Below are 230,686 nucleotides of genomic sequence, written 5' to 3'. Positions count from 1 at the left end.
ACTCTACTGTTTTGGCTGTTGGTATAAGTAATTACTATAAGTGCGAAGATCCGATAATCAAATCCTACTATGCTGCTTTTATAGCATCTTTTTTTGCGCTGTCTATTGCCTTATATGCAAAGGAAAATATCGAACAGTTCCCACAAAATTTAATTTTATATGGAATATTCGTCTTAATGTACAAAATGCAGAAGTTTGATGTTAAAAAGCTTGCATGATTATTTATTATATGCCGAATATTTCTTTATTTCATACAATTATTCAAAACATACCCTAAATAATATATATAATGGTAGGTAATTTAAAACCAGAGATTTTTAAGCTTCTGGCTGGCCCTTTATTGGCTTTTGTGGCTTTTGTTTCTATTGGACAGAGTATCGATTATAACTCAATCATTTTGCCAGAAAGTGTGAATGATGCATCTTTTGAAGAGAGGTTGGTTAGGTTGGCATGGAAGAACAACCCTTCAACAAAAATGCTAAACCACCAGGTGGAAACGGCACAAATTGAGGTAAAACAAGCTAGATGGTCATTTTTAAATGACTTTAGGGTACAGGGCAATATTAATGAGTTTGTTTTGGATGAAAGTACTGATTTGGCTGGAAGAGCGGCATTCTTTCCTAAATATAATATTACAGGTCAGGTTAGCCTTGGATTCTTTGTTGATGCTCCTTTGGAAGTGAAAAAGAAAAAGCAACAGGTGGCCATTGCCGAGTCTACCATCAACCAACAGAAACTGGCTTTAAGGGCAGAAGTACTTACCCGATATGAAAAATATTTGATGAATAGGGAGTCTCTTTTGGTTCAGACAGAAATAGTTGAAGATTTATTTGCTTCGTTATCTCTAGCTGAGCAACAGTTTCAGAATGGATCTATTAAACTGGAAGAGTATAACAGAATTCAAGATCGATATAATGCTCAGAAGTTAAGGCAAATAAATTCACAGGGAGACTTCAATATATCAAAAATTGAATTAGAAGAACTAATTGGTGTAAAGCTCGAGAACGTGCTTTAATTTTTTCGTTCATAAATTTCAATGATAGCGTCTTCAGGAATTCTGGGTGCTTTTATTGTTTTTACAAGCTTATAATTTTCTTGAAGACAAGTGCGTACTGATGGAGGATAGAAGCGGTTAAGGTTGGGGATTACTTCAAATAATGCAAGTTCATATTCACCGTTAACTATAGCACGACAGGTATTGTCCACCTCTCTTTGAAAGAATGCTACATTTCTATGAAACCACAATGGTTGATATTGGCCATGAAGAGGCTCATAACCTATCTCATAAGCCAGTTGCGGTAGCTCACTCATATTTAAAACTTTCAAACCGCTCTTTCCAGACCACTTTGCTTTTAGCTCCTTTATACCCTCAATAGTTGATTCAGGAAGCATCACATTGTCCAGCGAACGAAAGGGGGTGGTTTTCCATTCAGAGCGGTCAGAGTCAGGTTTATTCTCTTCTTTAAGCTTCCAGGTTTTTTTGCTTACATAATTGTAATCAACATTTTGCTCAATTTTGAATATACGAGCTGCGATTCTATTGGCATAGCGCCAATAATCTTGAGACCATAGCAGAAAAATAAGAAAGATCATTCCTAATAGAATAGATGATTTTTGAAATGGTATTGACTTAAGCTGGCTTAGAAAAAAAGTAAAAACAAATGCATGATAATAATAATGAGAATTTTCAGGTATATAAGTAGTAAGCTGAGCAATGAGTGGCTGTACAATTATACCAATGGTGAATAATAGAAATAATATTTGTTTTTTGTCCCACTCTGGCAACCTGTTTCCGGTTTGCCACTGGTAGACAATAAAAATCACAAGTGCGGTAAGATAAAGTCTCATTATCAATGATGAATCGGAAAAGATGGTGTCTAGTAAATCTAAAAGTGCTATTCTGGTACCATGAGGAGCTTGAGCATAATTAAACCAATATCCGAAATCATAAAAGGTAAGGGGTAGAATAATTAAGAAACCAATAACTACAAATGCTAGGGTGTAAATAATTATGTATTTATAGTTGCCTTCCATTAAGGCATTGACCAAAAGCAGGGTGAATGCAAATAACATTGCAATACCACCTATATCCTGCTTTGTAAATAGTGAAAGAAATATAAATAGGGCTCCTAATATTAGTTGTATGATGGCATAATTTCCTTTCTTAATTATTGCTTGGAGAATAAAGGCAACCCCAATTAATTCATAAACAAAGACAGTGTGATTATACCATGGCCAAAAATGGATGAAAACGAATGATAAGCTAAAGAATAGGATTCCAATTACGCGTATTCCTGGTTTTATTTCAAACACTCGAAAGATAGAATGCACAGCAAGCAAAGACAGCAAATTAATAAATACCTGGGCTTTTATTAATGAAGACATGAACGGCCCAAATATCTTAAAAAATAGGGCCGGAATTAACCAAAAACCATAACCTAAAGGCATACCGAAATCCCTGAAGGGAAATTGGCCAATGTATATTCTGTATGCACCTTCCCAAGTTAGATAAAGATTGATTTTATAGGGAAATGTGAAGAAAAGAGGTAGGAAAGAGAATGCTATTGCAATAGCTATTTCTACCGTTAGTAAAGTTTTATTGCTTAAATTGTGATTTTTAAACATTTAAATATTTATTAGAACTTTTTGATTTATATCTTGCGGTAAATTTAAAGACATTACGAACATTAAGCATCTAACTTTTTCAAATAAATATACCCATTACTTATTAGCATTCATTTGTCTTGAGGTCTTTTTGTTGGTTTTCTTTCCAAACAATAGAACCGAAGTTGATGACGGTTTTTGGTATGCTGAAGGTGTAAGAGATGGAGCCTATCTTGATTTATTCAACCCACGGTTTTTCCTTTTTTTACCTGTAATGAAACTGTTTTATGACACTTTACTTCTAATGCATATTCATGTGGACGCATACCTTATGATGTGCACTGTGAGTATGATATTTTCGGGGCTTACCATTGTTCTCCTATACGATATTCTGGCAGCCCAATTGGATATTGGTAAGAAAACTGCCCTTGTGGCATCTATTGCTGTGCTAATATCTTACGAATATTGGAGATATTCTTATGAAGCAGAAGTATATATTATATCAATATTCTTAATACTGCTCGCATTCAGATGGTTTATGATTACAAAGAAGCAAGAAGGGTATTTACATGCGATAATGTTAGCTATGCTTTGTGCATTTACGACTTTACTCTATAAACCTAATTTCATACCCTTATTTGTAGCCTTTCCACTTATATTCTTGTACTTCGGAAAAATTAAGGAATTAGTTGCATTCTATATTACTGGGGCAGTTATTATAATCGGCAGTTTTGCCGTAGTCTATAGTTATTTGCCTGATGAACCTTCATTTTTGTCATATTTATTTGGTGGTACCAATAGCCCAACTGGAAAGCCCTATATGTCAATTTTTGTAATAGCCTCAAATATTATTTCAGTTCTATGGCTGTTTAGTACTGATAGTGCTGTAAGTTTTATAGTCAAAGAATTTCCACACAAGGTTATTCAGGAAGAAATTTATTTGGCCAGGCAAATAGATGGATATGAATTTATTTTATGGATTTGCCTTGGGCTTATGTTATTAATATTGTCCGTAATGATTGTTCGGGCACTAATTAGAAAACTTACATTGAGCCCTTATCAAAAAAAAGCTGTAGGTACGGTTGTAATATGGTTAATAATCTATGGCTCCTTTCTTATGATTATGGATCCTAGCTCAAATGAACCTTGGTTGATGGTTCAAGTACCCATACTAATTTTAATTTCCGTATTATTTGTAAAACCTTTAAAGGCTACAAGGCTTTGGCTGGTGTATAGTTTACTATTTATTTTATTTATTAACAATTCTGTAGGGGGGATGTGGTTACTCAGAAGTTCTTCGTATGATTATAACAAGTTAAAAATAGCATGGCTTATTGAGAATACGGGTAGTGATGATATTATTCTATCATATGGCCCCATATCATTTATTCGATATCTGAGGTATAAAACTAAAGCGACAGTAATAGATATTGAGGAGGATTCTGAGGTGGCAATGGAAGTACTGGGAAATTACAAATCTGCAGATATTTATCTTACTGAAGATGTGTTGTATCCACCCAAAGCCATTTTATATAGATCACCGAAGATTGTTGATAATATCAATGGCCGATTTAAAGAATTAGAAATCAAAACTGTAGTTGTATCTTCTGGAGAATTTGTTACATACAGGTTAGAGTAACAATTTTAACTGCAAAATTAACTTCCTATAAATGAGCGACTATTTCTTCCAATTAGTTTTTTGAGGATATCTATTAAAAGCATCGAAGCGATGGTTACAATAAGCGTATAAAAAACAAAACTTACCAAGCCTAGTTCAAAGTTATTAAAATATGTTTTTATAACTATTTCGATAGCCTGTATAATATACATGTGTAGAAAAAATATACCGAAACTGTAATCCGCTAATTTCTTTAAGACTGATATTTCATTATCATTAAACAAGTAGAAGAAACGAATAAGTATAATGCACAAAAGGCTGACTTTTACCTTAGCAAAGTTGAAGTGAAAGTATGGAAGCAGGTTGGATGACTCAAAGGATGTGAGCTTTGGAATTTCAATTATATGCACAACTTCCAATATTGAAATGGCAATGTAAATGATGAACAGAATTACCATATACAACACCTTAGTTTGAGTTAGCTGTTTTCTATAGGCTGAGCCCCACATGCCAAAAATATAGATAGGGATGAAGTAAATAAATGAATCTATGGTCGTTGAGTAATAGCCAAACCGAAAGGTAAACAGCCCGGCAATAAATAGAAATGGGAAGAAATAGGTATAGAACTTTGGATTATCTAACCTGAGAAGTAGGGGAGAGATTAAATAGAATATGAATATCATAGGGATGAACCAAAAGGGGCCTATATGCTTACCAGTGAGTATCATGTAAAAGCATTGAATGATATAGGGCTGGTTTTCCAATGAATTGGGCATCCATTCGTAGGGTTGAGAATATGTTAAGTATTTATAAACTAATATTGGAACTGATACAACCAAATAAGGAAGGATAACAAATTTTAATTTCCTTTTAAAATAATCAAAGAACTCATATTTATGCTTTAGGTATTGAAACAAGAATCCAGCAATGAATACGAATAATATAGTTCCGCTATCTAGTAATGTTGTAAATACAGCCTTGCTAAATTGCTGATTACTACTCCAGGGAAGGGAAATTCTACAATGGATACCAACAATTACTACAATTGCAAGACCTCTGAATAAATGAATATAGTTAAGAAACTCCTTTTTCAAAGTCATGCACCAGGATAATACAAATTAGAAAACGGATTTGAACAAGCACGTTTGTAAGGATTATAAAGTGCTACATAGGTTATATCTGCATCGACATCCATCCTGTTCATGAAAAAGTCCGTTGATAACAGAAAGTCACCGACCAATTCACTTTTGTATTGGTTGTACTTATAGTAGTAGGGAAAACTGTTCCAAAAACTGACTATCATAAAACCTACCCTCATAAAATATTGTTTTTTCCAATCAAAAAATTTACGTTCCCAATGGTTTTCTTTTTTTGCATCAAGCACGAATGTTTCTATTTGTTGATTGCTTAATTTCAGATAAGCGAGATCTTTTTTAATAATTTTAAATAAAACGGTATCAAAATCGTAAAAGTAAAATGATCCAAAAAGTGCTGTAATTAATGACAACAGCCCTAAAAATATAAATCTACGTCTCGACATTTTCGCTGAATTGGCCATTATTGAAAATAATTATTACATGCCATTAATGAAAGTGCTGAAAGTGTTAACGTTGGGTTTGCAGGCGTTACAGTTGGGTATACGCTGCTTCCAAGCACTAAAATGTTTTTATACTTGTGATGGACAAGATTTTTATCAACTACACTATTATCAATAGTATCACCCATTCGCGTAGATGAACATATATGGAATTCAGTCTTTTGGCGATAATTATCTACTTCCATTCTTTCTATAGGAAGTATTGAAAAATACTCTTTTATCTGTTCAGGCAGTTTATCAATAGCCCTTTGAGTATAGGTAGAGTGACCATTGTAAACAATCTCGGGTATACGTTCGTCTTCGGTTAGTTTGACTTTGTTACCATTGTCAGGTAAGTCTTCATATACAAATTTGAAAATCGACATTTTTCTCCATTTACCAGCTTCATTTCTAATAAAAGGCGTATTGAAGCTTTCAATAAGACAGCCAGCATGATCTTTTCTATGAGCACCATCATACATCATATACCCGTTGGCGGTTATAATGGATGAGCCTCCCACGTTATCTAAATCTTTATAGTAAAGTCGTGCAAAGACACCAACCTGTTCTGTAATACCTGCTCCAGTTAATGGGTTGTCGTCACCTGAATTTAATAAGATATGTGCATTAAAAACTCCATTAGCACCAAGTACATAGGTGTCAGCTTTAGCAGATTTCGAAATACCTTCTTCCAAATACTCAATAGACTGCGCGGTATTTGATCCTGTTTTTAGACCAAGAACTTGGCAATTGTATTTTAGAGTAACCCTTACATCTTTATAAATATCTCCTATGCCATTTTCAATAGTAAATTTAGAATTTACGGGGCACACATCGCAAACTGCGCTGGTGCAGCAGGCGTTTCGGTCACCCACTGCTAGAGATGCTCTTGCAGTGGGTTGGCTGATATACTGTGATCCATACTTCTTTTGAAGGATTTGATCTACTGTACTTAATTTATGGGGAGGGAGGGGATACTTACTGCTTTTAGGGAAGGGTGTTAACTCAGGACCTGCTATTTGCATTATTTGCTCAACTCTATCGTAATAAGGCGATAGATCATCATAAGAAATTGGCCAATCCCTGCCCACACCATAGGTGCTGCGAAGCTTTAGATCATTCGGCAAAAATCTTGGTGTGCATCCTGTCCAGCAATTAGAGCTGCCCCCAAAATTTGGGTCAAAAACCCATATTTTATCAGAATTAGTTCGATAGGTTTTGCCCGCCTTATTTATGGCCAAATTCACTTCGCCTCTTTTTTCAGAAAGTCTCTTACTATGAGGGTGGAATTTACCTCGCTCAAGAACCAATACTCTTGTACTGGTTCCTTGAATTTCGAGATAATTTTTTAAAAAAAAAGATGATGCAAATCCGGTTCCTACTACTATCAGATCGTAGTTTGTGTCCATTATCGAATCACCAATTTCTTTTGAGACATTCTGGAGCCATCAGTGATAGAAACCATATATATACCAGGTTTTAATTGTCGGCTCAAATTAATAGAAATACCATTTACTATGCTATCGCTATCAGTTTCTAGGGACAAATGAGCTTTGCCTACCATATCAGTAAAGACTATAATTATTTTTTCACTTTCTAATTCAGCTCTACCAACAATATTGATATTTTCAGCGGAGGTAGGGTTAGGAAACAATCTTAAATCTTCGAAAGGATCAATTTTCATATCCACCCTAATTATATTAGAATAATCTGATTTACCATCAAAATCAACTTGTTTGATTCTATATAAGTTAGAAGATTTTGGATTCTTGTCAACGAATTGATAAACCTGAACATCCGTAGAAGTTCCTGCGCCTTGAATTTCTCCTATGCTTACAAAATCATTAATTCCAAAACCTCTCTCAATCTCAAAATGGCTATTATCCTGCTCTGAGGCTGTTTTCCAGGTTAAAACGACATCTTTATTTCTAATCGTGTAGTCAAAATAAAAGAACTCTACAGGTAGTGGACCGTTAGATTCTGTTTCGGCAGCTAGAGGGGCACTTTCTAAGGATTGATTAGAAGATGCATCTAATGCAGCAACGGAGAAGGTATAACTGGTTTCTGGTGTTAGTCCCTCTACCGTAACACCGTTATTTGTCGAACTCATCGATTGGGCTTCAGTCTTCGATGAAGACTTACTCTTTCTTCCACTTTGACTTCCTTCGCTAGTTTCGGAATATGTTATTAGATATCCGGCAACTCCAATGTTGTCAGTTGAATTATCCCATGACAATGTGACTTTAGTACTGGTCTTTGATCTCACAACTAAATTCTGAGGTTGTGAAGGAGGATCAGTATCTGCTGCGGTTGTGGCAGATGCAATATTTGAATCGGTAGAAGAACCAAATAGATTCACGGTCTTAACCTTATAGCTGTAATTAGTAGCAGGTTTTAGATTTGTTGCAGTGTATGACTCAGCGGCATAACTTGTTGTATTAAGTATGCTGAATGGCCCACCTGCTTCGGACTGATAGATCTCAAATTTTGGCATATGCTGCCCAACGGTAGCCAATACTTCGCTCAAAATATAGTTGTGTCCTAATATATTCAGATGTGTGCCATCACCTTGTGCATATTGAGATTTAATTCTATTGTCATTACCAAAATCTGTCAACTCATCATAAATATCAATAACATATTGTCCAAAATTCTGTCTAACTACATTTGCTTCATCTTCCAATAGGTGCCTTTTGACAGAATTAGTATTAAAGTCTCTTGGCTGAGTAGTCGTAAAGAAAATTTCCACTCCATCATCATCTGCAAGAGTCTTCAATTCTTGATAATGCTGAATTGTTGTTGAAATATCAATATTGTCCGCCACATTATTAGACGGTAGATTGACAATAATTATGTCTGGATTGAGTGACAATGCATGAGTGATATTATAATCAGGGTTCGGGGCATTTGCATAACCTCCACCATCTTCACCATCTTCGCGCACATGATATGTGGTATAACCACCATTCTGAGCCAAGTTCGTTAAAGTGTAATTAGCATTATTCGTAAATAACAAGCTATCCAATTTTTCTACCCAGCTTTTTTCGTTTCCTGTTAATCCATAACCGGCAGCAGTAGAAGATCCTAATACTACAATATCTGTGACTTCGTAATCCCATGTAAGATCAATACTGAAACCAGAACCGTCTGCATCAGCTACCAGATTGAGAGGAGGTGAAGGAGGGTTAGATGTTGTGATAGGACCACTTCTCAGTACGTTTGATGGTATATTAACTCTATTACCACCTGGTATTTTCCATGCCACCGTCAGGCCCTGACCTCCAGATCGTTCAAAGTATTGAACTGTAATAGGATAGGCACCTTCTTCAAGCTCGATATTTCCTTCCCTCCATCTTCCTCCATGTAAGCCATCATTATCCACTATTTCTTGATCTCCTATCCACAACCTACTACCGTCATCAGAGTTAGTATAAAAAGTATAAGTACCTGCTATTTCGATATATATATATCCGAAAAATTCAATTCCAAAATAGTCATCATCTTCATATTTACCACTTTTAGCACTGGTATAGTTAAAATTAGAAACTGATCCAAATCCATCATCAAATAGAGCCCAGTTAGAAAATTCATGAATATAGTCCCAGGTGCCTCCGGCATATAAATTGTAATAAAGACCTTGCATTGTTGTGGTTATTGCCTCAAGGCTACTTGGATTAGAAGTATTTCCATTAACGTCTATAGCCACAGCATAGAAGTTATAGCTCGTATTTTGCTCAAGGCCAGTAATAGATACGGTTGTATTTGTTGTACTGCCAGCCAGGGTGCCATCACCAAAGTATACTTCATAATGGTCAATACCTACATTATCTGTTGAAGGTAACCATGAAAAAACAGCCGAGTCTGTCCTAACAATAAAGTATTCCTCGGCATCATTATTTGCCTGAACATTTATTCTATTCTCTTCATAGCCAAAGTGACTAAACTTAAAGTTTGCGGGTGCTGTTGGCAGCACATTATCAGCTAAAGTACTGGCAGAGGTGACATTTGAAGCTGCCGATGCACCATCCTGATTATATGATCTAATTTTGTAAAAATATTCAGTGTCACCATCAAGCATTGTATCATGATACATCAAAATATCTGCTTGTGTAGTGGTTACCCATTGAAAGTTTACATTGTCTTTACTTCTATATATTTCAAAACCCAGTTCATTATTGGACATGTCTTGCCAAAATAAATTTATTGCATTTTCTGAGCTTGCCGAAGCCGTTAAATTATTTGGAGCGAAAGGTAAATTGCCTGAATAGGGCTGCGTAGAAACATAAAGTGTGTTTGATTCAAAACTGTTACAAAGACCAATATCTTTTTTTATCAAAGTGTATGCTCCAGGATCAGAAACAGTAATCTGGCTAAATGTTGAATCTTCTAGATATAAACTTCCATTTTTAAACCATTCGTAATATATTCCATCTTCTTCAGTTGTTAAAGTTACATCGGTAGCACCATCCAAAGCGGTTAAGGCAGTACTTCCCTCTGCTGAAATAAGGGCGCTCGGACGAGGCTTAGAAGTTATTGTGTATGGGTCAGACCAGTCACTCCAAACACCATTCCTCATAATACGAACTTGATAATCTCCGTATTCATCTGCAATTATTTCATTGTCCCGTTCAGGGGAGGGAGGAACGGTAGAATAGGTTGAACCTCCATTAGTGGTTTTTCTCCATTCGTAATTTTCAAAATACTTGGAAACACCTAGCCTAACATTAACTTGGTCCCCTTCACAAACTTCTTTTATACCGTAGTAACCATGAATTGTGAGTTTGCTATACTGTAAAAACCATGAAAAGAAGTCTGGTTCAGCATAAGCTGTATTCCAAACACCATGACCTAAATTTGGGTAAACTGTATATCGGGGTGTACCGCCCATGTTACGAAGTTTTTTAATTTTATTGCCCGTACCTTCAGGTTTTGGTCGGTTATCTCGCCCACCTTGAAATTGCCAAACAGGAATATGGATCATTGAAGTGTCCATAGAAATATAATCACTGTCGAAGGCTCCATGATCAACATGCCCTGACATAGGGGCACTGGCAGCAAATAAATCTGGCCTAGAATTCAATAACATCCAGGTGCCACGTCCACCTTCTGAAAGCCCATGGATGTAGATTCTATTGGGGTCAATTGGATAGTCTCTAACTAGTTGCTCAACTAAAGCAATAACTCTACCTGTCCATGTTTCCAATGCTGGACCAGGATTATATCCATTTTTGTTTTGAGGAACTACCACATAACCAGGCCAATGTCTTGGGTCTGAAGGATTTCTGTTAATAGCATCCAAATGTTGCTTACCGCCATGAACAATACTATGATCATTATTCCAAAGGTCTGGACTATTATAGCCATAACAATTGCCTCCCCAGCAATCTGCACGCTCCCCAGCTCCGTGCATAAAAAGTATTAGTGGATATAAAGTCTCTTTACTGGTTGTATCAACATTATAATATGATGAAGATGGATACGCAATTCTAAAATTCAATCCTAACCATTTCGGAGGATTTCCGCTTGAATTGTAACCATTGTTTCCGCTGACAGGAAGTGAATCCACCTGATGTGGATCAGTAATCCAATTAGGGTTGGTTGGGTGTTGAAAAAATGTAAAATCCAAGTATTGCGAACTATTCCAACTGGTTCTTGCACCACCATTGTCATAGCCATAATAATGACCTCTTACCAGATAGTCTGGCACATTACCCTGATCAGGGCCATCTTGAACCAACGCTGGATTGTTAGAGCCATCTAACCTATAACTCATGGTACCAGGAACTATGAAATAGTTTAAATCTGGTATACGCTCATCAGCAGGAATAGGGTTTTGTGCAAAAGACGAAAATCCGGCAATGATAGACATCATTAAACCGGAGCAAAACAACCGCGGATTTTTCATATTATAGCCAACTAATATTTAATTACAAATATAAATATTCTTTACATGTAAAAGGTAACCCCACACATGTAATTTATTTATAATAAAATGATGGGATTAACAGTGCTAATTCAGTGTAAATTTAATAAATATATTTTATAATATAAATATTGGTAGAAAATGCGGTGAAAGATTAAGTCAGAATGATGTAAGGACCTGACCTCTTCTTACTAAAATGCGCTACTGATGTTATTTAGGCTAAATTATATTTATTAAATACTTACTCTTGTTGGAATTCAAAAGCGCCAACATCAATAGCCTCTCCACTTTTACGTTCTCTCATTAAAAGATCGACAAAAAGCTGATCTCGGTCAATCACTCTTCCAGAGTCTAAAAGTGGACTTGTACTTGTAGGTGTAAAATTCAACTGACCTATATTTTCTAACGCAATGTTGTCTAAAGAACTACTGATTATATTATTACTAAGATCTAAATCAATGTCAGAACCTAATTTGTTTATGGCATCAGACTGTATGTTTGCCATAAGGTTGTTATAGAATATATTATTTGCACTTAGTTTGGAATTCATATACAAGGCATTTCCTTCAATGTTAATAAGAGAATTATTCACTATTCGATAACTTTTGCCTGGCAGTGGTTCCCTGTCTCCAACATGTATAGCATTCTTTTTACAATCAATGACCAAATTGCTATAAATCAGGTTATCAAATCCATTCACAAAAATTCCATTTCCAGTTCCACCTTTAACAACATTGCTAAATATTTCTCCAGTGGTACCAGGGTTAACCATAATACCTGCTTGATGTATTGTTATATTTTGTAAACCATAGTTGGTAATTATATTATTGAAAATCTTACAATCTTCAATGCCATTACCAACCTGAATACCGTCTTTTCCTGTGTTTTCAACAATGTTATTATAAATTCTCACCCCTTTTAATTCAGGCTCATATAATGTCTGATCGGGACAATCACTGGCTCCAGCGGGAAAACTTGAGTGCCAATGAGACCCTCCAACATAAGTGCCTTCTCCACCTACATCGTGAAGGTAGTTGTGATGAATAATTGTATTTCTTTGCGTAAATGTATCTTTATTGGTTGATCCATCACATACAGGACGTGTTCGGGCAGCAATAGCCACTTCTGTAGCGCCAGATATGTCCAAATGATCTATTTCAAAATCAGTTGTACCCAATTCTGCCACCACTCCAAATGGTCTGCCTTGAATTACTTTTATACCATATTCATCAGTAGAGCCAGTACCTGTAAGTCTAATATGGCTACTATAATGGAGCTTTATACCTGGCAAGTCTTCATCTACAATGGACTGTCCGTCACAATTTGTGAAAATGTAGGGGGTTTCTGAGGTTCCATGAAAGTTTCTTATGATTACAGAACGCCTGACACCTGAACCAAGACAAATGACAGAGCCAATCGGTAGCGATAAATCATCATTGTCGATAATTACTTTGTCTGCAGCTAGAACAAAATCGCATTCTTCACAGCTAATAGGTGTGTATTCACACGAATTATCACTAAAGGCAACATCATTAACCGTATTTATGGCATAAGAATCTGTACAACCTGTTAGCGTTGAAAAAGTTGGGGTTACATCATCAGATATGGGTGACCCACAACAAGTTAAAAATATTATAGCGGCAAATAGTATAGACTTTTCCATAATTTAATAAGGTTTAGTTTATTTTAAGTATCCAGGACTCTTCAAATTTAAGCACATTGCGCTTTCTCAGGTCATCACGTAGTGTTTGTGCTTCGCCATACTTCTGAGTGAAAAGCAAGTAAACATAGTAATATTGAGTTCTGGTATTATGTGCAATTTGTGGTTGATAGTTCTGTGCTTTTAATTGGTCAATATATTTCATGGCATTTTCTTCAATAGCAAAAGCACCAATTACAACATAATAACCAGGGTTCATGCCATCGATTTGTATTTTTACAATTTCCTCAGGACTTGTTGATTCATCTTTGGCACTATCTAACATTTCAGCTATTTGCTCTTCTTTTTCTATCGGGGCAATATCTTGTTCTTCTACTTTTTCTTCGATGATTGCAGGTTTGTCTTCTACTATTTGCTTGTCTAGTGATTCTTCAACAATTTCTTTAGTTTTAGCTGGTGCTACATCCGGATTATCTGTATCAGTTTTAGGTTCATTTACTTGAAGTGGCTTCTCTTTTGAGATATAATTTTGTTGTCTATCTATTTTTTTTCTTCCCAAATTTAGTGACACATAAAACTCATGTGAATTGTACGTTGCTAGTTCACTGCTAGAGAAATCAAAACTATATCCAATTTTTAAAAAGTCATTAACCTGAAATCCTGCATAGGCTGCGGCACCATACCCATCACTATAACTGCCTCCCAGCCATAGTAGGTTATTGTAATAGAGAGTTGTGTTAGCCTGCCACTGGTCTTCCAGTTGGTTATCCGTTCTATAGGCGCCCATCGGCTCTATTCCTAATTTTGGGGATATATCGAACCTATAGCTAATGGATGAAAACGTAGAATTTAATGGACCTAATGAAACTTCCTGAAAGTCTTCATCGCTCAGGGCATTTTTTTCGAAAATTTTTGGTAAAGAGACCGATACATTTAAACTTTTTAGATTTAAGCTAAGTCCAGCTTGGCCTTCCAAATAAAAACTTTTATCCATTGATCCTGCAATAGCCGGATCGGAAAAATCAGTAATCTGGTTTACGTCAAGTGCAGATCTTCCAGCCCCAATGGAAACGCCAAAACTTAGCGTATTATTCAAGCCCAGATTGACCGTATATGCAACTGACCCCATAGCGGAGGTTTCCATTATCACTCCTTGCTCAAAGTTGGATGCATTTAAACCTATGGCGATATTTCCTGAAAGCGGCAGTTGCAATCCTGCATGAATATACTCTGGAGCTCCGTCCAGTCCAACCCATTGCTTTCTGTAAATCATGTTTAGTTCGGAAGATTCAACACTTCCCAGGAAGGCTGGATTATAGAGGTAGGAATATGTGAAATAGTGATTATATCTTGGTAAACCTTGACCAAAAGAACTGTTTAGAACAATGACTAATATAAAAAAGGTTAATATTTTTTTCATTGTTATTTAAGTAGTGTTATGCTGCCGGAGTAAGATTTTGAATTTCCTTCACACTTTATTATATAAAAATAAACGCCTTCAGGAAGCTCTTTTCCATTATATGTCCCTTGCCAATCGTTTTGATAAGGTTTAGCAGCGTATACCTCTATTCCTCTATTGTCAAAAATTACTAACTCACAATTTTCCACTAGTGATACATCTGGATTAATGATCCAATTATCGCCAATTCCATCCCCATTGGGGCTAAAGATTTTTTGCGGAAAATCAGAGCCGTCTAAAGGATCGGATACAGCCTCCTCACCATCTATGGTAATAATGACCTGATCACTATCAGAGAGACCCCCAATATCTGTAGCAGTAAATTCGAACTCATATGTTCCGATCTTTAAATTTGTAATATTGAGTGTGTCATTATCGATACCTTCTAAATCAGCCTCACCTCCGGAAATTTTAGTCCAAGCAAAACTAGAGATTAAACTTCCGCTTAAAACTTTACCTATTAACTGAATTGAGTTTTGAGGTAACTCCAAGACCTGATCAGTTCCGGCATCTACCAATGGTGGTGTTACTTCACTGGGGTCCTCAGGGTCAACAAAAATATTGACATCATCGGTATTAGAAAGACCCCCATTATCTTCGACAAAAAGTTGAACCTTATAAATGCCTTGGATCAAATTATTAAGTGTAAGCTCTTGGGAAGTCTGGCCAGAGACTGTAGGAGTGTTAGGGCCCGAAATCACCGTCCATGTAAAGTTTGAAATCGTGCCATCTGGGTCGCTGCTACCACTGCCATTTATGGTTACATTGTTATCTGGCAATACTAGAAAGATATCATCCCCAGCATTGGCAATGGGGCTCTGATTAACACTTTCAGCAAATACTTTTATCAATACATCATCAGAATGTGTTGCACCGTCATTATCCGTTACTGTGAGGCGCAATGTATAATTACCTTCTAGTAAGTTTGTAAGTGTGGTGGATGCTGAATTTTCATCGGTTATTGTGACGCTTGGCCCTGATACTTTTTCCCAAAAATAATTGTCCAATGTTCCATCACTGTCCGTTCCCGACCCATTAAGGCTGGTGGTATTGGTTGGTAAAAATATTTCTTGATTATTTCCGGCATTTGCAACAGGCGGAGCATTCGTATCCTCAGGAAGTACCGTTACATTAACCTGATCAGATTGATCTGCCCCATCATCATCAGTAGCGGTGAGTCTAAAAACGTAACTGCCTTCAATCAATGAAGTAATGTTAACATTTAGATCAGTGTTATCTGAAAAGCCTGCGGATGAAGGGCCACTGATTTGTGTCCATAAAGTACTTACAATACTGCCATCGGTATCTGTGGCTGTACCATTCATTCTTGTACTGTTTGTCGGCAATACAATATTTATATCAGACCCTGCATCAACCGAAGGTGATAGGTTTATTGATTCAGCTAATACTTGAATGCTCATTTGATCGCTCGCTGTTTCGCTATTGTTATCTGTAACTGTTAGTTTAAAAACATAACTTCCTTCAACCATTTCAGCAATGCTTAAAGTTGGTGTGTTGATGTTTGATAACGTTGCCCCCGGGCCGCTAACTTTAGTCCAAAAGTACGTGGTAATAGTCCCGTCCGGGTCGCTTCCTGATCCAGTTACATTTATACTATTAGTGGGTAGGTTTAAAGTTTGATCAGACCCCGCATTAGCAAAGGGTTTCTGATTTGCTCCTTCAGGTGAAACAATTATATCAATTTCATCCCCATCTTCTGCACCGTCATCATCTGTCGTGGTCAGTAGGAATGTATATGTGCCTTCAATCAAATCACTCACTGTTGCAGTGGCTGCACTGGCGTTAGTAATTGTTGCAGCAGTGGGACCAGAAACTTGCTCCCAGAGATAGCCCACTACAGCGCCATCACTATCACTACCGCTACCGGTCAAGTTAGTGCTATTTACAGGCAATGTAATTGTTATATCATTACCTGCGTTGGCCACTGGTGATTGATTTACAGCTTCTGGACTTACTGTCACATTCACATCATCACTTGAAGAGGCACCATCATCATCTGTTACTGTAAGCCTGAAGGAATATGTTCCTTCTAATAAGTTAGTTAATGTAACTGTTGAATTGTTGGTGTTGGTAATAGTTACATTTGGCCCACTAACTTTGGTCCAGTTATAGCTTACTATAGAACCGTCACTATCTGACCCAGATCCATTGATATTAGTCGTATTAGTTGGCAATACAAGACTGATATTATTACCCGCATTAGCAATTGGAGCCGTATTTGTGGTGGCGGGAAAAACTACCACTTGCACATTATCAAAGGAAACCCCCCCATCATTATCAGTTGCTGAAAGTCTAAAGACGTAAGTTCCTTCAATTAGATTGTTAGCTGTAAGTGTAGTTGTAGATGCGTTGGTTAATGTTGTGGTTGGCCCACTTTGCTTTGTCCAGTTATAGCTTACAATGGTTCCATCTGCATCGTTGGCAGTTCCTGTCAGGTTAACCGAGTTGGTAGGAAGTACTATGGATTTGTCTGCGCCTGCATCAACATTTGGGAGCACATTGCTTGCAGAGACTGCAACTTGCACTTCGTCAGTTGATACTGCTCCTTGATTGTCAGTTGCCTGAAACTGAAATGTATAATGCCCGGCCACAAGGGAGGTAATTGAAATAGTTGTGCCATTTACAGTAAATGGTGTACTAATTCCATCTGTTTGAGACCATGAGGTTAAAGAAACGGTACCGTCCGGATCGGAAGCTGTTCCCACAATGTCAACAAAATTTGTAGGTAGTGTAAGATTTACATCACTACCAGCAGAAACTATTGGAGGAACATTTGCTGCTGATACGGTAACCGTAACCTGATCTGTAGCCGTAGACCCTTCGTCATCAGTTACTTCCAGCTGAAAATTGTAGATTCCAGCAATAAGGTTTGAAGCCGTTAGGTCATCAGTACTGTTATTGGTTAGGGAAGCTGTGGAAGGTCCTGATATCTGTGTCCAGTTATAACTGGAGATTGTACCATCAGGATCTGCACCTGATCCATCAAAGGTTACTTGATTATTGGGTAATGTTATAGTTCTGTTTGGCCCCGCGTTGGCGCTTGGAGATTGGTTAACTGATTCAGGGGCAACTGTTACAATTACATTGTCTGTTGCATTGGATCCATCATCATCAGTAACCCTAAGTCTAAAAGTATAGGTTCCTGCTACCAAATTTGTGGCAGTAAGTGCATTTGAAATTGTTCCTGAAAGACTAAATGTAGCAGGGCCACTTATCTTAGTCCATAAATAGGAGGCGATAGTTCCATCACTGTCTGTGGCAGAGCCATTAAGGATAACCGAATTTGTAGGGAGGGTAATGCTGATGTCATCACCTGCATTAACAGTAGGAGGGGCGTTGACAGGGGCCGCATTAACAATTATACTCATTTCATCATTGTCAGTAGCACCATTGTTGTCAGTAACAGTAAGTTGAAAAGTATAAGTGCCACTAATTAGATTTGAAGCGGTCATCTGTGCCTTGTTACTATTACTGAGAGTGGAGGTTGATGGCCCTGAAAGCTGGATCCAGGCATAGCTTTGAATGCTACCATCGCCATCACTACCGCTTCCAGTAACATTACTTGAATTAGTAGGGAGTGTTATTGAGATATCACTGCCAGCATTAGCAACGGGGTTGACGTTGGCTGCAAGCACGGCTACATAGACATCATCAATATCCGTTGCCCCAAGGTTATCAGTAACAGTAAGTTGCATGTGATAAACACCTTCAACTAAATTGGATAAAGTAGCTGTGGCACTTGTTGGGTTTGTAATACTTATTGTCCCTGGCCCACCAATTCGTTCCCAAAGATAACTACTTATACTACCATCAGAATCGGTACCTGATCCTGTGATTGAAGTAGTATTTGTTGGAAGCTTTAATGAGAAATTGCTACCGGCATTCGCAACGGGTGCTTGATTGGTAGCATTATTAATCACTTCAACAATTACTTCATCAAATGCCGTAGCACTTTCATTATCAGTGACTGTAAATCGAAACGTGTACGCACCTTCAACTAAATTAGAAACAGTTAGTGTATTAGAAGTAGTTCCTGTAACTGCAGCAGTTGAAGGGCCACTTATCTGGCTCCATACAACACTAGCTATACTACCATCATTATCACTGGCTACCCCAGTAATATTTGTACTTGTTATTGGCAGTACCAACTGTATGTCGCTGCCAGCGTTAGCTGTAGGGCTAAGATTACCAGCTTCCTGGTTAACAGTGACAGTTGCAATATCTAATGCTGTATTGCCATCATTGTCAGTAACAGTGAGTTGAAAGGAGTAGATTCCCTCCAGTAAATTACTAGCAGTTAAATTAGCAGTGCTTGCATTGGTAAGTGTTGCAGTTGGGCCACTCAACTTAATCCAGCTGTAATTAGATATTGAGCCTCCAGGGTCAGAACCACTTCCATTTAATACGATGGAGTTGGTAGGGAGAGTTATTTCCTTATCAACTCCAGCATTAGCGGTAGGGTTTCCGCCTAGGGATTTAGAAAGCATCCATTCATATAAATTTGGATTGTGTAAAGTATTGTCAGTTCTATAAGCTCTGGACCATGAGTTATGACCAACACCTTCATAAGTGGTAAAAATTAGTTCCTGTGTTGGAGCGGGTGTAGTACAATCTTTTACTGAGTTGAACATTGCGAGTCCGCCACCGTACCCCACAGTATTGTCTTGGTCACCATGAAATGCCCAGAGTGGGATTTTACGTTCTGATATGACACATCCTTGGTTAGTATCTCCCCATGCAGCAATTGGTGAAATAGCGGCTAATTTATTAGGGTCATTAACAGACATATAGGCATATTTATACACCCCATTACTACCCAAGCTAAGTCCGGTAAGGTAAACACGGTTCATGTCAACCCGATAGTTTTCAGGGCCATTAAAAACATATTTGAAGACATCATCTATTAACGATACGCCCCAAGAGGGTTTACTGCTTTCAAGCTGTGGTGCAATGACTATGAAGCACTCAGTTTGACCATTGACCTCAAAACACATATTATGTCCATTTTTTATTTCTTTAGGAGGGCCATTGGCCTTCACTTTTTCAAGTGCTGCTGGAGAGCCATCACCCTTTTCTCCGGTTCCGTGAAGAAACAACATTAATGGATATTTTTTGGTAGGATTCAATGCATAGTCTGGAGGCAAATGCTCGAGGTATCCAACACCTTTATTTGTCATTTTAGCAGTTAGCTGGGCTGACAATCTTACTGGAAATGAGATGGTTATAGCCAGTAATACTATAATTTGGGTGAGCAATTTCATGGGTTATCCAATTTGTTGACGATACCAACTATCTACAAACGCGGAAAAAGTAAAATTCATTATAATTTATGGATTAAGCAATTAATTTTTCTAATAATTATTGCAATCATGCAATAAATCTCCTAATAACATTTTGTATAAATTGCCTCCTGTTAATTTACGATAATTTTCATCTGAAAGGTATATTGCATCATCATTGTAGAAGCTCACACTTTCTTTTTGAGAGAATGTATTTAAGGGTACTTCCTGGATTTCCCCAGACGAAAATTTATTGTTTTTGAAGCAGCTAATTAACCAGAATTTACTGTGAGACAATAATACCAAATGTTTATTGTCATTACTTAGAGCAGCTGCCGTTATCCAATTATCTAACATTGAATCAGAACCCAATTTTAATTGATCAATTAACTTGGCAGAATATTCACCTTCTCGAGCCGGAATTTGATAAACATTGACCGTTCCGTCAAAGGGCTCAGATCTGTTTTTAGAAAAAATATAAAGTGAGTCTCGCAAATATATAATGGATTCCGCATCAAAGTTCATTTTATCAGGAGAAGGTGGGAATGCAGTTTGATCTTCATAGCTGAAACTAATCGTTGTTGCAGCCAACCTGGAAGAGGTGTCATTAAGATTGATCTTGTACACCATTAATTTTTTTCTTAGATTTTCGTTATTACCGATATCAGCGATAAATAGATTATCATCATCGTCTATTGTTATGTCTTCCCAATCAAAATTTGTAGCGTAAATTATTTTTTTAAATCCTATTACATTTCCAATGGTATCTAGCTTAAAGATAAATGGGCCATTTCCACTATCATTGATCATCCAAATATTACCGTTACTGTCAAAGGTCATTCCCGAATTTTCATCAAGAGAAGAAGGTAGTTTAGCAATTATCTTCAACGGGGATGATTCGCTAAGATTTTTCTGATCAGATACTATTTCTGGTGTTAATGTTCTTTTTTCAGCTATTCCTTTTACTTTACTTGCCTGCTCATCTTCTAAAGTATGTGACAGCATCCATTCATAGACATTTGGAGTGTGATATTCGTTTCTTATGTCATACGCCTTTTGCCAGGAGTCATGTTTTGTCTCTTCATAAGCTGTGAATTTCATTTCAGGCATATTATTTTTCATGCAAGAATGGGCTGCATCAAACACAGCTTTCCCTCTATCGAATGCAATTACATTGTCATCAGTTCCATGAAAGGCCCAAACAGGTATGTTTCTTGAAGCAACTTTGCATGCTTTATCGATATTGCCCCATGATGCAATTGGGACAATAGCAGCTAATCTATTTTGAGTGTTGTAGTCACTATATGCGTATACCCATGTACCATTACCGCCCATACTTAAACCTGTAAGGTAAATTCTACTTACATCAACCGGATAGTTTAAAATTGCATAATTTATAACCTCATCAACTAGTCCTGGTTCCCACAATGAGGTCGGTTTGTTTAGCTGCGGAGCTATTACGATAAATGAATATTTTTTATCCTCGAAGGTAAAAGATTTGAATCTATCATGTTTAATATGTCTTAGAGGCCCCCATGTCAGTATGTTATTGGCTGATTCATTTGTGCCATCACCTCTTTCTCCTCTGCCGTGTAGAAAAACAATTAATGGATAGGTTTGATCTGGGGTATAATTTTTAGGCAAAGATTCCCAAAAATTAAAGCCTTCATTAGAATGTTTGAAGTCTAAAGATTGAGCGCTTAATTGAATATTAAAGAGTAATAGACAAAAAATGGCAAGTAATCTCATAGCCACTTTTCTTTCCACATTTGAAACATTAATATGTTCCATAATTTTTGATGATTAACTTGTTTACCTTTTAAATAATCATTCCTTAAGCTAATAATTTCTGAAGTAAATACCCCATCTTGTTTCAACTTGTTTTCATCAAGATATTCGTAATAATAATCTTTCAAAGTATCTTTAAACCAAACAGTTAGAGGAGCAAGAAAAGGTTTCTTTGGTCGCTCCATTATTTCACGTGGGACATACTTGTGAACAATGGTTTTAAGTATGTGCTTATTCTCACCATTTCTAATTTTATATTCTGCAGGTAATCGACTTACAAATTCTAAAATATTATGATCTAAAATGGGTTCTCTTCCTTCAATACTGACAGCCATTGTTGCTCTGTCCACCTTAGTAAGGTTGTTATCTAGTAAAAAAGTTTTATAGTCTACGGCCAATAACTTATTGAGGCCATCGTTCTCTCCACTTAACTGATCCGCAATATCAAAGAAGGTTTTTTTGTTGACAAAGTCTTCCTGAAGGTAGGCTCTCGCTTCTGTCTCAGTAATAAATTGAGATATGACTTTCATTGCTACGTTGGGATCCTGATGCTCCCATATTTCCTGCATTTTATCATACCTGGTGGCAAAGTTGTAGGTTTTGTTGAGTACAGGGATTTTTCTGGAAGGAATCTTTTTCATTACAGCACTCATCAGTGACTGAAGGGCAGGGGGGTATTTAGTAAATTTTATTGCTCTATTGAACTTATCATAACCTGCAAATATTTCATCACCCGCATCCCCAGACAATGCAACTTTTACTTTTGTTTTAGCTAGTTTACTAACCAAATATGTTGGCACTACAGAATTATCAGCAAAAGGTTCATCGTAAATAAACGGTAGCTGCCCTAGAATTTCTGCAGTATCTTGAGCTGTGCAATATTGTTCGGTGTGATCGGTACCGAGGAATTCAGCAACCTTTTTTGCTTCTGGAGCTTCATTAAAAGCCTCCTCTGCATAGCCAATGGTAAATGTTTTAAGTTTATCTGTGCTTTGACTTTGCAAAAGTGCAGCCACAGCTGTACTATCATAACCTCCACTTAAAAATAGGCCCACTGGTACATCAGCCACCATTCTGTATAAAAATGCCTTTTTAAGAATTTTTTCTGTCTCAAGTACAGCCTCGTCATATGAAATATCAAGCTTGGGTTGATTATAACAATCTACCACATCCCAGTATTTTTCCTTAATCACTTTTTTGCTCTTTAGGTCAATTTTTAAAAAGTGCCCAGGCTCCAATTTTACGGTGTCTTTGAATATACAATAAGGTGTTGGTATGTAGTTGTATTGAAGAAATAAAGCCAGACTGTCATGATCAAGTATTTTATCAAAAGCGGGGTGTTGGTGAAAACTTTTAATTTCTGAAGCGAAGAGCATTACCCCATTTTTATGATAAAAGTAAAGAGGCTTTACTCCAGCTCTGTCTCTAAAGATAAATACCTCTTGCTTTCTCTTATCATATAATACGAAAGCAAACATGCCTATAAATCGATCGACAGCCTTTGTGCCCCAGCAATCGAAGGCTTTCAATATTACCTCGGTATCTGAAGTTGAATTGAATGAGTAACCTTCAATTCTAAGTGATTCCTGTATCTCTTTATAATTGTAAATTTCACCATTAAAAACTATTGTGAAATTATTGAACATCATGGGTTGATGCCCTGAGCTGCTTAAATCTATTATTGATAACCTGCGGTGGCCAAGACCTATAGTGGCATGATCAGTTTCTTCATGAAAGAGTCCGCTGTCATCAGGCCCTCTGTGAAGAAGTTGATCTGTCATACTTTTTAAAGTATCCTTAGAAGTGCTTTTTGTAAAGTCAATAAAACCTGCAATTCCACACATGAGTAATTAATTTAATTTCATTTCTTTCTTGAAACCAAAATTCCACAAAACAGCAGCTAAAAAAACATTTAGGTGTTTAAATTTTCTTTGCGCCAGAAGTACGATACAATTTTTAGGTATAGTGATACAAAACAGGAAGATCAAGAATATGAAATATTTTTCCCAGGATTTATTTCTTCTCATGAACAATATTCTATTTCTTGTAAGGTAATATGTTTTTAGCGGACTATCGTTGCCAATTGATACTGACACTTTGTGCCTTATGAGAGCCTTTGGTTGGTAATATATTTTATACCCAGCTTTTTTTATTTGTTCACACCAATCAAACTCCTCATAGTATAAAAAATATTCTTCTGGCATGGGGCCGACTTCATCTACAATTTTTTTAGGAATCATCATTCCGCCACCGTGACAAAAATGAGTTTCGCCTATTGTGTCAAACTGACCGCTATCCTTTATCCCACTTCCAATTGTAACATTTCGGCCGGTAAATGAATTAATATCCGAATATCCAGCATACTCAATAATTCCAGGCTGGTTGTAGAAGTGAAATTTGGGGCTTACCATCCCTGCATCCGGTTTTTGGTTGAAGGTGTCAATTAAGGCCTCAATACAACCTTTGGTCAAAACAGCATCGTTATTAACAAAAAGCAGGTATTCGCCTTCGGCTTTTTCAATAGCCAAATTGTTGCCTCCTGCAAAGCCCAAATTATTATCGCTTAAGATGAGGTTAATTTCGGGATGTTTTTTAAGAAGAATGTCTTTTGGGTTTACTTTTGAGGCATTATCTACTACAATTATTTCGATAGCTGGGTATGAAATCTCAGAAAGTGAATCAAGCAAATCTAAAGTAGCCTCAACTGCATTATAATTGATGGTAATTATTGAGACTCGTGGTTGAATATTAGTCTTCACTACATTAAGAATCTTTGCTGGTACTATTAGAAGTATGGGGTGTATGGATGAACTTTTTATTGGCACCCTTTAGCTTAAAAAGCAGGAAAAACATTTTCAAGAATACTTTTGGCAAGGAAATAATCGCTTGTAAAAGCTGTTTTCCATAATATTCATTCGGTATAGCTAATAATGTAGCTCCAAAAGTAATAATAGCTATTGCCAACCAATAAATATAAAGCGTAGAATGCCAAAATGAAAAGAGTCCAGAGCACAGCGTGAAGATTACAAGTAGCCCTAAATTAAGAAGTCTTGGAAGTTGAATATTTCTTAGAATCGTACTATTGAAAAGAGCGAGTTGGCCTTTAAAAAAAGCAAACATGCCTACCTGAAAATACTCACTTAAATAGTAGAACTGACTTGATATCCATCTTTTACGCTGATTTTCGAACACCTTAGTATTGGATACCTTTTCATCATAAATAATGGCATTATCAACATATATAGACTTATAACCTTTATTTGCCAGACGTAATTCTAACTCTCTATCAAATCCACCAATAGAATCCATTTCTCCTAAGTTCTGCTTTAGCAGCTTGTAGTTAAAAGACATTCCGGAACCTTTAAGTGATGATGACAGGCCTAGAGCCGTGCTACCTTTGCACATAATATGATTGTTTATCTCCTCGCTCAACCCGTCTAGGAAGGCCATTGTAGTATCGATGTTTTTTGCTGCTCTTCTTCCTTGAATAGACTGATAGCCAAGCTGATGGATCTTGTTTAAAGTAGAGATAAAATTGGGCTCCATTATGTTATCAGCATCAAGAATAACAGCATAATCATATTGATTATCATATTGAGCCAATGCTGCGTTGAGCGCTTTTACTTTGGTACTTTTTTCAAATGAGACTTCAATGATTTTTATTGGAAGTTCCCTAAGTCTATCAAGGGTCCTTTTTTGCAAACTGTCTGCAATAACTATTACCTCGTAGTTTGTGTAATTTTGGTTTAGAGACTGTTTTGCTACATCTATAATTACCCCATCTTCCTTGTAAGCTGGAATGAAAACCGCAAATTTATAATTTTTAGCGCTAGATAAATTTCCCGTTTTAACAACATACATTCTTCCTGCCAATGAGAAAACCGCAGAATATGTTGCCACATAAGCAAAGTATGTCAGTAAAATAATCTCTGACCAGAAAAATACATCCACTTAAATAAGTCTTAAACTTTCTCCTTTTGAATTAGGGCAGGAAATGTTTTTAAAATTAGCCCTATATCATATATGAAAGAATTTTTATTAGCATAGTCAATATCCAACTTAATTCTTTCTTCTTCAGACATATCTGTCTTTCCTCTCTTGGTTACTTGCCAAAGCCCCGTAATTCCAGCAGCTGACATAAACCTCATTGCACAGTCATCTTTAGTCAATTGTTGTGCTTCATAAAGTGGAAGTGGTCTATTACCCACAATTGACATATCACCTTTAATAACATTAATCAATTGAGGTAACTCGTCCAAACTTGTATTTCTAAGAAACTGGCCAAACTTTGTGATGCGCGGATCATCCTTAATTTTGAAGAATACTGGATTTGAGCCATGATCTTTGACTTCTGTCGATCCACCATATTGATTCAAATGCATCAATTTGCTTAAATCTTTATCAGCTCCATTTGACATGGATCTGAATTTATAAAAATTAAAAATTTTATACCCGCTACCAGCTCTTTGAGAAATATAAAATACTGGCCCTTTGGATTCTAGCTTGATAATCAGTGCGATTAAAAGCATAATTGGGCTAATTATTAAGAGCACACTTCCTGCTACCAGAAGATCAAAAAGCCGCTTGTGAAAAGATATTTTAAAATTAAACGGTTCGATTTGTAATCTCTGTTCTGAGGAATTAGATAATTTTTTAAATAGCTTTAAAAAATCAATCCAGTAATTTAAGCTCTCTGGATTTATATTATTACAAAGAACATCATCAGCACCATTTTTTAGGAGTTTCTTTTTTTCCAAGTCAGAAAAGGTTGGGCCAACTGCAACAATAGGTACACCACATTTGCTCAGGATTTGCTTTGCATACCGCATTTGACCCAGGGTTGCTTCATTAACTTCGTTTACGTAGTAAACTACAGCATCGGGTTGGTTTTCACATGATACATCTACAAGGTCTACTAAAGCTTTATGTGAATTAGCAACTTTAGAATACGGATAGAACTTAGATAAACCGTCCAAATTATCCAGGGCAGATATGATCATTAACTTTTTATCATATACTGGAGAGTTTTCTTCAGACCTGCTGGAAAGGTGATTTAGTGTTATGGCATCTTTCATTTCCTAAGTGTTTTACGTTTTTGCTGTCTTAATAAGATCATTAATGGTCTCAATTAGTTGTGGGGGATCAAAAGGTTTTTCAATGACTTCCAAAACCCCTGCTTCAAAACATTTTTGTCTTAATTGTTCATCTGCATGACTTGTGTACATAATCACTGGTATTTCTTTAAATACTCCACTGTTTGTGAGATTTTGCAAAAAATCCAACCCTGTTATTTTTGGAAGGACAAAATCACATAAAATCAAATCTGGAATGTTGCCTTCTAGTAACCACTCCATAGCAGTTACACCTTCTCTTTTAATTGTTACATTGAAGTCATTACTGAGGACTTTCTCAATCAGCCAGCATAAGGCCTGATCATCCTCTATGACTAAAATAACTGGTTTCATGTAAGAAACTTTTAGTTAAAACAGTAAATTTTATAGAGGAGTTAAAACGCTTTGAGGGGTTATAAATCCATCTATAGACAACATTGTTAATAAGCCAGAACACGAAGATAAAACATGTTTTGCATTAAACACAAGCTTACTAGAGATTATTTTACGTAGCTTGAATATAAATATAAATATAAATATTTATATAATAAAATATGAATTTACAATAATTCAAGGGTCTTGGATAATTTATATTACCATGTAAGTTTTTAGTTTAATAACAATGTTTGCACTTTGATACTGAGAATATGCTCTGATCCATTTTAAATCGTTTTAATTAATTTCTCTTAATACTATAGATGATGACCTTATAAACCACTTGATGTTTTTTAACTGTCTTGGTATAGTTCAAAAATGTTAGACATAAGGGTGAAAATTGAACCAAAATGGAATAGAAAAGGGTGAAGATTGAAATAGGTTAATAGTCATTCAATCTATCATTACTGTAAAATGCCCTTGGCCTTAAGGTTTTGGCGGAAAATTGAATGAGAGGTAGTTGTTGTAAGAATGCTATTGGTAAAAATACTTAGTCATCCTTATAGGTTTATTTTTCTTGACCCAATACCAGAAAATTGATTTAGGCCTGTCGTTTGAATAATACTTTATTTCTTTAATACTTTTTCTTTCATCGCTTGTGACGATAGATACTTGCTCTATTTGATGCTGGGTATTATACTTATATTCATAACTAGTTGTAATACCATTATCGGTTTCTTCAAGTATTATTTTTCTTCCAATCTGGTCATACTTAGTTTTCCACGTTTGAATCCAATGCTCACCGTTAAGGCTGTATTTTTTTGTTTTTTCAAGAAGTTTCCCATCCTCATAGAAATAGGAAATCTGTGAGATCATTCTTGGATTTTCCAGGTAGGCGTACCCTGTATAGGCTTCCTCGGAGGCTAGCATTGTGTTTTTATACTTATAGAACGTTTTTGCGAGCACTTCTAAATTCTTATTAACAATACTGTGCTCAATAACCTGTTTCGATTCATTTAGCAAAAAGGTCTCTTTAGGAATGTAGCCATCTTTGTCAATCGAATACTTGGTCACCAATAGATTGAGTGTATCATAGAATACATCGTTTTCAATGTCCTGGTTATCCACAATTGAGAACATGGCTACAAACGTACTATCCTTTATTGTTCTCTTGTTTTTGAGTCTATAGTCATATATGTACACTTCAGAGCCATAAAGGGGAGTCATGTCATGAATTAGATCGTATAGTTCGGCAATTCGGTCATTCTCCAACGTTGACTGCCCAAATGTGAGTAAACAGTAGGATATCATAATAAGTATAAGAATGCTTTTTTTGATCATCTTCAATATAGAATCATCTGAAATTACTTTTTTTGTCCATTAATTAATAGTGTTTCTTTGATATTGACAGTTTAATTTATTGTTATTGAAAAGTTTAAAGAAATTAAATTTCACAAAAAGAACTCTGCATGCATAATTTATTTTGTGTTATCGTAACTATAGATGGTTTTTTTTGTTTAATTTGTTAGAGTATTAAAACGATTGCAAACTTTAAAAAACAAACTTTATGAAAAATTTTAACTTGACATCACTATACAGCAAGTTGATTGCTATAGTGTTGGTAGGGTCTATGCTTGGCTTTATGGGTTGTGGGGATGATGATGATGGCACTCCTGCACCGACACAATCACTTTATGAACTTTTGTCAGCTGACGAGGATTTGAGTGAATTGAAAGGGTATATAGATGATTTTGGATTAGACGCAAGTTTAAAAGCAACAACGGCAACAACATTCTTTGCTCCTAACAATGCTGCTTTTGATAAGTTAAGAGCAACATTGGGAACTGATGACTTAGCTACTGTGGCGCCAGCCATTATTAATTCTGTACTTGCATTTCACGTTGTTCCGGGTGGTGCTTTTACTAAAACTCAATTGGTAGCCGAAGTTTCTGTTGCCACCGCACAAGGTGAAAGCATAGTTATGAATACTGAAGCTTCCAATACTGGAACTGTTAAGACTGGTGGGTCTGATGATGAGGTAATTATATTGGAAGCAGATTTACTTGCTACCAATGGAGTAATGCACGTTGTAGAAACAATATTAATTCCTCCAACTATCTTCAATGCTATTGGTGTAAATCTGGGCAAATTATCTCAACCAGTACTATTAGGGTCTGATTTTACAACATTAGCAGCTGGTATAGCTAAGGCTGATGAGTTTGCTGCTGGAGCGTCTCTAACCACATTGAGTTCAATTTTGGCAGGTACTGATAACTACACAGTTTTTGCACCGACCAATGCAACATTTACAGCTGGTTCAATAACAGTTGATACTTTTACCGGCCAGCAGTGGTATGGCATTATAGCTAATCACGTAGTTCCAGGTTTAGTTGAACCAGCTGATTTAGTTACTTGCGCTGAGTTTACTACTGCAGCCGCAGGTACGCTTACCATTTTTAATAATACAGATGTGGTTGCAGCTGATAATGGAATAGGTGTTTATATTGATTCTGATGGTGATGTTGAGTGTGATATAACCGTAGATGGTGGTGCTTCATTATCCAATTTGGATGCAGAGGTAGCGTTACCAAATGCATTTAGTGCTTCAAATGGAACACTTCATGTTATTGCGGGTGTGTTAGTTCCTTAATTAGACGGCTAAAAAAGGAATTTAAATGACTTCTTTCAAAGCTCGAGATTTATCTCGGGCTTTTTTTATGATATTTCCCAGTTCAATTGTGTTAATCTAGACTTATGACACCTTGTTATCACTATATTTATAACAATGCCATCACATAGTAATTGTGTTATACATGGAGCTTAATAGTTATTCATACATTTTAATGAGCATATGTCAGTTCTTTTTAGTATTTAACCATATGTCAAATGCATAGTTAAATAAGGTTGTAGTGGTAGAAGTAATTGAAATAAATTTAAATAAAGAGGGCAGTCTTGAAAAGACTGCCCTCTTTATTTAAATTGGTATCTAGCCTGTTAATTCATAAGTTGATCGAATGTAATTGATAAGTAATAGATAGCTCCAATATTTGGCCCTCCTAAACTTTGAATATATTGTTTATTTAGAATGTTTGAACCTCCTAGCTTGAGCATAGACTTAAGGCTTTTAAGCTTATAGCTCACTTGAGCATCAACAGTACTGAAAGAAGGCACATCTCCTGTCGCGAATGATGATTCCCAGAAGAACTCTTCTTGCCACCTATAAGTGATATTGAAACCAAGCTTGTCTGTAATTTTTCTATTCGATAGGCTTAAGTTGAACTTATGTTCAGGGGTATTAAACTCCGAAAATCCTTGAGTAATCTCAGTATTTAACTTATTCCAATTGTAATTACCACCTAAATTGTATCCTTTAGGCAAGCTATATGTTAAACCAATAACAGCACCCTGAGAAGTTACTTCCTGATCATAGTTTGTGTATATCTGTGCTGTATTTCCTGTAAAAGTGCCATCATTCCTCAAAGTAAGCGCAGAACCATTCAGAAGTGAAGCAGCCGCAGCTGGATTAGCGAAAACATCTGCAGAAGCTTTTCTTAGCTGTATCTGGGTAATAAAATCATTGTAAGTGTTATGATAATAAGCTAAGTCAACCAAAAGCTTATTAGCTATTAAACTTTTATAACCAAATTCGACAGTTTTAATTTGTTCAGGTTTAACAGGCTTGGCGTCTGTAAATGGTACTAATTGACCTATTGCAGTTCCTATAGCGCCTCCAGAAAAAATAATGTCTGTGAAAGCTCTAACAGATTCTATTGTATAAGCATTGGTAGTAAGTTGGTATTTACTGTAATTATCTTCTAATCCTCCTAGAAGTCGAGCGGAAATAATATCTAAGTCGATGAACTGACCTTGTGTTGTTGGTATTCTAAATCCAGTTTGATAAGATGCTCTGAAATTATGATTTTGTGCAACAGTGTAAACACCAGAAATTCTTGGATTTACCTGACCATCAAAGTTTTCATTTTTATCATACCTCATTGACCCAGTAAGCTTTAAGCTTTCATTTAATATTCGCTTAGAAGCTTGTGCGTAAGCACCATACTCTTTAATCTGAATCCCACCATCCTGATCTGGGAAAATGGTTCCATCAGACCTTAAATCAAACATGCGATAATTACCACCTACTTGAAGATCGAAGGCTTCAATTTGATTTTTAAAGTCATATTGTCCTTCTACATGATATAGATTAGTTGCATCGTTAAATTTAGGTCCTGCCGGAACAACACCATTTTGCTGACTTTCTTGCAGCTGTTCAAATGTTGCAGAGCCCTCTTCTAATGGGTTATTGGTAAGCATTGCATTCTTTGCAAATTGATGTGCTGTATATGAGTCCTGTAATGTTACTGAGTTAGGGTCATCAGTGTCACGATAGCCTTGGTCGTAAAGAGATTGGAGATAAAACAATGGATATCCAGTGAGGTAATTTGCTACATCTCCACCAAATCTCGAGTCGTTAATTTTTTTACCCAAAAATTCAGCAATATATGAGTCTCCAGAGTTTTCACGAGTTGTATAAGCTCTTAAATAGAAGTTGTCTCCTCTCAATTGCAAGCGATGCTGTTGAATTCCAAAGTTTTTCAATGAATATCTTTGAGCACCAGTATAAATACTTGTTCCGAAACCTCCATTGTAGAGGTAGCTAAGCTCTACATTGTCATTTAATCTATAATAGAGACCAACATTAGCTTTCATGTTTTTAGCATTATAATCTACAATATTTTCTTCCTGATAACCAGGTGCAGAAATAACATGATTAGGTAAAAAACCGTTTTGTGCAAAACTCCATGCAGAACTACCCGGTTGAAAAACTCTCTGTTGAGCTACACTCTGCCAACCTACGCTATTAGCAGATGTTGTACTAAAACGAAGTATATTCATGTTTAAGGTAGCCTCATCACCCATAACATGTAACCTTTCAGCACCTGGATTATCTCCTCCAATGCTTGCAAAAGGGTTCAATGCTGCATTTCTGTCCAATTGGCTTGTTCCATGCCAGTCGTCTGCCTGCATGTAAGAAAAGTTAACTTTGAATGCAAACTTGTTATTAAAGGCTTTGGCGTAACGAATAGAAGCTTCGTACATAGGAGCCATGTCCTGATCAGCATCAGATCCTACATGATTAACTCCTATTTTAGCAAATGCGCTTGCGCCCTGATAATCGAAAGCACTTTTACTGTTAACTAATAATATACCATTGAAGGCATTTGGACCGTACAATGCAGAGGATGCACCGGGTATCAATTCAACACTTTCTACATCCAATTCAGATGGGCCATTCAAGTTTCCAATAGGAAAGTTAAGGGCCGGAGCTTGAGTATCCATTCCGTCAGTTAATTGAACAAATCTGGTATTACCTGTTGATCCAAAACCTCTGGTGTTAATTATTTGAAAGTTAATACTGCTAGTAGCTACATCAACACCTTTCAAATTTGCTATACCTTTATAATAGTTATCAGCTGAAGTGTTTTGAACCGCCAAAATATCCATTTTCTCAATGGACACAGGGGACTGGAGGATACTTTCTTCAACCCTTGAAGCTGAAACAACTATCTCCTGGCCAAGTAGGGATTGTTCTTCCAGAGTAACATTCAATCCGGTTGTACTCGCATTGGTTATTTCAATTTCTTGAGTGCTGTAGCCAATGAATGAAAAAACAAGTGTGAAAGGAGGGGCATCATTTACAGAAAGGTTGTACTCACCATTGAAATCAGTAATAGTACCTATTACCTTTCCTTTAACAATAATGTTTACACCTGCTAGAGGTTCTTCTGTTCCGGCATCAAGTACCTTTCCTGAAATGGTAGTCTGCCCAAATGCTTCCGGTACAAGCCCGCAGAAGACAAAAAGTGAAGCAATTGCAACTTTAGTAAAAATCTTATTCATAGATGTTAAGTTTTAAAAGCACTGTATAATAGCTTATTAGGTAGTTTAATAAGGAAATATAGCGATTTAAAACTTCTTATCTAAAACATTTTAAGAAAACGTTATGCATGCCTACTATTTTTTTGCAAACGGTTGCCAATGGCCTGTGAACGCTTTATTGAGTGTTCTCTTTTTTTACATGCTCTACTAATTTTTCGCACAAATCATTCATTTGCTGTGACATGAATTCATCACCGGTACTGTTCAAAACACTTTGAGCCAAGCCGCCAAGACAGTCAATATAAAATCTCTTCATTTCGTCAACAGGCATATCTTTTGTCCATAGGTCTATGCGCATTGTGTTTTTTTGATTGTGATCCCAAAGGGAGATACTTATTGACTTTGTTTCTTCTGGCTGATCATCACCTTTCTCTGTGGCATTCCAAGATATAGTTTCTGGAATATTGTCATTATCTAATTCTACCGTGAAATTGATTTCGGATTTTTTCATTGATTGCTTATGAATGTGAAATATCGAATACGTTGCGTATTCAGTGAATTTATTTATTTCTAATTAATTTATAGTCATTTCAGGTATATTACCCTCAACTATTAGCTTGCCCTCTGTGGCTGCTTTTATTTCATCGACACTAACACCGGGAGCTCTTTCCAGCAGTCTGAAGCCTCCTTCTGGAAGCACATCCAGTACTGCCATATCTGTAACTATTTTTTTTACACATTTTAGACCGGTAATAGGAAGCGAGCAAGATTTTAACAACTTAGAATCTCCTGACTTACTGCAATGCTGCATTGCCACAATGATATTTTCGGCAGAAGCAACCAAGTCCATGGCACCGCCCATACCTTTAACCATTTTGCCAGGTATTTTCCAATTGGCGATATCGCCATTTTCAGAAACCTCCATTGCACCCAAAATAGTCAGGTCAACATGCCCACCTCTAATCATAGCAAAACTCTCTGCGGAATTAAATAAGACGGAGCCAGGCATCATGCTTACAGTCTGCTTACCTGCATTGATAAGGTCGGCATCTACATTTTCTTCATAAGGGAATGGACCAATACCTAAAAGACCATTTTCAGATTGTAATACAACATCTATATTGTCAGGTATGTAATTGGCCACCAAAGTGGGGATACCAATACCTAAGTTGATATACCATCCGTCTCTTACTTCCTGAGCTATTCTTTTTGCAATTCCTATTTTGTCTAACATATTTAACTAATTTGAAATATTGTTTAACCACAAAGTTCACAAAGTTAATTTTTTGAGTTTCCCCAAAGGTATTTAACGTATTTTGATAATATAATTTTCAATACTCATTTACAGCGTTTCACAAAGTTACAAAGTACCATTAATGACTCTTTTGATTCCATTTTTCAATAGTGCTACATTAAAGTTTATCAGTAACCCAAGTTTGTAATTCCCCAGTTTCATGTATGTTAAAGTCTGTGCCAAATGCACATCGTTTAAAGTTTCAACACTTTTTAACTCAATTACTACTTTGTTTTCAACAAGAATATCAATTCTATAACCGCATTCAAGTTTTACACCTTCATAAACTACAGGCATCGGTTTTTCTTTTTGAATAAAAAGATTGGATTGTTGAAGTTTATAAAACAAGCATTCCTGATAGGCACTCTCTAATAGGCCTGGGCCTAAAACTTTGTGAACTTCTATAGCACAACCTATAACTTTGTTTGCTATTTCATTTTCTGTCATTATCAGCCATTCTCAGTGCTCTTAGCGAATTCATTGTGAGCTTTGTGGTAAAATTTTTAAATCGATACAGTACGTTGTTCAATCCTCTTCTCGTAATTCTTACCTTCAAATATCCTTTGAACATAGATGCCGGGAGTATGAATCTCGTTTGGATCTAAGGCTCCGAGTGGAACAAGCTCCTCAACTTCTGCAATGGTGATCTTACCTGCAGCTGCCATCATTGGATTGAAATTGCGTGCAGTACCTTTGAAAACTAGATTGCCAGCGGAATCACCTTTCCATGCCTTAACAAGTGCGAAGTCTGCTTGCAGCCAAGATTCCATTAAATATTGTTTTCCATCAAACTCACGTACTTCTTTACCTTCTGCTACCTCAGTACCATAGCCAGCAGGGGTGAAGAAAGCAGGAATACCAGCACCACCCGCTCTCACCCGTTCGGCAAGTGTGCCTTGTGGTATAAGGTCAACTTCAAGCTCTCCGGCTAGAAGTTGTCTCTCAAATTCAGCGTTTTCACCTACATAAGATGAGATCATTTTTTTTACTTGCCGGGTCTTAAGCATCAGGCCAATACCAAAGTCATCGACTCCGGCATTGTTAGAAATACATGTCAATCCTTTAACACCAGTTTTTAATAGTGCGCTGATACAGTTTTCTGGTATTCCACATAGTCCGAAGCCCCCTAACATGAGTGTGGCATTGTCTGGAATGTCTTTAACCGCCTCATCGGCATCCTTTACAACTTTGTTAATCATAGACTTAACGATTTAAAATTTTAAGGCTTTCTTTTTTGTCAATCTCAAGTTGAGTTTTCAGGGCTTCTATATCTGCAAATTTCTGTTCTGCCCTTATTCTCTTAACAAACAATATTTTAAGGTTTTCGCCATAGATATCGTTTGCGAAGTCAAATATATGAACTTCTATGCTTTTGACTTTACCATTTACAGTTGGTCTGTAACCAATATTGAGCATTCCATTATAAGTAGTCCTATTTGACACCACCTTTACGGCATAAGCACCATCTGCAGGAATAAGTTTATGGCGCATTTCTATTTCAAGATTAGCAGTAGGAAACCCAATAATCCGACCAATTTTCTCGCCTTTGACTACCCGTCCAACCATCGAATATTCAGAACCAAGGAGGTCATTGGCCTGATCAACCTCACCTTGAAGTAGTGAGTTTCTTATTTTTGTTGAACTCACACCTACATGATCAACCTCCTGTTTCGGTATTTCTTCAACTTCAAAGCCATAGTTAACAGAATTGGCCTTTAGCTGTTCAAATCTTCCTTCACGGTTGTTTCCGAACCTGTGATCATAGCCAATCACTAGCTTCTTTGTGTTAATGGTCTGGATCAATACTTTTTGTATGAATTGCTCTGAAGTGAGTTGAGAAAATTCCTTTGTAAAAGGAATTCTTAGTAAATGATCAATGCCTTGTTCTCTAAGCAGGTCGGCCTTCTCTTCAAAAGTATTTAATAACCTTAATTCGGTATCATCAGGATATAAGACTAGCCTGGGGTGAGGCCAATATGTGATAAGTACACTTTCTCCATTATTGGCTTTTGCTACTTCATTTACCCGCTTTAATATTTGTTGATGACCCACATGAACTCCATCAAACGTACCGCTGGTAACTACTGCGAAGTTTAATGGTTTGAAATCCTCAAGTCTGTGATAGATATTCATTTTTTAGTCAATTCTTCTATTGTCTTGGCATCATCAACACTAAAATCACCAATTCTGGTTCTTCTTAACGATGATAGGTAAGCTCCAACTCCGAGTATCTCACCAAAATCCCTTGCCAGGCTTCTTATGTATGTTCCTTTTGAGCAAACTATTTTAAATGCGACTACTGGCAAATTAACCTCTGTCAACTCAAATACCTTGACTTCAACTTGCCTTGATTTGAGCTTAACATCTTCACCATTTCGGGCTCCTTTGTAGGCCCTTTTTCCTTCCACTTTAATGGCCGAGAAAATCGGAGGAATCTGATCGATTTTTCCCGTTAGGGATTCAGACGCTTTTAATAAGTCTTCCTGTTTAAGATGACTGAAGTCCTTAATATTTTCAACTTCCGTTTCCAGGTCATAAGAAGGAGTGGTGGCTCCAATTGTGAAAGTACCGGTGTATTCTTTTTCCTGCGCCTGATAAGTTTCTATTTGCTTAGTCTTTTTGCCAGTGCATAATATAAGCAGACCAGTTGCTAACGGATCTAGCGTGCCAGCATGGCCAATTTTTTTTACTTTTAAGTGATATCGTAACTTTTTTACAATATCAAAAGATGTCCAAGTTAAGGGCTTGTCAACTAATATAACTGTTCCGGGATCTTGTGGTGCTGCATTAGGATCCATTATAGTAAGGCATTTATAAAAACAATTCCGGCAACTATAAAGCAGTAGTAAGCAAAATAGATCAGTTTGCCCTTTTTAACAATATTGATCATCCATGTGCAAGCCAATAGCCCAGAAACAAAGGCCGCTGCAAATCCAATGATCAACACAATGGAATCAACACCAGCCGCTGATTCTGGTTCTTTTACAAAGTCCAGCACTTTTAGTAGAGTTGCCCCTAAAATAGGAGGGAGCACCATCAAAAATGAAAATCTTGCAGCCTTAGACCTTTCAATGCCAAGCATCAGTGCCGTTGATATTGTAGATCCTGACCGGGAGATGCCTGGCAAAATGGCAACAGCCTGAGCTAACCCTATAATAACGGCCTTACCGAACGTTACTTTTCCATCTTTAGGCTTTGCATAGTAGGTGAGTAATAGTAGGAAGCCTGTGATGGCAAGCATAGACGCTACAAATATGATGTTGCCGTTGAACATGGCTTCAATCTTATCTTCAAAAAGAACTCCAACCACTCCAACCGGAATCATAGATAGCACAATTTTTGAAATGAATTGAGTTTCCTCATTCCATTTAAATTTTAAGAGACCAAGGATCAATTCCAGGAGGTCCTTTCTAAAGACAACAATGGTGCTTAGGGCAGTTGCTCCATGTACAATAATTGCGAAAAGCAGATTATTACTGCCTTTTACTCCCAGTAGATATGTTCCGATTTCAAGGTGGCCGCTGCTGCTAACAGGTAAAAACTCAGTCAATCCTTGTATTATACCAAGGATAAGAGCCTCAAGGTAATTCATTAATTACTTTTTAGGGTTATAAAGAATGGCACCTATTTCGATTAAGAAACCACAGAAAACCACCAAAGGTCCCAATGTAAGACCAAGAAAGCCAAACCCAAAAGGCTCAGGATCAGAACTCATAATAACAAAACCGACTATAATTACTGCCAATCCAGTGAGCATGATAGTATAGTTCTTTTTGCCAAAAGGCATGTTTTTGTTCTCCATAGTTAATATAATTCGTCTAATGACAATTTTAGATATTTGCGTATAGCGCGGTATGTGCTGGCAAAACCAATCAGGGCTCCAATAAGAAGCAAGGATATAAATAGAATGAATATCTTATCCATTTCCTGTAGTGCAGATAGATCTTCTATTTTATTATTGGCAAATCGCAGAAGTCCATAAAGTCCAGCGGATGCAAATAACCCTGCTAAAACACCATAATATAAAGACCTGGCTAGGAATGGTTTTTGGATAAATCCTGATTTGGCACCTACAAGCTGCATGCTTCTTATTAAAAAGCGCTGTGAGAAAAGTGCCAGCTTAATGGTATTATTTATTAAAATAATAACCACAAATAATAAGATTAGGGCAAAGCCTGCGAGTACCAGACTAATTTTAGTTACGTTTTGATTAATAGAATCAACAAGGCTTTCTATATACTCTACTTCAAAAACCCCACTTAGCTTTTCTAGCTCTTCTTTGATTTGCTTCAAGTTTGCAGCGTCCTGATATTGAGGGGCAATGTTGATAATAAAAGCATCACGCAGCGGGTTTTCCCCAAGAAACTTAGTAAAGTCTTCTCCAGTTTCTTCAATAAATTGTTTCTCGGCTTCTTCTTTGGATATAAAACTTACTTGAAGTTCTTCACCTTTTTTTGCCACAAAAGGTTTAGATGAAATCGATTTTTGAACTTGGATTCTTTGATTGCTGGTTATTCCTTTATTTAGATATACCTGAACTTCTATATTTTCTTTTATAATCTCGGTCAATTTATTGGTATGAAGGATAAGCATTCCGAAAAGGCCAATAACAAATAAGGATAGGGCGATACTAAAAACTACACTTACAGAAGGGTAGCTCCCTAACTTTTTTTTCTTTCTTGATCTGGTTTCTTTATCCACGCCTTCTTCTTAGTGATTCAAAAATAAGTAAATTATTTGTTCCCTTAGCGTTAATAAAGCTTAAAAAAAAGACCCCTGCTTGAAAGGCGGATCAAACAGGGGTCATACTCGGTATATATAAAAGTTACTCTTTTATATCAATTCTAACTTGTTCCAGCTTATTTAGCAATGCAGCGTCTTTAACTTCACTTAGTGGGGTTATTTCTGATTGCGTTTTACTTAAGCCATAGTAATTATCTTTATAATACAGATACAAGGTTTTCCCCTTAGAGGTGTTGAATTCTAAAATTTCATATAACCCTTTATCAAAAGTCCCATATAAAAAGAGTCTTCCATCTTTCAATTGATAATGGAAAGAATATTTCTTTTTACTATTATCAATTTCAACGTCAATAACTGGATTACCGGTTTCGCTTTTCTCATTTAATACCGCTTCTGGTGCTTCCAGATTTTCATCACCTTCTTCTGTTAGGTCAAGTGGCTCTACCAGCTGCGGTTTATTTATTTCAACCTCTTCTTTTTTCGCAGGCTTACGACTAGTAATATGAACAGGTTCTTCTTCTGTTTTAGGCTCTTCAGCCAGAGTATTAGAAGACTCTTCTGATACTCCATGTTCTTGTTCTGGTTGCTCTGAGATCAGATCACTCACATCTTCAACCACTTCTTTAGGGGCTACTTCAATAGTGTCTGTTGATGACTGACTAAAATAAAAGGCCAGTCCAGCGACAAGGGCAACACCTCCAACCAAAGCAACTTTGGAAATTATACTGCCAGAATAGCCGCCACCAACAGCCACGTTATCAAGGCGAGCCTTAAGCTCGGCTATCCGCGCATTTTTTAGCCCTTCAATTACTTCATGCTGAAAATCAAATTCTTTTTTTAGCAGTGGGTCAGTGCTCACAAGGTTCAAAAAATCCTGCTTTTCAACCTCAGTCATTGCACCCTCGAAGTAGGAATTTATTAAATCGTTATTGCTCATATTCTTTAATCAAGAAAGTCATGCTCACTATATTGAGACTTGACTAGTTCATCTAATTTTTGTTTGCACTTATATTTCTTTGTCTTAGCAGTATTTGTATTCGCAAAACCTAATTTGTCAGCTATATCCTGCATCGATAGTCCATCGAAATAGTAGTACATTAATACTTTTTTACATGTATCGCCCATTTGGCTAATACACAGGTTAATCAATTTTGCTCTTTCTTCTTTATCATGCTGAGGCAATTCTATAGAATCTTTTTCCTCGCTTGATAAACGTTTCTTTCGCTCAAGCTCCTTCCTCCAGAGGTTTTGACAAATACTATATATGTAAGTGCTGATCTTGGATGTTAAAACTAAATTTCCACTAACAGCTTTTTGCCAAAATACTACTAAAGCATCTTGATAGATATCTTTAGCCTCCTGCTCGGTTCCACTATTGGAGATGACCATTTTAGTCATCATCCTATAATACTTTTGATAAAGTAGCTCAAGTGCTTTTTCGTCCCCCTTGCATATTTTATCAAAAATCTCATTTTCTTTCATGGAGCTCTTGGTTTTATACAATTGGAATTCTATTGGTAACCAACTTGAAGACAACAAAAGTTGAATATTTAGATGAGTGACCTAAATATAGGTTAAACGGCACTATAAGCCTATTTATTCGTGTTTTAGCCATTCTTGTGTTCTGTAAAATATTCCCCAATACCCTCTAATCATTAACTTATTATCCTCAACCCAAATCTTGCATTTGTATATTTTTCCCTCATCCGGCTTAAGTACGGTTCCTCCAGTATATTCATTATCAGACTTTGAAAGCCCCCTGATGATTTCCATACCTATAATTTTTTGATTATATCGCTCATCACTTTCGGGGCATTTATCACAAATAGGGTCAGGATCTTCATTTTTAGACCTAAACAATTTAACTATTTGACCATAGTACAACCCATCTTTTTTATAAATCTCAACCACTGATTTGGCTTCTCCAGTTTCATCGTCAATGGTTTTCCATTTACCTACTATGCCCTGTGCCTGACTAGAATATGAACAGGCAATAAAAAAGATTAATAATAATGCTTTGATAATTTTCATTAAGATTTTTTTAGCAACTGATAAATATATTCAATTACTGACTAACTAAAAAAGACGATGTCAGCATATCGATAGGAGAGAACACTATTAAGTGGGTCTCAGGAAAAACAAAAGGGGGCAATTGTTTCCAATCCCCCCCCCTTTTTAAGAAGTTTAATTATTTTTACTTAGCTTCTTCAGCTACCATCTCTTCTGTCAACTCTACAGTAGCGGCATCGTCAACAGCAGGAGTATTATTATTGATCTGAATCTCTATAGGTGTAATGTTTGATTCTGGCTCACCATGTGATTTTCCACCATAAATCTCACCCAATATTGGAGCGATAACAAGACCGATCAAGCAAGTAAGTTTAATTAGAATGTTCATCGATGGACCTGAAGTATCTTTGAAAGGATCACCCACAGTGTCACCTGTAACGGCAGCTTTGTGAGCGTCTGAACCTTTGTAGGTCATTTCTCCATTAATCATTACCCCAGCTTCAAATGATTTTTTAGCGTTATCCCATGCGCCACCTGCATTGTTTTGGAAGATGGCCCAAACAACGCCAGAAACAGCAACACCAGCCATATAGCTACCTAAGGCTTCAGGTCCCATTACAAAACCAATAATAATAGGAGTGATGATTGTTAATGCTCCAGGAAGCATCATTTCCCTAAGTGCAGCTTTTGTAGATATCTCTACACATTTGCCATACTCAGGCTTACCTGTACCTTCAAGTATACCAGGGATTTCCCTGAACTGTCTCCTTACCTCATTAACCATTTCCATGGCTGCTTTACCGACAGACTGCATAGCTAATGCTGAGAATACAACAGGTATCATACCACCAATAAACAAAGCCGCTAAAACGTCAGCTTTAAAGATGTTGATTCCGTCAATTCCAGTAAAAGTTACATAAGCAGCAAATAATGCTAGCGCAGTTAATGCTGCAGAAGCGATTGCAAAACCTTTACCTACAGCAGCAGTTGTGTTACCTACTGAATCTAAAATATCTGTTCTTTCCCTTACTTCTTTTGGCAATTCGCTCATTTCAGCGATACCACCAGCGTTGTCAGCAATTGGTCCGAATGCATCAATAGCCAACTGCATTGCAGTGGTAGCCATCATAGCTGATGCTGCGATAGCAACACCGTAAAATCCTGCAAGTTCGTAAGAACCCCAAATAGCCCCTGCAAAAAGAAGTACAGATGAGAATGTTGAAATCATACCAGTAGCTAAACCTGCGATTATATTAGTAGCAGCGCCAGTAGAAGAGTTAGCCACAATATTTAAAACAGGCTTTTTACCTAGGCCAGTATAGTATTCTGTGAAAGCACTTATCAAACCACCAACAGCAAGACCAATTAATGTAGCGTAGAATACGTTGATATTAGCAATTTCTTTTACTCCCTCACCGAAGAACTTCATACTGATTACTTCAGGTAACATAAGGTCAATTAAGAAGAAACATGAAATAGCCGTTAAAGCTATTGAAGACCAGTTTCCTAAATTTAGTGCCTTTTGAACTTCTGCTTCTTTAGCATTATTGTCTTTAATCTTAATAAAGAATGTACCGATGATAGAAGCAATAATTCCAACACCTGCAATTACAATAGGAAGTAGGATAGGACCCATACCATTAAATGCATCTGTGAATTGAGTGCCAGAAGCTTCAGACATGTCTTTTATAATGTAGTTACCTAGTACCATAGAGGCCAAAACTGTAGCTACATATGATCCGAACAAGTCGGCACCCATACCAGCAACATCACCAACATTATCACCAACGTTATCAGCGATAGTGGCCGGGTTTCTTGGATCATCTTCCGGGATGCCAGCTTCAACTTTTCCTACGAGGTCAGCACCAACGTCAGCAGCTTTGGTATAAATACCACCACCAACACGGGCAAAAAGGGCAATTGACTCTGCTCCTAATGAGAATCCTGCGAGAGATTCCAATACAACGGTCATGTTATCATAAAATGAACCAGCTCCGCCCATGAAGCTTTCAAGAAAGATCATGAAGAATAAGCTAAGTCCTAAAACTGCCAAACCAGCAACACCAAGTCCCATTACAGTTCCACCTGAAAATGAAACTTTTAAAGCTTGAGGTAGACTAGTTCTAGCGGCTTGTGTAGTTCTTACGTTTGACTCAGTGGCTATACGCATACCGATGTTTCCGGCAAGCGCGGAGAATATAGCACCGAAAATAAAGGCTGGCACAATCATCCAGGAGGTGGTAGCAACTACCATTGAAATTCCGAATAGGGCAATAGAGGCAATAATCACAAATATTAAAAGCAACTTATACTCAGCATTTAGAAAGGCCAACGCTCCTTCTTTTATACTGGTTGAAATCCCTTTCATTTTCTCATCGCCAGCATCTTGTTTTTTAACCCAACTCGATTTTGCGGCCATCACCAAAAGACCAATCAGACCAAGCACTGGAACTACGTAAATAATATTCTCCATCTTACTTATTAAAAAAATTAATTTATATACTCTGAAAAATTCAAAAAGGGCATCCAAGCCCTTATGAAAAAACTGCGCAAATATAGAATAACTGCTATTATTTTAAAACAAATTACTTAAAACATCCTGATGCAGGAGGTTATTTTAGAAACAATTGCTGTAGAGCGGTCCAAAGCTGTTGTTTCTTGCCTTTATCTGCTGCAATTTCTTTCAGCTTGTCACAGCTAAGGCATTGCACTTTCTCTTCTTGAAACGGAGTATAGAATGATGCATTGTTTTGGGAAATTGCAGCTGCTGTAAAGCTTAAATAATGAGCTGCAGACCAGCTTGTCAGGTCATTAAGATCAATTTTATTTTTAACAGCGTTTACAATAGCAACATCATCCAATGACAATTTTACAGCACCCAATATTTTAAGCAAAAATTGCAGGTCACTGTCGTTAATAATCTCACTGAGGTTATCCTGAACAGTAATTAATATTTTCTTATTAAACGAGCCTTTATGGGCAGGAAAAGGTTTTGTCTGAATTTCTTCTATTGGCTCATTAATAACAGAACTTTCTTCTAAAACCTCTTTTTCCTTATATTCTTTTTGCGGCACTTCCTCCTCAGCTTGCGTCTTAGGAATGGTCTCCTTTTGATCTTCTTTTATGATGTAAAGATCTTCGGTTAAGAATGATTTGAGAAAGCTCAGGTCGCTCATGAAGTTGGTTCAAAGTTAAAAATTGATTTTAGCTCTGAGGCGTCATTTGGCTTCATTCTTCCTGCCAGCACGAGACGTAACTGTCTTCTCCTTAATGCGCCTGCATAATATTCTTTTTCTTCATCAGTTTCAGGGATGGCTTCAGGTACATCTATTGGCCTGCCGGACTGATCTACTGCTACAAAAGTGAAATAGGCGCTGTTACTTTCAAACTTTTTGCCGCTTGGTATATCCTCAGCTTCAACATCAATTCTTACTTCCATTGAAGAACTAAATGCCCTTGTAACCTGAGCTTTTAAGGTTACCACATTTCCAAGTTGGATGGGTTTACCAAAAGAGACATTATCTACAGAAGCAGTTACAACAATTCTATTGGAATGTTTTTGTGCTGCAATGGCAGAAACAATGTCCATCCAATGCATCAGTCTACCTCCCATTAGATTATTAAGTGTATTGGTGTCATTGGGCAGCACCAATTCAGTCATTGTTACATATGACTCCTTAACATATTTAGGTTTTTTAGCCATCTGTTAGTAGTTATTTTTTCCAACCTTGTTCGCCCAGTAAAGGTACAAAGCTGAAATAGTCAAAAGATTCTTTTTTAATTTTTTTGTCGGACTCTTTAGTGATGCGCAACATGCGTTGCTTTTTATGATCACCAACAGGAATAATCAGAATTCCGCCAATATTTAATTGTTTAATCAACTCAGAAGGTACAGTAGGCGCACCGGCTGTTACAATTATCTTATCATAGGGAGCGTGAGCCTTTAAACCTTGCGACCCATCACCATAAAAGAATTTTGGCATATATCCCATTTTTGGCAAAAACACCTTGGTTCTTTCATAAAGTGCTTTGTTAAATTCTATAGTATAAACATTTGCCCCAACCTCCAATAAAACACAGGCCTGATACCCAGACCCGGTGCCTACTTCTAATACCTTATCACCACTTTTGATATTTAGTTTTTCGGTTTGGAATGCAACTGTATATGGTTGTGAAATGGTCTGACCTTCACCAATGGGAAAGGCCTTGTCTTGATACGCATGCTCTACCAAGGCATTGTCAAAAAAGTAATGTCTAGGAATTTTTCCAATGGCAGAAATAACGTTGGAATCTGTAATTCCCTTTTCAGTAATAATACGCACTAGTGACCTGCGCATGCCTTTATGACGATAATTATCTTCCATTCTGAGGCACGAAGTTAGAATAACTAGAGTAAAATCCCTAAACTAAAAATACTAATAAAATTAGCTAAATAATTTGCTTTATGAGATAATAAACATAAATTGCTAATAAAATTAGTTATGAAGGATTATAAATTAAGCTTGTTAAGTAAGCGACTTAGCTCGGGGAAGTGCCAAATAAAATTTGTGGTAACGAATGATACTAAGGAAGAGTTGTATGGCTATATGCTTGCTGAATCAAGAACCACCTTGAGGGAGGTAGTGAGCAAAATTGAAAAGGAAGTAAAAAACATGACTTTCGGAGATAACTACTATCATTCACATTTATATAACTTAGCAGAAAAGCAGTCGAAAGAACATTTATTGATTTTCAAAAATTAGTTATGAGTTTGGTCAGTGACAATATCAAATACTTAAGAAAGAAGATTGGTCTTACTCAGGAGCAGTTTGCAGAGCGTATAGGAATAAAGCGCTCATTAGTTGGTGCTTATGAGGAGGGGAGGGCTGATCCAAGAATTAGTAACCTCATAAACATGGCAGATGTCTTTGGAACTTCTGTTGATATACTTATCAATAAAGATGTAAGCAGGCTTAATGAGTCTGAATTGGTTGTAAGTAAATACAAGAGAGGAAAGGAAGTTTTAGCCATAACAGTTGATGAAAATCAAAGGGAGAATATTGAACTGGTACCGCAGAAGGCCGCAGCAGGGTATTTGAATGGTTATGCAGATCGAGAGTTTATTCAGGAGCTGCCAAAGTTTAAACTGCCAATGTTACCTTCAAATGCCACTTATAGAGCGTTTGAAATAACTGGTGACTCAATGCTTCCAATTTTGCCTGGAACAATTATTATAGGTGAATATATTGATGATATCAGGGATATTAAGAATGGAAAAACCTATGTGTTGGTTACCAAAAGTGAAGGAATCGTTTATAAGCGTGTTTTCAATTACATCAATGATAACGGTAAGCTCTTTCTTGTTTCAGATAATCGTAATTATGCACCCTATCAGCTAGATGCAGATGATATATTAGAGGTATGGGTAAGTAAGGCTTATATCAGTGTTCAATTTCCCGATGCCAATGCAAATAATGAAGTGTCTACTGAGCAGTTGGCTTCAATTGTACTTGACCTTCAGAAGGAGATTGTAAGATTAAAAGAACAAACTAAATAACTATACTTGAAACAGCCTTGTAGTCTGTATTCCTAATGATTTTGTCGGTTGGTGTTTCTATAAACTTTTCAATAAAATGAATTTCCTTAGGTTTTTCGTATTTATGAAGTTTTGTAGGAAGATATTCTGAAAGGGACTTCAGTGATTCACCATCAATTTTTCCCTCAATAATCAATATCACTTTTTCTCCTAGGAAATCATCTTTAAAACCTTTAAGGATGAACCGATTAACCAGCCCTAACGAATTAAAAATTTCTGAAATTACGTTTTCAACTTGCTCGATTTGAACTTTGATACCACCAGAGTTGATTACATTATCAATTCTGCCAAGCCACCTGAACTTATTAGAGTCGATTATTTCAACACGATCATTGGTTACGATCAATGAATTGTTTGTTACTTCCGCTTTAATGGCTAGGCATTCCCTTTCATCTGTACCAATTTCTACACCGTCAAGTGCAGTGAAGTGATTGCCATCAGAATGTTTACTTAAAAGCTGGAGTGCAATATGAGAAACGGTTTCAGTCATGCCATAGGTTGAGTAGATGTGGTTATCCAACGACTTTACTTCCTGCCTGACCGATTCGCTAACTTGACCACCACCAACTATTATATTAGAAATGGATTTTAATTTTTTAAACGAATCACTGTTATTAATGGCATTGATAAGTTGTAAGGGTACAAGTGCGGCATAATCAACGGGTTCATCCAACTCTTTCAATGGATTTGATGATGGTTCTATCACGACCAAATTCATTTGGTTAATTAGTGATCTAACGATCATCATCTTACCGCCAATGAAAGCTGGATTCATACACAGGAGCGCAGTATCGCTGGAGGTTAGACTAAGTGCTTTAATAGTCATGTTAGCACTGCACTCCATTTGAGTGCGGGAAATCGTTATTTTTTTTGGTTTCCCGGTTGATCCTGACGTTTGAAATTCAAAACTCTGCTGACCGGATAGCCATGAATTTATAAACTCAACAATGTTTTCTGAATTTGGAGAGGAGGGGTGAAAGTCCTGAAGGTCATGAAGGTCTATTCTTTGACCTTCAATTTTTATCCATGCCATTAAATATTTTTCAGATCTTTCTCCAGTCTATCAATAATAAAATCTTTGATTTCACTCTTGCCACATACTTCGGCTACTGTTTTGGCAACTTTAACTGCGGTATCCTTGAGCTCTGGCGTGAGCTGGGCCTTATGGGTTTTAAGTTCGAAAAGTGCCTCATTGTACGCGTGCTCAAGAGTGGGATGAAGCTTTTCGTCAAGTATCTCAAAACGGCTTTCTGCAGACCATGCATCAAATTTTAATTCTTTCTCAATCACCTCAAAAAAGGCCTTTTTCTCTTCCAGCTTCAAACCATCACCCGCTTTGGCAATCAGATAGGCTAGTTCCCCTATGGCTCTGTATATTTCAAGTTTATCAAACATAACTATCAAATTAGAAGAACAATATAATCATTTTTGCTTGTTAAAATCAGCCTTAAATTGTTCTAAAATTATCTGATTTTCGTCAGCATTTGTCTCAATCTCAAGGATTTTGGTTACATCATCGCCTTCCATGAACTGCTTGATGTAGTTGTTTAACTTGCTTCGCTTATCACAGAAAAGGTAGTCAAATCCATATTCTTTAGCTAAATGTTCGGCTTTAAGTTTTTGCTCTGTCACAAAGTACTTCTCAAGTTCTGGCTGCTGGTTTGGCCCCTTTATCATTTTAAAAATACTTCCTCCATGATTGTTAAGCACTAATATCTTCAGATTTGGAACTTTGTAATTATGCCAGAATGCATTCCTGTCATAGAAGAAGGCCATATCGCCAGTAATCAGAATATTATTAACTGAAGATGATAGGGCAGCTCCAACAGCGGTACTGTTGCAACCATCAATACCGCTTGTTCCTCTGTTACTAAAAACTTTGATATTCTTCTTATTAGGATGGAGTCCGATAAAATTAGCATAGCGGACACTCATGCTATTGGCCAAATGGAGATTGGAGTTTTCAGGCAATGCCTCCAAAACCTTTTTAACCGCTTCAAATTCCCCAAATTTCTCTGCATGCAAAAAGGAAGAGAGTACCCTTCTGGTTTTTCTTTCCTCTATTTGCCAGATGTGATAATAATTCTCCTGCTTTTGAGTGTCAAATGTCTGTGTATCTTCCTGCTCGGATATTCGTTTCAGAAAATCTTCTTGGGAAACCTGAACAACATGAGTAAGTGATTGATATGTGTCTGCCGCCACAGAATGGTTTTGAACATGCCAATGCTGCTTAGGTTTATACTTCCTCAGCATTATTTTCAAATGTTTTGATAGCACTGATTTACCAAAGGTAATTAACAAGTCAGGTTGTAGGCTTTCATGAAGTCCTGATTTATTTGATCCCAGAAATACATCTGGGTGAGTTATTCCGTGCTCTAACTCGTGAATATTGGAGATTATATCACCAACGACCGGAATTTTGAATTTACCGCTTAGCTGATGTAGATATTCAAGCTCTTGTGAATTCACTACACCCTGACCACAAACTATTAATTTTCTATTAAACGAATTCCATTGCTTGATCAAAGAGTCATATTGATCTTCACCTAGTTTTAGTGTAGGCCTGATGCTAGTAATTGCCTTTACTGATACTTCTTTAAAATCATGATGGTCAGGGTAAAGGGGCTCTCTGAAAGGGAAATTCAAATGAACCGGACCTTGTGGGGTATCCGTTGAAATCGCTATGGCCTCAGCCATCATCCTCTGACTGTGCCATTGAGCGTCTGGGTGCTCCTGATCAGTTTGAATATTAAATGAGGCTTTCACGTGGTTTCCATAAACCTTTTCTTGCCTAATAGTTTGTCCATCCAGCTGATCTATCCACTCTGCAGGTCTGTCGGCTGTAAGTATAATTAGTGGAATTTGTTGATAAAATGCTTCAGCAATTGCTGGTAAAAAATTCAATGATGCTGAACCTGAAGTGCAGATAAGAATTACTGGTTCGTTAAGTTGTTGAGCCATTCCCATGGCTATAAAGGCCGCTGAACGTTCGTCAGGAATTACCTTGCAATCAAATTCTTTGTGCCTGGTAAAGGCGATTGTCAAAGGAGCACTTCTCGATCCGGGGCAAATAATGACATTTTTTATTCTTAACTGGGAACAAATTGCCGGAATACTGAAAATATGAGGGTAATTCAATTTTTAGCAATTACGTTTAAAAGGGTCTTCATTTTCATCTCAGTCTCTAGCCATTCTTTCTCTGGTATTGAGTCTTCGGTAACTCCTGCACCGGCAAAAAGGGTAATTTTATCATCTTCAATTTTCATACACCTGAGGTTGACGTAGAGATGGGATTTGTTATTAAAATTAATTGGGCCTAGAAAGCCGCTGAAGAGTTCACGGTCATACCCCTCATTCTTTTTAAGAAAGTCATACGATGTTTCCAGAGGCATTCCGCACACTGCAGAGGTAGGATGGAGCAGGTGCAACATAGTGCTGCCTAATTCAGGAAAGTTAGTTTCATTCATGTCCACCACATATTCTGTTTTAAGGTGGATGAGGTTTCCGGCTTTCACAGTCTTTGGTCCAATTTCTTCAAACTCTCTTAGTCGGATTTTTTTGAAGCAATTGATAATATACCTACTTACCAGGGCCTGCTCCTCAATTTCCTTTTGTGTCCAGGCTACCTCGGAAAGCGGTTGGTTCTCATCGTAGCTCTGGGTGCCTGCCAAGGCAATGGTTCTAAATATGTGCTTGTCGGTACTTATCAGTAGCTCAGGCGTTGCACCCATCCATTGACCAAATTCAGGAGTATAGGTAATTGACACAAATGCATTTGCATATAACTTCGATAATTCCAGGAAATAGGACCCTGATTTAGCTTTGGTATTTAGCTTTAATTCAAATTTTCTTGAAGGAACAACCTTGGTGAAAACACTGTCCTGAATGGCAGAAATAGATTTTTTAACCAAATCAGTATAATCTACATGAGATTGGCTGTCAATTGAGATATCCGGGGATGCAGCGGCTTTACCTTCCTCTTTCTCAGATTTCAGGTAATTCAATAAATCCTCAGCCTTATCAGAGTTGTTGATTTCAAACGAGGCATCTTCACTCCATGTAATTAAAATATCATTTTTAAGGAAAAGCTTTTTGCTTGAGATATTGAATGGAGAGAGGATGAAGCCTTCACCCAGATTTTCCAATTCAATTTGCTCAATAGGAGTTCCTGCCGAAAAATCGATCATTAATTTGATCTGTTCGCTCTTAGGAGATCTCCATGCAGCGAAAGAAAAATTGTTTGTTTCACAATAGACCAATACAGCATTTAGAGCTTGTTCAAGTCTTAAATTTTTAAGGGTATATTTTTCAGCAGTTCTTTCTATCATCTTTTATCTATAACCGAAACTGTCAGTCTACTAACGCTTACCAAATTTTGTTTTTCATCACTTATTGTGATAGACCAAACCTGAGTTGACTTACCAATATGAATAGGTGTTGCCTTGCCATAAACATAACCACTTCTAACAGATTTTATATGATTGGCGTTAATTTCCAAACCTACTGTTAGTTGTTTGCTGGTGTCTACGGAACAATGTGCAGCAACACTTCCTAATGTCTCGGCAAGCGTTACACTTGCTCCACCGTGCATCAGGCCATAGGGCTGATGGTGTCTGTGATCCACTGGCATTTTAGCCTCAACAAAGTCTTTTCCAATTGCCGTGAATTCAATATCCAAATGCTCCATCATTGTGTTTTTTGACATCTCGTTGAGCTGGTTCACAGTAATGGTTTCGTTGATCATGGTAATTGATGAAAAAGTCTATTTTTGCGCACCAAAAATAGTTACAAATTGAAGAGCAAAAAAATATATTTGATAAGGCACGGGCAAACTGATTTTAATTTCCAAGGCATTGTTCAGGGCTGCGGAGTAGATTCTTCACTTAATGCTATAGGCCGCGCTCAAGCAAATGCTTTTTTTGAAACATTTAAACACATCAAATTTGATAAGGTTTATACCTCAGTGCTTCAGCGGAGTATTCAAAGTGTTCAGAAGTTTATTGACTTAGGTATTCCACATAAAAAGCTCGAAGGCCTTAATGAAATTAATTGGGGAACAAGGGAAGGGCAGAAGATTACCCCTGAAGAAGATGCCTACTATCATCAGGTTATAAAGTCATGGCAGGAAGGACAAATTGACCTTCCAATAGAAGGCGGTGAGTCACCAGTAGACGTTGTTTCAAAACAAAGACCAGCAATCGAACATATTCTGTCTCATGAAGAAGAAGAGACCATTTTAATTTGTATGCATGGAAGAGCCATGCGTATATTATTGTGCACCATACTTAACTATCCACTTAGTAGTATGGACTACTTTGAGCATGAAAACCTGTGTCTTTATGAGTTGAATTATACGGGCTCGATGTTTTCTGTGTCAAAATTTAACGATACTAAACACCTTAGCGGTCTGAAATAGTATTAAGGGCAGCTTCTGCCTTAGCATCGATGCTGTTTTTGTATTCATGATGCTTAAAATGCATCGCTTTTTTTAAATAAAACCTGGCCAGATCAAGTTCATTCTTTTCTTTATAAATATAACCAAGCATCAATGCGCTGTTTGGGGCAAAATACCAGTTTTCATTGTTGTTATGATTTAGAACTGACTTGTATAATTTAATGCATGAAGCTATATCTCCTTTTTTATGGTATAATCTTGCTAATCGATAGTCATATTCTACAGTGTCTCTTGTTGATTGACGGGTGGGTAGTTTAGATATTATGCTATCTGCCAAATTGAAATAACCTCCATCGGTAGCTAACCGGAGCTTCATAATGTCTCTATTCGGCAACTGGTTATCACTGAGCATTTTGTCAGCATATTTGTCAGCTTCACTTTTACTTACTATTTCTAGCCTTGCTGAATCTCGATAATTCATATGGTCTTGATCATCTGAGAGATAATGGCATAGCCATATTTTATACATGGCATCTTTCCTGTTCGAAGCGCCATGGTGTAGATTTAAAAACTTTAAATATTGTTGCTCAGCTTTTTGATAGTTGGATTTCTGGATATAGGCATCACCAGCCAGATAATAGGTGTAGGTCAATAAATCATTTTGAGGTGATGCTTCAAATATGTCTAGTGCCTTTATTCCATTGCTGTTTTTTAGATATAAAACCATATTTTGAAGTTTAATCAGCGGTCCTTCAAGCTTTATACGATCTTCAAAAGATTCTACAGCCTGTTGAGTTTGATTTAGCACATAAGACTGTAGTAACGACTTAATCATTATGGCTTCATGTCGAAAAACCGAATTGGAATTAATGAGTTTGTCCAACTGGTCATTTCCATTTTCTATTGACCCTTTTAGTCCTACCAGCGTTAGTAGCCATTGATGTTTTTCTGGAATTGAACCTAGAATAATGTTGATTGCGCCCGATGTTTTATAATTGGCCATAAACTCAGGAAACAATTTCAGGTTCCTTTCAACGTGCTTATGAGCGAGCCTGAAGTTCCAGGCGGCTTCAAGCTCATGTCCATATTTGAAAAGGGCTAAAGCATATTTTAGTCTTAATTCAGCAAGTAAAAACAACTTGTTTGGATCTGAATCAGGGATATCATCAAGGTACTTTATTTGCAGGTCAAAATCATCTTCATACAGATCAAGGTTCTTGGGATTTTCAAGCAATATTAAGCTAAGTGTGGATTTAAGACTTTTTAAGTAAACAACTTCATTACTCAGTTTTATATCTCCGTTGAGTTTTAGGGTATTGGATGATATAAGTTGTAAATACTCAGCTTTAAATGAATTTGCAAAAGGTTCTTCGACTTGAGCGAAAGAGGATAGACATAATAAAAAAAGGCAAACCGTAAGATTTGCCTTTTTTATATATTTTAAGTGAATAATGCTTTTCAAATTAAGCGGTCTTCTTCTTTCTAGTTGTTCTTTTTGGTTTTTCCTCAACCTCTGCCTCTATATCAACATCTGCAAGAATTCTTCCAGAGTGTTCGTCAATAACAATTTTCTTCTTCTCTTTAATTTCAGCAATCTTTTGAGGAGGGATAACGATATTACAACCATCTGCGGCACCTCTTTTTACAGAAACAACGGCCAGACCATTAGAAAGATTCTTCCTTAGTTTTTCGTAATACACTAAAAGCTTTTCCTCAATCTTTTTAGTAGCTTTTTCTCTGTCAGAGTTTAATTTCTGCTCTTCGTCCTGGCTATCATTAAGAATTTCGTCAAGTTCCTTCTTCTTGTTATCAAGATCAGCACTTCTTTCCTTAATTACTTCTTCAATCGCAGCAATCTCCTCGTTTTTCTTTTCTATGTTTTCCCCAGCTTCTCTAATCTTCTTTTCAAGAATTTGAATTTCAAGTTCCTGAAGTTCAACCTCTTTGGTAATTGCATCAAATTCCCTGTTATTTCTAACATTCTTTTGCTGATCATTATATTTAACAATAAGCTTCTCAGCATCTTTAATGCCGGTTTTACTGTTTTTAATACTTTCTTCTAATTCATCAAGCTCGGCCTTGAATCTGTCTAATCTTGTGTTATAACCAACAATTTCATCTTCAAGGTCTTGAACTTCGTCTGGTAGGTCACCTCTTAATTTCTTAAGTTGGTCGAGTTTGGTGTCAATGGATTGTAATTTTACGAGTGCTTCTAGTTTCTGTGCTACAGTATTATTTTCCATGTATTTTAAAGATAGCTAATAGGGTTAGTAACGGTCTTTGACAAATTGAGTGCAAATTTAGAAAATTTTTCACTCAATATATCATAAATTAAATCTTTTGTGTATACTTCACTTTCATAGTGTCCTATGTCAGTAATTATTATATCTCCATCTGCATCAAAAAATTCATGATACTTATAGTCTGAGGTTATGAATATGTCGGCTCCTTTGGATTTAGCGGCAGGTAGCAGGAAGCTTCCTGAACCACCACAAACGGCAACTTTCTTGATTTTTTTATCCAAAATCTGGGTGTGCTTTACAACATTTAATGCCATCTTATCTTTAAGATAATGCATAAAATCTAAACCAGATAATTGAGTATTAAGTTCACCAATCATTCCAGAACCAACTTGCTGATTTTTATTATCAAGGGAACTAAGGTAGTAGGCTACCTCTTCGTATGGGTGGGCATTTTTTAATGAGTTGATAACGGCATTCGCCAAATAGGAGGGTAGAACGATTTCTACTCTGGCCTCAGCTACTTTTTCCCGCATGCCTGTTCTACCAATTGTAGGGTTTGAGCCTTCATCAGGCTTAAATTCCCCATCACCAACAACTGTAAAGCTGCATTCACTATAGTTGCCAATTCCTCCTGAGCCAGCATTAAACATGGCATCCTTAACCTTATCCACAGCATTGACAGGAATGAAGGTTACCAGTTTAGATAACACGGCACTTTTAGGTGCAAGTATTTTGGTATTGACTAGTCCAAGTTTATCGCAAATTTTTTTGTTTACACCATTATGAACATTGTCCAGATTCGTATGAATTGCATATATAGCGATATCATTTTTTAAAGCTTTAATAACCGTTCGCTCAACGTAATTTTTGCCCGTAAGAGACTTCAGACCTTTAAAAATAATGGGATGATGGGCAACAATTAAGTTAGCTCCAAGTTCAATGGCCTCTTCAACAACTTGTTCAGTTACATCAAGCGATATTAACACTGCAGTTACGTCATCCTTTGCATTTCCAGTTAGCAAGCCAGAGTTATCATAACTCTCCTGATAGGCTAATGGAGCGATGCTTTCTAAATGTTGAATAATATCTTTTATTCTGGTCATAAATGCCCAATTTTGTGCCCTTGTTCAAATTTATATAAAAATAGCAGGGCAACGCTTTAATATGGGATTTTTAGGAGTACTTCTTTTGCCATTTACATTTATTTATAATTCTGCGACCAGATTTCGGAATTATCTTTTTGATATTGGGTTTAAGAGATCGTTTGAATTTGATGCAAATGTGATAGGCGTAGGGAACCTCTCCGTGGGAGGAACAGGCAAAAGCCCGATGGTTGAATATTTAATCAAGCTGTTGGCTGATAATTACAAAATAGCGACCCTTAGCAGAGGTTATGGTAGAAAGACAAGGGGATTTAGAATTGCCAATGCTAATGATTCTGCATCTTCTATAGGCGATGAGCCTTATCAGTTTTACAATAAGTTTAAGAATGTTAATGTAACAGTTGGTGAAGAACGGGCTGTTGCTATTCCCCATATTTTGGCCGAATTGGAGCCTGATGTCATTTTAATGGACGATGCCTTTCAGCACAGGTATGTGAAGCCCGGCCTGAACATAATGCTGACTGATTACTCCAGACCTTTTTATTCTGACTTTGTATTGCCATCAGGCAGATTAAGGGAATCAAGAAAGGGGGCCAGGCGTGCGAATATTATCATTGTTACAAAATGCAGGGAAGATATCACCGAAAAGGAAATGGATGCTATTCAAAAGGAGATTTTGGTATATGCCCCTAAAGCAGAAATTTGCTTTACTTCTATCAAATATTTGACACCTCAACCGGTATTTGATAACGATAAGTTCTCAAAAAACATACTTTTATTTTCCGGCATAGCCAGCAATCAATCATTAATAGAGCATGTTAGCACTCATTATCAAATCATGGACGAGTTTTATTTTGCAGACCACCATGCGTATAACACTAAAGATATGAATGGGTTGGAAGAAAGATTTCGAAGAATGCCAATCGCTGACAAATGCTTGCTGACAACAGAAAAGGATATGGTAAAATTACTTGACCCTACATTAGAGAGTACAGCACATCATTTGCCTATCTTTTATATTCCGATAGAAACATATTTTGTGAGAGGTGGCAAAATTTTTGATAACATGGTGCTAAATTCAATCAAACAATACAGTGAATAAGGCTATTTAATTAATTTTGAGCGTGCGGAACGGACTAATCATTTTTTTAATAGCCATTTGCGGATTTGAAGCCATGGCTCAGCGGCAGGTCAGTACAGAGGGTGATGGTGCCAGAAAGGATCGCAGGGGTTCTAGCGTCATAGATGATTCCACCAAACAAGTTTATGGGCCTACTACCACCGAGTTTACTTATCTCAGAAATATTAAGTACAACAATCCAAAGTCTTGGAATGTAGACACTTTGGTTTATGACTTTCACAAATTTCAATTCATAGCGCAGCGCAACAACACCTATCAGAACTTAGGAAACATCGGTACTGCCTTTGCGCCAATTTACCCCACTACTCCGGATATAATAGGCGGCAGAATAGGTTTTGATAATTATGACGAATATTATATTCCGTACGAGGATATAAAAATATATGACACTAAATCACCATACTCTAAGTTTGGTATTATTTGGGGTGGAAAGGGCAGATCCGTCACTAATGTTGAGTTTTCAAGAAACATTGATGAAAGGTCAAATTTCAGCTTTCAGTACCGAGGACTCTATATTGATAAGCAAATTGAGCGGGAACGAAGAGGCGATAGAATGGCGCTTGGTCATTACTATAATCTTGGAGGTAATTACGCTACTAAAAACGGAAGGTATAAAGTGCTGGGAAATTTTTCGCGACAGAACCATGTGGTTGATGAGTATGGTGGTATTGATCCTGGACAGGACACGGTTTTCATTTTAACCGATTACTTTGAAGAAAACAGGCAAGGGTTTCTGTCAGATGTGCAGACCAGGGATCTGAGAACGGATTACCATCTTTATCAGCAATATAAAATCAATGATCAAATGCAGGTTTATCATGAAATGGATAGATATAAGCAGCTGAATGATTTTACCAATACAAGTTCATCAGGAATAGAGACAGACACTGCTTACTTCGGTAGTTTCATAGCGCTTGATACTATCCCAATTAAGGATAGAACTAAAATCATTCACCGCCAACATGAAGTAGGCATTAAGGGCGATATTGGAAAAACATTCTATAGCTTTTATTACAAAGGACGGGAGGTTAATGTCGATTATAAGTATTTGCTGGAGGATACCCTTGATTATGGTACCTATTATATGGAAAATTATGCTGGTTTTAACCTGCGCTTTGGCAATGACTCTACCAGTTATATTGAGACTTACGGAGAGTATTTATTTGATGAGAATTATAAACTCGGGGCGAAAATTCAAAATAAATGGTTTTATGCCGAAGGAAGAAGTTCAAGGTATTTGCCTACTTATGTGCAAAGGGCATATTTGGGAAGACATGATCAGTGGTTAAATGATTTTGAATCAACACTAAATACAGAGATAAAGGCCGGAATCAACTTCAAGTTAGGAGGTTTGTACTTACAGCCAGAGGCCAGTTATAATATAATTACGGATTATATATATTTTGCTGATAGAACAGGAGAAGTTGATAGTACCATTAGGCCAATCCAGCCTAAACAAGTTTCCGGAGACATTAGCATTATCAAAGGCCAGCTAAAAGCGGGCATTACGTTTTTAAAGCATTTTACCCTAAAAACAATGTTTATTTATTCAGAGGTAGCTGGAGATGAGGCAGAAGCTATTAGCTTGCCTCAGCTTTTGATCAATGGACAGCTTGCCTACACTAATATTCTATATGAAGGAAACCTTCAACTCCAATTTGGATTTGACTTTCACCAAAGATCGGCTTATTTCGCCAACGCATATGATGCCTCTACCATGCAGTATTACAGGCAAAATGAATTTAAAACTCCTGCATACCCAGTAATTGATGTGTTTTTGAATATTAAAATTAACAGAGGGCGGGCATTTTTGAAATACAACAATATTTATGAAAGGATAAAGCAAACGGGTTATTTTTTAACCCCGTATTATCCTGCGCAAACTACCATTCTTGATTTCGGAATAGATTGGGCACTGTATGATTAGTAAAGACAAGCACGTACTAGGGTTAGAACTTCCTACTGACCCACGGTGGGTAAACATTGCTGAAAAGAGTATCGAAGAAATTCTTATTGACCACGCTTATTGCGAACAGAAAGCAGCTACCTCGTGCATATCGTTAATTGTCAACTACTATGACAAAGCTGAGTTGGTTGATATGCTCACCCCAGTAGTGGCGGAAGAGTGGTCGCATTTTGAACGGGTGCTTGAAGAGTTAAGGAAGCGCGATTTAGCTTTAGGCATGCCGCGCAAGGATGAGTATGTGGCTAAATTGTCTAAGGTTGAAAAGAAGGGAGGAAGTAGAAATCAGCAATTGGTGGAAAAACTTTTGATCAATGCATTGATAGAAGCCAGAAGCTGTGAAAGGTTTAGGTTACTTTGGAAGAACCTGGAAGATGCATCGCTTCAAAAGTTCTACTACGAGTTAATGGTCTCGGAAGCCGGGCATTATAAAAATTTCCTACAACTCGCCAAACTTTACATGCCAGAAGATTATGTAATGGATCGTTGGAGGAAGATACTGGAAGATGAAGCTGACATCTTAAAAAACCTTGAAATTAGAGGAGATAGAATGCACTGATCAGGTCTTCTGTTTTTTCTTTTTGGCAGCAGGAAAAAGAATGTTGTTCAGAATTAATCGATATCCTGGAGAATTGGGGTGAAGGTTCAAATCTGTAGGCTCTTCATTAACCAAATGCTGGTAATCTTCAGGATCATGCCCACCATAAAAAGTCCAAAAACCTTTCCCAAACACACCGTGCAGGTATTTTGCCTCTTTAATGGATTTATTCTCTCCCATGATTACTACATCCGGCTTTATTAGGCTTTTCTTATAGCCTGTAGTTTGACCGTAAAACCCTTTAATCACTTGGGTGTGATTCTGCGTTAGCATCGTGGGTATAGGATCCCATTTTGCTGAAAATTGAAATAGATTGAAATAATCATTTTCCTCTCTAAGCCCGCGTTCTGCAAAATTATTGTCGATATTCGAGAACTCATACTCATAAGGATCACGAGAAATTTTAAAGTTTTCAAAGGCAAATGTATTGTCAAAATTTAGTTTTTGTTGTGCCTGAGGATCGGCTCCATCACCGTCAAACATTCTGTCTACCATATCAACTCCTTCCCCAGCCAAGGCAATATCGTAAGTGTCTGTAGCGGAGCACATGGCAAATAAAAAGCCGCCACCAGAAACAAATTCTTTTATCTTTTTCACCGAGGCCAGCTTCAAATGAGATACTTTACTGAAGCCATGTTTTCTGGCAGATTCTTCAAACTCCCGCTGTTGCTCTATATACCAGGGCATATTCTTGAAGTTCCTGTAGAACTTTCCATACTGACCAGTGAAATCTTCATGATGAAGGTGAAGCCAATCATAGGTTGGAAGTTTGCCTTCAAGCACCTCAGAATCAAAAATAACGTCATATGGTATTTCTGCATATGTAAGCACTAGAGTTACCGCATCATCCCATGGCAGTTTACTTTTGGGTGAGTAAACGGCAATTTTCGGAAATTTATCAAGCCTCATGATGTCAGTATTTGACGATGGACTTGCTATGATTTCTACAATCTGATTGGACTGGGCATCAGATATCACCTCATAACTAACGCCTCTTATTATCAATTCATTTTCAAATTTCTGGTAGTATTTCACCATGAAACTCCCTCCCCGATGATTTAATAACCAGTCAATTTCTATCTCATTTTGAAGTATCCAATAAGCTATACCATATGCTTTGAGGTGGTTACTTTGCTTCTCGTCCATTGGGATAAGAATATAGCTACTATAGCTTTTGGCTGAACAGAAAACAATAAGTAATATGGTTACAATTATGCGCATATGAAATTTCAACAATCTAAATTACCGATAATAGTCAATTATCCCTAGTTATACAATTTACATCTGAATCAACGAGTATATTACGTAATTTAGTTTCACGATAAAGGACAAAAATGAATTTAACTGAAAATATCAAAGAAGGACTTCGTTCGATTAACGCTAATTTACTTCGAACTATTTTAACTGCACTCATTGTGACATTGGGTATTACCTCATTGGTGGGTATTCTTACCGCAATTGATGGCATTCAATACTCAGTTACGGATTCATTGTCTGAGCTAGGTGTTAACACTTTTGATATTTACTCAAAAAGGAATAGAGGAGGAAGAAATGCAGGAATTCAGGAGAAATCATATCCATCAGTTACGCTTAAGGAATCTATTCGATTTATTGAAAACTATAAATACCCATCAAGTGTAAGCCTTTCAACGGATGTTACCAGCATAGCAGAAATCAAGTACAAGTCTAAAAAGACAAATCCAAATGTTTGGGTAAAAGGGGCCAATGAAGAATACGTGGCCCTTGAAGGTTTGAATATTGAGAAGGGAAGAAATTTTTCAACCATCGAAATTCAATACGGAACCAATGTAGCGATCGTTGGAGTGGATGTAATCGAGTCGATTTTTGAGGAGAATGAAGACCCTTTAAACAAAGAGATATCGCTTTTGGGGAATAAATATTTGATCATTGGCCTTCTGGAAGAGCGTGGTCAACTCGGTGGAGGTGGAGGACCTGATAATTCCGTAATTATTCCTGTACTTAACGCCAGTAGATTGTCTTCGTCCCGGGTGTTGAGGTATGGTATAACTGTAGGTATCAATGATCCTTCTCAAATGGAAATGGCCATGGGTGAAGCTACCGCTATCATGCGAAAAATACGTCAGGACAGACTAGGTGAGCCCAATTCATTTGAACTGGCCAAAAGTGAGTCGCTGGCCGAAAGATTAGAGCAGATAACCAGCGTGATGAGACTTGGTGGTTTTGGCATAGGATTTATAACACTGCTTGGTGCTTGTATTGCATTAATGAACATTATGCTGGTGTCCGTGACGGAAAGAACTAGAGAAGTTGGTGTAAGAAAGGCACTTGGAGCGACACCTTTGCGAATAAGACAACAGTTTATCATTGAAGCCATTGTGGTTTGTATAATGGGGGGAGTTGCAGGTGTGCTACTGGGTATTGGTATTGGCAATCTTATCTCCTCTGTTATTGGTGTTGAAGGATTTGTGGTTCCATGGGTTTGGGTTACTGTAGGTTTAATTGTTTGTATTGTAGTAGGCTTGATATCCGGCTACTATCCGGCTAATAAAGCTGCAAAATTAGACCCTATTGAATCATTAAGATTTGAATAGTAAACTGTTTAGTTTTTCAATAGTTAAATTATTGCGTAATTAGACCTCATGATGCTTAGAGGTTTAGTCTTTCTATTTTTTGCAATACTTTCTAATACTCTTTTGGCAGGTGAAATTGTGCTGTCAGGTGCATATCAGGGAAAGGATCTTTATGTGCAAAACCCTTTTAATACTGAAACATCAACTTTTTGTACCAATGCCGTGTATGTTAATGACCGTTTGGTAATTGATCATCCAAAAGCTTCTGCCTTTAGAATAGATCTTTCCTTTTTATCGGTCAATGACCTTGTGGTGATCAGAATTTTATTTCAGGATAACTGCGAACCGGGAATTGTAAATCCCCAGGTACTCAGGTCTCCACAATCTTTTCAGTTTTTAACTGCTCAAGCGGATAATAATTCAATAACCTGGACGGCAAAAGGAGACAAAGGCGGTGTTTATTATTTAGAACATAAGTGGGAGAATCATGATTGGCAGGTTGCCGATACAGTTGACGTAATCAGTGCTTTCGATCAGAATAAGTACGCGGTAGAACCCTCACACATCAAAGGGGATAATAACTATAGGGTTAAATACATCAACAGCAATAATGAAGAATTTTACTCTGTTGAGTTTATGTTTACAGCAGCGGATAACTATATTACTTTTTATCCTAAAATAGCTACCTCACAGCTCAATCTTTCAGACTCCTGTCATTATGAAGTCATGGATTTCTTTGGGAAGGTTGTAAAAAAAGGTGAGGGGCGAGATGTCATCTTAGTTGACCTTAAGCCCGGTAAATACTATCTCAATATTCAGAATAGGAAAGAAGTCTTTATTAAGAGATAAAATGGCAACTATTTAAAATAAGAAAGGCTCTGAATATTCAGAGCCTTTCTTATTGATGAGTATTAACTACCGATCATTATGTGTTATTATCAAACGCTTCCTCATAACTGTATCATCATTTGATACTTGAATATGATACATACCTGATGCAAAATCTTGTGTGCTTAAATTAAGGCTTGTTTCTTCAATGGCCTTGTCAAACACCAACTTTCCAAAGTTGTCATAGATTTTTAAAGTACCATTGTGCAAACTCTGATTAAACAATATAGTTACCTGATCATTGGCTGGGTTAGGGTAGAAGCTGAAGGTATTAACACGAGCTTCCTCAACAGCGGTTACGGCATCCGGTGTTGGTACATTGTTATCAATCTCAGCTTGATAGATTTCTTTTGTTTCCTCATCCTGAATAAATACTACAACAAACAAATTATCAGGGTCGGTAATATTCATAGGTGTCCACTCAAAGTCCAAATTGAAAGGAATATCTTTCTGTAATGTTGAGGTAGCAAATTGATAACCAGCCGCATTTGGAAGTAATTTTCTCAACACGTGTCCGAAACTTCCACTTGATGTAGAAACTGGGTTTTCAAGCACTGCTGCAGTCACAGTTATATGATCACCCGTTAACGGCAATATCTTTGGCGTAACATCAACATTAATATTTAACTTTCCGTCAGAAGTAGAGGTATTAATATCTATACCAAAATTAGCCAGTGCTAACGTCCTTAACTCAAAAGAGTCTTCACCCCAAACTGAGAATAATCGGTTTTGTTCATCAGTGATATTACCATCAATTACAGCACTCGGCACATTCCTGATGTCGTAAAACAACGCCCTGGCACTTGGGTCCACTGGATTTGATGAGTTAATGGAGTTTGTAGATGGGAAATCTGTATGATAATTAATTACAATTAGTTCAGTGCCACTTGCAGGGCCACCGGCTAACAGGTTCAAGGTGTTTTCCTGATCGATAATGGAAGCCTGAGTTCCATTCATATTGGTAAAGTTCTCTACCAAAACCGTCCTGGTTCTTTGGCCAATAAAGAAGTTGTCAAATGCAAACCCGTCAGATTGGTGCACATTTTCATTAGGTCCAGACTTAAATGAAACCCTAAATTGTACTCTTGGTTGCCCCGCCACAGGTGTTAAAGTGTTTCGAGCATTTTTCCAATCTTCTTCTTCATCCGACCAGCCTAGATTAGTAGGATTATCTAAACCAGCTGCGTTGGTAATATCTCTTTGATCATACCAGTTGATTCCTGTTTCTAAACCACCAACTACTTTCCATTCGTCTTCAGCAGCGAGTGTTGTTCCAAAACCGATAAGGGAGTATTCTAACACCGCACCATCATTTTGGTTGATATTATCAAAAATATCCATTGTTACCAGTGGCCTGTCCAACTCTGACATATCAAATATAGGGCTGTATACATATGACTCCTGGCTTTGGTCATAGGTTCCGTTACCAGTCACCCAGAATGACGAACCACCATTAGTAGGAGAAGCGGAGTTGATTATGTCACCACCACTAGTACCTCTCACCCATGAGTTGTTTGTTCCCCATGTTTGCCAGCCCTCATCATTATCATCCTCAAAAAAGGCAGTATAATTTTCACCATCGACCAAAGTCTCCATTGGTACTACAAAAAGTGAATCTAGTATAGTTGTAGAACAGCTTAGGTTTGAAGTAAGTGTAAGTTGAATGTCTTTAGTCCCAATAGAATTAAACGGGTATACATAAGCAAACTGACCATTAAAAGTACCCTTAGCAGGATTTGGAGCAGTTTGACCATTGCCATCTCTTTCATTGAAAGACCATTCAACCGAAGAAACCACCTCCGTTCCGGAGAGCCCCAAAACTGAACTATTTATCGAAAACTGAGTGGCTTCCCCTAAACCGATATTTTGATAAGTAAATTGAGGTGTAGGGTTATTACCTATGGTAAGTGTTTTTTCAACTTGATCAGACCGACAGCCAACATTAGATTCCACAGTTAACTCAACGCTGTATGTTCCATCCTCTGCGTATTTATGGTTTACTGTTTCAGTATCAGCTTCATCTGGATTATTGGCTAATGGTGTATCAGGATCATCGAAGTTCCAATCCCATTTGTCAATAATACCACCGATCACTGTGGAGGTACTGCTGAAATAAGTGGAGGTTTGATTGACCTCTTCAAAAACACAACCTACAATTCCTAACGGGTTAGTAATACCATTTTCATCTTGTACTACAAAGTCAGCAACTGGTTTGGGGTTGACGGAGAAGTTAAGACTTTGAGAATTGGAACAAGTAGTATTTGGATTTGTAATTATCCATTCAATGGCATAGTCTCCATATCCAACTTCATCTACTAAATCCTGAGGAAGGATTCTTGCTGAAGGATTTGTTGTTGTAATACTAAAGTCAATGATGTCACTAATAGAGTCCGGCAAGTTCAAAAATCTAAAGTTGTGATTAGCATTATTTTGTACTGCTTCATTATAGTCTCCTGAAAAATTAATTTCTACGCCATCAACGCAGAAATCTGTGGGATTTTTAGGCCCACTTGCTACGGTAAATGTATTTATTGCTGGAGGAGAAGAAATTTCTATTTCAAGGGGAAAAGATTCTTCAATAGCGGTATTTGTTAAAGATTGGTATGTAGCAGTAACTTTCAGAATAACAGTCCCTTCGCCTGCACCTAGCGGTGATCCTGCAAGGTCTATATCGATAGTGTAATCACCACCACCAGCGGGTTCAACAGCTGAAATATTAGCAGTGCTTTCTACTCCATCCGCAACAAAGCTAATTAACCTAAAACCCTGAGCTTGTTTGCCATCTTCCGTTATAGTCACTATTTGGCCAGCTCCTAAACAGTATTTCACATCAAGACCAGGAACAGCAGAAGTTGCATCAAATATTGAGATGGTTTCTACACCACTTAGCTGACAGCCTTGTAGGGTTGTATGTGTGAGGCTAACATCATGGTCACCTACTGGAACAGAACCAATAAAAAACTTATTTCCAACAACACCATCTCCTGAAAAAACATTTAACCCTTCGATTTGTAATGCGGGCTCTGGTACTAGATCCAAGCTTATTTCATCATTTGCAACCGTGGAGATAGCGGTACCATCTAGCTGAAAAGTGAAGTTGGCGGCTGATGAACCAGAAACTGACAATGTAGCATGAGCTAGTCCATCTGATTCAGTGTTACCATCCTGATTGGCTGTTCCACCTATTCTAACAATTTCACCGGCAGCGGTAGCTGATGTTGCTTTAACTTCAAGGTTCTTGATAATAATATAATCCAGTGATCCTGATGTTCCCGAGATGTCATAATTTATTCTGAATATTGTGGCGTTAACAAACGTTAAGGTAGCGTTACTGATATTCGATCCGGCAATTTCTATAACAGTGTTGGCACTTGATGTATTAAGTTCAAAATTCGCTGGGAGTGCTAACAATATTGATTGATTGTTTCCATTAGTAAAATCCGAATTTTGACCTTCTCTTATAGTGATAGGTTGCAAAACCCTTTGATAATCTCCTTCACAGATCTCAATTTCAGGATTATTTACTTGTGTTGTGGTCTGAGAGCCATTTAACCCCGTTACTGCCAAACTTACAATTGCACCATCATTATTTGGAGGGTCTGCATTATCAACTGCCGCAGCCCAAATTTCATAATCATCATTGCCACTTAATCCAGTAATAATGTCATAGTGATATTGGTTAGCAGAAACAATTTCAATACTTCCGGAAGCAGAAATCGTCCCTCCATAGCTAGCGCTAAATATTTCATTTCTTGTTGGAGCTGCTTGGCCAGTAGGAATTACTAAATAGAAGACCTCACCTTCTTCGTTAATTCTAACCCCAAGGTCAAATCCGTCATTGTGCCTGTTAATTGCTACAATGGGATCTGGATTAACAAATTCCGGTGCTGTGGCATCCGAAGTTTTAAAATTCCAGTCAGTAGAATTTGAAATTCCCACAAATGCATTACCAGCTTTGTCAAAGAAGACCTCTGAATTTATTTGAACGTAGTAATTAGTGTTTTCGTCTAAGTCTGCAGCAGGATTAAATGTAAAGGTAGTTCCATCAGGTGATACTGTCGGGGACGTAAGGTTGAGTACAAAACCATTGTCCAATTGCTTTCTCAGTGTAATTGTTTCAGAACCAGTAGGATTCATTGGCTCGTTAAATTCAATAACAAGGTTAGTAGCTATATTAACATTGTTATTAGGAGTTAAAGGCTCTCCGTCAATAGGGTTTAAAGACTTGATTAATGGGAACTGGTTGTCCTCATAGGTATGGTATAATCCATAGAATTCGCTAGCACCTCCTTGTAGTGATACACTACCATTTGAATTCATAAAATCTCCTCCAGAGTAAAAGGCCCTAATGATAGGAGATGGTGTAACGGCAAATTGTGCAGTTAAGGCTACATTAGCCACTAAAGCAAAATTTTGATTAGTAACATCTGTATCAAGGACTTCAGCTAAGCCAGAAATTGTTACTGAAGTGAGTCCTTCGGTAACTGTGAGACCATTGATAAGTACATCATCAGAAAGAGGGTCGGAAAGATTAAAAGCATTATTGTTTGATCTAAAAACTCTAAAACTCTCATAGATCAGACCAATGTCAAAAGGGTCACCATTTTGGTTTTCAAATGAGAAAGTTATTTGATTCAGAATTGGTTGACCGGGTGTATTTGATGTTGCATTCAGTTGAAAACCAAGCAGAACTACATTTTCCAAACCGGTATTGAGACTTGAACCATTGGATGTAACACCATCTGTTATTTCACTAACCTCAGTATCAATTATATCCACAGGAGTGGTAGTAGCTGAGCTTATACCTCTTCCTCCAAGGTCATTAATGGTGATTGTTCCATCTCCAGTAGATGCATAATTAAAATCTGCAAATACTGATACTCCATCAACAAACTCGCAAGTAGTGCAGGAGAAATCAGGATCGTTTAATGCATCACCATCTCCCGGTACAGAAAGCTGAAAAGTTGTTGGAGAAATGAACTCATCAATATCCCAGTCAATATTGTTATTGATGTCCCTTGCTTCTACAATGAAAGCATTAGCAAGTGGCACATTTTTACCTTCAATACTATTTGGGTTTGAAGTGATAACATATCGCGTAGCTGCCACGTCAATAATGTTGTTAGCAGCACCTGTGGAGGCAGAGAAATTAGCAGGACTTATACCACTACTATTAGTCTCTAAAGTAATATTGGCAGGGTTTGAGGCGTCAAATTCAAAATCCAGAACTTTGTTATCAGCATCAGCAGGCAAGCCGGCTTGTAGATAAACTGCAAGTGTATAGGTTTTTGAGGTATTATCAGCAATAAAACCAAAATCTGCAACTGACGCATTGCTTAAATTTGTAAACTCTATATATCCTGGTTGAAAATCAACATCAGGGTCAGTATGACTTATATTTGTGGTTCCATCAGTAATAGTGAAGCCTGCAATTACACTTGTCCAGTCAACAAAGAGTCCATCATTGTTGGCACCTTGCGTTATGCGTAATTGATTAAACCTGGTATCTGCATTATCAGCCCCATTAGCCAAACCATCATCATCTATAACAAATGAAAATACAGTGATTGCACTACCGGGTGTTGTGGATAAGGATGAAATAGTAGTGCTAGCTGAATTGAAAGCTATAGTGGTTTCACTAGCCGTTGTAGTGGATACTGTAGTGGATGCAGGCGCATTTGTCTTATAGTTAACGTTGGTTCCATCATTAGTATATGGGTATATTTCAAAGTCGTAAGATGTAGCAGAGTTTAATCCAATAACATTAAATGAAGATAAACCATGAGCAACGTTGAAGAACATCTGTCCAGTGATACCAGTTGTTAGGTCCGTATCGTTAGCAATGAATGAATTATCAGCAGGGTTGGGAAGTGTTCCGGACTCTCGCACTAAAATCAAATGCTGGTAGGCAATCTGATCTGTAGAGGAGTTTGTCCAGGATAAATTAACACTTGTTGTATTTGGGTTTGCGTTTAATGTTGCAATATCCTCAGCTGGCTCAGGGTTGATAACGGTATATGTTTCATCAGCCCCCAATATGGTGCCAGACACATTATTTGCAGCATTATCAATAATAGAGTAACCTACTGCAAGATTTAAATTTACGGTTCCTGAAGCGGCACTATTAGCCAAATCAAAACCACTGACCGTTACTTCAAAATCAGTTCCTGTATTGGCATTTACATTAGTTACTGTAGGTGTGCCGATCAAATTACTTGATGAAATAGCAAAGTCAGTAACGTCCACATTGTTTACTGTTTCGCTGAACTGTACATTAAACCTCACCTCACCATTATTTATGCCCGCATCTTCAGGATTGCCATCTGTTCTGGTTATGAAGTTAATGTCGGGTATAGTTTTATCAAATACTACCTGAGATGCATCGGTCGTGGTGGTAAAGGTCTCGGTGTTTCCAGCGGCATCTCCAACAAGTACACTAAAAGTTACAAGACCTTCGGGCTCAGAACCATCCATCGTATGAGTAAAAGTGAAGTCATAAGGTCCGCCTGAAGCAGATGGATTAACTTCTCCTGCAAGCGTAGCCTGTCCAGAAGCAAGTGATTCATTTGGATTTATTGATATTGATAGACTTACAACATCTCCAACTTTCGCCATGGCAGTATTGAAGCTATTATTAGAAACAATCGTAATTGGATCCAGCTGTGGTGGAGTTCGGTCATAGGTAACTGATGATGGTGTTGTAGGGTGGTTGGTGGTATTAGTTACCACGGTTGTTAATCCTCCCTGCAAGGTTGTTATTGATATCGGAACTAGTCCTTCTGCTTCACTGCCTACGAGTGTGTAAGTTGCAGTATAAGATGGTGCTAGAGAGTTGTCAAATGTTGTAGGCGCATTTCCTAATATGGTAATTACCGGATCAGCATCTAGTGGTCCATTGGCAGTAAAAGACAAAGTAATAATCTCGCCTGTTTTGGCTAAAGAGGGATTAGGATTATTCGATACTAGGGTTACTCCTTTTAACTGTACCGTCTGATTGAAATTGCCAAGTTCATTACTTGAAATATCAAAAACATTACTCGGTATTGGAGTATCAAAAGGAGGAATGGCAATTGGACCACCAAGAATATAGTTCGCACCCTGCTGATAACTAATAGTTACTGCGTCAGTCCATGTGTTATTAGATAGGCTTGTTATGGTTATCGTATTTTCATTGGCTTTACTTGAGTATATGGCGGTACCAAAGAAGCCTAGATTGTCAATAAGTTGTCCATTGACAAGGAAGCCATTTGCAAATCCACCTTCTGCGATATCAATCTCCTCTGAGAGGTTGAAAACTATTTGTTCAGGTCCATTACCATTAGGTAAATATTGAATACCTGTAATGAGTGTCGGTGGAGTGTTATCAGCTGTAGTAAGACCAGACTGTGTGGCAAGCTCATTACCTGCTAAATCTCTGATATTTCCAGCACCATTCGCATAATTAAAAGTTGTTGCTATTGTCCAACCGCCATTGTTATTACTTTCAAGTACTACTTGATTTCCTGTAGTTTGATAAACGGAAGTATTTCTTACAGAATTCGTGGAACTTGTAAACCCAAGTGGTTCGGTATTGTTATTTAAATCTATAGTTTCGTTGAAAGTAAAAGTTACTGTTTCCCTATTCCCACCATTATCAGCAAAAATTAGGTTCCCTTGAATTATCGGAGCTTGAGTATCTATGGTAACAGCCAATCCGGAAGAATAAAGACCAACGTTGCCAAGAGGGTCGGTTGCCCTTGCAGTTATTGTGTGAGTGGCATCAAATAAGGCGCTGGTAGTAATAGAATAGGTTCCTCCTGTTGCAGTGCCACTGCCTATGATTCCTAAAAGATTACTACGAATTTCAACGGTGCTGCCAGCTTCGGCAGTTCCGGTAAAAGTGGGTGTTGTATCATTAGTAACATTATCAGAATTGGAACCATTGGAGTTCGCTTCTCCTCCGAAAGAGTCACTGCCTGCGGCTAAATTTGGAACAGAAGGTGGAACTGGCGGTGTGTTATCCATAACAAACGTGTTATTGTTTGTTCCTGTAGGAGTGAAGTTGGTGAAGAGATTTAAGTTAACATCGGTAATGTCAGTAGCACCATTGATGCCTAAGGTTACCGTACCATTATAATTTGTTAACCCACCTCCCGAGACGGTCACGCGATAAACATTGCCACCTTGATGAGCAACAGTTTGGATGTTACCCGCACCAGTTACTGTAAAATCGTCAGTCCCCACGTTTAAAACTGCCTCATTAAATTCAACATCCCATTCAATTGTATTTGCATTAGTCGGACTTGTTGAAGGAGTAGCTCTAGTGACAGTTGATATTCTTGGAGCCTGGCCATCTATCAATATTCCTGTCGTTACTGGCAACGCATATGTTAAGTCGGCAGTATTACCTGATACATCTTGAAGACTTCCGGTGTTTTCCTGAATTGGTGAAACCATCGTGATACCATTATTATCAAAATCATCTGAATTAACCGTATATCTATAGGTAATTTCAGTGGTACCACTGCCCGTAAAATAATTAGCGAAAACAGTACCTGAATTGAGATTGAGTTGAATTCTTGGTGTAGGTGTGGCATTAACAACATCATCATAATTAACTATGAAGTCTAAGTTATCACCAATAGCATAAGTCCCTGGACCTGGAGGTGTCACTGAAGTGATAGTAGGAGCCACACCATCAACAAGTATTGCCGTTGTAACTGGCAAGGTAAAGGTGAGTATGGCGTCATTTCCTAATCCATCCTGAAGGGTTCCACCATTAAGTTGAATAGGGGAATTTAGCAATACACCATCTGTATCTAAATCTGATGCACTCACATTGTATCTAAAGACTAAATTGGAACTACCAGAACCTGACTGGTAATTGGCAAATACTGTCCCTGATGCAAGTGTTATTGCAATGCGAGGAGTGTTTGTAACTGTTATGTTTTTATTGAAATTGATTGTAAAATCAACATTTTGGCTGATGATATACGTATCATCAGTTGGAGGTGTAACAGAAGTTATCATTGGTTGTATGGCATCAATCAATATTCCTGCTGTAGATCCAACACTGTAATTTAAGTCTGCTGTTCGTCCCACATTATCAAGTATTGATCCTGAATTTAAATCGATTACAGAGGCAACGCCTATTCCGTCAAGGTCTTCGTTTCCGTTTACAATTGTGTATCTGAATGTAAGTGTATTAGAATTGTCCCCATCAAAGTAGTTAGCGTATACCGTACCTCCAGTATTTAGTGTCAGTTCAATTCTTGGTGTGCCTGTTACCTGTACTACTTCATCATAGGTAACATCAAAGTCAAGATTTTGTCCACTGCCATAGGTCACGTTTGATGGTAAATCAAAATTAGTGATCGTGGGGTCTTGAGCATCGACTAAAACACCTGTAGTATTCGGCAAAGTATATGTTAATGTAGCGCTATTGCCATGAACATCTTCCAAGGTTCCTCCATTCTCCTGAATGGGTGATATTAGGGTAATGCCATTCGCATCATTATCACCATTTTGAACCTGATATCTAAAAACTAAGGTATTTGATCCGCTACCAGATTGGTAATCTGCATTCACAGTACCACCAGTTTCCATTGTAAACTGAATGCGTGGTGTATTGGTAACATTCACAATCTCATCAAATTGAACGGATATGTCTATATTGTCACCTTGAGCATAGGTATTGGAAGGTATAGTTACACTAGAAACTGTCGGGCCGGTACCATCCACCAATACACCCGTAGTGTTCGGTGACGTAAAGGATAAAGCAGTGGGATTACCACCTGCATCGTTAATAGTGCCTGAGTTAAGTTGCAATGGAGAAACAATAGCAAGGCCATCTAAATCAAGGTCATTATTATCAACTGTATATCTAAAAACATGGGCAGTACCCGGAGATGTTCCGGGTTCAAATGTCGCAAATTCAGGGCCACCATTAGCCAGTGTTATGGCTATTCTTGGTGTGCCTGTGATTGTAACTGACTCGTCAAAAGTAACAGTAAAGTCAACATTTTCACCAAAGGCATAGGTATCATTAGCCGGAGCTACAACAGAAGCAATGGATGGAGCTACATCAATGGAAGCAGAAGTGCCCGTAGTCTCAGCACCTGTGGCATCAATATCAAATATTTCATTAGTGTCAAATTGTAAATCAGTCCATGAGAACTCACCTGTTGATAGACTACTAGTGAGGTCTGCGTCCAGTACGGAAGATAATGTACCTGTGCCAGTACCGCGTGCTAATGTAACCGCATCAGTATTATCTAAATCAAGATTTCCATTAGGATCCTGAGCCTGAACGGTCAAGCCAAAGTCAGTGTTTAATGAAACTAACGTTGGTTGGGCAGTTATGGCATATTCAGTAGCAATTACCTCAATCGGCACATCACCACTAGTGATGGTGTTGCTACCATAAATATTTCCACTCGTCACATTAAAATCAGAACCGGATAAGGAGATGTTAATATTGGCCCCATCAATGGCTTCTCTTTCAGGTAATGGAATATTGGTGGACAAACGTAGCCTTAGTTGATACAATTTGGCTTCGCCTTGGTTAATATCTCCTATTTGGTTGTTACCATCGTTAATTCCTGTAAATTCCAATACAGTATTGTTAGCGTCACTAAATCCGGTGCTGGTAATGGTAAATTGCTGGGCATTGTCACTAATACGTTCGCTGTATAATTGCGCATCAGCTATTACATTGGCCCAATCTATGCCGACATCAGCCAAGTTAAAGTCAATGGCATCAAATTGAACTCTTGTATCTCCAGGTGCTACAGTAATGTTGAAATCAAATACAACCTGTGACGCTACTTGAGGTGCACTGGGTGATATATAAGCTGTTTCTAATGAAGACACACTTGCAGGTGTTGCCAATGCACCTGCTGATAATACTTGTTGGCCAAAAACTTGAATATTGTCAAAAGTGGTTTGCTCTCTACCACTTCCAGAATCATTTGTTCCGAAGATTTTAATCACCATTGAACTTCCGGTGCCTGGGACAGGGAAAGTAAAAGATTGAAAAGTTGCTGTTAGCTCTGGAGCACCACCATTGTCATCCCCATTAAGATCGGTATCTTGCCTTAACCTGCCATTACCACTATTTTGTTCGAAATTGCCTATCAATATATCAGCACCACCATCTATACTTGCATATACTTCTAAATAATCCCCATTTTCATATTGATCGGGTTGGGTTGAACCGAGCAACATTCTAACTTCTAGATCACCAAAACCCGTAATATCTATTGGGTCTAATTCCATTATCCCAACGGGATTATTTGGATTTGCCCCAACGTCTAACTTACCCATTACCCAATAAAAACTTCCATCTTCACCGGACATATTAGCATATAACTTCGTGCTACCGTCTTGCAACCTTAGAAAGAAATGTTCGTCTTCTGCATCTACATCATCAAACTCACCAGATGTATATCTTGATCCATTCCCGTCAGTCTCAAAACTTTCAGTGCTTCCCAGTTGTACGAGTTGACCATGTACACCAAATGATGTAAGGGCAATTAAAATGAATATTTTAAATAATTGAAAAAAGCCTTTCATATATGTAACAATATATCTTCACTATAGAATAAAATAATAGAGGGACGTTAATTAACGTTGCCCTGTCTGTCTGTTTTGATAAGTATCAAAGTATTGATACCGCCAAATTCTGTATCTCCTAAAATAAGATAGCCACCATCGGGGGCCTGACCAATTTCACTGGCTTGCTCATCGTTTTGATCTCCGTAAAACCTTGACCAAAGTTCATTCCCCCTAAAATCTGTCTTTATTAAAATAATGTCACTTCCTCCTTCCGTATTGGATTCTGATGAACCTGTGATTAAAAAACCTCCGTCAGCGGTTTGATAGATACCAAAGCCTTCTTCGTCCCCGTCTAGGTCAGCACCTCCAAATACAATAGGTATAGAGTCTTGTAAAACACCAAATTCATCAACCCTGGCCAAGAAAATATCATTATCCCCATTTACATCGGTGGTTCCAACCATGGCATAGCCATTCAGTGAGGTTGAGAGCTGATTGATGTCATAAGAAGCAGTATTTGCCTCTGTTGAAATCAGAGGGCCTGTAATTTGAGTTGGCTGACAAGATGGAACCCTAACTAACCTGCTGTTGCCCTTATTTACAAAGGTGCTGATAGAATATACAATGTCATTATTTTCTTCCACAAAAGCACCTTGAATAAGGCTTGTGCCACTGCCAGCTGAAGAAAAACTAAAGGAGCATTCAGGGATATTGTTCAGGTTGTCATCAAAAGTGCCTACCCATAAGTTTTGGGTATCTGAGTTGAGAAGGGCAGTAACCTTTAATTCTCCAACACTATTAACTACTGCATCAACTCCATTTAGCTCAGTTGACCCGTCATCCAGTGAAAACTCACTGGTGGCAATCATGCTTCCTGACTGGTCGATTTTCAATAGCAACATGTTGGTTTCTGATTCGCTGGTTTCTGAGTCAGTGTTTATACTTGACCCAATTATTAAGTAACCGTCTAAATGCTTTATGATAGAGCTTCCTGTATAGTTGGGTAGGGTGTTTTCAATTTCGGAAGAAGGGAAGGTTGATTCCCATAATAAATTACCCAATGCGTCAATTTGTCTAACAATGACCTTGTAATACGTATCGTCATCAATTTCTATTTCAGTAGATGAAAGAACAAGCATTCTGCCATCACTTTCAACAAGTAAATCTTGGGCATCTTCACCGTATCTGCTGCCATATAGTTTAACAAAAGTATCCGACTCTCCAGGTCCAGCACCTTCTTCATCATTGCAACCAAATGCTAGTGTTAAAAGGAAAAAAATAACAATGTAGTATTGCTTCATTATTTAATAAGCTTTTTAGGACTGTATTTAGGAATTAGAATTCCGGCAGAAATGGTTACAAAATGAGTGCTAATGTCATTGGCAGCCCATCCATAAAAAGTTGATAGTCTACCGTTATCATAGTGTTTGTCAGTGAGGTTTAGTAACCCATAGCTATAACGAACACTGAGATTGATAAAACTGAGTTTGGATTTAAGTTTATAACCAGCTTCAATGTCGATAGTGGGGTTTAATTGTTTTCTAAACCCTTCTCCAATTAGATCTTCCGCTGCTCCATCTGCTCCGCCTCCATTATCACGATCAGTCTCCGCGGCTAAGTCACTTGAAGTGATATATTTTAGCGTAGCTCCAATACCCACATAGGGGAGTCTAATTTTTTGTTGCCCTTTTTTCTTCAATTGAGACTCGGTTTTGATAAGATATTGCCCCATGAGTGAGAAACCTAACGAGGTTTGGGTCTCAGTTGATAGATGTTCAATTAGCGCATTGCCATCAGGTTCATTAAGATAATTATTTTCATAAGTAAACGAATTGTTGTTGTAAGAGAGGTCTGCATGTGCGGCAATTCTATTGAAAAATATTTTTTCAAACATTAAACCACCTTCGATACCTACGGTGTTACTATACTCCCCAAAAGTTGAATTGGCATCGTTTAATCCATAATTCTTGATAACATTAACAAAAGTAGTAGCTGCTCCCAATTTAAATCCCCAAAAGAATATGGGTTTGGTTCTGAATGTTCTGTAGAGGTTAATTAACTCTGTAGGGTCGGCTGTTTCATTGATTTCATAGGCATGATTGTCTCTAAGTAAGCCAAGCATTGCTTCATCTGCCTTCTCAGTTTCATCCAAATAAATGTATGAGAGAATTAAAAGTCTATAGGCTTCAGTAAGCTCTTCGTTATTAAAACTCTTTTTCTCAATACATTCTTTTATTAAACCTGCAACATCATGAATTTTACCTTCATCAAACCTTACTCTTGCCTCTCTTAAGTTGGGTGTGCATGACTGAGAGAATGATTTTGTTGAAATTAATGTGATAAAGAATACTAAAGTTAAGAACTTCAATATTTTAGTTTCCCTTTTCATACTGATCACATGTTTTGTCATATTCAATTCCAGTTTTTGCCACATAGGTTTCCCACTCATCCTGGCTAAGGTTCCTGTCAATTTTACCACAAATTTTATCCGCCATCACTTCTATATTCGTAGGCCAGGCTCTTACCACCTTCTCTTTAGTTCCGGCCAGAATCTGACTGTTGTCAGGACTGAAAGCAACTGTAAATACCCAATCCGGATGATCTTGCAATTTTATTGGCTGGGCCGTTAGGTTTTCCCTATTCCATAATCTGACTGTTCTATCTCTGGAAGCAGAGGCCAAAAAGCGACTGTCTGTACTGAAAATCAGATCCTCTATTGGTGAACTATGGCCAACCAGTCTGGTAGCCCCTTGGTTTCCAAAAAGTTTGAATAATTTAATCAAACCACTTTCATCACCAATGGCAACCATGTTGTCTGCACTGATGGCAATATTCAAGAGCTTAGAATTATTGTCATAAATTTTGGTCTCTTTAAAACCAGCTTTTACATCATACAAATAAACCCCTTTATCATTTCCTGCGCCTATTATATAATTTCCATCATCTGATAAGGCAATATCATTAAGTCTTGCAGAAGGGGAGGCCACTACAGTTGTAGTATTAAAATCTGATTTCTGAATTGACATACCACCATTGTCTAAAGCGTAGAAATTTTTATCATCGGGGGTAATAATTAAATTCCAAATTTCCCCTTTAAAACCATTCACTTGAGAGCGGGCGTGCGATTGTGTGTCAAATATTTCAACAAACGTTACTCCTGCCGTTCTGGGATACTCACCACCAGCAATTAGTCTCTTATTATCTGAGGTTACATCTATAGAACGGATTAAGTGGTTTGCTCTTTGGTTTACAATTGTATCTGCGACTCTGTGCACACCTTTCAATGTCCAACCCAGTATTTTACCCTGTGTATCGGCAGTAAAAATCTCGTCACCGGTTGTAGAAGAGGCTACTGCTCTAATACCTTTGTCATGGCCTCCAAGACTTTCAACAAGCGGGTCTTTTAAATCCCTAATAGCGTAATAAAGTCCATCATAAATGTCATTGTCATATTTGTCACCACCATTTTCAGTGTTGAAAATATAGGCTTGTTGTGCCAAGAGACCCTTAAGCTCTTTCTGTTCTTCTCTTAATTGAGTTGACTTTATGGCCATGGATTTACCTATGGCAAGAAGCCGAAGCCTGTCAGCAGCAGCCTTCTGCTCTTTGGCAAGTTGTTCATTCTTAATTGCCTCATTCTTTGCAATATCAGCTTCATTCTTAGCCTCTAATGCAGCATCTGCATTTTGCTGAGCTATTACAGCGTTTGTTTCAGCACGCTGACGCTGAACTTCAGCATCAGCCAAAGCTTTTGTTGCAATGTCTCTTTGTTCCAAGGCATCTTGTTCCGCAATTCGAGCCTCTTGCTCTCTCTTGGTGGCTAATTCAGCATTTTCAGTGGCTTCTTTTTCATTTTTTGCAGCGAGTTCTGCATTTTCAGTCGCTAATTTCTCATTTCTTTCAGCCTCTACTCTTGCATTTTCAGCTAGTGTTCTTTGGTAAAAAGCAAATATCAAGAATCCTAAAGATATCACAGTTGCTGTGGCCAAAACAAGTGCAACAATCCTAGCGTTTCGAAGCCTTCTTTTGGCCTGTAGTTCTTTAATCCTTTGCTCGGTTTCAAATTCTTTTTTGGAGTACTCCAAAAAGATCATTGTCCGTTCAAAAGCAGGGTGATATCGCTGTCCCCAAACTAGGGTAGGGCGGTGTTTGGCTTGCCAGTTGAGTGCCAGCTGCAAATCCGGTGGCCTCCAAAGTCCAGCTTTTCCAACCTGATACATGGCCGCAGCTTCAGACAAACGCAAATACATTTGAACAGCTTCAGCTTCATCATCCACCCAGTTTTTAAGCCTTACCCAGATACGCATCAAACTTTCATGCGAAATGTCAATCATTGATTTCGCATTAAGGGGCACCGTGTAAGCAGGGGTGAGGAGTGACCTTGTCGGATCCCTGAATTTATCAATTACAGCTATTACTTCTTCTTCACTTACGTCAGCTATGGCTGCTATTTCACCCAGTCTGGTCGGTCGCCTGATTCCGAAGTTCTCACCTCGTTTTTCAGTAATGGCTTTAAATAAAGACTCGCATATTAGCTTCTGATCATCAGTTAGTTCATCATAGGCTTCATTGGCATGCATCGATAAGGCCTCTGCCATTGTACCAATGGCCTCATAATGCTTAATATCCAGAGGCTCTTCATCATAGTCACGATACCTTGACCAATAAGACCAGGTACGCATCAGTGCGTGCTGAAGAATAGGCAATTGGTCTGTACTATCACCTAAATCGTTAAGCAATTGCTGTGTGAGTCTTTGTGCAATTTGCGCCTGTCCAACAGCCACCGGCCCTTCAATGGCCCTTCGTTTCTGATCCCGGGTCATTTGAGGAATCAGATAGTGACTATCGTTAATTTTCTTTGTTAAGTCAGGGAATTGGGCACAGTCTCCAATAAAGTCGGAACGCATGGTGATGGCCACATATATGGGAACATCAGAATAGTTCATGGCTTCTATCAGGAGGTTAACAAAAGCCAATGTTTCGTTAACCGTGCCGGTATCTTCACTATCCTTAAATCTGAATAACTCTTCAAACTGGTCGACAAGAATCAAGTAATTTTTGTCCTGTGCCCTTCTTGATTGTAAAACCGCCTCAACCAATCCTAAGGAACTGCTTTTTAGAAGTGTGGTAATGATGGTTTTCTTTATTTTTTTATCTTCATCATCAGAATCCAGATAGGAAGTGTCCTTTGCTATTAATGATTCTGCAAGATTGTCAATAGGCCCTGCACCAGGTCTTGTTACTATTACCTCCCAGTTAGGGCTTGTGTCAGTTAAAAAACCGCCATATAGAATTGGGAGTACCCCACAATAGATGAATGATGATTTACCACTTCCTGAAGGGCCTATTACACCAACAAATCTATGCTTAGATAATTTGAGCAGTACTTCATCACTTTGACCTTCACGACCAAAGAACAAATGACTTTCTTCAATTTTGAAAGGTCTAAGTCCCGGAAACGGATTGTCTACAGTGACTTTATCACTAGGCAAAGCACCACCAACATCTTCTAAGACTTCACTCATGATATTATTCTTTAATTTCTTCTAAAAAAACCTTTAGTGAATCCAGTGCCTCTTTATTGTCACCATCTATTACCGTAACATTATAATTTTTATAAGCACTAATATCTAACTTATCTTCCCTATTACTAATGATTGCTTTTCCTGTAATTGGTTTTCTTCTACCAAATCCGGGAGCTTTTAGTAAATCGAGCAGTTTCATTCTAACCCATTGGTTATTAACATTTTCCTGAAATATAATTGCAGCATCAAACGTGCGAAGATTGTTGATGTGTTGCTGTCTTAGTTCAAGCAAGTCCCCTTCAAAAGCGGGCAGAAGCACTTTATAACCTGCCTTCTCAATATGTGATTTAAATGGGGCTACTGCTTTTGCATCAACTTTATCATGTAACAAGTAAATAGATGGGTTGCCATTGTCTGCAATATCTCTTGATTTCCCAAGTTTTTTGTCAATTCCAACTTCTATGAGCTCTTCACGAATTATGTTTTTGAAGTCTTCTAATGCGGTCTGCAAGATCTCCGTGCCTTCAGAAGAAGCAAGGTCTCGTTTTATATTTTCTATAAAAGCAATTTGCTTTTCACTGGCTTGGTTGAGCTGATTGGAAATCCAAATTAACCTTGAAAATTTTGTCTTGTCTTTTAAGCTAGCACTGCGCTGTGCTGCTATCTGATTCTGAAGGTCTACAACCGACTTATCACTACCTTCAGGAATATCTCCATAAGAACTTCCTATTAGGTGAATGGAAAGGCTACACTCTTCAAGTTCTTTATCTATTTCCTTTTTAAGGCTGTCTACATCTTGTGGTAAGGTTTTGTCTGGCAGCACTTTATAACCATGACGCTGTAGTTCTCTTTTAATGATATTCCTTTGAATTGAAAGGTCATGACCCGTTTCAGCAAGGTAAATACACCTCCGCTCGTAAATATGTTTTACTTCCCCTTTTTTCTCCAGCTCATTAAGAGTGATTAAAGACTCATGGATATCATATGCAAGGTCAACCATTTTCATCCAGAAACTACGCTCTGCTTCGGGACTAAAGAAATCGGTATAGTCTTCTATATCTCCGGTATCAATATCAAAATCATAGAGATCATAGCCTATGAGCTCTTTGAGTTTAGCTGGTTGCTCTTCAATGCTGACCGGTCGTTTCAAAATCTTAAATACCCTTGCCGTGTCTGTTTTTTTGAATGTTCCGTAAAATGACTCTATAGTGTCTAAGGACTCTCCGGAGGCTACAAAAGCGGGGGATAGTATGGGCACTAAAATGGCCACTTTTTTCAGGTTACCGCCTGTTATTGAGTCATGCTCTGATTTCAACATGATATTGGGTTTGGTTCCCAATACCTGAACTAACATAAGTTCAAGAAAGTGTTTGAATTCCTGAACCCAGCCACGCTCATTTCCTGACTGGTTATCTTCGTTAGCAAAAGTGATCAAAACATCTATTTCAAAAGCCATATACTATAAGTTATTGCGTTGGTTTATTTTTTAAGAGGTTTCTTTAATTAAGCTACTTTCAATGTTTTTGATAAAACCTTGTGCTAATTCATGATGGTTGGCCATAACATTATAAAAGTCATAAACAGAGATATGGAAAACTACAGAATCTCCAAATGATTCTATTGTGTCGGCCTCAATCTTATTTTCAAGGTGGAAAAGAGTACCAAATACATCACCTTTTTTCAATCTCCTAATTTCAGTACTTCCTTTCTTTAGAAAAACTTCACCATCCGCGATAACAAAAATTCTCTCTTCATCCTCGGTCTGGGGTATTTTAATCAATTCATTACCCTTGAGATTTACATTTGTCATCTTGTCCACAAGGTCACAAAGCAATAGCCCTTTTATGTTTTTGAAAAATGGAACGGTTTTTAAAAACATAACCATTTCTATACCCATATAATATCCATCAGCCAGGCCTTCTTGTAATCTGTTTTTCTCAACAGTGTCATTCAACAGCTTTTTAACTTCAGGCTTAAGCCTGTTACTAATATCGTCAAATATATGCTGGTCTTTATAGTACATTACCCATGCGGCAACTTCTTGTAAGAAGGCATCATTATTAAATAACTGTGCAATTAGTCCTCGGCTAATCCTAAATTCTTTAACAAAAGCTAAACAGTGAATAGTACACGCTTTGGTCCACCTGTTAACCTGATTGTAGTTTTTATTGAGTAAGTAATTTAGTACCTGCACGATGTTATAATTTTCCCGGGGGAAATAGCCTTGCAGTTGTATTATTTTTTCATTTATTGAAATATCATCCATAAGAGGAAACAACTTGGGCTTCAATTCCTGATCTACAAATAAATCGCATAGTTCAATAGCAAAAGCAATACCCTCTGATGTTCCTGATTCAATATTTTCTCTCACCAACTGCACAGACTGTGGATCGTACAAGATAGACATATACATGTAGATGGTATCATAGTTCTCATCAATCTCCTCTTTTATAGCACCTCTAAGGTACTTGAAATGCTCTTGTTTTGGGATTTCAGTTAGTGCCGCTAGATTCCAAAGTACTTTACCCATTTCATTCTCGAGCAAATTAGTCAAGCTGGATACTTGTCTTTCTGTAGCTTGATAGTTGAAGTACCTGAATGAAAGCAGTATTTGCCTGACAATTCGTCTATCAGGGTGCTCAATTTTGTTCCAGAGCAGATCAACAGCTTTCTGTCCACCAATGCGACCAATGATCTGAACTATCTTAAGCCTGGCATGGTCTGTTTGACCAGATTTATGAAATGATGTTTCAAGAGTAAAAAGAGCCGCTTCCCCGGCCTCGACCAATGCTGATGCTGCAGCATTACTGTAGGTGGGAGAGTTGAGCATTTCTACGAGCACGCCCCAGGTTTCAGGACGTTTAACCTTTCTGGCAGTTATTACGGCTTCCATTCTCACCTTAGGGTCAATGTCACGTAGCAGCTCCAAAAGGATGAAAATGTTTTTAGCCGTTACCAGCTTTCTGAGCAGTTTTGCAGCCAATATCCTATCCTGGCTTTTTATGGATTTACTCAACTTGCCTAATTTATCAGCAGGAATGGATATGATTTCATTATCTTCAGCATCTTGCACAGCTTGTTTTGCCAGTTGGCCAAAATCTGAAGACTTATCAAAGTCTAATTCCAGATTCTTGATTTTATCCTTTGCATATGATTTAATTTTTTGTGAATCGCTATCAAGAAGTTTAACAATTGAGGATTCGAAGAGCGCAGGCTCAATTTTTTCCATGAGCTTCAAGCCATAGATAACTTTTTCTTCTGTCTGGCTATAGATTTCATTTTCTAAAACCTTAGATACGGAGTATTGCTTAACAACAGTATTGGATGACTGCTCCTTATTTTTTATCAAAGTGGATTGAAGTGTGCTCTTATAATTGTTATGCATTTTACGAGTGATGTAGAACCACAAGACCACAACGGGAAGCGTAAATATTGAAATGTGTATTAATGTAAAGACATCTACATTATTAATTAAGATAATGAGACCCCCTGCTATTAGCCCAGCAAAAGCAGTAACAACACCTTCAATTTTGGTTTGAACATCAAACCTTACTGTAGAATCAATTGGCAGAAAGTACAACTTAAAAGCGGGTCCATCCAATGCATCTTTCAATGATGAAATGAACAGCTTGCTCATTGCTATTATAATAAAGAAGAATATAATGGCTTCACCACTAGCACTATTGTAACCAAAAGAATAACCTATAGGAATAGCAATGGCAGTAAAAATTATGATTAGCAGTGGGTTTACAAGAAGTGCTACTTTTAAACCATAAAGTTGAATAACCTTGTCAGTTACGAATGTTTGAAAAAGAAAACTAAAGATTACAACAGTTGCTTCAAACAAGCTTAAGAAAGTAGGAAGCTCATTCTCATCAAAACGCGCGGTTGTAACCGTTAAAAACGAGTAGTCAACAAAGTTGATGCCTACCATTGAAATGATAACAAAAAGTGCCATTAGGGCTATATATGGGTTTCGGATGAGCCCACCATAAGAAATACTGTAGGTATCTTTGTGATCTTTCTTTTGCAATAAGTTACTTCTTATGATATAAAAGAAAACAAACATATTACCAACAATGGCAATCAGACTTATAAATAATAGGTCATCAGTTTCTAATAAAGCAGGTACAATAAGAGGGATTGAGAATAAAGCGATAATCGAGGCAATCAATTGCCCTGTATCAATACCACCAATAATTCTCTTAGCTTGTCTGAGGCTAAACATCCTGCCAAATGCTCCCCAGAAGACAAGCATTACCATAAAATTGGCAGGCACTATAAATGTAAAGGCGAAGAAATAAATTGGAATAGGATCCGACAAATTCCTAAAAGCTACTTCAACTCCTAACAGTGTTAAGGTAACTATAAATAAGGCTCCAAACCCAAGGGCCTTAAAGGAGATGCGGTTTTGGAAGAAGTTATATAATGCAGTAAAAACTATACCCAATATACCTGAAACCAATATAGCCAGGGGTAATTGCTCCTCTACCTGCTGCTCATCTAAATTATTAAGGAATAATGCTGCTGCACCAACATCTAATGTGGCAAGGAAAATACCCATGAAAAAGCCCATGGCTAGAAGAGCAAATACCTGGGTAGATTCGTCTTCATTAACATTGAGAGCGTTTAAAAGAGTTTGTTTTACCTTCATATTACAACTTCCTAAATCAAGCCAAGTTATGTAATATCTACACAACTTCTTAATAAAAAGGAATAAAAGTGAAAGGTAAAAATAGCCTTAATTAGGAGAATCTAAACTTTTTTACGACTTGTTTGTTAACGTAAATCCAGATTTTAGATGTAAGTCTTGTTGTGGGAAAGGAATTTCGATATTGTTAGTTTTAAATTTTTCAAAGATAGAATAATACAACTGACTTTTTAATATGTTAGGCCGGCTGGTAAAGTCACTGGTCCAGACCCTCAGGAAGAAGTTGAGCGAGCTGTCTCCAAATTCATCAAATAAAACATCAGGAGCAGGGCTGTCAAGAACTCCAGGGTTTTCAGCAGCTACTTCAAGCAATAAGGCTTTTATCCTTTTAGGATCTTCCTTATAGGCCACGCCAACAGGAAATCTAAAACTAACATTTCTATCATTGTGGCTCCAGTTAATCACCGTTGAACTTATAAATTCTGAATTAGGCACAATAACAGATATATTATCATTGGTTACTACAGTTGTAGCTCTGGCTGATATTTTAAGGACATCACCTTTAATATCTCCTACTTCAATTCGGTCGCCAAGCTTAATGGGTTGCTCGAACAAAATGATGATTCCCGAAATAAAGTTGTTCGTAATGTTTTGCAATCCAAAACCAATACCAACTCCTAAAGCACCGGCCAATATACTCAGCGCACTTAGATCAATTCCCGCAGTCTGCACAATTACCATCATGCCCACTATAAGAAAGACATATCTTATAATAGTAGATACAGATTGAGCAGTTGATGGAATAGTGGTATATTTTTTTAATACCGTATTACCTATGAACTTACTAAGCCTGTTTGAAAAAAAGTTTAATAAAATAACTGAAATAAGCAGGTATACAATGGTAATCAGAGTGATTTCAGAATTGCCAATGCTGAAGAGTTTAACAGAAAAAAAGTAAGCGATATCCTTCAATACCTCCCATAGGTCATTAAGTAAAATTTTTAGTTCATCCATGCAGAAGTAATGTCTAAGCGCTTAAGATATCAAAAAATAAACGATTGATATGGCATAAATCCTTAAATTTGAAGTCGAATTAATATAAATCCAAGTAGTAAATATCAATTTGATATACTATTTTGGTTAAAATAGATATTGTCTATAAACAAAACATAATGAAAAAGTCAGTCTACTCCGGAGTATTCATTTTAGTACTCGGTATTTTTTTGGTAGGGACGGTTCAGGCACAGGGTGTCAGCAAAACCGTTTTCAATGCAGATAAGTATTTTAAAATCAGAAACTATAATGAGGCATTAAAGCTTTACCTGGAAGCTATTGAAGCTGGTGAAGGTGATGCACTGGTTTACTACAACACAGGTGTCTGCTATGAGCAATCTTTCGAGATAAATGAGCAGGTAAAAGCCATTCCTTATTTTGAGCAGGCCGTTAAGTTAGGCAAGGATCGGTTGCCGCCAAAGTTACTGTTTGATATGGCAGCAGTGTACCATCTTGATGGACAGGTTGAGAAGGCTATTGACTTTTATCAGCAATATAAAGCTGTATTGAAGGATGAGCGGGCCGAAATTCAAAAAGTTGATAGAGCTCTTGAAATAGCTAATAATGCTTTAATAATGATGAGCAGTCCAAAGGATATTTCAATCCATAACTTTGGTCAGGTAATCAATTCATCTTACACAGAATACAATCCTGTTGTCTCAGCAGATGAGAGTGTAATGGCTTATACTGCCCTGAGACCAAATACAGGAAAAACCAGATCTAACGAGGAGTTTATTGAGGAAGTATATATTTCTTACAACCAATCGGGTACTTGGTCGCAACCCGAAAAAATAGAAATTACTTCTAATTATAATGTGGGTACTGCAGGGCTGTCTGCAGATGGTCAAAGAATGCTGATTTTTATTGGCGCAGCGGAAGGAGCTGGTAACTTATATTCCATAGATAAATCTGGAAAGGAATGGTCAATACCTACCACTTTAGGTCCAAAGATAAATACCATTAGGCATTTGGAAAGTACAGCTAGTATAACCCCTGATGGTAAAACAATGTATTTCGCCAGTAACAGACCTGGTGGGTACGGAGGTTTAGATATTTATCAAATCAAGAAATTGGAATCTGGAGAATGGGGTGAGGCTGTGAATCTGGGTCCGAAGATTAATTCAAAATACAACGAAGATGCACCTTTTATTCACCCTGATCAATGGACACTGTTTTTTACTTCTGATGGTCATAATACGATGGGAGGCAGGGATATTTTCGTAACCCGGCTGTTTAATGATGAATGGACAAAGCCTGAAAATATGGGCTATCCAATTAATACCACGGCTGATGATAATTACTTCACCTTAACAGCTGATGGTAGAAAAGGCTACTTCTCCTCTAATAGAAAAGGAGGAAATGGTGGCCAGGATATCTACACCATAGACATGCCAGAAGAGGAAGCAAATGTGCCTCTTACCATGATCAAAGGTAGAATTTTAGATGGCGAAACAGGTCAACCACTGCCAACCCAGATTTATATGATTGATAATGAATCTGGAAAGAAACTGGATTTTGTTTATCAGCCAGATCCTAAAACCGGCAACTATCTTATCATTCTTCCGCCTGCTAAGAATTATGATATGATCATAGAGTCGGAGGGTTTTTTACCTTATACTCTGAATATTAATATTCCTGGACAAACCTATTTCTATGAGCTATTTCAGATGATTTATTTAAAAACCATTAAGCAATTTGATGTTGTTGTTGGGCAGTCTGTAGAAGTTAAAAACGCCTTTTATGATACCCATGAAGATGCGGTAACAGATTTTAGAAAAACACATGAATCAGCATTGATTAAAAGTGATAGCATTGATGTTTATGATCTCATGAACGACCTAATTGCTGCAAGTGATGAAAAAGGCATAGAGTATTTAACAAGCCTTATATACATGACCAACTCAATTGATGATGTTAGTTTTGACTCAAGTCAGGAATTGGAACAGGCCACCAGGGTTTACTATTATGATGAAAGTGATGAAAGTAAATTTGAGAAGAAAGAGGTTGATGGCAAAACTATATTCTCACTGCCTACAATGTATGTAACTGAGGAAGCGGAAAAACAAAAGGCAGAAAAAGCTAATCAGCCGGTAACCTATGATAAGTCCCTGCTTAATAAAGTCTCAAAATTATACTTTGATGTATCCAAAAGTGAATTAAAGAATTCATACCATGAAGAACTGGATAAAGTTATAGATGCCTTAAAGAAATACCCTGAACTAGGTGTGCAGATATCAGGATATGCCTCAGCAGAAGGTAATGAAGAGTTTAATAAAAAACTGTCAAATGAAAGGGCAATTGCAGTATTGGACTATATTAACCAAAAAGGAGAGATAGTAAGAAGAAGGATTATTGCAAAAGCTTTTGGTGCCACTAAAAATGCAGGTGGTAATGCGGAAGAAAGTAGAAGAGTTGAGGTTGAACTAGTGGCGCTGGATCAGGCAAGCAGGTAATTACCCTGGCAGTAATAAAGAAGAATCCCCATAACTTAAAAAGCGGTAGTCATTGGCTATCGCTTTTTTATATACTTCCCGCCAATCTTCACCAATAAAGGCAGCCACCAATAATATTAGCGTAGAACCTGGCAGGTGGAAATTGGTAATTAGTCCATTACAGATTCTAAATTCATAACCTGGAAATATGAAGATCTCAGTTTGCCCTGTAATTTGGGTTAACCCATTTTCTGTTAAGTGACTTTTAACAGCTATCAATGCTTCATTTTTTGAAGGCAGATTTTCTGCATCATGCTGATATGGATAAAGTTTGTGGATGAAGAATTCACTCTCTGAGTTTAGCAACTTCACACCATACCAATAGAGGCTTTCTAAAGTTCTCATAGATGTAGTTCCTACAGAAACTATGAAATCATTATTGAGTAAGTTTTCAATGTTTTCGAAGGTAACCACTACCTGTTCTGAATGCATAGCATGTTCCAAAACATTATCCACCTTTATAGGCTGGAATGTGCCTGCACTAACGTGCAATGTGAGATAATCAAAACCAACTCCTTTGATGGCTAATGAATCGAGCGTTTTGTCATCAAAATGCAGGCCTGCTGTTGGAGCAGCAACAGCACCCTCAAATTTTGAATACACGGTCTGATATCTTTCCTGATCTTCAAAAGTTACTTCTCTATTAATATAGGGAGGAAGAGGTATTTTTCCAGCGGCCTCTAATACATGCACAAATTCCTCATCGGTATCCCATGAGAACTCAATTAATTGCTGTTCACGATCGGTTATTTTAGCTTTTAAGCTCTGACCATTTGGTAACGCCAAATTCAGCGCTTGACCTTCCTTCCATTTTTTAAGGTTGCCTATCATACACTTCCATATGCAGGTGTTTTTCACAAGCATGGCACTAGCCACTTCATTAGTAGGAGCTATAGGCTCCAAAAGGAATATCTCTATTAATGCACCTGTGTCTTTTACAAAAAATAACCTTGCTGGAATAACCCTTGTATTATTGAAAATCAGACATGTACCCGAAGAAATGTGCTCAGCAATGTTGTTAAAAACATCGTGAGATATTTCACCATTTTTATAAGTAAGAAGCTTTGAGTCACTACGTTCTTTTAGAGGCTCCTTGGCTATTTTTTCTTCGGGTAAATTATATGTGTAGTCGTTTAGACTTATTTCAGTAGGCGTATTCTTCATTTTGCGCAAATATAGGCTGAAGAATATTGATTAAGTGGTTTAAAACGCTCAAATTAAGGGTTAACTTTCGAAAATGGCCCTTCAGTATTCCATCCATCCCTATACATTGGATTTCCGATTTCCTGCCGGCACTTCCCGAGGGGTTTTAAAAGTAAAAGAGACATTTATTATCAAGGTTTGGTCTAAAGATGTCACCACAGTCTTTGGGCTGGGTGAGTGCGGTCCTTTAAAGAAGTTAAGCATTGATGATAAAGAAGAGTTAATGCCTGAAATTGACAGAAAGTTGAAAGCCATTCAGAAATTTGATGCTCCTAAGTCGGAACAGGAAATCTTTGATATGGCTTTGCAAGTAGCTGGGTATGATTATCCAGCCTTGAGATTTGCTATTGAAACCGCTCTTTTAGATTTATTCAATGGCGGTAAAAGACTCATTTACAAAACTAATTTCTTCACATCAGGTGAAAAGATACCAATCAATGGGCTGATATGGATGGGCCATATGGAAGCTATGTTGTTGCAAATTTCTGATAAGGTAACAGAAGGTTTTGACTGCATCAAAATGAAAGTAGGCTCCCTGGATTTTGAAAAGGAGATAGATATTTTACAATACATAAGACGAAAATATTATACTCAGGACATATTAGTAAGAGTAGATGCCAATGGAGCATTTAAACCAGAAGAAGCCTTATATAAAATGGAGGCAATGGCGCGTCATGGTATTCATTCTATCGAACAACCTATTGCCGCAGGACAACATGACTTGATGGCTAAGCTTTGTGCGCAATCACCTATCGATATTGCACTTGATGAAGAGCTAATTGGGGTTAACACAAAGTCAGATAAAGTCAAACTACTGGATAAAATTAAGCCTCAATTTATTATTATTAAACCTACCCTGATAGGCGGAATACATTCATCCTTAGAGTGGATTGAATTAGCCAACAGCATGAATATTGGCTGGTGGATTACTTCTGCACTTGAGTCTAATATTGGATTAAATGCCATTAGTCAACTGGCTAGTAAAACAGTGGCCATAAGTTATCAAGGACTTGGAACTGGCAAACTCTATCATAATAATATTGAATCTCCATTGACTGTGTCAGCTGGGTATATACATTATGATCAAAATAAATCTTGGAACTTATCTTTCTTAGACAATGGCCAGACTGACTGAAAACAAACTTCATTCTGAAGGTAACATCTGGATTTTTAATAAAGATTACATTTCAGAGTTTGTATATGGAGGAATAGATGGTGTAATTACCACTTTTGCAGTGGTTGCAGGTGCGGCCGGGGCTAATGCAGAACTCTATTGGGTTTTAATTTTCGGCTTTGCCAATTTAATTGCTGATGGTTTTTCCATGTCGGTTGGCAATTACTTTTCAGTTAAAGCCGATCGGGATAATTATGATAAGCACCGAAAAATTGAATACTGGGAAATTGAGAATTTAAGGGAAAGAGAAGTTCAGGAGATTAGGGAAATTTATGAAGCTAAAGGGTTTAAAGGTGAGTTATTGGAGCAAGTAGTAGAAGTCATTACGTCAGATAAAGAGGTTTGGGTGGACACCATGATGAAAGAGGAACTTGAAATGACAAAAGATGAAAAGACTCCATCCAAAACTGCTTTTGCCACTTTTTTATCATTTAATCTGGTCGGAATCATTCCATTGTTGGCCTACATATTTGCCCAGTTTATGGACTTAAACAGAGATAACCTTTTTCTTATTTCCTGTCTTTCAACGGCAGCCGCACTTATGTTTGTTGGTTTCTTAAAAAGCAAGGTAACCGAAAAGCCTTTTTTGAAAGGAATAATGGAAACCCTTACATTGGGTGGTATGGCAGCTTTTTTGGCTTATTATGTGGGGGAAGTGCTAGCCAGTTATTTTGGTTGAGTTTATAACTGCTCTGATAACTTGGAGTTTTCATCTGTCTGGAATAGACATGGATTATTTTGACAGAGTGATCAAATAACACCTTTAATATAGTTTGACTGAATTTTTTTTGGTAAATTCAATCGGTCAATTAACTCAAAACAACACGTATTATGGTCAAAAACTATCTTAAGGTAGCTCTACGGAGTATACTCAAAAAACGGATATTCTCGTTTATCAATATCCTAGGTCTTGCAATCGGATCTGCTTCATTTCTCCTTATTGTTAAGTATGTCAGCTTTGAAAATAGTTATGATGAATTTCATAATAATCCTGAAACGATATACAGAGTAGGGTTGGAGCAGTATATTAACAACGAACTTCTTATTAATAGTGCAGAAAATTATCCAGGTGTGGGGCCAGCAATGCTTGCGGATATTCCAGGGGTGGAAAGCTACGCTCGCCTTTACAACATGGGCTACAAGAATAACATTGTTATTACTTATGAAGATGCCCCCGGTCAGCCTGTTAAATTTAGGCATAAGCGCTTTCTCTATGCAGACTCGGCATTCCTGCCAATGTTTGGTTACGAAATGCTTAAAGGTGATATTAAGACAGCCTTATCCAAACCAAATACAGCTGTAATTACGGAACAGTATGCTCAAATGTATTTTGGTGATGAAGAGCCGCTCGGTAAAATGATCAGGTTGAATGATGATGATTTCAACAATGAACTATGTGAAGTGACAGGCGTTATAGCAAATCTTCCTGAGAACACACATTTAAAGTTTGATATCTTATTTTCTTATAAAACCCTTTATAATCGTGGCGATTGGGCACCAGGCAGGTATCATGAGTCTTGGAGTAGAAAAGACATGTACACCTATGTTCGCTTGTCAAGTAATACTAACTGGGCAGATGTGGAAGGTCAATTGCCGGAATTGGTGAATAAATACTCTCCTAATCTGGCTGAAAGAAATCGAGAAGATATATTGTTTCTACAACCTGTCACAGATATTCATCTAACTTCAAACTTGGCAGAAGAACCGGAGGCAAACGGTGACGCAGACAATGTTTTTGCTATGATGATCATCGCGATTTTTATCATAGTAATTGCCTGGGTAAACTACATCAATCTTTCTACTGCCAAAGCTATGGAAAGAGCCAATGAAGTGGGTGTGCGCAAGGCTATGGGGGCGTTCAGACAGCAGTTGATGCGACAATTTTTAATGGAGTCAGCCATTATCAATTTCGCAGCTTTGATACTGGCCATATTTCTGGTGTTTTTAGCATTACCTGTGTTTAATGACATTTCTAGCTTAAGCATTTCTTTGATTACTTTTTTTACACCACTGATAGGAATATTTATTGTTGGCCTTTGGCTAATAGGTACGTTGCTTTCTGGTTTGTATCCAGCATTTATATTATCTGGCTTTCAACCTATTGCAGTGCTGAAAGGAAAACTTCAAACCAACTCTAAAGGGATTTTACTCAGAAAGGGACTGGTCATTTTTCAGTTTATAACATCGGTGGGTCTTATTGCGGGAACCTTGATTATCTATAATCAACTCAACTTTATGATGGATAAGGATATCGGGATGAACGTAGATCAGGTTTTGGTTATCGAGAGACCAGGAGTGGCTCCACGAGATAGAAATGCTTTTAACTCCAGTATTGATGTCTTCAGAAATGAACTTGATAAAAACAAGAATATATCTGCGGTAACCACATCGGTAACTATTCCTGGTAAGAAAAGGGAGTATAAGGTGGGTGCTAAACCTTATGGTGCAGGAGAAGATGCTGAAGTTGTGCTGAGGTTTAATAGTATGGACTACAATTTCATTGATGTATTTGAGATGAAGCTTTTGGCGGGTAGAAAGTTTTCGGAAGACTTTACAAATGATCCAGATACATCTGTAATTCTCACTCGATACGCTTCCGAATTGCTAGGCTATACTACTCCAGAAGATGCTATTGGTTCAACAATTGAAATTCCAGGCTTTCAGTGGAACCCTATTGTTGTAGGTGTGGTAAATGATTACAATCAGGTTTCATTGCAACAGGCTCAAGACCCAATTATCTTTTACTGTACAATTTATGGGGGTGAGTACTATTCCATCAAGCTAAAAACAGACAATTTGACCAACACAATTGAACATGTAGAAAACTCATGGAACGCAGCATTTCCGGGTAATCCATTTACCTACTTTTTTCTGGATGACTATTTCAACAGACAGTATGAAAATGAACAGCAATTTGGAGACCTGTTTGGCTCTTTTGCCATACTGGCTATTATGGTTGGCTGTCTAGGTCTGTTTGGACTTTCTGCCTTTACTGCCCAACAGAGAACTAAGGAAATAGGAATCAGGAAAACGCTTGGCTCTAGCGAGTCTCAGATCTTTGTATTACTGTCTAAAGGGTTTGTAATGCTGGTCACCATTGCCGTTGTTATTGCAATACCCATTACTTATTATTTAATGGAGCAATGGCTGAATACTTTCGCTTATAAACAGCCGATTTCACCTATGGTATTTGTTATTGCAGGTATAGCTGTTTTGTTAGTCTCATTGATAACGGTTAGCTACCAAACTATTAAAGCCACCAGAGTTAACCCTGTTGAATCATTAAGGTACGAATAATACTATCTGCCAATAAGTATGAAAGGAGCCCAATAATAGGGCTCCGCATACTTCTCTTTTGCTAACAAGTTCAGTTTTGCAGTTCTAAGCGGGAGCGCATAATCAGTATCCTGATTCTGAGAGTAGAAATCTATCATCAAGTCTGATGTAGACTGATCTGATACCTTCCATAATGAAACAATAATATTGTTCGCCCCAGCATACAACAATGCCCTGGACAGGCCAATTACACCTTCGCCTTGCGTCAGTTTGCCAAGTCCTGTTTCACAAGCAGACAAGGTTACTAAATCAGATTTTAGGTTAAGGTTGTAAATCTCACCGGAGAATAAGCTGCCATCTTCCAGATCTTTAGGGTTTAGGAAGATTCTCGATTGCGAGGGGTTATCTTCATCTACTACGCCATGAGTAGCAAAATGCAGGTATTTATATTGCTTGAAATCACTATTCTTAATCAAGGACTCATTAGCATCATCTAAAAGTATAGCCTTAGAGGTGATGCCTTTTTTAGTCAATGCTGTAGATAACCCTTCAACTTCCCTGGCTGTGCCCGGTAAGTCAGCCAAGTCTTTAAAAACTATCGGAGCACATAAAAACGCGCTGTTTTCTTCTACATTCGCAGCTTTCTGTATCAGAAAAAGGGTGGAAGAATAGTAGTAACTAATATCATAATTCCTTACCAAAAATGGGTATGAACTATAGTTGCCTTCATCTTTAGGGTCATCTGTTAGTAGCGCCTCAAAAGGAATAGTGCTTAGCTGACCATAAGGGATAATGATTAGATGCTTGGTGTTTTTGTCAAGTCTCTTGGGTATTAATTGTTCATACAATAAGTTGCCAGTACTTAGATAGACTGCCTTATCCCTAAAATATATACCATTTCTAAATCCAGCCAGATACCTGCTAAAATCTTCTGATTTTGGTTCACTGTGAATTTTGAATTTGCTATCAGTAATTTCAAAAGTAAAGATGCGATTGGTGTTTGAAGTTAGGAAGTAACTTAGTAATGTTTCATCAGGTTTTAACTTTCCTTGTATTTGAGATACACTGGGCTGTGTTTGATTGAACTTCAATTCATAATACTCAGGGTATTTTGTTTCCAGTGTTTTAACAAATTCTGAATATTCCTGACGGAGCGCCAGAAGGGTAGATCTATAGGTGATTTTTAAATCTTCATTTTGTTCAGCAATAAGCGCATTTTCATAAAACGCCAACTCAGATTTTAAGTCCTTTTCCCTAGACAGGTCTTCTGTAGAAATGCCTGCAAATGATTTGGCTTGGGCATCAGAAATTGCCTCAAGTAAAACGGCTGACTTACTTTTTTCAGCAAAGAAAAATGCCTTTTCATAATATTCATCTTTTCTCACAGCCACATCACCCATACCTTTGCACAATGTTACGCCCGTTTCGTATACCGTAGAGGCTATTTGCCCCAGTGCTAACTTGTCAGCTTCGTTTGTTCTTAATTGCCTTATTACATCAATCAATGTATCACAAACTGACAGGGCATCAAGACTCTTCTTCAGGTCGTTGAATTTGAGTGTTTTATTGTAGTGCAGGTTAGCAAAAGCCTCAGATTTATAGTAAAGAGAACTTACCAGGATATTAGCGTTGAGATAGTCATCTGATTTGGGGTTCAACTCAAGGTCTTCTGAGCTGAAGGATGTTGTATTGGCGATCATAGCCTTTTGGTAGTAGGACAAGGCCATATCAAATTCTCCTTTGATGTTATACACACTTCCGATAAGGTTCATGGTGTTGGCAACTTCAGGATGCTTATCTCCATAAAACTTCATATAGATCAATAAAGCTTTTTCATATTCTTTTTTGGCCCCATCAAGGTCATTCATCATTTGCTTGGTCTGGCCGATATTGTTAATTATGAAAGCTTCATTCGGATGACCGTTCGGGTATAACTCTTTCCATAGCTTAAGTGCATCATTGAAGTTGTTTGTAGCATCTCCAAAGAATTCTAATGAGCGATAGGAGATGCCAATGTTAATTAATGCCTGGGCAGTCTTTTCATTTTTATCGCCTAAAACCTGCTGGTAAATCTTGTGAGCTGATTCATAATAAGTAAGGGATTTGTCAATGTCGATATTGGAAATTACCAGCCCAAGGTCATTGTAAGAGGCAGCTGTGAGTTCATGGTTTTCACCAAAAACAGATTTTCTTATTTCTAAAGCTTCAAGTATATATTCTTTGGCCTTTTCTGCATGGCCACCATTCCAAAAGACTATGCCAAGATTGTTAAGTGCGGAGGCTCTTTTTTCTTTGGACTGGGCACCTTCTAACGCCTTAGTAAAGTATTCTTCAGCCAAATCATTTCGACCCTTTCTTAAATAAATTTCACCAATGACATCAGGGCAAAGGTCTTCATTACCTGAGATCAGTTTTTCTATCTCAAGAAGTTGTCCGGATTTTAAGCGCTCTGAAAGTTCGGTGCAATTCTGTCCTAAGGCATTAACAAAGCTGAAAATTAGAACAAGGACAGTTAGACGAAGCTCTTTAGAATCTAACAACATAGGAAATTGAGGCTACATTTTCTCTTGTCAATCCGTCTGGATTTACATCTCTGTCTGTTATTTTTTTACCATATAAAAATTTGAGGCTATGGTTGGTATTGAAATGGTAGGCTACATTTAACAAAGCCGTGAGGGCCATTCCTGTTGTACCGTCCACCTTCACTCGCTCATTGGTAGTTCGGTCAAGTATTTCGTCTTTAGATATCCTGAATATTGGCAGAAGGCCTAGTCTGATATCAACATTAGAATAATGGAAAGCTCTTTCCACTCTTAGCATAATGTCCGTGCCTCTCTTTAAATTGTTAGCTAAGAAGTTGTCTTGCAAGTAGTTTTCATCCGGATAATTGGCCCATTGCTCATAGCGAAAGTCATTTTCATTTTCTGTCAGTGCCATCTGGATACCCGTGGCGAACATCCATTTTTGACTGATAAACGATGCCCCGGCAACAATATCCCAGCTTCCCAGGCTGGTCTGATAATACATTGGAAGGTCGGTTGATGTACCAGCAGGTAACCCTGTCGTTATATGCTCAGACTTAACATCACTATCCAAATCAGAGTTATTAGTAGGTATTTTTCCTCCTAAAGTTGCATTGATATGAAACCTCTCTGTAGAATACATGTTTTTGGTAAAGGAATATGAAATATCAGATAGCCCTGATGTCTCTCCCAAGTTACCTTTGACTGTTTGATAAGGTAATTTAAATTGGAAAGAAGTTTTTTCGTTGATCCCAAAGGTTAAATCCATGGTTACAACATTTAGAACCGGAGTAAGGGTGGTTTTTCCACGCCCAAAGCTGAGTTCAGCTGACCTTAGTTTAAAGTTAATTGTCCTTGTATAAATCTGGCTTGGCTTCATTGCACCCATGGTGCAAAAGCCAGCATCACTACATCCCTGACCGTTGGCAGTTTTACTAACCAGTAATGCTGCACCTGAAAGTATAAGTATTGAAAATATGTTCTTTAATAACATGGTGGACTTATTTTAATTCAAATTAATGAATTATATCCTAAACCTGCTAGCATGCTGAACTAAGATTCTGTTAATCAAGCACATTTTTACTTTTCATCTTGGCTATATACTCGTCTGCGGCCTTTATAACTTTTGGAGCCAGTATTAAAGCAGAGGTCATGGTTGGTATTGCCATCAATGCAAAAGCACCATCAATAAGACTAAAAATAGTGCTTAGAGAAGCCACAGAACCAAATATGATGGTGGCTACATAAACATAGTTATAGACGTATTTTTTGTCTTCTCCAACTATAAAGGCCATGCACCTTGAGCCATACCATGAAAAGCTAAACAGCGAAGAGGAGGCAAAGAAGAAAATACAGGTAAGAAGGATATAGTTTCCAAAACCAGGAAAAGCGGATTCAAAAGCCCTTGAGGTTAAGGTAACACCATCCAAATCTGTTGTCTGCCATACGTTTGTTATAAGTATGGCCAAAGCGGTCAGTGTACAAACTATCAGAGTGTCAATGGCAGGTCCTAGCATAGCTACCAAACCTTCACGCACAGGCTCATCAGTTTTTGCTGCACCATGGGCAATAGGGGCAGTACCTATCCCTGCTTCATTAGAAAATGCGGCTCTTCTGGCCCCAGTTATAATAACGGAACCCAAAGCACCACCAGCAACAGCATTTCCTGAAAATGCATCGCTGATAATAAGCCCTAACATAGCCGGCACTTCACTAATGTTCATTAATAAGATGGTGATTACAGCAAGGAAATAAATAACGATCATCAAAGGCACCATTTTACTGGCCACATTGGCGATTCTTTTTAGCCCTCCAAATATTACAATGCCTACAAGTACTGTTAGCACTAACCCTGTGTATAAATCAGTATAGCGGAATGACTGGCCAAACAATTGAAAAAATGAATCGCCCATGCCATTTGGTATTATAAGTACATCTCTGATAACCTGGGTCAGCTGATTGGCCTGAAATATAGGGAGACAGCCTACAAGTCCTGCAGCACAGAAAAAATATGCCAGCGGCATCCATGATTTTCCTAACCCTTCTTTGATTACGTACATAGGGCCACCGTGTACCTGACCGTGTTCATCTTTGCCCCTGTACATAATGGACAAAGTACAGGTAAAAAACTTGGTAGCAATACCAACAAAGGCACTGACCCACATCCAGAAGATGGCCCCAGGCCCACCTGTAACTATGGCTATGGCCACACCAGCGATGTTTCCCATCCCAACGGTGGAGGCAAGGTGCGTTGATAGTGCTTCGTAATGATTGATTTCACCTTTTTCTTCATCGTTGTCATACTTTCCTGTGAGCACTTTAATAGCATGACCGAAATATTTGAATGGCAATAATTTGGAATAAAGTAGAAAGAATGAACCACCGCCCATTAAGAGAATTAACAACGGATAGCCCCAAATCCAATTCGCAAAATCAACAATTAAATCACCCATAGTTTATGATAAAATTCAACAAAGGATGCTAAGATATAAATATTTAAAAGCATGATAAGGATTATTGGCATAAATGCTTAACTTATCATTTTCGTTTACTAGAACTTCAAATATAAATGTCATTAGCCCTTATTCTTTCTGTATTATTAGTAATACAGCAACCTGTCATAAATCCGACAATCGATAGTCTTGAAAACCAACTTGAAAATGCAGAAGGAAAGAACAAAGTCATTATTCTTAACGAACTCTACAAGCAATATGTAAACAACGATCCGGCAAAGGCCCTTGATTATACCAATCAGGCGTTGGAATTAGCCATAGAAATTAATGATCCAAGCGGGATGGCTTCTAGTTACAACAATATTGGAGTTATTAATAAGAATAGAGGTAAGCTTGATGATGCACTTGACAGCTATTTGAAGTCTGTAAGAATACAGGAAGAAAACAAGTTTGAAGATGCACTGGCTTACACATACAACAACATCGGCACCATATATTCCCTGAAATCTGAATTTGAGAAGGCCTTGGAGTATTTCAACAAGGCTTTAAAACAGTTTGAAAGTATAGATCACAAGCTGCGGATAATCGGTACACTTAACAATATAGGTAATGTGTACACAGACCTGGAAGAGTATGATTATGCTCTTAAACACTACATGCAATCACTCACTATTTATGAAGAGTTGGAGGATAACTCTCAGGCCTTTGTGCCCTTTAATAATATTGGTAATATCTACTTCCAAAAAGGCGAATGGGACAACGCTATGGCGTTTTATGAGAGTGCGTATGATCTGGAAAAGCTGCGCAATGACCTAAACGGTCAAGCCAATGCATTGCATAATATTGGAACGGTGTATAAGTCAACCAAACAAAATGAAAAGGCAATTGAGATTTTTACTGATGCCTTGTCCTTGGCACAGGAAACTGATAATAAGAGATTGATTGAGATTATATATGGCTCTCTTGCCGAAACCTACTTTGCGACTGGCGATATGTTTATGGCCTATAGTTTTTTGCAGCTGCACAACAATGCCAAAGAGCAAGTCTTTAATGAATTGAGCGATAGAAGAATTGCAGAGCTTGAAAGTGCCTATGAAATAGAGAAGAAGCAGGCAGAAATAGAGGCTTTGAAAGTTGAAAGCGAACTGCAGCAACTCCAAATTCAAAATGATAAAATTATTATTACTTCTGTTGTTATTGTATCGTTTTTAGTGGTTGGACTTAGCCTCGTCATTTTTCAGGAATTAAGAACCATTAAAAAGAACAAACGCCAGCTTGAAGCTCAGAATATAGAATTGGAAGCTCAGAAGCTGATCATTCAGGAGAAAAACGACAGCATTACCGAAAGTATTGACTATGCTAAAAGCGTGCAACACTCTTTACTGCAGTTTAATGTTCCACAAAGGAATCAGAACGATTTCTTTGTACTTTTTAAGCCAAAGGATATAGTCTCGGGAGATTTCTTTTGGTTCTCGGCATTGAAAGATAGACACGTTGTTGCAGCAATTGACTGTACAGGCCATGGTGTTGCAGGAGCATTTATGACAGTTATAGGTCATTCATCATTAGAGCAAATTATCAATCGGGATCAGGATACTAGCCCTGCTCTAATTTTATCCAAACTTGATGAGCAGGTAAGAAATTCGATCAACCAGACTGATAAAACAACATCTACTCATGGTATGGATGTGGCCCTTTGCTCCATAGATAGGAAAGAAGGTAAACTATACTTTTCTGGAGCTAACAGGCCATTGTATCAAATTAGAAATAATGAGATCAATGTAGTGAAAGGAACAAAAAGGACAATAGGTGATATGGAGGAAAATCCATTGAAGTTTGAAGAACACCAGTTGGATATTGAAGAGGGTGATATTTTTTATATCTTTTCTGATGGATATCCAGACCAGTTTGGTGGCCCTGATAGTAAGAAGTTTATGGTTAGCAACTTTAAAAAGATGCTACTAAAAATTCATCAAAAACCATTAGCTGATCAGCACGAAGTCTTAAAAACTACCCTTAGTGACTGGCGCAAAGGTGGAGAACAAACGGACGATATCCTTGTGATGGGATTTAAGGTGTGAACTGAAGCTTACCTTGTGATACACCCATTATGGCCGCCATTTGGTACAAAAGCCTTGCGCCAACATTAGCATCCCATTCATCTTCACCGGGAGACACTTCATTAAGGTCAAATGAGATTATTCTTTTTCCTGATTTAGCAATCTGCTTCATGAGATAAACAACATCATTAAATTCAAACCCACCAGGTACCGGGGTGCCGGTATTAGGACAAAGTTTTGGATCAAGGCCATCAATATCAAAACTTATATAAACCAGGTCGGGTAGTTCTTTAATGATCGCATCACAAATAGCTTTCCATGATTTGCCCTCATACATTGCCGATTTTATATCCTCATCAAAAAAGGTTTTAACTCTTCCGTTCGAACCTTTGATATAGTCCATTTCTTCTTCGCAATAATCGCGAATACCAACCTGTACTAATTTGCTTACATTTCTAATTTTTAAAGCATTGTACATAATAGAAGCATGCGAATAAGTGAAGTTTTCATAGGACTCTCTCAGGTCAGCATGTGCATCAATTTGTAGTATGCCAAAAGAGGGATGAAGCTCTGACATGGCTTTAATTAACCCTAAAGGTGTGCTATGGTCACCACCTAAAAGAGCCACCATTTTTCCTTGGTTTGATAGCTTTACTGCTTGAGATTTAATATAGATATTGAGCTTTTCAGACACTTCATCTATGGCTTTTGGGATAATCTTTAGTTCATCTGTTACCCAGTCTTCTTCATTGGATTCCAACCAGGAGATGTATTTTGATGCCAGGTCACGATATTTCCGATTTTCTTCGATAAGGTTTTCCGGAGCAGGGAGTAGATACATGCCCAACTGCCATGCGTCTTTTATGTCTTTAAGAAATAAGTCTACTTGTGCAGATGCCTCTAAAATTGCACTGGGGCCATCTGCTGTTCCAGCACTGTAGGAAACCGTTACTTCCCAAGGCACTGGTATAATTACGAGTTCGGCTGTTTCAAGGTCAAATGGCAATCCGTAAAGGCTGCCTGGTGCGCTAGGGGCATTAGGATCAAATGAGGCTATTAATTCTTCTTTTTTGGTCATGGCATCAGACATATTGATGTTTAATTAAAAGGCAAATGAAACACTTTACTTTTATTTTTAGTGCTAACTAATGAAAATTCTATTAACTTCCGATTTAGTCTATAGTCGTTTAAATCTTTTTGAAGATGCTTAATGTAAACATCGAACATTTTAGAAATTTAATATCCCTGGCTGCCGCTGATGGTAAAATTGCTGAGGTAGAAATGGTGGCTTTGTCCAAAATAGCTTATGAGAATGGCATTCCGCTTGACAGGCTCAATGTCATGATTGACAGGGCAGATGAATATGTTTTTCTTATACCTCAAAACCAGCAGGACAAAGACAAGCAGATGAAAGATATGATAGAATTGGCCATGCTCGATGGGGAATTTGCTAATGCTGAAAGAGAGCTCATCAATCTCGTAGGTTCACGCTTAGGGTTTAGCCCAAAAGAGATCCGGGATAAGATTGAAATGAAAGTGGCTGAAGTTAAAGCGGCTAAGTAAACTAAAAGTTAAGCTGGTCTGGGTATTCATAACTTACCAAACTGCCGGTAGCTTCTGAAACCTCCTCCCATTTTAAGTTTTCGAACTGAATGTGTGTCACCCCACAGGTGGTCATATCACCGATTTCCGCCTTGGTCAGATACTCACTCAAATAAGTTACAGAAGGGTTATGTCCTACTATTAATACTGAGTTCCACTCTTCTTTCAACTGGTTGACAACCCTTAGCAGTGTTCTTATTGATGCTTCATAGATTTCATCATTTTGATGAATTCTCCCGGTGTCATACTTTATCTGTTCAGCTATTAATGAAGCGGTAGCCAAAGCTCTAATTGCCGGGCTGGTAAGGATGATATCAAACTGATAATTCTTTTGCGTAAAATTGATGCCCATGCGCGTGGCATTTTGCAAACCTGTAGAATTAAGGGTTCTTTCAATGTCCTGTTGGCCTGAAGCTTTTTCAGATGCGCGAGCATGTCTGAGCAAGTATAAATTTTTGATCATAGGGTTTAAAAATTAAACATTAAGGCCAACTGATGGTTGAAAGTACTAAAACTCCATTTATTATTTAAATAGGGTGATATTATTTTATATTAAAAAATATTGTTCATCTTTGAAATTTTGAGCGAATAGCTAAACAACCGATTTATGCCAAAGAATTTAGTCATAGTAGAGTCACCTGCGAAAGCAAAAACGATAGAGGGGTATTTGGGCAAGGATTATAAAGTAACGTCCAGCTATGGCCATGTACGCGATCTTCCAAAAGGAGATAAGGCAATTGATAAAGGTAATGGTTTTAAACCTACCTATGAAGTCACTGCCGATAAGAAGGCAGTTATAAAAGAACTGAAAAAATTGGTTAAGGAATCTGAGATGGTTTACCTGGCAAGTGATGATGACCGCGAAGGAGAAGCCATTTCATGGCATTTAAAGGAGGCATTATCACTTAACGATACCAATACCAGAAGAATTGTATTTAGAGAGATTACCAAAAATGCTATTCAAAATGCTATCCTAACACCCCGTGGCATTGACATTGATCTGGTCAATGCTCAGCAGGCAAGAAGGGTATTGGATAGACTCGTTGGTTTTGAATTATCTCCAATTCTTTGGAAGAAAATAAAAACTGGGCTTTCAGCAGGAAGAGTGCAGTCGGTAGCCGTAAGGTTAGTGGTTGAAAGAGAGCGTGAAGTAGAGAAATTTAAGGCTAAGTCCTTTTATAAGATTAGTGCCACTTTTGATTTAGGTAATAAAAAGCAACTTCAGTCAGAGCTGTCAAAACGGTTTGATACTGAAGAAGAAGCTATGGAGTTTCTTAAAGCTTGTGTAGACGCTGACTTTTCAATCAAAGATTTACAGAAGAAGCCGTCTAAGAAAACACCTGCACCACCATTTACAACGTCTACCTTGCAGCAGGAGGCCAGCAGAAAACTAGGTTTTTCTGTTTCTCAGACCATGAGTGTAGCCCAAAAGCTATATGAGGCTGGTATAATATCATATATGAGAACAGACTCCGTTAACTTATCTGAGGAGGCTATCAATGGTGCAGTATCAGAAATCAAAAAGGAATTTGGCGATAATTTTGTGAATGTCAGACATTTCAAAACTAAGTCTAATTCTGCACAAGAGGCTCACGAAGCCATAAGACCAACAAATTTTGCCAATACGCAGCCATCTACTGATAGAAATGGCCTGAGATTATATGATCTTATTTGGAAAAGAGCCATTGCCTCGCAAATGGCTGATGCACAAATAGAAAAAACAACGGCAACTATTGCTATTTCCACTTTGCCAGACACTTTAACTGCTTCTGGAGAAGTGGTGAAATTTGAAGGCTTTCTTTCTGTATATTTAGAGTCTACTGATGAGGAGGATGAAGCAGAGGAACAGAAAGGTATGCTGCCTGCATTGACAATTGGTCAAGAGTTGAAGCTTGACTTCATGAATGCAAAACAAGGTTTTACAAGGCCACCAGCAAGATACACGGAAGCTAGTTTGGTAAAGAAGCTTGAAGAAATGGGCATTGGCCGACCGTCAACTTACGCTCCAACGATTTCAACCATTCAGAAGCGTAACTATGTTGAAAAGGAACTGCGTGAGGGCAAGGAACGCGAGTATAAAGTGCTTACTTTATCTGAAAAGTCCATCTCTGAGAAAATACAAACTGAAATCACAGGAGCAGAAAAGAACAAAATGTTCCCAACCAATATAGCTATGGTGGTAACAGACTTTTTGGTAGATAATTTTCCTAATGTTACCAACTACAGCTTTACGGCTGAAGTAGAGGCTAAGTTTGATGAGATTGCTCAAGGTCTCAAGGAATGGGATAAAATGATTGGTGAGTTTTACACTGATTTTCATGCCAGGGTTGAAACCACTGAAAATATTGAACGTACCGATGTGCCTAGCTCAAGAGAGCTTGGAGTTGACCCTAAATCAGGGAAGAAAGTAATCGCACGTTTAGGAAGATTCGGGCCTTTAGTACAGATTGGAGATGATTCTGAAGAGGGGGTTAAACCACAATTTGCAAGTTTGAGACAAGGTCAATTCATTGAGAGCATTACATTGGAAGATGCTTTGGAGTTGTTTAAACTGCCACGTGAAATTGGTGATCATAATGGAAAACCGATGTTGGTAGGCCTGGGTCGTTTTGGCCCTTATGTTAAATATGATGGTAAGTTTGTGTCAATACCTAAAACTGATGATCCTTATACTATCGATTCAGTCAGGGCCATAGAGCTTATCATGGCGAAAGAAGAAGCCGATAAGAATAAGTTCATCAAAGTTTTTGATGAAAATCCTGATATACAAGTGCTAAATGGAAGATTTGGGCCTTATATAAAGGCAGGGAAAAAGAACGTTAAAATCCCTAAAGACAAGGACCCGGCTTCGCTAACCCTGGAAGAATGCCTGGAATTAGCAGAGAAGGCTCCCGAGAAAAAGGGAAGATATGCTAAGAAAAAATAAATTGCCGAAGGCGTCTCAAAAGTTAAGAGTCTTTGCGAACGCAGTGAAGCAATCTCTATTAAATGGGTACAACCAGTCATGAGATTGCTTCGATTCCTCGCAAAGACGGGATTTTAATACTTTTGAGACACCTTCTTTTTTTATGCGGTAAAACCAATTTTTGGAATAAAACCGTTAACAGATTTACGATCAGTTGCTGCAGAAGTACTTTTGCCTTCAGCAAAATCATAAATATGTTCTATTGACATTCTATCATTCAAACCATTGGCATAATGAATCTTCCTGATTATTCCATTTTCATCAACAAGAAACTCAGCCGGAATAGTTTTTATTGATTCTTTTTCTGCCATCATATGCATTGGCAATCCATTTAATTTGGCCTTTATAGCGGTTTGAATAAATGATGTCAGGTGGCTCTTAGTTGATTTAGCTGCAGATTCTTCAATTCCATAAGTATTATACCATGTTTTGTCCGCGTCAGAGATCAATGGAATAGGCGAAATCTCTTTATGAAACGAACTGGTTAACAACACTTTTTTAGTAGACTCAAAAAAGAAGACCATTTCAAGTCCTTTTTCTTTTAACTGTAAGTGATGCTTTTGAAGGAAATGAACCCTCAGGTTACAAAAAGGACAACCCGCATGCCTGAAAAAAGCTATAAACACTTTTTTACCTTTTAATTGAGCCAAAGAAACAGGTCTGTCATAAACATCGATAAGGTTAAAGTCGGGTGCTTTTACATTTACATCTAAAGTTATTCTATCTAATGGGGTGTTCATTTGTTATAAAATTTTAATTTTAATAGATACGAAGCATTTGATGTTTTTGGATTTTAGAATTGAATAATTATTATGCTAAAACTGGTTGTTCTCTCTGGTGCGGGGGTAAGTGCTGAAAGTGGTATTGCTACTTTCAGGGATGCTGGAGGCCTATGGGAAGGGCATGATGTTATGGCAGTAGCATCTCCCGAGGGCTGGTACAATAACACCGAGTTGGTACTGGACTTTTACAACCAAAGAAGAAAAGCCGCAGCCGAAGCTCAACCCAATATAGCCCATAAGGTACTTGCTGAATTAGAAGATGATTTTGAGGTCACTGTTATTACACAAAATGTAGATGACCTTCATGAAAGGGCAGGATCATCTAAAGTTGTTCATTTGCATGGCAAGCTTTCAGAGGTTCGAAGTACGGTTGATGAAAGTCTCATTTATGATATAGGTGATAAGTCAATATGTATAGGAGACAAATGTGATAAAGGCTCTCAATTGAGGCCTAATATTGTGTGGTTTGGGGAAATGGTACCTATGATAGAGGTGGCTGCTAAAATCAGTGAGCGGGCTGATATATTTATAGTGATAGGTACTTCTTTAGCCGTTTACCCAGCTGCCAGTTTAATCGATTATGTCCCCTACCGCAGTACTGTCTATGTTGTGGATCCAAATATGCCTTATGTGCGCGATAGGCACAACTTAAAGCTTGTTCAGGAAAAGGCTACAGTTGGGTTGCTAAAAATAGCAAAGGAACTTAGGGCTACTTATCACTAGCCTCAATTGTATCTCCTTCGATCAACTCATTGAGGAATTTGATGAAGGATTTCTTGTCATAATTCGCCATCCCCACGTTTTTACTTACAATTTTACCTTCTTTTGAAAATACAAAAGTAGTCGGTATTGACGGTACCCTGAATTCTGAAGGAACATTGCTTGCTGCCAAGTACACTGGGAAAGTAAATCCTTTCCTATTTATAAATTTAGTTACTTTTTCTTCTGACTGATCTGTAGATAGCATGACAAAAGCCACTTGAGAGCTATCCATTTTTTCATACAGTTTTTGGATGTTAGGCATTTCTGCAATGCATGGAGCACACCAGGTCGCCCATATATTCATGAAAACAACTTTGCCTTTTAGATCATTAAATGAGATAAATGTTCCATCTATGTTTTTTAATTTAAAATCATAGTCATCTTCATTATTATCAATGTAATTAGCCTCAGCTTCTGGAGCTATCAGCCCTGTGCTTAAAATAATCCTCTGTGCAAAGCCAGCCACTTCGGTGTGCAACCCGGAAAGGTATAAAGACAAAAATATTGTCGTGATGATTACCCAAAACCTGATTTCCTTTTTCATTGCTTTTGTCATTTTTTAAAACTTAGGTAAGCACATTTAATACCAAAGTAATTTATTGAGGCATAAAGTTCCAAGCTACTTAAATTTTAAGTTGAAATTGTGGAAAAACTAATAGCCTAACTTCAATGGTCTAATCCATTATTTTATACTTTTGTCTCCTCAATATTTTATTCAATTATATATGATCGATAATTCTCAAAAAGTAGCAGGGGAGCTAAATATTAGCTTTAAACAGGTGTCAGCGGTGGTTAGCCTATTAGATGAGGGAGCAACAGTTCCGTTTATCTCAAGGTATAGAAAGGAAGTAACGGGAAGTCTTGATGAAGTGCAGATTGCTACTATTAGAGATAGAATTGAGCAGTTAAGGGAATTGGAAAAAAGAAGGGAAGCGATTCTAAAGTCGATTGAAAAGCAGGAGAAACTGACTCCGGAGCTCGAAGCAGAAATCAATAAAGCGAGCACACTAGCAGAGTTGGAAGATATTTATTTGCCTTATAAACCAAAGCGTAAAACCAAAGCAAGTGTTGCTAAAGAAAAAGGATTAGAGCCATTGGCTAAGCGAATATTTGATTTGGAGTCACTGGATATTGAACTGGTGGCCTCTGAATTTATTAATGAAGAATTAGGGGTTAATTCAGTTGATGATGCTTTACAAGGGGCAAGGGATATCGTTGCAGAATGGGTGAATGAAAATCAGGAAGCAAGGAAAAAGATGCGGGCTTATTATGAGAAAGAAGCTATCATCAGTTCCAAGCTCATAAAAGGTAAAGAGGAAGAAGGCCAAAAGTTTAAAGATTACTTCGAGTGGGAAGAACCTTTATCAAAAATACCATCACATAGGCTTTTAGCACTTAGAAGAGGGGAGAAGGAAATGATCCTTGCCCTTGATGTTGCTCCGCCCGAAGGAGAGGCAGTGGCTTTGCTGGAGAATATATTTATTACGAAAGAAACTGAGGCAGCTCAGCAGGTTAAAATGGCTATAGCAGATAGCTACAAGAGATTATTGAAACCATCTATGGAGACAGAGATGCGTGTGGCAACTAAGCTCAAAGCCGATGAAGATGCAATTAATGTTTTTGCTGAAAATCTAAGGAAGTTACTTTTGGCAGCACCATTAGGACAGAAGAATGTCTTGGCACTGGATCCGGGTTTCAGAACAGGCTGCAAAGTGGTAGTATTAAATAAGCAAGGAAAGCTACTGCACAATGATGCTATTTATCCTAATGAGCCACAAAAGCGAATTGCTGAGTCAGGCGCAATTGTAAAACACTTGTGTGAAAAATATGAGGTGGAGGCGATTGCCATTGGTAATGGAACTGCCAGCCGTGAAACGGAAAAATTCGTTAAAGACCTTGGGTTGCCAAAATCAATACTTGTTCTCATGGTGAATGAAAGTGGCGCATCAATCTATTCTGCTTCGGAAGTAGCAAGGGAAGAGTTTCCAGACCATGACGTTACTGTAAGAGGCGCTGTTTCTATTGGTAGAAGGCTTATGGATCCATTGGCTGAATTGGTAAAACTGGATGCCAAATCTATTGGTGTGGGGCAATATCAGCATGATGTAGATCAAAATGCCCTTAAGCATGGGTTAGATGACGTAGTAATGAGTTGTGTGAACTCTGTAGGAGTAGAGCTCAATACCGCTAGCAAGGAGTTGCTTTCTTACGTGTCCGGTCTGGGGCCGCAGTTGGCTAAAAGCATCGTTGCCTTCAGAAATGAAAATGGCCCGTTTAAAGATAGAAGCTCATTGACCAAAGTACCAAGGCTGGGTGATAAGGCTTTTGAGCAAGCAGCAGGTTTCCTTAGAATCCAGTCTTCTAAGAATCCATTGGACAAGTCTGCCGTACACCCCGAGAGTTATGGCATTGTGGAGAATATGGCCAAAGACCTTGGTTGCACAGTAAATGATTTAATGAGCAACGCTGAGTTAAGAAATAAGATTAACCTTAAAAATTATATTACCGATAAAGTAGGCCTGCCAACTTTAACAGATATTGTTAATGAACTTGCAAGACCTGGAAGAGATCCAAGGGAAAGTTTTGAAGTATTTAACTTTCAGGAGGGTGTTAATGAAATGAATGACCTAAAAGTTGGTATGGTTCTGCCAGGGCTTGTTACTAACGTGACCAACTTTGGAGCGTTTGTTGATATCGGTGTACATCAGGATGGGCTGGTTCATATCAGTCATATCTCTGATTCATTCGTTAAAAACCCAGCTGATGTTGTTGCGGTTCAGCAAAAAGTGACAGTAACAGTTACCGAAGTAGATATCAATAGAAAGCGTATTGCACTTTCTATGAAAAGTGATCCGTTTGGAAAGGCTCCAGCTAAAAAGTCACAACCCAAGCCACAAAGAACGGAAGAAAAGGCTTCAGAGGGTGATTTGCAACATAAATTGAACCAGCTTAAGGGCATGTTCAATGGATAAACCAACATAATTTTATAAATTGGTATTGAACTTGGCTTTATTATGAAAAAATTACTAGGCTCTTTTTTATTAATTCTGTTGCTCAATACCATTGTTGAGGCGCAAAAGATTAAATATAAAGATCTGTTTTACTTGATTGAGACAGGTAATTATAAAGACTCAGACCCGCTCCTTAAAACTTATATCAAAGATCCTAAGAATGCAGAGGAAGCTAATGCAAACTTACAAATGGCTTATTTGTATGAAAGGCAGGTAGCAGCAACAGATGTGCTTTTCGAAGCAGAGAAACTGGTAATGTACGTTGATTCAGCTTTATATTACTATAACCAATCGTTAAAATATATTGACGAGAAAGAGGTAACCAAAAAGAATGAGGAGTATTATCAGGCCTTCCAAAGACGTGATATCCGCACTGGTAAGTTTGGGGTTAAACTTGCCGATGTTCAGTTTGATATAGAAAATAGATCAAAGGCTCTTGAGGACAAAAAGTCAAAAGTGCAAGAGCTTCAAATTTATTACACTAAAACCAAAACCACTTACCAGCAGGTAGTGGGTGATTTTAAGGAAATCAAAGCTGACTACCCAAGCGAGACCATGCTTTATCTTCAGTCTAATGATGCCCTTCTTGACAGAATAGAGCAGCTCAAAGTTAATGCAAATATGGCTCAGAAGAATTTTGAGTACTATGAGGCTACTTTAAAGAAGATTGATAAGCCCGGTTATGCACCAGCCAGGCATATGGCTGATATTGTTGATTATAAGAAGGACGGTGAGTCGGTAGCAGATATTACAGCAGATAATGTTGACTTCTGGGACTTTGAAAAATGGGTTGATTCCTTTAAACAAGGTGTGAAAGAAGTAATTGTGCCTTTAAGAACTGAGTTGATTGAGTATGACCAGGCGCTTAATGCATTGGAAGAGCGCATAATGACTGATTCCATGGCTATGACCAATAGGATTAAGCCAATGGATGGTGTGTTGTCTAAACTTAGAGAGTTTGATGATGACCCTATGCCAGAGCATTTGTTTAAATATAAAATTGCAGACATCAAAAGAAAGTCCAATTTAATGGAGCATCTTTATTTTAGAGACAGCAGTAGCATCAATTATCAATTGAATGTAGCTTATGCCGACTATAAATATCTGAACGAACAGGACAGCTTAATAAATATATTGATAGGAAGAAACCTTTTGGAGGATAGTAAGAACTATGAGCGTTTCATAAACTCTCAGTATAAGAATCTTGAAGGACTACAGCAACATTTAAAATCGAGCTATGATTTAACTATCAGTGAAAAGAAAAGGAGTGAAGACCTGTTGTCTAAACTTAAGGAACGATCTAAATGGTTAATTGGGAAAACTGACTCGATTCCAATATTTGAAGGTGTTAATATAGGGCTGTCTAAATATGCACCTTTGGTTATTAATGAGGAGTTAACTGCTGGGTTGTATTTTTCTGGCCGGAAACCTGCCGCAGGTTATTTTGCTTTAATAACTGATTCTAAAACGCAGGAAATGAAAGTTGAGTTTAAAGTGGATAATGAACACTTTAAAAAACAGAACCTTGATCTTATTAATACTATGCTGGCTGCAGATGAAGAAGGGCATTTTTATTATGTAATGTTCTATATTCAAATTCCTGAGCAAGAGCAATACGCAGCAAGCATTTGCAAGATTTACACCTCTGATGGCTTGGCTTGGGAAAAAGATCTTAAACTAGACACCACACCTTTGGGATTGTTGATAAACGACAATACCGGAGATATTATCATCGAGTATGACATGGAGAACTATTTAGGAGACGCTGAGATTCCTGATAGACTAGTTCTTGATAAGAAAGGGGTGGTGAAATAAAAAAAGCCTTGGTGACAAGGCTTATTGTTTTCCCACTAGTTTCTGCCAGTCGTGATAGCGCACGTCAATCCTTCTCTTAATAGCTTCATAATGATCCCATGAGTCTTTAACATGATAGATAGATGGCAGCTTTTTAACTAGCACCTCATCGTAATCATTTCTGTACAAACCACCACCATAGTAATAGTAGGTGAACATGTTGCCACTTTTGTTGAATAGCTCAAATCCAAGATAACCATCCCAAATCTCACTTAAAATAGTGCAGGAAATTTCCCTTCTCTTAAACCTGAAGATTTGCATATCTGCTTCTTCTTCAAAATATTCAGAATATAAATCATTATCGATAACCCAACCCAGGTACATTCCAATATGTACATACGCCTGTTCAATAGGCAGGGAATCGGGGAAATTACCTAAGAAATGACTTTTAGCATTATCGTAGATAGTTTTTTGAATCTCAGTTTTCTTTTCACTCATAGCATCACCATTTATAGAATTGAAATATAGTCATTTGCACTTTAATGGAAAAACATATAACCAAAAACTATTGCAGCAATTATTCCAGCCAAATCTGCAATGAGTCCTGCGGTTATTGCATATCTCACATTTTTAATATTAACCGATCCAAAATAGACCGCCACAATGTAAAATGTAGTTTCGGTCGCACCCCTTAAAGTACTTGCTAGTTTACCTACAAAAGAATCAACACCATGTACATCAATTATTTCCAACATCATACTTCTTGCCGTTCCACCGCTTAACGGTTTCATCAATGCAACGGGCAATGCATCTACAAAATCAGCATTTATTCCTGTCAATCCAACAATCAACCTTAGCAGATCAATCAAATAATCAAATGCGCCAGATGCTCTAAATACACCTATGCCTACTAAAAATGCTATCAGGAATGGTACAATTTTTAATGTAATACTAAAACCCTCTTTAGCGCCTTCTATAAAGGTCGAAAATAGATCTATTTTTTTTCTAAAGCCTAGAAAAAGAAAAGAGATGATCATTCCAAAAATGATGAAGTTGCTCAAGAATGATGAAAATTGATTCATTTCTGCCTGACTCAATGTGGTCAAGTAGAATATCAAAAGACCTATGATGGTGGTTAATCCTAATAAATATGATAGAATTACACGGTCCAAAAGGTTGATCTTTTGAAAGATTGAAACTGTTATTAATCCAACAATAGTAGAGCAAAATGTAGCAAGCAGTATTGGAAGAAATATATCTGTAGGGTTTGCAGCTCCTTGTGCAGATCGATCAATTAGGATTGTTAGTGGTATTATTGAAAGTCCTGAGGTATTGAGCACTAGAAACATTATTTGAGCATTTGAGGCAGTATCTTTATTAGGGTTCAATTCTTGCATTTCATTCATTGCCTTTAATCCAATGGGTGTGGCAGCATTATCTAGACCAAGAATATTGGCTGAAAAATTCATTATGATTGATCCTGTGGCTCGATGATTCTTTGGAATTTCTGGAAATAGCCTGCTAAAGAATGGACCAACCAGTTTTGTTAGGATATTTACTAAACCAGACTTTTCTCCAATTTTCATTAAACCCAACCACAAACACATACCTCCTAGAAGACTAATAGAAAGATTCACGGCTGTTTTAGACATGTCAAAGGTGGCATTTACCATATTGGTGAACACCTCCAAATCTCCGAAGAATATTACTTTGATAAGTGCTACTACAAAGGCAATGGCAAAAAATGCAAACCAGATGTAATTAAGGACCATTGATCAAAAAAAAGTCTTGATTGATTAATTTAAACCCGTAAACCTAAATAATTATAATAAGAAAACCCTTATTAGCCGTGTCGCACATTTCGAATGATATGAACCGCACATTTTTCTTGCAATTCATGCGCTTATAAAATGAAATGGTTACTAGCGCATTAAATATCGTATTCAGAATTGTTGAAAATAATAAATTACTTACATTTACTTTTTAAAGAATGTGCATAATAATTTTTTAATTGAGTAAATGAAAATTTCATCCCATATTGGGAATTTTTAAAAGTGATAAATTTTTTAAGACGTTGATAATAAGTTAATTACTTTGGATATTTTTTTTAGCACGGTTGTAGATCATTAGTTTGGCATTATGAAAAAAGTTTGTGTTTTATTAGTTTTTATTACTTCTGTATCATTTGGGCAGACAGGCCCGGCAGGGGTAGGTAATTTTGATGGTTCGAATGGTCAAAAGGAAAATATTATTTGGCTGGATGCCAGTACCCTCGGTTTGGCAGATGGAAACCCTGTATTAACCTGGCCTGATCTTAGTGGTAATGGAAATGACCTCATACAACAAGGGGCAGACCCTACGCCTCTTTTTGAAACCAATGGTTTGTTTAATGGAAATCATCCTGCCGTAAGGTTTGATGGATCAGAAAGGTATTTAACCCTTGCCGACAATAATGATTTGGACAACACCCTTTCAGGAATTACTGTTATAGCGGTTGTTTACAATGCCACTTTGGATGGTGCGGCTAGAGGAATCTATTCAAAAAGAATTTCGTCAGGATCCAATCAATCTTACAGTGCATTTACATATACAACACAACGTTTGAATTTTGATATTCACAATGGGTCAAACCAAAGGTTGGCATCAACTATAGGCCTTACCACAACGTCAGACTATATTTTTACCAATACCTATAGAAACAATTCGCAGCAAATATTTTTGCAGTCAGATGCTGCCGGAAGTGCATCCATTACCGGAAATATTTCTAATACAGGCTCACCTTTAATATTAGGTGCTTTAAATAATGATTACGGAACATATTTCGATGGCGATATCGCTGAACTTATTTTTTACAGACAAGGATTAAATGATGCTGAAAGGATTATTGTTGAGAACTACCTCGCTTTAAAATATAATATTACCTTGGGCAGCAATGCATATTATGGCGTAAGTGCTGCTTTTGATGCTGCCTTTGACAATGAAATCATGGGTATAGGTACTGCTAACGGAATAGAAAAATTTAGTCAGTCAGGGTTAAGCGATGCTTTGCAGATAGATGAAGTGAATGGAACGCTAAACAGCGCCAATGAGTTTTTAATGTTTGGTCATGATAATACTGCACATGCTGACGGTGTTACTGCCAATATTACGGTTGACCCGGGTGTTCTGGACAGTCGCTGGGCAAGAAGTTGGTTTTTGGAAGTAAATGGTAGTGTTTCAGGAGCATTGCGCTTCGATTTTGGAACAGCGGGTTTGCCTTTTTCTGGTGATGCCAGTGATTATGTGCTGTTGTATCGTGCCACCACTGCTGATAACTACACCAGGGTTCTCGTTGATTCCTATACAGTTGAAAATGGAGATCAGTTGGTAGCTAATTTAGGCAACCTAAGTTTACCTACAGGCTATTATACTATTGGGGAAGGTGAACAACTTACTACTAATAGTTGGTATTCTTATCAAACAGGCGACTGGAACGATCCTTTAACATGGACTACTATCTCTAATGGGTCACTTCGTGAGCCAGTTACTGGAGGTATTCCGGCTCCTGGTGACAATGTCACTATTTTATCTGGCAGAACAGTGACTATGGATAGTGATGATAATGATGGGGTAAACCTTACCGTTAATGGAAGGTTGGATGTTGGCAATACTTCAGGCCATAATTTCTTTAATATTTTAGGAAATGGAACTATCTCAATTGCAGGTGATGTATCGAATAATAGCAACTTTCCATCCGGATCCACTACAGTTTTTGCTGACTCGATAGTTGGAGGTACCGTTGAAATTGTAGGTACAGGTTTGAACTTGAATCAGGATAGGTTATTCAATAATGTAATTATTAACCTTACCGGAGCAACAGATGTTGCCACCTTGGTTGCAGATTTTACCATTAATGGGGATTTGACCATTGATAACGGTATTTTACAAATTAATGATAATATAACTGCTACATCACGCAGCATAACCACTTATGGTAATGTTCAGATCAATGCAACAGGTGAAATAAATGTAGGGACTGCTAATGCTCGCCATGAGTTCAATTTTTATGGTGACTTTTTAAATCAAGGCAGAGCAGAATTTACTAATCGTGTGGCCACTGATTATAATAATGAAGCCACGGACGGTATTGTAGATGCAAATTTTTTAAGTCCAACCAATAGTCAGACTATTCAATGCTTTGGAGTAACAAATTTTTACAGAATTGAAGTTGATAAAGGAACAGACCAAACTTATATTTTAGATATTGAGGCTTCTGACCCTGCCAACTTTAACTTGTTTGGGCCAGCTGATTATGGACATGGCTCAACAGCGCAACTAACAACCAATGACAATGCCCTGGGTCTATTACGTGGTACAGTAAGGCTAAACACTAATGTTGATGTACCAGTTTTAAATAATACCGGCAATTATAATATTTCTGAGGCTGCAAGACTTTGGGTAAATGGAGGTTCGGCTGCTAAGCCCACGGGTACAGCTATAGTGCCTTACGGAACAATCCAATTGTCAGGAGGTACGATTGATGCACCTATCAATAGCGGTATTACTACCAGGGCCAATGGAAATATTGTTGTTTCAGGTGGTATAATGACAGTTAGGCAAATAAGGACATCCGTAAATGGACCAACCAACATTGGTGGGTATACTCAAATTGATGGAGAAGTGTTTGTAACTGGTGGTTCAATCAGTAACGAATATTATGCATTTAGCCTCACCTATCCGGGCAATACATTTACAATGTTAGGAGGTACACTTACTGTGGCGGGCGCCCCAACTGGAGCTACTACAGGGGGTATTTTTATCGCCAGTGATGTCTCCAATCAGGATGTTAAAGGTGGTACGGTAGTAATGGAAATTAGTAATAATAACGATTTTAAATTAGCGTCACGTGCACCTTTTTGGAATGTCATTATGAGAAAAAGCGGAGGATCTGGTACCGAAGTGGATTTGATTACAGGTGCCTCAGGTACTGGTGGTAATACTACTAATATAATTAACCCAGATCTTAGGATACTAAATGACCTCACAATAGAAACTGGAGTTACATTTGACCATAATGGAAATGATGTTGAAATTGCAAGTAATTTCATTATCCAGACCAATGCTGATTATGTTTGGGATAATGGTAAAAGGAATACCACCACTATTAATGGAACAGATCACTCTTTGTTAGGTTTTTATAATAGAGATGATGTAAACACCACAGAGCAAAGGTTTTGGAATCTTATAATCGACAAACCTGCAGATAAGACCGTTTCTCTTGCTTCAAGCAAAACCGTTTTGACTGGTACCAACAACCACTTGTTAAGAATAGATGGTGATGCTTTTAAGCTCCTAAGTGGTATAGTAGATCAAGGATTTCATACCATAAGGGTTTATACAGATACTTTGGTAAATTATGGAATATTAACAATTTATAATCCTGCCAATGCGACACCGGCTAGTACTAGCAATGGAAATAATGACCAAATAAAATTTAGGCCAGATGATTTTGTATTGTTGACAAATGATGATGCCATTTTTGGAAATGTAAGATTAAATAGCACTTCTCAGGCTATAACACTTAGAAGTAATGTAAGGATAGACTATTTGGAATATTTGAGTGGGCGTATTGATCTTAACCAATATAATCTTAAAGTTGATAGAATAGAATTAAACCCTAATGCCCAAGCAGATTGGAATGGCTGTGGTGGATGCTTTTCTGTAGAAGACATGTTAATAATGAATGGTAGTGCTTCAGCGGGTGGCTTTAGTTTATATGTGCCTGATGATGGTCTGGACCCCTGGGATGGTGATGCCATTTTCGATTTCCCTATTGGCGTTGGAACGGATGGGTTGGATGTCGCACTCAGTGGAGGTAACTCCAAGTATACACCTGCAAGTGTTACATTAAGCGGTGTTACAGATGATGGTTATATTACTATCAGGCCTGTTGACCAGGTACTTGCAACAACAGATGGTTCAGGGGGAGATATTCTTTCATACTATTGGAAAGTTGATTTTGAAGACTTCACTACTCCTCCTACTGTTCAGTATCAATTCACTTATTATGATGCAGATTTGGATGGCTCAGGGAACGAAGCCTCATTTGTGGCAGGAAAAGTTTTGGAAATTAATCCTTATTCAAGAAGATATGAAGATGATAATACAACTGGAGTACCAGGTGTAGTTCAAAATGAAGGAGTAGATACAGGATTAAATACAATTACTTTTAATGGTGATGCTGATAGTGGTTTTACATTGGAAGAGGCAGCTTATACTGCAGGTGAGTCTGGTCGGTTTGTTGGGGCACCGCAAATTTTTTATTCAAGAAACACATCTCAGACAAATTGGACTAATACAAATGCATGGTCTTTATCCAGGGATGGTGGGTCAGCCGGTGATTACCCTCGTGATGGAGACATAGCCATATTGACTCGTGATAATGGCGGTGCAGGTGACCCTACCACATACGGTGCAGGTGTCTTTCAAATAACAAATGCAATAGGAGCTATAAATATCGCCAAACTCGTGTTTGATGATTATGATCCCATAAATAATAATTGGATTAGTGGTTGTCCAAGAGTTATTTTTGATATAAGTGGCGGTTATAATGCATATAATTCATTATTTGGTACTGTAGAGGTAACAGACAGGCACATAGATGGAGGTGTTCCACAAACAACTCATGGTGCTGTAATGCAATATAATATTAATTCAAGCTATACAGGTATTTTCCCTGGTGGTGACTTTGGTGATTTCAATGCTGATGAAAACGCCTTAGTAATATATGCTTGGGATGGTGGCACAGGTACAGCTACACTCTCGTCTAATGCCACGGAATATCCACTATTATGGTTTCAAGGAGGTAATTCTTCTAACAGAATAATTCAATTTCCAGATGTTGATGTAACTGTCAATGGCAGAGCTAATTTAAATGGTAATATGCTAATTCGTGTTAATGATGACGCTTCACGGACGTTAACGTTTAAAAACAATGTGGAAATAGGTTCAGGATGTTGTGGATCAGGATTCTTTGAATTTGAAGGTAATTCCACTGGAAATCAGACTGTAATCATAGAAGGTAACTTAAGTTTCAATGGCACTAATGGAGGCCAACTAAGATTAGTAAACAATAGCGCATCTAATACTCATAAATTGACTGTAATGGGGGATATAACGGTTCCCGGTACTGGTACAATCAACATGGGTGATGGAAGTAATTCGGTTATAGAATTAGAACTTGGAGGAGAAGGAACTAACAGTTTTACCAATTCTGGTTCAGTAACTTTACACAGAATAATAATGAATAAAGGTAATTCGAAGGATAATACATTTTCCTTTGAAGATTCCTTCACATTGAATGGCTTGTCAAATGGTTCTACCAAAGCTATTGAAATCCAAAATGGCACATTAATCTTTAATGATGCGGCTATAAATGTTGACTTAACAACTGGAGGTGATGACTTTTCAATACCTTCATCCGGAGGTTTACAAATAACCCAAGGTACGGCCAACGTGAGTGGTGACGATTCAGGTATTTCCCTCAATGGTTTATTAAGGATCAATGGAGGTACTTTAAATATGGATGATGCTGTTGGTAATGGCAATAATTACATTGAGTATAGTGCTTCTGGCAATGCTGTTTTGGAAGTCTCCTCAGGTACTTTGGATGTTGGCTCGCAAATAAGACCTATCACTTCTGCAAACACGGGTATACTAAAATACAGACAGACAGGCGGTGATGTGCGTATAGGAACTCAAGCAGGTACTGAGAACACCAGAGGGATGCTTCAAATCTATAATCCTGGCAGTGAGTTTACCTATACAGGTGGCACATTAACCATTGAAAGACATCAAACGTCTCCATCAATATCGGCACTTTACCTTGATCCTGATGTTTCTGATGTAACGAATTCCACCATTACTATTTTTAATACCAATACACCAGCAGGACAAACCAATTTCGGAATAAATTCGACTATCTCATTGGATAACTTGGTTCTTAATGGAACGAATTCACCAACAGCCAGAATAGAAATTAACCCACTGGCTATTAATAATAGCCTTACTATCAATTCAGGAGCAACTTTAAATGGTAATGGTATTAACCTGATTGTAGGAGGAGATATGGATAATGATGGAACCTACAATGCTCAAAATAACGAAACCATTTTTAATACTACTACCAATCAAAGCTTGACAGGTAGCGGTACAAATAACTTCTTCAGATTTACAAAGGAAGAGATCGGTACATTAAATCTGACTAATGCAATATCAGTTGGTGACCTCTTTACTATCTCCGATGGTGTTGTTGATGATAATGGATTTAGTATAAATCTATCCGCTGATGCGGTTATTGATGGCACACATGTTAGCGTTGGAGGTAATGGACTTGTGTTTAATGGTGCTGCAAATCAGGAATTGAGGAGAAGCACTGCAGGAACAGGTCAGGTAGGAGTAATAACTATTGATAATAATAATGGAGTGACTATACCAGATGGTAATGGATACAATTTTGATATTAGCGGTGGACTTAGGTTAGATGGCGGGGTATTTAATATTGGTGGAGCCTATATATTGTTTAGCACAAATGCGTCAATTACTCCCGTGACCCCTTTTTCAGTTACAAACATGATTCAAACCAATAGTTCCTTTGTAGATAGTGGAATCGGCAAACAGTTTACGGCAGGATTTAATCAGGATTTTACTTTCCCTGTTGGTCAAGCCTTTTATACCCCACTATCCTTAGATTTCGGAACTCCAGGAAATACTTTTGGTGCTACCCTAGGTGTTTTAACTGTAAGGCCTTCAAATGAGTTTCACCCAACCATAAATGATGGAAATGAATTAACCAGCCCTAATGATATAAGCAATGTTTTACAATATTATTGGACTCTAGAAGCTGGCGGTGTTAATGGTATGATAGCTGATATGTCATTGGTTTATGATCAGTCAGATGCCTTAAGTCTTGATGCGGGTTTTAATGAATCTGATTATATTGCTGCTAGGATATTGACATTCAACAATCCAACCAGTGAAATCAACAAGTTCACTGACGCAGCGGCAGTTGATGAGAGTACAAACACAATAATATTCAATTTTCCTGGTGTTGGTGATAATTCTATTTCTGGAGATTACTTTGCGGGAATCGATGATGCCATTCCTAATAATGTTGCTACTTACATAGCAGCCAATGGTGGTGGGAATGTCAACCTGTCATCTTCTTATGATGTTACTACACCTTTGCCAACTGATGGTGTACCACCATCTGGTGCAGTTATAAGGATACCAAGCGGTAATACTATCGTTCTCAACCAAAATGATATTAGGCTTTATAGAACGATTATTGAAGATGGTGGTATTCTTGAAATAGACAATACCAGCAACCATAGACTTGGGATTTTGGAAGGTACAGGAACCATGAGAATAGTTAGTGATGGTATTAATGCCAACTTACCTGCTTTCTCAGGTGATTTCTTGACATGTACCGGTGGAGGCTTGGAATATGCGGGGACAGGAAGTTATAATGTTTTAGGAGGTATTACTGAAATTAGAAACTTGACTTTCAGTGGTTCAGGTGACCGAAACTTCCCAAATAACAATATAACAGTTTGTTCTGATCTAACAATTGATGGTCCAACAGTTAATATGGTAGACGGTCGATCCGTGACAATTGATAGTGATTTTATAGTTCAGAATGGTCAGGTTAATTCCGGAACAGCCAGTATAATGATTGATCATAACCTATTGATTGCTGGGGGAGTCTTTGATGAAGAGAATGGAGGTTCTATTACCGTTGGTGGTGATTTGTTGATAGATGGAGGGACTTACAATTCTGGTTCGAGTGGGAATTTGTATTTAGAAGGTGACTTGTCCTATTCTTCGGGACTTTACAACTCAGGAATTGGGACTTCGAGGATAAGACTAGTGGGTTCAGGAGTTCAAAATATCACAGGGGATTTCACAGGTGCTAGTGCTTTTTATAGATTACAAATAGACAATAGTCTTAGTGTGATTTTAAACAATGAGATTGAAGTTAGTAGTATATTATACTTAACAAATGGCTTAATCAATGGTGACGTCTTAATGTCAGGAAACGTTAGCCCTTCGATTGGTAGAGCTTCCTCCTATGTATCGGGTAAAATAAGAAAATCACTTAACTTCAATTCTTCATTCACCTTCCCAATTGGAAGCATAAACCAATGGCGTCCGGCAACTGTCAATAATGTTTCAACTGGTGGTCTAACTTGGGAAGCTGAATATTTTGAAGGGGATCCTACTAGTGACCCTTTGGTAGATAACCTAAATGCAACAAACCCTGGTCAAATACTTACAATAAGTAGTGGTGAATACTGGAAAATATCTGACGGTAATGGGGCACCATCGGGTGTCACTGCTACGGTAGGTTTAAGCTGGGGCGTAGAAAGTGATGTGTCAAGTGTTTCATCAGAAAGGGAAGAGCTAGAGGTGATGGTTTGGAATGATGGGCTTTCATCCTGGGACAACCTAGGAGGAGGTAGTTTTTCTGGGGGACATGCAGAAAGTGGTGGGACTTTTAGTGCAACAACAACTGCTTCTTTTAGTGAAAATATTTTCACGCTTGGTTCGGGAGATTTAGCAAATCCCTTGCCTATTGTTTTAAAGAGCTTTACTGGAAGGAGAGAAGCTAATAACCATATATTGAAATGGGTAACAACTTCGGAAATAAACAATGATTATTTTGAGCTTCAACGTTCAGCAGATGGGTTAATATATGAATCCCTAGCCGTGATAGAGGGTAATGGTACAACCTTGGAGGAAATAACTTACAATTATATAGATTCAAATCCTCTAATTGGCAAAAACTATTATCAATTGGTACAAGTTGATTATGATGGAACAACAGTAATAGTAGATAAAAAGGTATTGCTGGAATTTGTTCCTGAAGATACTGACTTGCAATTCTCCATATATCCAAACCCTACTAATGAGTTTGATATTAATTTGAGGATTAAAGCAGACTCCAGAGATAACGTTGTTATAACTATGTTTGATCTTTATGGTAAAAAGGTGATGGAAAAGGTTGTTGAAACCTATGAGCTATTCGAAGACCTTAACTTGAAGCCAGATCAATCTCTACATCAGGGTATTTATTTAATTACTGTCGAGCAATTTGGTGTTAAAAAGAGCAAGAGAGTGATTATTACAAAGTAATATACAGCTTCTATAAGTTGATCATATTAAATAAACAGCAGGCAGAAATGCCTGCTGTTTCTGTTCTTAATCTGCTTTGCCCTAAGCTTATTTTTTGAAAGCCGTTATTTAAGGCTAATGCAACCTCCTCTAAAGTGAAGTCACCCTCAGGACCAATTAGCATTAAATACTTAGATGATTTTTGTGCCTTATGAACTAGGTGATGGGGGTTGTCCATGTCTACAAAGCCAATGAACTTATCAGAATTATTTTCAGTGTTGATGAAGTCTTTGAAAGATTGAATGTCGTTTAATTTGGGCATTGTGGCTTTTAAAGACTGTTTCATAGCACTGATGGCCTTCTTTTCAATCCGATCCATTTTGATGAGCCTGCGCTCTGAGTTTTGGCAGTTAATGAATGAAATTTCATCAATACCTATTTCAACCGATTTTTCAATGAACCATTCGATTCGATCAACGTTTTTGGTAGGGGCAATGGCAATGTGTATATAAAATTTTCTTGGATTTTCAGCTTGGGTTTCTATGACTTTTACCTGACATTTTTTAGGATGAGCATCCAATATCTGGGCAGTAATAAAATTACCCTTACCATCTATTATGGTAATATTGTCCTCGGCTTTTTTCCGCAGAACTTTAATGCAATGTCTGGATTCCTCTTCATTTAAAATGAATTGATCTCCAGACACATTTGGTTCATAGAACAGCTGCACTAGGCATATTTTTGATGTAACTCTTCAACAAAGGAAATGTATTCCTGTTTAGCATCTGACTGGCTCTTGCCTTTTAGTTCAGCCCACGCATCATGTTTAGCTATAGCCTTAAAATCAAAGCCGCCAGGTCTTTGTTCACCATTATCACCTTCGGTGGATTGTTTATAGAGCGCATAGAGCTTCAATAGCTCATCGTTAGCTGGTCGCTGTGTTAGCGTTTTAGATTTGGTTACCGCTGCTTCAAATTCTTGCATAATTGTTTAAATAAAAAAGGCCAGATATTTTACAACACCTGGCCTTGTGGTTTATAATTAATTTATCTTTTTTCCATTCCTACATAAGGGCGCAGATTTTCACCAACGTAGATTTGACGAGGTCTGCCAATTGGCTCATTGTTTTCTCTCATCTCTTTCCACTGCGCTATCCATCCTGGTAGACGACCAAGAGCAAACATCACTGTAAACATATCTACAGGAATACCTAACGCTCTATAAATGATACCAGAGTAGAAGTCAACGTTTGGATATAACTTTCTATCTACAAAGTACTGATCGTTCAATGCTTCTTGCTCAAGGCCTTTAGCAATGTCAAGTATAGGATCATTAACACCTAATTTTTCCAATACGTCATCCGCGGCTTTTTTAATGATCTTTGCTCTAGGGTCGAAGTTCTTGTAAACACGGTGACCAAAGCCCATCAATCTGAATGGATCATCTTTGTCCTTGGCTTTAGCCATCCATTTCTTAGTATCTCCACCGTCTTTCTGAATAGCTTCTAGCATGTTAATCACAGCAGAGTTGGCTCCGCCATGTAACGGCCCCCAAAGTGCGTTAATACCTGCCGAAATTGAAGCATACAAGCTGGCTTGAGAAGAACCTACAACCCTCACAGTTGATGTAGAGCAATTCTGCTCATGATCAGCATGAAGAATCAATAATTTATCCAACGCACTAGCAATAACAGGATCAACTTCATACTTCTCAGCAGGGAGAGCAAACATCATCTTAAGGAAGTTGCTACAGTAGTCCAGGCCGTTGTCAGGGTAGTTTACTGGATGACCAACCTCATTTTTGTAAGCCCATGCAGCAAATGTTGGCATTTTGGCCAAAATCCTGATAATACTCAAATTCACCTTGTCTGCTGATCTGTTAGGATCGAGCGATTCAGGATAAAAAGCTGTTAGTGCTGTTACCAAAGAAGATAGTACGCCCATAGGATGTGCATTAGAAGGGAATCCTTCTAAAATCTTTTTGATATCCTCATGAACGAGGGTATGAACTTTTATTTGGCTTTGAAAATCAGCAAGTTGCTCAGCAGTTGGCAACTCACCATAAATAAGAAGGTATGAAACTTCAAGAAAAGTCGATTTTTCGGCAAGCTCCTCAATTGAATAGCCTCTATACCTTAAAATCCCTTTTTCACCGTCAAGAAATGTGATAGCACTTTCAGTGGAACCAGTATTTTTAAAGCCAGGGTCAAGGGTAATTAAACCACTCTCAGCCCTTAGTTTAGCAATATCTATACCGAGTTCGTTTTCAGTACCTTCAACAATAGGAAGGCTGTAAGACTTGTCTTCAAATTTTATTTCAGCCGTTTTAGACATCTGTATTTACGTTTATATGATTACTCAAATTAGTTAAAATTAGGTCAATTAAAAACCAATTTAAAAGACTAATTGTTACCCAAAATTAAAGGCATTCCATCTTTACCACTACCAACGACTACCACTTTGCTGTTAGGGGATTTAGCTAACTCTAAGGTAGCTTCAATTCCTCGCATTTTTAATAATTCTGGCGTCAAACTACTATTTATTATTTTATTGGCAACAGCCTCACCATCAGCGGCAATTCGTTTTCTTTCAGCCTCACTTTTTTCCTTGTCTAATCTAAACTGGTAGGCAAGTGCTTCTTGCTCCTGTTTTAATTTATTTTCAATCGCCATTCTGATCTGCTCTGGAAGATTAATTGATCTGATTAATAACGCCTTCATTTGACAATTGTTTTCTTGCAAACTCTTTTCGGTCTCTGTTTTGATATTGGTTTCAACTTCACCTCTTTTGGTCGAATATATCTCCTCAGCGGTGAATCGTCCCATTACTTGTCTTACAGCCGACCTCACCTCTGGTATAACAAGTGTGTTGATATAGCCGGTTCCAAAATTCTCGTGCAAGAATCCAATTTCATCATATAAAGGGTGAAACCTTAGTGTAACATCAACATTGATGCTCAAACCATTTTTATCGAGCACATCCATTTTTTCCTCAACAGAATTCTCCTTTACGTCATAGACATAAAGGTCATTCCATGGTGCTTTCATACCAAAACCCTGCTGAATTACATTGTCCTTATCCAATCCACCCTGAAACTTTTTAAATATAACAGCACGTTCACCGGCATCAATGGTGTAGAAAATGCTCGAAGAGAGCCCCATTAACAATAAAAATGAAACAACAACTACTATTACTAGTGGTAAATATTTACGATTATCCATTACGCATTGCGTTTAAGTGAATGCCAAAATTGAGCAACAAATACTGAAAATCAAAGTCTTACTATTCACAAACACTTTTAACCTTTTCAAAGTCTTCATAATAACCAAGATTACCTGCCTGATTCCAGTCTTCGCAAGCGCCTATCTTGTTACCCATCAGGTGCTTACAGTTTCCTCTTTTTGAATAATAAGAACCATCATTATCATTCATAACTATTGCGGTATTATAATCTTCTAATGCTTTTTCATATTTCTCAAGTTGCTCATACGACCGTGCCCTGTAGAAATAGCTATCGGCATTTTGATAGTTTTTAATAACAGCAACATTGTACATGTATACAGCAGAGTCATAATAGCCCATGTCATGGAATACATTGCCTTTGTAGAAATAATAACCATAGAAGTCATTATTGACTTTTATCAAATCTGTCACTGCTTTTAATGCTGCTTTATATTGTTTGGCTTCATAAAATGAAATGAAACGATAGTAGTTATATTTTTCTTCGAAAGGTTTGAGCTTAACGGCCATATCATAATCTTTTATGGAACCATTAAAATCTCCCAACTCGTATTTCATTTTACCCCTTAAGATGTAGGAGTAAGCCGAGGTGTCGGTTGGGTTAAGTGAAATGTAATTCGAAAATGAATCTAATGCATCATTGAGGTTACCTTTATTACGAAAAGCGAATCCTTTATACATCCAGAGTATTGATAGCTCTGGGTTGAGGCTCTGGGCTTTATTGAAATCGTTTAATGCTTTGTCGAAATTATCTAATTTGAAGTAGGCAATACCTCTGTGGAAGTAAGCATCAGTTAGGTTAGGATCTAATTCGATACTTTGAGTAAGTAGGGATATTGCTTTTTGTTTGTCAACATTTAGATAACGATATCCACGATTAAATAAATCTTTTGCAGTCTCTTGTCCGTATAAGGAGATATTGATGAAGAATAGAAGAATGAAGGAAAATAAAATTGGCAGCGGCCAAACTTTAACGAACTGTTTCATGTTGTCACGTAGTGGATCATGTAAAAATGAATAAAAGCAAATATTTCTTACCCATATCAAATATTTTTTGTATCATGCGAAATTTCCCAAAAACCTACAATTTGTGATTGAATTTGGGAGAACTTGATGAGAATATGGGATTAAAAACTTTCCAAAAATATTTATAATCAATAGAAAAGAAGGGTAAATTAAAATTTTATTTACTCGCAAGTGTTAAGTATAAAGAGTAAAAGCAAATTAATATCAGGTAAATAGCAAGAATGAGACAATTAAAGATTACGCAATCTATCACTAACCGTGATAGTAGAACGTTAGAGAAGTACTTTAATGAAATTTCAAAAGATGAGCTTTTGACTCCTGAAGAGGAGGTTGATTTAGCTCAAAGGATCAGAGAAGGGGACGATGCAGCTCTAGAGAAGCTGGTGAAAGCGAATTTGAGGTTCGTGGTTTCTGTTGCAAAACAGTATCACTATTCCAACAAAATTCCGTTGAACGATTTAATTAATGAAGGTAATTTAGGCCTTGTTAAAGCAGCGAAGAGATTTGACGAAAAAAGAGGATTTAAATTCATATCCTATGCCGTATGGTGGATCAGACAGTCAATCATCCAAGCTTTAGCAGAACATTCAAGAATTGTAAGAATTCCTTCTAACAAAATTGGTGCACTTTCTAAAATTGATCAGGCATCTTCATTGTTGGAACAGAAATTTGAAAGAGAACCAACTGACGAGGAGTTAGCTGAGCTTCTTGAAATGACGATTGAGGAAGTACGAACTACTGTAAGATCTCAGACAAAACAAGTTTCTATTGATAAACCATTCTCGGAAGACGAAGGAAGTTCTTTGTTGGATGTAATGGAAGATGAGGATAGTAACGAAGTTGATAACATCGTATACAAAGACTCTTTAAAAAGAGAAGTAGGAAGGTTGCTTTCCACACTAACAGAAAGAGAAAGAGTTGTTATCAATCAATACTTTGGGTTGAGTGAAGAGCCTAGTCTATCATTAGAGGATATTGGTGAAAACTTAGGTTTAACTCGTGAGAGGGTAAGACAGATCAAAGAAAAGGCGCTTAGAAAATTATCTAAGAATCCTAAAAATGAATTATTGATTCCTTACTTGGCGAGCTAAGTTTAAATTCAGGAAAAACCATAAATGGATAAGGGGCATCAACTGATGCCCCTTATTTGTTCCAGCTTGTTTCTTTCCGTTTGAAGTTCTCTCCTGAGCTTCATTTGCTTCTCAAGCGCGGTTTTCTGATAATCAGCAAATTTCTCTTCCAGATTATTAAAAGCATTAATCTTCTCCCTGGCGGTAGATCTCCTTTCATTATACTTGAAGACCAAGAAGGCTATTAATATAAGAAGCGTTACAATAATCGTAAAGTTTAATACCTGATACGCAGTTTTACTTATAGGCAGGCCAAAAATTATAATGTGTTCTACACCAAACTCCAGGTCAAGCGTGTTAGCCTTACTTTCAGCTAGAGTGTTACTCAGCTTTTTTATTTCATCATCATGTGAGGCTATCTTTTTTTTAAGCTCGGTAATGGTAGTACTATTGGTTTTTAGCGTGTCAGTTACACCCTTCCAGAATCTATTGAGTTCATAAATCTTAATTACTTTGTACTCCTTAAAAGTCTCTGAATTGTCCCTCAAATCCGTGAATTGATCTTGAAGGTTTTGGGCGAAAGTGATTTGACTTAAGGAAAGGAGGGCAAAAGCAACTAAAAATCTCATGTTGGTTAATTATTAAAGCTTAAAGGTTTAAAACTAGGGATTGATGCCCTTTAAAAGAGTAGTGTAAGTGGCTTGATGAAAGAATTTTCGATTAAGCACCATATTCAACGATGAAATTCATTCCGTGAGTGTCACTGCTTTGTTAGGGCTGACCGAAAGGCATTGTTTGAAGACAGATATTAATATATATACTGGTTGTTTAAATCACATCTTTCTATCTTGGTCAACATTTTTAAAGATATGAGCAAAGTAACAGTTTCAAGTTATATGTCACATCCCTGGCACGGGATTTCAAGTGGCACGGATTCTCCTAAAATAGTTAATGCATTCATTGAAATGACTCCGGCTGATACCGTGAAGTATGAGATAGATAAAGCTACTGGTTTCTTGAAAGTTGACAGGCCACAGAAGTTTTCGAACATAGTCCCGGCTCTTTATGGGTTTATTCCCAGAACGTACTGCGCTGAAGAGGTGGCTGAATACTGTATGAAAAAGACAGGAAGACAGAATATATCTGGTGACAAAGACCCTATTGATATTTGTGTTTTAACCGAACGAAATATTACTCACGGCAACATTTTAATTCCAGCAATTCCTATAGGTGGATTTAGAATGATTGACGGAGGTGAAGCAGATGACAAAATTATTGCCATATTGAAAGGTGACGAGGTTTATAGTGGCTTTCATTCCATGGAAGACTGTCCTGACTCACTTATAAACAGGCTTAAGCATTATTTCTTGACTTATAAGCAGATGCCGGGCGAGGCGCCAACCAAGGAGACAGAAATTACCCACGTTTATGGTAGCGATGAGGCTCATGAAATTATTAAAAGAAGTATGAATGATTACAATAATCATTTTATAATAGAGAACTAATTTGATATTCAAAATTATATTGTTTAACATTTACACAAACCAAAAAAAACAAATCATGAAGTATTTAAGTAGATTATTTGTGATATCTGGTGTTGCGTTTTTGATTTCTTGCGGTGGCGAGAAAAAGGAAGAATCAACCGAAGAGACTACAGCAGCACCTGAAGAAGTAGTGGAAGTTGCTAAAAGTGAAGCGGTAGCAATGATCTCAAGTGCTAGCGGTAGTACACTTAGCGGTGAAGCAACTTTTGTTGATAACGGAGATGGCTCTGTAACTTTTAATTTAAACGTGACTGGTGCAGCACCGGGAGTACATGCCCTGCATTTACATCAAAATGGAGATTGCAGCGCTGATGATGCAACCTCTGCTGGAGGACACTGGAATCCTGCTGAAACTGATCATGGTAAAAGAATGGAGAGTGCTGCTTTTCATGCAGGAGATATTGACAATATGACTGTTTCTGAAGATAGCACGGGTTCACTTTCAATGGTTGTTAAAGGTTGGTCAGTAGGAGGTGCAGACAGCACTAATGTGATAGGGAGAGCAGTAATTATTCACGCCCTTGCTGATGACTTTACTTCTCAGCCTTCAGGAGCAGCCGGAGCCAGAGTTGGTTGCGGGGTAGTGACCGAAAAAATGTAATATTGTAAATCTAAAGAACTTTGACCCTGACATTAATTGTCAGGGTTTTTTTATACCCCACGCTTATCGCCATAAATATGAATATGGAGCCTGTCGGTATAGTTGTATCCATGTTTCTTGCATATTTCAATCAACCACTGTTGTTTTTGATTTAATGCAGCTCCATTAGTGCCTTGAGGCATTAGATATACATCAGAAGGATGGATATTGTATTTTGAGATTAGGTTAGTCACTTCATCAAGATCTTTAGGATCATCAATAACGAACTTGAAAGATGATTTATCAGATTTACTGAAGAATTTATATACATCCTCCTTTTCCCTTAATTGAACGCTATTGTCCGAGTTACTAAGTTTTGGTGAGACGTTATATTGATTTATTATAGAATCAAAATCAGGAGCTGGCTTAAGCGTACCATTGGTTTCAACCTCAATAAAATAACCATCATCATGCAGGAGTTGTGCAAGAATAGTTAACTCTTTTTGTTGCATTAGAGGTTCACCTCCGGTAAGAATTACCCTTTTGCATGGATGCTCTTTTATCTTACTCAACACTTCATCAGCATCAATCTCTACTATCCACTCTTCTTTTTTGTATTTTGAATAACCAGCCTTATTGTCATTTACATGTTTAAAGGGTGTCTTTTCCCAGTTCCAGGTATAGTCTGTATCACACCAAACACAATGCAGATTGCAGAGCGATGTCCTTACGAATATTGCTGGCTTACCCATGCTTTTACCTTCTCCTTGAATAGAATAGAATATTTCAGGACGGCCGTTAAGTTTTGCAAGTTTCACTGATGCAAAGTTATAAAAATGGAGTTAGCAGAATAGTATTGTATATTTGAAAACGATCAATTTAACTTCTGACCAAAGTCATAGATGTCAGAGCGTAAAATGTAGAATTTTGGCACCATGATCGAAACCTTGAACAAAGTAGATTCAATAACGGAATGCTTTCATTGCCATGAGCCTTGTAGAGCCGATGCCATCGAGTATGATAGTAAAAAGTTCTGTTGTAGTGGCTGCAAAGCAGTCTATGAATTGTTCTCTGAAGGTGAGTTGGCAGAATTCTATAAGAACAGGTCGTTTGATAAGCAAGCGGACAAATATGACTTCCTGAATGATCCCACTTTATCTGAACCATTCGTGTCGTTTCGATCAGATGATTATATCCGATTGAAATTAAAATTGCCTGCGATACATTGCAGTTCATGTGTATATGTACTGGAGAACCTTCACAAAGTAGATAAGGGTATAAAGAGCGTTACAACTAATTTTGTAAAAAAAGAGGCAGATATTCTAATTCAACCTGATCAGATTAGTTTGAGCAACCTATGTCAACTATTGGATTCTATCGGATATCAACCTGACTTGAGCCTTGATTCAGGAGAGGGGGTAGAAACCAAGAAAATGAGTGAGCTCAGTTTGCAGATAGGAGTGGCTGCATTTTGCTTTGGTAATATCATGCTTTTAAGTTTTCCAGAATACTTGGGCATAGATGGTCAGGACGGTGAATTTATTCGTTTTTTTGGTTGGTTGAGCATTGTGCTGTCAATACCCACCATGGTGTATGCTGCTAAACCCTACTTTGTTAACGCATTTTCAGGATTAAGGCAAGGATTTTTTAATATTGATATACCTATAGTACTAGGTATACTCACACTTTTTTTTAGAAGTGCCTATGAGATCGTAACATCTATTGGCCCGGGATACCTTGACTCACTATCAGGACTTGTTTTCTTTCTATTGATTGGAAGGTGGTTTCAAAGTAAAACCTATCAGTCCATGTCTTTTGAGCGGGATTATAAATCTTATTTTCCATTATCAGTATTGAAAGTGGCGGAAGATGGGGAGATGTCTATTGGTGTCAATGACATAAAGATTGATGACCAGTTGATAATAAGAAATGAAGAAATAGTACCTACAGATGCAGTGCTATTGTCTGATTCCACTTCTATTGATTATAGCTTTGTCACTGGTGAAGGGGCTCCTGTTATGGTTACCAAAGGAGAGTTGATATATGCAGGGGGGAGGTTAAAAGGCGGCCGGATAGCAGTTAGGGTAAGAAAGGAATGTTCCCAAAGCTATTTGACCAGTCTATGGAACAATCAGGTCTTTAAAGAAGAGAAACTGACATATGCAGAAGAGCTGACCAATAGGATAAGCAAGCATTTTACTACTATCATTTTGTCTATTGCTGTACTAGGTGGTGTTTTCTGGTATTTTACAGCTCCCGATAAGATGTGGCAGGTAGTTGCTGCTACTTTGATAATAGCCTGTCCTTGTGCTTTAGCACTGTCGGCACCGTTTACAAATGGCAATGCCTTGAGAGTTTTTGGGAGGCATGGTTTCTATTTGAAGAAGGCTGCTTTAGCAGAGCGGTTAGCAGAGATCGATACAGTGGTATTTGACAAGACCGGAACAATTACCAGTTTAAAAAGTATAGAGGCTATCTATAATGGAGCTGATTTGGATGAAACTTCCATCAAGATTATAAGTACGATGACTAAAAACTCGACACACCCTTTAAGCAGGGCTATAACCGCATATTTTAAGGGGCTGGATGGAGTTGTTGATTTGGATTATTTTGAAGAGCTGTCAGGGAGGGGGATATTTGCCCAATACATGGGTGCAGATTACTATTTAGGTTCATCTGGTTGGTTAGGTATAAAAGAAGAAGATAATTTAAATACATCGGCAGTATATTTTAAAGTAGATGATGTAGTTATAGGTCATTTTCAAATCAAACATGCGTATAGAAAGGGTATTAATGCCCTGTTAAAAAGTTTAGGCAAGGAGCAATCCTTACAACTAATCTCCGGAGATAATGCTAATGAGCAAGAATACCTTGAAGGGATATTTCCAGAAGGGACAAAATTTTATTTTAATAAGAAGCCTTTAGACAAACTAAATCTTATTGCCGAATTGCAAGAGCACGGCAATAAAGTGATGATGATAGGAGATGGATTAAATGATGCAGGTGCTCTCAGGCAAAGTGATTTTGGTATTGCTATTACAGATGACGTTTCTAATTTTTCTCCTGCTTGTGACGCCATCCTTACCGGAAATGAGTTGAATAGCCTTGATAGGTTTTTAAAGTATGCCCGCAAGAGCAAACAGGTTATATTTGGTAGTTTTGCTTTATCTTTTGCTTATAATTTAATTGGAATCTCTTTGGCCCTTTCAGGGATGCTGACTCCAATTCTAGCCGCTATACTAATGCCTGTAAGCAGTATCTCTGTTGTTTTATTTACTACCTTGAGGGGTAACTATTTAGCCAAAAAATTAATGTTGTAGTTATGTCAGTTATATACATTCTAATTATTCTAAGTGTGGTGGTAGCGGGCACTTTCCTGGGGCTCTTTATATGGGCGAATAAATCTGGCCAATATGATGATACTACTACACCTTCAATGCGAATGCTTTTTGATGATAAAAAGCCTGATGCAGAAAAATAATTTACTCAGGTAAATCCTTTACTTTTCTTTCAGGAAAGTCCTTTAATGCTTTTTCAACACCTTTTTTCGCATCTAGTGTATTCATTGTAGGATATTTAGGTAGGTATTTTCTGGTGACTGACCTCCAAATAATTTGGCCTTTTTCACGATCAGCAATATCAAGGATCAATGTTCCTTTAAGAAAGTGATAGTAGTTGTCTCTTTCTTGATAATGCTCCCATAATGGTAGCGCTTCTTCATGCACAATGGCAGCTATTGCAGAATCTTCTTCCAACACTATTTTGAAATCAACCAGAAGGTCAGATTTGTCATCGCCCTGAATATATCCTTTGTTTTGCATCTCCACAGCTATGAGGTTAACCATCTCATCAATGGCTTCTTTAGAATATATATAGTCAGGCCCTTCAAAGGTTGGTGTGCATCCATTCATCCAGCACCAGGTGGAGTATTTGCTAAAATCTGCATTTGGATCTTTACTACTATGCATTTTTAATTCAGCACAGCTAAGTAGTAAAACAAAGGAAATGATAAATAGGCGTTTCATTTTTTATTTAAAACTAACCCTTTAATAAAATATCGAGTTTGAGAACTATCAAATGGAGAGCTGATTTACGTCAGTTTTTCATGGTTTTGATCTTCTCATCTTTGAAGTATAGAATTCTAATGACAAATGATTAAAGACTGTATTTTATGAATATTCCGGAGTCCCTTATAAACAAATATAATGTGCCAGTACCTAGATATACTAGCTACCCCACTGTGCCTTTTTGGGAAGAAGGAAAATTCAGTACGAGTAGCTGGTTAAGCTATGTGAAACAAACCTTTGATGAAACAAACGCAACTGAAGGCATAACCTTATATATTCATCTGCCATTCTGTGAAAGTCTATGCACCTACTGTGCTTGCAATACCCGAATCACAAAAAACCATTCTATTGAGGAGAATTATATCAACATCCTTCTTAAAGAGTGGGAGATGTATTGCAATACCTTTGAAAAGAAACCAGTCATTAGGGACCTGCATTTGGGGGGCGGAACCCCTACATTTTTCAGTCCAGAGAATCTCTCGAAGCTTTTAAATGGTATCTATTCAAAATCTATTTTACACCCTCAATTTCTATGTTCATTTGAGGGACATCCTAACAACACTACTTTTGAACACCTTGAGGCACTTTATAACGCAGGGGCAAGACGTGTGAGCTATGGGGTTCAGGATTTGAATTTAAAAGTTCAGCAAACCATAAATCGAGTGCAGCCATTTGAAAATGTAAAACTTGCCACTGACAATGCCAGAAGGATAGGGTTTGAATCGATTAATTTTGATTTGATCTACGGTCTTCCTTTCCAGACGGAAGAAAGTGTGATTGAGACCATAGACGCGGTAATTTCTTTAAAACCAGAGAGGATCGCATTTTATAGCTATGCCCACGTGCCGTGGAAACGCCCTGGGCAAAGAGCCTACACGGAGGCAGATTTGCCCAATAATGATTTCAAAAGAAAGCTATATGAGGTAGGTAAGGATCGTTTATTGGAACATGGCTATACTGATATTGGTATGGATCACTTTGCCCTTCCTGCTGACCTACTTTACAAAGCCTATCAAAATAAAAGCATGCATCGTAATTTTATGGGTTATACCCACGTGAGAACCGATTTGCTTATAGGGTTGGGTGCTTCGGCAGTGAGTGATGCCAAATATGCTTATGCACAAAACGCAAAAAAAGTTGAAGACTACTGCGATATGATTAATGATGGTGGCGTGGCAGTAATAAAGGGGCATGTGCTAACCAAAGAAGATTTAAAGGTTAGAAAGCAAATATTGGAGATAAGCTGTAATGGTGAGTTGCTATGGAATGATTATGTAGATACACTGGATTTAAATATTCTTATTCAGCTAAACGCAATGCATGCTGAAGGACTGATAAAACTGTATCAGGGAGGGTTTAGGGTCACGGAATTAGGGATGGCCTTCCTAAGGAATATTTGCCTTGTATTTGATCGGAGATTAAGTAACCATCAAGGCAGTGAAGGCAAACCTATGTTTAGTCAGGCGATTTGAGATATCAAAAATTTAATAAAATGAGATTTACAAAAAATACTATACTAGTGCCTGTCAATTTTAGCGACTATGCTAACAAGGCATTGAAGGCAGCAATTGATATTGCGGTTAAATGGAAGTCAAAACTTGTACTTTTCCATGTCGTCAATATTCCAAATTATGCAGGGCTCGATTTGCAGGCCAGATCGGTGTTTACTGAGAGTGTAAAGGAAACCGTTCTGCAAAAAATGAAAGACCTTTCTTTTAAAGCTTTCGATCAGGGAATAAATATTGATATTGAATTAGCTTATGGCCAGCCAGGTCTAGAAATATTAAAGTATATCAAAGAAGAAAACATCGGGTTGGTTGTTTTGGGAGCCAAATCTTACAAGAAAATGGATGAAATGTTAGGTGGTTCTTCCATGGAAAGATTATTGAGATATTCAGTGTGTCCCATACTTACTGTGAGGGGAGATGTTGTGGCAGCAGATGTTAAAGACATTGTTTATGCCACTGATTTGGGATACTCTCAACCCTTTATTCTTACTGAATTGAAAAAGATTCAGGAGGTTTTTGGAGCTAAACTCCATGTTCTAAAGGTAAATACAAAAGACAACTGGAAATCAGACGAGGAGCTTGAAAAGCAATTTTTGAAGTTTAACCAACTTCACGACCTCAAAAATTATGTATTCAAAATAACCAATAGTGAGACTGTTGAGCAAGGTATTTTACATTATTACAAGACAATAGATGCTAAAATGATAGCCATGCCTACTCATAGCTTGATTGATAAGTCTGCCGATGTCAAAAATTACTTTATAACAGAGCGGATATTCCTTGATAACCCAACGCTGTTTTGGTCATGCATTAATGATCACTAGTCATAAATTATTGAAAGGTATCCTGTCATAAATCAGAAGCCAAAGAACATGGCTTGGTAAAAAAACTAAAGTGTTATGATTCCCCAGAACCTGTTAGAAGAATATAATGCCAGAATAGTAAATCTACCGAAGGATACCATCATTTTTAATCAGGGCAAACCTGCATATTATTATTTTCAGGTAATACATGGCGAAGTAAAAATGGCTCATTATAATGAGGATGGGCAAGAGTTTATACAGGGGATTTTTAATAATGGGATGAGTTTTGGGGAGCCCGCACTCTTTGGAGAATTTACTTACCCATGTAGCGCAGTAACCATTAAGGATACATCAATTGCCAAAATGAGATCTGATGATTTTTTTAAACTGCTTGAAAATAATTTCGAAATACATAAGAATTTTAACCGCGTTTTATCGAAAAGGCTAAGGTATAAAGGTATTATACTCAATGAAATCTCATCTTATCCTGCAGCTCATAGGATACAGACCGTTTTGAAATACCTTAGAAATAAATACGGTTGTGAACAAGAGCCCTTTGAAGTGCCGTTTACAAGACAACAAATAGCAGATATGACAGGTCTTAGGGTTGAAACAGTTATAAAAACCATCAAACAGCTATCTCAAAAAGATGAGCTAAACATTCAAGACCATAAGGTAGTATTAAAATAACACCGCCTTCCTTAATTTCTTCATGCGTATGATCTAAGTCATAAGAGAACTATTCTTTGATCCCGAATTTTGATCAAGAATCAAAGCAATAGTAATATGAAAAACATTGAAGATGTAAAAGTTGGAGACCTCGTGGTTTCCAATTATAAGTACGCAGATGTCTTTATGAAATATGGAATTGACTTCTGCTGTGGAGGAGGAGTATCCCTCCGGAATTCCTGTGACATGAAACAAGTCAGTCTAGATGCAGTTGTAGATGAGCTTCAAAGAATTGAAAGTCAAAACTTGGTTCAGAATGAATCAAACATGACACTTGACCAGCTTATTGACCATATTGAAAGCAAGCATCATTCATATGTAAGAGAGTCTCTACCAGTACTAATAAGTTATTCTGATAAAGTAGCGAAAGTTCATGGAGTAAAGTACAGTGAACTTTTGGAAATAAGGGTTCTCCTTAATGAGCTGGAAAATGACTTGATGCCTCATTTAAATAAGGAAGAGGTTATTTTATTTCCCTATATCCGTCAAATGTTAGGGGACTCCTCACTACTAACCTTGCCGATTGACAGTGTTCGTAGTCCTATTGAGGTAATGCTTCATGAACATGACAGTGCTGGCGATATTTTAAAGAGTATAAGGGCATTAACAAACAACTACCGATTGCCTGAGGATGCTTGTACCACTTATAGGGCATTTTATAGACTACTTGAAGAGTTTGAAAGTGATTTGTTCAAGCATATCCATTTAGAAAACAATATCCTTTTTCCAAAGGCCATTGAGCTCGAAAACGCTTAAAAATTGATCTGAATAATGATAGGAGATGATTTATCGCTTATCTAAAAAAAAGAAGAATACTGAACCGATACAAGATAAAATTATACTAAAATGAAAAATTCGATAATTAAAATTTCAATAGTTTTTTTTACTGCATTTGCATTTGCTTGCGGTGGTGGTGAGAAAACAAAATTACCACCTGCAAAACACGCCTCAGAATCCGCCACATTAGCCAGTCCTGAGGATGCAATGAAGAACTGGAAAGAGAATAGGGGAATCGGCCCTGTTAGCTCAATTACGCTGGCAGAAGTTGATCAAGAAATGGTTGCAGGTGGTAAGATAATATTTGAAGAAAAATGCACGGCATGTCATAAACCGGATAAGAAGTTTATTGGGCCTGCACCTAAAGGGATTTTGGAAAGAAGAACGCCAGAATGGATTATGAATATGATTCTTAATCCTGAAGAGATGACAACCAAAGATGCAATAGCTAAACAGCTATTGATTGAAGCCAATGGTTCTCCTATGGCCAATCAAAACCTATCTGAAGAAGAGGCAAGAAAGGTACTGGAGTATTTCAGGACTTTATAAATGTATATCAAAACCATATATAAAATGAAAAACCAAATCTTATATCCTATTGGACTTTGTTTGCTTGCGGCACTAATGTTTATGTGCTCCTCTAAGCAAGGTCAGCCTGCCGAAGAAACAGCAGTAGAAACAACCAGTCACCCATTGGGCCAGGCTTCTGTGGTGGATAACGTATCCGAAAAGAATATTTTGCAGGTTGCAGCAGGCTCCGAAGCACACACAACCCTGGTGGCTGCTGTACAAGCTGCACAAATAGAGCATGTGCTGGTGAATGCTGGCCCATTAACGGTTTTTGCTCCATCAAATGACGCATTTAATGCACTACCTGAAGGAACTGTTGACAATCTATTAAAGCAGGAAAACAAATCTCAGTTAGCCACCATATTAACTCGCCATGCAGCACCTGGTAAATACGACATAGAGGCTCTAAACAGGGAGGCCACTAAAGGAAGAAAACTATACATGGCTACTGGTGATTATCTGGAAGTGGTGGTAGATGGTGATAAAATAACGGTTGGAGGAGCAGAAATTGTGGCTACTATCCCCGCATCTAATGGAGTTATTCATGTTGTTAACAAGGTGATATTACCTAACTAATTAATCAATCAATAAACCTAACATAAAATGAAAAAACTAATTAAAATACATAGTTTGCTGATGGCAGGATTGGTATTTATTGCCTTTTCGTGTAATCAAGGAGGTGGCAATGGCTCCTCTAATGGAGCATTAAGCAGCAACATAGCTGAAAAAGTTTACGTAGCCCCGGGAGAACGGGATGAGCAATATGCCTTTTTATCAGGGGGTTACAGTGGTAACTTAACTGTTTACGGTTTGCCATCTGGTAGATTGTTTAAAGAAATACCTGTTTTTTCCCAATTTCCAACTTCAGGTTATGGTTATTCTGAAGAAACCAAACCTATGCTAAATACTTCATTTGGTTTCATCCCCTGGGATGATTTGCACCACCCGGACATATCGCAAACCAATGGAGAATTAGACGGAAGATGGATTTTTGCTAATGGTAATAATACACCACGAATAGCAAGAATCAGTTTAACCACATTTGAGACTGAGGAGATTATTGAGGTGCCGAATAGCGCTGGAAATCACAGTTCATCATTTATTACTGAGAACACTGAATATGTTGTGGCAGGAACACGATTTGCTGTACCCGTACCACAAAGGGACATGCCAATAAAGGAGTATAAAAGCAATTTCAAAGGGGCATTAACATTTATAGCTGTAGAACCTGAGCATGGCCATATGGACATCAAATTTCAACTGCTCATGCCTGGTTTTAACTATGATTTGTCGCACCCAGGTAGAGGCAAATCTCATGGTTGGTTCTTCTTTTCAACTTATAATACAGAAGAAGCTAACACATTGCTAGAAGTAAATGCTTCACAAAACGACAAGGATTTTATAGCCGCTGTAAATTGGAAGAAAATAGAAGAGTATGTGAATAATGGCGGAGGTAAAAAAATGCCTACTAACTATGCACACAATGTTTATGATGAGTCAACGCATACGGCAACTTCAACAATGAAGAAGGAAGTATTAACTGTTGACCCTTCTGAAATTCCGGGAGCTATCTACTTCTTGCCTACACCAAAATCACCACACGGATGTGATGTTGATCCATCTGGTCAGTTCATTATTGGTGCTGGTAAATTATCAGCCGATATCACCGTTCACTCATTTGACAAAATGTTGGCAGCCATTGAAGCTGAAAACTTTGATGGTGATGCTTATGGTATTCCAATTTTGAAATATGAGGATGTTGTAGCCGGAACTGTACAAAGTGGTGGTTTAGGGCCATTGCATACTGAATTTGATGGCAAAGGTAATGCCTATACTACTTTCTTTATTTCTTCTGAAGTGGTAAAATGGAAATTGGAAACCTGGGAAGTTGTGGATAGACAGCCTACTTTCTACTCTGTAGGCCACCTGATGATTCCTGGTGGAAACTCAAGAAAACCTCATGGTAAATACTTGGTAGCCATGAATAAGATCACAAAAGACCGTTATCTGCCTACTGGCCCAGAAATGGAACATTCCGCACAGATCTATGATATCTCAGGTGAGAAAATGCAATTGCTGTATGATTTTCCTACCCATGGTGAGCCACATTATGCAGCCGGATGCGATGCGGAGCTGATAGTAAATAACTCCAAGAAAATTTACAGATTGGATGAAAACAAACACCCATACAGTATAAAAAGCCCGGCTGAAGCCAAAGTAGAAAGAGACGGCAATGAGGTGCATATTTACATGTCTACCATCCGAAGTCACTTTACTCCTGATAACATTGAAGGTATCAAAGTAGGCGATAAGGTGTACTTCCATATTACCAATCATGAACAAGACTTTGATGTACCACACGGATTCTCCATGATCGGACAGGGAACCTCAGAAATTTTGGTAATGCCTGGCCAAACAAAAACCTCTCTTTGGGAACCTAAGAAGGTGGGTGTATGGCCATTCTACTGCACAGATTTCTGCTCTGCACTGCACCAGGAAATGCAAGGGTATGTTCGCGTGTCTCCGGCAAACTCCAGTATACAGTTGAGCTGGTCTTTAGATGAGTAATACCTAATAGGAAATAGGAGTAGGTCGATTAAGCCTGCTCTTATTTCCATCTAATATATTTTTAAATTCCAAAATACTATCAAAATGAAAAAGGCAAGTATATTGATGATTATCGGTAGTGCCTTGTTGTTAGGGCTGTTCGTCTTTCCTCTCTGGAATATAAGGCTAGGCGCCCCACAGTATCCAGAGCCTCTTGGTATTGATATTCATATCAACGGGCTTCAAGGAGAAAGTGAATTCGACATCCAAAACATCGATGGATTGAATCATTACATTGGAATGAAAACTCTGCCAAAACCGGCAGACATGTGGGAGTTCTCTGTATTTCCTAAGGTGGTTTTGTCAATGGCAGCTATTGGCATTCTTATTGGCATTTTAGGCTTTATAGGCAAAATATCATCCACCTGGTTCTTAATTTGGTTCATTGTAATGGGTATTTTAGGAACATTAGGTATTTATGATTTTAACCTATGGCTGGTTGAATACGGAACTGATCTCGATCCAAATGCTATTTTGAAATTAGTAAACCCTGACGGAACTCCAATGAAATACAACCCCCCACTGATTGGTCATAAAAAACTACTCAATTTTGATGCATTCTCCTATCCAAGGCTGGGTGGCATTTTGCTTGGAATCGGTATGTTGTTTTCTTTAATTGGATACTTTCTGGGCAGAAAAACTACTGCTAATTTAAATTAAACAGCTATGAGACTAATACTATATAGTACTTCATTCTTTGCCCTTCTTATAAGTGCATGCAATAATGGGCCACAACCCATAACCTACAGTCAGGATGCCTGTGATTTCTGCCGAATGACAATTGTTGACAAGCAACACGCTGCTCAAATTGTGACTGTGAAAGGTAGAAACTATAAGTACGATGCTATTGAATGTATGGTGAATGACCTTAAAGAATGGGATCGTCCGGAAGCAGACCTAATTTTAGTAGCTGATTATACTAACCCAGGCGAACTGATTGAAGCAGAAAATGCCAACTACCTGATCAGTAATGAAATACCTAGCCCAATGGGTGCGTTTCTTTCTGCTTTTTCAGATAATAATGAATTAGTTCTAACACAGGAAGGATCAGGTGGTGATACTTTTAATTGGCAGGAGCTAAAGCAAAAATTTAGTCAACAACATCGTCATTAATAAATGGCTTTAAAGCTGATGCGTGTAAAACAGAATATGTTAACTAATCAATTCGGTAAAAAGTGTTTTAGTCTTTTTATCATCAGTCTACTTAGTGTTTGCTTTGTGTATGCATCAACAATTACGGTCTGTGAAAGCTGCGAAGTATCTACTGTAACAAGAGCTGTACACATGGCCCAGCCACATGACACGGTTAGGGTAAAGTCTGGTGAGTATGAAACCATTAACCTTGAGATTACGAAACCGATTACCTTGCTAGGTGAACCAGGTGCCACGCTCAATGGTGGAGCTAATAATTATGTACTCAAACTTCTGTCAGATAGCATCACTGTTTCCGGCTTTTCTATACTTAATTCTGGCCGCAGTTACACCAAGGACTATGCGGCTATTTATGTTTACAGAGCATCTTATGTAAAGATTATTAATAATAAAATTTCCAAAGCCTTTTTCGGGATATTGATTGAAAAATCAAGTAAGGGAGTTGTTTCCGGCAATGAAGTGATAGGTACAGCCAAGAAAGAATCACAGTCCGGTAATGGCATCCATTTGTGGCATTGTGACGGCATGAGTATTACAGAAAATGTAGTAACTGGAATGAGGGATGGGATCTATTTGGAGTTTGTAGATAATAGTCAGGTAAATAATAACTACACGCATCATAACGTACGCTACGGCCTACACTTCATGTTCTCAAACCATGATTCCTATACAGATAATAAGTTTGAGCAAAATGGAGCCGGTGTGGCGGTCATGTTCTCAAAATGGATTGTGATGAAACGCAATCATTTTTACAAAAATTGGGGCACCGCCTCTTATGGCTTGCTGCTCAAAGAAATATACGATGGAGAGGTAGAAGGAAATAAATTTGAAGAAAATACTATTGGAATTTACATAGATGGGTCAACAAGAATGACTTTTTCCAGAAATACGCTACGGCAAAATGGATGGGCTATAAAAGTTTCCGGAGGTTGTTATACAAATGAATTCAAAGAGAACAATTTTATAGGCAATTCCTTTGACCTGTCTTATAATTCCCAGCTTAACGACAACACGTTTAACAATAACTTTTGGAGTGATTATACCGGATACGACCTTGACAAAGATGGCAAAGGAGATGTGCCTTACCGGCCAGTTAAATTGTTCTCCTATATTGTAAATCAAACACCCGAAACTATTATTTTGCTTCGCAGCCTTTTCGTAGACATCATAAATTTCTCTGAGAAAGTATCACCTGTTTTTACACCCGACAAACTAGTAGATGCAACACCTTCAATCCGTACTTTTCAATGATAGCAGTAAAAAACCTTAGAAAATCTTTTGGTAACCTAACCGTTTTAGATGACCTTACCTTTAATTTAGACAAGGGGGGGATCTATGCCATACTAGGCCCAAATGGTTCTGGGAAAACCACCTTTCTGAAAACTATTCTTGGAATGGTTTTGCCAGATAAAGGAACAGTTTTTTTCGATCAAGTGGATATATCCACATCACATGATTACCGAAAAAAATTAGGGTATCTACCTCAGATAGCACGGTTTCCTGATAATATCACGGTGAGTGAATTAATTTACATGATCATTGACATCCGCCAGGTGCCTGCACAGCCAGAGCCTTTGGTTGAATTATTTGGTTTAAAACCCTTTTTAGATAAAAAACTCGGTAACCTATCAGGCGGAACGAGGCAAAAGGTAAATATTGTACTCACATTTATGTTCGATACTTCTGTATTGATACTTGATGAACCTACTGCTGGTTTAGATCCTGTATCGTTGATAAAACTGAAGGAGTTGATTGCCAATGCCAAACAGCAAGGAAAAATCATACTCATTACATCACACATTATGAACCTGGTGGAAGAATTGGCAGATCAGATTATTTTCCTGCTTGAAGGTGAGATCCATTTTCATGGCTCTCTTAATGAGTTGAAGGAAAAAACAAAAGAGAGAGATTTGGAACACGCTATTGCATCACTACTACAGTCATGATAAAAATCTTAAAATACAGCTTTTCGGACCTGATGCGTAGCAAATGGAGCTACATTTATCTGGCCTTTTACCTTATACTAGGGTTTGTACTACTATTTCTCAACAATGACATTTCCAAGGCTATAATCACCCTGATGAACCTTATAGTGGTGCTCACCCCGCTTATAGGAACCATATTTGGTATCATGTACTTTTATAACTCCCGGGAGTTTACAGAACTACTACTTGCCCAACCTGTTAGCCGTTCAAAAATCTTCTTTGGTCAATACCTGGGTATTGCACTTTCATTAAGCCTCAGTTTGGTCATAGGCCTGGGTATACCGTTTTTAGTTTATGGTTTATTTCAATCAGCAGAAATTTTTAACTTTATCATGCTTCTCGTCTCTGGAGCCTTTTTAACCTTTATTTTTGTTGCACTTTCTGTTCTTATTGGCCTATATAATTCAAACAAAATAAAGGGGTTTGGTTATGCGATACTCATGTGGCTCTTTTTAGCGGTTATCTACGATGGTGCTCTCTTAATTGCTATGGTCATGTTCCGTGATTACCCCTTAGATAATCTGGCCCTTGCAGCCAGTTTCTTTAATCCAATCGATTTGTCTAGAATCATGATTTTATTAAAACTGGATATTTCTGCGCTTTTGGGATATACAGGTGCTTTGTTTCAGAAATTTTTTGGCACTAGCACTGGTTTTGTAATTTCCATGTTAATTCTGCTGCTTTGGGTAGGAGTTCCTGTGATAATGATGATTCAAAAATCTAAACGAAAGGATTTTTAAGTGAAGACCTGGTCAAAAATTGCGTTGATCTACCTTGTTTTGGTAGGCGTTATCGGGTTACTGTTAAGATATTCATTTCTGGGTGCCACTGGATTTATCTTCCAATATTTAAAGCACGCTCATTCGCATGTCGCTTTTTTAGGCTGGGTGTTTAATGCTCTTTTTGTTCTCATCATCCATAATTCTATATCAAACTCAACGTCCATAAAATGGCAATTCTACCTTTTTCAAATATCCATTGTAGGAATGATGATATCATTCCCTTTACAAGGATATGGAGCTATGTCCATCGCTTTTAGTACAACTCATATTTTTATATCTGTTTGGTTTTACTTTTCTGTTATTAATAGGTTAAATGATTCCGACCGTGGAATGAGGTGGGTTAAAATCGGAGGCTTTTATATGCTTATTTCTAACATAGGGCCACTTATGCTAGCTCCAATCATGATACTGGATTTGAGAGATAGTTTTTTGTACCAATATTCATTGCAGCATTACCTGCATTTTCAATACAACGGTTGGTTTATAACAACCATCATAGGTTTACTCGTTAAGTACTTCAATCCAAAGTTGAATGAAAGACCACTGCTTTTATTATTGGCATGGTCAACCATTCCTTTATTGTTTCTTTCCGTTGAGCTCATTGAATCAAACTTGATTTATCGGCTTATTGGTGGGGCAGCAGCAATAGCTCAGGTTATAGGTTCTGTGTGGTTGGCAAAAGCTTTATCAAAAGCACTTTCTCATGAAAGTGCGTTCATGAGGTCGGCAATTGTAACAGGGCTTGTTTTCTTCATCATAAAGTGTCTCGCACAATTGACAGTCGTATTTCCGGCTTTATCTGCAGATTTTATTCAGTCTCATAATGCTGTTATTGGTTACTTGCATCTGATATTTTTAGGAGTTATTACCAACCTGTTAATCATACTTTTTTTTAAAGCGTCTTTTATAAATAAGAGTGCACTTTCCAAAGTTGGTTTCTGGCTATTTAATCTTGGTTCGATTACTATGATTTTGATTTTAATCTTTAGCCCATTGCGTATAGTTCAGCCCTATTTTCTGAACCTGTTTCTCAGTGCTTGTCTAATTGTTTTAGGAATGATTACCCTGTCAGTGAGAAGGCTGGTTTCTTGGTAGGGCTTCTAATAAGAAAGTGCTACTCCGCATACCCCTCATTATTAAAATCAGGAAACTGCTTCTTAAGATTACTGTCATTATGTTTTTTAGGGTTGTCCCAGTCTGCAGGCAATTCTAAAAGGATCAATTTTTTGTCGTTAAGTGCCGCTTTCAACTTATCAATATCTGCGTTCAGCTCCGAGTTTCTTCTTACTGATTTTAAAGCATATTTTCTGGCGAAAGCATCACCATCACTTTGAAGTTGGTTTCTCAAATCTATATTGATCTTCAAACGGTCTAGGAGCGCATCTTTCGATCTTCCTATCACTTCGGTAGCCTCCAATGTACCTAGTGTAAGTACCGCAGTTCCTCCAATACCAGATACATAGTTTTTAGCATCACTTTCTTCCATAAACACAGGCGTTACCCCTGTAACGGCACCAAGTGATGCATTGAGTATAGAACGGTGCTTCTTACCCTTCTTAGCTTGTTTTAGCTGCTTGTTCAATGTTTTTTGATGGGCATCAAGTTGGTTGATAAGATCCATAGTGGCCAGCAATATGGTTCTATATTTATTGTATAATCGAAGGTCTTTCTTTACAATATTTTCTGCATCAGTCACGGCAATGGTAAATGTCTTGTCGCTTTTCTTTCCGCTGATGTCAATAGCGTAAAAAGTGATTTCCAGTGAGTCAACGCCACCGGGCTCCTGAATAATTTCATAACCAGGCATCCACTTAAATTCCCATTGTGTATTGGTGTATTTCGTGAGGGCTTCTTTAGGAATATCAAATGAGTTGGTGACAAAACCTACATCTGAAAGGTCATCATCGCCATTTGGGTCAGTGACATATAGGTTTAGGTTGACTACCTCATCTTCTTTTACTGATATTATTGAATCTGATGGCACTACCTGCACATCTGGCGGCAGGTCTATTTCGGTGGCTTTAATGATAATGGTACCGCTTGTTTCCTCTTTGTTAGGTTGATCCTGAACAGTGAAATTTATAGTGATAGGTTCAGATTTCAGCGATCTGAACTGCCCCCTTGAAGGCCTCCAGGAAAGCACGCCTAGTTCAGAAAGTTGCGCCCCTTGAGGTAGTTCTTCGGGAACTGCATTGAATACTATAGGATCCCCATCAGGGTCTTTTACCTGCTTGTTTTTATTGAGATAATAGTCATTGTCATGGTATTGCTCTACATAAAATATAGGAAGTTCACCAACCATTGGTGGGCGGTTCTTATGTGTTACAAAGAATTGTAATTCTTTCGAAATTTTAATCTGTTGTGAACTGGCTTCGATAATAAAACTGACTGGCTTTGACTCATCTATTCTATCCACCAGGTCATAGTCAGGTATCCATTGAAAATTACCCAATGAATCAAATGATAGCTGCACCTTGTCAGGGGCAATGATATTATACCGAAACTGAAGTGTATCCTTATTAATGACCTGAAATTGATAATCAATAGTATCACCCTCCTGCACATTGTACCAAGATGAAATCTGAGGCGTATTGATCACATAGTCCTGGCTATACACGCCTGTAAACAAAAAACAGAGTATAATTATTCCGTGAAATCTCATAATTGCGAATATAATTGATTTAAATCAGTTTATTCCCTAATTTGAATCAGTAGAGGCGGATTCCATACCTTCTATTTTCGCCAAAGATTTAATTATCAATGAACAACACGTAACTTATGGAACTAGAAAAATTTAGTTATGATAACAAGATTGTAAAATACTTTGTCATAGCCACTGTCATTTTTGGTGTGGTAGGAATGCTGGTAGGATTGACCGCAGCTATTCAGCTGTTTTATCCTGTTTTTAATTTCGACCTCCCGTACACCACCTTCGGACGTATTCGTCCGCTGCATACCAATGCCATCATTTTTGCATTTGTTGGTAACGCCATGTTTGCAGGTGTTTACTACTCGATGCAGAGACTTTTGAAAACCAGGATGTTTAGCGATGCACTCAGCTGGATAAACTTCTGGGGATGGCAACTGATCATTTTGGCAGCAGCCATATCGTTGCCGCTTGGTATGACCACATCTAAAGAGTATGCAGAGTTAGAATGGCCTATCGATATAGCCATTGCCCTTATTTGGGTGGTGTTTGGCATCAATATGATAGGAACCATTATTAAGCGCAGGGAGAAGCACATGTATGTGGCGATTTGGTTTTATATAGCCACGTTTGTTACAGTTGCCGTTTTACACATTGTTAATTCATTTGAGATACCGGTAAGCTTTATGAAAAGTTATAGCTGGTATGCAGGTGTTCAGGATGCACTCGTTCAGTGGTGGTATGGGCACAATGCAGTAGCGTTCTTTTTAACTACTCCATTTCTAGGTTTGATGTACTACTTCCTACCTAAGGCAGCAAACAGACCTGTTTACTCTTACAAACTATCTATCATACACTTTTGGTCGCTCATCTTTATTTACATATGGGCAGGCCCACACCACCTATTATACACTTCATTACCAGATTGGGCACAATCTTTAGGTGTTGTTTTCTCCATTATGCTGATAGCACCAAGTTGGGGAGGTATGCTCAACGGCCTGTTGACGTTGAGAGGTGCCTGGGACCGAGTGCGTGAAGACCCTATTCTTAAATTTATGGTGGTGGCAGTTACCGCATACGGTATGGCTACTTTTGAAGGACCAATGCTTTCACTTAAAAATGTGAATGCTATTGCTCACTTTACTGATTGGATAGTTGCCCACGTACATATTGGGGGCTTAGGATGGAATGGCTTCCTGATCTTTGGGATGCTGTATTGGATGATACCAAGAATGTGGGGCACAAAATTGTACTCTGTAAAACTTGCTAACAACCACTTTTGGATAGGTACTTTAGGTATTATTTTCTATGCACTACCATTATATGTGGCAGGTATCACACAAAGTTTAATGTGGAAAGAGTTTAACGCTGAAGGATTCCTTGAGTATAAAAACTTCCTTGAAACTGTAGTGCAGATTTTACCAATGTATATGCTTAGAGCAATTGGGGGCACCCTTTATTTAACAGGTGTGTTTATCATGATCTACAATTTGATGAAAACTGCTGGCCAGGGCTCATTTATTGCGAATGAAGAAACCGAAGCTGCTCCTTTAGTTAAAGAAGTTAAGCATGTAGGTGGCCACTGGCATAGCGTTTTGGAAAGAAAACCAATTTTGTTTACCGTGCTAACAGTAATTGCCATCGTTATTGGTGGTGTTATTGAAATGGTGCCTACTTTCTTAATTAAAAGTAATGTACCAACAATAGAAAGTGTTAAACCTTATACACCGCTTGAGCTTCATGGACGTGATCTGTACATCCGCGAAGGTTGTGTCAGCTGTCACTCGCAAATGGTTAGGCCATTTAGGTCTGAAACTGAGCGTTATGGTGAGTATTCAAAGGCGGGAGAGTTTGTATATGACCATCCATTCTTATGGGGCTCAAAACGTACCGGGCCAGATTTGCACAGAGTAGGGGCCAAATATCCTGATAGCTGGCACTATTATCATATGCTTGATCCATCGTCTGTGTCTGCGGGTTCTATCATGCCAGCTTATCCATGGTTGTTTGAAAGCACAATAGATAAGTCTCAAACAGCGGCAATGATAAATGCATTGCGAACCGTTGGAGTGCCTTATGAAGAGGGATATGACCAGACTGCCAATGATGATTTGGATAAGCAAGCTAAAGAAATAGCAGCACGGCTTAAAGCTGAAGATAACATTGAAGTTGTACCAGAAACTGAGATAGTAGCACTTATTGCCTATCTACAGCGGTTAGGAACAGATATTAAAGTAAAGCCAGAACAAACAACTCAAAACAAGTAAGACCATGTTTAAATATTATTTCGAACAAGTACACAACGTGGAAATTTGGCCAATAATCTCACTGTCTATCTTTATTATATTCTTCATTGGCCTTTTGATTTGGGTTTATACTGCAGATAAATCTTATATAAATAAGATGAAAAACCTGCCGATGGACGAAGTGAATAATACGAGTATTAAACAAACGGAATCATGAAAAACATTTTATATAAAATTTCAGCATTAGCGTTTTCATTTTTGATTTTAGGCAGCTCAACTGCCAGTGCACAAGCTGCCGCAGATTCAGGGATGAGTCCTGCAACTACACTTTACATTTTGGCGGGATTTGTTGCCTTCACAGCCATACTAGTACTTTATGTTTCTGTGGTTATACTTAGGTTGTTAAGGTTTATCGTGAGAGAGGAAGCAGCAAAACAGGCCGGGCTTGCGGGAGAGCCTGTAGTTGAAGAAGAAAGCTGGTGGTCAAAATTTGTTGACAAGGCCAACGATGTTGTTCCTATTGAAGAGGAAGAAACCATTATGCTTGATCATAATTATGATGGAATCCGGGAGTTAGACAACCATTTGCCACCATGGTGGAAATGGACGTTTTATTTGTCAATAGTTTTTGCGGTGGTTTATATGGTTTCTTATCATGTAATAGGTAATATGCCTTTACAAATTGATGAGTATAATAAGGAAGTCGCTATTGCTCAGGAGGCTGCACTTCAACGTGCAGCAAACGCCCCTTTGGCAAATATAGATGAGTCAAATGTTGAGATGGCCACTGATCCTGCTGATTTAGCCAAAGGCAAGCAAGTGTTTATGAATAGTTGTGCGCAGTGCCATAAAGAGCAAGGCGAAGGAGGTATAGGGCCTAATTTAACTGATGATTATTGGCTGCATGGTGGTAGCATTAGTGAAGTATTTGTCACTATTAAGAATGGCGTGCCAGAGAAAGGAATGATTTCATGGGAGCCTGTGTTATCACCAACACAAATGCAAAATGTTGCCTCTTATATTATGACTTTGAGAGGAACGAATCCGCCTAATGCCAAGGCACCGCAGGGAGAGTTGTATACTCCTGAATCTGAGAATGTTGAGGAGGAAGAACAACCTGCTGATTCATTGCAACTCTCTCAAGTCAATTAATTTGAGGTAGCAGGAGGAGATGATGGAAGAGAACTTATATGAGTATGATGAGCAGTTCAGGGATGGAATTGCTACAGTTGATGAGGAAGGCAAGCGGGTATGGGTTTATCCCAAAAAACCGAAGGGATATTTTCATAACCTTAGAAAAGTTGTCTCTGCTGTTCTGCTCATACTTTTGTTTGCGGGTCCTTTCATTACTATTAGTGGAAGGCCGCTTTTGTTGCTTAATATTTTTGAAAGGAAATTTGTAATTTTTGGACAGGCATTCTGGCCACAGGATTTCTTCTTGCTTGCACTGCTGCTTATTACATTCTTTGTATTTGTCATTCTCTTTACTGTTGTATTTGGTAGGCTTTGGTGCGGATGGGCTTGCCCACAGACGCTGTTTATGGAAATGGTTTTCAGGAAGATAGAGTATTGGCTTGAAGGTGATGCCAACCAACAGAGAAAACTAAACCAGCGCAACTGGGACTTTGATAAGATTTGGCGCAAAGGGCTTAAGCACGCTATTTTTATGCTTGTTTCAATTATTATAGCCCATACTGTCATGGCTTACCTTATTGGTTATAAAGAAGTAATTAATATCGTTAGCCAGCCGCCTACAGCGCACCTTTCCGGGTTTATCGGACTTACCTTTTTCACATTCATCTTTTATGGTGTTTTCTCCTATCTGAGAGAGCAGGCGTGTATCGCTATTTGCCCATATGGTCGCTTGCAGGGAGTTTTATTGGATAAAAAGTCAATTGCTGTAATGTATGACTGGTTAAGAGGAGAACCAAGGGGTAAGATCAAGAAGAATTCCGATGAACAGCCAAAAGGAGACTGCATTGATTGCAAACTCTGCGTTCATGTTTGTCCTACAGGAATAGACATTAGGAACGGTACACAGCTAGAGTGTGTTAATTGTACGGCCTGTATAGATGCCTGTGATGAAGTGATGGTGAAAATTAATAAACCCAAAGGCCTTATACGCTATGCTTCTTACGATTCCATTAAGGAGGGGGTAAAAGGACTTTTTAATAATAGGGTGAAGGCTTATTCTGTGGTTTTATTATTACTGATATCGGTTCTAATTACAGCCTTGGCTACAAGGTCAGAGATTGATGTTACCATTTTAAAGGTGCCAGGGCAGCTTTACCAAAAAACGGATGACGGACAAATTACTAACTTGTATAACGTCCAGTTTATTAATAAAACCTTTGAGCCTACTGAAGTGAGCCTAAGGGTTTTGGGTCTTGATCATGCGGAAATATCCAAAGTTGGTGGCGGCAATCTTAAAATTGAAGCTAATAGTCTGGCAGAAGGTGTTTATTTTATTAAAATCCCATCGGAGAATTTAAAGTCTGCTAAGACAAGTGTGACCGTTGGAGTCTTTAATGGGGAGGAGCTGGTTGATGAAATTGATACTAAATTTCTTGGGCCGGTTTCAATAAGCAATTGAAAATTAACAATTAAATATATGAACTGGGGACATAAAATAGTATTGACTTTTGTGGTGTTTGCTGCTATTATCATTTCTATGGTTGTAATAAGTATGCGGCAGGATGTGAGCTTGGTAGCACCTGATTATTATAAACAGGAAATTGCATATACAGAGCAAATGGACAAGCTTGCAAATGCCAACAGCCTTGGAGATAATGCCCCTCAAATTAAATATGATCATTCTAAAAGACAATTTGTAATTACTTCTAAAGAGTTTTTAAAGGGTGAGTTACACTTTTATAGGCCTTCTGATGCCTCTAAAGATATTAAATTGAGCCTTTTAATGGAGGGACAACCAAAGACTGTAGACGCATCTAACATGATCTCAGGGTTTTGGAAAGTCAAGTTGAACTGGGAGAAGGATGGTAAATCATATTTCACTGAAAAGAATATAGTTATCTGATATGTGGGCTACACTAATATTAGGCGCTTCAATTGGGTTTTTAGGAAGCTTTCACTGTGTCGCAATGTGCGGGCCAATAGCAGCGTATATTCATAATAGTGCTTCCCTTAAATCTAGTGTTGTTTTATATAATTCAGGAAGGGTACTTACCTATATAATATTAGGTGTTTTACTTGCCTTGGTTGGAAATGGCTTTGAGGTTTTTGGCATGCAGCGCTGGCTTTCAATTGTAGCCGGAGCATTTGTTCTTATTGTGATTTTATTTCCAGTTGTTCAAAAAAAATACTCATATCTCGCTAGTTCTTTCACACCGCTAAATAAGCTAAAGCAACAGTTATCCAAAGCCACAAAAGAGGGTAGGAAGTTACCATACCTTTTTATTGGTATGCTCAACGGACTTTTACCTTGCGGTGTTGTTTACTTAGCGCTTGCTACTTCACTGTCTACAGCAAATACCAGCTCAGCCGCCATGTTAATGCTTGGCTTCGGTTTTGGCACTTGGCCTTTGATGTTGATGGTTGGTTTTAGTATGAAGTTTTTTGGTAAGTCAGGCCGGTTAAGGCTTAATTATGTATTACCGGCATTGTCAGTGTTAATTGGTGTTTTGCTGATAATGAGAGGGCTTGCACTTGACATTCCTTATGTAAGTCCGATGCTTTCAAAAATAGGGCCCGATTACGGTTTTGCAAGTTGTGCTAAGCCTTAGAATTTAATTTTCAAAAACAATATAGATCATTTTGATCATGGATAATTTAAAAATAGTAAGTGCTGCTGAAGCAGTAGCAAATATAAAGTCTGGTGATAGGGTTTTTATGCAAGGTGCGGCTATGACACCAACAGTATTAATTGATGCCATGTGTGATAGGCATGATGAGCTGTCGGATGTTGAAATTATGCACATGCATACTGAAGGAGTAGCTAAATATGCTGAAGAACCATGTTCCAACGCATTTAATATTAATAGCTGTTTTGTTGGAGCCAATGTTAGAAATGCCGTGAATAATGGGAATGGAAACTACATTCCCATTTTCCTAAGTGAAATACACTGGTTGTTCAGGAGAAATATTTTACCACTTGATGTGGCCCTGATTCAAGTGTCTCCACCTGATAAACATGGATTTTGTTCTCTGGGAACATCTATTGATGTGACTATCCCGGCAATAGAAACTGCTAAAATTGTTATTGCCCAAATTAACCCGCACGTGCCACGAACACATGGTGATGGCATAATTCATATCGGAAAAATCAATTTTGCTATTGAAGTTGATTTGCCTATATATCAATCAATATATAAAGAACCAAGCGACATAGAAAGAAGCATTGGAAAGCATGTGGCGTCACTCGTAGAAGACGGAGCTACCTTGCAAATGGGAATAGGAGGGATACCCAATGTGGTCTTGGCCAATTTGATGGATAGAAAGGGACTGGGAATACATACAGAGATGTTTTCTGATGGTATACTTCCTCTTGTGGAGGCTGGGGTTATAACCGGGGAATATAAAAAAGTAAAACCAGGTAAAATTGTAAGCTGTTTTGCTGTAGGCTCTCAAAAATTATATGATTTTCTTGATGATAACCCAGGAATAGATTTTAAAGAGGCTGCTTATACTAATGACACGGCAATAATTAGAAAAAACCCAAAAGTGACTGCCATTAATAGTGCTATTGAAATAGATTTGACAGGTCAGGTTTGTGCTGATACCATTGGTAAATATCAATTTTCAGGAGTTGGCGGGCAAATGGATTTTATCAGAGGTGCTTCTTTGTCAGAAGGTGGCAAAGCAATTATAGCTATGCCATCAGTAACAAAAAATGGTATGTCCAAAATAGTTCCTTTTTTGAAGGAAGGAGCTGGAATAACAACTACCCGTGCGCACGTTCATTACATTGCCACAGAATACGGAGTAGTAGACCTTTATGGGAAAAATCTAAAACAACGGGCAAAATTATTGACTTCAATTGCGCACCCTGACCACCGCGAGAGTCTCGAAAGGGAAGTTTTTGAGCATTTTCATAGTTAACTCAAACGATTAAATAGATAACCGAAGGGCTTAAAAATTTTTAAGCCCTTTTTTTATTAAAAAACATAGCTTATGCTTTTTATCATGCTTTAAGAAAAGTCATGTTTAAACCTGATGACGGTCATTATTTACTTATCAATTGAAGCCTAACATTGTATAACAAAAAAGGAAAAAACAATGAAAAAGCTCTTATTAATAATATTCATAGTGGGTGCCATAGCACCAAGAATAGTAGCTCAAAAATATACACTCTCAGCAACTGAGTCGAAACTTGAAGTACTAGGAACTTCATCTTTGCATGATTGGGAGGAGGTAGCCACAGAGATGAGTGGCAGTGCAATTATCAATTTGGACAATGGTCAGCCAGACATTGAGTCATTAAAATTTAACGTACCTGTAAAAGCCCTTAAAAGCGATCATGGTGGCATGGATAAAAACACCTATGAAGCCCTCAAAAGCAACAAACATCCAAATATTTATTATGAACTAAAAGAGGTGAAGTCTATCGAGAAAAATGGTCAGGATTACAGTCTTAAAACCTCTGGCAATCTCACCATAGCTGGGGAGACTAAAAATATTGATATGACAGTTACTTCCAAGTCCGTTGGCAATACAATCAGTTTTTCTGGAAAAGTAAACATCAAGATGACTGATTTTAAAGTGGATCCACCAACGGCCTTATTAGGAACAGTCAAAACCGGTGATGAAATCACCATCCAATTCAATGTAAAGTATAACAGATAATCAAAACAATTTAAAACTAGAAAAATGAAAACTTCAATCAAAATTTTGCTAATAACCGCACTCATCAGCATTACCGGGATTGGTTTTGCTCAACAAAACAGAGTGTTGCAATTTGATCGGTTAAACGGTCAGGATGGCCTTAACATCTTTGAAACATCAAAAGAAGATACTGTAGCTTTTGAGAAATTGAAAGCAAGACTTGGCGGTGATTTTGCCATGCAATTTCAGGCCATAACACAAGGCAACGACCTTGGAAACCTTGTAAAGCTAGGGGATAATTTTAACCTGCCTACTGCCAATTTAAATATTGATGTTCAATTGGAAGATGGTGTTAAATTGCACTTAAGAACTTACTTGTCTGCAAGGCACCATGAAGAAGCTTGGGTAAAAGGTGGACACATTCAAATGGATAAGTTAGACTTTATCAAACCAGGCTTTTTAGAAGGTTTTATGAAAGTGGCTACCATTAGAATTGGTTTGGATGAATTTAACTACGGTGATGCACACTTCAGAAGAACAGATAATGCAAGGGCAATTTATAACCCTTTTGTAGGTAACTATATCATGGATGCCTTCTCTACAGAGGCTTTTGGTGAACTTACTTTGCAAAAAAATGGACTTCTAGCTGTTGTTGGTGTTACTAATGGTAAGCTTAATCAGAATGTTGTAATCAATGATAACAGTGATAACAAAATGTCTTTCTTTGGTAAGCTAGGTGTTGACAAACAAGTAAATGATGATACCAGAGTAAGATTGACAGGATCTTGGTACGTTAACAAAGGAACTACTACAGGCACATGGCTATATGGTGGTGACAGAGGTGGATCTAGATATTATAGTGTCTTACACGATCAGGTTGATGGAGGCAGCGATTTTGAAGGCAGGGTAAATGCACGATTCACAGAGCTTACCGCTATCCAGTTTAACCCTTTTGTAAAACTTAAAGGCCTTGAATTCTTCGGAATCTATGAAATCGCCTCTGGAGGTGCTGATGGCAACGATGGTTCTTTCACACAGCTAGCTGGTGAGTTGCTTTACAGATTTGGAAGTACAGATCAACTTTATGTAGGTGGAAGATACAATGCCGTTAAGGGAGCGTCTGTTGATGGTGGCCCTGAAGTGGAGGTTAATAGAATAAACTTAGGTGGTGGTTGGTTCCTTACCAAAAATGTAATGATGAAACTTGAGTACGTGAGCCAACAATATGACGGTGACGGATATGCCGGTACTAAATATCAGGGAGCAAGTTTTGAAGGGGTAAATATCGAAGCTACAATAGGTTTCTAGATAACCCAAAATTGAAATGGAAAGGAGAGGTTTTGCCTCTCCTTTTTTTGTTTAGGCATCTTTTAGCATCTGATAAATATCATGTTTTGACCACATTGATCGTCATATTAATTCAGTAGGTAAATTGGGATATTTAACTAGTAAAGAAATAAATCAATGTCAATCATGGGACTTCCAAAACATACCGATAATATATTTAACCTAAGGGTTATAAAAGAGAAAAAGGGCGTTATCAAAAGTATTGAAAAGAAGCCCTGGGAAACTTCTGAGTTTTTGACTGATTTGATCAGCATAAAAAGGGAAAGAAGAACAAATGCTATAATTAACAAAAAGCTCTTCTTTAGCATAGGCCTTTTTTTAAGCATGCTATTTATTACTACTATGTTCGAATGGCGTAGTTATGATAATACATCTACTGTAAACCTTGAGGGCAATATACAGGCCATGGAAGATATAATGGATGTGCCTCTCACAAATCAACCTCCTCCACCTCCACCTGAAAAAGTAATAAAACAAGCCAATATTGTTGAGGTTCAGGATGCAGAAGAGATCAAAGAAGAGATTAAGATAGATTTCGATATGGATATTTCAGAGGATGATGCATTTGCAGCATTAGATGTTGTGGATATAGAAAAGCCAGAGGAAGAAATAGCAGATGAGATATTTACCATTGTAGAAGATAAGCCCACACCTAAGGGAGGCATGTCTGCATTCTTAAGAGGGATTCATGAAAACTTAACCTATCCTCAGGCAGCCCTTAGAGCTAAAGTGCAAGGTAAAGTCTTCATACAATTTGTAATAAATGCTGATGGTCAGTTAACTGATTTTGAAGTACTTAAAGGCATAGGTATGGGCTGTGATGAAGAGGCGCTTAGAGTGCTTAAACAAAGCCCTGCCTGGAACCCTGGAAAACAAAGAGGGGTGCCTGTAAGGGTGAGAATGGTGCTCCCTATTCAGTTTGTCTACCAGGAGCGTTGAGTTGTTTATGTTGGAATCAGAACATCTCCAGCACTTTACAGAGATTAAAGGGTACTTTACAGGAGATGCAAAAATAAAGGCATATTTTGATAATAACTTTTCAAATAATACCGCTCAAGAGATAAAAATGAAACTATCATGCTTTCGTGTTCCTTACTTAGACAACTTAAAAACTGGCATGAACATCCTCGCCAGTTTTATTGCTTCATTAAATCTTGAGCCACTGATGCGGACGGGTAGTCCAGACGCGGTTAATAGAATGACATCATTTGTGATTGAGGAAGATTTAGGGTTTTTAGAATTTGCAACAACTTATTGCAATTGGCACAATCATGAAGGTTTTCCTATCTACAGGGAAGAAGTGCAGCAACTATTAGATAAATTAAATTGTAGTGTCCAACTAAATAATAAAGACTCTTATGAAGTATTTTCAGCTTCACTTAGATCGTTTAGAACAACATATAACCTGGAGGAGCTGAACTTCAAAGAGTTGGATAAGTTCATTTGGTTATTTGCCAAAAAAGTAAAATCAGAAGTATAGTTGACTATAATAGTGTTATGTGAAGGTCAATTTCAACCGTAATAGTATCATGCACTTTAATGAGCCCCATCATGGCAGAAGGCGGGTCAATTCCAAATTCTTTCATTTTAAAATCTGAAATCATTTTCAACTTATAGGAAGACTTAGAAGCTGGTTCAACATCATATTTTAAAAAATACTTATTGGTATGACCAGAAATAGTGACAAGAGCTTCGGCAAGCGCATTAGTGCTATTTTCATTGTTGAAGTTTTCAATAGAAAGAAGCTCAAATTCCATAAAAGGAAACTCTTCTTCTTTTAGGGTCTTCTTCATATCTCTGGTGATGTACTTGCTATTGCAATCAAATTTGCTCACACTCACACTTAAATTGGCGTTTTTAAAATAAACATTGCCATTTTTATGAGAATAGCCAATTGATAACTGGTCTTCGCAGAACCCTTCTTTTAACTCGCAGTCAAATTCATTTACATTAGACACTCCACTAAGTGTAAAGGAACTCGAAGGATCAATTACAAATTTTGAAGTTGATTGAGCTTTTAACAAAGCGGGGATCAACATTAACATTAACAAGGCATTAGATTTCATGAGTCGCCAGTTTAAGCACTCAAAAGTCAGCTATTAATAGATTCTTTGTTATGATGAAGGTCAGGTTTAGTATTGATACTAATCTGTAACCAACTTACCTAGCAAAGTGCCATTGCTGTATTTTAGCCAATTTTTCCATGTTTTTGATGATTATCTTTCCAGACTGTACTTCAATAATACCTTCTTCTTTTAGGTCAGATAATACCCGGATCACTGATTCTGTAGCAGTTCCCACCATGTTGGAGAGATCGTCTCTTGAAACTTTCAGGGGTTGATCTGGAGTATCTGAATTAAACTTCTCGAAAATCTCTATCAGGGCACCAGCCGTTCTTTGACGAACAGAATTATAGGCCAAATCAACCAGCCTCTGTTCTCTTTCTACCACGTTGTTAGAAAGCAGTTTTATAAATTTTTGTGCTATATCCCTGTTGGAGTAAAGCAGTTCGAAAAACTCAATCTTAGGAATTTGAATTATTTCGGAGTCTTCAATGGCCTCAGCAGAGTCCATGTGTTCTGTTTCTTTCAGTAAAGCCTCATAGCCAAAGTAGTCATTGGCCGAATAAATACCAGTTATCAATTCTTTACCATCTTCATTGGTCTTTATTGTTTTTACCTTACCATGAGAGATCATGTAGAAGTGATTGGGATAGTCGCCCTCTCTGAAAATTTCATTTTTTTTCTTATAAAGCCGCGGTCTGAGGGTTGAGGTGAAAGATTCCAGGTTATGTACTGACTTAACATCAGAGATGAAGCTTTTCAGGCCCTTTGTATCGGGTTTGTAATCTTTATTTATGGCCTCATATTTCTTTAGCCGCGACTCTATTACATCTAATAACTCTATATCGTCAAACGGCTTGGTGAGATAGTCATCAGCACCTAACAACATTCCCTTTCTTAAATCGGAATGCTCGGCCTTAGCTGTTAAGAATATAAATGGAATCCTTTGTGTAGATTCTTTTTTGGATAAGATGTGCAATACACCATATCCGTCAAGCTCGGGCATCATGATATCACATAATATCAGATCCGGATGATCTTCCATAGCCATTTCTACACCTCGCTTGCCATTTTCTGCCAGGCTCACTTGATAATCTGCAAGCTCCAGTATCTCACCAATATTTTCCCTTATCTCGTTGTTGTCTTCTATAACTAGTATTTTCTTCATAGAGGTAATTTTACTTTAAAAGTAGTGCCTATATTTAGTTGACTCTCAAAGTTAATAGTGCCAGACAGCATTTCTACATATTTTTTCACAATATGAAGCCCCAGCCCTGTACCTTGAATATTTGTAGCATTTTTGGCCCTAAAGAACCTTTCGAAAAGATGTTTTTGGTCGTTTTTATCTATTCCTATTCCGTTATCAGTAATATGCACATCTATACTTTTCTTGCCATAAATGATGTCAAAAATAATCTTAGAGTTCTCATGAGAGTATTTAATGGCATTAGACAATAAGTTGATAAGGATATTTTTCAATAGCTTTTCATCAGATTGTAATTTCCTTGCCGTTCCGAATTTTCTTAGCTCTATATATTGACCTTTTTTTAATACTTCTTCAATGTCTGACATTACTTCTTTGGCCAAATTGCTAATATCAAATTCGTATTTCTGAATATCTGTTTTTCCTTCCTCAATTTTAGCCAATGATAGAAAGTCATTAAGTATATTGTTCAGGTTGTTGATTGAAGACTTTATTTTATCAACATGCTTTAGTCGCTTTTCTTCAGTTCCAGGATCATTGTATTTCGATATCAGCGATGCTGATGATAAAATAGCGCTTAAGGGTGTTCTGAATTCATGAGATGCCATTGAAACGAACCTGGACTTTAATTCATTCAGTTCCTTTTCATTTTCCAACGCAGAAATTACATCTTCCTGAGCTTTTTTTCTTTCCAATATCTCATCTTCAAGGTGCTGATTTACATCTTCCAGTTTTTTTATTGTCTCATCTAGTTCTTTTGTTCTAAGCTGAACCCGCTTCTCAAGTTCTGCAGCATATACTATTAATTGCTCCTCACTATTTTTTAATGCTTCTTCCATCACTTTACGATCAGTAATGTCAATAATAAAAGCTACAGTATGGCTTTCATTATTGATAAATGTATGGTTCAGGCTAATCTCAACAGGGAACAAGCTACCATCTTTTTTTTGAGCTTGAAGGTCACGGCCTCTACCCATTCTTCGTGGTTGGGGGTTTTTACTATAGCCTTTTCTTAATTCTGCGTGCTTCTTCCTTAGGTTTGACGGCAGAAGGTCATCCACAGATAATGTTAAGGCTTCGTCCAGCGTATATCCAAAAAGTTTTATCGAAGCTTGATTTGCCAGAACGATTTTACCTTCTGAATTCACAACTATGATACCTTCTTCACAGGTTTCAAATATGGCTTGGTAAGTAGGTAAAGGAGAATGGCTTTTCATTTTTAGTTATTAAGAATCTTTTGCTTCCTGTCTAAATGTTTAATATTAAAAGTTTAATATATAAGAGTAGTCAGTTAAGGTTTAATAATATGCTAATATTGCTTAATTTATAAGTTAAATTACTTAAGTTATTTTGGTTTTTTTAAATAAAATGGGTCTGAACTTTATATTTACCCTTCTTATCACTGTTTTTACGGTTAATGAAAAGCCGTCAGGTAGCTTGGTTAATATGCAGGAGAAGGCCGATGAACCAAATCAACAAATAGCGCACTATCTTGACTCCATAGAATTTTATTGGCACTCCGCCCCTCAAACGGCTATATTGTATGCAGATTCCGCATATCAACTTGCCAACGAATTAAACCTCAATAACGCTCAAAAAGTAGATGTCCTTGCGAATAAAGGAATTGCTGAATATACCAAAGGAAACTACAGTGAGGCTTTATTGTACTATGACTCGGCCATATATTTAGGCACTCGCTTAGATAAAGATGTGAACATCATATTTATATATACTCTAAATCTACTAAGAAAACAGGGGAGGTTTAAGGAGGTGATTTTTAGAGTGGACTCCATTCTCGAGCTTGCAGAAACCCCACTATTCAGAAAGCATGAATTTTTGCTCGTTAAAGCAAAAGTGATAGCACAATCTGGTAATGCACAAAGGGCTTTTGAAACGCTAGAGAAGATTGATTTTGATAGCCTGCCAATAGAACAACAGGCATCTTACATTATCATACAATCTACTCTGGAAAACATAAAAGGCGAGTATGCTTCAGCTATAAAACATCTTGATAAGTCATTAAGCATTTACAAGTACCGTGGTGACTCTCTAAGCATGGCCGAAGTTAATTTAGAGAAGGGTAAGATCTATCTTAATTATGGGGGCTTCGACTCTGCGAGCCTGGCTATAAATAAAGCCCTTGAGATTTATAAAGGAACCAGGTATCCTTATGGTATCGCTAAAACATACTATCTGTTAGGCTCTATGTACACAGAAATGGGTAAGGGCGAGATTGCGGTTGACTATTATTATAAAGCGCTCAAGACATTTGAAGAACAGTCCAATACAAAAGAGATTGCTGAGACCTATGCCGATCTGGCCTGGCTATACTCAGCACAAGACGTTCAAAAGTCGATGGAGTTGATAAATCAATCGATCAATATTTCTAATAGCATAGGAGATGTTGGAGTGGAGGCTACGGGCTATAATTTCAAAGGGGTCTTTTATGATCGCATGGGAAAGTACGACAGTGCAATTGAAGCTTATGATGAGTCTGCAAGGTTACGAACAAGTATAAATTATGAAAAGGGAGCCATCGCTGCTGAGTTTAACAAAGGCTTTGTATACGAAAAGATGGGTATGTATGATAAGGCTTTGGAAATTTACCTTAGAACATATCCGATAGAATTAAAGCTAGGAAATGTTTTGGGTTCTGCAATCAGTGAGTATACTATTGGAGGCATTTATATCAAACTGAAAAACTACCGAGAAGCTAAAAAATATTTAGATCTTGCCCATAAACATTTAACAGATATAAATGCTTTATCATATCTGCTTGAGTGTCTTAATCTTTATGTCAAATATTATGAAGCTATTGGGGATGACACTAATGCCTTAAAATATTTCAAACAACATGCCGCTCTTAAAGATACCGTTAACAGTCGGGAAAAAGATGTACGGCTGGCTGAGATGGAGTCGAGGTATGCATTGGAGCAGAAAGAAAAAGAAATAGCCTTTTTGAGCCTTGAAAACCAAAACCAAAAGCAAAGCCAGGAAATTCAAAATCAAACCATAACCAATCAAAGAATACTTATTGGGTTTATTAGCACGGGTATATTAAGTATTGTTGTGCTTCTAATTATCACCTTCAGGGTTCTTCAAATAAAAAGCAGAAATAACAAAAGACTGGAAGCGCTAAATAAAGAAATAAGTGAACAGGCAGAAGAGATTACTGCCCAGTCAGAGGAGCTGCAAGAGGCCAACGAAGAGATAGTTTCATTAAACGAGGGACTTGAATATAAGATAGATGAAAGAACAAAAGAATTGCGCGAGGCGCATAAGGAGCTTGATACCTTTTTCTACCATGCCTCACATGATTTTCGCAGGCCTCTAACTACTTTTCTTGGACTTGCCGAAATAGCCAATACAATTTTAACAGACCAAAAGGCGCTGGAGCTTTTTGAAAAAGTAAAAGATACTGCGGGAAGCCTTGATAGAATGGTTGGGAAGCTTAAAGCTATTAGTATTATTGGTTTTGATAAGCTGAAATACACTCAGGTGAATTTGGAAGGTCTGCTGAACAGGGTTATTGACAAACATCAAAAGCTTAAGAAGGATAATCTGCTAAGTTTTAAATTTGATTTGAAAATAAAAGAAGTATATACTTCCTACGATCTGTTGGAAATTATAATGGATAATCTTATTGAAAATGCCATTTTATATAAAAAGAAGGCCACTGATTCCTGGATAAGCATAGAAACTACCACAATAGATAGTCATATTGTTTTTAAAGTAAGTGACAATGGTCAGGGAATTGAGAAGGAGCTAACTGACAGAATCTTTGAGATGTATTTCAGGGCTAATGAACTTTCTCAGGGCAATGGGCTGGGTTTATATATCACAAAAAAAGCTGTTTCAAAATTGGGCGGCTTTATTGAATTCGAAACGAAGTACGACAAAGGGTCAACATTTACCATCCACATTCCCTTAATTATCTAAAAATCAGAGGTGTTAGGCCGAGTTAATTCAATGTTTAACCTTTGATTTAGGTTAAGGTTTAGCTGATAAGTTAACAATTCAGGAATTTTTATTGCATATTATATTTTGTAATACCTTCATATTAAGTATTTATTACGAATAAAATTCTTTGAAATGCTATTATATAAGAATATTATTCTTGATTTATCAAAAAGGTATTATTTCTTGTGTTTTTACATCTAAAATATTGATGTACAAGCACTTAATTTCTTACATGAAGTCATGCAAGTATAAACATGACAAGGTTTGTTGCAATTAGCCCGCATACCTTTGCACCATAATTACAAACCCAAAAAAGAAATGAAAAAATTATTAACAGTATTAGCATTTGCATTATCAATTGCTTCTGTATTCGCAGCCGGATCTTCTAAGATCAAAGTATCAAGTGACTCAACTGCAACTTTCAAAGTGTATTACACAAATCAGGATGCACAAAGAGTTAAAGTAACTATTTACAATGAGTCAGGTAAAAAAGTATTTGGTGAGATCATCAAAAATTCAAATGGTTTTGTTAGACCTTACAACATGAGCGAGCTACCTGCTGGTAACTACACAATCGAAGTTGCAGATAACCAGGAAGTAAAATCATTCGAATTTGCTTACAACATGCAGTCTGATAATAACCTTACTGCTTTTGTTAACAAATATACTAACAACAAATTTTTGTTAGGCTTAGGTAATGGATCTAATGATGCAGTTACAATCAAGATTTTAAACCACAAAAGTGAAGTAGTTTACACTGCTGAAGAAGTAGTTGCTAACCAGTTTGCTCAGTTATTCAACATTGAAACTGTTAACGGAACTATCACTTTTCAAGTTTTAAAAGGAGACAAGTTGATCAAAGAAATATCTTTCTAAGATTAAAGTGTTTAAGTTGATTAAGGCCCTGCTCCGCAAGGAGGCAGGGTTTTTTGTGCTTCAGGGTTTACGGATTTTCAGACAGCTTAGCGTCAATGTATTTATTGATTTGCTCTTCCAGAACGGTCAAGGGTACAGAGCCATTTTCAAGTATGGCCTGATGAAACTCTCCAATATTAAATTTGTCACCAAGTTCTGACTCTGCCATTTTCCTTAGGCTTTTAATCTTGATTTCTCCAATCTTATAGCTGAGTGCCTGTCCTGGCCATCCAATATATCGGTCAATCTCTGTTGTAACCTCGTGTATTGAGAGTGCAGTATTTTCAGATAGGAATTTCAGTGCATCTTCCCTTGACCATCCCTTGGTGTGTATACCTGTGTCAACCACTAATCTACAGGCCCTCCACATTTCATAGGTATATCTGCCAAATAGCTCATAAGGTGTTGAGTACATCCCCATTTCCTCACCAAGATATTCACTGTACAATCCCCAGCCTTCACCAAAGGCACTGATGTAGTAGTTGTTTCTAAACTCAGGAACACCCTTTAATTCTCCAGTAACAGCACCTTGTAAATGGTGACCTGGCACTGCCTCGTGTAGTGTTAAAGCCGGCAGGGTGTATAATGTTCTACTTTTTAAATTATAAGTATTTACCCAATAGATTCCAGCCCTTTTTGATTCCCAGGAGCCCTCCACATACCTGCCTCCAGTATAAGTAGGAGCTATACTGGCCGGAACAGGTTCCACAGTAAATGGTAAACTGTATAGCTTGTTAAATAGCTTTGGCAACTGCCCTTCAGCCTTTTTACTTAGCCAGGCAGCGCGGTTTAACAGTTCTTGTGGTGTTTTAGCATAAAACTGATCATCAGTTCTCAAGAATTGAATAAAATCTGCAAATGAACCTTCAAAATTTAGATCTGCAATAATTTTATCCATTGAAGCACGTATTCTTTTTACTTCAGACAGCCCAAGCTGATGAACAGAATCTGCAGTAAGGGGAAGGGTACTGTAATGCTTCACCCTGTTCTCATAATACTCTTTACCTGTAGGAACAAAACTTATACCCGGCTGCTCTTTGGCTACAGGCATGTATTCATCAGCCAAGAAGTTGTGCACCTCAGTATAACTGTCTTGCAAGGAGCCAATCACTTCAATAGCCTTTTTCTTAATAAGCTCAGCATCTGTCTCATCTATACTTTCAGGAAGTTCTTTAAGTGGAGTATAAAAAGGAGAATCTTCCATATTTTCTACTACCCAAGGTTTAAGCAGGTTTAAATTATTGTTAACAATTACTTTGGGGGCTACCATTCCTTCCTCAATTCCCATTTTCATAAGCACCAAATTATCCGTTAATGATTGTTGATATTTTGGCAACCAGTTTAAATAATCATAATAATCCTGGGCAGATTTGAAGGGTAGGTTGGATAAGGTGTAAGACATACTGTTGTAGAAACCACCTTCAGCATTAAAGGGGATGAAAAGCATTTTAAACTTCACATTGTCAATGGAGTTGTTCAGCCTGATGAGCATTACCGTTTTACTAATCTTTTCCTGTTCATCTAATGACTCGTCACTTATAGCTTCAAGTCTTTCGAGAAATAGTTGTAGACTATCAGCATCAGCTAGTCGGGCAGCGTAAGAAGATGATTCCCATTCCCCTTTGGGATGAAGGCCCATATACAGGCTGTCTTGGCTAGACTTGCCATAACTCTCGATCTGTTCAAAGAGGTTGGCAAGCTCCTCATTACCAGTTTTTTGCCCAGTGCCTTGTTGAGTTTGGCAACTGAATGCCAAGTAAATAAGAGCTATTAAAGTGATTTTCATAGTAGGTCTTTAGATCTATTTAAAGGTAATAAAATAATTATAATAGGGTGGTGGTATAAAAAAAAGGCAATGAAATTCGTTGAATTCTAAGTAAATTACCATTGGATATGAAGCTATGATTTTTAAGAAAAAAGATAAAGAAGATAAGTCGGTGAACGAGAGCCATTTAAAGAACTTAATGGTTTTAGCCATGGCTGACGGACATCTTGCAGAGATAGAAGAGCATTTGCTAGTGGCTATTGCTCACAGGCTAGGCCTTTCTGAGGAAAATGTAGCGGCCATTAAGAACGACTTAGAAAATGTCAAGTTTGTTCTTCCTAAAAAGTATGATGACCGGATAGAACAGTTTTCTGACCTTCTTACCCTTATGGCTATTGATGGTAATATTGACCCTGAAGAGGAGGAAGTGTGCAGAGAGTTTGCTTCCAAATACGGCTTGATGGATCAGGTCATAGAAGAGATGATCTCCAAATACAGGTAGTTGTATTGCCTTAGAGGGCTTGAAATTCAATACTTTAGTTACCTCTCATTACTCAAAAAGCCCAGAACTCAAATATCGGTCTCCACGGTCGCAAGTAATGCAAACAATAATACCGCTTTCCAGACCTTTTGCGACTTCCAGTGCAGCAAAAAGTGCACCTCCGCTGCTCATTCCTGCCATTATAGCCTCTTTAGAAGCCATTTTTTTTGTGTATTCAGTAGCTTGTTCTGTGCTTACATCAACAATTTTATCTACTCTTTGTTCGTCATAAATTTTCGGAAGAAACTCTTTTGACCAGCGCCTGATACCCGGAATGCTTGAGCCGTCTGTTGGTTGTGTCCCTACAATTGTAACATTAGGGTTTTGTTCCTTCAGATACCTTGAAACTCCCATAATAGTACCCGTTGTACCCATAGCTGACACAAAATGTGTGATTTCTCCTTTTGTATCATTCCATATTTCAGGGCCAGTGGTGTTATAATGCATCATATAATTATCGGCATTGCCAAACTGGTTGAGCATAAAATATTTTCCGGTGGCCGCCATTTCTTCGGCCAACGTTCTTGAGTATTCTATTGTTTTTTCAGCAGGGGTGAGGATAACTTCTGCACCATAAGCAGTCATGCTTTGAACACGCTCTTTAGTAGAGTTATCTGGCATGATCAGGGTCATAGACAAGCCTTTTAGGTTGGCAATCATAGCCAGTGCAATGCCAGTGTTACCGCTGGTTGCTTCCACAAGCTTATCACCTTTTTTTATATCACCTCTTTTCAGCGCTCCATTGATCATTCCCCAAGCGGCACGATCTTTTACACTGCCTCCAGGGTTTTGCCCCTCTAGTTTGCAGTAGATTTTTACATTTTTATACGGGTTGAGATGTGATATTTCTACTAATGGGGTATTACCAATCAGGTTTTCGATAGTCATATTTTTGATTCAATGATTTGTGTTTTGTTTATAGCTTCACTGTAAGATAGTCGTGAATTTGGAGGTACACTCTTGGTAAGCCATACATTACCACCAATTATGCTGCCCTGACCGACTAAAGTCTTGCCACCGAGTATGGTAGCACCAGAATATATAATCACATCATCTTCAATAGTTGGGTGCCGTTTGGTTTTGGCATCTTCTTTACGCACACTCAGTGCTCCTAAAGTCACACCCTGATATATCTTTACATTTTCACCGATTATTGTAGTTTCACCAATCACTACTCCGGTACCATGATCTATGCAGAAGTGCTCACCAATTTGCGCGCCAGGGTGAATATCTATACCAGTTTTACTGTGTGCATGCTCACTGATTATCCTCGGTATCAAGGTTAAATTGTGCTTGTGAAATTCGTGTGCTATCCTGTGAGCTGCTATTGCATAGAACCCAGGGTAGGTTTTAATTACTTCAACTTTAGATTTGGCTGCCGGGTCACCTTTAAATATGGCGGTTACATCCTTATCTAATGTCGCTTTAATGTGTGGTAGTGCTAAGAAAATTGCTTCTGATGTACTTTTAGGCTCAGAAGCGTCACAAGCATCTTTTTTTAAGAGATTTTCAATATCCAGCTTAATACTTTGGTAATGTTCCTTAAAGTCTTCAAAGGACTTAAAACTCAAATTTGAAAATTCAGGGAATATGATATTTAAAATCTTCTGGAATGTTTTAATTACCGCTTCTGGTGATGGGCATTCCTGGGCATTTAAATGATGCTTATATAATTGTTGTAAAAATTCCTCTTTCACTTGGCTTCTTTAGTCGTGTACAGAATACACAACGCCAAAAAGAAAATTTTGATTGGAAAAATCCGAAAAAAAATAAAATCAACCAAGCATCCACTTTACCCTGGACATAGTGTCTTTGGCGTCATTCCCATTCTCTATGTTAGCTTTTAATGTCTTGATGAGCTCATCAATATTAGGCTTAGGGTACCCAAATTTGGAGGCGTAAATGTTGCACAGCTTCATTTCTTCAGGATGCACTTCGTTATCTACAATCATCATGTGCACAAGGTCGTACATTTGATGAAACTTCTCAAAGTCATCTTCAGGCACCTCAAAAAGTACCTCTCCGGGCTTTTTTTCGATCTCTTTTAACTTTGATGATGATATGCCATTTTTCTTAGCAATTTTATGAAGTAATTCGGCTTCAACTTTATCAAAATTACCATCTGCAGCAGCTATTTCAATAAGGTTTTTCATATGGCTGTGAGCCGAGCTTTTCCCTTGTCTGAAGAGGTTAAGGATTTCACTAAAATTCATAATTGCCAACTATAGTTTCGATTCAATGTAGTAAGATACTTTTTTTCAACATTATATAGAAATGATTAATAATTTTAAGAACTAAAAGTTTTATAATCAGTTAGTTTACACAAGCATGCTATCACTTTTCAAATTTATATTCAAGCTCAAAGGTTGGAAGCTCTATTTGCCTACTCCCAAGGAGGCTTATAATGCTATTGTGGTAGCTGCACCACATACCAGCAACTGGGATTTTGTTTATGCCCTAACGGCCTTAAAGCAACTTGGGGTAAACCCCAGGTTTACAATTAAAAAGGAGTTTAATAGATTTCCATTTGGTAAGATGATTACCAATATGGGTGCCCTTTGGATTGACAGAAGCCCCAAGGAAGGGCAAACTGAGCGCAAGAGTATGACCCAGGTGATGGCTGAACTCTTCTCAGAGGCTGAGGCACCACTATCTATGCTGGTAACGCCTGAAGGTACTAGGTCTCCTTCACCAAAATGGAAGACAGGTTTCTACTATGCAGCTTTGGAGGCTAAGGTGCCTATCTGTATGGCCTTTATGGATTATAAGACCAGAACTACCGGTATAGCACAATGTTTCATGCCATCGGGCAACATAGAAGAAGACATGAAAATAATTATGGACTTTTATAGGGATAAAGAAGGCAAGTACAAAGACAATTTCGTTTTAGATGAGCGTTTCTCTTGAGTACTATTTAGTTCTTTTCCAAACCAATTCTTCAACACTATTATTAGAATCTATTATTCCCGCTTCTTTAAGAGCGAAAACCACACTTGTTAAGGTTTTGTCACTTACCCAGCTATCAGTAGTCCATTCAGTACTGTGAAACCAATATTCGGCATCTTTTAATTTAAGGCCGTACCTCTCGCTCACCAGTTTTGGGGCATCCGGGTTTTTCATAAATTGCTCACATGAATTATGAATCACTCTTAGAAATTTATCCAGTTGCTCAGGGTACTTGGCTATTACTTCCTCTCGCGCAGCGATCATAAAGCATGGCCATGGCGATATAAATTCTCCTATACGCCTTAATTGCCCTTTTGACACATACGGTTTTGTAGTGTATTTCTCCCAGTAGAATATTGAGGTTTCCTTTTTGTCGAGCGATTGCAAGGCACCGTTAATGTCTTTTGTTATAACGAACTGATCATCTTCAATGGATTGGCCTTTAAGTAGTGCGTCAACTATAGGCATAAGGTGTGAGCCAGATCCCTTTCTGCTGATGGCTATTTTCTCTTCGAAGATTTTCTCTTTTTTAGGTGCTACCTCCTTGTCATAAGTATGAATTCCCCATGTTAGAGGAGACTTGACATAACCGCTAATGATTTTGGAAGTATTGCCTTTTAATATATCAGCAATAATTCCTTCTGTAAGTAAAATGCAAATGTCGCAATCACCGTTTCTAAGCGCTTGGGTCATAGCTCCGGTTCCGTCACCAAAGTTTTTCCAGTCTAACTCGATTCCAGCTTCTTCGAAGGCACCGCTTTCATTGGCCAGATGTATGGGCAGGTTAAAGTGTTCGGGTACACCACCTACTGTTAATTTTATTAAAGACATTGTCAAAAAGAAATAGAGGCCAAAAGAAGCTATAATTATCCTAAAAAACGAATACCTGAGGTTTTAATGAATAACATAGTGTTAAATAGTTCGAAATAGGTTAAGTCAGCAGAGTCGCTATCCTGTTATTTACCTTTGGCGGCCAAATAGTCACGATAAGCCAGACCCACTTTTATATCTTGATATTCATACTCATCACCTAGTTTGGCTTTGATCTCTGATTGGGAAATGACTTCTGCATCACCTATGACTTTGAGTACGGTTTCTAGTTTTTCCTTACTAATCAAATCCTGAGCTTTAACCTCACCGGTTTCTATATATTTACATAAATGGCCTATGATGGTGCCAGTGACAAACTCACGTTCTTTAGCTATCTCCTCAACCGACCTGCCATCCTGATAAAGCTTGAACGAAATCTCGGCAGTGGGCACTTTCTTAATTTTTTCTATGGGTGATTTAAGCTTAGAAACTGATATCAACTGCTCTTTTAAGTCGTCTTTTGATAGTATTCGGTTCTCTTTTGTGGCCTTAAAAAATAATCCGGTTTTTTGGAGAATGTTAACTTTTACAGTTAATGCGCTTCCGAGCTCATCAAGTTCTTTAAGATATCCTTTAATTCTTTTTTGAGTTGCAATTTTAGCGATATGCTGGTTATGTGACTTTATTAATTCCTTCAGGGCGGGTTGAAAATACTCATTGGCCTTTTCTATTCGCTCTGTTAATAATTCATGACCATTGTCTACCCGGGCATATTTGTTTAATGAGGAAGTGAATTTTTTAGCCACTTCAGATAGTTCGACAATTTGTTTGAACTGCGCTTGTGTCCATTCCAAATGCTTTTGCTTTGCAGAACGACTTTCTTCCTTATAAAAGCCTGAAATATGAGAGATGTAAGCATCGTGAAGCTGCTGGAAGCTAAATGATTGAATAGCCAGATCAAATAAATAGGCTTTTTTGTCTTCTTCCAGTCTGGTTTGGAGTTGGTTTAGTTCAGGTTTCCGTTCCTCAAAATCGTTAAGGGCAATATCATTTTCAAAGTCAGTAGTAGGTAGTTTTGATGAAAGCACCAATCCTTTTAAGCCAGTAAGCCTAGATAGCGCAACATACATCTGCCCCGGAGCAAATGAATCTGCTAAATCGAGGATGGCCTTTTCAAAAGTTAGTCCCTGGCTTTTATGCACTGTTATGGCCCAAGCCAGCTTGATAGGAAATTGACTAAAAGTGCCAATTACCTGTTCTTCAATTTCATTTGTTTCAGCATTGAGCTTATAGCGTTTGTTTTCCCACAAGTGCTTTTGCACCATTATGGCATCTCCCGAATCTTTAATGGTTACTTCAATATCGTTACTGCTCAGGTTGGTTATTTCACCAATTTTACCATTAAAATACAGCCCTTCGCCAGAGGTATCATTTTTAATGAACATAACCTGTGCACCTACCTTGAAAGTTGATTTTTCAGGTAGGGGATACATGTTTTCATTGAAATCACCAGTTACTTCTGCTTTAAAAGTATATGATTTGCTATCAAGTTTATTAAGGGCTTTTTGGTTTATTTCTTCGGCCTTTCTGTTGTGTGTAGTTAAATGAATATAACCTTCAAGGTTCTCCTTTTCATAGTTGGGAATGTAGTGTTGGTTGAGTTCTGCTACTTCTTCACGGTTAAGGTTATTTGTCCTTAACTTATTGAGCAGGCCGATGAAAACCGGATCAGACTGTCGGAATATCTTATCCAGTTCGATATAAATCAAATCACTGTTTTTTAAAGCCAGCGCTTCGAAGAAATAACCGCTGTTGTAATAGGGTTGGAGCAATGCTTTTTCGCTATTCCTGATAACAGGTGGCAGTTGATTCAAGTCTCCAATAAACAGAATTTGAAGGTTGCCAAAAGTGGCCTGACTTCTCCTGATGGTCCGCAATACAAGGTCTATACAATCCAGCATGTCGGCACGCAGCATACTTACCTCATCTATAATGAGCAAGTCAAGGCTGCGCAGCATATTGCGTTTGGTGTTCGCCATTTTAAATTGGGAGAGGAAGCTTTTTGGAGTATTGACTTGGGCATCATAACTGCTGCCCGATAAACTGTCGTTTTGCGGCAGGTAGGTGCCAAACGGAAGGTGGAGTAGGGAGTGTAGTGTTACACCTCCTGCGTTAATGGCCGCTATACCTGTAGGCGCTGCCACCGCTACATTTTTATGTGTATTTTCGATGATGAACTTCAGGAGGGTGGTTTTACCTGTCCCGGCCTTGCCGGTCAGGAAAATACTTTTATTGGTAGCATTGATATAGTTTACCGCAAGATTGGCCGTGTCTGTCAGCTTATTTTCCATCGGTTGTAATTTAAAAGAATTAAAAGAGGTAATGGCAATAATTATGGCAGCTATTTATAGCTTCTTTTGACAATACCGTAAATAGATTTTCTAATTTTAGTTAAATTTTGAAACCAGCTCCTAATTCAAATGAAGAAATTTTTAATAATCGTATTGTCTGTTGCCGCCATATTGGCTTTAATATTTGTGATAGTTGATGAGCCCATACCGGAAGGACAGGAAGGTCCGGAGGCCGAACAGTTGGCAGATAATATACTAGCCACTTTGAACAAACCGGCTTGGGATTCTTTGGAAGTTATTGAGTGGACATACCCCATTGGAGATCATCATTATATGTGGAATAAGAAAGAAGGGAAGGTAGAAGCCAACTGGGATGATAAGAAGGTGGTTTTTAGGCCTGATGATGGCACAGGTGAAGCTTTTGTAAAGGGAGAACTAGTTGATGATAATGATCTGATAAAGGATGCCATCCTTTACTTCAATAACGATTCATTTTGGCTCATAGCGCCATACAAAATCAAAGATCCTGGTACAATTAGAAAAGTAGTTGAATATGAAGACAAGGAAGCCCTTCTGGTTCAATACACTAGTGGTGGTTCTACTCCTGGTGATAGCTATTTATGGATAGTAGATGATAATTACAGACCCACGGCTTGGAAATTCTGGGCGAGCATCGTCCCCATTGGAGGGATGCACTTTACATGGGAAGACTGGAAAGACATCCATGGCGCTCAAATAAGCACTTTGCATAAAGGACTTATGGATATTGAAATAACAGGTCTTAAGTAGTTATTTGTCGTGCCAATGGCCATGCTCTGGTGACCATACTTTGCCTTCTGGGGCATTGCCAGGTGCGTCATCTTTGGTCATCGTGATATATATAGCGAATGCAGTAATAATTACAAACAAGCCAATAAGCCCGTACATCAAAGTACTCTTTTTAGAACTCTCTTTCTGGCTATCTTCTTTCTGATGACAGTTTTTATATTTTTTACCACTTCCACAATGGCACGGTTCATTTCTCCCCAGTTTTTGCATAGCCAATTTTAATCAATTTTAATTAAAAACAGAATTCCAATTACTCCTTGTATTTAGCGGGTATTTCAGAAATACTTTTTATATATAGGTCTTTATAAAACACTTCAGCACCTTCCGACTGTATTACCAATCGGCCAGAGTTGAGTGGAGTATCGGTATTCATAATTCTTGAATTATACAGTCGCATTACCACTTCACCATTTACGATATGGATGCTGCTATCTCCAAGCGTAATCAGCTCAACATCATTCCATTCCCCATGAGGTTTTTCTGCATTAAAAGCTTTAAATATTCTTCGCTTGGCCAAACTATCCTGCGTGGCTGTGGGCAGTATTTGAGCACAGTAGAAAGTATGCAATGCTGCCCCTTCTTTATACTGGTAATACAGACTGTCTTTCTTTACTGTAGGCACATCAATTTCCACTTCTCCAACAGGCCAATAGTCACCCATATCGCCTTCTTGAACCTGCAGCTCCTGAGAATTCATCCACGGGTGGGAGAGCTCAGAACCGGGAATGTTGCTATGGCCATGATATAACAATCCGCTGTCCCTGGGGCCATTTTCCCTTGGCTTATGCATGGCCTCGCCCCATTTTACCTTTAGTTTTAGATGGTAGTTTTTATAGCTGTTTTCTGTGTAAATCATTCCCCATGCAACTCCCGATATTCTGATGGCATTGCCGTCATCAGTCTCTACAATACTCACTACTTCCAAAGGATCATTGTCTATGCCAAAAGCCTCAATTGGATTGCCGGCACTGTCCTCCTTCATTTGATAAGGGGTGTTGAGGTAGGAGTGCCAACCGGTGAGATCAGTTCCGTTCCAAATAGGCTCCCATCCCACTTCTTCAGAAGTTTGTTCTTTTTCTTTAGGTTGGCAGGCGGCCATTAAAACACAAAATATTAGTACCAGATTTTTCATGAGGAGGTAAGCTTATGTTGAAATTGGAAAGTAGTCATTTATTTAGCCGCTTGCAATACAATATTTCTTAGCGGTTTTGGGATGTTGTTATTCTTCAATGCCAAGATGAATAATGCGCCCGCCACTAATGTTTGAAGGATTGGTACTCTTGCCAATAACGATACCATCTTCCGGTGTCAAATAAGTATTGATGGTTTCCCCAAAGGCATTTTTAACAATAGCTATTTTATCTCCTTTTTTAATTTTTTGGTTTAGTTCAACCGTTACCTCCAGAAAGCCGCCTTCTTCCATGTAAATCCAATAGGATTTTTTGCAATAAACGACTTTCTGTGCTGGTCTTGGAATAGGCAGGCCGTTATTATACATTTTCAACCATTTTAAGGTATTAGTAATACCTTGAATACCACGATTGATCATTACTTCCTGGTATACCTGAGGATTGCCATACTCTACTGTTATCGAAGGAATTCCTAACTGATTCGCTGTTGCTCGCATGGTTTGCCCTCCAGAGCCAGCGGTTGCTTCTTTGCTGTTCAAAATGATGTCTGCATGTTGCATTTCTGCTAAACTTCTCAGTGTATCGTTGCTCATATCAGCTCGTGCGTACATGGTGTTAGTGCGTCCAAAGCTGGCGGTGTGCATATCAATAAGAATGTCAAAATAAGGCAATATATTTTCGGTGATCTTATGGGCATATTGTTGACTATTATGACCATTCCTTTTGCCTGGAAAGTTTCTGTTCAAATCTTCATCATCAATAAACCTCCTTTGATCATTTTGTATGGCATAAGCATTAAGTCCGGGTATGGCAATAATGTTGCCGCTGAGCTTGCTCACATCTATAGTTTCCCTCAATTGATGGATAATGCCAATACCATTCAACTCATCTCCATGGATGGCGGCTGTTAGCCCTAAGGTCTTGCCCTCTTTCGCTCCTTGAATATAAACCACCGGAACCATAATAGGTGCTCCGTAATTGTCGGTTCCCATCTCCAACCAGTAATTGGCGATACTGCCGCGGGATTCATTTAACCCTTTTAGGCTTTGGATAAGTGGTGTTTTCTGCTGACCTGAGACGAGGAAAGGTAAAATCAGCAATGCGGTTAACAACTGTTTCATAATTTGCAGGGTTGGTATTGCAATAAAGTAAATTCTGGGAATATAGATGCTAAAAACCTATGTCATGCGAGTGAGATCACGGATAATTTTATTCATTTTTAGGAAAGGAATGAATAAAATTTCCGAGATGACAGTTAGAGGCGTTTGTTAATATTGTTAACCTCATTTAGGCTCATTAATTTAACCTATGATCTACGACCAAATTGTTCCAGATGCACCGTTAGACAAAATCATCAAATCCATTTGGTGGATAGACAGCGAGGGTGATGCAGCAATTGAAACTCAAAAAATAGTACCTGACGGCTATCCTGAGTTTATCATCCATTTTGGTGATACTTTTGAAATTAATATTTCCGGTAGGTGGGAAGCACAGGCTAAGTTCTTGTTGGCAGGACAGATTAGAAAGCATTTTCATTTGAGAAATACAGGTGTAGCCAAGATGCTGGGCATTAAGTTTCAACCGGCCGCAGTACATAGACTCTTCGGCTTAGATATGAGCGAGCTTATTGATGATGTTATTGCCGTTGATAAGTCGTATGATAGATTGTTCGAACTGGCAGATGAATTGTTAAAGTGTGCTGACTTTGAAGCATGTAAAAGTCACATTGAGCAGTGGTTTGAAACCAGTTCAATTCAACCTTCAGATTTGAGTCCCGTTGATAGAGCTGTTCAGGAGCTAATAGCAACTAATGGCAATGTCCGTTTAAACCAGCTCTATGAAGAATTGGGAGTTTCAGAAAGAACACTGGAGCGTCAGTTTAAAAAGGCAATAGGCTTGAGTCCTAAATTTTACAGTCGGATTATCAGGTTCACTTATATTTTTTTTCAGATCAAACGGGGGAAGGAGCCATGGCTGGATATCACTTATGATTCCGGGTATTATGATCAGGCTCATTTTATTAAAAATTTTAAAGAGTTTACTGGTGAGAGTCCCTCAGCCTATGGTTTTGAAGAAAAGAATATGGCCAATTTCTTTCTTTTTAAAGAGTAAAAATTAGCTGTGTCGGTTTTTTACAATGTATAGTATCAGCCACGTGATAGCTTAGCGTTCATAACAAACACTAAATCAATGAAAATGAAACTATTTACTCTACTGATTCTTTTTATGTCCATCACTGCCTGCCAGGCTCAGGTCAGTTATAAAATACTTGAAGGCACCTGGAAAATTGAGGGCAAGGAGAAGTATGAGGTTTGGGAAAGTGATAACTCAGGTCTGACAGGATCTTCCTACGGCATAAAAGATGGTGCAAAGAGAACAACAGAAACCTTGGAAATAAAAGAGGAGGAAGGCAAAGTAATCTACAGAGCCACAGTGCCCAATCAGAATAATGGAACGACTATACCATTCACACTAAATGCTGACAAGACTGAAATACTTTCTTTTGAAAATCCTGAGCATGATTTTCCAACTCAAATTATCTACGAGCCAGTATCTGACAGTCGTGTGTTAGTAAAGGTCTTGGGTGCTGATGGTAAAGGCTTTTCGTATTATATGGATAAGCAGTAAATTAAAAGGCTGTTTCAAAAGCTAATCATTATTGCTATGGTTGTGAAGCAATCTCCTGCTGAAAAGTGAGATTGCTTCGTTCCTAGCTATGACGATTGTCAGGGCTTTCAGAACAACCATCGAATTACTGTAATAAATCCTATAATAGTCAATAAAATTATCAGGATAAGGATTGCTCCAATGGCCCATCCAATTAGTTTGCTTTGTAGTGTTTCCTTATACTTTGAATTCTGATGTCCTTTTTTAGATTGTTTGGGTTTGAATGTGGGAACATACTTAGACTTTAATTTACTATCAATTTCAAATTCATCTAATTTTTTCCTAGCATAGTCTGGAAGAGCGCTTTTATCTCCCCGAAAGGTTATGTCCTGAAGGATTTGAGTTCCTGAATGATTAACCGAATCTAAATAAATTTCGGTGGCCTTCTTGATCCTGCTATCAGTTGGCTCTGTCAAAATCCAGTATCGACCTGCTGCATCAAGAAACCCCGATTCATAGTATAGTTCTGCAAGCCTTTCCCAAATATGTAGTTCGTTAGGATACTCATTAATCAAATTTCTTAGTCGATCTGCTGACTTTAATTTTAACCCAGCTTCTATTTCGGCATTAATTTTATCCAACTTTTCTTCAAGATTCATAAAAACAAAGTATGTCTATGCTGCTAAACTAATTCATTGACAAGCTATTATTCTAATAAAAATAAAAAGGCTGTTTATTCATGTTGAATTATCCCTTCATTGTTCAGTTCTATAAAAGTGCTTTTATTCAATGCACTTTTAATGACCAATATGTTGTTTCTGAACAAATCAAATAACTGTCGGTTTTTCAGGTTTCCAGTTGTTATCAGGAACAGTCTTTTAGGCTTACCTAAGGTCATATGCGAATGATAGAAGTCGAAGTCTTTAGTTAGTACAATTAGGTTCTGCTGATCAGCTAACTCGATAATTTCTTTATCAGATGTTTCATCTCCTTTTGGGAGTTCATTTACATGAAGGGATTCTAAATCTAGGTTGTTTAGTATTTCTGTGAGCTTTGTTGGAAGTTGAGCATCAACAAGAAGCTTCATGAAATCTTAGTATAGCTGGTATACTTGGTTATTTTAGAAGCATATGCCAGACATGCAAGAATATCTTCCTCTGTCAAACTTGGATAGTCTTCTAATATTTCTGCGTGGGTTGATCCTGCAGATAATAAGTCAAGGATCAAATCTACGGTATATCGCTTATTTCTTATTGTAGGTTTCCCATGACAGATTTCAGGGTTAACCGTGATTCGATTTAAATGTTGATTATCCATATATTAAAGCTACAAAATATTCAACTAATTCGTTCTTCTAAGCCAGACAATGTATTTGATCAATAGATTTTGGTCTCATATGGTTTTACCTCCAACAAATTAAGAATATCAGGTGGTGACAACACCAACTGGGGCAGAATGATTATTCAAACTGGGTTAAGTTTAAGATAACAAGTCAATCAACCACTGTTTAGATTTCATTTGAACCCTATATGCATAGTATGGTATGAAAAACACTAAGATTATATAAAGAAATCTCCCGATTGAATCATCAATATTTGAAGGTGAATCAAATAATAAAAATAGAAGCGGAAGAAAAACTATGATGTAAAGAAAAGTGAATAGTAACATTCCCTGAAACTTTACTTTTAACCTCGGTTCAATGTGCTCTCTCATTTCCAGCTCAATAAATGGCCAATGAAGAAGCATGTGAATCGCAGAAAGGTTTATATAATTGTCTCCAAATTCAGCAAAAAAGTTATGTTTTGGTTTAAAAAGGTGTACTTCAAAGAATGAGGGAGATTTCTGAGTATTTCGCGCAATTATTTGCTTGATTTGATCAGGAGTTTTTTCAGTTTCAATAGTATATGAACCTTTAATGAACTTACGAATAGCTCTAAGCATCTTTGTGGATTGTACCAAAAACATTTGCTTACTAATCTAATAGAATAAATAATACTAAAATAAAAAAGGCTGTTTCAATTCTACTGAAACAGCCCTTTCAAACTTGCTTTCTAACCCAATCAATTAAGATTAGGCTGTGGAGTCATTCTCAAATATGGTTTTAACTCTTTAAATCCTTTAGGGAATTTTGTCTTTGCATCTTCGCTGCTGATAGAAGGAGCGATCACACAGTCATCACCATTGTTCCAGTTGGCAGGAGTAGCCACCGAGTGGTATTGCGTCAACTGTAATGAGTCAATGACTCTCAATAACTCATCAAAGTTTCTTCCTGTAGAAGCAGGGTAGGTGATGGTCAGCTTTATCTTCTTGTCATCACCAATTACAAATACAGACCTTACCGTGTGCTTGCTATCAGCATTAGGGTGGATCATATCATAAAGGCCAGATACTTTTCTGTCTTCATCTGCTATAATAGGGAAGTTGACTGTAGTAGCCTGAGTCTCGTTGATGTCTTTGATCCAATCTTTATGTGAGGCTAATCCATCAACACTAAGGGCCATTACCTTAGTATTTCGCTTATTGAATTCTTCCGTATATTTTGAAACTGTTCCTAATTCCGTAGTACAAACAGGGGTATAATCTGCAGGGTGTGAAAATAAGACACCCCAGGAGTTACCTAACCATTCGTGAAAATTGATTTCTCCTTCAGTTGTCTGAGCAGTAAAGTTCGGAGCTTCGTCTCCAAGTCTTAAAGTCGCCATAATAATGATTAATTTGATTGTTGATTTGTATAAAAGCTGAAGCAAAAAGTACTTCAACACTCAAAATCAAACGTAATTAATGAAGGTCTTGTTCACCAAAATGGGATTAAGATCGTGTTAATTTCTAATATTTGATAAACGGGGAATAATCAACATGCATTCGTTTTAGACAAGCTCTGGTTGGCATCTTATTACAAAGAACTCGTTGTTATTCGCAAGGCTAGAATATTGCCGAAACAATAAAAAGGATAAAGGTAATTGCACTTACCACTGTTGTGAAAATCCCAATGCTTTTAGATTTAGTCCAGCCTGACAACCCTATGATAGTGAGGAGTGACAGAACCCCTACAAGGTATCCTAGGAAACCAATAACTCTTGGTGTATTCAGCTCGCTTTGTGTGACTGCAATAGGGGATCCCTCTGCAGTAGCCAGCACAATCTTGGTCATTGAAAATACCGTGGTTAAAAAACCAGATGCTGAAGTAGTAGCCAGTTTTAAAATCACATTATAAAGTCGCTTTTCCGATTCATTTATGAGCAGGTTGGCAGTTATGGCTATAGAGAACCCACCTAGAAATACTGATATTAAAATGAATTGACTTGAAAGTTTATTCCAATACTCAAGCGGTAGTTCGGCCATTATAATTGATTTTTAGTGATGATTATGGGGATGAGATGATGGGTTTGGTAGGCACGGGCCAAAGCTAAGTCGGAGCTAAGCCACAGATACATAAACCATTACTGCCAGAAAGCCGAGCATCCTCAATAAAAAGATGGCTTCGCTACTCGTCTTATCCGATCTTCTTTTAAAGGTTAAAAAATAGGCGAATATGACATTCGGTACCCAGCTTAACCACGCTACAATATTGTAAGCCGTTATAAAATCGCCTATTGTTATAGTCAATAGCGGCAACCAGATTCTTAGTGTTACAGCAGAAAAGCAGACTGCATAACTATAGATCATAAACTTTTTGTGCTTTTCAATATTGAATTTTCTAATGGCAGTGTATCCTAAAATTGTTGTGGTGAGCCAAACTATACCTGACGAGAAAAAGCCCACCTTGCTGATCATCCCACCGGTAGCAAAAATGGCTATATAAAGGCCGGCAAGACCACTGACTAGCACTGCAATGATATAAGCCTTGCCAATAGTCCGGTGAAGGGTCATATTGGTGCGCCTTAATTTCTTACTGAACTGCAGCCATCCAATTAATAGCGCAAAACCCCCAATCACAATATGAGTGTAAAAGGTTCCATTGTATAGATTGTCGTTTAACAGGGCTTCTGTTTTTGACCCCAACAACCCAAAGCGTTTGTCAAAGATAAAATAGATGGTAGGGTAGAGGCCAATGAGGGTAGATAGAATGGCGAATATAATCCAGATAACCTTTTTCATGACTGATTTTAAACTTGATGCTATTTTCAAAGCTATATTCACAAAATGACTATCTGACTACACTCAAGAGTAGTTCTAAAAACTTTATCTTTATTGAAACCTTAGTTTTTAAAAGATTATGGCAGATGTAAACTCCTTTTTCTCTTCTAACAACACGGTCAGGAATGTAACCGAAACTGATGCTGCTCAGTTGGCCAATTACCTGGAAGGAATAGCGGCATTTGCAAGGGCAACCAATAGAAGCATCTATGTGATTGACTATGAAAAGAAAGGTTTTGAATATGTGTCTGACAATCCATTGTTTTTGAGCGGCCACACAGCTCAGGAAGTACTTGAAATGGGTTACGGGTTTTACTTCAAAAATGTACCTGCGGAAGATCTGGAGATGCTCTTAAAGATCAATGCCGCTGGTTTTGAGTATTATGAGCAAATACCACTTGAAGAAAGAAAGGAACACACCATTGCGTACGATTTCTTCCTAAAAACTGCAGAGGGCAAGCCCATCCTGATCAACCAAAAATTGACACCTATATTCCTGACAGAAAACGGTAAAATATGGAAGGCCTTGTGCATTGTTTCGCTGTCTACGGCACAGCAGTCAGGCAATGTTACCATTCATAAACATGGTAGCAATACAACCGTAGCTTACGATTTGGAGAAGAACTATTGGAAGACGCTGGATAAGATAGAATTAAGCGATAGAGAAAAGGAGATTATACAATTTTCGATAAGGGGCTATGCCATTAATGAGATAGCCGAAAAATTATTTATTTCTCCCGATACGGTGAAATTCCATCGTAAGAAGATGTTTGAAAAAATGGATGTGGCCAATATCAGCGAGGCTATTTCTTATGCTACTGTGAACAAGCTGGTTTAGGCTGTCATCACGAGGCACGAAGCGATCTCAAGCCAAGGGTTGTGTCTTTTCACAACCCTCACAACCCTACAATTTATGGTGATAAGCGTTTGTGAGCCACAAACGCTGGGGAAGTGTCTACCGACCAATATAAGCATGTTGTGTTTATTTTGTATATTACCACTACAAGCCAACAAAAAACAAGTTATGAAAAATTACCTTCCTCTTGCCGCCTTGATACTTACCAGTTGTGGAAGCAGCAGCGAACAGTCAGCCGATAGTACTGAAAACGAAGCAACAACAGAGTCTAGTGGGCACTCTTGCCTGTGGGAAATGGGTGATACCCCTGAACAATTGCTGACCATGGAAGAAGCTGTGAGCTTAATCGGTGTGGCTGCTGAAGCGCTTGAGCAGAAAGCGAACCCAAAGTACCAAAATGTGCAATATAATTGGAATAGCGGTCGCAGGGCAGAGTTTAATATTGGTGGAAAAAAGATGCCAATGGACGCTAATGACTTTGTAGCAGTTAATGTTAAGCAACTGACTGAAAAGAAGCTCAATCCAAAGTGGAACAAAGACAATGACCCGCTCACACCGATGGAGTATTTTGATAAGTTTCACGCAGGGGTGGCTGAGGGTGCCAAGGAAGCCATTCAAGAGGAGATCGATAAGCAAAACCCGGAAAATGCAGAAGGAGCCAAAAAGGTAGTGGGCATGATGAAGTTTGAGGGCTTTCAGGAGTATGACAATATTGGCGACAAGGCGCACAGCGAGGTGAATGCCAGTGGTGAGAAAGCTACTGGCCTGCGCCAAACGGAGTTAACGTTCCTTCATGGGGATGTTGTTGTGATTGTTGTGGTAGATATTTCAGATGATGATGAGGAAGACAGGGTACTAGCAGAGAAGATAGCCAGAGCGGTAGTGGCAAAATGCGGGTAAGTAAACTTAGAGCGTCATCCCTAGGAACGAAGTGATCTCATTAATCTTATATGCTGACGCGCGATTGCATCGCGTGTCCACCAGGCCAAGGGTTGTGTTTTCACAACCCTATGAACACTACAATTTATGTGATAAGCGTTTGTGAACCACAAACGCTGTGGAAGGAATGGGATAATCCAGAAATTTTTGGCAATTCCTAACATCTTTTCTGAAGCCAATCACGTAAGCTCACATTTATGGTTTATTTATGAATGAACAGGGTGTTATTTTACTCGATAGTGCTGAGAAGAAGTGGAATCAGTACCAATTTCGAAATAAATTTTATTTTTCCTCACTTCAAAACATGCCTGAATTATATGCTTCTTATACTTCCAGTTTTTCTATTAAGTTCGTACTGAAGGGTAAAGAGCATTATGCTTTTGATCAGCATAACTATACTGTAAGCCAAGGTCAGTATTTACTTATTAATGACGGTCAGGAAGTTGATACTTCAATAAAAGGGTCAAACGATGGTATATCAATATTTATTGATCCACATGTATTAAGAACAATATATGGCAATCTTAATAAATCGCACAATACGTTGTTATCAGAGCCCAATATTATCGCTACAGGTGAGGTGAATTTTTTTGAGCATGTATATTCATCACAAGATGATTTCGGGGTTACCCTAAAACAGATTGCCTCTAATATCGAAAACTATTTGCATCAAGATTACTATTTGCCCGAAGAGTGGTACTTTAATCTCTCTGAAAAGTTATTACGTGCTCAATTCAGGATGAGAAATCAAATGGAATCTTTAGACCGGGTAAAGAAAAGTACGCGGGAAGAATTATATAGGCGTCTTCTGAGTGCTAAAGACTACATACATGATAACTTGCACCTGCCAATCAACTTGGATATGTTGGCACTAGAAACCGGATTATCGAAATTCCATTTGATAAAAATTTTTCATCAGTGCTACCACCTTACACCTTATCAATATCTGATGCATTGTAGAATCAACCTGGCTAAAAGCCTTCTGAATTCAACTGTGCTGGGTATTGAAGAAATAGGTTGTTGTTGCGGATTCGATCAGTTGGTTAGTTTTAGTAGGGCCTTTAAACAGATTGCCGGCCTTAGCCCATCGAAATACAGACAGCTGGTAAATTAGCAATTTTTGTTAAAGGTGTTTCGAACGCTGACCTTACTTTAGTGAGATAAAAAAAACTACTATATGTCTAGAAACACTTTACGCTTTTTACTACTATCCGGTGGTATCATTTTCTATGGTCAAATATACGGTCAACTAACCAAAACCTATCATCAGGATTCATTAAGACAATGGACGCTTAATGTATTTAAAGAATTAAAGGTGAAGCACCCAGGGTTTTATAGATATACCATTAAGTCAGATTTTGACCAGTCCATAGATTCTACATTGGCAACAATCGACCGACCACTAAATACACTGGCTTATTATAAAAAAATCAAACCTTTATTTGCTAAAATAGGCTGTTTGCATACAGGGGTATATCTCAATGCTGAAAATGAAAAGGAATTGAAATCGCATGACACCTTACTTCCTTTAGAACTATTTATTAACAAGAATAATGAGGCTTTCGTTACTCACAATTACTCTGGCCATCAGATTAAAACCGGCACCAGACTGCTAACCATCAACGGTGAACCCATTGCGTCTATTCTGAGGAAGATAATGGCAGTAATACCAAGCGATGGTTACAATACCTCTCTAAAGCGTAAGCTCTTAAATGTGCAATTCGCGGGTTGGTATCAGACTGCTTTGGGAGAATCATCAACATTTGAAATCACAGTGCAAACCAATGAAGGGCAGCAAAGTATTCATTTGAAAGGGGTTAATAAAGCGGTATTCCCCACATTTGAGGAACTTGAATATGGCTTCGATAAGCTCTTGGCATTTCGGATCGAAAATAATGTAGGTTACTTAACACTACATACATTCTCCAATTCAGCCATTAAAAGGCACGGTCAGAAATATAACAGATTTATGAAGGATACCTTTGCTCAAATTGAATCCAGAGGTATTAATAAACTCGTGATCGATGTAAGAGGCAATACAGGTGGCAGCGATTCGCATGCAGTAGCCTTGGCCAGCTATTTTTTTAATCAACCGTTTCGTTACTGGGATAAAATTGAAGTTACCGAAGCGACTGCTAAAGAAATTAAAGGGACAGTAAGACTTTTTTATAAAAAGCCGTTGCAGATAGATAGTAGCTATCATTGGCAGAAGATGTGGCTATCCAAAGAGTTTGACTTTTATGAGCCTGTACAACCAGCGAAAATGCCCTATAACGGAGAAACTTATATAATCAGCGATGGTTTGTGTATGTCGTCTTGCGCTGACTTTGTGGCGCTCATGTCCTATAACAGCAAAGCTGTAGTAGTTGGGCAAGAGACGGGTGGTGGCTATCAAGGCAATACCAGTGGACTGATGCCATCTATTGATTTGCCTATGGGGCTGCGCATGACTGTCCCGCTATTAAAATATACCAATGCCGTTGACCACAATGTAAATGTGGGTCGCGGCACCATTCCCGATCATATTGTGGAATACAACTGGCAAGACTGGGTAAATAAAACAGACCTTGAGATGCAGTGGGTAGATGAGCAGCTAGGGCATTAATATATTGTGTCAGTTGGCTACCTGCTGCAAGCTTTGTTCAGTACAACTTGTGGCTTTTATCAATGAAGTGTAAAGATTAACTTTTAGGTATAAGATGCAATCTTTAACAAAGAGGGATGGCATTCGTTAAGCAAACAAGCGCCATCTGAGGAATCAACCATAAGCAACCGAGCCAAGGGTTGTGTCTTTTCACAACCCTCACAACCCTACAAATTATGGTGATAAGCGTTTGTGAGCCACAAACACTGGGGAAATTAATCTTCTCTATACAATGCAAAAATGGCGAGAGGAGGCCAAGGGTTGTGTCTTCACAACCCTCTGAATACTACATTTATGTGATAAGCGTTCGTGAGCCACAAACGCTGGAGAAATTATTCTTCACAACCACCATGCAGAGCATGGCGGGAACTGGGGGGACCTTAGAGTTTGCATTGCACTTGCTACAACCTTAGATTGGTATTAAGTTGCGCATGCCTTATCTATTGTGTTATACCTTGTTATTTAGGCTTTTAATGTTCAGCGTTCGAGCTAGTTTCTTTAAACCAGTTTTTGATATGAACCAGAATGATAACCCCATGAATACATATCTAATGAACAAGAACAATAAAAGTAATATTGGAATGAATTTTAGGGCATTGTTAAAACCCTCTGTTAATAGCAATAAACCAAATCCGATTATTGGATATGATAAAAGAATTCCGAAAAGTATTTGAAAAGCTTTATTAAGTCGCACCTGAATTGTACCTGAATTGTTTTGAAAGTTACCTATATAGACACAAACAGCACCACGGCCAATTTCGGATGATATCAGTTTAAAACCTTGTTCAGTAACCGTTCCACGAAATTCTTTATTGGTCCATGTAGAAATGAGGTTATCAGTTAAGTCAGTTTGCCCCTTAAGCTTTTCATAACTTCTGGAATACAGATCTTCCAATTCTACGTTTAGGGATTTTGTTGGAAATAGCTTCAAGTTTTGAGAGTTCATGAACGGTACGACATTAGAATAATAGAGCTTCTGTTATATCACTAATATTCAGTTTATATAGCTGACGCGCGATTGCTCGCGTGTAAATTTATTTCAAGGTTGCACTCGTTAATAAAACGAGCGCGAGCTGGGGTTTAAACTTGGTATAAATCTTCATTAGCCTTCACCATTTTGTTGTTCTAAATTCGTGATATTCAAAGGGGTCTTATTATCCCAATTCTTTTTCCATATTTCCTTGTTCAGAAGCCCATTTTCAATAATATGGACCAAGAGGTTTACCCATTCATCCTGATATACATAGTCATCATGAACCTCATCATAATGACAATATTTTGTATTGGTGTTAAAAGGGTCTTCATCTACATCTGATCTTAAAGGTCTAATCATTAAAATATAATACAGGCACTTATGATCAAAGTGATTTAAATTACTGCCTGTCCTTTCGTTAACTTGATTTACAACATCTCCAGGCTTTAATCTTCCTGGGTTAATTGCCTCTTTTTTAACAACCTTATCCTTAATAATAGCAGTTACCTTTTCATAATTCTCTTTATCATCAGATGAAAGAGAGTTCCAGTTGACAAATTCAACGGCCAAATCATTTCTGTTAGTGTTACTGATTTTTGGAAGTTGAATTAGCTTAATACTGTAATCTTGTGTGTTGAAAACATCATCTGACAAGCCAGTTCGGTATGTATCAATGAACTGTTTTAACTCTTTTATTTCTTTTGACAGAAGCTTTTTACTTGCTTCTAACTGTGATTTTTTTCTGATTCTAGAAAATTGAATTGAAAATGATAGGCTTTCATTGAGAGCATAATCCTCACCAAATAATTCTATCAAAGTGTTTTCATAATTATAAAGAAGCGCTTGACACTCTCCAAAAATCATTATGCCTACTTCCTCTCTGTCAATATATCGATGTTCAATTTTATTTCGGAGTTTAATGAAGAAATTAATGTTAGATTTAACACCATCTGAAAGGCCAACGTATTTACTCACACAGGTTTTTAATTCCCACGATTTTTTTTCGCCATCAACAATTTCGTAGCGCCCATTTGACTTTTTGTAGTAATATTTTTCACCAATAGTATGATTAAAATGAGCATGAAAAAGCCTTGTCCAGGCGATTATCATGTGTGTGATAAAACCCTCTACTCGAAAAGGAGTCCTTGGCTTATTATAAATTTCAACAGCTAATAGTGCGGCTTCAATTGAGCTTTCTAAAGTTATTTTGGTTTTTCCTTTCCGTAGGCTCATGTGCGGTGTGGTGTGCTTGCTAACATCAGGGTAACAGAACTTCTGTTATATCACTAATATCTATTTTACTAATCTAATGTTTTTTAGTTTTTAAATCATAAAGGCAACAAAAAAGCCTTCTGAATCATATCCAGAAGGCTTTGTGGTATCCTAATTGAAATTATCTATTCTTCAAGTACGACCAATCCATTCAATAAAATTTCTATGTCTTTTTTATAGGTTTGCACGAGGTTATCTGCCGTATAACTTACCAACTGGATGCTGCCTTCAGCGCTGGAGTAGTAATAGCCCAAGTAAGTGAACCTGATGCCTTGTAAGGTGCCTGTTAACTGCATGTGCAATACTTTAACACCATTTACCATTCTATACTCTTCATGAACCACCTTAGTGTCTGGTGCTACACCTTTGGCATTTTCAAGCGCTATGGTCTTTAAAGTTGATAGTGGCACTTCTATCTTTTCAGTGATCAGCATGCCATAAAGGTCTTCACCTTTCTTAACGAACTTAAATTCACTGGCATCATCTTCAGCACCCTTTTCAAAAGACCATTCTTTTGGGTTGATCCAAAGACCAATATTCAGTTTTTTACTCTTAATAAGGAAGGTGGATTTTTTATCCTTCTCAAAGGGTGTTTCGTTGGTCGGGATTTCGGTTTCTTCAACTTCAGCGCCATCTACATATTCCCACGTGCCATCCTCATAGAGTAGCACTTCATCTCCGGTATCTGTTACAGCATTAATTTGACCAACTGCAGGCACGAAAATTATAGCAAGTAGTAATCCTAATAATGATTTCATTTTAACAGGTTCTATTTTCTGGCAATAGCCTTCAAAGCAGCATTTACAATATCATCAGGGCCTAAACCATATTTAGGCAATAGCTCTTCTGGGGTTCCGCTTTCTCCAAAGCTGTCATTAACCGCCACCATTTCTAAAGGTAGGGGAAGGTTGCGGCTCAAAGTTTGAGCAATGCTATCCCCTAAACCACCGTTCATTTGGTGTTCTTCTGCAGATACAGCACATCTTGTTTTCTTAACTGATGCCAAGATTGCCTCTTCATCCAATGGCTTGATGGTGTGTATATTGATAATCTCAGCGCTAATTCCTTTTTCTGCTAAAATGGCTTCAGCTTCTATCGCTTGCCAAACCATATGGCCCGTAGCAAAAATAGAAACATCACTACCTTCAATCATATTGATGGCCTTACCAATCTCAAACTTCTGATCAGCAGGAGTGAAGATTGGCCATTTTGGTCTACCAAATCTTAAATATACCGGGCCTTCATGATCTGCAATGGCAATAGTAGCGGCCTTTGTTTGATTATAATCACATGGGTTGATCACCGTCATGTGCGGTAACATTTTCATCATACCCAAATCTTCCAAAATCTGGTGCGTAGCCCCATCTTCACCTAAGGTAAGACCAGCGTGTGAAGCACAGATCTTTACATTCTTGCCTGAATAAGCCACTGACTGTCTGATCTGGTCATAAACCCTACCGGTAGAAAAGTTAGCAAACGTGCCTGTAAAAGGTATTTTGCCACCTATAGTCATACCTGCTGCCAGGCCAATCATGTTGGCTTCAGCAATACCTACTTGAAAAAACCTGTCAGGGAAATCCTTTTTAAAGGCATCCATTTTTAATGAGCCTGTTAAGTCAGCACAAAGTGCTACCACGTTTTTGTTTGATTTTCCCAGTTCGTGCAATCCGGCTCCAAAGCCTGATCTTGTGTCTTTCTTTTCGGTATAGGTGAGTTTAGTCACGATGTAAATGTTTAGGTTATAAGCGCCTTACAGAAGCGGCAAATTTATACATATCTTCTTAAAATAATAGTCTATTTTAAGATTAGTCAAACAATCTGACGGTTGTTGACAGCCCTTCTTTAATGGTGAAGTTTTTAACGGTGGTGTACTTGCTGCCTGGGGCTTTTTCTACTCTAAATACAATTTTGTAATTACCGGGCTGAATAGCAATCGTAGATTTCGATTCTTTGTTGTCAAGGTCTTTGATCCATTGCTGGCTGCCATCATCATTAATTTCATACAAACTGCCAAACCCAGCGGCATTGTTATAAATATTTAACAGTCCAGGGGCTGGCAGGGTAATCTGCTCCTGCTGGCTTTGTTGTACGCTTACCTTAAACTTTCTGGATGGCAGCGTTAATACTTCAATATCATAATCTCCGGTAAGGTATTTTTGGCTGGTGTTAATGTCCTGTGTGTGGATTAGTCTGTTACCCTTACTGATCAACACTCTAACCCCTTGAGTGTAGGTGGAGGCATTTCTTTGATTAATAGCTATTGTTCCCTGTGGCGTAGCAAGCTGAATGGTATTGTGAATTCCGGGGTGAAGCCTGTAATTTCTTTTAACTACAGGAGGGATGGTATTGGCCACAACATCATAAGGTATCACGGCTTCCAGTATTACTGTGTCTGGTTTACCTTGAGTATCTAAATAATGCACAAAATCAAAAGCCGAAATCTTAGTGACACTATTTACAAAGCTCACATTGACATTGGTCTCCGTGGGTTTATTTTTCACATCCAGCAGCTCTACAGTAGCTGTGGTTTTTTCGAGACTTGTTTTAATGGCCTTTTGCAGCGCCACCTGAAAGGTGTTCAAATCTTTGGCATCGAAGAAGTCACCCAGGCACCTGAATTCTTTAGTATAGTCTTTATCAATCCCCAAACCAATAACAAAAGGTCTTAGGAAAACGCCTTTTTTCTGCAGGGCCAATGATACTGCGCAGGGGTCGCCATCACATGATTCTATACCATCTGTTATTATGATAACAATATTCCTTGAGCTACCTGCCGGAAAATCATTGGCGGCCTGCTCCAACGAATAGGCAATAGGCGTAGTGCCTTTTGGGCTAATCAGCTGTAGTTCTTTGATGATCTGGGCATGGTTCTTTTGTGCAAAGCCAACCTCTAGTTTAGTGTCTTTGCAGTTTTGTGCTCCCTTAGAGTACAGATGCCCATAAGCCCGAAGTGCCAGCTCCAGTTTAGGATTGACCTTCAATGAGTCCACCAGGTTTGAAAGCAAAGACTTGGCTACATCCATGCGTGTTTCCTGACCCCACTTGGCCAGCATACTTGCCGAGCCATCTAACAGAAATAGTATTCTGGTTTTTTCAGGGAGCTTTTGCTGTACATTCTGCGCCAGCAGGGAAGTGGTTATAAACAGTAGCGCAATTACGGTTGTTATTCTTAGCATCAGGTTATCAACGATTATTTTGGGCAATAATTTCCTTTAGAACTTGGGAATCGTTTGTATTTTTTACAAAAATCGTAAATTACCCGGATGAAAAATAAAATAATACTTTGGTCTTTAACCGTAGCACTCTCTGGATTCCTTTTCGGTTTCGATACTGTGGTTATTTCCGGGGCTAACCTTCCCATAAAAGAGTTATGGCAAACCACACCATTCTTTCACGGTACATTTATCATGTCAATGGCCCTTTGGGGTACAGTAATCGGTTCATTGTTTGGAGGAATACCTACAGATGCTATTGGTAGAAAAAAAACCCTCCTTTGGGTTGGGATATTATATTTTGTGTCAGCCGTGGGATCAGCATTGGCTCCAGACCCTTACTTATTTTCATTTTTCAGATTTATCGGGGGTATCGGTGTTGGGGCCTCATCTGTAGCGGCACCCACTTATATTTCAGAAATCACTTCCTCTAAAAACAGAGGCAAGTTTGTGGCGCTTTATCAATTTATGATAGTATTTGGGATTCTCATAGCTTTCATTTCCAACTACCTCTTAAAAGGAGTAGGTGGTGAAAACGACTGGCGTTGGATGCTCGGTGTAGAAGGAATACCTGCCTTTATCTTTTGTGTTATGATATTGGGAGTTTCCAATAGTCCAAGATGGTTGTACCTGAAGAAAAAGGATGAAGCTGGAGCTTTAAGGGTTCTGAACATTATAGATCCAGCAACGGCACAAGAGCGCCTTCAGGACATTAAAAATGATATCCAACCTGATGCCCAGCACAGCAATTTCTTTACTCAGAAACATTACCGACCTATCATGTTGGCATTTTTAATCGCCTTCTTTAATCAATTGTCGGGTATCAATTTTATATTGTATTATGCACCTGAGTTGCTTGAGATAGCGGGTCTGGCCGCTAAAGACTCTTTATTCAATTCTATCTCCATAGGAGGTATAAATATGCTATTCACCTTTGCCGGCCTTTACCTGATTGACAGGATTGGGCGTAAGCAATTGATGTATATTGGTTCCATCGGTTATATTATAAGCCTGGTACTCACGGCCTATGCCTTTTATGCTGCCATTGACCCTACCTATTTATTAGTATTCATCTTGGTGTTTATTGCTTCTCATGCTATTGGGCAGGGAGCGGTTATTTGGGTGTTTATTTCAGAAATATTTCCCAATCAGGTTCGTGCTTATGGTCAAGCTCTAGGTACGGGCACCCACTGGGTTTTTGCGGCACTTATCACATTATTAACACCAATCTTCATTGACAGGCAGGATGGAATTTTTGGGGACAATCCATGGCCTGTATTTGCATTCTTTGCCTTTATGATGGTGCTACAGTTGCTGTTTACCTGGAAACTAATGCCAGAAACCAAAGGCAAAACATTAGAAGAACTTGCTAAAGAATTATCACCATGAAAAGAATAGTACTAGGATTATGCATTATAGCTGCTGCTTGTGCACCAAAGAAGGAAGAGCAGGTAGTAGTTGAGGTTGAGAATACTGCGTATTACGGAGAACAGCACCGTTTGCAGTTCCATTTTTCACCAGAGGCACACTGGATGAATGATCCTAACGGGATGGTTTATTATGAGGGGGAATACCACCTTTTCTATCAATATTACCCTGACAGTATTGTTTGGGGACCTATGCACTGGGGCCATGCTGTAAGCACTGATATGGTGAGCTGGGAACATTTACCCGTAGCGCTTTATCCTGATGATTTGGGGTATATCTTTTCTGGTAGTGTTGTGGTTGATAAAAACAACACTTCTGGGTTAGGTACGGCAGAGAATCCACCATTGGTGGCCATTTTTACCTATCACCAACCTGAAATGGAGAAGGCAGGCAAAATAGATTATCAGTATCAGGGAATTGCCTACAGTACTGATAAAGGCCGTACATGGACTAAATATGAGAATAACCCCGTGCTGCCTAATCCAGGCATCAAGGATTTTAGAGACCCTAAAGTATTTTGGTACGAGGAAGGGCAGAAGTGGGTCATGTCATTGGCTGTGCTGGATCATATTACTTTCTACTCCAGTCCAGATTTGAAATCATGGACTAAAGAAAGCGATTTCGGCTTTGAGTTAGGCGGTCATGGTGGTGTTTGGGAGTGTCCTGATTTGATAAGGATGGGTGATAAATGGGTGTTGCTGGTGAGCATCAATCCTGGTGGACCTAACGGAGGTTCTGCAACTCAGTATTTTGTTGGTGACTTTGATGGTAAGACCTTCACTCCACAAGATCAGGAAACCCGCTGGATAGATATGGGAAGGGATAATTATGCAGGTGTCACCTGGTCAAATGTACCTGAGGAAGATGGAAGGATTTTGTTTTTGGGTTGGATGAGCAACTGGAATTATGCCCAGGTAGTGCCTACAGAGAAATGGCGTAGTGCCATGACGGTGGCCCGAACTTTTGAGCTTAAAGATAAGGATGACAAACACATATTGACTTCTTATCCTGTCAAAGAGCTGGAGCAACTTAGAGGAGAAAGCATGACTGTAAATTCCTCAGGTACCAAAGTTGATTTGATGAAGAGTGGTTATGAACTGGCAGATATGGATTTAAATATCAGCACAGAAGCTGAAACGCTGGGACAGTTTGAATTACAATTTTATAACAACAATACTGACACACTAAGATTTGGTTATTCAAAAGAGCGTCAGTCATTCTATATCAATAGAGATGAGGTAGGTAATAATGATTTCTCAGAAGAGTTTAACGGAGATCAACTGGCACCATATGATTTAGATGCTAAAGAAATGCCCTTAAGGGTACTAATGGATGTGGGCTCTGTGGAGATTTTTGTGAATGGTGGAGAGCTTGTGATGACCTCACTATATTTTCCTGAATCACCATTTACTAATGCCCGATTGGTTACAAAAAACCCTCAACCAATAAAGGCAGAGGGTAATATTTACAAATTAAAAGGAATTTGGAATAGGTGATTAATAATCACCTAAAGTTTCTTCTAACTGGCCTAAAGCATCTGCTAATTCCTCATCACTAGGAGGGATGCCATGCCATTTGTGTGTTCCTACCATAAAGTCAACTCCATAGCCCATTTCTGTGTGCATGAGGTTTAATACTGGTTGACCTTTACCGGTCAGACTCTTAGCTTCTTCTATTTTTGAAATCAATGCTCCTACATCATTACCTTGACTTTCAATAACTTTCCATCCGAATGCTTCCCATTTAGCTCTTAAGTTACCAAGACTCATTACTTCTTCTGTAGAGCCATCAATTTGCTGTCTGTTGAAGTCGATGGTAGCTACAATATTGTCAACTTTGTGGTGTGCAGCATACATAGCCGCTTCCCATACCTGACCTTCATCCTGCTCGCCATCACCCATAAGCACAAATACAAGATTGTCGTCATTGTTCAATTTTTTGGCCTGAGCTGCACCCAAAGCTGCAGATAAACCCTGTCCTAAAGAACCAGATGCAATTCTGATTCCTGGAAGGTCTTCTTCTGTAGCCGGGTGACCCTGAAGTCTTGTGTTCAGCTTTCTGAAAGTAGATAGCTCATCTACTGAAAAGTATCCGCTTCTCGCCAATACACTATACCAAACCGGAGAAATATGTCCGTTTGACAGGAAGAAAAGATCTTCTCCAATACCATCAGGATTGAAGGCATTGTCATGCTTCAGAATATGAAAATACATTGAAACGAAATACTCTGTGCAGCCTAATGAACCACCAATGTGGCCTGACTGAACGGCATGAACCATTCTTATAATGTCTCTTCTAACCTGTGAAGCTATTTTCTTTAATTCCGGGATGTTTGGAGTAGTGCTCATCGATAAATGTTTAATGATGCGAATTTAAAAATTATCGGGGAAGTAGGAGCGTAATATTGAAAAAAACGAAAAGTCTGGCTTAATTATAACCAGACCTTTCGTTAAATGCTTATTTTAAAATCTGTGCGGTATGATCTTTAGTTTTTACCTTTTCTATAATTTCCTCAATTGTTCCATTTTCATCAATAAGAAAAGTAGTTCTGGCCGTACCCATGTATTTACGTCCATACATAGATTTCTCTACCCAGGTGCCATATTTTTCATGTATCTGTTTTTCAGTATCTGCCAGCAGCTTGAAAGGGAGGCTTTGCTTTTCTATAAATTTTTGATGAGACTTTTCAGAATCAGTACTGACGCCCAGCACTTCATAGCCAGCCGACTGTAGCGCCTGATAATTATCCCTAAGATTACATGACTCTGCAGTACAGCCTGGAGTATTATCTTTTGGATAAAAGTACAGAACCACTTTTTTGCCAGCATAGTCCTTCAAAGAAACTGAATTCCCATCCTGATCATTTACATTAAAATCGGGTGCTTTATCACCTGCTTTTAGCGCCATAGTTATTTAGTTTAAGGTGTTTGAATATTCATTTATATTGCCCTGCATGTCTTCCACTAAAAGCTTAACAACTCCGGTAAACGGTTTGTTATCATTTAGCTTTTCTGACCATATAAGAGCGCGTTTACTGTCATAGTTCATCAATACCCATTCGTTATTCACGTAACATTTAAATGACTTGATGCCCGACAGATTATCGCTTATTTTAAATCTTAAGCTGTTAGAACTTAGTGTAAGAGGTGTGACCTTAGGCGGTATTGTATCCGATAGTATCGTGTATTTACCAAAACTCCTGGTCCAGAAGCTGACTTTATCAGCTTCCCAACTACCGCCTTCAAAGCTTTTGTAACCATTGTCATACACAGAGTAGATGGCATATTTACTTTTTGGGTAATGACCTTGTGGCTTCAATGTTACCTTAATAGACTTCCTTAAAGGAACATAGGTGCTACCAATTTCAAAATATTCTTGCTGATCTACAGTGTCTAATTTATAGTCTGTTTTTAAATATAAGGTGTCGAACAATGAGTTTGAGGGAAAATAGATGTCCAAAAACTTGTTGTAGTATTTATAATCCATTTCATGAGGCACCTTGTCTTTAAAATTATAGGTCTTGAAGGACTTGTCAACTTGCAGCACCTTGGGTATTTCCCTGCGCATGTCATGGAGGTAAATGCCAGTATTGTTAATAAAATAGTCAGGAACGGTTGAAGTTCCATTGAGCATCACACCGTTCTCGGTCTGTTCTTTTGGTATTTTATATACAAAAGTGTTTTCTATTACATCGATATCATATTTCAGGTTGTCATAGGAGTAGAGTGATTCTGGAAAGTCTTTGCCAATGATTTTAAATGTCAGCATGCTTTCATTACCATAGGCATCTGTCATTTTTATAGTTACTGGAAGCTCTTGTCCAACGGTCACTTTTATTCTGCCCTGATTTTGATCTGTAGTATAGAAATTTAGCTTATTGCCATCGTCAATGTAGAGCTTATGATAACGCGTTCCCGTAAAATGAAGGTTCTCATAACTCATATGTTTAAGAATGTTTCTTTGCTCGCTAAAAGAGAAAGACTGTATGTCATACGAGTACACCAACTTATCATTGATGTTCATTTCTAAGGTGTTTATTCCGCATCTAAATCTGGAGTTGTCCAGCTTGTCATAGGCATATAGCTGAATACCAATTTCTCCTTTGGCGTGTATAGGTTGATCTATCACATAGTTGTTGCCTACCCGCCTGGCGTCATATGTCATTTGTCCAAATTGTCCATCAACCCGCGCATTCTTGTTAAGGGTGCTCACAATTATTTTTTCTGCCAGCGGAGGTGTGTTGTCAAGAATCTCTTCAAATCCATAGTTAAGGGGATTCAATGGGTTTTGATGCTTATCTCTAATATCATAATGCAAGTGCGGGCCTCCTGAAGAGCCGCTGTTGCCAGAGTAGGCAATAATATCTCCTTTTTTTACAGGAAACAGATCTTTTTTTATCATCAGGTTCTGCTCAAAACTCTCAGATTTATACTGCTGCGTACGAATATAGTTGGCCAGCTTACCATTAATCCTGTCCAAATGGGCATAGACTGAAGTATGGCCATTGGGGTGCAAAATATAAATGGCATTACCATATCCTGAGTTGGATATAGCTACGCGCGAAACGTACCCATCTGCAGAGGCATAGACTGGAAGTCCAATGCGCCCCTCAGTTCTTATATCTATACCCGTATGGAAATGTGTGGACCTGAGCTCACCCATTGTGCCTGCAAGCGTGTTACGCTCACCAGGTTTAATAGGAAACATGTAATATGATTCTTTAGCGATCTCACCTGGTGCCAGCTGACCCGATGCATTTATAAAAGAAAGTGTTCCAACAATAAATATCAGGTTACTTAATATGTACCTCCAGCATTTTTTCATCCTCTATGTATCCCTCCAATTTTTGGCCAATGGCTATAGGCCCCACACCCTTTGGTGTTCCTGTAAAAATTAAATCTCCTTTCTTCAAAGTAAAGAACTTTGAAAGGTAAGACACCATATAATTGAAATTGAATAGCATCAAACCTGTATTTCCCTGTTGCTTCACATCACCATCAACTTGTAATGAAAAGTTGATATTGTTTAAGTCTTTAAATTTCTTAATGGAGACAAAGTCGGAAATAGGGGCAGAGCCATCAAACCCTTTTGCTATGGCCCATGGAAGACCTTTCTCTTTAGCCTTTTGCTGCAAATCCCTAGCCGTGAAGTCTATTCCCAAACCTATCTCTTCATAATATTTGTGGGCAAATTTTTCATCAATATTTTTACCAACCTTACAAATCTTCAATACCAATTCTATTTCATGATGTATATCATTTGAGTAGTCCGGATAATAAAAATTTGCTCCATTTTTTAACAAGGCTGAATCAGGTTTTGTGAAAATAACGGGCTCGTCAGGCTTTTCATTATTTAGTTCCTTGATATGTTCAGCATAATTCCGACCTATCGCTAATATTTTCATATAAATTATTTAAATTCTCTTTTGAGAAACAATACAGCACCAAATTGTTATTGATTCAAAGTATTTTTTATAAAATTGACGAATCTTTCGCGAACATAAAATTTGTAGATATGAATAGTAAAATAATTTCCATCTTAATGGTGTGTCTTTTTGTTTTTAGCTGCTCCACAGTGCCTTTAACAGGAAGAAAACAACTCAGCTTAGTGCCTAACTCAGAACTATTGCCCATGAGTTTTGATCAGTATAAAACGGTAATGAATGAAAGTAAAATGTCATCGAATGCCGAGTATACCAGAATGGTAAAGAATGTAGGGGCCAAAATCTCATTGGCGGTGGATACTTATATGCGCCAGAATGGTATGGCCTCACAATTGGAAGGATATTCGTGGGAGTTTAATGTTATCGAGGATGATGTGGTCAATGCATGGTGTATGCCCGGAGGTAAGGTAGCTTTCTATACAGGTATTATGCCTATATGCCAGGATGAGAAAGGCGTGGCCGTAGTGATGGGGCATGAGGTAGCCCATGCCATTGCCAACCATGGTAGTGAGCGTATGAGCCAGGGGCTAGTTGCTAATGGCCTATTAGGTGGGGCTTCTGCCGCTTTGGGTCAGAATCCTACACTTACAAATCAGATATTACTCCAATCCATAGGTATGGGCTCCCAACTCGGGATGTTGAAATTTTCAAGAACCCATGAGTCTGAGGCCGATAAAATGGGATTGATATTTATGGCCATGGCTGGGTATGATCCTAGAGAGGCACCAAAGTTCTGGGAACGAATGAATGCCAATAGTGGAGGTAGTAGACCTCCAGAGTTTTTATCAACCCACCCTAATCCGGATACAAGAATTGCTGATTTAAATGCCCAGATGCCAGAGGCGCTGAAGTATTATAAGAAGTAGTGAATTGAAATGTAATTCAAACATTAACTAAAAAGGTTCAAGCTAAAACTTGAACCTTTTTGTTGAAACTGAATTCATTAACTACTAAAACTTATAATAATTAGGGCACTCTACATTACCATGAATTTTCCTAATACGGAAACGGTAGTTGAGCATAAACTCATGTGTACCGTTAGAAAACTGGTTGATGTCTGATGTAGTCCAGTCATAAGAATAGCCAAAATTAAACTGGTCGCTTAGTTTTAAATCAATATAAGTAATGAGTGCATCAACATTTCTATAACTTACGCCAACACTTAGCAGCTCATAAAAGACCACTCCGGCATTAAGATCGATACTTAATGGAGAACCTTCCTGCGCACGTACTAACAATGAAGGCACCAACTGAACAGTTTTCATTCTATTTAATGGAAGGGTGATGCCTCCGCGTAAATAATAATATCGTGCCGACCTGATATCATTTACTGCATTTTCGAGGTCAACATTATCAAAACCACTGTTGAGAAGGAATGGCACCGAGAACCCTGCAAAAAATAAATCATTGCTGAAATATGCCCCTACACCAAAATTAGGTTTTATTTCATTGCTAACATTAGAAAATGATTGGTCAGCCTGGTTGTCTAAGTTCAAATCGCTGAAATCTGCGTTTATTAAATTAAAACCTGCTTGTACGCCCAAAGATAACTTTCCTACAGGTGACTTGATGATAAATGCATAGCTCCCATAAAGGTTTTGATTGTTATAACTGCCTATTTTGTCACTGGTTACCAAAAGTCCTAGTCCAACTTTTTCTTTGGCTACCGCTGAATGGATACTAAAAGAAAAGGTCTTTGGGGCACCATCAAAATTTACCCACTGGTTTCTGTACATTGCCGTGGCACTCACCTGTACATGGCTACCTGCAAATGCTGGATTTATCACCAATCCGTTAAAAATATACTGCGAGTACACAGGATACTGTTGTGCGGAGAGATTAAAAGAAACCCCTACTAAAAAAATAAAACCAAATAGAAACCTCAGGTGCTTGCTTTTAAACATTTCAGCTAAACTAGTTAACAATTTCTAAATAACCAGACAGTGCTTTGGAACCATCACGCTTATCAATAACATAGAAGTAAGTGCCATCCGGTAAATTGCGTCCCATTGGATTAATCCCTTTGTTAGAAGACCCATCAAACAGTTTTGCAGAGTTGTCATAACCTTCTTCTTCAAAAACCAGTGTACCTGCTCTATTGAATATTTTAACCACATTTTGAGGGAAGTTTTCTATACATTCAATTTTGAAGAAAGCATTCTCATTATCACCATTTCTTGAAATACCATTAAAAGGATTTACTTCGGTGCCTATTGTTACATCAGCTTCAGCAGAGCATTGTTGAGCTGTTTGCACAACAACATGATACATACCAACAGGAACTTCGGTTAAGTTAGGCCCAACAGCTATGTCCACATTGTTAGACAAATCAGTCCAAATCACTTCATCAATTTCAACCTCATTAGTAAGCCTCATGAGCGCATATCCATTATCGTTATTACAACTTGCGTTGCCTATTTCAAATTCGAAAGCCGGGAAGACCAGAATTTCCTGAACTTCTCCGGTAACTGGCTCTGATACACATCCAGTAACAAGACTAGTAGCAGTTACTGAATACAAACCTTGAGCAAGGTCTTCATAAAATTCCCCTGTATTTTCAATTGTTGAAGAAACAGTTGTTCCCAAATACCAATCAAAAGTGTAGTTGCTGGTGTTTCCATTAACCGCAGCCGATAACGCGCCATTGTCAATAACACAATGTGTGTCATTGGCAATTAGTGTAACATCAGGATTTGGTACTGGTTCTATATCAGATGATATAGTGATAGTTTGTTCGTTAAAGCAATTTGTCAAATTGTTTGTAGCCCTTACAGTATACTCTAACGCTTGCAATCCGAAAAACTCAGTTCCTGTATAGACAGGTGTTCCTGATGTATTTGTCCCTTCAAACCAGTCAAAAGTGTACCCGATAAATGAGCCATCAACAGATGCACTGGCTACACCATCAGCTTTAGTAATGTCACAAACAGTGATTGGGGCTACTTCAGTAGCTATCACATTTGGAATAATTTGCTCATTTGTTACAGTTACTGTAATAGTGTTCTGGCAGAAGGCATCTGAAATGTCCGTAGCTACAACAGTGTAATCACCAACATTAAGTCCTGTTACATCTTTTCCAGTGCCAATAGAAGCGCCAGACACATCCGTCCAGATGTAATTGTAGTTATTACTTCCTCCAGATGTTACAGTTGCAAAGACAGTCCCATTATTATTAGAACAATCCGTTAGTGGAGTGGCAGAACCAGTCAGGTCAACCTCTGAAGTTTCCAAAACAAGCTCGTACGTTTCTGTACTCCTGCATAAAGTAGTATTATTGGTGACTTCAACAGTATAGTCACCGGCTACCAGGTCTACAATATTTGCATCGCTTACTAAAGGTGTGCCTGTAGCCGAGGTTCCAGCAAACCAATTGTAACTGTATGATGCACCACCACCACTTGCTTCTGTGAAGAGTTCCCCTAGAACATTGTTAAGCTGGAGACATCTGGTAGGGTTTTGAAAGTCAAGAAGGGTTATTTCAGGGTCATTGAAAGTTTCATCCTCAACTACAAATTCCGTCTCACTAGAACATCCATTAGTAGGGTTTATAGCAGAAACGAAGTAGTTACCCTGAGGTAGGCTACTTTCATCAGCCGCAGCACCGTCATTGTCTGTCCATGTAAAATTATAGCTTCCTGTGTTGTCAATACCATCTTCAAAGGCAATAGCAGTTGCTGATCCATTATTTAAGCTTCCATCAACAAGACAGTCTACAATGTTAGTTGCTGTTACATCAACAGTTGTTAAGGGAGAACTGTCAATTATGTTCACTTCGGTTATTGAGCTACATCCCAATGAACTCGTGCCATTGACATTTGAAGTTACTGAAACTGTGTAAATGCCAGATTCTAATGCATTGGCCTGCAAACCGGTCGCAATAGGGGTGCCCACTGTGGTTTGTCCTGCATACCATTCGATGGTAAAGTCAGCAGCATTCACTATTCCAGTTCCATCCAGATCTGTTATTTCAGCAAAACCGCTATGAGCGATACCTAAGGTGTTATCACAATTCAAGTCATCTGTAACCCCAGTTACAATAGTTGGGTTCGTTACCGAAGTTTCAATAGTAGCTCTTTTTGGAACAGAACTACAATTATTGAATCCTACACCAGTATTTAATGCAATAACAGTGTACTCTATTGAACTCAGTGTATTCGAAGAAAAATAATCTGTAGGCACAGTAACACCTGGGGTTGCGTTTATCGTTTCTACCGGGGTTTGTGTTAAATCTGTTCCTTCATACACTTCTATTATAAAGTCTCCATGATCTAATGTCTTAGTATCTAAATTAATTTGAAGCTGACCATTTTCCGGAGAACACTGGTCTGCATCAATGGGTGTTAAGGTTACTGTATGTAGATTGATAAATTCAAGTTCAAATTCATCAATCGATTCGCAGCCTGTATCAAGATCTCTTGCAAGTACAGTATATACCCCAACCGAAATGCCGGTGAGTGCATCTGTACTGACTCCCGTCACTGTCCTCAAAGGTGTGCCTGTAGCATCAAATCCATTATACCATTCCAGTTCAAAACCTGAAGTGTTTCCAGCCCTTGAAACCTCAATCGACAACTCGCCATTATTGGCGTTACAGTCAGAAGGGGGCACTTCTGCAATTTTATTTTGATTAATGTTTATGGCAGGAGAGTTGTCCAAGATAGTTACAGTAACTGGAGCAGCATTACAACTTCTGTTATTATTTACTGCTTTAAAAGTGTACTCACCAGGGGCAAGATTTGATAAAATGTTGCCCGTTTCAGTAAAATCAGGAGTAGCTTTTACTGATGGCCCATCATACCAGGAGAACGTATAATCTGCCGGAGTATCAACACTTACAGATGCCGTTATGCTTCCATTGAAAGGGTTACACTGAGTAACATCTGTTTTTGTGAATGAAAGGGTTGGAATAACCACGTTATCTACAATAGTGGCTTCATCTGTAGTACTACAGCCTGTAACATTATCAGTTAACCTTATCGTATATATTCCTTTTGCCAGATTTTCGACAGTTGCTCCCGTTCCGACTAAATTGGCATTGTTGGTATTCTGCCCTCTAAACCAGCTAATTGTAAAATCACTTGCAGTTCCTGGAAAGGTAACACTTACAGAACCATTTGGTGATGAGCTGTTACAAGAGTTCATTTCAGTACTTGATGTACTTGATATTACCGGTGCAGTTGTTTGGTCTATTGTTACGGTAACAGGTAAGGATGAGCATGAAAACGCGTCATTTGTTGCAACTACAGTATACTTCCCTTTATTTAAAGTATTTACGGTTGCTCCTGTAAAGTCAGGAGAGGGTTTGACACTCGTGCCTCTATACCATTTAAAGGTAAATCCAGTGGTTACTCCACCAACATTTGCACTTACCGAACCAGAGGTGGCATCAGAACATACAATATCAACTGCTGTAGCTGATACAACGGGTATATTAGATAAATCCTGCACTTCTTCAGATTCAATGGTTTGACAGCCCGTTAATTTGTCTGTTACAAGTACGGTGTAAATACCAGGGTCTAAGTCAGTGGCAATATTGCTTTTACTAATTACTAAACCACCACCTACTGTATTTCCAACATACCATTCGTAGTCATAATTAGCTGCTGGTTCACCTCCATTAACGACAACCTGAAGCTCACCATTAGGGTTCTTACAATTGTCAAAAGATTGATTTTCAGTTATTGCACCTGTTACTGTTGTTGGAATGTCATTGATTACAACCTGAACTGTATCTGAGTTACAAAATGCAGTTTTATGTCTGGCATATACAGAATAAGTACCAGCAGTTAGTCCTGTGTAAATAGCTCCAGTAAAATCAGCTGTACCAGTAGCATCTGTACCATTGAACCAGAAAAAATTGTAGTCTGAAGTATTTTCGGCCCCTCCAACTAGTCTGAAAGCTCTTGCTGATCCATTAGGAGGGACTGAACCACCAGAACATGTGATATTATCCGTTTTTTCGGTGGATAGTGGAAATGGATTAGGATTTACAAGACCTGAAACTATATTGTTGTTGTACTCACATTCAAGAATGTTGGTATTGGGTAATGTAATAGGACTTGGAACTGTTGATCCATCGTCATTTAATACAACAAACAAGGTAAATGGAGATCCAGGCCCGGTCACTTCCAAGTTTAATGCTGTTTCTACCTGGCCAACACCTAATTTACTTAGGGTTAATATTTCAGTTCCTAGCTTGGTAGCCCCGGCTAGAATAGGGTTGCCGTTGTAGAAAGTTACCGGCACATCTCCAGATAATTCAACGTCACCAATATTCTCATAGTCGAAAGATATGGTAAACTCTTGATCGGGGCAGTCCGGTTGATTAATTATTAAAGAATTATCAACTATGGCCAAGTCAGGCGCTGCATAAGTTGGGCAACCTTCGGAATTTAAGAAAGGTGATTGGTTTAGAAAACCATTTAACGGCCTGTTAGGGCCAACAGTACATGTTCCTGTAGACCACACCAAATGATGGTCCTGCTGAACTCGCGGAATACTTAAGTCATCATTTACATTGACATTAAAATACCCATGTTGATTCCATAACCTACGGGCGGGCACCCATGGTTCTCCTCCTGACTTAAACACTCTGACTTGTGAATTTTCAGAATAACTTAAGTCATTGAAATTATTCCAGGCATCTGTGTCATTAGTACCACAAGGCACACATATTTCAGTAGATCCATCGGCATCTACGTCAGCAACTATAGGGTACTCAACATTAGTTCTTGAGATACATCTTTGTTGTGTAAATACTGTACCATCATCACCTTTAATGATATATAACCACTGTTCATCTCTATATACAACCTCGGTTTTACCATCGCCATTAAAGTCAAATAAAGTACAGCCTGTATAACCTGAAGTTTCTTCGTTAATTACTACTCTCCAGAATAAATCCCAGTTTTCATCTAAGGCATATAAATATCGGCCAGAAACAAATGAAACATTTAACTGGCCATCTCCGTCCATATCGCCAATGTTTAGCCTTCCTGTGCCGCCTTTCCATCCTTTTAAATAATCGTCTGAACCGGTTTCTGCATTAGTAAGCGGGTCATTAAATGTTTTGACAGTATTGTTTTGAACATCCCAGAAAAATACGGTTGTAATTCCGTTATCATCTTTTCCTGAGACAATTACATCCAGAAATCCATCTAGGTTATAATCGGCAACACTTGTGGCATTTTCTCCGTGCTTAACAGCATAGGGGATAGGCATAGTTGCAATCTCCGTTAATGAGCCAGCATCTGCTGTCCTTGATCCAAGATTCACACTATATATTTTGCCACCACTCACCAGCTCCAATTTACTGTCGCCTAGAATATTGACCGCTACAGGGCCTCCATTAATGTTATCCCAATTGCCATCATTTCCCTTAACTAGTCTTGTTCCATTTACGGGGTCTCTAATTTCATCCTTATAGTACATTTCGACTTTGCCATCCTGATCAAAGTCAGCATAGCCCAGGTGAACAGGATCCTTGTCTCGATTTTCCGATTTCCACAATTCATTTAGATTACAGTCAAGGGCTACTATTCTGTAATCACCACCGTTGTAGTCAACAGCAAAGACTTCACCACAATCATCATCCTCAACATTGGCCATGGAGATTCTCCATCTTGGGTTATCAACTGTTGCTGTTGCTTTTACACTTCCGTCATTCCCATTTAATAGGAAAACCTCGTCTGTATATCTGTTTTGAGTAGCTATTTCTGGTATTCCGTCCCTGTCAAGGTCACCAATGGCTATTCTACCAATATGATTGGCAGATTTATTTGGAGACTTAAAATCAAGGGTTAAAGAAAAGGCTGGAAAAGCTGATGGAACTGCTTCACAGGACGCATCATTTCCGGTATAAAAACCATCACAAGTACTGCTGTTGGCACAATCAGGGTCAAAACAGTCTATAAACCCATCACCATCATTATCAATACCATCATCACAAATCTCTTGCGCCTGTGATACCATTCCAACTGCTAAGACAAATGCAGAAACAAAAAATAACTTTTTCATAAGCTAGTCATCAAGTAAGATATAAACGAGAGCAACTTAAATAATGGATTTTGTCATATTGTAAGTGTTCTCTATCTTCTTAATATTATAAGGTGTTATAAAGGTAACATGACATGTAATAAAATCTGCATTATTGAGTTACAAAAGAAATCATATTATTGATTTTCAATCACTTCTATTCAGTAACCATTCTAAAAAGTGTTCATTTAAGTAAGGTTATAGTTCCTGATTTTACAATTTCGTCCCCCGTGCATTTTATTAAAAAATAATAGACACCTTCCGGTAAAACCTGTGAATTTGACAGGCCATCCCAATCGTTATTATAAGGTTTTGCCTCATAAAGTTTGTTTCCTACCTGATCGTATATTTCCACACCACAATCAGGGAATTGCTCTATATTATCCACAATCCAATATTGACTGCTGGCATCTCCATTAGGGGAGAAGAACTTTTTTGGTTTTAGTATATCTTCTGGGTTTTCCTGAATTACTATAATTTCAATTTGAGCTGTGCCTTCGCAGCCGTTCTGGTCACTGCCTGAGACTGTATACAGTGTTGTACTATTCACTGTTGCTACCGTCTCAGAACCGATGGCGTTGGTGAGGTTGGAATCTGGTGCCCAGAGGTATTGTGATAGTCCAGTGGCTGAAAGTGTTACTTCAGTGCCCGGCTTTACATTATTTTCTGATGCATTAATAGTTACTTGTGGGGCTGGGAATTCAGTAATTTGAATTTCATCAGTTCCTACACAACCATTGCTATCAACAACATCTACCGAAAAAGTACCACCTTCAGAAGCAATAATAGATTCTGAGGTTTCTCCGGTATTCCATTGATAACTGGAAAAATCGGTTCCTAATGACAGCTCAAGTTCGTCTCCCTCACAGATTGCACTTCCTTCTGCCAGGATTTCAATATTGAGGTTTCCGTTTATGGTTATTGTTTTAGTTAATGATGCAGAGCAGTTAAGCCCTTCATATGAAACTGTTAACTTAACATTGTATGAATTGGCGTTATTGTATGTGTGAGATGGGTTTTGACTGGTAGACGTCTGACCATCACCAAATTCCCAAAGGTAGTTGGCACTTTGTGCGTTGTCTGTTGTTGAAAGGTTAGTAAATGCCACAGCGCTGTTGGTGCAAGCTGAAGCTGGAAAAGAAAAATCCACAATAGGCTCATTAACGATATTGATTACCTGCTCATTGGTTTTAATAACGGGGCAACTGGTATTTACCAAGTCAGTAACCTCAACATAATATGAGCCTGAGCTGGTAGGAGAGAATGTAGTATTGGTTTCTGAGGCGATTGAACCATTTTCATTAAACCATTGATAGCTAAAATTTGAATCATCTGGAAAAACGCTAAGGCTAATAGCGTCACCATCACAATAAGACCCTGAACCTGATTGTGATGAAAAGAAATCAGGGGATTCAACAATTTCAACTATAGTACTTTGGGTTTCTACAAGACAGGTTCCTGCATAGATATCCAAATAATAAATACCTGCATCTTCAGATTTGAAATCTGTTAATTCTGCATTAATTCCAGTATCAGTAAAGCCGTTAGGGCCACGCCATTGATATTCGGTTGCACCAACATCATCAGAAGTAAGTGTCATGGTGCCACCTATACATACGGGGTTATTATTGGTTATTACAGGAGCAGGAAGAGAAGCAGCAGAACCTATAGTAACTTCTACTTGACCCGAGGTCTCGGAGCAAGCCCCACTTTCCATTATAATAGTTACTGTGTAATTACCGGATGTTGTTGCGTCAATAAAGTTATCAGTGCTGGTTTTTTCTACCGTACCATCCCTTCGCCATTCAAAAGTAGCACCTGCTATCAATTGAGTCTCTAAGCGGGGCTCATTTCCTGCACAGGCATTTAAAGGCCCAATTGGTGTAATTACAGGTACTACGCACTTATTGTTTCGTAGTATTGAAATTTTTGATGCCGCTATGCCTTTACTCTCATCATCAACACTCGTAAAAATTAAATCTGGTTTACCATCACCATCAACATCTGCTGATCTTATATTTCTGTTTATGAAAGTTGAGGGCAAATCTGCTTTTTGAAAGTCATTAGAGGAGGCAGAGTTTCCATTAAGCACATTTACTGAAAGGCTGGCTCCAACAGTAGATACGGCTAAGTCTTTTATCCCATCCCCATCCAAATCTCCAAAATCAAATCCCCATGGCCGCTCATTGACTGGCAGGTTCTGCACTGACGAGAAAGCGGGAGTGCCACCAATTTCAGCAGTTTGATTAGTAAAAACCCCCATCGCATTACTTAAAAAAAGGCTTGTGGTTATTTCTGGCTTTTGATCTCCATTTAAATCGGTAACCTTGATATTAACAATTGTTCCAGGGGTATTGATTTTTGTAAACCCTGTGAAGGAAAACGTACCTGCGGTGCTATTATTTGTGGCCAAGAAAACACCACCATTATCGGTTAGAAATTGGCTGGTAACAATGTCAGGCCTTTTGTCTCCATTAATGTCTTGAACATCTATGCCAGAAGTACTGGTTGCACCTGTTACTGTTAAGGTAGTAATACTCGATGAAAACGATAATGACCCACCAGTGCTGGAATTCTTTACTAAATAAACACTGTTCTTGGATTGATCCGTAACAATGAGATCTGGTTTTCCATCCAGGTCAAGATCATTTACTACTACATTGTTAACTGTGGCGCCAGTGATGGTTATTGTCTTTATAACAAAGGCAATTGAGGCTAAGGTGCTAAAGTTTTCCAATAAAAAAATTCTATTACCATTATCTGCCTGGGTTAAAATTACTTCAGGTTTACCATCTCCATTTAGATCTGCGCACGTTGCATTGAGTGTAGTAGCGCCTAATTCTATGGGTGTTTTGCTAAAATTGAGGTTAGTAGGGGTACTAAAGTTTCGCAAAATGGTTGCTTTTGTATTTTTTGTATTGGCACCAATAATGTCATTCAGTTGGTCGCCATTTAAATCACAAATGCATAAATCAAAAAGCCCGCTTTCTGCGGCAAAATCTGCTTGTGCATCAAAATTAGTCGGATTTATACCTTTTGTTCCACCATAAGCAACATAAAATCTATCATTAGAAAAAGCACTGAGACCAGTAGAAGGGTTTAAAACAGAAATATTTTCGAAACTTCCTCCAGATGGAACAACGGCCTGAATCAATTGATTTGAGGAGTTTACTACTGTGCCTTCCACTGAACCAAAAAAAACACGGCTACCTGCTTCAAAATCAAAACCTTTAATATCTACTACCTGACCGGGATACCCATGATCTGGGCTAACAGATTTGACAGACGGTATTTGAGCATGCAAAACACCATTACATAGTAATGATAGCGTAAGTATCAGTGAAAGATGTAGGTGTTTATTTTTCATTTGTTATTCATAGCAAAATGGTTCGATATGTAACCTAATTTTCGATTGTGATAATTTTAACATTTTTGAACTTAGTCAGCTCTTTTACTGCTTTCAGCTCTTTGTTTGCTTCTTTACTAGACTCTGTTTGATAGATATATACATAAAAAACCCTGTTGTTCTTGTTATAAAAAATGTTTGTTGTTAGATCTTGTTCCTCTTGTACCATTCTAACAAAATTGTCTGCACTATTGAAATCCCTAAATTCCTTAATAACTACATAAAAGACTTTGCCACCTTTTAAACTTTCATTGGTTTGTACATCATCATGAGAGAACCTGGCCTGATGTGTTTCCGTCTTTTGTATGGTTCTTAAGATAGGTTTGCTTCTTGCCAGTTTTTTTCTCTCACCAATATTAAGTCCTATTTGAACTTCATGAGTCCCCAAATCAAAGCCAGAAACAAAATTGCTTGATGGATCATAAGCGTAAGCAAATGAGAAGCTTTGAAACTTAAGCCCAAGAAGAGCTGAAAATCCATAATTTAATCTATACGAGCCCCCCACCCATAAATTATCACCTAAATCGAGTGTGCCCACTACTTCAATCCTTTCATCAACAAGCTTGGAGTAATTATATAATGCATATAGCTGTAGAGGTGCATAGGCATTTTCAACGGCCACTCTTCTTCGTACACCTTTTTGTTTTTTAGTGACAATTTTTTTCTCCAACGGTCTCTTGAAATATGCCATTACAGTTACTTCATCAAATGGCGAGAAGGCAGGTGTTTCAAAACTTTGTGGGTTAGCAAATTCAGGGTTGAGCAGTTTTGGTAATGCTACTCCCAGATTAATGCCACTTTTAGACCTGAACTTAACGCCAAAATTTGCCAGTGTTTGAATATTGTCATTTTGTAATTCTATTATGGCGGGATCGCCAGGGTCATCAACTTCATTGATATCTATGTTGTTAGTAGTAAGACCTCCAGATAAACCGAAGTGAAGGGTGGATTCTTTGGTAAGGTAAATGGTGTAACTATAAGTAAGCAGGGCATCTGTGGTTGTTAGCAGTCCTCTTTCATAATTTCTTATGTTTACGCCAATCGCAAATTTTCTATAGTCAAAAGGGGTTTGAAAGCTTAAGGTGGAAGCAACAGGTGCCCCGTCAAAGGCACGCCACTGCTGCCTGTGATTGAATATCACACTTGTGAACTCATTAGATCCAGCTTCGGCAGGGTTGTAGAAATATGGATTACTATTAAAGTGATTATAGACAGGGGTTTGTTGCCCATGAGATTTGTGTGAACATACCAATACTATAATCAATAGTATACTAAAAAAATTGCCCATTTTGGTTTAAAATAACTGTCGTTATAAATAAGCCAACGATATCAGTTTAAAAAATATATTCTTTTCTTATTGCAATATATTCAATTTGAAGCTGAATTGTAAACATGATTGCCCTAAAGTAAAATTAATAGGTTTTAAAAATTCTTGAGATTTTACTCTTTTAACTATCTTAGTATTTACAGTTGGCCCATTTTTTAATTTAACGCAGTGCATATTTTATGATTAACAAGGGCGTATTCATCATTTCAAGGTCTTTTTTAATTGTGTTTTTTAGCATTCTCTATGGAATCAATGAGAGCTATTCTCAGCTTTTAGTAGGAGCAAGAGTGGGTGGAGGAGTTTCATGGGTGAAGCATGAGACGGATTTAAATAAGGATGAATTTACTTCGAAACCAGTGCTTGCCTATAATGTTGGCTTGGCTACAGCCATTAAAGTAAGAAATCGTTTTTTCCTTCAAACGGACATTTTATATGCAAGAAAAGGCAAGTATATAGAGGGGGTTGACGATCCAAACCTTGAAAATAAGGCTTCCTATCACTATTTATCTGTACCGATAATTTATCGGGTGGACTTTAAAGGAGCTATTAGCGATTTGGACTTTAAATGGTATGTTGGAGCTGGCCCAATAATTAATTATTGGATGTCAGGCAAAGGAACATTAAAGTCCAGTGAGCTTGATGAAAATGATATAGATGTGCTGGATTATGGACTAGAATTTAACTATGATCCTGACTTGCCTGAGGATATGCTTTACATTGTAGAGCCAAACAGGTTTCAGTTTGGACTATTGTTTTCTGCAGGTACCGTATTTGAGCCTCTTCCTAATAATTACATTGTGGTAGAAGCAAGGCTTGAGCTTGGGCACTCTTATTTAGCTGACGGGCAAGGAGAGTTTCCGGATGTCTTGGGTTATGTAGATGATCTCAGGGTCCGTAGCAAATCACTTCAGTTGTCGGTTTCGTATTTATTTGATACACAGATATCGAAACGCAAAAAAGGCAAGAGTAATTACAAAAAATAGGTCACATCTTCATATTCCTTAGCTTAATCTCCGTAAGCTTGCGTTTGGTGTCTTGAGGGAAGTCACCATTCATCATCCAGTTGTAATAATTAGGTTCTTTTTGCAGAACATCGGTTACAGGTACATTTCTGTGTTTACCAAAATTAAATACTTCCAGACCTTCATTATTGAAAATCATTCTTCCTGCCAGGTCTACCATGTTTGATGACGTTAGCTCATGAAGTACAGACATATCATTTTTTATTGTTCCAATACTTTTTCCAAGGTTGTCAACCATTTCCTGACCATCATATTTAGCCACTTGTGCTTCTAGTACGTCTAAAGTGGCGATAGTATCTGCCTCCGCGCTGTGTGCATTGTCCAACGTTTTACCACAGTAGAATTTGTAGGCCGCTGATAGTGTCCTCTTTTCCATCATATGGAATATCTTCTGGGCATCTATCAGTTTTCTTTTTGAAACATCAAAGTCAACATCAGCCCTTAGGAATTCCTCAACGAGCAAGGGTACATCGAATTTTAAAATATTGAAACCCGCCAGATCAGAGCCTTCAAGAAACTGTGCGAGGCTTTTTGCAATATTTTTAAATGCAGGGGCATCCTTCACATCTTCATCATAGATACCATGAATAAGGCTGGTTTCTATAGGTATGGGAATAGTAGGATTGATTTTATGGGTTTTGATAACCCGCTCACCATTTGGCAAAAGCTTGACAACGGATATTTCCACAATTCGATCCTGAACTGTATTAGTGCCTGTTGTTTCAAGGTCAAAAAATGTAAGCGGATTCTTTAGGTTTAATTTCATTCAAATAAGTTTTGCTGCTTAGTTCAGCATGTCAGGTAATGCCTTATAATCAAGTCCGTTGAAGGTGCCAGAAGTCATCATTAAAAGGTTTTTATTCTCCCATTTTTGAGACTTTATGAAATTCAGCATCTCCTCTTTATCGTCAAATACATTGAGGTTACTTTCACCAAAACTCTTTTTAATATCTTCTTTAGTGATAGCGTCCATCATTTTATGCTCAAGGGTTGAGGGGCTATAGAATACAATGGGCACATTGCAGTATTTCATTGTGCCTTTATACTGGCTTAGAAACTCCTTGTTCAAACTACTGAAAGTATGAAGTTCTAGACAGGCCACCAAATCCCTCGCTGGGTACTGCTCTTTTACTGCTAAAGTAGTTGCCTTCACTTTTGAAGGTGCATGCGCATAATCTTTATAGATAGAGACACCTTTTTTCTCGCCTATAAGCTCAAGGCGTTTGTCGGCTCCTTTAAAAGACTGTATAGCCAGATAGAATTGATCTGTCGAAATACCAATTCTTTTAAGTATTTCCATGGCACCGCTGATGTTCTGCAAATTGTGTTTGCCGAAAAGCTTTACTGGAATATTCTCATTGCCATTGGTAAGATAGGTAACACCATCTTCAATGATATGAGCATGGGTCTTGTATGGAAGTTCCACAACGTCTTCCCGCTCTTTACTGCCTATGACAGTTCCTAAAGAATCATCCTCACTGTATATCAAAGTTCCGGCCTTTGGTGTGGCATCTGCAAACAAATCAAATTGTCTTACATATTCATCTTCTGAAGGAAACACATTAATATGATCCCATGATACGCCAGATATCAGACCAATATGATGATGGTACTTCAAAAACTTCGGTGTTCTGTCAATAGGTGAAGACAGGTACTCATCACCTTCAATAACTATGATCGGGGCATCAGATAACTGAACCATATCTTCAAAGCCAGCAATTCTTGCTCCAACAGCGTAATCAAAATGTCTGTTATAATATTTAAGCACGTGCATTACTATAGAAGTAATAGTGGTTTTTCCGTGGCTACCGGCAATTACAATCCTTTGCTTATCTATGGACTGCTCATAGATGTAATCCGGAAATGAATATATCTTTAGGCCTAACTCCTGAGCTTTCTTAAGCTCTGGATTATTCTCACGTGCATGCATGCCAAGTATTACGGCATCAAGTTCAGTGGTTATTCTATTTGCATCCCAACCTTCTTTATCTGGCAATAAACCATTGACTGAAAGTCGTGTCTTGGAAGGTTCGAAAATTTCGTCATCTGAACCTGTGACGTGGTGCCCTTTTTTCTTTAAGGCAATGGCCAAATTGTGCATGATACTGCCTCCAATGGCTATAAAGTGAATATTTTGAGATGGTGTACCCATGAAATGAAAATGTTAAGGGTCAAAAATAGAATAAAAATTAATATTTCGGGATTATTTAGACACTTTGAGCGTTGTGCATAAGTATGTGGATAACATATAAATTTGTGAATGAAAGCGCAAGTTTTGCACAAATAAAAGTGAATAGGCCTTATTAAACTGTGGAAAATGATGAAGGTGTGGTTGGAAAATTTGGGATGCTGGCGGTGGGATGATTTTTTTATAAACAAGACTTTATTTTTAAAGACAATTCACCAGAATTGTACGGCTTTTATTTTCTTTTTAGGTTTGAACTTGTCATTAAAAATATAATCCAACAATCACTACATGGAAAACAAATCTTCGTCTCTAAGAGTAGGTCATAAGTCTAACAGGTTAGTTAAAGATATAAACGACACGTTAGGTAAATTGCCTCCTCAGGCGATAGATTTGGAAGAAGCGGTTTTGGGTGCGTTAATGTTGGAAAAAGACGCACTTACGGCCGTTGTTGACATCCTTACACCCGGCAGTTTTTATCTGGATACTCACAAAGAAATTTACAGTGCCATTGTTACGCTTTTTAACAACTCTGAGCCTGTCGATATGCGTACTGTAGTTTCACAGCTACGTAAAAGTGGTAAGTTAGAATTTGTTGGTGGATCTTATTATATCGCGGAACTTACCTCTAAGGTATCGTCAGCGGCCAATATTGAGTATCATGCCCGTATAGTAACTGAAATGGCCATTAAGCGGGAGCTGATCAGGGTGGCCTCAGAGATTCATCAGGATGCCTATGAAGATACCACAGATGTCTTTCAATTATTGGACAAAACTGAAAGTGCTCTTTTTGAGATTTCGGAATCCAATATCAGGAAGAATTATGATAGCATGACTTCATTGATGGCTCAGGCCATTCATGAACTGGAGGAAAGGAAAAATCATAAGGATGGCCTTACTGGTATTGCCAGTGGTTTTACAGCTTTGGATAGGGTAACTTCTGGTTGGCAGAAATCGGACTTGGTAATTATTGCGGCAAGGCCAGCAATGGGTAAAACGGCCTTTGTTGTGTCAGCACTCAGAAATGCTGCTGTGGATTTTAACCACGCGGTAGCCATATTCTCATTAGAGATGAGCTCTGTCCAGCTGGTGAATAGGTTAATCTCTGCTGAAGCCCAACTAGAGAGCGAAAAGATTAAGAAAGGCAATCTTGCAGACTACGAGTGGCAACAACTGATTCATAAAACAAACAAACTAAGTAACGCTCCAATATTTATTGATGATACCCCCGCATTATCCATCCTTGAATTAAGGGCAAAATGTAGAAGACTTAAGGCTCAGCATGATGTGCAGCTTATAGTAATTGATTACTTGCAACTGATGAGTGGCGATAGCTCTAAAGGAGGGGGGAACCGTGAGCAGGAGATTGCTTCTATCTCAAGAGCCTTGAAAGGGATTGCTAAGGAATTGGATGTGCCTGTAATTGCACTTTCACAGTTGAGTAGGGCAGTGGAGACTCGTGGTGGAGACAAAAGACCGCAACTATCAGACCTTAGGGAATCAGGATCTATTGAGCAAGATGCTGATATGGTAATGTTCCTTTACCGTCCTGAGTATTATGGTATTACCGAAGATGAGAATGGTATGCCGACAACAGGAGTGGGTGAAGTTATTATCGCCAAGCATAGAAATGGTTCAATTGAAAATGTCCAGCTCAAATTCATCGGTAAGTACACCAAGTTTACAGATTTGGATAATCATTCCTTTGGTGAGCCTTTCCCGGGATCAGGTGGTATACCTAATGAGTTTGATGACGCCCAAACTATGACTTTCGGCAGTAAATTAAATTCTGGAGAAGGTGATCAGACAGGTGCCGGGGGATTTGGATACACTGGTGGCGATGATGATGATGACGCACCATTCTAATTAATCCTTCTTTCATATTGTAGGGTTCAGTCCCATTTCTTAACTTCATTATAAACATCAAACATAATGAGGGCACTATCTATAGCATCAAAAGGAGTAATTAAACTGATACAAGCCCCAGTTCCGAAAGTAGGGACAGGCAATGTATTGGTTAAGGTTTCTGCGGCAGCACTTAATAAGCGCGATCAGTTTATTAGGGAAAGCAAATATCCAAATATTAAATTCGGATCGATCCTCGGTGCGGATGCTGTAGGGGAGATAACGGAAGTTGGTGATGGAGTTAATAAAAAGAACATAGGCCGTAAAGTTATTATTAATCCTAATATCAGTTGGGGAGATAATGAAGCGGTTCAATCCCGCGATTATGCTATTTTGGGAATGCCATCAAACGGAACATTTGCTGATTTTGTAGAAGTAGGTGCAGATCGCATTCATGACATACCAAAACACCTTAAAGATGAAGAAGCTGCAGGACTTCCATTAGGAGGACTCACCGCATACCGCTCCTGCTTCACACATGGAAAAATAAAGAAAGATGACAATGTTCTCATCTCTGGATTTGGTGGAGGAGTTGCCCAATTTGCCTTTCAGTTTGCCCTGGCTGTTGGCGCCAATGTTTACGTTACTTCCAGCAGTGAAGCTAAAATTAAAAAGGCCATTCAAATGGGTGCCGTTGCGGGGTTCAACTATACAGATCCTGACTGGTACAAAAACCTTTGGCAAACCAAGGGAGGTTTTGATGTGGTCATTGATAGTGCAGGAGGCGATCAGATAAATACGTTTGTTAAGTTGATGAGACCAGCAGGGCGTATTGTTTTTTATGGTGCCACCAATGGACTTCCGTCATCTATTGATCTTTACAGGATGTTTTGGAACCAGATAACTTTGCAGGGTAGTACTATGGGTAGTGATAGCGAATTTAAGGACATGCTGGCTTTTGTAGCAAAGCATAAAATTGTCCCTGTTGTGGAAAGTGTTTTTGAATTTGACAATATTATCAGAGCCTTTGACGAAATAGCCAGCTCAAGTAAGATAGGGAAGATTATTATTAAACTTTAACTTGAGTTAAGATATTTTAAAATATCTGATTATCAAACGTTTATAATTTAAAATACTAAAAATATTAGTAGATTATTCTTTTAAAACTCAAGCTCATCAAGAGCATTTTTAAGTTCTCTTAGTGTGGTTTGGTTGCCTTGATCCTGCGCAACTGATATTCCTTTATTGTAAGCTTTTATGGCTAAATCATCTTCTCCAAGAGCTTGGTAGAGATGGCCTACCTGGTAATAAGTGGCAAGATAATTCGGATGGATGTCCAGTAATTTTTCGAAGTAATCCCGCGAAGTGCCTGGGTCGGTTTTCATATATTCCATGGCAATGGCGTATAGTGTAAACGGATCATTTGTATCTTCTTCAAGATACTTCAGCAGTTGTTCTAATCGGTTCGAATTCGTCACAGTTTCAATTTTTATTTGCTCCATTATTCGCTATCTTCACGGGCAAAATTAAAAGGTTAATTTACAACATTTTAAATCCATAAAATTTAAATGAAAATATTAGTTTGTATAACCCATGTGCCAGACACAACATCGCGCATTGCTTTCACAGATGGTGATAAAAAATTTGATGCTAATGGTGTTCAGTTTATCATCGGACCCTATGATGATTATGCTTTGGCTAGAGCGGTTGAATTAAAGGAGCAGTCAGGGGGAAGCATTACAGTATTAAATGTTGGTGGTGCAGAAACCGAACCTACTTTGAGAAAAGCATTGGCTATAGGTGCTGATGATGCCATCAGGATTAATGCAGAACCAACTGATTCATTATTTGTAGCTGCTGAAATCGCCCATGTTGCTAAAGATGCGGGTTATGACCTTATATTGATGGGCCGTGAATCTATTGATTTCAATGGAGGTATGGTTCATGGAATGGTAGGCGAGATTTTAGGAATTCCTTCTATTTCACCTGTAATGACTTTAGATATTGATGGTGATACTGCTAAGATGGCCAGAGAGATTGAAGGTGGTAAAGAGATGCTTGAGGTTAAAATGCCTTTGGTTGCCGGATGTCAGGAGCCTATCGCTGAATGGAAAATACCAAACATGAGAGGTATTATGTCTGCAAGAACCAAGCCTTTAAATGTGGTTGAGCCTTCTCAAAACCAATCAGGTACTACGCTTGAGAAATATGAATTGCCACCAGCTAAAGGTGCCGTGAAAATGGTGGACGCTGATAACGTTGCCGAATTGGTAAATTTATTGAAAAATGATGCCAAGGTTATTTAATCTAATTTATTCACAAAGAAATTAAGAATATGCCATCAATATTAGTTTTCGTTGAAAGTGCGGAAGGACAAATAAAAAAGACATCCCTTGAGGCTGTTGCATATGCCAAAGGAATGGGGGGTGATGTTACAACAATAGCTTTTGGAACGGAAGTTTCTGATTCAGAATTACAAGGATTGGGTAACTATGGTGCTTCAAAAGTTTTGCATGTAAAGGACGATAGGTACAATCAGGGAGTTATCCAGGCTTATGCTTCAGTAATAGCTGATGCTATGAATAAGGAAGGCGCTGACGTATTAGTGTTGGCTAACTCTTCATTGGGCAACCCTGTCTCTGCAAGAGTTGCTGTTAAAGTAGATGCCAGTTTGGTTTCTAACGTTACTGAATTGCCAGATACGTCAGCAGGTTTTAAAGTAAAAAGAAGTATTTACACTGGTAAGGCATTTGCTAATGTGGAGCTTACTAAGGATAAAAAGATTCTCGCTATTAAGAAGAATGCCGCTGAGGTAAAAGAAATAGGTGGAACAGCAACTGTCGAGGCATTTGCAGGCTCAGCTTCTGAGGGTGATTTTAGCGCAAATATTACTAAAACTGAGAAGGCAACTGGGGAGATACTGTTGCCAGAAGCAGAATTAGTAGTTTCTGGTGGTCGCGGTTTGAAAGGCCCTGAGAACTGGGGAATGATCGAGGAGCTGGCTAAAGTATTAGGTGCAGCCACAGGTTGTAGCAAGCCAGTATCAGATATGGATTGGAGACCACACCATGAACACGTAGGGCAGACCGGAGTAAAAGTAAGTCCGCAGTTGTATATAGCCGTGGGTATTTCAGGTGCTATTCAACATTTAGCAGGAGTTAATTCGTCAAAAAACATTGTAGTAATCAATAAAGACCCCGAAGCGCCATTTTTCAAGGCAGCTGATTATGGTATAGTTGGCGATGCTTTTGAGGTTATTCCTAAATTAACAGAAGCCATTAAGGCAGCGAAGTAGAGATTTGTGGATAAGATACGCTTAGAAATATTAGGACTTTCTTCCAGTCAATCACAATCAGGTTCATTTGCTCTTGTACTGGGTGAAACTGAGGGGAGTCGTAGATTGCCCATCATCATTGGTATGTTTGAGGCTCAGGCCATAGCCATTGAAATAGAAAAGATTATTCCAAACAGGCCTATGACACATGATTTGTTTAAATCATTTGCACATAGCTTTTCTTATAAGGTGGAGGAGATTATTATCTCTGACCTTAAAGAAGGAGTTTTCTTTGCTAAGATAGTTTGTGCTGGTGACGGACCTAAGGTTGAGATTGATGCCAGACCTTCGGATGCTATTGCTATTGGCCTTCGTTTTGATGCTCCCATTTACACTTATGAATCCATCCTTGCAGAAGCAGGTATTGTGCTTACTGATGAGAATGACGATGACATTAGCGAAATTAAGAGCGAGCTGAAATCGAAAGCGAAGAAGGAAAAAGAGGAGGTGAAGAAAAGCGATAGCGGCTTCAAAGATATGTCTGTAGACAAACTCAATGAACTTCTTAACGAGGCGATTGAAAATGAGGACTACGAAAAGGCTGCTAAGATCAGGGACGAACTAAGCAGAAGAAATTAAAACAGGAATACTAGGCTGATAAGTTGCTTATCAGCCTATTTTTATGCCCAAATTCAATGGATTACATAAGAGGTTTGTTAGGTCTTGCAGTGTTAATAGGCATTGCATATTTGTTTTCTAGTAATAAGAAGGCCATTGATTGGCGTTTAGTAGGCATTGGTATATTGCTTCAGTTGATATTTGGGGTGCTTATTACCAAAGTAGAGTTTGTGGCCACTGGCTTTGATTGGATTAGCGATGTCTTTGTTAAGTTCTTGAGCTTTTCTACAGATGGAGCTCAATTTCTCTTTGGTGATCTGGCGACCGATAAACTAGGATTTATTTTCGCTTTTCAGGTACTACCTACAGTTATTTTCTTTTCTACTGTTTCTACCGGGTTGTATTATCTGGGAGTGTTACAAAAGGTGGTTTATGGTATTGCGTGGGTAATGGCTAAAACCATGAGGTTGTCTGGTGCGGAGAGTTTGTCTGCAGCAGGGAACATATTCCTTGGACAAACAGAAGCGCCATTGTTGGTAAGGCCTTTTGTAAAAACTATGACCACCTCAGAGTTAATGTGTCTCATGACCGGAGGTATGGCCACCATTGCTGGAGGGGTGTTGGCGGGTTATGTTGCCTTTTTAGGCGGGGATGATCCTGTGGAGCGCTCGAAATATGCGGCATATTTATTAAGTGCTTCAATAATGAATGCGCCTGCGGCCATAGTTATTGCCAAAATGGTAATCCCGGAAACCAATAAGGAAGCTATTGATTCCAACCTTAATGTCTCTAAGGATAGCATGGGGGTCAACCTTATAGATGCTTTGGCACATGGTGCGTCTGAGGGTGTTAAATTAGCAATGAATATAGCAGGTATGCTTTTAGCATTCATAGCCATTATTTTTGCTGTCAACTGGATATTGGTTGATGGTATTGGCAGCTGGACTGGGTTAAATGAGTTTGTTGCTACAAGTACTAATGGTGTTTTTACAGGCTTTTCTTTAGAATATATCTTGGGGCAGGTTTTTAGACTCTTTGCTTTTGTTATGGGTGTAGAATGGGCTGAAACCATATCCGTGGGGAGTTTGCTTGGACAAAAGATTGTGATCAATGAGTTTGTTGCCTATTTGAGCTTAGCCGATATGAAAATGGGTGGGGGACTAAGCGAGAAATCTATTGTTATCGCCACTTATGCATTATGTGGATTTGCCAACTTCAGCTCCATTGCCATACAAGTGGGTGGAATAGGAGTGATGGCTCCTAGCCGTCAGGGTGATTTGTCAAGATTGGGTATGCGTGCGCTTTTTGCAGCTACCATGGCCACCATGATGACGGCTACAATAGCAGGAGCTTTGTTTGGTTGATTTAAATATTATTTGGCTTCTAGTGATTTATATACACTGTAATTAATGTTATCCAAATAGAAAACTCTGCTCGACAGAATTAATGCTCCAAATTGATTTTTAGCCCTGTATTTGTGAAAAATTAATTGTCTATTATTAATGGCCTTGCATAACATTGATTTTGAAGGTGAAATTCGTTTCAAGCTGTTTTTTAGATTTTTATATTCAGACATTGCTCTTTTAAGGTTTCCTTGAACTCTAACTATTCGTTCTAAGATTCTTTTCTCCAATTTAGCAGTCATTAACCTATTTGATGAATTATATGCATTACTTAATAAGTCATCAAGATTAGCATAATTACATATCTCAGTGTTATTTGAGAATTTTCTCAATAGAATAAAGTTGTTCTTAAGAATGTTGAACATATTAGAGTCTTTGGGATCTATTATACTAAATATTTCATCAGCACTTTTTATACTTCTTGACAATGAATTTTGAAAATCGATAAAGCTTGAATAAGTGTCTGGAATATTTTGAATCATTTCGTACAGAGAATTAAAAACTTTGAATTCTATCGGCTCATAGCTTGAAGCATCATTAAGATTGTTTTTCATATATTCTTCTATTGGTTTTTCATAAGCTTCTCGAGTTGTGCAGCCTGTTAGAATGAGATAGGAAAGAATAGATGCAATAATCCCTTTAAATAACATATAGTTTAATTTATATATTAATTATGTGCTGTAATCAACATAAATTTTTTGAGAAAAACTTGATAAGATAGCATTTATATAAAAAAAGCCCACTCAATTGAGCGGGCCTCTCTACTTAACTAAAAACTACTTAACTATCTAATTATGAAACGATCTCCCTAATCTTGGGAGCCGCTGCCATAATATCTTCATTGGCAAATTCTGCGAACTTCTCGAAGTTCTTATTAAATGCCTCAGCCAGTTGATTGGCCTTTTTATAATATCCTTCATCATCGTTCCATGTTCCCCTTGGGCTCAATACCTCACTAGGTACTCCCGGGCAAGAAGCCGGAATAGCCACATGGAAAACAGAATGGTTTGAAAATTCTACGTTGTCTAATTCACCATTTAATGCTGCGGTGATCATTGCTCTTGTGTATGAAAGTTTCATTCTTGAACCTTTGCCATATGGGCCGCCAGTCCAGCCAGTGTTGATCAACCATACATTAACACCTGCTTCCTGCATTTTTTTGCTTAGCATTTCTGCATATTTGGTAGGGTGCAATGGCATAAAAGGAGCTCCAAAACAAGCCGAGAAAGCCGTGACGGGTTCAGTAATACCAGCTTCTGTGCCAGCCACTTTAGCAGTGTAACCAGAAATGAAGTGGAAAGCTGCCTGACCCGGAGTAAGTTTCGATATTGGAGGCAATACTCCGTACGCATCACAAGTCAGGAAAAATATATTTTTTGGATTTTTGCCTATTGAAGGTTCTACAATATTATCAATATGGTCAATAGGGTAACTTACTCTTGTGTTCTCAGTTTTAGAACCATTTTTGAAATCAACATCACCATCATTGATTACTACGTTTTCGAGTAGGGCGCCTTCTTTAATAGCTCTATAAATATCCGGCTCCTTCTCCTCAGATAAGTCGATTACTTTTGCGTAACAACCACCTTCAAAGTTGAAAACACTGTTTTCATTTGACCAGCCATGCTCGTCATCACCAATAAGTTGCCTGTTAGGATCTGCTGATAACGTTGTTTTTCCTGTGCCTGATAACCCGAAGAAAATGGCAGTATCACCACCTTTACCAATGTTTGCAGAGCAGTGCATGGAAAGCGTGTTTTTTAAATGCGGAAGCTCAAAGTTAAGCGCTGAGAATATGCCTTTCTTTATTTCTCCCGTATAACCTGTACCACCTATTAAGGCTATCTTTCTTTTAAAATTTAGAATAGCGAAGTTATGTTGTCTTGTGCCGTCCACTTCAGGGTTTGCTTTGAACCCCGGAGCATTTATTACAACCCAGTCTGGAGAGAATGACTTAATTTCTTCTTCCGTTGGCCTGAGGAACATGTTATAAGCAAACATGTTTGACCATGAAAATTCATTAACTACCCTGATATTAGTTCTGTAATTATCATCAGCACATGCATAGGCATCGCGCACATATATTTCTTTACCAGAAAGGTAGTTTGTTACTTTGTCGTATAATGCGTCAAATTTATCAGCATCAAAAGGGATGTTTATATTTCCCCACCAAACAGAATCTTCTGTAATTTCATCTTTAACTATAAACCTGTCTTTTGGAGATCTACCAGTGAATTCACCGGTGTCTACAGAAATTGCCCCTGAGTTAGTTCTGGTTGCCTGTCCTAAATTAACGGCAATTTCAGCAAGCTTCTTTGGAGATAAATTCCAGTGAGCAGTTGCACCTTTAATTCCCAACGCTTCTACAGATGCATTCTCTGATTTTACGCCTATTTCCTGCATGATACTGTTTTTGTTTTGTTATATGTTAGTTGAAAATAAGACTGCAAAAGTAGTAAATAAATTACTTGGGCAATAGTATAAAATGATATTTCAATCGTTTGCGAGGCAAATTTAGGCATATGTTCTGTTAAGGTGTTCACCAGTAAATGTTTATTTGTTTATATAATCTAACAATAGTAGCTTTAGCGGTATTTTTTAAATGAAAACTTAATTATATGTCATCAATTACAATAGATCATCCGGATCATGGTGCTAATGGGAAGCAGCTGTGGGGGCACCCGATGGGATTATACTATCTTTTTTTCGTAGAACTGTGGGAGCGTTTCAGCTATTATGGTATGCGGGCCTTATTAACACTATATCTTGCGGCACCTTTACTCGGAGATAATCCGGGTTTGGGATGGGATGATGCAAGAACATATAGTTTTTATGGTACTTATACCATGCTTGTGTATTTAGCTACCATACCTGGCGGTTTGATTGCCGACAGGTTTCTTGGACAGAAGAAAACGGTTTTAATTGGTGGCATACTATTATGTATCGGACATACTGTATTGGCTATTGAAGCCATGTGGGCATTTTATACTGGTATTGCATTTATTATTGCCGGTGTAGGCGGGTTGAAATCAAATATATCTACTATGGTAGGTGGTTTGTACAAACCCGGTGATGATAGAAGAGATAAAGGGTTTTACATTTTTTATATAGGAATTAATATTGGTGCATTTGCAGGTGCATTGGCCACGGGCTGGGCTGCGGTTCAATATGGATGGCATTACGGGTTTGGTCTTGCCGGTATTGGTATGTTAGTAGGTCAAATAATGTTTATGTATGGGCAGAAATACCTAAAGGGTGTTGGTGATTTTGAAGGAGCGGCAGATTCTATTAATAAAGAATTGATGAAGAAGCCCCTTACCAAAATTGAGAAGGATAGAATGTTAGTGATGTTTCTTTCCTTCTTAATCATTATTGTATTCTGGGGTGCGTTTGAGCAAGCAGGAGGGCTAATGAACTTATATGCTGAACAAAAAACTGATAGATTCATTGGCTTTTTAGACTTTACTGTTCCAGCCGCTTGGTTCCAGTCGGTGAATGCATTTTTTATTATGACATTTGGTACAGTTGTAGCAGGATTTTGGTATTGGTGGAAAAAGCAAGGCAAAGAATCATCATCACTATTTAAAATGGCTGTTGGAGTTATTGTTATGGGATTTGGCTTCCTGTTTATGTCAGGGGCGTCAATGCAGTATCAGGAAAGTGGTTCTTCAGCTATGTACTGGTTAGTATTAGCCTATTTGCTCCATACTTTAGGAGAACTATGTGCTTCTCCAGTGGCTTTATCTTTTATAACAAAATTAGCCCCTGTTAAATATGCCTCTTTTATGATGGGAGCTTATTTCGCAGCAACAGGACTTGGTAATAAGTTGGCGGGAATGCTGGGGGTTTGGTCTACTACGCTTGGTGAGTTTGAATTGTTTACTGTCATATTTGTATTCTGTGCAGTTTTTGGTTTGCTTGTAATAGCTATTCTTAAACCTTTAAAGCGTCTCACACATGGTGCTGAAGAGGTGTCTCCAGTAGTGGCTATCGAAGATGAGGGCTACTCAAGACCGGATAAGGTAGAATAATATTGATAGATATTTTAAAGGGAGTTCTAAATGGGACTCCTTTTTTTGGGTTATTAGTTCAGCAATATCGCAAAAATTATTACCTTACTCCTAATAAATAATCTAATGTGAATATTAGCGCTTTTGACATAAAACATAAGTATGACCTGTTTATTAGCAATAGGACCATTTATAGCTATTTGGGCAGCCTTACGCAGAAGGAGTTGGATCATATTTTAGAAAGATTGGAGGCTGCGCTAAGCAACTCATTGTCGTCCAGGTTAGCCATTAAAAAAATATATAACATTCTTGTTGAAGGGGTTCAAAACATCTTCGGATATTTAAGGAGCAAAGCCAGTGACGATTACCTTTTAGAATCATTTGTCTTTGTTAATGAAGTAGAAGGTGGATATAAGATTATAACCGGTAACTTCATGCGGAAGCAGGATATCAAGAGCATTGAATCAAGAATACAAATAGTAAACTCTTTGGATGCCAATGAGCTAAAAGATTTGTATAGGGGGGTACTTGATATTGGAGGCACATCTGAAGGTGGAGGAGCAGGATTAGGATTTATTGATATGGCTAAAAAGTCAACCGGAGAGTTGATTTATAATTTTGATGAAGTAGATGATAAACATGTGTTTTTCACTCTTGAGATGAATGTAGAAGTTTAATAATATAAGTTTGAATAAAGAGATTTAAATAGAATATGGATAATTATACATTAACACCAACACCAAAAACACCGAGATTATATTTTAATAGTCAGTCTGGGGATTTTGAAATTTCCGGAAGATCGATTCCTGAAAACTCAATAGAGTTTTATAGACCGCTAATGGAATGGTTGGATAATTATGTGACTTCTCCAAGTAGCAGCACCAAATTGACTATTAATCTGGAATATTTTAATACAAGTTCTTCAAAATGTCTTGTTGAAGTATTTAGAAAGCTAGAGAAGATTAATGATAGTTCTGAAGTTAGAATCTTCTGGCACTATGAAGAAGAAGATGAAGATATGCAGGAGTCAGGTGATGACTTTAGAAAAATTATTAAAGTACCTATTGAGCTTGTAGTAATAAAGAACGACTGATTTAACAATTAATTTAAAATCCGTCAGGTCCTTTCTAGTCGGGACAGATAAATACAAAAAAAGCCCGAACATAAAGTCCGGGCTTTTTTATGGTTTAAGATGTGAATTACATCATACCTGGCATGCCGCCACCACCGTGCATTGGCATAGCAGGTTCATCTTCCTTTATTTCAGTTACCACTGCTTCAGTTGTCAATAACAATCCAGCGATTGAAGCTGCATTTTCTAAAGCAAGTCTTGTAACCTTAGTAGGGTCAATAACCCCAGAAGCGATCATATTCTCATACTTGTTATTTCTAGCATTGAAACCGAAGTCTTTTTTGCCTTCTCTTACTTTCTGAATAACTACTGATCCTTCCATTCCGGCATTTTCAACAATAGTTCTAAGCGGAGACTCAAGTGCTAATCTTACGATGTTTACACCAGTTGCCTGGTCTTCATTTTCAGTAGCTACTTTGTCAAGGGCTTCAATGGCTCTGATAAGCGCAACACCACCACCAGCAACTACACCTTCTTGTACAGCGGCTCTTGTAGCGTGCAAGGCATCATCTACTCTATCTTTCTTCTCTTTCATTTCCACCTCTGTAGCAGCACCTATGTAAAGGATAGCCACTCCACCAGAAAGCTTAGCAAGTCTCTCCTGAAGCTTCTCTTTGTCGTAGTCAGAAGTAGTATTTTCTATTTGCTGCTTTATTTGATTTACTCTTGCAGTAATATCAGCTTTTTTACCAGCACCGTTTACAATAGTTGTATTGTCTTTATCGATGTTGATTTTCTCAGCAGTACCTAAGTACTCTAGCGTAGCTTTCTCAAGGGTGTAACCTCTTTCTTCAGAAATCACAGTTCCGCCAGTTAAGATGGCAATATCCTCAAGCATAGCCTTTCTTCTGTCGCCAAAACCAGGAGCTTTAACAGCAGCGATTTTCAGCGCACCGCGGATTTTGTTAACTACCAGTGTAGCAAGGGCTTCACCGTCAACATCCTCAGCAATTATCAATAAAGGCTTTCCAGTTTGGGCAGTTGCTTCAAGGATTGGAAGCAATTCTTTCATTGAAGAAACCTTTTTATCGTAGATCAAGATGTAAGGATTATCTAATTCAGCTTCCATCTTGTCAGCATTGGTCACGAAGTAAGGAGACAAGTAACCTCTGTCAAACTGCATACCTTCTACAGTTCTAACTTCAGTTTCAGTTCCTTTAGCTTCTTCTACGGTAATAACACCATCTTTCCCTACTTTGTCCATAGCATCAGCGATCATTTGACCGATTTCGCTATCGTTATTTGCAGAGATAGTACCTACCTGAGCAATTTCGTTAGAGTTTTTTATGGTTTTTGATTGAGACTTAAGGTTTTCAACAACAACACTAACTGCTTTGTCGATACCTCTTTTTAAGTCCATAGGGTTTGCTCCGGCAGCCACGTTTTTGATACCGTGAGCGAAGATAGACTGAGCTAGTACAGTAGCAGTAGTAGTACCGTCACCAGCATCATCAGCTGTTTTAGACGCTACTTCTTTTACAAGCTGCGCACCCATGTTTTCAACTGCATCTTCTAATTCTATTTCTTTAGCAACAGATACACCATCTTTAGTCACGTTAGGAGCACCAAATTTCTTATCAAGGATTACGTTTCTTCCTTTTGGTCCTAATGTTACTTTTACGGCATCTGCCAACTTATCTACACCTTTTTTCAGTTTGTCTCTAGCTGATGTGTCGAAAGATATTTCTTTAGCCATTTTATTGGTTATTTAGTTTTACGTTAAAATTTAAAATAATCAAGATTAAACAATCGCAAAGATGTCCGACTCTCTCATGATTAAGTATTCTTTGCCATCTACTGTGATCTCAGTTCCTGCATATTTACCATAAAGAACTTCGTCACCTGCTTTTACAGTTAGGGGCTCGTCTTTTTTACCATTACCAACAGCAATTACTTTACCTTTCTGAGGTTTTTCTTTAGCTGTGTCAGGAATGATAATACCTGATGCTGTTTTTTCTTCAGCAGCAGCAGCTTCTACTAGAACTCTGTCTGCAAGAGGTTTGATGTTTACTTTTGACATTTTTTTATAAGTTTAAAATTAAACGTTTACATGTTTCTAAGCCCTATTTATCAGTTTTTGTGCCAACGTTTGATTGCCACTAAACACGGTCAAAATTGCAGGGAAACTTAGGTTAAAAATTGCTTTCGATGACAGATGTGACATTAAAGCACCGTTGCTGTCATGGCAACTTGTCAGGGTGGTGATCATTGCTTTTTTCAAAACAATGCGTAAATTCTGTTATTGTTTAAAATAGACTTACTATGGAGAAGCTAAATAGTGACTGGTTAACCGATGGATTGATTGATTTTGAATACAAGAAATACACCTTACTCGCATATTTTCAGGAGGTAAGAAAGTCATTCAACAAAGTAGAATTATACCCTGTCTTAAACGAACTTATACAACATTATGACAATCTGAATAAACTCAAAGAGGGGAAGGACTCGATAGAAAGCAGGTTTCCAAAAGAAGTAAATGGTCTTGATATGACCAAACTCAAAATATTTTACAAGCAGATGCTTCATGATGATGAGATTATGAAGGAGCTTGAGGATATTGTTGAGTATGCATTGCCCATGTTTAAAGGCACATTGGAGGAAGGTAAGGAAATATATGAATTTGTAGAAACTCAATGCGAGGTAACACCTATAGGGCTGCTGCCATTGTATACTGATGAGGGGTATTTCTTTTTAGGCAATGCTACTGGAGAACTTACCATACATAGATATCAAATGATGAAATTTGAAAGTCCTGCTCAGACCTATAGAGGTATTAACACTACTTTAATTGACAGGATTAATAAAGGGATAGGGGAGACATTTGAAAACCTGAAATTGAATTTGATCAGAAAGTTTGCTGACTTACCAAACCCGGCTACTTATCTTATACAATCCAAAATGATGTTTCCTTATCAACCTACGTTGGTTCCAATAGCAAAGCGATTGTTGATAAAACACATATCTACCACATAAAAAAAGCCCGACAATGTAATTATGGTAATGGTGCCAAAAATGGTTGGTGATTTTTAGTGGATCATTGTATTATTTTGTGATTGTAAATCTGAAGAGGAAGTAGGCTCTGCTGAGGAGCAACCTGCCAGCAATAGGACTTACCAAGTGGAATGAACCTCTCTTC

At 38.0% G+C, this 230,686-nt stretch carries 181 protein-coding genes (1 of these 181 cut by a window edge); 76 read left to right on the top strand and 105 right to left on the bottom strand.

Features of this window, described 5'->3' with window-relative positions; translation table 11 throughout:
* Positions 1–218: the end of an O-antigen ligase family protein gene (locus tag RIB54_RS07065; protein WP_350100047.1), read on the top strand. It extends 1,237 nt beyond the left edge of the window; only the last 218 of its 1,455 coding nucleotides appear in the window; the start codon falls outside the window, past its left edge; it ends in the stop codon at positions 216–218.
* A gap of 71 nt (positions 219–289) precedes the next feature.
* Positions 290–1,015, top strand: coding sequence for a TolC family protein (locus tag RIB54_RS07060; protein WP_350100045.1), 726 nt, complete (start codon positions 290–292; stop codon positions 1,013–1,015).
* Here the strand turns inward: RIB54_RS07060 and RIB54_RS07055 are convergent.
* Positions 1,012–2,625 (bottom strand): hypothetical protein, encoded by a 1,614-nt coding sequence (locus RIB54_RS07055; RefSeq protein ID WP_350100043.1) that lies wholly within the window; start codon positions 2,623–2,625, stop codon positions 1,012–1,014. The two genes, RIB54_RS07060 and RIB54_RS07055, sit on opposite strands and share 4 nt — an antisense overlap.
* A 133-nt stretch (positions 2,626–2,758) precedes the next feature.
* Between RIB54_RS07055 and RIB54_RS07050 the strand changes: the two genes are divergently transcribed.
* A complete protein-coding gene (locus tag RIB54_RS07050; protein ID WP_350100041.1) occupies positions 2,759–4,243 on the top strand; it encodes a hypothetical protein in 1,485 nt (494 codons plus the stop codon).
* A 17-nt stretch (positions 4,244–4,260) separates the two neighbouring features.
* Here the strand turns inward: RIB54_RS07050 and RIB54_RS07045 are convergent, their stop codons facing one another.
* The 14 genes from RIB54_RS07045 to RIB54_RS06980 all read right to left on the bottom strand — a co-directional run bounded on the left by RIB54_RS07045 (position 4,261) and on the right by RIB54_RS06980 (position 28,725).
* Positions 4,261–5,322, bottom strand: a complete 1,062-nt coding sequence (locus RIB54_RS07045; RefSeq protein ID WP_350100039.1) for an acyltransferase — start codon at positions 5,320–5,322, stop codon at positions 4,261–4,263.
* Positions 5,319–5,762 (bottom strand): hypothetical protein, encoded by a 444-nt coding sequence (locus tag RIB54_RS07040; RefSeq protein ID WP_350100037.1) that lies wholly within the window; start codon positions 5,760–5,762, stop codon positions 5,319–5,321. The genes RIB54_RS07045 and RIB54_RS07040 overlap by 4 nt, the downstream gene beginning before the upstream one ends.
* Positions 5,763–5,779: 17 nt before the next feature.
* A complete protein-coding gene (locus tag RIB54_RS07035; protein ID WP_350100035.1) occupies positions 5,780–7,207 on the bottom strand; it encodes a GMC oxidoreductase in 1,428 nt (475 codons plus the stop codon).
* Positions 7,207–11,670 carry a fibronectin type III domain-containing protein gene (locus tag RIB54_RS07030; protein ID WP_350100033.1) on the bottom strand — a complete coding sequence of 1,488 codons (4,464 nt, stop codon included), beginning with the start codon at positions 11,668–11,670 and terminating at the stop codon, positions 7,207–7,209. Before RIB54_RS07030 ends, RIB54_RS07035 begins: the two co-directional genes overlap by 1 nt.
* Before the next feature lie 292 nt (positions 11,671–11,962).
* Entirely contained in the window at positions 11,963–13,384 is a 1,422-nt protein-coding gene (locus RIB54_RS07025; protein ID WP_350100031.1) for a right-handed parallel beta-helix repeat-containing protein, read from the bottom strand.
* 13 nt (positions 13,385–13,397) lie between these two features.
* Positions 13,398–14,801 carry a PorP/SprF family type IX secretion system membrane protein gene (locus RIB54_RS07020; protein ID WP_350100029.1) on the bottom strand — a complete coding sequence of 468 codons (1,404 nt, stop codon included), beginning with the start codon at positions 14,799–14,801 and terminating at the stop codon, positions 13,398–13,400.
* Between the two features lie 2 nt (positions 14,802–14,803).
* Complete coding sequence (locus RIB54_RS07015) at positions 14,804–20,122, bottom strand: PKD domain-containing protein (protein ID WP_350100027.1); 5,319 nt, start codon at positions 20,120–20,122, stop codon at positions 14,804–14,806.
* Positions 20,123–20,212: 90 nt separating this feature from the next.
* Entirely contained in the window at positions 20,213–21,931 is a 1,719-nt protein-coding gene (locus RIB54_RS07010) for a dienelactone hydrolase family protein (protein ID WP_350100025.1), read from the bottom strand.
* Positions 21,886–23,772 carry an asparagine synthase (glutamine-hydrolyzing) gene (gene asnB / locus RIB54_RS07005; protein WP_350067088.1) on the bottom strand — a complete coding sequence of 629 codons (1,887 nt, stop codon included), beginning with the start codon at positions 23,770–23,772 and terminating at the stop codon, positions 21,886–21,888. Before asnB ends, RIB54_RS07010 begins: the two co-directional genes overlap by 46 nt.
* A 6-nt stretch (positions 23,773–23,778) precedes the next feature.
* Positions 23,779–24,687 (bottom strand): glycosyltransferase family 2 protein, encoded by a 909-nt coding sequence (locus RIB54_RS07000; RefSeq protein WP_350100023.1) that lies wholly within the window; start codon positions 24,685–24,687, stop codon positions 23,779–23,781.
* 4 nt (positions 24,688–24,691) lie between these two features.
* Positions 24,692–25,879, bottom strand: a complete 1,188-nt coding sequence (locus RIB54_RS06995) for a glycosyltransferase family 2 protein (protein WP_350067092.1) — start codon at positions 25,877–25,879, stop codon at positions 24,692–24,694.
* Between the two features lie 11 nt (positions 25,880–25,890).
* Positions 25,891–27,003 carry a sugar transferase gene (locus RIB54_RS06990; protein ID WP_350100021.1) on the bottom strand — a complete coding sequence of 371 codons (1,113 nt, stop codon included), beginning with the start codon at positions 27,001–27,003 and terminating at the stop codon, positions 25,891–25,893.
* Between the two features lie 12 nt (positions 27,004–27,015).
* On the bottom strand, positions 27,016–27,393 hold the full coding sequence (locus RIB54_RS06985; protein ID WP_350067096.1) for a response regulator: 378 nt from the start codon (positions 27,391–27,393) through the stop codon (positions 27,016–27,018).
* A gap of 555 nt (positions 27,394–27,948) precedes the next feature.
* Positions 27,949–28,725 carry a hypothetical protein gene (locus RIB54_RS06980; RefSeq protein ID WP_350100019.1) on the bottom strand — a complete coding sequence of 259 codons (777 nt, stop codon included), beginning with the start codon at positions 28,723–28,725 and terminating at the stop codon, positions 27,949–27,951.
* Between the two features lie 256 nt (positions 28,726–28,981).
* Between RIB54_RS06980 and RIB54_RS06975 the strand changes: the two genes are divergently transcribed.
* The gene (locus tag RIB54_RS06975; RefSeq protein WP_350100017.1) at positions 28,982–30,064 is read left to right on the top strand and encodes a fasciclin domain-containing protein; all 1,083 of its coding nucleotides are present in this window, start codon (positions 28,982–28,984) and stop codon (positions 30,062–30,064) included.
* Positions 30,065–30,408: 344 nt separating this feature from the next.
* On the opposite strand, the gene RIB54_RS06970 is transcribed toward RIB54_RS06975, so the two are convergent.
* The 17 genes from RIB54_RS06970 to RIB54_RS06890 all read right to left on the bottom strand — a co-directional run bounded on the left by RIB54_RS06970 (position 30,409) and on the right by RIB54_RS06890 (position 45,705).
* A complete protein-coding gene (locus RIB54_RS06970) occupies positions 30,409–33,315 on the bottom strand; it encodes a TonB-dependent receptor (RefSeq protein WP_350100015.1) in 2,907 nt (968 codons plus the stop codon).
* A 154-nt stretch (positions 33,316–33,469) separates the two neighbouring features.
* Positions 33,470–33,805, bottom strand: a complete 336-nt coding sequence (gene gldC, locus RIB54_RS06965) for a gliding motility protein GldC (protein WP_350067103.1) — start codon at positions 33,803–33,805, stop codon at positions 33,470–33,472.
* 63 nt (positions 33,806–33,868) lie between these two features.
* Positions 33,869–34,528: a 3-oxoacid CoA-transferase subunit B gene (locus RIB54_RS06960; RefSeq protein ID WP_350100013.1), complete on the bottom strand. Its 660-nt coding sequence runs from the start codon at positions 34,526–34,528 to the stop codon at positions 33,869–33,871.
* Positions 34,529–34,654: 126 nt separating this feature from the next.
* Entirely contained in the window at positions 34,655–35,035 is a 381-nt protein-coding gene (locus RIB54_RS06955; RefSeq protein WP_350067107.1) for a GxxExxY protein, read from the bottom strand.
* Between the two features lie 56 nt (positions 35,036–35,091).
* On the bottom strand, positions 35,092–35,787 hold the full coding sequence (locus RIB54_RS06950; RefSeq protein ID WP_350100012.1) for a CoA transferase subunit A: 696 nt from the start codon (positions 35,785–35,787) through the stop codon (positions 35,092–35,094).
* Between the two features lie 4 nt (positions 35,788–35,791).
* The gene (locus RIB54_RS06945; protein WP_350100010.1) at positions 35,792–36,721 is read right to left on the bottom strand and encodes a bifunctional riboflavin kinase/FAD synthetase; all 930 of its coding nucleotides are present in this window, start codon (positions 36,719–36,721) and stop codon (positions 35,792–35,794) included.
* Entirely contained in the window at positions 36,718–37,386 is a 669-nt protein-coding gene (gene truB / locus RIB54_RS06940; RefSeq protein ID WP_350100008.1) for a tRNA pseudouridine(55) synthase TruB, read from the bottom strand. The genes RIB54_RS06945 and truB overlap by 4 nt, the downstream gene beginning before the upstream one ends.
* Positions 37,386–38,180 (bottom strand): undecaprenyl-diphosphate phosphatase, encoded by a 795-nt coding sequence (locus tag RIB54_RS06935; RefSeq protein WP_350100005.1) that lies wholly within the window; start codon positions 38,178–38,180, stop codon positions 37,386–37,388. The genes truB and RIB54_RS06935 overlap by 1 nt, the downstream gene beginning before the upstream one ends.
* A gap of 3 nt (positions 38,181–38,183) precedes the next feature.
* A complete protein-coding gene (locus tag RIB54_RS06930) occupies positions 38,184–38,390 on the bottom strand; it encodes a DUF3098 domain-containing protein (RefSeq protein ID WP_350067117.1) in 207 nt (68 codons plus the stop codon).
* Between the two features lie 2 nt (positions 38,391–38,392).
* The gene (locus RIB54_RS06925; protein ID WP_350100003.1) at positions 38,393–39,289 is read right to left on the bottom strand and encodes a cell division protein FtsX; all 897 of its coding nucleotides are present in this window, start codon (positions 39,287–39,289) and stop codon (positions 38,393–38,395) included.
* Between the two features lie 124 nt (positions 39,290–39,413).
* Positions 39,414–40,268, bottom strand: a complete 855-nt coding sequence (locus tag RIB54_RS06920) for a hypothetical protein (RefSeq protein ID WP_350100001.1) — start codon at positions 40,266–40,268, stop codon at positions 39,414–39,416.
* 5 nt (positions 40,269–40,273) lie between these two features.
* Positions 40,274–40,813, bottom strand: a complete 540-nt coding sequence (locus tag RIB54_RS06915; RefSeq protein ID WP_350067123.1) for an RNA polymerase sigma factor — start codon at positions 40,811–40,813, stop codon at positions 40,274–40,276.
* Positions 40,814–40,927: 114 nt separating this feature from the next.
* A complete protein-coding gene (locus RIB54_RS06910) occupies positions 40,928–41,362 on the bottom strand; it encodes a DUF2147 domain-containing protein (protein WP_350099999.1) in 435 nt (144 codons plus the stop codon).
* Between the two features lie 163 nt (positions 41,363–41,525).
* Entirely contained in the window at positions 41,526–43,814 is a 2,289-nt protein-coding gene (locus RIB54_RS06905; protein ID WP_350099997.1) for a sodium-translocating pyrophosphatase, read from the bottom strand.
* 139 nt (positions 43,815–43,953) lie between these two features.
* Positions 43,954–44,517: a hypothetical protein gene (locus tag RIB54_RS06900; protein ID WP_350099995.1), complete on the bottom strand. Its 564-nt coding sequence runs from the start codon at positions 44,515–44,517 to the stop codon at positions 43,954–43,956.
* A complete protein-coding gene (locus tag RIB54_RS06895) occupies positions 44,514–45,044 on the bottom strand; it encodes an acyl-CoA thioesterase (RefSeq protein ID WP_350067131.1) in 531 nt (176 codons plus the stop codon). The genes RIB54_RS06900 and RIB54_RS06895 overlap by 4 nt, the downstream gene beginning before the upstream one ends.
* Positions 45,045–45,054: 10 nt before the next feature.
* Positions 45,055–45,705: a protein-L-isoaspartate(D-aspartate) O-methyltransferase gene (locus RIB54_RS06890; RefSeq protein WP_350099993.1), complete on the bottom strand. Its 651-nt coding sequence runs from the start codon at positions 45,703–45,705 to the stop codon at positions 45,055–45,057.
* 117 nt (positions 45,706–45,822) lie between these two features.
* Here RIB54_RS06890 and RIB54_RS06885 point away from each other — a divergent pair, with 117 nt between their 5' ends.
* Together RIB54_RS06885 and RIB54_RS06880 are read left to right on the top strand one after the other, a co-directional pair.
* Entirely contained in the window at positions 45,823–46,083 is a 261-nt protein-coding gene (locus tag RIB54_RS06885; RefSeq protein WP_350068639.1) for a hypothetical protein, read from the top strand.
* Positions 46,084–46,085: 2 nt separating this feature from the next.
* Positions 46,086–46,877, top strand: a complete 792-nt coding sequence (locus tag RIB54_RS06880) for an XRE family transcriptional regulator (protein WP_350068636.1) — start codon at positions 46,086–46,088, stop codon at positions 46,875–46,877.
* Here the strand turns inward: RIB54_RS06880 and RIB54_RS06875 are convergent.
* From RIB54_RS06875 to RIB54_RS06855, 5 genes are read right to left on the bottom strand one after another with little or no spacing between them, the layout of a single operon-like run.
* Complete coding sequence (locus tag RIB54_RS06875; protein WP_350099991.1) at positions 46,870–47,949, bottom strand: AMP-binding protein; 1,080 nt, start codon at positions 47,947–47,949, stop codon at positions 46,870–46,872. The two genes, RIB54_RS06880 and RIB54_RS06875, sit on opposite strands and share 8 nt — an antisense overlap.
* Positions 47,949–48,311 (bottom strand): hypothetical protein, encoded by a 363-nt coding sequence (locus RIB54_RS06870; protein ID WP_350068630.1) that lies wholly within the window; start codon positions 48,309–48,311, stop codon positions 47,949–47,951. Before RIB54_RS06870 ends, RIB54_RS06875 begins: the two co-directional genes overlap by 1 nt.
* A gap of 27 nt (positions 48,312–48,338) precedes the next feature.
* On the bottom strand, positions 48,339–50,054 hold the full coding sequence (gene menD / locus RIB54_RS06865) for a 2-succinyl-5-enolpyruvyl-6-hydroxy-3-cyclohexene-1-carboxylic-acid synthase (RefSeq protein WP_350099989.1): 1,716 nt from the start codon (positions 50,052–50,054) through the stop codon (positions 48,339–48,341).
* A complete protein-coding gene (locus RIB54_RS06860; RefSeq protein WP_350099987.1) occupies positions 50,051–51,244 on the bottom strand; it encodes a chorismate-binding protein in 1,194 nt (397 codons plus the stop codon). The genes menD and RIB54_RS06860 overlap by 4 nt, the downstream gene beginning before the upstream one ends.
* Positions 51,241–51,660: a hotdog fold thioesterase gene (locus RIB54_RS06855; protein ID WP_350099985.1), complete on the bottom strand. Its 420-nt coding sequence runs from the start codon at positions 51,658–51,660 to the stop codon at positions 51,241–51,243. Before RIB54_RS06855 ends, RIB54_RS06860 begins: the two co-directional genes overlap by 4 nt.
* A gap of 48 nt (positions 51,661–51,708) precedes the next feature.
* On the opposite strand from RIB54_RS06855, the gene RIB54_RS06850 reads away from it, so the two are divergent.
* Positions 51,709–52,332 carry a histidine phosphatase family protein gene (locus RIB54_RS06850; RefSeq protein WP_350068618.1) on the top strand — a complete coding sequence of 208 codons (624 nt, stop codon included), beginning with the start codon at positions 51,709–51,711 and terminating at the stop codon, positions 52,330–52,332.
* On the opposite strand, the gene RIB54_RS06845 is transcribed toward RIB54_RS06850, so the two are convergent.
* From RIB54_RS06845 to RIB54_RS06835, 3 genes are all read right to left on the bottom strand, one after another.
* Positions 52,316–53,545, bottom strand: a complete 1,230-nt coding sequence (locus RIB54_RS06845; protein WP_350099983.1) for a tetratricopeptide repeat protein — start codon at positions 53,543–53,545, stop codon at positions 52,316–52,318. The two genes, RIB54_RS06850 and RIB54_RS06845, sit on opposite strands and share 17 nt — an antisense overlap.
* 229 nt (positions 53,546–53,774) lie before the next feature.
* Entirely contained in the window at positions 53,775–54,554 is a 780-nt protein-coding gene (locus RIB54_RS06840; RefSeq protein ID WP_350068612.1) for a zinc ribbon domain-containing protein, read from the bottom strand.
* A gap of 5 nt (positions 54,555–54,559) precedes the next feature.
* Entirely contained in the window at positions 54,560–55,657 is a 1,098-nt protein-coding gene (locus RIB54_RS06835; RefSeq protein ID WP_350099981.1) for a Nif3-like dinuclear metal center hexameric protein, read from the bottom strand.
* 61 nt (positions 55,658–55,718) lie between these two features.
* Between RIB54_RS06835 and lpxK the strand changes: the two genes are divergently transcribed.
* Genes lpxK through RIB54_RS06820 form a run of 3 tightly spaced genes read left to right on the top strand, consistent with a single transcriptional unit; the run spans position 55,719 to position 59,320 of the window.
* Positions 55,719–56,759 carry a tetraacyldisaccharide 4'-kinase gene (gene lpxK, locus RIB54_RS06830; protein ID WP_350099979.1) on the top strand — a complete coding sequence of 347 codons (1,041 nt, stop codon included), beginning with the start codon at positions 55,719–55,721 and terminating at the stop codon, positions 56,757–56,759.
* Between the two features lie 22 nt (positions 56,760–56,781).
* The gene (locus RIB54_RS06825) at positions 56,782–58,725 is read left to right on the top strand and encodes a putative porin (RefSeq protein ID WP_350099977.1); all 1,944 of its coding nucleotides are present in this window, start codon (positions 56,782–56,784) and stop codon (positions 58,723–58,725) included.
* Positions 58,718–59,320: a MiaE family protein gene (locus RIB54_RS06820; RefSeq protein WP_350099975.1), complete on the top strand. Its 603-nt coding sequence runs from the start codon at positions 58,718–58,720 to the stop codon at positions 59,318–59,320. Before RIB54_RS06825 ends, RIB54_RS06820 begins: the two co-directional genes overlap by 8 nt.
* Here RIB54_RS06820 and RIB54_RS06815 read toward each other — a convergent pair whose 3' ends face one another.
* Complete coding sequence (locus RIB54_RS06815; protein WP_350068596.1) at positions 59,321–60,580, bottom strand: asparagine synthetase B; 1,260 nt, start codon at positions 60,578–60,580, stop codon at positions 59,321–59,323. It lies immediately after the preceding gene.
* Positions 60,581–60,693: 113 nt separating this feature from the next.
* Here RIB54_RS06815 and RIB54_RS06810 point away from each other — a divergent pair, with 113 nt between their 5' ends.
* Positions 60,694–61,932, top strand: coding sequence for an ABC transporter permease (locus RIB54_RS06810; protein WP_350068593.1), 1,239 nt, complete (start codon positions 60,694–60,696; stop codon positions 61,930–61,932).
* Between the two features lie 48 nt (positions 61,933–61,980).
* Positions 61,981–62,760 (top strand): hypothetical protein, encoded by a 780-nt coding sequence (locus RIB54_RS06805; protein WP_350099973.1) that lies wholly within the window; start codon positions 61,981–61,983, stop codon positions 62,758–62,760.
* Between the two features lie 66 nt (positions 62,761–62,826).
* Here RIB54_RS06805 and RIB54_RS06800 read toward each other — a convergent pair whose 3' ends face one another.
* The 7 genes from RIB54_RS06800 to RIB54_RS06770 all read right to left on the bottom strand — a co-directional run bounded on the left by RIB54_RS06800 (position 62,827) and on the right by RIB54_RS06770 (position 85,524).
* Positions 62,827–74,352: a T9SS type A sorting domain-containing protein gene (locus RIB54_RS06800; RefSeq protein ID WP_350099971.1), complete on the bottom strand. Its 11,526-nt coding sequence runs from the start codon at positions 74,350–74,352 to the stop codon at positions 62,827–62,829.
* Positions 74,353–74,399: 47 nt separating this feature from the next.
* The gene (locus RIB54_RS06795; RefSeq protein ID WP_350099969.1) at positions 74,400–75,635 is read right to left on the bottom strand and encodes a hypothetical protein; all 1,236 of its coding nucleotides are present in this window, start codon (positions 75,633–75,635) and stop codon (positions 74,400–74,402) included.
* Positions 75,635–76,723 (bottom strand): porin family protein, encoded by a 1,089-nt coding sequence (locus RIB54_RS06790; protein WP_350099966.1) that lies wholly within the window; start codon positions 76,721–76,723, stop codon positions 75,635–75,637. The genes RIB54_RS06795 and RIB54_RS06790 overlap by 1 nt, the downstream gene beginning before the upstream one ends.
* Positions 76,707–79,859 carry an nSTAND1 domain-containing NTPase gene (locus RIB54_RS06785; protein ID WP_350068579.1) on the bottom strand — a complete coding sequence of 1,051 codons (3,153 nt, stop codon included), beginning with the start codon at positions 79,857–79,859 and terminating at the stop codon, positions 76,707–76,709. Before RIB54_RS06785 ends, RIB54_RS06790 begins: the two co-directional genes overlap by 17 nt.
* Positions 79,860–79,863: 4 nt before the next feature.
* Positions 79,864–81,315, bottom strand: coding sequence for a DUF4062 domain-containing protein (locus tag RIB54_RS06780; protein ID WP_350068577.1), 1,452 nt, complete (start codon positions 81,313–81,315; stop codon positions 79,864–79,866).
* Between the two features lie 30 nt (positions 81,316–81,345).
* The gene (locus RIB54_RS06775) at positions 81,346–84,513 is read right to left on the bottom strand and encodes a hypothetical protein (RefSeq protein WP_350099964.1); all 3,168 of its coding nucleotides are present in this window, start codon (positions 84,511–84,513) and stop codon (positions 81,346–81,348) included.
* Between the two features lie 111 nt (positions 84,514–84,624).
* Complete coding sequence (locus RIB54_RS06770; RefSeq protein ID WP_350099962.1) at positions 84,625–85,524, bottom strand: mechanosensitive ion channel family protein; 900 nt, start codon at positions 85,522–85,524, stop codon at positions 84,625–84,627.
* A gap of 158 nt (positions 85,525–85,682) precedes the next feature.
* Between RIB54_RS06770 and RIB54_RS06765 the strand changes: the two genes are divergently transcribed.
* Positions 85,683–88,016 (top strand): OmpA family protein, encoded by a 2,334-nt coding sequence (locus RIB54_RS06765; protein WP_350099960.1) that lies wholly within the window; start codon positions 85,683–85,685, stop codon positions 88,014–88,016.
* Here the strand turns inward: RIB54_RS06765 and RIB54_RS06760 are convergent, their stop codons facing one another.
* A complete protein-coding gene (locus RIB54_RS06760) occupies positions 88,017–89,219 on the bottom strand; it encodes an S-adenosylmethionine:tRNA ribosyltransferase-isomerase (RefSeq protein WP_350099958.1) in 1,203 nt (400 codons plus the stop codon).
* A 73-nt stretch (positions 89,220–89,292) separates the two neighbouring features.
* On the opposite strand from RIB54_RS06760, the gene RIB54_RS06755 reads away from it, so the two are divergent.
* The 3 genes from RIB54_RS06755 (at position 89,293) to RIB54_RS06745 (ending at position 93,729) form a co-directional block, all read left to right on the top strand.
* Positions 89,293–90,393 carry an o-succinylbenzoate synthase gene (locus RIB54_RS06755; RefSeq protein ID WP_350099956.1) on the top strand — a complete coding sequence of 367 codons (1,101 nt, stop codon included), beginning with the start codon at positions 89,293–89,295 and terminating at the stop codon, positions 90,391–90,393.
* Positions 90,377–91,111: a VIT1/CCC1 transporter family protein gene (locus RIB54_RS06750; RefSeq protein WP_350099954.1), complete on the top strand. Its 735-nt coding sequence runs from the start codon at positions 90,377–90,379 to the stop codon at positions 91,109–91,111. Before RIB54_RS06755 ends, RIB54_RS06750 begins: the two co-directional genes overlap by 17 nt.
* Before the next feature lie 152 nt (positions 91,112–91,263).
* A complete protein-coding gene (locus tag RIB54_RS06745) occupies positions 91,264–93,729 on the top strand; it encodes an ABC transporter permease (protein WP_350099951.1) in 2,466 nt (821 codons plus the stop codon).
* A 2-nt stretch (positions 93,730–93,731) separates the two neighbouring features.
* Here RIB54_RS06745 and RIB54_RS06740 read toward each other — a convergent pair whose 3' ends face one another.
* From RIB54_RS06740 to RIB54_RS06730, 3 genes are all read right to left on the bottom strand, one after another.
* A complete protein-coding gene (locus RIB54_RS06740; protein ID WP_350099949.1) occupies positions 93,732–96,251 on the bottom strand; it encodes a CHAT domain-containing protein in 2,520 nt (839 codons plus the stop codon).
* Entirely contained in the window at positions 96,235–97,224 is a 990-nt protein-coding gene (locus RIB54_RS06735; protein ID WP_350099946.1) for a hypothetical protein, read from the bottom strand. The genes RIB54_RS06740 and RIB54_RS06735 overlap by 17 nt, the downstream gene beginning before the upstream one ends.
* A gap of 70 nt (positions 97,225–97,294) precedes the next feature.
* On the bottom strand, positions 97,295–98,683 hold the full coding sequence (locus RIB54_RS06730; protein WP_350099943.1) for an alanine/glycine:cation symporter family protein: 1,389 nt from the start codon (positions 98,681–98,683) through the stop codon (positions 97,295–97,297).
* 116 nt (positions 98,684–98,799) lie between these two features.
* Between RIB54_RS06730 and RIB54_RS06725 the strand changes: the two genes are divergently transcribed.
* Positions 98,800–100,764 carry a tetratricopeptide repeat protein gene (locus RIB54_RS06725; RefSeq protein ID WP_350068399.1) on the top strand — a complete coding sequence of 655 codons (1,965 nt, stop codon included), beginning with the start codon at positions 98,800–98,802 and terminating at the stop codon, positions 100,762–100,764.
* Here RIB54_RS06725 and RIB54_RS06720 read toward each other — a convergent pair.
* Positions 100,754–101,821: an agmatinase family protein gene (locus RIB54_RS06720; protein ID WP_350068413.1), complete on the bottom strand. Its 1,068-nt coding sequence runs from the start codon at positions 101,819–101,821 to the stop codon at positions 100,754–100,756. The genes RIB54_RS06725 and RIB54_RS06720 overlap by 11 nt on opposite strands.
* A 125-nt stretch (positions 101,822–101,946) precedes the next feature.
* Between RIB54_RS06720 and RIB54_RS06715 the strand changes: the two genes are divergently transcribed.
* Positions 101,947–102,306 carry a hypothetical protein gene (locus RIB54_RS06715; RefSeq protein WP_350068397.1) on the top strand — a complete coding sequence of 120 codons (360 nt, stop codon included), beginning with the start codon at positions 101,947–101,949 and terminating at the stop codon, positions 102,304–102,306.
* 1 nt (position 102,307) lies between these two features.
* On the opposite strand, the gene RIB54_RS06710 is transcribed toward RIB54_RS06715, so the two are convergent.
* The gene (locus RIB54_RS06710) at positions 102,308–102,808 is read right to left on the bottom strand and encodes a SixA phosphatase family protein (RefSeq protein ID WP_350068395.1); all 501 of its coding nucleotides are present in this window, start codon (positions 102,806–102,808) and stop codon (positions 102,308–102,310) included.
* Between the two features lie 144 nt (positions 102,809–102,952).
* Here RIB54_RS06710 and topA point away from each other — a divergent pair, with 144 nt between their 5' ends.
* Positions 102,953–105,271, top strand: coding sequence for a type I DNA topoisomerase (gene topA, locus RIB54_RS06705; RefSeq protein ID WP_350099941.1), 2,319 nt, complete (start codon positions 102,953–102,955; stop codon positions 105,269–105,271).
* Between the two features lie 140 nt (positions 105,272–105,411).
* On the opposite strand, the gene RIB54_RS06700 is transcribed toward topA, so the two are convergent.
* Positions 105,412–106,050 carry a redoxin domain-containing protein gene (locus RIB54_RS06700; protein WP_350099939.1) on the bottom strand — a complete coding sequence of 213 codons (639 nt, stop codon included), beginning with the start codon at positions 106,048–106,050 and terminating at the stop codon, positions 105,412–105,414.
* Positions 106,051–106,122: 72 nt separating this feature from the next.
* Here RIB54_RS06700 and RIB54_RS06695 point away from each other — a divergent pair, with 72 nt between their 5' ends.
* Positions 106,123–106,815, top strand: a complete 693-nt coding sequence (locus RIB54_RS06695; RefSeq protein WP_350099937.1) for an SIR2 family NAD-dependent protein deacylase — start codon at positions 106,123–106,125, stop codon at positions 106,813–106,815.
* Here the strand turns inward: RIB54_RS06695 and RIB54_RS06690 are convergent.
* Positions 106,802–107,410, bottom strand: a complete 609-nt coding sequence (locus RIB54_RS06690) for a TlpA family protein disulfide reductase (protein WP_350099935.1) — start codon at positions 107,408–107,410, stop codon at positions 106,802–106,804. The genes RIB54_RS06695 and RIB54_RS06690 overlap by 14 nt on opposite strands.
* 169 nt (positions 107,411–107,579) lie before the next feature.
* Between RIB54_RS06690 and RIB54_RS06685 the strand changes: the two genes are divergently transcribed.
* Both RIB54_RS06685 and RIB54_RS06680 read left to right on the top strand, forming a co-directional pair.
* Complete coding sequence (locus RIB54_RS06685; protein ID WP_350099933.1) at positions 107,580–109,826, top strand: Tex family protein; 2,247 nt, start codon at positions 107,580–107,582, stop codon at positions 109,824–109,826.
* A 42-nt stretch (positions 109,827–109,868) separates the two neighbouring features.
* On the top strand, positions 109,869–111,680 hold the full coding sequence (locus RIB54_RS06680) for a hypothetical protein (protein WP_350099931.1): 1,812 nt from the start codon (positions 109,869–109,871) through the stop codon (positions 111,678–111,680).
* A gap of 21 nt (positions 111,681–111,701) precedes the next feature.
* On the opposite strand, the gene RIB54_RS06675 is transcribed toward RIB54_RS06680, so the two are convergent.
* Both RIB54_RS06675 and RIB54_RS06670 read right to left on the bottom strand, forming a co-directional pair.
* Positions 111,702–112,157, bottom strand: a complete 456-nt coding sequence (locus RIB54_RS06675; protein ID WP_350068379.1) for a DUF7832 domain-containing protein — start codon at positions 112,155–112,157, stop codon at positions 111,702–111,704.
* A gap of 41 nt (positions 112,158–112,198) precedes the next feature.
* Entirely contained in the window at positions 112,199–113,431 is a 1,233-nt protein-coding gene (locus RIB54_RS06670; protein ID WP_350068377.1) for a spore maturation protein, read from the bottom strand.
* A 367-nt stretch (positions 113,432–113,798) separates the two neighbouring features.
* Between RIB54_RS06670 and RIB54_RS06665 the strand changes: the two genes are divergently transcribed.
* Entirely contained in the window at positions 113,799–122,831 is a 9,033-nt protein-coding gene (locus RIB54_RS06665) for a T9SS type A sorting domain-containing protein (protein ID WP_350099929.1), read from the top strand.
* A 10-nt stretch (positions 122,832–122,841) separates the two neighbouring features.
* Here RIB54_RS06665 and RIB54_RS06660 read toward each other — a convergent pair whose 3' ends face one another.
* From RIB54_RS06660 to RIB54_RS06640, 5 genes are all read right to left on the bottom strand, one after another.
* Positions 122,842–123,540, bottom strand: a complete 699-nt coding sequence (locus RIB54_RS06660; RefSeq protein WP_350099927.1) for a 16S rRNA (uracil(1498)-N(3))-methyltransferase — start codon at positions 123,538–123,540, stop codon at positions 122,842–122,844.
* Positions 123,540–123,794 carry an acyl-CoA-binding protein gene (locus RIB54_RS06655; protein WP_350099925.1) on the bottom strand — a complete coding sequence of 85 codons (255 nt, stop codon included), beginning with the start codon at positions 123,792–123,794 and terminating at the stop codon, positions 123,540–123,542. Before RIB54_RS06655 ends, RIB54_RS06660 begins: the two co-directional genes overlap by 1 nt.
* 62 nt (positions 123,795–123,856) lie before the next feature.
* Positions 123,857–125,143: a citrate synthase gene (locus RIB54_RS06650; RefSeq protein ID WP_350099923.1), complete on the bottom strand. Its 1,287-nt coding sequence runs from the start codon at positions 125,141–125,143 to the stop codon at positions 123,857–123,859.
* A gap of 68 nt (positions 125,144–125,211) precedes the next feature.
* Positions 125,212–126,030: a prohibitin family protein gene (locus RIB54_RS06645; protein WP_350099921.1), complete on the bottom strand. Its 819-nt coding sequence runs from the start codon at positions 126,028–126,030 to the stop codon at positions 125,212–125,214.
* Between the two features lie 61 nt (positions 126,031–126,091).
* Entirely contained in the window at positions 126,092–127,036 is a 945-nt protein-coding gene (locus RIB54_RS06640; protein ID WP_350099919.1) for a tetratricopeptide repeat protein, read from the bottom strand.
* A gap of 260 nt (positions 127,037–127,296) precedes the next feature.
* On the opposite strand from RIB54_RS06640, the gene RIB54_RS06635 reads away from it, so the two are divergent.
* On the top strand, positions 127,297–128,166 hold the full coding sequence (locus RIB54_RS06635; RefSeq protein WP_350065842.1) for a sigma-70 family RNA polymerase sigma factor: 870 nt from the start codon (positions 127,297–127,299) through the stop codon (positions 128,164–128,166).
* A gap of 38 nt (positions 128,167–128,204) precedes the next feature.
* Here RIB54_RS06635 and RIB54_RS06630 read toward each other — a convergent pair whose 3' ends face one another.
* On the bottom strand, positions 128,205–128,774 hold the full coding sequence (locus RIB54_RS06630; RefSeq protein ID WP_350099917.1) for a hypothetical protein: 570 nt from the start codon (positions 128,772–128,774) through the stop codon (positions 128,205–128,207).
* A 240-nt stretch (positions 128,775–129,014) separates the two neighbouring features.
* Here RIB54_RS06630 and RIB54_RS06625 point away from each other — a divergent pair, with 240 nt between their 5' ends.
* Together RIB54_RS06625 and RIB54_RS06620 are read left to right on the top strand one after the other, a co-directional pair.
* Entirely contained in the window at positions 129,015–129,650 is a 636-nt protein-coding gene (locus RIB54_RS06625) for an inorganic pyrophosphatase (protein WP_350099915.1), read from the top strand.
* 55 nt (positions 129,651–129,705) lie between these two features.
* Positions 129,706–130,290, top strand: a complete 585-nt coding sequence (locus tag RIB54_RS06620; protein WP_350099913.1) for a superoxide dismutase family protein — start codon at positions 129,706–129,708, stop codon at positions 130,288–130,290.
* Between the two features lie 50 nt (positions 130,291–130,340).
* On the opposite strand, the gene RIB54_RS06615 is transcribed toward RIB54_RS06620, so the two are convergent.
* Positions 130,341–131,087 (bottom strand): 7-carboxy-7-deazaguanine synthase QueE, encoded by a 747-nt coding sequence (locus RIB54_RS06615; RefSeq protein ID WP_350099910.1) that lies wholly within the window; start codon positions 131,085–131,087, stop codon positions 130,341–130,343.
* Between the two features lie 117 nt (positions 131,088–131,204).
* Here RIB54_RS06615 and RIB54_RS06610 point away from each other — a divergent pair, with 117 nt between their 5' ends.
* Together RIB54_RS06610 and ccoS are read left to right on the top strand one after the other, a co-directional pair.
* The gene (locus RIB54_RS06610; protein WP_350099908.1) at positions 131,205–133,589 is read left to right on the top strand and encodes a heavy metal translocating P-type ATPase; all 2,385 of its coding nucleotides are present in this window, start codon (positions 131,205–131,207) and stop codon (positions 133,587–133,589) included.
* A 2-nt stretch (positions 133,590–133,591) separates the two neighbouring features.
* Positions 133,592–133,750, top strand: coding sequence for a cbb3-type cytochrome oxidase assembly protein CcoS (gene ccoS / locus RIB54_RS06605; RefSeq protein WP_350064714.1), 159 nt, complete (start codon positions 133,592–133,594; stop codon positions 133,748–133,750).
* Position 133,751: 1 nt separating this feature from the next.
* On the opposite strand, the gene RIB54_RS06600 is transcribed toward ccoS, so the two are convergent.
* Positions 133,752–134,294 (bottom strand): DUF4136 domain-containing protein, encoded by a 543-nt coding sequence (locus RIB54_RS06600; protein ID WP_350064712.1) that lies wholly within the window; start codon positions 134,292–134,294, stop codon positions 133,752–133,754.
* A gap of 146 nt (positions 134,295–134,440) precedes the next feature.
* On the opposite strand from RIB54_RS06600, the gene hemN reads away from it, so the two are divergent.
* The 13 genes from hemN to RIB54_RS06535 all read left to right on the top strand — a co-directional run bounded on the left by hemN (position 134,441) and on the right by RIB54_RS06535 (position 146,344).
* Positions 134,441–135,808 (top strand): oxygen-independent coproporphyrinogen III oxidase, encoded by a 1,368-nt coding sequence (gene hemN, locus RIB54_RS06595; protein ID WP_350099906.1) that lies wholly within the window; start codon positions 134,441–134,443, stop codon positions 135,806–135,808.
* 20 nt (positions 135,809–135,828) lie between these two features.
* Positions 135,829–136,668, top strand: coding sequence for a universal stress protein (locus RIB54_RS06590; protein ID WP_350064708.1), 840 nt, complete (start codon positions 135,829–135,831; stop codon positions 136,666–136,668).
* Between the two features lie 75 nt (positions 136,669–136,743).
* Positions 136,744–137,337, top strand: a complete 594-nt coding sequence (locus RIB54_RS06585) for a Crp/Fnr family transcriptional regulator (RefSeq protein WP_350099904.1) — start codon at positions 136,744–136,746, stop codon at positions 137,335–137,337.
* A gap of 96 nt (positions 137,338–137,433) precedes the next feature.
* Positions 137,434–138,132 (top strand): iron-sulfur cluster repair di-iron protein, encoded by a 699-nt coding sequence (gene ric / locus RIB54_RS06580; protein WP_350099902.1) that lies wholly within the window; start codon positions 137,434–137,436, stop codon positions 138,130–138,132.
* 90 nt (positions 138,133–138,222) lie between these two features.
* Entirely contained in the window at positions 138,223–138,702 is a 480-nt protein-coding gene (locus RIB54_RS06575) for a c-type cytochrome (protein WP_350099900.1), read from the top strand.
* Positions 138,703–138,726: 24 nt separating this feature from the next.
* Positions 138,727–139,299 carry a fasciclin domain-containing protein gene (locus RIB54_RS06570; protein WP_350099898.1) on the top strand — a complete coding sequence of 191 codons (573 nt, stop codon included), beginning with the start codon at positions 138,727–138,729 and terminating at the stop codon, positions 139,297–139,299.
* 27 nt (positions 139,300–139,326) lie between these two features.
* A complete protein-coding gene (nosZ, locus tag RIB54_RS06565) occupies positions 139,327–141,291 on the top strand; it encodes a Sec-dependent nitrous-oxide reductase (protein ID WP_350099896.1) in 1,965 nt (654 codons plus the stop codon).
* An 84-nt stretch (positions 141,292–141,375) separates the two neighbouring features.
* Positions 141,376–141,990: a hypothetical protein gene (locus RIB54_RS06560; protein WP_350099895.1), complete on the top strand. Its 615-nt coding sequence runs from the start codon at positions 141,376–141,378 to the stop codon at positions 141,988–141,990.
* A gap of 6 nt (positions 141,991–141,996) precedes the next feature.
* A complete protein-coding gene (locus RIB54_RS06555; protein WP_350099893.1) occupies positions 141,997–142,443 on the top strand; it encodes a nitrous oxide reductase accessory protein NosL in 447 nt (148 codons plus the stop codon).
* Positions 142,444–142,446: 3 nt separating this feature from the next.
* On the top strand, positions 142,447–143,733 hold the full coding sequence (locus RIB54_RS06550) for a nitrous oxide reductase family maturation protein NosD (protein ID WP_350099891.1): 1,287 nt from the start codon (positions 142,447–142,449) through the stop codon (positions 143,731–143,733).
* Positions 143,730–144,428: an ABC transporter ATP-binding protein gene (locus tag RIB54_RS06545; RefSeq protein WP_350099889.1), complete on the top strand. Its 699-nt coding sequence runs from the start codon at positions 143,730–143,732 to the stop codon at positions 144,426–144,428. The genes RIB54_RS06550 and RIB54_RS06545 overlap by 4 nt, the downstream gene beginning before the upstream one ends.
* A complete protein-coding gene (locus tag RIB54_RS06540) occupies positions 144,425–145,207 on the top strand; it encodes an ABC transporter permease (RefSeq protein ID WP_350065457.1) in 783 nt (260 codons plus the stop codon). Before RIB54_RS06545 ends, RIB54_RS06540 begins: the two co-directional genes overlap by 4 nt.
* Positions 145,208–146,344 (top strand): hypothetical protein, encoded by a 1,137-nt coding sequence (locus RIB54_RS06535; protein WP_350099887.1) that lies wholly within the window; start codon positions 145,208–145,210, stop codon positions 146,342–146,344. It begins immediately after the preceding gene.
* A gap of 19 nt (positions 146,345–146,363) precedes the next feature.
* Here RIB54_RS06535 and RIB54_RS06530 read toward each other — a convergent pair whose 3' ends face one another.
* Positions 146,364–147,911: a hypothetical protein gene (locus RIB54_RS06530; protein WP_350099885.1), complete on the bottom strand. Its 1,548-nt coding sequence runs from the start codon at positions 147,909–147,911 to the stop codon at positions 146,364–146,366.
* A gap of 116 nt (positions 147,912–148,027) precedes the next feature.
* Here RIB54_RS06530 and ccoN point away from each other — a divergent pair, with 116 nt between their 5' ends.
* The 10 genes from ccoN to RIB54_RS06480 all read left to right on the top strand — a co-directional run bounded on the left by ccoN (position 148,028) and on the right by RIB54_RS06480 (position 158,750).
* The gene (gene ccoN, locus RIB54_RS06525; RefSeq protein ID WP_350099883.1) at positions 148,028–150,163 is read left to right on the top strand and encodes a cytochrome-c oxidase, cbb3-type subunit I; all 2,136 of its coding nucleotides are present in this window, start codon (positions 148,028–148,030) and stop codon (positions 150,161–150,163) included.
* Between the two features lie 192 nt (positions 150,164–150,355).
* A complete protein-coding gene (locus tag RIB54_RS06520; RefSeq protein WP_350099881.1) occupies positions 150,356–151,294 on the top strand; it encodes a cbb3-type cytochrome c oxidase N-terminal domain-containing protein in 939 nt (312 codons plus the stop codon).
* Between the two features lie 19 nt (positions 151,295–151,313).
* A complete protein-coding gene (ccoG, locus tag RIB54_RS06515) occupies positions 151,314–152,735 on the top strand; it encodes a cytochrome c oxidase accessory protein CcoG (protein ID WP_350099879.1) in 1,422 nt (473 codons plus the stop codon).
* Positions 152,736–152,753: 18 nt separating this feature from the next.
* The gene (locus tag RIB54_RS06510; RefSeq protein WP_350099877.1) at positions 152,754–153,179 is read left to right on the top strand and encodes a FixH family protein; all 426 of its coding nucleotides are present in this window, start codon (positions 152,754–152,756) and stop codon (positions 153,177–153,179) included.
* Position 153,180: 1 nt separating this feature from the next.
* Positions 153,181–153,885 (top strand): sulfite exporter TauE/SafE family protein, encoded by a 705-nt coding sequence (locus RIB54_RS06505; protein ID WP_350099875.1) that lies wholly within the window; start codon positions 153,181–153,183, stop codon positions 153,883–153,885.
* Between the two features lie 37 nt (positions 153,886–153,922).
* The gene (locus tag RIB54_RS06500) at positions 153,923–155,200 is read left to right on the top strand and encodes an acetyl-CoA hydrolase/transferase family protein (protein ID WP_350099874.1); all 1,278 of its coding nucleotides are present in this window, start codon (positions 153,923–153,925) and stop codon (positions 155,198–155,200) included.
* A 177-nt stretch (positions 155,201–155,377) separates the two neighbouring features.
* Positions 155,378–155,944 carry a YceI family protein gene (locus RIB54_RS06495; protein WP_350099873.1) on the top strand — a complete coding sequence of 189 codons (567 nt, stop codon included), beginning with the start codon at positions 155,378–155,380 and terminating at the stop codon, positions 155,942–155,944.
* 24 nt (positions 155,945–155,968) lie between these two features.
* Positions 155,969–157,231 (top strand): hypothetical protein, encoded by a 1,263-nt coding sequence (locus RIB54_RS06490; protein ID WP_350067153.1) that lies wholly within the window; start codon positions 155,969–155,971, stop codon positions 157,229–157,231.
* Positions 157,232–157,396: 165 nt separating this feature from the next.
* Positions 157,397–158,209 carry an energy transducer TonB gene (locus tag RIB54_RS06485; protein ID WP_350099871.1) on the top strand — a complete coding sequence of 271 codons (813 nt, stop codon included), beginning with the start codon at positions 157,397–157,399 and terminating at the stop codon, positions 158,207–158,209.
* Positions 158,210–158,216: 7 nt separating this feature from the next.
* Entirely contained in the window at positions 158,217–158,750 is a 534-nt protein-coding gene (locus tag RIB54_RS06480; RefSeq protein WP_350099869.1) for an HI_0787 family protein, read from the top strand.
* Between the two features lie 4 nt (positions 158,751–158,754).
* Here RIB54_RS06480 and RIB54_RS06475 read toward each other — a convergent pair whose 3' ends face one another.
* From RIB54_RS06475 to RIB54_RS06465, 3 genes are all read right to left on the bottom strand, one after another.
* Positions 158,755–159,336: a hypothetical protein gene (locus RIB54_RS06475; RefSeq protein WP_350067147.1), complete on the bottom strand. Its 582-nt coding sequence runs from the start codon at positions 159,334–159,336 to the stop codon at positions 158,755–158,757.
* 94 nt (positions 159,337–159,430) lie between these two features.
* Positions 159,431–160,501: a response regulator gene (locus RIB54_RS06470; RefSeq protein ID WP_350067145.1), complete on the bottom strand. Its 1,071-nt coding sequence runs from the start codon at positions 160,499–160,501 to the stop codon at positions 159,431–159,433.
* Positions 160,498–161,754 carry an ATP-binding protein gene (locus tag RIB54_RS06465; RefSeq protein WP_350099867.1) on the bottom strand — a complete coding sequence of 419 codons (1,257 nt, stop codon included), beginning with the start codon at positions 161,752–161,754 and terminating at the stop codon, positions 160,498–160,500. Before RIB54_RS06465 ends, RIB54_RS06470 begins: the two co-directional genes overlap by 4 nt.
* Before the next feature lie 151 nt (positions 161,755–161,905).
* On the opposite strand from RIB54_RS06465, the gene RIB54_RS06460 reads away from it, so the two are divergent.
* Together RIB54_RS06460 and RIB54_RS06455 are read left to right on the top strand one after the other, a co-directional pair.
* A complete protein-coding gene (locus tag RIB54_RS06460; RefSeq protein WP_350099865.1) occupies positions 161,906–164,476 on the top strand; it encodes a tetratricopeptide repeat protein in 2,571 nt (856 codons plus the stop codon).
* A 339-nt stretch (positions 164,477–164,815) separates the two neighbouring features.
* Positions 164,816–165,373 (top strand): T9SS type A sorting domain-containing protein, encoded by a 558-nt coding sequence (locus RIB54_RS06455; RefSeq protein ID WP_350099863.1) that lies wholly within the window; start codon positions 164,816–164,818, stop codon positions 165,371–165,373.
* A gap of 67 nt (positions 165,374–165,440) precedes the next feature.
* Here RIB54_RS06455 and RIB54_RS06450 read toward each other — a convergent pair whose 3' ends face one another.
* Complete coding sequence (locus RIB54_RS06450) at positions 165,441–167,198, bottom strand: DUF885 domain-containing protein (RefSeq protein ID WP_350099862.1); 1,758 nt, start codon at positions 167,196–167,198, stop codon at positions 165,441–165,443.
* A 115-nt stretch (positions 167,199–167,313) separates the two neighbouring features.
* On the opposite strand from RIB54_RS06450, the gene RIB54_RS06445 reads away from it, so the two are divergent.
* Positions 167,314–167,679: a tellurite resistance TerB family protein gene (locus RIB54_RS06445; protein WP_350099860.1), complete on the top strand. Its 366-nt coding sequence runs from the start codon at positions 167,314–167,316 to the stop codon at positions 167,677–167,679.
* 48 nt (positions 167,680–167,727) lie between these two features.
* Here the strand turns inward: RIB54_RS06445 and cysM are convergent, their stop codons facing one another.
* The 3 genes from cysM to RIB54_RS06430 all read right to left on the bottom strand — a co-directional run bounded on the left by cysM (position 167,728) and on the right by RIB54_RS06430 (position 169,931).
* Complete coding sequence (gene cysM, locus RIB54_RS06440) at positions 167,728–168,606, bottom strand: cysteine synthase CysM (protein ID WP_350099859.1); 879 nt, start codon at positions 168,604–168,606, stop codon at positions 167,728–167,730.
* The gene (epsC, locus tag RIB54_RS06435; RefSeq protein WP_350069252.1) at positions 168,603–169,415 is read right to left on the bottom strand and encodes a serine O-acetyltransferase EpsC; all 813 of its coding nucleotides are present in this window, start codon (positions 169,413–169,415) and stop codon (positions 168,603–168,605) included. The genes cysM and epsC overlap by 4 nt, the downstream gene beginning before the upstream one ends.
* A 78-nt stretch (positions 169,416–169,493) precedes the next feature.
* The gene (locus tag RIB54_RS06430; RefSeq protein WP_350069249.1) at positions 169,494–169,931 is read right to left on the bottom strand and encodes a tellurite resistance TerB family protein; all 438 of its coding nucleotides are present in this window, start codon (positions 169,929–169,931) and stop codon (positions 169,494–169,496) included.
* 115 nt (positions 169,932–170,046) lie between these two features.
* On the opposite strand from RIB54_RS06430, the gene RIB54_RS06425 reads away from it, so the two are divergent.
* Positions 170,047–170,625, top strand: coding sequence for a 1-acyl-sn-glycerol-3-phosphate acyltransferase (locus RIB54_RS06425; RefSeq protein WP_350069246.1), 579 nt, complete (start codon positions 170,047–170,049; stop codon positions 170,623–170,625).
* Between the two features lie 3 nt (positions 170,626–170,628).
* Here RIB54_RS06425 and RIB54_RS06420 read toward each other — a convergent pair whose 3' ends face one another.
* Together RIB54_RS06420 and RIB54_RS06415 are read right to left on the bottom strand one after the other, a co-directional pair.
* Positions 170,629–171,495, bottom strand: coding sequence for an ABC transporter substrate-binding protein (locus RIB54_RS06420; protein ID WP_350099857.1), 867 nt, complete (start codon positions 171,493–171,495; stop codon positions 170,629–170,631).
* Positions 171,496–171,620: 125 nt separating this feature from the next.
* Positions 171,621–173,825: a helix-turn-helix domain-containing protein gene (locus RIB54_RS06415; RefSeq protein WP_350099855.1), complete on the bottom strand. Its 2,205-nt coding sequence runs from the start codon at positions 173,823–173,825 to the stop codon at positions 171,621–171,623.
* 129 nt (positions 173,826–173,954) lie between these two features.
* Between RIB54_RS06415 and RIB54_RS06410 the strand changes: the two genes are divergently transcribed.
* Positions 173,955–174,614 carry a hypothetical protein gene (locus RIB54_RS06410; protein ID WP_350099853.1) on the top strand — a complete coding sequence of 220 codons (660 nt, stop codon included), beginning with the start codon at positions 173,955–173,957 and terminating at the stop codon, positions 174,612–174,614.
* Here the strand turns inward: RIB54_RS06410 and RIB54_RS06405 are convergent, their stop codons facing one another.
* From RIB54_RS06405 to RIB54_RS06395, 3 genes are all read right to left on the bottom strand, one after another.
* Positions 174,615–174,863: an SEC-C metal-binding domain-containing protein gene (locus RIB54_RS06405; protein WP_350069235.1), complete on the bottom strand. Its 249-nt coding sequence runs from the start codon at positions 174,861–174,863 to the stop codon at positions 174,615–174,617.
* 40 nt (positions 174,864–174,903) lie between these two features.
* On the bottom strand, positions 174,904–175,785 hold the full coding sequence (locus tag RIB54_RS06400) for a 3-keto-disaccharide hydrolase (protein ID WP_350099851.1): 882 nt from the start codon (positions 175,783–175,785) through the stop codon (positions 174,904–174,906).
* Between the two features lie 87 nt (positions 175,786–175,872).
* The gene (locus tag RIB54_RS06395; protein WP_350099849.1) at positions 175,873–176,904 is read right to left on the bottom strand and encodes a succinylglutamate desuccinylase/aspartoacylase family protein; all 1,032 of its coding nucleotides are present in this window, start codon (positions 176,902–176,904) and stop codon (positions 175,873–175,875) included.
* Between the two features lie 187 nt (positions 176,905–177,091).
* On the opposite strand from RIB54_RS06395, the gene RIB54_RS06390 reads away from it, so the two are divergent.
* Complete coding sequence (locus RIB54_RS06390; protein WP_350099847.1) at positions 177,092–177,895, top strand: DUF6597 domain-containing transcriptional factor; 804 nt, start codon at positions 177,092–177,094, stop codon at positions 177,893–177,895.
* 84 nt (positions 177,896–177,979) lie between these two features.
* A complete protein-coding gene (locus tag RIB54_RS06385) occupies positions 177,980–178,411 on the top strand; it encodes a DUF6265 family protein (RefSeq protein WP_350099845.1) in 432 nt (143 codons plus the stop codon).
* Positions 178,412–178,518: 107 nt separating this feature from the next.
* Here RIB54_RS06385 and RIB54_RS06380 read toward each other — a convergent pair whose 3' ends face one another.
* The 6 genes from RIB54_RS06380 to RIB54_RS06355 all read right to left on the bottom strand — a co-directional run bounded on the left by RIB54_RS06380 (position 178,519) and on the right by RIB54_RS06355 (position 182,488).
* On the bottom strand, positions 178,519–179,049 hold the full coding sequence (locus tag RIB54_RS06380; RefSeq protein ID WP_350099843.1) for a DUF6584 family protein: 531 nt from the start codon (positions 179,047–179,049) through the stop codon (positions 178,519–178,521).
* Positions 179,050–179,123: 74 nt separating this feature from the next.
* Positions 179,124–179,477 carry a DUF5615 family PIN-like protein gene (locus tag RIB54_RS06375; protein ID WP_350099841.1) on the bottom strand — a complete coding sequence of 118 codons (354 nt, stop codon included), beginning with the start codon at positions 179,475–179,477 and terminating at the stop codon, positions 179,124–179,126.
* Entirely contained in the window at positions 179,474–179,707 is a 234-nt protein-coding gene (locus RIB54_RS06370; protein WP_350099839.1) for a DUF433 domain-containing protein, read from the bottom strand. The genes RIB54_RS06375 and RIB54_RS06370 overlap by 4 nt, the downstream gene beginning before the upstream one ends.
* 743 nt (positions 179,708–180,450) lie before the next feature.
* Positions 180,451–181,092, bottom strand: a complete 642-nt coding sequence (locus RIB54_RS06365) for a peroxiredoxin (RefSeq protein WP_350099837.1) — start codon at positions 181,090–181,092, stop codon at positions 180,451–180,453.
* Positions 181,093–181,312: 220 nt separating this feature from the next.
* Complete coding sequence (locus RIB54_RS06360; RefSeq protein WP_350099835.1) at positions 181,313–181,732, bottom strand: hypothetical protein; 420 nt, start codon at positions 181,730–181,732, stop codon at positions 181,313–181,315.
* Positions 181,733–181,807: 75 nt separating this feature from the next.
* Positions 181,808–182,488 (bottom strand): DUF2306 domain-containing protein, encoded by a 681-nt coding sequence (locus tag RIB54_RS06355; protein ID WP_350099832.1) that lies wholly within the window; start codon positions 182,486–182,488, stop codon positions 181,808–181,810.
* Between the two features lie 118 nt (positions 182,489–182,606).
* Here RIB54_RS06355 and RIB54_RS06350 point away from each other — a divergent pair, with 118 nt between their 5' ends.
* The 4 genes from RIB54_RS06350 to RIB54_RS06335 all read left to right on the top strand — a co-directional run bounded on the left by RIB54_RS06350 (position 182,607) and on the right by RIB54_RS06335 (position 186,927).
* Positions 182,607–183,365 (top strand): helix-turn-helix domain-containing protein, encoded by a 759-nt coding sequence (locus RIB54_RS06350; protein WP_350099830.1) that lies wholly within the window; start codon positions 182,607–182,609, stop codon positions 183,363–183,365.
* 186 nt (positions 183,366–183,551) lie between these two features.
* Positions 183,552–184,283 carry a hypothetical protein gene (locus RIB54_RS06345; protein ID WP_350099828.1) on the top strand — a complete coding sequence of 244 codons (732 nt, stop codon included), beginning with the start codon at positions 183,552–183,554 and terminating at the stop codon, positions 184,281–184,283.
* Between the two features lie 247 nt (positions 184,284–184,530).
* Positions 184,531–185,436: a helix-turn-helix transcriptional regulator gene (locus RIB54_RS06340; RefSeq protein WP_350099826.1), complete on the top strand. Its 906-nt coding sequence runs from the start codon at positions 184,531–184,533 to the stop codon at positions 185,434–185,436.
* Between the two features lie 63 nt (positions 185,437–185,499).
* The gene (locus RIB54_RS06335) at positions 185,500–186,927 is read left to right on the top strand and encodes a S41 family peptidase (protein WP_350099824.1); all 1,428 of its coding nucleotides are present in this window, start codon (positions 185,500–185,502) and stop codon (positions 186,925–186,927) included.
* Between the two features lie 487 nt (positions 186,928–187,414).
* Here RIB54_RS06335 and RIB54_RS06330 read toward each other — a convergent pair whose 3' ends face one another.
* The 5 genes from RIB54_RS06330 to RIB54_RS06310 all read right to left on the bottom strand — a co-directional run bounded on the left by RIB54_RS06330 (position 187,415) and on the right by RIB54_RS06310 (position 192,414).
* Positions 187,415–187,912: a hypothetical protein gene (locus tag RIB54_RS06330; RefSeq protein WP_350099821.1), complete on the bottom strand. Its 498-nt coding sequence runs from the start codon at positions 187,910–187,912 to the stop codon at positions 187,415–187,417.
* 156 nt (positions 187,913–188,068) lie between these two features.
* A complete protein-coding gene (locus RIB54_RS06325; protein ID WP_350099819.1) occupies positions 188,069–189,172 on the bottom strand; it encodes a DUF3644 domain-containing protein in 1,104 nt (367 codons plus the stop codon).
* A 164-nt stretch (positions 189,173–189,336) separates the two neighbouring features.
* Positions 189,337–189,969: a hypothetical protein gene (locus RIB54_RS06320; RefSeq protein ID WP_350099817.1), complete on the bottom strand. Its 633-nt coding sequence runs from the start codon at positions 189,967–189,969 to the stop codon at positions 189,337–189,339.
* Between the two features lie 11 nt (positions 189,970–189,980).
* Complete coding sequence (locus tag RIB54_RS06315; protein ID WP_502879612.1) at positions 189,981–190,937, bottom strand: transketolase family protein; 957 nt, start codon at positions 190,935–190,937, stop codon at positions 189,981–189,983.
* A gap of 79 nt (positions 190,938–191,016) precedes the next feature.
* Positions 191,017–192,414, bottom strand: coding sequence for a vWA domain-containing protein (locus tag RIB54_RS06310; RefSeq protein WP_350099812.1), 1,398 nt, complete (start codon positions 192,412–192,414; stop codon positions 191,017–191,019).
* A gap of 60 nt (positions 192,415–192,474) precedes the next feature.
* Here RIB54_RS06310 and RIB54_RS06305 point away from each other — a divergent pair, with 60 nt between their 5' ends.
* Together RIB54_RS06305 and RIB54_RS06300 are read left to right on the top strand one after the other, a co-directional pair.
* Positions 192,475–193,812 carry a sugar porter family MFS transporter gene (locus tag RIB54_RS06305; protein WP_350099810.1) on the top strand — a complete coding sequence of 446 codons (1,338 nt, stop codon included), beginning with the start codon at positions 192,475–192,477 and terminating at the stop codon, positions 193,810–193,812.
* Positions 193,809–195,347 carry a glycoside hydrolase family 32 protein gene (locus RIB54_RS06300; RefSeq protein WP_350099807.1) on the top strand — a complete coding sequence of 513 codons (1,539 nt, stop codon included), beginning with the start codon at positions 193,809–193,811 and terminating at the stop codon, positions 195,345–195,347. Before RIB54_RS06305 ends, RIB54_RS06300 begins: the two co-directional genes overlap by 4 nt.
* Here the strand turns inward: RIB54_RS06300 and RIB54_RS06295 are convergent, their stop codons facing one another.
* The 4 genes from RIB54_RS06295 to RIB54_RS06280 form a co-directional block, all read right to left on the bottom strand.
* A complete protein-coding gene (locus RIB54_RS06295; protein ID WP_350099805.1) occupies positions 195,348–196,199 on the bottom strand; it encodes a transketolase in 852 nt (283 codons plus the stop codon). It lies immediately after the preceding gene.
* A gap of 109 nt (positions 196,200–196,308) precedes the next feature.
* Positions 196,309–196,758 carry a thioredoxin-dependent thiol peroxidase gene (gene bcp, locus RIB54_RS06290; protein WP_350064910.1) on the bottom strand — a complete coding sequence of 150 codons (450 nt, stop codon included), beginning with the start codon at positions 196,756–196,758 and terminating at the stop codon, positions 196,309–196,311.
* Positions 196,759–196,764: 6 nt separating this feature from the next.
* Positions 196,765–198,675 (bottom strand): M23 family metallopeptidase, encoded by a 1,911-nt coding sequence (locus tag RIB54_RS06285; RefSeq protein ID WP_350099803.1) that lies wholly within the window; start codon positions 198,673–198,675, stop codon positions 196,765–196,767.
* Complete coding sequence (locus RIB54_RS06280; protein WP_350064906.1) at positions 198,644–199,255, bottom strand: fumarylacetoacetate hydrolase family protein; 612 nt, start codon at positions 199,253–199,255, stop codon at positions 198,644–198,646. The genes RIB54_RS06285 and RIB54_RS06280 overlap by 32 nt, the downstream gene beginning before the upstream one ends.
* Before the next feature lie 110 nt (positions 199,256–199,365).
* Between RIB54_RS06280 and RIB54_RS06275 the strand changes: the two genes are divergently transcribed.
* Positions 199,366–200,160 (top strand): M48 family metallopeptidase, encoded by a 795-nt coding sequence (locus tag RIB54_RS06275; RefSeq protein WP_350099801.1) that lies wholly within the window; start codon positions 199,366–199,368, stop codon positions 200,158–200,160.
* 84 nt (positions 200,161–200,244) lie between these two features.
* On the opposite strand, the gene RIB54_RS06270 is transcribed toward RIB54_RS06275, so the two are convergent.
* The 4 genes from RIB54_RS06270 to RIB54_RS06255 all read right to left on the bottom strand — a co-directional run bounded on the left by RIB54_RS06270 (position 200,245) and on the right by RIB54_RS06255 (position 212,022).
* Entirely contained in the window at positions 200,245–201,198 is a 954-nt protein-coding gene (locus RIB54_RS06270; RefSeq protein WP_350099799.1) for a PorP/SprF family type IX secretion system membrane protein, read from the bottom strand.
* Positions 201,199–201,208: 10 nt separating this feature from the next.
* Positions 201,209–207,310 (bottom strand): T9SS type B sorting domain-containing protein, encoded by a 6,102-nt coding sequence (locus RIB54_RS06265; protein WP_350099797.1) that lies wholly within the window; start codon positions 207,308–207,310, stop codon positions 201,209–201,211.
* 202 nt (positions 207,311–207,512) lie between these two features.
* Positions 207,513–210,695, bottom strand: coding sequence for an FG-GAP-like repeat-containing protein (locus RIB54_RS06260; RefSeq protein ID WP_350099795.1), 3,183 nt, complete (start codon positions 210,693–210,695; stop codon positions 207,513–207,515).
* Positions 210,696–210,729: 34 nt separating this feature from the next.
* Entirely contained in the window at positions 210,730–212,022 is a 1,293-nt protein-coding gene (locus tag RIB54_RS06255; protein ID WP_350099793.1) for a PorP/SprF family type IX secretion system membrane protein, read from the bottom strand.
* Positions 212,023–212,240: 218 nt separating this feature from the next.
* Between RIB54_RS06255 and RIB54_RS06250 the strand changes: the two genes are divergently transcribed.
* On the top strand, positions 212,241–213,044 hold the full coding sequence (locus RIB54_RS06250; RefSeq protein ID WP_350099791.1) for an outer membrane beta-barrel protein: 804 nt from the start codon (positions 212,241–212,243) through the stop codon (positions 213,042–213,044).
* A gap of 1 nt (position 213,045) precedes the next feature.
* Here RIB54_RS06250 and RIB54_RS06245 read toward each other — a convergent pair whose 3' ends face one another.
* On the bottom strand, positions 213,046–213,849 hold the full coding sequence (locus RIB54_RS06245; RefSeq protein ID WP_350071805.1) for an exonuclease domain-containing protein: 804 nt from the start codon (positions 213,847–213,849) through the stop codon (positions 213,046–213,048).
* Between the two features lie 18 nt (positions 213,850–213,867).
* Complete coding sequence (locus tag RIB54_RS06240) at positions 213,868–215,235, bottom strand: UDP-N-acetylmuramate--L-alanine ligase (RefSeq protein ID WP_350099789.1); 1,368 nt, start codon at positions 215,233–215,235, stop codon at positions 213,868–213,870.
* A 324-nt stretch (positions 215,236–215,559) separates the two neighbouring features.
* On the opposite strand from RIB54_RS06240, the gene dnaB reads away from it, so the two are divergent.
* Positions 215,560–217,134, top strand: coding sequence for a replicative DNA helicase (gene dnaB / locus RIB54_RS06235; protein ID WP_350099787.1), 1,575 nt, complete (start codon positions 215,560–215,562; stop codon positions 217,132–217,134).
* A gap of 66 nt (positions 217,135–217,200) precedes the next feature.
* A complete protein-coding gene (locus RIB54_RS06230; protein WP_350099785.1) occupies positions 217,201–218,193 on the top strand; it encodes a zinc-binding dehydrogenase in 993 nt (330 codons plus the stop codon).
* 80 nt (positions 218,194–218,273) lie between these two features.
* On the opposite strand, the gene RIB54_RS06225 is transcribed toward RIB54_RS06230, so the two are convergent.
* Positions 218,274–218,615, bottom strand: coding sequence for a tetratricopeptide repeat protein (locus RIB54_RS06225; RefSeq protein WP_350099783.1), 342 nt, complete (start codon positions 218,613–218,615; stop codon positions 218,274–218,276).
* A 66-nt stretch (positions 218,616–218,681) separates the two neighbouring features.
* On the opposite strand from RIB54_RS06225, the gene RIB54_RS06220 reads away from it, so the two are divergent.
* The 4 genes from RIB54_RS06220 to RIB54_RS06205 are packed head-to-tail and all read left to right on the top strand — an operon-like array spanning position 218,682 to position 222,369.
* Positions 218,682–219,419: an electron transfer flavoprotein subunit beta/FixA family protein gene (locus tag RIB54_RS06220; RefSeq protein WP_350099781.1), complete on the top strand. Its 738-nt coding sequence runs from the start codon at positions 218,682–218,684 to the stop codon at positions 219,417–219,419.
* A 29-nt stretch (positions 219,420–219,448) separates the two neighbouring features.
* Positions 219,449–220,408 carry an electron transfer flavoprotein subunit alpha/FixB family protein gene (locus RIB54_RS06215; RefSeq protein WP_350099779.1) on the top strand — a complete coding sequence of 320 codons (960 nt, stop codon included), beginning with the start codon at positions 219,449–219,451 and terminating at the stop codon, positions 220,406–220,408.
* A 6-nt stretch (positions 220,409–220,414) separates the two neighbouring features.
* Positions 220,415–221,026: a bifunctional nuclease family protein gene (locus tag RIB54_RS06210; RefSeq protein WP_350071818.1), complete on the top strand. Its 612-nt coding sequence runs from the start codon at positions 220,415–220,417 to the stop codon at positions 221,024–221,026.
* Positions 221,027–221,082: 56 nt separating this feature from the next.
* Positions 221,083–222,369: a NupC/NupG family nucleoside CNT transporter gene (locus tag RIB54_RS06205; RefSeq protein WP_350071820.1), complete on the top strand. Its 1,287-nt coding sequence runs from the start codon at positions 221,083–221,085 to the stop codon at positions 222,367–222,369.
* 8 nt (positions 222,370–222,377) lie between these two features.
* On the opposite strand, the gene RIB54_RS06200 is transcribed toward RIB54_RS06205, so the two are convergent.
* Entirely contained in the window at positions 222,378–223,058 is a 681-nt protein-coding gene (locus tag RIB54_RS06200) for a hypothetical protein (RefSeq protein WP_350071822.1), read from the bottom strand.
* 142 nt (positions 223,059–223,200) lie between these two features.
* Entirely contained in the window at positions 223,201–224,811 is a 1,611-nt protein-coding gene (pckA, locus tag RIB54_RS06195; protein WP_350099777.1) for a phosphoenolpyruvate carboxykinase (ATP), read from the bottom strand.
* Between the two features lie 215 nt (positions 224,812–225,026).
* Between pckA and RIB54_RS06190 the strand changes: the two genes are divergently transcribed.
* From RIB54_RS06190 to RIB54_RS06180, 3 genes are all read left to right on the top strand, one after another.
* A complete protein-coding gene (locus RIB54_RS06190; RefSeq protein ID WP_350099775.1) occupies positions 225,027–226,439 on the top strand; it encodes a peptide MFS transporter in 1,413 nt (470 codons plus the stop codon).
* 107 nt (positions 226,440–226,546) lie between these two features.
* The gene (locus RIB54_RS06185; protein WP_350099773.1) at positions 226,547–227,095 is read left to right on the top strand and encodes a SiaB family protein kinase; all 549 of its coding nucleotides are present in this window, start codon (positions 226,547–226,549) and stop codon (positions 227,093–227,095) included.
* A 35-nt stretch (positions 227,096–227,130) separates the two neighbouring features.
* On the top strand, positions 227,131–227,511 hold the full coding sequence (locus tag RIB54_RS06180) for a DUF1987 domain-containing protein (protein ID WP_350099771.1): 381 nt from the start codon (positions 227,131–227,133) through the stop codon (positions 227,509–227,511).
* Positions 227,512–227,617: 106 nt separating this feature from the next.
* Here the strand turns inward: RIB54_RS06180 and groL are convergent, their stop codons facing one another.
* Positions 227,618–229,246 carry a chaperonin GroEL gene (gene groL / locus RIB54_RS06175; protein WP_350071832.1) on the bottom strand — a complete coding sequence of 543 codons (1,629 nt, stop codon included), beginning with the start codon at positions 229,244–229,246 and terminating at the stop codon, positions 227,618–227,620.
* 45 nt (positions 229,247–229,291) lie between these two features.
* The gene (locus RIB54_RS06170) at positions 229,292–229,570 is read right to left on the bottom strand and encodes a co-chaperone GroES (protein WP_350071834.1); all 279 of its coding nucleotides are present in this window, start codon (positions 229,568–229,570) and stop codon (positions 229,292–229,294) included.
* Positions 229,571–229,812: 242 nt separating this feature from the next.
* Here RIB54_RS06170 and RIB54_RS06165 point away from each other — a divergent pair, with 242 nt between their 5' ends.
* Complete coding sequence (locus tag RIB54_RS06165) at positions 229,813–230,523, top strand: hypothetical protein (protein ID WP_350099769.1); 711 nt, start codon at positions 229,813–229,815, stop codon at positions 230,521–230,523.
* The last annotated feature ends 163 nt before the right edge of the window (positions 230,524–230,686 follow it).

The sequence above is a fragment of the Fulvivirga sp. genome, from assembly GCF_040218215.1.
In the GTDB taxonomy this organism is placed as follows: Bacteria; Bacteroidota; Bacteroidia; order Cytophagales; family Cyclobacteriaceae; genus Fulvivirga.
Note: the sequence above shows the minus strand (reverse complement) of the source record. Positions and strands in the feature narration are given on the sequence as shown.

Coding starts and splice junctions, on each gene's coding strand:
- RIB54_RS07060 (WP_350100045.1), top strand. CDS start 290: ATGGTAGGTAATTTAAAACCAGAGATTTTTAAGCTTCTGGCTGGCCCT.
- RIB54_RS07055 (WP_350100043.1), bottom strand. CDS start 2,625: ATGTTTAAAAATCACAATTTAAGCAATAAAACTTTACTAACGGTAGAA.
- RIB54_RS07045 (WP_350100039.1), bottom strand. CDS start 5,322: ATGACTTTGAAAAAGGAGTTTCTTAACTATATTCATTTATTCAGAGGT.
- RIB54_RS07040 (WP_350100037.1), bottom strand. CDS start 5,762: ATGTCGAGACGTAGATTTATATTTTTAGGGCTGTTGTCATTAATTACA.
- RIB54_RS07035 (WP_350100035.1), bottom strand. CDS start 7,207: ATGGACACAAACTACGATCTGATAGTAGTAGGAACCGGATTTGCATCA.
- RIB54_RS07030 (WP_350100033.1), bottom strand. CDS start 11,670: ATGATGTCTATCATTGCCGGATTTTCGTCTTTTGCACAAAACCCTATT.
- RIB54_RS07025 (WP_350100031.1), bottom strand. CDS start 13,384: ATGGAAAAGTCTATACTATTTGCCGCTATAATATTTTTAACTTGTTGT.
- RIB54_RS07020 (WP_350100029.1), bottom strand. CDS start 14,801: ATGAAAAAAATATTAACCTTTTTTATATTAGTCATTGTTCTAAACAGT.
- RIB54_RS07015 (WP_350100027.1), bottom strand. CDS start 20,122: ATGAAATTGCTCACCCAAATTATAGTATTACTGGCTATAACCATCTCA.
- RIB54_RS07010 (WP_350100025.1), bottom strand. CDS start 21,931: ATGGAACATATTAATGTTTCAAATGTGGAAAGAAAAGTGGCTATGAGA.
- asnB (WP_350067088.1), bottom strand. CDS start 23,772: ATGTGTGGAATTGCAGGTTTTATTGACTTTACAAAAAGCACTTCTAAG.
- RIB54_RS06990 (WP_350100021.1), bottom strand. CDS start 27,003: ATGAAAGATGCCATAACACTAAATCACCTTTCCAGCAGGTCTGAAGAA.
- RIB54_RS06985 (WP_350067096.1), bottom strand. CDS start 27,393: ATGAAACCAGTTATTTTAGTCATAGAGGATGATCAGGCCTTATGCTGG.
- RIB54_RS06980 (WP_350100019.1), bottom strand. CDS start 28,725: ATGATATCCTACTGTTTACTCACATTTGGGCAGTCAACGTTGGAGAAT.
- RIB54_RS06975 (WP_350100017.1), top strand. CDS start 28,982: ATGAAAAATTTTAACTTGACATCACTATACAGCAAGTTGATTGCTATA.
- RIB54_RS06970 (WP_350100015.1), bottom strand. CDS start 33,315: ATGAATAAGATTTTTACTAAAGTTGCAATTGCTTCACTTTTTGTCTTC.
- gldC (WP_350067103.1), bottom strand. CDS start 33,805: ATGAAAAAATCCGAAATCAATTTCACGGTAGAATTAGATAATGACAAT.
- RIB54_RS06960 (WP_350100013.1), bottom strand. CDS start 34,528: ATGTTAGACAAAATAGGAATTGCAAAAAGAATAGCTCAGGAAGTAAGA.
- RIB54_RS06955 (WP_350067107.1), bottom strand. CDS start 35,035: ATGACAGAAAATGAAATAGCAAACAAAGTTATAGGTTGTGCTATAGAA.
- RIB54_RS06950 (WP_350100012.1), bottom strand. CDS start 35,787: ATGATTAACAAAGTTGTAAAGGATGCCGATGAGGCGGTTAAAGACATT.
- RIB54_RS06945 (WP_350100010.1), bottom strand. CDS start 36,721: ATGAATATCTATCACAGACTTGAGGATTTCAAACCATTAAACTTCGCA.
- truB (WP_350100008.1), bottom strand. CDS start 37,386: ATGGATCCTAATGCAGCACCACAAGATCCCGGAACAGTTATATTAGTT.
- RIB54_RS06935 (WP_350100005.1), bottom strand. CDS start 38,180: ATGAATTACCTTGAGGCTCTTATCCTTGGTATAATACAAGGATTGACT.
- RIB54_RS06930 (WP_350067117.1), bottom strand. CDS start 38,390: ATGGAGAACAAAAACATGCCTTTTGGCAAAAAGAACTATACTATCATG.
- RIB54_RS06920 (WP_350100001.1), bottom strand. CDS start 40,268: ATGAGCAATAACGATTTAATAAATTCCTACTTCGAGGGTGCAATGACT.
- RIB54_RS06915 (WP_350067123.1), bottom strand. CDS start 40,813: ATGAAAGAAAATGAGATTTTTGATAAAATATGCAAGGGGGACGAAAAA.
- RIB54_RS06910 (WP_350099999.1), bottom strand. CDS start 41,362: ATGAAAATTATCAAAGCATTATTATTAATCTTTTTTATTGCCTGTTCA.
- RIB54_RS06905 (WP_350099997.1), bottom strand. CDS start 43,814: ATGGAGAATATTATTTACGTAGTTCCAGTGCTTGGTCTGATTGGTCTT.
- RIB54_RS06900 (WP_350099995.1), bottom strand. CDS start 44,517: ATGAGCGACCTGAGCTTTCTCAAATCATTCTTAACCGAAGATCTTTAC.
- RIB54_RS06895 (WP_350067131.1), bottom strand. CDS start 45,044: ATGGCTAAAAAACCTAAATATGTTAAGGAGTCATATGTAACAATGACT.
- RIB54_RS06890 (WP_350099993.1), bottom strand. CDS start 45,705: ATGGAAGATAATTATCGTCATAAAGGCATGCGCAGGTCACTAGTGCGT.
- RIB54_RS06885 (WP_350068639.1), top strand. CDS start 45,823: ATGAAGGATTATAAATTAAGCTTGTTAAGTAAGCGACTTAGCTCGGGG.
- RIB54_RS06880 (WP_350068636.1), top strand. CDS start 46,086: ATGAGTTTGGTCAGTGACAATATCAAATACTTAAGAAAGAAGATTGGT.
- RIB54_RS06875 (WP_350099991.1), bottom strand. CDS start 47,949: ATGGCATGGATAAAAATTGAAGGTCAAAGAATAGACCTTCATGACCTT.
- RIB54_RS06870 (WP_350068630.1), bottom strand. CDS start 48,311: ATGTTTGATAAACTTGAAATATACAGAGCCATAGGGGAACTAGCCTAT.
- RIB54_RS06860 (WP_350099987.1), bottom strand. CDS start 51,244: ATGATAGAAAGAACTGCTGAAAAATATACCCTTAAAAATTTAAGACTT.
- RIB54_RS06855 (WP_350099985.1), bottom strand. CDS start 51,660: ATGATCAACGAAACCATTACTGTGAACCAGCTCAACGAGATGTCAAAA.
- RIB54_RS06840 (WP_350068612.1), bottom strand. CDS start 54,554: ATGGAAAATAATACTGTAGCACAGAAACTAGAAGCACTCGTAAAATTA.
- RIB54_RS06835 (WP_350099981.1), bottom strand. CDS start 55,657: ATGACCAGAATAAAAGATATTATTCAACATTTAGAAAGCATCGCTCCA.
- lpxK (WP_350099979.1), top strand. CDS start 55,719: ATGGGATTTTTAGGAGTACTTCTTTTGCCATTTACATTTATTTATAAT.
- RIB54_RS06820 (WP_350099975.1), top strand. CDS start 58,718: ATGATTAGTAAAGACAAGCACGTACTAGGGTTAGAACTTCCTACTGAC.
- RIB54_RS06815 (WP_350068596.1), bottom strand. CDS start 60,580: ATGCGCATAATTGTAACCATATTACTTATTGTTTTCTGTTCAGCCAAA.
- RIB54_RS06810 (WP_350068593.1), top strand. CDS start 60,694: ATGAATTTAACTGAAAATATCAAAGAAGGACTTCGTTCGATTAACGCT.
- RIB54_RS06805 (WP_350099973.1), top strand. CDS start 61,981: ATGATGCTTAGAGGTTTAGTCTTTCTATTTTTTGCAATACTTTCTAAT.
- RIB54_RS06800 (WP_350099971.1), bottom strand. CDS start 74,352: ATGAAAGGCTTTTTTCAATTATTTAAAATATTCATTTTAATTGCCCTT.
- RIB54_RS06795 (WP_350099969.1), bottom strand. CDS start 75,635: ATGAAGCAATACTACATTGTTATTTTTTTCCTTTTAACACTAGCATTT.
- RIB54_RS06790 (WP_350099966.1), bottom strand. CDS start 76,723: ATGAAAAGGGAAACTAAAATATTGAAGTTCTTAACTTTAGTATTCTTT.
- RIB54_RS06785 (WP_350068579.1), bottom strand. CDS start 79,859: ATGAGTGAAGTCTTAGAAGATGTTGGTGGTGCTTTGCCTAGTGATAAA.
- RIB54_RS06780 (WP_350068577.1), bottom strand. CDS start 81,315: ATGGCTTTTGAAATAGATGTTTTGATCACTTTTGCTAACGAAGATAAC.
- RIB54_RS06775 (WP_350099964.1), bottom strand. CDS start 84,513: ATGAAGGTAAAACAAACTCTTTTAAACGCTCTCAATGTTAATGAAGAC.
- RIB54_RS06770 (WP_350099962.1), bottom strand. CDS start 85,524: ATGGATGAACTAAAAATTTTACTTAATGACCTATGGGAGGTATTGAAG.
- RIB54_RS06765 (WP_350099960.1), top strand. CDS start 85,683: ATGAAAAAGTCAGTCTACTCCGGAGTATTCATTTTAGTACTCGGTATT.
- RIB54_RS06760 (WP_350099958.1), bottom strand. CDS start 89,219: ATGAAGAATACGCCTACTGAAATAAGTCTAAACGACTACACATATAAT.
- RIB54_RS06755 (WP_350099956.1), top strand. CDS start 89,293: ATGGCCCTTCAGTATTCCATCCATCCCTATACATTGGATTTCCGATTT.
- RIB54_RS06750 (WP_350099954.1), top strand. CDS start 90,377: ATGGCCAGACTGACTGAAAACAAACTTCATTCTGAAGGTAACATCTGG.
- RIB54_RS06745 (WP_350099951.1), top strand. CDS start 91,264: ATGGTCAAAAACTATCTTAAGGTAGCTCTACGGAGTATACTCAAAAAA.
- RIB54_RS06740 (WP_350099949.1), bottom strand. CDS start 96,251: ATGTTGTTAGATTCTAAAGAGCTTCGTCTAACTGTCCTTGTTCTAATT.
- RIB54_RS06735 (WP_350099946.1), bottom strand. CDS start 97,224: ATGTTATTAAAGAACATATTTTCAATACTTATACTTTCAGGTGCAGCA.
- RIB54_RS06730 (WP_350099943.1), bottom strand. CDS start 98,683: ATGGGTGATTTAATTGTTGATTTTGCGAATTGGATTTGGGGCTATCCG.
- RIB54_RS06725 (WP_350068399.1), top strand. CDS start 98,800: ATGTCATTAGCCCTTATTCTTTCTGTATTATTAGTAATACAGCAACCT.
- RIB54_RS06720 (WP_350068413.1), bottom strand. CDS start 101,821: ATGACCAAAAAAGAAGAATTAATAGCCTCATTTGATCCTAATGCCCCT.
- RIB54_RS06715 (WP_350068397.1), top strand. CDS start 101,947: ATGCTTAATGTAAACATCGAACATTTTAGAAATTTAATATCCCTGGCT.
- RIB54_RS06710 (WP_350068395.1), bottom strand. CDS start 102,808: ATGATCAAAAATTTATACTTGCTCAGACATGCTCGCGCATCTGAAAAA.
- topA (WP_350099941.1), top strand. CDS start 102,953: ATGCCAAAGAATTTAGTCATAGTAGAGTCACCTGCGAAAGCAAAAACG.
- RIB54_RS06700 (WP_350099939.1), bottom strand. CDS start 106,050: ATGAACACCCCATTAGATAGAATAACTTTAGATGTAAATGTAAAAGCA.
- RIB54_RS06695 (WP_350099937.1), top strand. CDS start 106,123: ATGCTAAAACTGGTTGTTCTCTCTGGTGCGGGGGTAAGTGCTGAAAGT.
- RIB54_RS06690 (WP_350099935.1), bottom strand. CDS start 107,410: ATGACAAAAGCAATGAAAAAGGAAATCAGGTTTTGGGTAATCATCACG.
- RIB54_RS06685 (WP_350099933.1), top strand. CDS start 107,580: ATGATCGATAATTCTCAAAAAGTAGCAGGGGAGCTAAATATTAGCTTT.
- RIB54_RS06680 (WP_350099931.1), top strand. CDS start 109,869: ATGAAAAAATTACTAGGCTCTTTTTTATTAATTCTGTTGCTCAATACC.
- RIB54_RS06675 (WP_350068379.1), bottom strand. CDS start 112,157: ATGAGTGAAAAGAAAACTGAGATTCAAAAAACTATCTACGATAATGCT.
- RIB54_RS06670 (WP_350068377.1), bottom strand. CDS start 113,431: ATGGTCCTTAATTACATCTGGTTTGCATTTTTTGCCATTGCCTTTGTA.
- RIB54_RS06665 (WP_350099929.1), top strand. CDS start 113,799: ATGAAAAAAGTTTGTGTTTTATTAGTTTTTATTACTTCTGTATCATTT.
- RIB54_RS06655 (WP_350099925.1), bottom strand. CDS start 123,794: ATGCAAGAATTTGAAGCAGCGGTAACCAAATCTAAAACGCTAACACAG.
- RIB54_RS06650 (WP_350099923.1), bottom strand. CDS start 125,143: ATGTCTAAAACGGCTGAAATAAAATTTGAAGACAAGTCTTACAGCCTT.
- RIB54_RS06645 (WP_350099921.1), bottom strand. CDS start 126,030: ATGGATAATCGTAAATATTTACCACTAGTAATAGTAGTTGTTGTTTCA.
- RIB54_RS06640 (WP_350099919.1), bottom strand. CDS start 127,036: ATGAAACAGTTCGTTAAAGTTTGGCCGCTGCCAATTTTATTTTCCTTC.
- RIB54_RS06635 (WP_350065842.1), top strand. CDS start 127,297: ATGAGACAATTAAAGATTACGCAATCTATCACTAACCGTGATAGTAGA.
- RIB54_RS06630 (WP_350099917.1), bottom strand. CDS start 128,774: ATGAGATTTTTAGTTGCTTTTGCCCTCCTTTCCTTAAGTCAAATCACT.
- RIB54_RS06625 (WP_350099915.1), top strand. CDS start 129,015: ATGAGCAAAGTAACAGTTTCAAGTTATATGTCACATCCCTGGCACGGG.
- RIB54_RS06620 (WP_350099913.1), top strand. CDS start 129,706: ATGAAGTATTTAAGTAGATTATTTGTGATATCTGGTGTTGCGTTTTTG.
- RIB54_RS06610 (WP_350099908.1), top strand. CDS start 131,205: ATGATCGAAACCTTGAACAAAGTAGATTCAATAACGGAATGCTTTCAT.
- ccoS (WP_350064714.1), top strand. CDS start 133,592: ATGTCAGTTATATACATTCTAATTATTCTAAGTGTGGTGGTAGCGGGC.
- RIB54_RS06600 (WP_350064712.1), bottom strand. CDS start 134,294: ATGAAACGCCTATTTATCATTTCCTTTGTTTTACTACTTAGCTGTGCT.
- hemN (WP_350099906.1), top strand. CDS start 134,441: ATGAATATTCCGGAGTCCCTTATAAACAAATATAATGTGCCAGTACCT.
- RIB54_RS06590 (WP_350064708.1), top strand. CDS start 135,829: ATGAGATTTACAAAAAATACTATACTAGTGCCTGTCAATTTTAGCGAC.
- RIB54_RS06585 (WP_350099904.1), top strand. CDS start 136,744: ATGATTCCCCAGAACCTGTTAGAAGAATATAATGCCAGAATAGTAAAT.
- ric (WP_350099902.1), top strand. CDS start 137,434: ATGAAAAACATTGAAGATGTAAAAGTTGGAGACCTCGTGGTTTCCAAT.
- RIB54_RS06575 (WP_350099900.1), top strand. CDS start 138,223: ATGAAAAATTCGATAATTAAAATTTCAATAGTTTTTTTTACTGCATTT.
- RIB54_RS06570 (WP_350099898.1), top strand. CDS start 138,727: ATGAAAAACCAAATCTTATATCCTATTGGACTTTGTTTGCTTGCGGCA.
- nosZ (WP_350099896.1), top strand. CDS start 139,327: ATGAAAAAACTAATTAAAATACATAGTTTGCTGATGGCAGGATTGGTA.
- RIB54_RS06560 (WP_350099895.1), top strand. CDS start 141,376: ATGAAAAAGGCAAGTATATTGATGATTATCGGTAGTGCCTTGTTGTTA.
- RIB54_RS06555 (WP_350099893.1), top strand. CDS start 141,997: ATGAGACTAATACTATATAGTACTTCATTCTTTGCCCTTCTTATAAGT.
- RIB54_RS06550 (WP_350099891.1), top strand. CDS start 142,447: ATGGCTTTAAAGCTGATGCGTGTAAAACAGAATATGTTAACTAATCAA.
- RIB54_RS06545 (WP_350099889.1), top strand. CDS start 143,730: ATGATAGCAGTAAAAAACCTTAGAAAATCTTTTGGTAACCTAACCGTT.
- RIB54_RS06540 (WP_350065457.1), top strand. CDS start 144,425: ATGATAAAAATCTTAAAATACAGCTTTTCGGACCTGATGCGTAGCAAA.
- RIB54_RS06530 (WP_350099885.1), bottom strand. CDS start 147,911: ATGAGATTTCACGGAATAATTATACTCTGTTTTTTGTTTACAGGCGTG.
- ccoN (WP_350099883.1), top strand. CDS start 148,028: ATGGAACTAGAAAAATTTAGTTATGATAACAAGATTGTAAAATACTTT.
- RIB54_RS06520 (WP_350099881.1), top strand. CDS start 150,356: ATGAAAAACATTTTATATAAAATTTCAGCATTAGCGTTTTCATTTTTG.
- ccoG (WP_350099879.1), top strand. CDS start 151,314: ATGATGGAAGAGAACTTATATGAGTATGATGAGCAGTTCAGGGATGGA.
- RIB54_RS06510 (WP_350099877.1), top strand. CDS start 152,754: ATGAACTGGGGACATAAAATAGTATTGACTTTTGTGGTGTTTGCTGCT.
- RIB54_RS06505 (WP_350099875.1), top strand. CDS start 153,181: ATGTGGGCTACACTAATATTAGGCGCTTCAATTGGGTTTTTAGGAAGC.
- RIB54_RS06500 (WP_350099874.1), top strand. CDS start 153,923: ATGGATAATTTAAAAATAGTAAGTGCTGCTGAAGCAGTAGCAAATATA.
- RIB54_RS06495 (WP_350099873.1), top strand. CDS start 155,378: ATGAAAAAGCTCTTATTAATAATATTCATAGTGGGTGCCATAGCACCA.
- RIB54_RS06490 (WP_350067153.1), top strand. CDS start 155,969: ATGAAAACTTCAATCAAAATTTTGCTAATAACCGCACTCATCAGCATT.
- RIB54_RS06485 (WP_350099871.1), top strand. CDS start 157,397: ATGGGACTTCCAAAACATACCGATAATATATTTAACCTAAGGGTTATA.
- RIB54_RS06480 (WP_350099869.1), top strand. CDS start 158,217: ATGTTGGAATCAGAACATCTCCAGCACTTTACAGAGATTAAAGGGTAC.
- RIB54_RS06475 (WP_350067147.1), bottom strand. CDS start 159,336: ATGAAATCTAATGCCTTGTTAATGTTAATGTTGATCCCCGCTTTGTTA.
- RIB54_RS06470 (WP_350067145.1), bottom strand. CDS start 160,501: ATGAAGAAAATACTAGTTATAGAAGACAACAACGAGATAAGGGAAAAT.
- RIB54_RS06465 (WP_350099867.1), bottom strand. CDS start 161,754: ATGAAAAGCCATTCTCCTTTACCTACTTACCAAGCCATATTTGAAACC.
- RIB54_RS06460 (WP_350099865.1), top strand. CDS start 161,906: ATGGGTCTGAACTTTATATTTACCCTTCTTATCACTGTTTTTACGGTT.
- RIB54_RS06455 (WP_350099863.1), top strand. CDS start 164,816: ATGAAAAAATTATTAACAGTATTAGCATTTGCATTATCAATTGCTTCT.
- RIB54_RS06450 (WP_350099862.1), bottom strand. CDS start 167,198: ATGAAAATCACTTTAATAGCTCTTATTTACTTGGCATTCAGTTGCCAA.
- RIB54_RS06445 (WP_350099860.1), top strand. CDS start 167,314: ATGATTTTTAAGAAAAAAGATAAAGAAGATAAGTCGGTGAACGAGAGC.
- cysM (WP_350099859.1), bottom strand. CDS start 168,606: ATGACTATCGAAAACCTGATTGGTAATACCCCATTAGTAGAAATATCA.
- RIB54_RS06430 (WP_350069249.1), bottom strand. CDS start 169,931: ATGAATTTTAGTGAAATCCTTAACCTCTTCAGACAAGGGAAAAGCTCG.
- RIB54_RS06425 (WP_350069246.1), top strand. CDS start 170,047: ATGCTATCACTTTTCAAATTTATATTCAAGCTCAAAGGTTGGAAGCTC.
- RIB54_RS06420 (WP_350099857.1), bottom strand. CDS start 171,495: ATGTCTTTAATAAAATTAACAGTAGGTGGTGTACCCGAACACTTTAAC.
- RIB54_RS06415 (WP_350099855.1), bottom strand. CDS start 173,825: ATGGAAAATAAGCTGACAGACACGGCCAATCTTGCGGTAAACTATATC.
- RIB54_RS06410 (WP_350099853.1), top strand. CDS start 173,955: ATGAAGAAATTTTTAATAATCGTATTGTCTGTTGCCGCCATATTGGCT.
- RIB54_RS06405 (WP_350069235.1), bottom strand. CDS start 174,863: ATGCAAAAACTGGGGAGAAATGAACCGTGCCATTGTGGAAGTGGTAAA.
- RIB54_RS06400 (WP_350099851.1), bottom strand. CDS start 175,785: ATGAAAAATCTGGTACTAATATTTTGTGTTTTAATGGCCGCCTGCCAA.
- RIB54_RS06395 (WP_350099849.1), bottom strand. CDS start 176,904: ATGAAACAGTTGTTAACCGCATTGCTGATTTTACCTTTCCTCGTCTCA.
- RIB54_RS06390 (WP_350099847.1), top strand. CDS start 177,092: ATGATCTACGACCAAATTGTTCCAGATGCACCGTTAGACAAAATCATC.
- RIB54_RS06385 (WP_350099845.1), top strand. CDS start 177,980: ATGAAACTATTTACTCTACTGATTCTTTTTATGTCCATCACTGCCTGC.
- RIB54_RS06380 (WP_350099843.1), bottom strand. CDS start 179,049: ATGAATCTTGAAGAAAAGTTGGATAAAATTAATGCCGAAATAGAAGCT.
- RIB54_RS06375 (WP_350099841.1), bottom strand. CDS start 179,477: ATGAAGCTTCTTGTTGATGCTCAACTTCCAACAAAGCTCACAGAAATA.
- RIB54_RS06370 (WP_350099839.1), bottom strand. CDS start 179,707: ATGGATAATCAACATTTAAATCGAATCACGGTTAACCCTGAAATCTGT.
- RIB54_RS06365 (WP_350099837.1), bottom strand. CDS start 181,092: ATGGCGACTTTAAGACTTGGAGACGAAGCTCCGAACTTTACTGCTCAG.
- RIB54_RS06360 (WP_350099835.1), bottom strand. CDS start 181,732: ATGGCCGAACTACCGCTTGAGTATTGGAATAAACTTTCAAGTCAATTC.
- RIB54_RS06355 (WP_350099832.1), bottom strand. CDS start 182,488: ATGAAAAAGGTTATCTGGATTATATTCGCCATTCTATCTACCCTCATT.
- RIB54_RS06350 (WP_350099830.1), top strand. CDS start 182,607: ATGGCAGATGTAAACTCCTTTTTCTCTTCTAACAACACGGTCAGGAAT.
- RIB54_RS06345 (WP_350099828.1), top strand. CDS start 183,552: ATGAAAAATTACCTTCCTCTTGCCGCCTTGATACTTACCAGTTGTGGA.
- RIB54_RS06340 (WP_350099826.1), top strand. CDS start 184,531: ATGAATGAACAGGGTGTTATTTTACTCGATAGTGCTGAGAAGAAGTGG.
- RIB54_RS06335 (WP_350099824.1), top strand. CDS start 185,500: ATGTCTAGAAACACTTTACGCTTTTTACTACTATCCGGTGGTATCATT.
- RIB54_RS06330 (WP_350099821.1), bottom strand. CDS start 187,912: ATGAACTCTCAAAACTTGAAGCTATTTCCAACAAAATCCCTAAACGTA.
- RIB54_RS06325 (WP_350099819.1), bottom strand. CDS start 189,172: ATGAGCCTACGGAAAGGAAAAACCAAAATAACTTTAGAAAGCTCAATT.
- RIB54_RS06320 (WP_350099817.1), bottom strand. CDS start 189,969: ATGAAATCATTATTAGGATTACTACTTGCTATAATTTTCGTGCCTGCA.
- RIB54_RS06305 (WP_350099810.1), top strand. CDS start 192,475: ATGAAAAATAAAATAATACTTTGGTCTTTAACCGTAGCACTCTCTGGA.
- RIB54_RS06300 (WP_350099807.1), top strand. CDS start 193,809: ATGAAAAGAATAGTACTAGGATTATGCATTATAGCTGCTGCTTGTGCA.
- RIB54_RS06295 (WP_350099805.1), bottom strand. CDS start 196,199: ATGAGCACTACTCCAAACATCCCGGAATTAAAGAAAATAGCTTCACAG.
- bcp (WP_350064910.1), bottom strand. CDS start 196,758: ATGGCGCTAAAAGCAGGTGATAAAGCACCCGATTTTAATGTAAATGAT.
- RIB54_RS06285 (WP_350099803.1), bottom strand. CDS start 198,675: ATGAAAAAATGCTGGAGGTACATATTAAGTAACCTGATATTTATTGTT.
- RIB54_RS06280 (WP_350064906.1), bottom strand. CDS start 199,255: ATGAAAATATTAGCGATAGGTCGGAATTATGCTGAACATATCAAGGAA.
- RIB54_RS06275 (WP_350099801.1), top strand. CDS start 199,366: ATGAATAGTAAAATAATTTCCATCTTAATGGTGTGTCTTTTTGTTTTT.
- RIB54_RS06270 (WP_350099799.1), bottom strand. CDS start 201,198: ATGTTTAAAAGCAAGCACCTGAGGTTTCTATTTGGTTTTATTTTTTTA.
- RIB54_RS06265 (WP_350099797.1), bottom strand. CDS start 207,310: ATGAAAAAGTTATTTTTTGTTTCTGCATTTGTCTTAGCAGTTGGAATG.
- RIB54_RS06260 (WP_350099795.1), bottom strand. CDS start 210,695: ATGAAAAATAAACACCTACATCTTTCACTGATACTTACGCTATCATTA.
- RIB54_RS06255 (WP_350099793.1), bottom strand. CDS start 212,022: ATGGGCAATTTTTTTAGTATACTATTGATTATAGTATTGGTATGTTCA.
- RIB54_RS06250 (WP_350099791.1), top strand. CDS start 212,241: ATGATTAACAAGGGCGTATTCATCATTTCAAGGTCTTTTTTAATTGTG.
- RIB54_RS06245 (WP_350071805.1), bottom strand. CDS start 213,849: ATGAAATTAAACCTAAAGAATCCGCTTACATTTTTTGACCTTGAAACA.
- RIB54_RS06240 (WP_350099789.1), bottom strand. CDS start 215,235: ATGGGTACACCATCTCAAAATATTCACTTTATAGCCATTGGAGGCAGT.
- dnaB (WP_350099787.1), top strand. CDS start 215,560: ATGGAAAACAAATCTTCGTCTCTAAGAGTAGGTCATAAGTCTAACAGG.
- RIB54_RS06230 (WP_350099785.1), top strand. CDS start 217,201: ATGAGGGCACTATCTATAGCATCAAAAGGAGTAATTAAACTGATACAA.
- RIB54_RS06225 (WP_350099783.1), bottom strand. CDS start 218,615: ATGGAGCAAATAAAAATTGAAACTGTGACGAATTCGAACCGATTAGAA.
- RIB54_RS06220 (WP_350099781.1), top strand. CDS start 218,682: ATGAAAATATTAGTTTGTATAACCCATGTGCCAGACACAACATCGCGC.
- RIB54_RS06215 (WP_350099779.1), top strand. CDS start 219,449: ATGCCATCAATATTAGTTTTCGTTGAAAGTGCGGAAGGACAAATAAAA.
- RIB54_RS06205 (WP_350071820.1), top strand. CDS start 221,083: ATGGATTACATAAGAGGTTTGTTAGGTCTTGCAGTGTTAATAGGCATT.
- RIB54_RS06200 (WP_350071822.1), bottom strand. CDS start 223,058: ATGTTATTTAAAGGGATTATTGCATCTATTCTTTCCTATCTCATTCTA.
- pckA (WP_350099777.1), bottom strand. CDS start 224,811: ATGCAGGAAATAGGCGTAAAATCAGAGAATGCATCTGTAGAAGCGTTG.
- RIB54_RS06190 (WP_350099775.1), top strand. CDS start 225,027: ATGTCATCAATTACAATAGATCATCCGGATCATGGTGCTAATGGGAAG.
- RIB54_RS06180 (WP_350099771.1), top strand. CDS start 227,131: ATGGATAATTATACATTAACACCAACACCAAAAACACCGAGATTATAT.
- groL (WP_350071832.1), bottom strand. CDS start 229,246: ATGGCTAAAGAAATATCTTTCGACACATCAGCTAGAGACAAACTGAAA.
- RIB54_RS06170 (WP_350071834.1), bottom strand. CDS start 229,570: ATGTCAAAAGTAAACATCAAACCTCTTGCAGACAGAGTTCTAGTAGAA.
- RIB54_RS06165 (WP_350099769.1), top strand. CDS start 229,813: ATGGAGAAGCTAAATAGTGACTGGTTAACCGATGGATTGATTGATTTT.